This window comes from Methylobacterium sp. CM6244, assembly GCF_054817885.1.
Genome location: NZ_CM139247.1, coordinates 539,387 through 770,072, shown reverse-complemented (window position 1 = coordinate 770,072; position 230,686 = coordinate 539,387). Strand labels below are relative to the sequence as shown.

At 65.7% G+C, this 230,686-nt stretch carries 190 protein-coding genes, 1 tRNA gene, 2 pseudogenes and 1 riboswitch (1 of these 194 only partly in view); of the genes and pseudogenes, 95 read left to right on the top strand and 98 right to left on the bottom strand.

Annotated features, from left to right (window positions below; all coding sequences use genetic code 11):
* The first annotated feature begins 1,383 nt into the window (after window positions 1-1,383).
* Both ACYQML_RS03490 and tehA read left to right on the top strand, forming a co-directional pair.
* Window positions 1,384-1,770, top strand: coding sequence for a hypothetical protein (locus ACYQML_RS03490; protein ID WP_461234718.1), 387 nt, complete (start codon window positions 1,384-1,386; stop codon window positions 1,768-1,770).
* 150 nt (window positions 1,771-1,920) lie between these two features.
* Window positions 1,921-3,291: a dicarboxylate transporter/tellurite-resistance protein TehA gene (gene tehA, locus ACYQML_RS03485; protein ID WP_461234717.1), complete on the top strand. Its 1,371-nt coding sequence runs from the start codon at window positions 1,921-1,923 to the stop codon at window positions 3,289-3,291.
* 428 nt (window positions 3,292-3,719) lie between these two features.
* On the opposite strand, the pseudogene ACYQML_RS03480 reads toward tehA, so the two are convergent.
* Window positions 3,720-3,944, bottom strand: a pseudogene (locus tag ACYQML_RS03480) (transposase); the annotation flags it as partial.
* A gap of 225 nt (window positions 3,945-4,169) precedes the next feature.
* Here ACYQML_RS03480 and ACYQML_RS03475 point away from each other — a divergent pair.
* Together ACYQML_RS03475 and ACYQML_RS03470 are read left to right on the top strand one after the other, a co-directional pair.
* Window positions 4,170-4,925 carry a sensor histidine kinase gene (locus ACYQML_RS03475; protein ID WP_461234716.1) on the top strand — a complete coding sequence of 252 codons (756 nt, stop codon included), beginning with the start codon at window positions 4,170-4,172 and terminating at the stop codon, window positions 4,923-4,925.
* A 354-nt stretch (window positions 4,926-5,279) separates the two neighbouring features.
* Window positions 5,280-5,936, top strand: a complete 657-nt coding sequence (locus tag ACYQML_RS03470; protein ID WP_461234715.1) for a response regulator transcription factor — start codon at window positions 5,280-5,282, stop codon at window positions 5,934-5,936.
* Window positions 5,937-6,012: 76 nt separating this feature from the next.
* Here the strand turns inward: ACYQML_RS03470 and ACYQML_RS03465 are convergent, their stop codons facing one another.
* A complete protein-coding gene (locus tag ACYQML_RS03465) occupies window positions 6,013-8,067 on the bottom strand; it encodes a PAS domain-containing sensor histidine kinase (protein WP_461234714.1) in 2,055 nt (684 codons plus the stop codon).
* 596 nt (window positions 8,068-8,663) lie between these two features.
* On the opposite strand from ACYQML_RS03465, the pseudogene ACYQML_RS03460 reads away from it, so the two are divergent.
* Window positions 8,664-9,736: pseudogene (locus ACYQML_RS03460) on the top strand (IS630 family transposase).
* Window positions 9,737-9,802: 66 nt separating this feature from the next.
* On the opposite strand, the gene ACYQML_RS03455 reads toward ACYQML_RS03460, so the two are convergent.
* Window positions 9,803-10,159 (bottom strand): response regulator, encoded by a 357-nt coding sequence (locus ACYQML_RS03455; protein WP_244477957.1) that lies wholly within the window; start codon window positions 10,157-10,159, stop codon window positions 9,803-9,805.
* Between the two features lie 326 nt (window positions 10,160-10,485).
* The gene (locus ACYQML_RS03450) at window positions 10,486-11,109 is read right to left on the bottom strand and encodes an isochorismatase family protein (protein ID WP_461235653.1); all 624 of its coding nucleotides are present in this window, start codon (window positions 11,107-11,109) and stop codon (window positions 10,486-10,488) included.
* A gap of 274 nt (window positions 11,110-11,383) precedes the next feature.
* Between ACYQML_RS03450 and ACYQML_RS03445 the strand changes: the two genes are divergently transcribed.
* From ACYQML_RS03445 to ACYQML_RS03415, 7 genes are all read left to right on the top strand, one after another.
* On the top strand, window positions 11,384-12,286 hold the full coding sequence (locus ACYQML_RS03445; RefSeq protein ID WP_461235652.1) for an NmrA family NAD(P)-binding protein: 903 nt from the start codon (window positions 11,384-11,386) through the stop codon (window positions 12,284-12,286).
* A gap of 31 nt (window positions 12,287-12,317) precedes the next feature.
* Complete coding sequence (locus ACYQML_RS03440; RefSeq protein WP_461234713.1) at window positions 12,318-13,208, top strand: alpha/beta hydrolase; 891 nt, start codon at window positions 12,318-12,320, stop codon at window positions 13,206-13,208.
* A gap of 351 nt (window positions 13,209-13,559) precedes the next feature.
* Window positions 13,560-14,096, top strand: a complete 537-nt coding sequence (locus ACYQML_RS03435) for an MBL fold metallo-hydrolase (RefSeq protein WP_461234712.1) — start codon at window positions 13,560-13,562, stop codon at window positions 14,094-14,096.
* A gap of 160 nt (window positions 14,097-14,256) precedes the next feature.
* Entirely contained in the window at window positions 14,257-16,629 is a 2,373-nt protein-coding gene (locus ACYQML_RS03430; protein ID WP_461234711.1) for a PAS domain-containing sensor histidine kinase, read from the top strand.
* Window positions 16,630-16,776: 147 nt separating this feature from the next.
* Window positions 16,777-17,580, top strand: coding sequence for an alpha/beta fold hydrolase (locus ACYQML_RS03425; protein WP_461234710.1), 804 nt, complete (start codon window positions 16,777-16,779; stop codon window positions 17,578-17,580).
* A 126-nt stretch (window positions 17,581-17,706) separates the two neighbouring features.
* Window positions 17,707-18,039 (top strand): hypothetical protein, encoded by a 333-nt coding sequence (locus ACYQML_RS03420; RefSeq protein ID WP_461234709.1) that lies wholly within the window; start codon window positions 17,707-17,709, stop codon window positions 18,037-18,039.
* A gap of 48 nt (window positions 18,040-18,087) precedes the next feature.
* The gene (locus ACYQML_RS03415; protein WP_461234708.1) at window positions 18,088-18,306 is read left to right on the top strand and encodes a ribosome modulation factor; all 219 of its coding nucleotides are present in this window, start codon (window positions 18,088-18,090) and stop codon (window positions 18,304-18,306) included.
* 177 nt (window positions 18,307-18,483) lie between these two features.
* Here the strand turns inward: ACYQML_RS03415 and ACYQML_RS03410 are convergent, their stop codons facing one another.
* On the bottom strand, window positions 18,484-19,476 hold the full coding sequence (locus ACYQML_RS03410; RefSeq protein WP_461233335.1) for an IS481 family transposase: 993 nt from the start codon (window positions 19,474-19,476) through the stop codon (window positions 18,484-18,486).
* Here ACYQML_RS03410 and ACYQML_RS03405 point away from each other — a divergent pair.
* The 4 genes from ACYQML_RS03405 to ACYQML_RS03390 all read left to right on the top strand — a co-directional run bounded on the left by ACYQML_RS03405 (window position 19,459) and on the right by ACYQML_RS03390 (window position 22,910).
* Complete coding sequence (locus ACYQML_RS03405; RefSeq protein WP_461234707.1) at window positions 19,459-20,157, top strand: ATP-binding protein; 699 nt, start codon at window positions 19,459-19,461, stop codon at window positions 20,155-20,157. The genes ACYQML_RS03410 and ACYQML_RS03405 overlap by 18 nt on opposite strands.
* Before the next feature lie 255 nt (window positions 20,158-20,412).
* On the top strand, window positions 20,413-21,453 hold the full coding sequence (locus tag ACYQML_RS03400; RefSeq protein ID WP_461234706.1) for an ATP-dependent nuclease: 1,041 nt from the start codon (window positions 20,413-20,415) through the stop codon (window positions 21,451-21,453).
* Window positions 21,453-22,484, top strand: coding sequence for a DNA cytosine methyltransferase (locus ACYQML_RS03395; RefSeq protein WP_461234705.1), 1,032 nt, complete (start codon window positions 21,453-21,455; stop codon window positions 22,482-22,484). Before ACYQML_RS03400 ends, ACYQML_RS03395 begins: the two co-directional genes overlap by 1 nt.
* Window positions 22,485-22,493: 9 nt before the next feature.
* Window positions 22,494-22,910, top strand: coding sequence for a very short patch repair endonuclease (locus ACYQML_RS03390; RefSeq protein ID WP_461235651.1), 417 nt, complete (start codon window positions 22,494-22,496; stop codon window positions 22,908-22,910).
* A gap of 59 nt (window positions 22,911-22,969) precedes the next feature.
* Here ACYQML_RS03390 and ACYQML_RS03385 read toward each other — a convergent pair whose 3' ends face one another.
* Window positions 22,970-23,587 carry an HNH endonuclease gene (locus ACYQML_RS03385; protein ID WP_461235650.1) on the bottom strand — a complete coding sequence of 206 codons (618 nt, stop codon included), beginning with the start codon at window positions 23,585-23,587 and terminating at the stop codon, window positions 22,970-22,972.
* 452 nt (window positions 23,588-24,039) lie between these two features.
* On the bottom strand, window positions 24,040-24,609 hold the full coding sequence (locus tag ACYQML_RS03380) for a hypothetical protein (RefSeq protein WP_461234704.1): 570 nt from the start codon (window positions 24,607-24,609) through the stop codon (window positions 24,040-24,042).
* A gap of 855 nt (window positions 24,610-25,464) precedes the next feature.
* On the opposite strand from ACYQML_RS03380, the gene ACYQML_RS03375 reads away from it, so the two are divergent.
* Window positions 25,465-25,701 carry a hypothetical protein gene (locus ACYQML_RS03375; RefSeq protein WP_461234703.1) on the top strand — a complete coding sequence of 79 codons (237 nt, stop codon included), beginning with the start codon at window positions 25,465-25,467 and terminating at the stop codon, window positions 25,699-25,701.
* A 641-nt stretch (window positions 25,702-26,342) separates the two neighbouring features.
* Here the strand turns inward: ACYQML_RS03375 and ACYQML_RS03370 are convergent.
* The 21 genes from ACYQML_RS03370 to ACYQML_RS03270 all read right to left on the bottom strand — a co-directional run bounded on the left by ACYQML_RS03370 (window position 26,343) and on the right by ACYQML_RS03270 (window position 51,806).
* Entirely contained in the window at window positions 26,343-27,131 is a 789-nt protein-coding gene (locus tag ACYQML_RS03370) for an enoyl-CoA hydratase/isomerase family protein (protein ID WP_461234702.1), read from the bottom strand.
* Window positions 27,132-27,863: 732 nt separating this feature from the next.
* The gene (locus ACYQML_RS03365; protein ID WP_461234701.1) at window positions 27,864-29,582 is read right to left on the bottom strand and encodes a PAS domain-containing sensor histidine kinase; all 1,719 of its coding nucleotides are present in this window, start codon (window positions 29,580-29,582) and stop codon (window positions 27,864-27,866) included.
* Between the two features lie 1,046 nt (window positions 29,583-30,628).
* Window positions 30,629-31,117, bottom strand: a complete 489-nt coding sequence (gene cynS / locus ACYQML_RS03360) for a cyanase (protein WP_461234700.1) — start codon at window positions 31,115-31,117, stop codon at window positions 30,629-30,631.
* Window positions 31,118-31,163: 46 nt separating this feature from the next.
* The gene (locus ACYQML_RS03355; protein WP_461234699.1) at window positions 31,164-32,126 is read right to left on the bottom strand and encodes an ABC transporter ATP-binding protein; all 963 of its coding nucleotides are present in this window, start codon (window positions 32,124-32,126) and stop codon (window positions 31,164-31,166) included.
* 10 nt (window positions 32,127-32,136) lie between these two features.
* Window positions 32,137-32,976, bottom strand: coding sequence for a nitrate ABC transporter permease (ntrB, locus tag ACYQML_RS03350; protein WP_056147646.1), 840 nt, complete (start codon window positions 32,974-32,976; stop codon window positions 32,137-32,139).
* A 3-nt stretch (window positions 32,977-32,979) separates the two neighbouring features.
* Window positions 32,980-34,341, bottom strand: a complete 1,362-nt coding sequence (locus ACYQML_RS03345) for a CmpA/NrtA family ABC transporter substrate-binding protein (RefSeq protein ID WP_461234698.1) — start codon at window positions 34,339-34,341, stop codon at window positions 32,980-32,982.
* A gap of 162 nt (window positions 34,342-34,503) precedes the next feature.
* Window positions 34,504-35,268: a sulfite exporter TauE/SafE family protein gene (locus tag ACYQML_RS03340; protein WP_461234697.1), complete on the bottom strand. Its 765-nt coding sequence runs from the start codon at window positions 35,266-35,268 to the stop codon at window positions 34,504-34,506.
* Window positions 35,268-35,771 carry a protein tyrosine phosphatase family protein gene (locus tag ACYQML_RS03335; RefSeq protein ID WP_461234696.1) on the bottom strand — a complete coding sequence of 168 codons (504 nt, stop codon included), beginning with the start codon at window positions 35,769-35,771 and terminating at the stop codon, window positions 35,268-35,270. The genes ACYQML_RS03340 and ACYQML_RS03335 overlap by 1 nt, the downstream gene beginning before the upstream one ends.
* Window positions 35,768-36,718, bottom strand: coding sequence for an MBL fold metallo-hydrolase (locus tag ACYQML_RS03330; protein WP_461234695.1), 951 nt, complete (start codon window positions 36,716-36,718; stop codon window positions 35,768-35,770). Before ACYQML_RS03330 ends, ACYQML_RS03335 begins: the two co-directional genes overlap by 4 nt.
* A 10-nt stretch (window positions 36,719-36,728) precedes the next feature.
* Window positions 36,729-38,063 (bottom strand): FAD-dependent oxidoreductase, encoded by a 1,335-nt coding sequence (locus tag ACYQML_RS03325; protein WP_461234694.1) that lies wholly within the window; start codon window positions 38,061-38,063, stop codon window positions 36,729-36,731.
* Window positions 38,060-39,256 (bottom strand): acyl-CoA dehydrogenase family protein, encoded by a 1,197-nt coding sequence (locus ACYQML_RS03320; RefSeq protein ID WP_461234693.1) that lies wholly within the window; start codon window positions 39,254-39,256, stop codon window positions 38,060-38,062. Before ACYQML_RS03320 ends, ACYQML_RS03325 begins: the two co-directional genes overlap by 4 nt.
* Window positions 39,257-39,315: 59 nt before the next feature.
* Window positions 39,316-39,867 (bottom strand): OsmC family protein, encoded by a 552-nt coding sequence (locus tag ACYQML_RS03315; RefSeq protein WP_056455119.1) that lies wholly within the window; start codon window positions 39,865-39,867, stop codon window positions 39,316-39,318.
* Between the two features lie 212 nt (window positions 39,868-40,079).
* Window positions 40,080-41,591 (bottom strand): sigma 54-interacting transcriptional regulator, encoded by a 1,512-nt coding sequence (locus ACYQML_RS03310; RefSeq protein WP_461235649.1) that lies wholly within the window; start codon window positions 41,589-41,591, stop codon window positions 40,080-40,082.
* A gap of 1,401 nt (window positions 41,592-42,992) precedes the next feature.
* Window positions 42,993-43,532 (bottom strand): hypothetical protein, encoded by a 540-nt coding sequence (locus tag ACYQML_RS03305; RefSeq protein ID WP_461234692.1) that lies wholly within the window; start codon window positions 43,530-43,532, stop codon window positions 42,993-42,995.
* Window positions 43,533-44,052: 520 nt separating this feature from the next.
* On the bottom strand, window positions 44,053-45,075 hold the full coding sequence (locus ACYQML_RS03300; RefSeq protein ID WP_461234691.1) for an AraC family transcriptional regulator: 1,023 nt from the start codon (window positions 45,073-45,075) through the stop codon (window positions 44,053-44,055).
* Window positions 45,076-45,848: 773 nt separating this feature from the next.
* Window positions 45,849-47,423, bottom strand: coding sequence for an ATP-binding protein (locus ACYQML_RS03295; RefSeq protein ID WP_461234690.1), 1,575 nt, complete (start codon window positions 47,421-47,423; stop codon window positions 45,849-45,851).
* A 1,229-nt stretch (window positions 47,424-48,652) separates the two neighbouring features.
* The gene (gene rclC / locus ACYQML_RS03290) at window positions 48,653-49,276 is read right to left on the bottom strand and encodes a reactive chlorine resistance membrane protein RclC (protein ID WP_461234689.1); all 624 of its coding nucleotides are present in this window, start codon (window positions 49,274-49,276) and stop codon (window positions 48,653-48,655) included.
* A 37-nt stretch (window positions 49,277-49,313) separates the two neighbouring features.
* Window positions 49,314-49,499, bottom strand: a complete 186-nt coding sequence (locus ACYQML_RS03285; protein WP_461234688.1) for a carboxymuconolactone decarboxylase family protein — start codon at window positions 49,497-49,499, stop codon at window positions 49,314-49,316.
* Window positions 49,500-49,502: 3 nt separating this feature from the next.
* Window positions 49,503-49,649, bottom strand: a complete 147-nt coding sequence (locus ACYQML_RS03280) for a hypothetical protein (protein WP_461234687.1) — start codon at window positions 49,647-49,649, stop codon at window positions 49,503-49,505.
* A gap of 87 nt (window positions 49,650-49,736) precedes the next feature.
* A complete protein-coding gene (locus tag ACYQML_RS03275) occupies window positions 49,737-50,687 on the bottom strand; it encodes an AraC family transcriptional regulator (protein ID WP_461234686.1) in 951 nt (316 codons plus the stop codon).
* 729 nt (window positions 50,688-51,416) lie between these two features.
* Window positions 51,417-51,806, bottom strand: a complete 390-nt coding sequence (locus ACYQML_RS03270) for a DUF983 domain-containing protein (RefSeq protein WP_461234685.1) — start codon at window positions 51,804-51,806, stop codon at window positions 51,417-51,419.
* Window positions 51,807-52,615: 809 nt separating this feature from the next.
* Here ACYQML_RS03270 and ACYQML_RS03265 point away from each other — a divergent pair.
* A complete protein-coding gene (locus ACYQML_RS03265; protein WP_461234684.1) occupies window positions 52,616-53,041 on the top strand; it encodes a hypothetical protein in 426 nt (141 codons plus the stop codon).
* Window positions 53,042-53,657: 616 nt separating this feature from the next.
* Entirely contained in the window at window positions 53,658-55,091 is a 1,434-nt protein-coding gene (locus ACYQML_RS03260; protein ID WP_461234683.1) for a site-specific integrase, read from the top strand.
* Between the two features lie 112 nt (window positions 55,092-55,203).
* Here the strand turns inward: ACYQML_RS03260 and ACYQML_RS03255 are convergent.
* The 11 genes from ACYQML_RS03255 to ACYQML_RS03205 form a co-directional block, all read right to left on the bottom strand.
* Window positions 55,204-55,280 (bottom strand) — tRNA-Pro (locus tag ACYQML_RS03255).
* A 63-nt stretch (window positions 55,281-55,343) separates the two neighbouring features.
* Entirely contained in the window at window positions 55,344-56,126 is a 783-nt protein-coding gene (locus tag ACYQML_RS03250; protein ID WP_461234682.1) for a 4'-phosphopantetheinyl transferase family protein, read from the bottom strand.
* Window positions 56,127-56,182: 56 nt separating this feature from the next.
* Window positions 56,183-56,422, bottom strand: a complete 240-nt coding sequence (locus ACYQML_RS03245) for a hypothetical protein (protein WP_311276482.1) — start codon at window positions 56,420-56,422, stop codon at window positions 56,183-56,185.
* A 107-nt stretch (window positions 56,423-56,529) separates the two neighbouring features.
* A complete protein-coding gene (locus tag ACYQML_RS03240; RefSeq protein WP_056422529.1) occupies window positions 56,530-57,402 on the bottom strand; it encodes an RNA polymerase factor sigma-32 in 873 nt (290 codons plus the stop codon).
* Window positions 57,403-57,687: 285 nt separating this feature from the next.
* Window positions 57,688-58,290, bottom strand: a complete 603-nt coding sequence (locus ACYQML_RS03235) for a CarD family transcriptional regulator (protein ID WP_056422526.1) — start codon at window positions 58,288-58,290, stop codon at window positions 57,688-57,690.
* Between the two features lie 622 nt (window positions 58,291-58,912).
* A complete protein-coding gene (gene fdxA, locus ACYQML_RS03230) occupies window positions 58,913-59,251 on the bottom strand; it encodes a ferredoxin FdxA (RefSeq protein ID WP_311276481.1) in 339 nt (112 codons plus the stop codon).
* Between the two features lie 236 nt (window positions 59,252-59,487).
* Window positions 59,488-59,784, bottom strand: a complete 297-nt coding sequence (locus ACYQML_RS03225) for an RNA-binding S4 domain-containing protein (RefSeq protein ID WP_461222047.1) — start codon at window positions 59,782-59,784, stop codon at window positions 59,488-59,490.
* Window positions 59,785-59,806: 22 nt separating this feature from the next.
* Entirely contained in the window at window positions 59,807-63,160 is a 3,354-nt protein-coding gene (locus tag ACYQML_RS03220; protein WP_461234681.1) for a helicase-related protein, read from the bottom strand.
* 78 nt (window positions 63,161-63,238) lie between these two features.
* Window positions 63,239-63,601 carry a hypothetical protein gene (locus ACYQML_RS03215; RefSeq protein ID WP_461234680.1) on the bottom strand — a complete coding sequence of 121 codons (363 nt, stop codon included), beginning with the start codon at window positions 63,599-63,601 and terminating at the stop codon, window positions 63,239-63,241.
* Window positions 63,601-64,140 (bottom strand): hypothetical protein, encoded by a 540-nt coding sequence (locus ACYQML_RS03210; protein ID WP_461234679.1) that lies wholly within the window; start codon window positions 64,138-64,140, stop codon window positions 63,601-63,603. The genes ACYQML_RS03215 and ACYQML_RS03210 overlap by 1 nt, the downstream gene beginning before the upstream one ends.
* A 20-nt stretch (window positions 64,141-64,160) precedes the next feature.
* The gene (locus tag ACYQML_RS03205; protein ID WP_461234678.1) at window positions 64,161-65,030 is read right to left on the bottom strand and encodes a DUF3108 domain-containing protein; all 870 of its coding nucleotides are present in this window, start codon (window positions 65,028-65,030) and stop codon (window positions 64,161-64,163) included.
* A 334-nt stretch (window positions 65,031-65,364) separates the two neighbouring features.
* On the opposite strand from ACYQML_RS03205, the gene rpmB reads away from it, so the two are divergent.
* The 4 genes from rpmB to ACYQML_RS03185 all read left to right on the top strand — a co-directional run bounded on the left by rpmB (window position 65,365) and on the right by ACYQML_RS03185 (window position 67,854).
* On the top strand, window positions 65,365-65,670 hold the full coding sequence (gene rpmB, locus ACYQML_RS03200; protein ID WP_018046086.1) for a 50S ribosomal protein L28: 306 nt from the start codon (window positions 65,365-65,367) through the stop codon (window positions 65,668-65,670).
* Window positions 65,671-65,812: 142 nt separating this feature from the next.
* Window positions 65,813-66,742 (top strand): AEC family transporter, encoded by a 930-nt coding sequence (locus ACYQML_RS03195; RefSeq protein ID WP_461234677.1) that lies wholly within the window; start codon window positions 65,813-65,815, stop codon window positions 66,740-66,742.
* Between the two features lie 73 nt (window positions 66,743-66,815).
* Window positions 66,816-67,289, top strand: coding sequence for a nuclear transport factor 2 family protein (locus ACYQML_RS03190; RefSeq protein WP_428405993.1), 474 nt, complete (start codon window positions 66,816-66,818; stop codon window positions 67,287-67,289).
* Between the two features lie 7 nt (window positions 67,290-67,296).
* Window positions 67,297-67,854 (top strand): TetR/AcrR family transcriptional regulator, encoded by a 558-nt coding sequence (locus ACYQML_RS03185; protein WP_461234676.1) that lies wholly within the window; start codon window positions 67,297-67,299, stop codon window positions 67,852-67,854.
* Window positions 67,855-67,949: 95 nt separating this feature from the next.
* Here ACYQML_RS03185 and ACYQML_RS03180 read toward each other — a convergent pair whose 3' ends face one another.
* The 5 genes from ACYQML_RS03180 to ACYQML_RS03160 form a co-directional block, all read right to left on the bottom strand.
* A complete protein-coding gene (locus tag ACYQML_RS03180; RefSeq protein ID WP_461234675.1) occupies window positions 67,950-70,157 on the bottom strand; it encodes a KAP family P-loop NTPase fold protein in 2,208 nt (735 codons plus the stop codon).
* Window positions 70,158-70,451: 294 nt separating this feature from the next.
* Window positions 70,452-72,353 (bottom strand): cobaltochelatase subunit CobT, encoded by a 1,902-nt coding sequence (cobT, locus tag ACYQML_RS03175; protein ID WP_461234674.1) that lies wholly within the window; start codon window positions 72,351-72,353, stop codon window positions 70,452-70,454.
* Between the two features lie 5 nt (window positions 72,354-72,358).
* Window positions 72,359-72,862, bottom strand: coding sequence for a DUF29 domain-containing protein (locus ACYQML_RS03170; protein ID WP_461234673.1), 504 nt, complete (start codon window positions 72,860-72,862; stop codon window positions 72,359-72,361).
* A gap of 20 nt (window positions 72,863-72,882) precedes the next feature.
* Window positions 72,883-73,866: a cobaltochelatase subunit CobS gene (gene cobS / locus ACYQML_RS03165; protein WP_056422487.1), complete on the bottom strand. Its 984-nt coding sequence runs from the start codon at window positions 73,864-73,866 to the stop codon at window positions 72,883-72,885.
* A 233-nt stretch (window positions 73,867-74,099) separates the two neighbouring features.
* The gene (locus tag ACYQML_RS03160) at window positions 74,100-74,732 is read right to left on the bottom strand and encodes a J domain-containing protein (protein WP_056422483.1); all 633 of its coding nucleotides are present in this window, start codon (window positions 74,730-74,732) and stop codon (window positions 74,100-74,102) included.
* Window positions 74,733-74,872: 140 nt separating this feature from the next.
* On the opposite strand from ACYQML_RS03160, the gene ACYQML_RS03155 reads away from it, so the two are divergent.
* Together ACYQML_RS03155 and arfB are read left to right on the top strand one after the other, a co-directional pair.
* On the top strand, window positions 74,873-75,151 hold the full coding sequence (locus tag ACYQML_RS03155) for a BolA family protein (protein ID WP_056422480.1): 279 nt from the start codon (window positions 74,873-74,875) through the stop codon (window positions 75,149-75,151).
* Between the two features lie 31 nt (window positions 75,152-75,182).
* A complete protein-coding gene (gene arfB, locus ACYQML_RS03150; RefSeq protein ID WP_200919010.1) occupies window positions 75,183-75,605 on the top strand; it encodes an alternative ribosome rescue aminoacyl-tRNA hydrolase ArfB in 423 nt (140 codons plus the stop codon).
* Between the two features lie 218 nt (window positions 75,606-75,823).
* Here the strand turns inward: arfB and ACYQML_RS03145 are convergent, their stop codons facing one another.
* Window positions 75,824-76,558 carry a YoaK family protein gene (locus tag ACYQML_RS03145; protein ID WP_056422475.1) on the bottom strand — a complete coding sequence of 245 codons (735 nt, stop codon included), beginning with the start codon at window positions 76,556-76,558 and terminating at the stop codon, window positions 75,824-75,826.
* A gap of 176 nt (window positions 76,559-76,734) precedes the next feature.
* Window positions 76,735-77,703, bottom strand: coding sequence for a methyltransferase domain-containing protein (locus tag ACYQML_RS03140; protein WP_461234672.1), 969 nt, complete (start codon window positions 77,701-77,703; stop codon window positions 76,735-76,737).
* Window positions 77,704-77,773: 70 nt separating this feature from the next.
* On the opposite strand from ACYQML_RS03140, the gene ACYQML_RS03135 reads away from it, so the two are divergent.
* From ACYQML_RS03135 to ACYQML_RS03125, 3 genes are read left to right on the top strand one after another with little or no spacing between them, the layout of a single operon-like run.
* A complete protein-coding gene (locus ACYQML_RS03135) occupies window positions 77,774-78,820 on the top strand; it encodes a ligase-associated DNA damage response exonuclease (protein ID WP_461234671.1) in 1,047 nt (348 codons plus the stop codon).
* On the top strand, window positions 78,817-80,661 hold the full coding sequence (locus ACYQML_RS03130; RefSeq protein WP_461234670.1) for a cisplatin damage response ATP-dependent DNA ligase: 1,845 nt from the start codon (window positions 78,817-78,819) through the stop codon (window positions 80,659-80,661). Before ACYQML_RS03135 ends, ACYQML_RS03130 begins: the two co-directional genes overlap by 4 nt.
* Window positions 80,658-81,134: a secondary thiamine-phosphate synthase enzyme YjbQ gene (locus tag ACYQML_RS03125; RefSeq protein ID WP_461234669.1), complete on the top strand. Its 477-nt coding sequence runs from the start codon at window positions 80,658-80,660 to the stop codon at window positions 81,132-81,134. The genes ACYQML_RS03130 and ACYQML_RS03125 overlap by 4 nt, the downstream gene beginning before the upstream one ends.
* A 43-nt stretch (window positions 81,135-81,177) precedes the next feature.
* Here the strand turns inward: ACYQML_RS03125 and ACYQML_RS03120 are convergent, their stop codons facing one another.
* The 4 genes from ACYQML_RS03120 to ACYQML_RS03105 form a co-directional block, all read right to left on the bottom strand.
* Window positions 81,178-81,741, bottom strand: a complete 564-nt coding sequence (locus tag ACYQML_RS03120) for a response regulator transcription factor (RefSeq protein WP_461234668.1) — start codon at window positions 81,739-81,741, stop codon at window positions 81,178-81,180.
* Window positions 81,742-82,637: 896 nt separating this feature from the next.
* Window positions 82,638-83,987, bottom strand: coding sequence for an O-antigen ligase family protein (locus ACYQML_RS03115; RefSeq protein ID WP_056422452.1), 1,350 nt, complete (start codon window positions 83,985-83,987; stop codon window positions 82,638-82,640).
* 354 nt (window positions 83,988-84,341) lie between these two features.
* Window positions 84,342-85,517, bottom strand: a complete 1,176-nt coding sequence (locus tag ACYQML_RS03110) for a glycosyltransferase (protein ID WP_461234667.1) — start codon at window positions 85,515-85,517, stop codon at window positions 84,342-84,344.
* A 64-nt stretch (window positions 85,518-85,581) separates the two neighbouring features.
* The gene (locus tag ACYQML_RS03105) at window positions 85,582-86,568 is read right to left on the bottom strand and encodes an NAD-dependent epimerase/dehydratase family protein (RefSeq protein WP_461228661.1); all 987 of its coding nucleotides are present in this window, start codon (window positions 86,566-86,568) and stop codon (window positions 85,582-85,584) included.
* A gap of 722 nt (window positions 86,569-87,290) precedes the next feature.
* Between ACYQML_RS03105 and ACYQML_RS03100 the strand changes: the two genes are divergently transcribed.
* Window positions 87,291-88,682 (top strand): UDP-glucose dehydrogenase family protein, encoded by a 1,392-nt coding sequence (locus tag ACYQML_RS03100; RefSeq protein ID WP_461222064.1) that lies wholly within the window; start codon window positions 87,291-87,293, stop codon window positions 88,680-88,682.
* Between the two features lie 289 nt (window positions 88,683-88,971).
* Here ACYQML_RS03100 and ACYQML_RS03095 read toward each other — a convergent pair whose 3' ends face one another.
* The 4 genes from ACYQML_RS03095 to ACYQML_RS03080 form a co-directional block, all read right to left on the bottom strand.
* On the bottom strand, window positions 88,972-90,129 hold the full coding sequence (locus ACYQML_RS03095; RefSeq protein WP_461234666.1) for a DegT/DnrJ/EryC1/StrS family aminotransferase: 1,158 nt from the start codon (window positions 90,127-90,129) through the stop codon (window positions 88,972-88,974).
* Window positions 90,110-91,366 (bottom strand): glycosyltransferase family 4 protein, encoded by a 1,257-nt coding sequence (locus ACYQML_RS03090; RefSeq protein WP_461234665.1) that lies wholly within the window; start codon window positions 91,364-91,366, stop codon window positions 90,110-90,112. The genes ACYQML_RS03095 and ACYQML_RS03090 overlap by 20 nt, the downstream gene beginning before the upstream one ends.
* Before the next feature lie 123 nt (window positions 91,367-91,489).
* Window positions 91,490-92,581 (bottom strand): NAD-dependent epimerase/dehydratase family protein, encoded by a 1,092-nt coding sequence (locus ACYQML_RS03085; RefSeq protein ID WP_082470605.1) that lies wholly within the window; start codon window positions 92,579-92,581, stop codon window positions 91,490-91,492.
* Between the two features lie 613 nt (window positions 92,582-93,194).
* Entirely contained in the window at window positions 93,195-93,992 is a 798-nt protein-coding gene (locus tag ACYQML_RS03080) for a LuxR C-terminal-related transcriptional regulator (RefSeq protein ID WP_461222068.1), read from the bottom strand.
* Between the two features lie 499 nt (window positions 93,993-94,491).
* On the opposite strand from ACYQML_RS03080, the gene ACYQML_RS03075 reads away from it, so the two are divergent.
* From ACYQML_RS03075 to ACYQML_RS03060, 4 genes are all read left to right on the top strand, one after another.
* Window positions 94,492-95,649, top strand: a complete 1,158-nt coding sequence (locus tag ACYQML_RS03075) for a hypothetical protein (protein WP_461234664.1) — start codon at window positions 94,492-94,494, stop codon at window positions 95,647-95,649.
* A 271-nt stretch (window positions 95,650-95,920) separates the two neighbouring features.
* The gene (locus tag ACYQML_RS03070; RefSeq protein WP_461234663.1) at window positions 95,921-100,579 is read left to right on the top strand and encodes a MupA/Atu3671 family FMN-dependent luciferase-like monooxygenase; all 4,659 of its coding nucleotides are present in this window, start codon (window positions 95,921-95,923) and stop codon (window positions 100,577-100,579) included.
* A 32-nt stretch (window positions 100,580-100,611) separates the two neighbouring features.
* Window positions 100,612-106,842: a type I polyketide synthase gene (locus tag ACYQML_RS03065; protein WP_461234662.1), complete on the top strand. Its 6,231-nt coding sequence runs from the start codon at window positions 100,612-100,614 to the stop codon at window positions 106,840-106,842.
* A gap of 78 nt (window positions 106,843-106,920) precedes the next feature.
* Entirely contained in the window at window positions 106,921-107,775 is an 855-nt protein-coding gene (locus ACYQML_RS03060) for an FkbM family methyltransferase (RefSeq protein WP_461234661.1), read from the top strand.
* Here the strand turns inward: ACYQML_RS03060 and ACYQML_RS03055 are convergent.
* Complete coding sequence (locus ACYQML_RS03055; protein ID WP_461234660.1) at window positions 107,753-109,216, bottom strand: right-handed parallel beta-helix repeat-containing protein; 1,464 nt, start codon at window positions 109,214-109,216, stop codon at window positions 107,753-107,755. The two genes, ACYQML_RS03060 and ACYQML_RS03055, sit on opposite strands and share 23 nt — an antisense overlap.
* Before the next feature lie 407 nt (window positions 109,217-109,623).
* Between ACYQML_RS03055 and ACYQML_RS03050 the strand changes: the two genes are divergently transcribed.
* Complete coding sequence (locus tag ACYQML_RS03050; RefSeq protein ID WP_461234659.1) at window positions 109,624-111,816, top strand: GumC family protein; 2,193 nt, start codon at window positions 109,624-109,626, stop codon at window positions 111,814-111,816.
* Between the two features lie 171 nt (window positions 111,817-111,987).
* Window positions 111,988-113,355: a lipopolysaccharide biosynthesis protein gene (locus ACYQML_RS03045; protein ID WP_461234658.1), complete on the top strand. Its 1,368-nt coding sequence runs from the start codon at window positions 111,988-111,990 to the stop codon at window positions 113,353-113,355.
* 319 nt (window positions 113,356-113,674) lie between these two features.
* Here ACYQML_RS03045 and ACYQML_RS03040 read toward each other — a convergent pair whose 3' ends face one another.
* Both ACYQML_RS03040 and ACYQML_RS03035 read right to left on the bottom strand, forming a co-directional pair.
* The gene (locus ACYQML_RS03040) at window positions 113,675-114,403 is read right to left on the bottom strand and encodes a Crp/Fnr family transcriptional regulator (RefSeq protein ID WP_056422411.1); all 729 of its coding nucleotides are present in this window, start codon (window positions 114,401-114,403) and stop codon (window positions 113,675-113,677) included.
* Window positions 114,404-114,758: 355 nt separating this feature from the next.
* Window positions 114,759-116,027, bottom strand: a complete 1,269-nt coding sequence (locus tag ACYQML_RS03035; RefSeq protein ID WP_461234657.1) for a polysaccharide biosynthesis/export family protein — start codon at window positions 116,025-116,027, stop codon at window positions 114,759-114,761.
* Between the two features lie 395 nt (window positions 116,028-116,422).
* Between ACYQML_RS03035 and ACYQML_RS03030 the strand changes: the two genes are divergently transcribed.
* The 3 genes from ACYQML_RS03030 (at window position 116,423) to ACYQML_RS03020 (ending at window position 119,915) form a co-directional block, all read left to right on the top strand.
* Window positions 116,423-117,424: a UDP-glucuronic acid decarboxylase family protein gene (locus ACYQML_RS03030; protein WP_056422405.1), complete on the top strand. Its 1,002-nt coding sequence runs from the start codon at window positions 116,423-116,425 to the stop codon at window positions 117,422-117,424.
* Window positions 117,424-118,353 (top strand): WecB/TagA/CpsF family glycosyltransferase, encoded by a 930-nt coding sequence (locus ACYQML_RS03025; protein WP_461234656.1) that lies wholly within the window; start codon window positions 117,424-117,426, stop codon window positions 118,351-118,353. Before ACYQML_RS03030 ends, ACYQML_RS03025 begins: the two co-directional genes overlap by 1 nt.
* Window positions 118,354-118,457: 104 nt before the next feature.
* Window positions 118,458-119,915: an exopolysaccharide biosynthesis polyprenyl glycosylphosphotransferase gene (locus ACYQML_RS03020; RefSeq protein ID WP_461234655.1), complete on the top strand. Its 1,458-nt coding sequence runs from the start codon at window positions 118,458-118,460 to the stop codon at window positions 119,913-119,915.
* A gap of 382 nt (window positions 119,916-120,297) precedes the next feature.
* Here ACYQML_RS03020 and queC read toward each other — a convergent pair whose 3' ends face one another.
* Genes queC through queE form a run of 3 tightly spaced genes read right to left on the bottom strand, consistent with a single transcriptional unit; the run spans window position 120,298 to window position 122,091 of the window.
* Window positions 120,298-121,056, bottom strand: coding sequence for a 7-cyano-7-deazaguanine synthase QueC (gene queC, locus ACYQML_RS03015; RefSeq protein WP_311275776.1), 759 nt, complete (start codon window positions 121,054-121,056; stop codon window positions 120,298-120,300).
* Window positions 121,057-121,058: 2 nt separating this feature from the next.
* Window positions 121,059-121,412, bottom strand: coding sequence for a 6-carboxytetrahydropterin synthase QueD (gene queD / locus ACYQML_RS03010; protein WP_056422399.1), 354 nt, complete (start codon window positions 121,410-121,412; stop codon window positions 121,059-121,061).
* A 46-nt stretch (window positions 121,413-121,458) separates the two neighbouring features.
* Complete coding sequence (gene queE / locus ACYQML_RS03005) at window positions 121,459-122,091, bottom strand: 7-carboxy-7-deazaguanine synthase (RefSeq protein WP_056422393.1); 633 nt, start codon at window positions 122,089-122,091, stop codon at window positions 121,459-121,461.
* Between the two features lie 382 nt (window positions 122,092-122,473).
* Between queE and ACYQML_RS03000 the strand changes: the two genes are divergently transcribed.
* The 3 genes from ACYQML_RS03000 (at window position 122,474) to ACYQML_RS02990 (ending at window position 126,140) form a co-directional block, all read left to right on the top strand.
* Complete coding sequence (locus ACYQML_RS03000) at window positions 122,474-123,997, top strand: D-alanyl-D-alanine carboxypeptidase family protein (RefSeq protein WP_461234654.1); 1,524 nt, start codon at window positions 122,474-122,476, stop codon at window positions 123,995-123,997.
* Window positions 123,998-124,028: 31 nt separating this feature from the next.
* Complete coding sequence (locus ACYQML_RS02995) at window positions 124,029-125,147, top strand: CobW family GTP-binding protein (protein ID WP_461234653.1); 1,119 nt, start codon at window positions 124,029-124,031, stop codon at window positions 125,145-125,147.
* 138 nt (window positions 125,148-125,285) lie between these two features.
* On the top strand, window positions 125,286-126,140 hold the full coding sequence (locus tag ACYQML_RS02990; RefSeq protein ID WP_056422384.1) for a GNAT family N-acetyltransferase: 855 nt from the start codon (window positions 125,286-125,288) through the stop codon (window positions 126,138-126,140).
* Between the two features lie 96 nt (window positions 126,141-126,236).
* On the opposite strand, the gene ACYQML_RS02985 is transcribed toward ACYQML_RS02990, so the two are convergent.
* The 5 genes from ACYQML_RS02985 to ACYQML_RS02965 all read right to left on the bottom strand — a co-directional run bounded on the left by ACYQML_RS02985 (window position 126,237) and on the right by ACYQML_RS02965 (window position 130,430).
* Window positions 126,237-126,560 (bottom strand): HPr family phosphocarrier protein, encoded by a 324-nt coding sequence (locus tag ACYQML_RS02985; RefSeq protein ID WP_461234652.1) that lies wholly within the window; start codon window positions 126,558-126,560, stop codon window positions 126,237-126,239.
* Window positions 126,561-126,732: 172 nt separating this feature from the next.
* Window positions 126,733-127,134 carry a PTS sugar transporter subunit IIA gene (locus ACYQML_RS02980; RefSeq protein ID WP_026597351.1) on the bottom strand — a complete coding sequence of 134 codons (402 nt, stop codon included), beginning with the start codon at window positions 127,132-127,134 and terminating at the stop codon, window positions 126,733-126,735.
* A gap of 123 nt (window positions 127,135-127,257) precedes the next feature.
* A complete protein-coding gene (locus tag ACYQML_RS02975; RefSeq protein WP_461234651.1) occupies window positions 127,258-127,782 on the bottom strand; it encodes an HPr kinase/phosphorylase in 525 nt (174 codons plus the stop codon).
* A 12-nt stretch (window positions 127,783-127,794) separates the two neighbouring features.
* A complete protein-coding gene (locus ACYQML_RS02970) occupies window positions 127,795-129,552 on the bottom strand; it encodes a stimulus-sensing domain-containing protein (protein WP_405030638.1) in 1,758 nt (585 codons plus the stop codon).
* Between the two features lie 167 nt (window positions 129,553-129,719).
* Window positions 129,720-130,430 carry a response regulator transcription factor gene (locus ACYQML_RS02965; protein ID WP_018046124.1) on the bottom strand — a complete coding sequence of 237 codons (711 nt, stop codon included), beginning with the start codon at window positions 130,428-130,430 and terminating at the stop codon, window positions 129,720-129,722.
* Window positions 130,431-130,768: 338 nt separating this feature from the next.
* Between ACYQML_RS02965 and ACYQML_RS02960 the strand changes: the two genes are divergently transcribed.
* From ACYQML_RS02960 to ACYQML_RS02930, 7 genes are all read left to right on the top strand, one after another.
* Window positions 130,769-131,605: a HugZ family pyridoxamine 5'-phosphate oxidase gene (locus ACYQML_RS02960; RefSeq protein ID WP_461234650.1), complete on the top strand. Its 837-nt coding sequence runs from the start codon at window positions 130,769-130,771 to the stop codon at window positions 131,603-131,605.
* Window positions 131,606-131,767: 162 nt separating this feature from the next.
* Window positions 131,768-134,716 (top strand): response regulator, encoded by a 2,949-nt coding sequence (locus ACYQML_RS02955; protein ID WP_461235648.1) that lies wholly within the window; start codon window positions 131,768-131,770, stop codon window positions 134,714-134,716.
* Window positions 134,717-134,835: 119 nt separating this feature from the next.
* Window positions 134,836-135,123 carry a BrnT family toxin gene (locus ACYQML_RS02950; RefSeq protein ID WP_311275785.1) on the top strand — a complete coding sequence of 96 codons (288 nt, stop codon included), beginning with the start codon at window positions 134,836-134,838 and terminating at the stop codon, window positions 135,121-135,123.
* Window positions 135,098-135,448: a BrnA antitoxin family protein gene (locus ACYQML_RS02945; RefSeq protein WP_311275786.1), complete on the top strand. Its 351-nt coding sequence runs from the start codon at window positions 135,098-135,100 to the stop codon at window positions 135,446-135,448. The genes ACYQML_RS02950 and ACYQML_RS02945 overlap by 26 nt, the downstream gene beginning before the upstream one ends.
* Window positions 135,445-135,705 (top strand): type II toxin-antitoxin system HicB family antitoxin, encoded by a 261-nt coding sequence (locus tag ACYQML_RS02940; protein ID WP_461234649.1) that lies wholly within the window; start codon window positions 135,445-135,447, stop codon window positions 135,703-135,705. Before ACYQML_RS02945 ends, ACYQML_RS02940 begins: the two co-directional genes overlap by 4 nt.
* Window positions 135,706-135,900: 195 nt before the next feature.
* Window positions 135,901-137,706 carry a translation elongation factor 4 gene (gene lepA / locus ACYQML_RS02935; RefSeq protein WP_056422367.1) on the top strand — a complete coding sequence of 602 codons (1,806 nt, stop codon included), beginning with the start codon at window positions 135,901-135,903 and terminating at the stop codon, window positions 137,704-137,706.
* 188 nt (window positions 137,707-137,894) lie between these two features.
* Window positions 137,895-139,439, top strand: coding sequence for a GGDEF domain-containing protein (locus ACYQML_RS02930; protein WP_461234648.1), 1,545 nt, complete (start codon window positions 137,895-137,897; stop codon window positions 139,437-139,439).
* Window positions 139,440-139,502: 63 nt separating this feature from the next.
* Here ACYQML_RS02930 and ACYQML_RS02925 read toward each other — a convergent pair whose 3' ends face one another.
* Entirely contained in the window at window positions 139,503-140,969 is a 1,467-nt protein-coding gene (locus tag ACYQML_RS02925; protein WP_461234647.1) for a methyl-accepting chemotaxis protein, read from the bottom strand.
* 405 nt (window positions 140,970-141,374) lie between these two features.
* Here ACYQML_RS02925 and ACYQML_RS02920 point away from each other — a divergent pair, with 405 nt between their 5' ends.
* Both ACYQML_RS02920 and ACYQML_RS02915 read left to right on the top strand, forming a co-directional pair.
* Window positions 141,375-144,128 carry an N-6 DNA methylase gene (locus ACYQML_RS02920; RefSeq protein ID WP_461234646.1) on the top strand — a complete coding sequence of 918 codons (2,754 nt, stop codon included), beginning with the start codon at window positions 141,375-141,377 and terminating at the stop codon, window positions 144,126-144,128.
* Window positions 144,129-144,156: 28 nt separating this feature from the next.
* Window positions 144,157-144,441, top strand: a complete 285-nt coding sequence (locus ACYQML_RS02915) for a hypothetical protein (protein ID WP_461234645.1) — start codon at window positions 144,157-144,159, stop codon at window positions 144,439-144,441.
* Between the two features lie 79 nt (window positions 144,442-144,520).
* Here the strand turns inward: ACYQML_RS02915 and ACYQML_RS02910 are convergent, their stop codons facing one another.
* From ACYQML_RS02910 to ACYQML_RS02895, 4 genes are all read right to left on the bottom strand, one after another.
* Window positions 144,521-144,949 carry a hypothetical protein gene (locus tag ACYQML_RS02910; protein WP_419953077.1) on the bottom strand — a complete coding sequence of 143 codons (429 nt, stop codon included), beginning with the start codon at window positions 144,947-144,949 and terminating at the stop codon, window positions 144,521-144,523.
* Window positions 144,950-145,094: 145 nt separating this feature from the next.
* Entirely contained in the window at window positions 145,095-145,481 is a 387-nt protein-coding gene (locus ACYQML_RS02905) for a hypothetical protein (RefSeq protein WP_056422356.1), read from the bottom strand.
* 65 nt (window positions 145,482-145,546) lie between these two features.
* Window positions 145,547-147,418, bottom strand: a complete 1,872-nt coding sequence (locus ACYQML_RS02900; RefSeq protein ID WP_461234644.1) for a methylmalonyl-CoA mutase family protein — start codon at window positions 147,416-147,418, stop codon at window positions 145,547-145,549.
* Window positions 147,419-147,660: 242 nt separating this feature from the next.
* A complete protein-coding gene (locus tag ACYQML_RS02895) occupies window positions 147,661-148,464 on the bottom strand; it encodes an undecaprenyl-diphosphate phosphatase (RefSeq protein ID WP_461234643.1) in 804 nt (267 codons plus the stop codon).
* A 206-nt stretch (window positions 148,465-148,670) separates the two neighbouring features.
* Between ACYQML_RS02895 and ACYQML_RS02890 the strand changes: the two genes are divergently transcribed.
* The 4 genes from ACYQML_RS02890 to ACYQML_RS02875 all read left to right on the top strand — a co-directional run bounded on the left by ACYQML_RS02890 (window position 148,671) and on the right by ACYQML_RS02875 (window position 154,112).
* On the top strand, window positions 148,671-149,363 hold the full coding sequence (locus ACYQML_RS02890; protein WP_018041671.1) for a glutathione S-transferase family protein: 693 nt from the start codon (window positions 148,671-148,673) through the stop codon (window positions 149,361-149,363).
* Between the two features lie 83 nt (window positions 149,364-149,446).
* A complete protein-coding gene (gene queG / locus ACYQML_RS02885) occupies window positions 149,447-150,577 on the top strand; it encodes a tRNA epoxyqueuosine(34) reductase QueG (RefSeq protein ID WP_461235647.1) in 1,131 nt (376 codons plus the stop codon).
* Window positions 150,574-151,437 (top strand): SDR family oxidoreductase, encoded by an 864-nt coding sequence (locus ACYQML_RS02880; RefSeq protein WP_461234642.1) that lies wholly within the window; start codon window positions 150,574-150,576, stop codon window positions 151,435-151,437. The genes queG and ACYQML_RS02880 overlap by 4 nt, the downstream gene beginning before the upstream one ends.
* A gap of 869 nt (window positions 151,438-152,306) precedes the next feature.
* Window positions 152,307-154,112: a putative bifunctional diguanylate cyclase/phosphodiesterase gene (locus ACYQML_RS02875; protein ID WP_461234641.1), complete on the top strand. Its 1,806-nt coding sequence runs from the start codon at window positions 152,307-152,309 to the stop codon at window positions 154,110-154,112.
* Window positions 154,113-154,165: 53 nt separating this feature from the next.
* Here the strand turns inward: ACYQML_RS02875 and olsB are convergent, their stop codons facing one another.
* Window positions 154,166-155,221, bottom strand: a complete 1,056-nt coding sequence (olsB, locus tag ACYQML_RS02870; RefSeq protein ID WP_461234640.1) for a l-ornithine N(alpha)-acyltransferase — start codon at window positions 155,219-155,221, stop codon at window positions 154,166-154,168.
* A 247-nt stretch (window positions 155,222-155,468) separates the two neighbouring features.
* Window positions 155,469-155,855, bottom strand: a complete 387-nt coding sequence (locus ACYQML_RS02865) for a hypothetical protein (protein ID WP_056422339.1) — start codon at window positions 155,853-155,855, stop codon at window positions 155,469-155,471.
* A gap of 159 nt (window positions 155,856-156,014) precedes the next feature.
* Here ACYQML_RS02865 and ACYQML_RS02860 point away from each other — a divergent pair, with 159 nt between their 5' ends.
* From ACYQML_RS02860 to ACYQML_RS02785, 16 genes are all read left to right on the top strand, one after another.
* Window positions 156,015-157,535, top strand: a complete 1,521-nt coding sequence (locus ACYQML_RS02860; protein WP_461234639.1) for a helicase HerA-like domain-containing protein — start codon at window positions 156,015-156,017, stop codon at window positions 157,533-157,535.
* Between the two features lie 28 nt (window positions 157,536-157,563).
* Entirely contained in the window at window positions 157,564-158,079 is a 516-nt protein-coding gene (locus ACYQML_RS02855) for a helix-turn-helix domain-containing protein (protein WP_461234638.1), read from the top strand.
* A 194-nt stretch (window positions 158,080-158,273) separates the two neighbouring features.
* Window positions 158,274-158,588 carry a 50S ribosomal protein L21 gene (rplU, locus tag ACYQML_RS02850; protein ID WP_056422333.1) on the top strand — a complete coding sequence of 105 codons (315 nt, stop codon included), beginning with the start codon at window positions 158,274-158,276 and terminating at the stop codon, window positions 158,586-158,588.
* 35 nt (window positions 158,589-158,623) lie between these two features.
* The gene (gene rpmA / locus ACYQML_RS02845) at window positions 158,624-158,890 is read left to right on the top strand and encodes a 50S ribosomal protein L27 (protein WP_056422330.1); all 267 of its coding nucleotides are present in this window, start codon (window positions 158,624-158,626) and stop codon (window positions 158,888-158,890) included.
* Window positions 158,891-159,042: 152 nt separating this feature from the next.
* The gene (locus ACYQML_RS02840; protein WP_461234637.1) at window positions 159,043-159,528 is read left to right on the top strand and encodes a hypothetical protein; all 486 of its coding nucleotides are present in this window, start codon (window positions 159,043-159,045) and stop codon (window positions 159,526-159,528) included.
* 87 nt (window positions 159,529-159,615) lie between these two features.
* Window positions 159,616-160,650 carry a GTPase ObgE gene (gene obgE, locus ACYQML_RS02835; protein ID WP_461234636.1) on the top strand — a complete coding sequence of 345 codons (1,035 nt, stop codon included), beginning with the start codon at window positions 159,616-159,618 and terminating at the stop codon, window positions 160,648-160,650.
* 43 nt (window positions 160,651-160,693) lie between these two features.
* A complete protein-coding gene (locus tag ACYQML_RS02830; RefSeq protein ID WP_147833099.1) occupies window positions 160,694-160,945 on the top strand; it encodes a DUF4926 domain-containing protein in 252 nt (83 codons plus the stop codon).
* Window positions 160,942-161,304, top strand: a complete 363-nt coding sequence (locus ACYQML_RS02825) for a DUF6883 domain-containing protein (RefSeq protein WP_461234635.1) — start codon at window positions 160,942-160,944, stop codon at window positions 161,302-161,304. Before ACYQML_RS02830 ends, ACYQML_RS02825 begins: the two co-directional genes overlap by 4 nt.
* Window positions 161,305-161,404: 100 nt before the next feature.
* Complete coding sequence (gene proB / locus ACYQML_RS02820) at window positions 161,405-162,556, top strand: glutamate 5-kinase (RefSeq protein ID WP_461234634.1); 1,152 nt, start codon at window positions 161,405-161,407, stop codon at window positions 162,554-162,556.
* Between the two features lie 107 nt (window positions 162,557-162,663).
* On the top strand, window positions 162,664-163,962 hold the full coding sequence (locus ACYQML_RS02815; RefSeq protein WP_461234633.1) for a glutamate-5-semialdehyde dehydrogenase: 1,299 nt from the start codon (window positions 162,664-162,666) through the stop codon (window positions 163,960-163,962).
* A 35-nt stretch (window positions 163,963-163,997) separates the two neighbouring features.
* Window positions 163,998-164,609, top strand: coding sequence for a nicotinate-nucleotide adenylyltransferase (locus tag ACYQML_RS02810; protein ID WP_461235646.1), 612 nt, complete (start codon window positions 163,998-164,000; stop codon window positions 164,607-164,609).
* A gap of 73 nt (window positions 164,610-164,682) precedes the next feature.
* Window positions 164,683-165,114 (top strand): ribosome silencing factor, encoded by a 432-nt coding sequence (gene rsfS / locus ACYQML_RS02805; RefSeq protein ID WP_461234632.1) that lies wholly within the window; start codon window positions 164,683-164,685, stop codon window positions 165,112-165,114.
* Window positions 165,115-165,146: 32 nt separating this feature from the next.
* Window positions 165,147-165,647 carry a 23S rRNA (pseudouridine(1915)-N(3))-methyltransferase RlmH gene (gene rlmH, locus ACYQML_RS02800; protein WP_461234631.1) on the top strand — a complete coding sequence of 167 codons (501 nt, stop codon included), beginning with the start codon at window positions 165,147-165,149 and terminating at the stop codon, window positions 165,645-165,647.
* Window positions 165,644-167,020 (top strand): murein hydrolase activator EnvC family protein, encoded by a 1,377-nt coding sequence (locus ACYQML_RS02795; protein ID WP_461234630.1) that lies wholly within the window; start codon window positions 165,644-165,646, stop codon window positions 167,018-167,020. Before rlmH ends, ACYQML_RS02795 begins: the two co-directional genes overlap by 4 nt.
* Window positions 167,020-168,342 (top strand): S41 family peptidase, encoded by a 1,323-nt coding sequence (locus tag ACYQML_RS02790; protein WP_018041691.1) that lies wholly within the window; start codon window positions 167,020-167,022, stop codon window positions 168,340-168,342. Before ACYQML_RS02795 ends, ACYQML_RS02790 begins: the two co-directional genes overlap by 1 nt.
* Window positions 168,343-168,499: 157 nt before the next feature.
* Complete coding sequence (locus ACYQML_RS02785; protein WP_461235645.1) at window positions 168,500-169,726, top strand: divergent polysaccharide deacetylase family protein; 1,227 nt, start codon at window positions 168,500-168,502, stop codon at window positions 169,724-169,726.
* Between the two features lie 269 nt (window positions 169,727-169,995).
* On the opposite strand, the gene ACYQML_RS02780 is transcribed toward ACYQML_RS02785, so the two are convergent.
* Entirely contained in the window at window positions 169,996-171,189 is a 1,194-nt protein-coding gene (locus tag ACYQML_RS02780; protein WP_461234629.1) for a L,D-transpeptidase family protein, read from the bottom strand.
* 267 nt (window positions 171,190-171,456) lie between these two features.
* Between ACYQML_RS02780 and ACYQML_RS02775 the strand changes: the two genes are divergently transcribed.
* A complete protein-coding gene (locus ACYQML_RS02775) occupies window positions 171,457-171,849 on the top strand; it encodes a RidA family protein (protein ID WP_461234628.1) in 393 nt (130 codons plus the stop codon).
* Window positions 171,850-171,957: 108 nt separating this feature from the next.
* On the opposite strand, the gene ACYQML_RS02770 is transcribed toward ACYQML_RS02775, so the two are convergent.
* Window positions 171,958-174,510 carry an ATP-binding cassette domain-containing protein gene (locus ACYQML_RS02770; protein WP_461234627.1) on the bottom strand — a complete coding sequence of 851 codons (2,553 nt, stop codon included), beginning with the start codon at window positions 174,508-174,510 and terminating at the stop codon, window positions 171,958-171,960.
* Between the two features lie 289 nt (window positions 174,511-174,799).
* Here ACYQML_RS02770 and ACYQML_RS02765 point away from each other — a divergent pair, with 289 nt between their 5' ends.
* Together ACYQML_RS02765 and ACYQML_RS02760 are read left to right on the top strand one after the other, a co-directional pair.
* Window positions 174,800-178,432, top strand: a complete 3,633-nt coding sequence (locus ACYQML_RS02765) for an autotransporter family protein (RefSeq protein ID WP_461234626.1) — start codon at window positions 174,800-174,802, stop codon at window positions 178,430-178,432.
* A 272-nt stretch (window positions 178,433-178,704) separates the two neighbouring features.
* Entirely contained in the window at window positions 178,705-179,562 is an 858-nt protein-coding gene (locus ACYQML_RS02760) for a class II glutamine amidotransferase (protein ID WP_056422280.1), read from the top strand.
* Here ACYQML_RS02760 and ACYQML_RS02755 read toward each other — a convergent pair.
* A complete protein-coding gene (locus ACYQML_RS02755) occupies window positions 179,535-180,221 on the bottom strand; it encodes a TenA family protein (RefSeq protein ID WP_461234625.1) in 687 nt (228 codons plus the stop codon). The two genes, ACYQML_RS02760 and ACYQML_RS02755, sit on opposite strands and share 28 nt — an antisense overlap.
* Window positions 180,218-181,105: an aldose 1-epimerase family protein gene (locus ACYQML_RS02750; RefSeq protein WP_461234624.1), complete on the bottom strand. Its 888-nt coding sequence runs from the start codon at window positions 181,103-181,105 to the stop codon at window positions 180,218-180,220. The genes ACYQML_RS02755 and ACYQML_RS02750 overlap by 4 nt, the downstream gene beginning before the upstream one ends.
* Window positions 181,106-181,353: 248 nt before the next feature.
* On the opposite strand from ACYQML_RS02750, the gene ACYQML_RS02745 reads away from it, so the two are divergent.
* Window positions 181,354-183,054 (top strand): sensor histidine kinase, encoded by a 1,701-nt coding sequence (locus ACYQML_RS02745; RefSeq protein WP_461222108.1) that lies wholly within the window; start codon window positions 181,354-181,356, stop codon window positions 183,052-183,054.
* Window positions 183,055-183,345: 291 nt separating this feature from the next.
* Here ACYQML_RS02745 and ACYQML_RS02740 read toward each other — a convergent pair whose 3' ends face one another.
* The 9 genes from ACYQML_RS02740 to urtA form a co-directional block, all read right to left on the bottom strand.
* Window positions 183,346-184,374, bottom strand: coding sequence for an aliphatic amidase (locus tag ACYQML_RS02740; RefSeq protein ID WP_018041700.1), 1,029 nt, complete (start codon window positions 184,372-184,374; stop codon window positions 183,346-183,348).
* Between the two features lie 75 nt (window positions 184,375-184,449).
* The gene (locus tag ACYQML_RS02735; RefSeq protein WP_018041701.1) at window positions 184,450-184,767 is read right to left on the bottom strand and encodes an FmdB family zinc ribbon protein; all 318 of its coding nucleotides are present in this window, start codon (window positions 184,765-184,767) and stop codon (window positions 184,450-184,452) included.
* A 241-nt stretch (window positions 184,768-185,008) separates the two neighbouring features.
* Window positions 185,009-186,238, bottom strand: coding sequence for a formamidase (gene fmdA, locus ACYQML_RS02730; protein WP_056422266.1), 1,230 nt, complete (start codon window positions 186,236-186,238; stop codon window positions 185,009-185,011).
* A 114-nt stretch (window positions 186,239-186,352) separates the two neighbouring features.
* A complete protein-coding gene (locus ACYQML_RS02725) occupies window positions 186,353-187,369 on the bottom strand; it encodes an alpha/beta fold hydrolase (RefSeq protein ID WP_461234623.1) in 1,017 nt (338 codons plus the stop codon).
* A gap of 53 nt (window positions 187,370-187,422) precedes the next feature.
* On the bottom strand, window positions 187,423-188,175 hold the full coding sequence (gene urtE / locus ACYQML_RS02720; RefSeq protein ID WP_056422257.1) for an urea ABC transporter ATP-binding subunit UrtE: 753 nt from the start codon (window positions 188,173-188,175) through the stop codon (window positions 187,423-187,425).
* A 14-nt stretch (window positions 188,176-188,189) separates the two neighbouring features.
* Window positions 188,190-188,975, bottom strand: coding sequence for an urea ABC transporter ATP-binding protein UrtD (urtD, locus tag ACYQML_RS02715; protein ID WP_018041704.1), 786 nt, complete (start codon window positions 188,973-188,975; stop codon window positions 188,190-188,192).
* Window positions 188,976-188,989: 14 nt separating this feature from the next.
* Window positions 188,990-190,156, bottom strand: a complete 1,167-nt coding sequence (gene urtC / locus ACYQML_RS02710) for an urea ABC transporter permease subunit UrtC (RefSeq protein WP_056422254.1) — start codon at window positions 190,154-190,156, stop codon at window positions 188,990-188,992.
* 13 nt (window positions 190,157-190,169) lie between these two features.
* Window positions 190,170-191,096 carry an urea ABC transporter permease subunit UrtB gene (urtB, locus tag ACYQML_RS02705; protein WP_461234622.1) on the bottom strand — a complete coding sequence of 309 codons (927 nt, stop codon included), beginning with the start codon at window positions 191,094-191,096 and terminating at the stop codon, window positions 190,170-190,172.
* A gap of 205 nt (window positions 191,097-191,301) precedes the next feature.
* Window positions 191,302-192,561 (bottom strand): urea ABC transporter substrate-binding protein, encoded by a 1,260-nt coding sequence (gene urtA, locus ACYQML_RS02700; protein WP_056422246.1) that lies wholly within the window; start codon window positions 192,559-192,561, stop codon window positions 191,302-191,304.
* 339 nt (window positions 192,562-192,900) lie between these two features.
* Between urtA and ACYQML_RS02695 the strand changes: the two genes are divergently transcribed.
* The gene (locus ACYQML_RS02695) at window positions 192,901-196,335 is read left to right on the top strand and encodes a hybrid sensor histidine kinase/response regulator (RefSeq protein WP_461234621.1); all 3,435 of its coding nucleotides are present in this window, start codon (window positions 192,901-192,903) and stop codon (window positions 196,333-196,335) included.
* Complete coding sequence (locus ACYQML_RS02690; protein WP_461222111.1) at window positions 196,328-197,230, top strand: response regulator; 903 nt, start codon at window positions 196,328-196,330, stop codon at window positions 197,228-197,230. Before ACYQML_RS02695 ends, ACYQML_RS02690 begins: the two co-directional genes overlap by 8 nt.
* A 2-nt stretch (window positions 197,231-197,232) precedes the next feature.
* Here the strand turns inward: ACYQML_RS02690 and ACYQML_RS02685 are convergent, their stop codons facing one another.
* Window positions 197,233-198,360 carry an acyltransferase family protein gene (locus ACYQML_RS02685; protein ID WP_461234620.1) on the bottom strand — a complete coding sequence of 376 codons (1,128 nt, stop codon included), beginning with the start codon at window positions 198,358-198,360 and terminating at the stop codon, window positions 197,233-197,235.
* Here ACYQML_RS02685 and ACYQML_RS02680 point away from each other — a divergent pair.
* A complete protein-coding gene (locus ACYQML_RS02680; RefSeq protein WP_461234619.1) occupies window positions 198,359-199,063 on the top strand; it encodes a lipocalin-like domain-containing protein in 705 nt (234 codons plus the stop codon). The genes ACYQML_RS02685 and ACYQML_RS02680 overlap by 2 nt on opposite strands.
* A gap of 61 nt (window positions 199,064-199,124) precedes the next feature.
* On the opposite strand, the gene ACYQML_RS02675 is transcribed toward ACYQML_RS02680, so the two are convergent.
* The 3 genes from ACYQML_RS02675 to ACYQML_RS02665 all read right to left on the bottom strand — a co-directional run bounded on the left by ACYQML_RS02675 (window position 199,125) and on the right by ACYQML_RS02665 (window position 202,833).
* Entirely contained in the window at window positions 199,125-201,218 is a 2,094-nt protein-coding gene (locus tag ACYQML_RS02675) for a TonB-dependent receptor (RefSeq protein WP_461234618.1), read from the bottom strand.
* A 387-nt stretch (window positions 201,219-201,605) separates the two neighbouring features.
* Complete coding sequence (locus tag ACYQML_RS02670; protein ID WP_461234617.1) at window positions 201,606-201,989, bottom strand: restriction endonuclease; 384 nt, start codon at window positions 201,987-201,989, stop codon at window positions 201,606-201,608.
* Window positions 201,990-201,999: 10 nt separating this feature from the next.
* Window positions 202,000-202,833: an alpha/beta hydrolase gene (locus tag ACYQML_RS02665; protein ID WP_461234616.1), complete on the bottom strand. Its 834-nt coding sequence runs from the start codon at window positions 202,831-202,833 to the stop codon at window positions 202,000-202,002.
* Between the two features lie 261 nt (window positions 202,834-203,094).
* On the opposite strand from ACYQML_RS02665, the gene ACYQML_RS02660 reads away from it, so the two are divergent.
* From ACYQML_RS02660 to ACYQML_RS02645, 4 genes are all read left to right on the top strand, one after another.
* Window positions 203,095-203,832 (top strand): site-2 protease family protein, encoded by a 738-nt coding sequence (locus tag ACYQML_RS02660; RefSeq protein WP_461234615.1) that lies wholly within the window; start codon window positions 203,095-203,097, stop codon window positions 203,830-203,832.
* 56 nt (window positions 203,833-203,888) lie between these two features.
* On the top strand, window positions 203,889-204,143 hold the full coding sequence (locus ACYQML_RS02655) for a hypothetical protein (protein WP_018041714.1): 255 nt from the start codon (window positions 203,889-203,891) through the stop codon (window positions 204,141-204,143).
* Between the two features lie 131 nt (window positions 204,144-204,274).
* Entirely contained in the window at window positions 204,275-205,282 is a 1,008-nt protein-coding gene (locus tag ACYQML_RS02650) for an SDR family oxidoreductase (RefSeq protein WP_461234614.1), read from the top strand.
* 1 nt (window position 205,283) lies between these two features.
* Window positions 205,284-206,219, top strand: a complete 936-nt coding sequence (locus tag ACYQML_RS02645) for an alpha/beta fold hydrolase (RefSeq protein WP_461234613.1) — start codon at window positions 205,284-205,286, stop codon at window positions 206,217-206,219.
* Window positions 206,220-206,246: 27 nt separating this feature from the next.
* On the opposite strand, the gene ACYQML_RS02640 is transcribed toward ACYQML_RS02645, so the two are convergent.
* Window positions 206,247-206,597 carry a winged helix-turn-helix domain-containing protein gene (locus ACYQML_RS02640; RefSeq protein ID WP_461234612.1) on the bottom strand — a complete coding sequence of 117 codons (351 nt, stop codon included), beginning with the start codon at window positions 206,595-206,597 and terminating at the stop codon, window positions 206,247-206,249.
* Window positions 206,598-206,804: 207 nt separating this feature from the next.
* Between ACYQML_RS02640 and ACYQML_RS02635 the strand changes: the two genes are divergently transcribed.
* From ACYQML_RS02635 to ACYQML_RS02605, 7 genes are all read left to right on the top strand, one after another.
* Window positions 206,805-207,860: an NAD(P)-dependent alcohol dehydrogenase gene (locus tag ACYQML_RS02635; RefSeq protein ID WP_461222118.1), complete on the top strand. Its 1,056-nt coding sequence runs from the start codon at window positions 206,805-206,807 to the stop codon at window positions 207,858-207,860.
* A gap of 37 nt (window positions 207,861-207,897) precedes the next feature.
* On the top strand, window positions 207,898-208,683 hold the full coding sequence (gene modA, locus ACYQML_RS02630; protein WP_461234611.1) for a molybdate ABC transporter substrate-binding protein: 786 nt from the start codon (window positions 207,898-207,900) through the stop codon (window positions 208,681-208,683).
* 8 nt (window positions 208,684-208,691) lie between these two features.
* Window positions 208,692-208,901, top strand: a complete 210-nt coding sequence (locus ACYQML_RS02625) for a TOBE domain-containing protein (RefSeq protein WP_056422220.1) — start codon at window positions 208,692-208,694, stop codon at window positions 208,899-208,901.
* 89 nt (window positions 208,902-208,990) lie between these two features.
* On the top strand, window positions 208,991-209,374 hold the full coding sequence (locus ACYQML_RS02620; protein WP_311275821.1) for a hypothetical protein: 384 nt from the start codon (window positions 208,991-208,993) through the stop codon (window positions 209,372-209,374).
* A gap of 385 nt (window positions 209,375-209,759) precedes the next feature.
* Complete coding sequence (locus tag ACYQML_RS02615; protein ID WP_461234610.1) at window positions 209,760-211,103, top strand: O-acetylhomoserine aminocarboxypropyltransferase/cysteine synthase family protein; 1,344 nt, start codon at window positions 209,760-209,762, stop codon at window positions 211,101-211,103.
* 2 nt (window positions 211,104-211,105) lie between these two features.
* On the top strand, window positions 211,106-212,167 hold the full coding sequence (locus ACYQML_RS02610; protein ID WP_461234609.1) for an isopenicillin N synthase family dioxygenase: 1,062 nt from the start codon (window positions 211,106-211,108) through the stop codon (window positions 212,165-212,167).
* 160 nt (window positions 212,168-212,327) lie between these two features.
* Complete coding sequence (locus ACYQML_RS02605; RefSeq protein ID WP_461234608.1) at window positions 212,328-212,954, top strand: beta-class carbonic anhydrase; 627 nt, start codon at window positions 212,328-212,330, stop codon at window positions 212,952-212,954.
* Window positions 212,955-213,270: 316 nt separating this feature from the next.
* Here ACYQML_RS02605 and ACYQML_RS02600 read toward each other — a convergent pair whose 3' ends face one another.
* From ACYQML_RS02600 to ACYQML_RS02580, 5 genes are all read right to left on the bottom strand, one after another.
* Window positions 213,271-214,431 (bottom strand): VWA domain-containing protein, encoded by a 1,161-nt coding sequence (locus ACYQML_RS02600; protein WP_461234607.1) that lies wholly within the window; start codon window positions 214,429-214,431, stop codon window positions 213,271-213,273.
* Window positions 214,428-216,746 carry a DUF5682 family protein gene (locus ACYQML_RS02595; protein WP_461234606.1) on the bottom strand — a complete coding sequence of 773 codons (2,319 nt, stop codon included), beginning with the start codon at window positions 216,744-216,746 and terminating at the stop codon, window positions 214,428-214,430. The genes ACYQML_RS02600 and ACYQML_RS02595 overlap by 4 nt, the downstream gene beginning before the upstream one ends.
* A 226-nt stretch (window positions 216,747-216,972) precedes the next feature.
* Window positions 216,973-218,073, bottom strand: coding sequence for an ATP-binding protein (locus tag ACYQML_RS02590; protein ID WP_461234605.1), 1,101 nt, complete (start codon window positions 218,071-218,073; stop codon window positions 216,973-216,975).
* A 3-nt stretch (window positions 218,074-218,076) separates the two neighbouring features.
* Complete coding sequence (locus ACYQML_RS02585; protein ID WP_461234604.1) at window positions 218,077-219,624, bottom strand: DUF5691 domain-containing protein; 1,548 nt, start codon at window positions 219,622-219,624, stop codon at window positions 218,077-218,079.
* On the bottom strand, window positions 219,624-220,979 hold the full coding sequence (locus tag ACYQML_RS02580; protein ID WP_461234603.1) for an SWIM zinc finger family protein: 1,356 nt from the start codon (window positions 220,977-220,979) through the stop codon (window positions 219,624-219,626). Before ACYQML_RS02580 ends, ACYQML_RS02585 begins: the two co-directional genes overlap by 1 nt.
* A gap of 578 nt (window positions 220,980-221,557) precedes the next feature.
* Between ACYQML_RS02580 and ACYQML_RS02575 the strand changes: the two genes are divergently transcribed.
* From ACYQML_RS02575 to ACYQML_RS02555, 5 genes are all read left to right on the top strand, one after another.
* Complete coding sequence (locus ACYQML_RS02575) at window positions 221,558-221,752, top strand: hypothetical protein (protein WP_056422192.1); 195 nt, start codon at window positions 221,558-221,560, stop codon at window positions 221,750-221,752.
* A 332-nt stretch (window positions 221,753-222,084) separates the two neighbouring features.
* Window positions 222,085-222,780, top strand: coding sequence for a M10 family metallopeptidase C-terminal domain-containing protein (locus ACYQML_RS02570; RefSeq protein ID WP_461234602.1), 696 nt, complete (start codon window positions 222,085-222,087; stop codon window positions 222,778-222,780).
* Window positions 222,781-223,317: 537 nt separating this feature from the next.
* Window positions 223,318-224,346 (top strand): CorA family divalent cation transporter, encoded by a 1,029-nt coding sequence (locus ACYQML_RS02565; protein WP_461222130.1) that lies wholly within the window; start codon window positions 223,318-223,320, stop codon window positions 224,344-224,346.
* Window positions 224,347-224,407: 61 nt separating this feature from the next.
* Window positions 224,408-226,753 carry an Orn/Lys/Arg family decarboxylase gene (locus tag ACYQML_RS02560; RefSeq protein ID WP_461234601.1) on the top strand — a complete coding sequence of 782 codons (2,346 nt, stop codon included), beginning with the start codon at window positions 224,408-224,410 and terminating at the stop codon, window positions 226,751-226,753.
* A complete protein-coding gene (locus tag ACYQML_RS02555) occupies window positions 226,750-227,367 on the top strand; it encodes a GNAT family N-acetyltransferase (protein WP_461234600.1) in 618 nt (205 codons plus the stop codon). Before ACYQML_RS02560 ends, ACYQML_RS02555 begins: the two co-directional genes overlap by 4 nt.
* Before the next feature lie 55 nt (window positions 227,368-227,422).
* On the opposite strand, the gene ACYQML_RS02550 is transcribed toward ACYQML_RS02555, so the two are convergent.
* Window positions 227,423-227,932: a DUF533 domain-containing protein gene (locus ACYQML_RS02550; RefSeq protein ID WP_056423228.1), complete on the bottom strand. Its 510-nt coding sequence runs from the start codon at window positions 227,930-227,932 to the stop codon at window positions 227,423-227,425.
* A gap of 182 nt (window positions 227,933-228,114) precedes the next feature.
* Here ACYQML_RS02550 and ACYQML_RS02545 point away from each other — a divergent pair, with 182 nt between their 5' ends.
* A complete protein-coding gene (locus tag ACYQML_RS02545) occupies window positions 228,115-228,558 on the top strand; it encodes a protein tyrosine phosphatase family protein (RefSeq protein ID WP_461234599.1) in 444 nt (147 codons plus the stop codon).
* 56 nt (window positions 228,559-228,614) lie between these two features.
* On the opposite strand, the gene ACYQML_RS02540 is transcribed toward ACYQML_RS02545, so the two are convergent.
* Together ACYQML_RS02540 and ACYQML_RS02535 are read right to left on the bottom strand one after the other, a co-directional pair.
* Window positions 228,615-229,115, bottom strand: a complete 501-nt coding sequence (locus tag ACYQML_RS02540; protein ID WP_461234598.1) for a DUF2721 domain-containing protein — start codon at window positions 229,113-229,115, stop codon at window positions 228,615-228,617.
* Between the two features lie 275 nt (window positions 229,116-229,390).
* The gene (locus ACYQML_RS02535) at window positions 229,391-230,089 is read right to left on the bottom strand and encodes a BA14K family protein (RefSeq protein WP_461234597.1); all 699 of its coding nucleotides are present in this window, start codon (window positions 230,087-230,089) and stop codon (window positions 229,391-229,393) included.
* Window positions 230,090-230,372: 283 nt separating this feature from the next.
* Window positions 230,373-230,479, top strand: a riboswitch (TPP riboswitch).
* An 85-nt stretch (window positions 230,480-230,564) separates the two neighbouring features.
* Between ACYQML_RS02535 and thiC the strand changes: the two genes are divergently transcribed.
* Window positions 230,565-230,686, top strand: the beginning of a protein-coding gene (gene thiC / locus ACYQML_RS02530; RefSeq protein WP_056141096.1) for a phosphomethylpyrimidine synthase ThiC. Its footprint extends 1,786 nt past the window's final position; 122 of the gene's 1,908 nt are visible here — the first part of the coding sequence; its start codon is at window positions 230,565-230,567; the stop codon falls past the right edge of the window.

Sequence of the window (230,686 nt, the reverse complement as noted above, 5' to 3'; positions counted from 1 at the left end):
AGTAAGCATAAATGTTCGGCTCCTAATTTATATCATGACTTTTATATAATGGGTACATACTGTAGTCTAGTTTCTGATAAAAAGGTGTGGGACGACATGTGTGACAAGCGGACGTTCCGCCGCCGGTATCCAAGCGTGGAACACTCAATCCCTAGGTAAGGAATCGACGCGACGGGAGCCGTCGGCCTCCTCCGTAGCGGTTACAGCGATGGTCTGGCCCTTCGGTGTAATGATGGGGAGGGGACTGCTACTTCCATCCGCTGAATCGCAGGAAACTCGACTGATGTTCGGTTCCAGGGTATGACGGTTCGATCTTCACGCGTGAGTGGAGGGATGTGCTAGGGAATAAGCTTTCTACAGCGGCCTTACGGCTGAGACGGCTCGCCGAACGATACCGCATAGTCATTTTTGGACGGCTCTAGCTCTGCGAGGGTGAAGTCGGGGGGGCGGACAATTTGTCTGGTGCGGTTACCTTTCCGGCCTGTTGGCGCGACACCGGTGACCGCTGGCTCTGATGAAGTCCGCTGACCAGGCCCGTTCAAGCGACCGAGCACGCAGCTTGGACTATGCTGCGGAGCGCTTGGCATGCGGCGGCGTTCCGATCATCACCCCTCCTGCACCCCTACAGTCCAGAGCTGCGGGGGAACCGCAGCGATTCCATCAGGCGTGACTTGGTTCGTGATAGGCGCCGCCACACGCCAGCAGCGCCACACTATGCCCGTCGTCTTGTTGACCATGGCGACGGTTACGACCCGAACCGAATGACGCTTCAGGAGTGAGTGTATCTATACCGCTGCGCCGCGCGTGCTCGTGCGAGCCAGATGGATTACCGACACTGCTCCCACCACCAGGAGCTTGCGAAAGTAGTCGTCTAACGGACATGAACATGGCCGGCATCAACGGGCGGGGGGTGCGGCACCGCGATCGGCAGAACGCGCCGGACCTGCCTATTATCGTCATAATTGCGCTCATCAACAAGACGGTTCGGCCGCCATCCTTTATGGGTGGGGCGAAAGAGGTTGTTCGTTACGAGATTATCTCGGATGACCTTGTCAGATGCTTGGGTGATACCTTTGCACATTTATCCTCATCCCTTCGGTGGATCGCGGCGCACCTTCCACGTTCTCGGCAACCATTTCTCTCTTCCGATGTAAATGAGCGAGAGACTAAGCCAGCATCGCGCTGGTATGAGATCATATCAATCCAGAGCGCCGCAGCGATAGCCGCTTACAGCGCTTGTCAAATATCCCGGGCTTGTTTCTCCTCTGAGGTATTGCCTGACCCCAACCTTCGTATAGTTCCACTTCCCGCCTCGGCACGGCATGTTTCTTCGCATCGAACTGCAGCCGAACGGCGCTTCAACGGTCGACCTAGAGAACGACGATGCCTAGGTTGATTGACAGTGAAGCCTCATTTTTCTCGATACTACCCGTTGCGGTAGCCGAAAGCGTCGCGGTGGCTATGCCCCGTTTGCTCGCAGTCGCTGGACCCGGCCTCGGGCAGCCGCTTCAGGTGGCCGCGTGGGCCGTCGGGCGTGCGCAGCAAGGAGGTCGCCGCTCAGGTATTGCCGCACGGCTCGACGTTACCGCGGTGGCTTCGAAGCCTCTCAGTTTCGATTTCAATGATCTTATCAGACCATTCCACTTGGTCGACGTGATCGAGCTCAAACGCCCGGCCAACCGCGTGGACGACCCGTTTGCGGAGATCGGGGGGCACTGGCAACACCACGCACAAACGGATTGCTTCCGCATGGAGGCCGCTGGGTTGTGAGAGCGCGTGACCTGTACTGCCAATCCATGTTGGAGGGGGATCTACGATGGGCAAATTCCAAAAAAATCCTTCGAGATCAACCTGATTCCATCTCAGGGCGGGGGCTGCCGAGCCCCCGGAAACTGTGAGAACCCTCTTCGTGATATCTACTTGGCCCATCGGGAGGTGGCGATCTCATGGGCCTTCTGTGTCTACCATGGCACATCAGCGCATTGTTGCGCGGCCTGCGACAGGAACCTCTACGTCCTCTCCGGGCACAGCGTGTCTCGGGTGGAGGACTCAGCCACCGTCGCCGAATTTGCGCCCGGCCAGTTGCTCCTTCTTGGGGGCGGCACTGCCGAGGCCCTGTTCGACATGCCGGCAAGGCCGATGCCGTTCCTGTCCGTCAACACGCCATACCACACGTCTACCGACAAGATCTTCATGGATCCACGGGACGGCACTGCCGGCAACCTTCCTAGCGCGCAACGCTGCGGCCGATTGATACGGATCACTGGAAAAAGGAGAGAGACGATGGGCAATCCGGTAAACGTCGCGGCCATAAGCGTGGGGGCAGCATCCCCGGCACCCACCATTCCGACCTCGTTCTTCGGCATGGTGCTGGGGCTTGCGGGTCTAAGCAGCAGCTGGCGGGCAGCGCACGAGGCGTGGGGGTTGCCATCAGCGATCGGGGAAGGACTGATGGCTCTGGCGGCTTTCGTCTGGGCGTTGTTGCTGATCCTCTACGTCCGAAAGTGGTTGGTGGATTCTCCCGCTGCTTCGGCCGAGCTTGAGCACCCGGTCCAATGTTGCTTCGTAGGCCTGATCGGCGTGTCCACCATGCTGATCGCGGGCGGCGCCCTCCCATATTCGCGCACAATCGCCGAGGCTCTCTTCGCCGCCGGTGCACTGTTCACGCTGGTCTTCGCCATCTGGCGCACGGGCGGCCTGTGGCACGGTGGCCGGGATGCCGGAACAAGCACCCCGGTCCTGTACCTGCCAACTGTCGCCGGCAGTTTCGTGACCGGGATAGTGGCGGGCGCACTCGGCTGGGCGGACTGGGGACAACTCGCATTCGGTGCGGGTCTATTTTCCTGGCTGGCGATCGAGTCGGTGCTGATCCATCGATTGCTTACCGCGCCCGCCCTCGCCGCTGCTCTCAAACCGACGCTCGGCATCCAGCTTGCACCGGCACCCGTCGCAGCCTTGTCCTATCTCAGCGTCACGGCTGGGTCGCCCGACATCGTTGTGCACGCCCTGCTCGGCTATGGCCTGCTGCAGGGTCTGGTGCTTGTGCGACTTTCCCGTTGGATCTGGACGGGCGCGTTCACCCCGGGATACTGGGCATTCACTTTCGGGGCGACTGCCCTCGGCACTGTACCGCTGCGCCTTCTGCAGCGCGGCGACGGAAACGCAGTCGCCACTCTCGCGCCCCTACTCTTTGTTATCGCGAATCTTGTTGTGATCGCGGTCGCAATCGCCACTCTTCGGCTCGCATTGCGGAACGAGCTACTGCCCAAACCCGTCGTGCAAGCGAGCTGATCAAGCCCGAAAGTAAGGACAACGGCATCCTCGCCAGCGAGGAGAGATTGGCAGGAAGTTCCCGCCAGTCGACCCGTGCTTTCGGCCTTCCTCGAAGCAGGGATCAGAGACGACTTCCTCGTTGCCATGATGCTTGTACCGCAGGAACTTAGCCGTAAGTTCCTTTCTCACCCGGTCGCCCTTGTTATTGGGCTCAAGCACCATGGTCACGATGAACTCGATTGGTCTGATCAGTATTCTGGACCGAGCCAAATAAGAGACTACTGTATCACGGGGTCAATGAGTAGCTCAAAAGCCAAATCCGGGAAGGTGACGGGTGCAGTCGGCTGGTAACCAAAAGGGAAGTGCGGCCGGATGCGATTGTAGGTGTTCTGACAGATCTCGATCACGATCTGCGCCTCCTTCAGTGAGTATAAGATCTCCTGGTGCACGAGCCGGCGCAAACGCGCGTTCTTGCGCTCCAGATCCTTCATCCGACGCGCTTGGTCAATCTGGAGGCCCACGTATTCCTTTTGCCAGCGATAGTAACTCTGCTCGGAAATCTTCGCTTCCCTACACGCTATCGCCAAACTCTTGCCGTGTGCCGTCTGAACCTCGATCTGTCGCAGCTTCAGCACCACCTGGTCCGCACCCGTCTTCTGACCTCGCTTCATGCCCAGCTCCTTCGGTACTGGCTGATCCTCTCAATCAGCCCGGTCCAAAGCCAGCCGGTCTGGTCAAGCCTTGAAACGGGAACCGCTCGGCTGCCGCCGCCAAGTGGCTGCCGGTGCGACGGCAGCTCACCAGACTTCTGTATGGTTACATTGTGGCCAGCTTCGCCGCATGGTGGCTTCGGTCGAGGCGCCCGGAGGGGGCCTATGCCAAGCGAGGAGGCTTGAGTGGGACTGACGGTGACGATCCCGAGCGGAACTGCGGCGCATGACGCAGTGCAGCGTGCCGAGGCGGCTTGCAGCACCATGTCTCGCCTATTAACGGTGGCGGGCCACGACCTCAAACAGCCGCTTCAAATCGCCCTCATGGCCATTGAGCGCGCGGTCTTAGACGGGGTGGGTCCCCGCGCGGCCGCACGCCTCGGGCTGGCCAGTGACGCCCTTCAGCGGCTCGGGCGCGCACTCGACGATCTCGCGCGCTCCTCGCAGGCCGACGGCACGCCGCCGCAACTCTGCACGGTGCCGCTCGGACCGCTGCTGGCGACTATTGTCTCCGAGTCGCAGCCATACGCCGAGGCTGTCGGGGTAGAACTCCGGGTTCACGCTACGGATCTGCGGGTTTACAGCGAGGAGGCGATGCTGGAGACCATCCTGCGCAACCTCGTAGGCAACGCCGTCAAGTACGCAGGCCGGGGCGGGCGCGTACTTGTCGGGTGCCGACGCATGCGCGGCATGATCACGATTGAAGTACATGACAACGGTCCGGGTATCGCGCCCGAACGCCTGACCGGCATCTTCCAAGCCTTTGACCGCGGCGGGCGACGTGACGGGGCCGGGCTCGGCCTCGGCCTACATATTGTACGCCAGACCGCCCAGGGGCTAGGTCACCCGGTCGAAGTGCGCTCTCGATACGGGCACGGATCCGTTTTCAGCGTGATCGCTCGCTGCGTCGATCGCCGGACAATCTCCGATGAGGAATGTTGAGTTCTGGACGACATATGCGGCCGGACTTCAGAGCGGCTTGACCGTGCAGAGCGCAGACGTCCTAATCGTACTCGGCATCTTCCCCATCGACGTCAACGCATCGCTCGAAGGGGCCGTCGCCGTGCTCTGTAGCGTGGTCGTGCTTATCGCGGACTGAGGTGTCCTCGGGAGAGAGGAAAGGTCATGGTATGCGGCCTAACCGGCGAGACAGACGCTTACTTGGACGGATTAATCGTGCAGGTCGGCTCAAACCCATACCAACGTATGCCGCAAGCAAATTAATCCGTCCTAGTGTGAAAATCGTGGCCACGCTAAGGTCGCGCGATAACTGGCACCACGTCGAGGCTGGGAGAGATGAACGTCGCTAAGAAACCGACGACGAAGGCGGTAGGCTCCAACATAACCGACGCGTTGCCGCTCGTGATCGTCGTGGATGACGATGCCGACGTTCGCGCCAGCCTCACCGACATGTTTCTTTCTATCGGCACAGAATCCGTGACATACGGTTCTACCGCCGAACTGATGGCGGCTGGCGTTCCGGAACGGCCTACGTGCCTTATCCTCGACCTGCGTATGCCTGGTGCTAGCGGTCTTGAGTTGCAGGCGCAGTTGGCCAAGCAAGGAATCCGAGTTCCGATTATCTTCCTGACCGGCTATGCGGACGTGCCGACGTCGGTGCGCGCCATGAAGGCAGGCGCGGTCGACTTTATGGCCAAGCCATTTCGTGAGCAGGAACTGCTGGATGCTGTGGCCGAGGCCCTGCGACGCGACGTTGACCGTCGCAGGGAGGACGAGGAGGTGAACGGGATCCGATTACTGGCGATCCAGCTCACACCGCGCGAGCGCGATGTCCTCGAGGGTGTAAGAAGGGGACTACTGAACAAGCAGATCGCCTTCGAGCTTGGTATCTCCGAGATCACAGTGAAGATGCACCGTTCCAGTGCCGGTCGTAAGCTGAAGTCCGTGTCCGTCGCAGACATGGTCCGTAAGGTCGAGCTGATTAGGTCATGATGCGAAGATAGGGACCCGCCATGCCTGGCTGAGCTGCTGCCGCGGGCGCGATGCGCGAAGGCAACTGGACATAGGGCTACTCGGCGACGGGAAGAGTTAGGACCGATATCGCGCCTCGTGCGTCGCTACGGTCGCGCAACTCGAGGGATCCGCCATGCGCCTCGGCTATGGACCGGCAAATGGTCAAGCCTATCCCCAGACCATCCGGCTTGCTGGTCCTGAAGATCTGGAACGGAGAGGCGAGGAACTGCTTCGAGAGGCCCGAACCGCTGTCACAAACCTCCACGCGGACGGTTCGGCCTTCCGATCGGAATCTAAGGTCCATGCGGCGATCGCCGGGAGGTATCCCCTCCATCGCCTGAATAGCGTTCATCATCAGATTAGAGAGAACCTGTTGAAGTTGGATACGGTCGCCTCGGACCGCGGGAATGGCCAGCGCGCGATCAAGGAAGACCTGCACGCTCTTTTCGTTAAGCTCCTGGCGGAGAAGTAGGCGGGTCTCCGATGCGATCTCATGAAGCGAGAGACGCGCCATCGGAACCTCCCTGTTGGCGGCGACAGCTCTGAGTCTTTGAATGATCTCTCCAACCCTTGATGCATGCTTTCCTATGAGGGAGAGTACACTTGCCAACCTGAGGGTCGGCGGTTCGGGAGATCGTGCGAGCCGTTCTGCGGCGGCGGCATGGTTCGAGATCGCTGTGATCGGTTGGCTTACTTCGTGTACGATCGATGCAGTAAGTTGTCCAAGAAGTGATATGCGTGACGCATGAGCGAGTTCCTGACGCATTCGTTCCACTTCATCTCGCGCCCTGATCTGTTCGGTGATGTCGATTTGCGCGACCAGGACGTCACTGCGTGTCGGGTCGGGGTTCGAAACCCGGCAGAACAGCGTGTCCACCGGAGTACCGTCCAAGCGAAATATTCGCATCTCCGATTGGAATACCGGCTCACGAAGGTATGAACTCTCGATCGAGCGCCGCATCGCCTCGCTTCCCGGCGGGATGATGCCAGTCATGCTGCGGCCAATCAGTTCTTCTGCAGAGCGCGCTCCGAAGAGCCTCACGACCGCCTCGTTGACGGATGTGAGCCGCAGATGCTCGATCACAAAGTCGATGAAGTCTGGATTGCGATAGATGTATTGGCGCAGGTCGGGGATGCCCTCCGACCGTAGCCGACTGAAAGCCTGTGCAACCTCGGGCGCTGCAAGCTCGGACAGGGCGATCGTGGGTACATCCATGAGCATTTGCCTGCTCGTGGTCACGTCCCCGAGCAGACGTGCAGCCTGCACACGATCTGAGATGTCCGTGAATCCCACAAGAAGGGTCCCCCCTCCTACTGTGCCGGGCAAGAACGAAACCGTGAAAACCGCCTCGAACTCTCGGCCGTCGAGCGCACGCATCCGCGTCTCGGCAACATGGCGCGGCCTCTTTGTGATTGCCGAGATTACACTTTCTGTGAAGTCCGAAGTGCTGTCGTCAGGCCAGTAGTAATCCAGCGGAGTGGCGATCAACTCTCGCTTGCTCCCTGGGCCGAACATCTCGAGTGACCGGTCGTTCGTGTCGACGATCCGGGTCGCCCTCATCATCTCGCGAGAAATTTCAGGGTATGCCCGAAGGTGTGCAGCAAAATCGGTAACCCCGTTTTCCGCGAGTTCGCTCAGGATCAAACCGACGCCGCTGAAGTCGAGCTCCCAGAACGAAGCTGCTACTGCGCCGAAGAGATTGCGATAGCGGTATTCGCTTGCAGCCAGGGCGCGCTCGGCCGGATGCTCGGTGTCCAAGACCGACGAGACTTCCATCCATTCTGGAGGTTCGAGTTCGGTTGATCGGGCCAGCCGAAGGCGCACTGTGCACGTCGAGCCATCGCGCCGCCGCCGCTCTTGCTTTCCCTCCCAGGCACCTGCAACCCCGACGGCATCCTTAGCTTTCTCGGAATACCCGCCTATCAAGTCGGCAACCTTGCGACCCAGCGCCTCATGTGGCTGCCAGCCGTACAGCATGGCTGCGGCAAGGTTCCAACTGGTGATCTCTCCGTCCGGACTGCTCGAGATCAGGCTTTCGCTGGCCACGTCGAGCAGTTGCGCTGGAACTCGCTGCACTTGGCTTCCTCTGTTGGTTGCCGCCAGTCGCATCCCAGCCGGCCTCGACGGAACCCTTATTGGTTCCCTCACCGGCGCAACAGACTGCACGACGGCATAGCTGCTAATGATAGAGGCTACGCGGCTTGTCTAGCTCAAGCCTTCCTGGGATCGGACTCCTATTCTCTTACGTTGCAGTAACGTGAGTAGTGCACCGCCGTGGAAGGAATGTGGCAAGCGCGCAAAGGCTTCATTTCGTTGAATCGATATGGGATTTGCGGCTTCCATATGCGGGTCATGGGCCCGTACTCAATCAATCTGGCTGGACGATCGGCAACTGGTAACCCGCTGCGAAAATTTGATGACTTACTCGTGAGGAATACGATCGACTTGCGTCGGCACCTACTGGCCCAGGGCTACAAGCTCGCTTGCAAAGCATGAAGCAGATACGCTATTTTCACATAGTTTTATCCTCAACGTTTCAAAGTTCAAATTCAACCTAAGTTTTGAATTGCAATGAATCCGCGAGTTAGACACATAATGCTGACCTTAAACTATGATTTAACCTATGAAAAATTGAATGAGAGGGCGCTAGTGCAGTGATGCGGACTGATGATTCACGCGGGTCGTGAAGCGTGCGAGTCTGGGCCATGGCTCAGACTGTCTGTGTACTCCTCGATGACGCCACGATGTCCCAGTTGGCCGGGATCGCGGGTGACCGCTCCCGTCCCCTCAAGCACATCCTGCGCGCCCGGATCGTCCTGCTTTCAGGCAAGCGCCTGACCGTGCAAGAGGTGGCTCGGCAAGCCGGCGTCAGTCGGCCCGCGGTCTGGCGCTGGCAGCAGCGCTTTGCCGAGGAGGGCGTCGAGGGCCTGCTACGCGACAAGACCCGCCCACCCGGCACGCCGCCGCATTCCACGCGGACGGTGGCAGAGGTGCTCGCACTGACCTGTTCGGAGCCGCCGGACGAGGTCACCCACTGGACCGGGCGCGCCCTGGCCAAGCGCGTCGGGATCTCCTTGCGCGCCGTGCAACGGATCTGGGAAGCGCACCGCCTGCAGCCGCACCGGGTGCGCACGTTCAAGCGTTCGCACGACCCGGCCTTCGCTGCAAAGGTCGAGGATGTGGTGGGTCACAACACAAGACCCGCCCGCCCATGCCGTCGTGCTGTCCATCGACGAGAAGAGCCAGATCCAGGCCCTGGAGCGCACGCGCCCCGACCGGCCCCTCGGACCCGGGCATCCGGCCTCGCAGACGCACGACTATACCCGCCACGGCACCACGACGCTGTTTGCCGCCCTTGACGTCCTGCACGGCACGGTGCTCGGCCGCTGCATGCAGCGCCATCGCCACGGTGAGTTCATCCGTTTACCGGGACGCCGTCGAGACCGCCGTGCCGGCCGGTAAGCTCGTCCACGTCATCCTGGACAACTATGGCAGCCACAAACACCCGCGAGTCCGCGCCTGGCTTGCCCGCCATCCGCGCTGGAGCTTCCACTTCACGCCGACCTCGGCCTCATGGCTCACCGCCGTCGAGGGCTTCTTCTCTGCCCTGACCCGTCGTCGTCTACAGCGGGGCACCTTCACCGGCGTCGTCAACCTGCAGGTCGCCATCAATCGCTACATCGCCGAGCACAACCGTAGCCCAAAGCCCTTCATCTGGACCAAACCCGCCTCTGCAGTCTTCGACGCCCTCAGCCGAGCCCTTGAACCATCCGTCTGAGTCAGGGCACTAGGCCGAGCTACTTCTCTCATATGGGGCTTGGGGCATACGCCTTCTTCAACACGCCTAGCCGAGGAGGCGTTCGAGTTCGGCGATCAGTTCGTCGGGGTCGAATGGTTTAGCTAGGAACTTGCGGATACCGGCCTGAAGGGCACGGCGCTCGACGTCTTCGCTTGCGAAGGCCGTGATGAGGATCACTGGCGCATCGGTCCGGTCGCGTAGTTGACGAGCCAGCTGAATACCGTCCGTACCCGGCATTTGGACGTCGCTGATGAAACAGGAGAAGGAAGCTAGCGATCCCTGTCCAAGTAGGTCATCCGCGGATTCGAACAGCATGGTCTCGTGGCCGATGCTGCTGATGAGCATCTCGAGCGAGATCCTCACATCCTCGTCATCATCGACCACAGCCACCAGTGAGGGCACGCTCAAGCCGACAATCCTTCCACCGCGACCATTTTGTCGAACCGGACTATACGCGGCGTCGGCCGTCCACAAGCATACCGAGGTGTGTGATGCTCAAGCCACGGGCCGTCGCGCCTTCGCGACGATCGGACATGGACGAACGTCCTAGCCGTTGCCGGCGTGTATCCAATGGTGAAAGCTCCCGACGTTTTGATTGCCCTCCTACGTGTGAAAAGTTCACGGCGAAGCTGCGGATGTCACGCTCGGCATACGCTGCGGCGACGCCGGCTGATGTTTCGAGCTTGGTACCGGACAGTGCCCAGTGCGATAGCTGAACAAGGCACAGATCACGACCCGCGCTCAAGCTGGGCAACGGTTTCGTCGGTCGACCAGAGTGCGCTGGCGAACCAGCGGAAGTTGAGAAGGGCCGCCGCGTACGCGTCGCCCTCGGGGATCTTGCTTCCGGCGGTCGCATCGCGGACGACCACGACCTCCAAGCCATGTTCGACAAAATCGCGGAGGTGTGACTCCACGCAGAAGTTGGCCGCCATGCCCGCAAGGATGACCTGCGTCGCCCCGGTCTTGCGCAACTGAAGCAGAGTGTCGTTCGTCTGCGGTCCAGCGATCTTGTGTGGCGAACACACGATCGTCTGTCCGTCCTCAATCAGTTCCTTGAATTCCGGCAACCAGTCGGCACCAGAGGCCTCGAAGGTTTCCAGGGAGCGGGGCGAGTGACGTGCGAACATGCCTAGCTTGTGCATCAGCGCCTCGCCCGGGCCCGAGAAACACCAGCGATGGTCATGCGGATAGTAGTAATGGGGAGAGATGACGACCGGAATTGCGGCGCGCTTCGCTGCGGTGAACAGACGGCCTAGGTTCGGTACTGTCCCCTGCTCGGCGATGCTCTCGGCGAAGACCCCATACGCCACTCCCGTCGGGCCGAGGAAGTCGACCTGCGGATCGGTTACCACCAAGGCAACCCGAGCTCGGTCGAGCACGAATGAGCTTGCGGGGAGAGCGGGCTCAGCGGGATCAGAGTAGGCTGGATTTCTGGGTTTGTAAGTCAATGGAAGGTCTCAATCGGTTTGCGTGATAGCAATTAGATATAGCTTTGAGATGCCGCATCGGACCATCTATCTGAATTCTACGGAGGCAGGTCTTTCCCCATACCAACGTGCAGTACCCGTCGGCTGCTCGGCTCGGCTATCTGACCCAACGCGCCGATCCTCGAGCGAAGGTTTTCGAATGTCCAATCAACGATCCAATGTCCGCAAACCCCGAATTGCGGTAGCGGGAGCGACCGGCCGCGTCGGCGCAGCGCTTCTCTCGAGCTTAGCCGCTGATCCCATCGACATCGTTGCGCTGACGCGAGATCGGCAGAGCCAACGACTGCCATCCGGCCCAGAGATTGCTGTGATCGACTTCGACGATCCGTCGACGCTCTCGAAGGCCCTGCAGGACGCGGATCGGCTCTTCCTCGCTCATGGCACGTCCGAGCATCAGGTTGCGAACGAGATCGCGATGATTGATGCTGCGGTCGCGGTAGGCGTCTCTCACATCGTCAAGTTGTCCGCCTTGGGGCCACCGACCCGGCTGCACCCCTTCGACTGGCACATGAGGATCGAGGCCCATCTGGCGAACTACGAGGTCGGCTACACGGTCCTGCGTCCGAGTTGCTTCGTGGACACCCTAGCTCGCGCCAAGGGACCGGTCGCGAGTGGCACCTGGGGTGGAACGGCCGAGAACGGCCTGGTCAATCTCGTCGATACGCGCGACATCGCCGACGTGGCCCGCATCGTGCTGCTGGACGACCAGTTCCTCGACTCCCAGCGGGCGTATCACCTAACCGGGCCCGGCCCGGTGAGCATGCCCGAGATCGCGGACGAGCTCTCTCGGCTTCTGGACCGCCGCGTGACCTATACGCGCCGTACCCTGGCGGAGCATCGCGAGGTCCTGGTTTCCTCGGGCGCGAGCGAAATGGTCGCCGACTTGCTGCTTGGACTGGACCGCATCTTCCGGGAGGGCGTCCTTGCCGAGACGACCATGACGGTGCCCGATCTTACGGGCAGGAAGGCGCGCTCGGCTGCGGACTGGCTCATCGACAACCGGGAGGGCTTTGGACCAACGAAGCAGACGGCCGCGGCCTGACCCTTTTTCCAGCGAAGTGAGGAGACCGGCCGTGAGCATCAGCAAGGTCGACATTTCGTTCAGAGCCGACGCAAACATCTTGCTAGGCGGCTGGCTCTTTCTTCCTGAAGGTCATGGGCCGCACCCTGCGATCACGATGTGCGCGGGGTTCGGCGGCACCATCCACCACGGTCTCGAGCCGTTCGCGGTCGCCTTCGCGGAGGCGGGATTTGCAACTCTGCTGCACGATCACCGTGGCTTCGGCAGCAGTGGCGGGCAGCCGCGCCAGGACGTCGATCCCTGGCGGCAGATCGCCGACTGGCGCCGGGCCATTTCTTTCTTGGAGAGCCGGCCGGAGGTGGATGTGATGCGGATTGGCCTCTGGGGAACCAGCTATTCGGGCGGGCACGCTCTCATCCTGGGGGCGAGCGACCGCAGGCTCAAGGCGATCGTTGCCCAGGTGCCCACGATCAGCGGCTACGAGCAGGGACTGCGCCGGATCCCGGCGGATCAGCTCTCCGCCATCGACGAGGCGTTGGCGCAGGACGACCGCAATCAGCTCGACGGCGAACCAGGCTACCAGGCGCTGGTCGGCGCAGATCCGGCCGTGCCGGCGGCGTTCCGCTCGCAAGAAGCGATCGACTTCATGCTTCCGGCCGTACCGGATGGTGTCTGGGAGAACATGGTGACGTTGCGCTCGTCGCGGTTGGCGCGCATGTACGAGCCCGGCGCCTTCGTCAGTCGCGTTTCGCCTACGCCGCTGATGTTCATTGTCGCTCGTGAGGACAGGACGACACCGACTGACCTTGCGCTGGCCGCCTACGAGCGTGCGCTTGAGCCCAAGCGGCTCGTGCTAGTTCCCGGCTCTCACTTCGGCATCTATCTCACTCAACGCGACGTCGCGATCGCAGCTGCCGTGGAGTGGTTCCACGAACATCTCTGACGTGGCAAAAAAGGGGAAAGTTGAGATGATCGAAGCCGCGCCGGCTTCGCTTCTTCGATGGGAGTTGTTCATCCAGAAGCGTACGAGCGCGACGCAGGGCGTTGCGCTAGGCAGGAAGAGCCATGGCTCGGTTGCGAACAGAGCAACGGTGTTCTGGGGCGAGCGAGACGCCGTTCTGGCAGACAAGTTCCTGAGCGACGAGCAGACCTCCATGTCTGCCGGCTTTGTTGAGAGCAAGGGCCGGACGCACCGGACGATCTACCTCACCCGTGCCAACCCGGACCACTTTTCGGCCTCACCAAGCTGCTGGACCGCTTCTCCGAGGCACGTACATGCGCTCGGCCGAACGTCGTGGCCGGCATGCAAGTGCCTGCGTCGCCCGAGGTGCTGGAGTCAATTTGGAAGCATCGGTCCCCGAGGCTTGCGCCCGACCGGCACACCGTCGCACAGACGCTGGAAAGCAATCGGTTCGAGCTCGAAGCTCGCAATTTCCGCGTTGTCGATCTGGGCCAGACCGACACCGACGATACGACCGGTCTGCACGTCCCGCCGCTGGATCTCGTGGTCTCAGGCGACGCCGTCTACAGCGAGGTCCATCCCTTACTGGTCGAGAGCGACAAGGCGGACCGCAAAGCATGGCGAGCCGCGCTCAATCGCATTGCGGCGCTGAACCCAAAGACCATTAACGTCGGGCATGGCCCGCTGACGCCTGACGACAGTCCCACATATCTCGTTGCAACCTGGCTTTACATTGGGGACTTCGATTGGGTGAGTGGCCGGACCACGACCGCCCGGCAGCTCTACGACGCCCTGATCGCGCTCAATCCCGACCGCGTGAACCTAGGCTCGCTCTGGGGGAGCGCGCATGTCGCCGAGGGCGAGGTCTGACGGAAAGCAATCCTTCTGTAGCGACTCCAGCTAGTTGCTCAGCACCTCCATATTGATGGGCGCCCCCCTTCTCCCCAGCGCCTTGGCGGATCGAACGTTGAAACGGTATGCTACTTCGTAGCGGCAGCTGCCTGCTGGTCCGCATGGGGGCTGGCGCGAGATGGACGTGCGACTGAAAAGACCCTTTTTGCTGGCTATGGCCATTCTGCTTGCGGCGATTGTCTTCTGCATCGACAGCTTTGCCCGCTACGACTTCTCAATATCGATCCTCTATCTAGCGGTTTTAGTACTCGTATCCGTCGCGGGCAGCGTGAAGGCGGTCTCGCGCGCGGCGCAAATATGCGTTGCGCTGACAGTCCTCGCCTGGATCATCGCGCACCTTTCGCAGCCGTCCCTCGCGAACGTGCTGCGCTGCCTCTTCTCGTGCATCGCCGTCGGCGTCGCGGCTGCGCTGCTGGTCAGCCGCAAGCGGCTAGAGGCGATCAAGCAGGACCTAGACCGCAGCAGGGCCGAGGTCGAACTTTTCGCCAACTCGGTTCCGTTCGTCCTCTGGCGATCTAACCCGCAGGGCGAGATCGAGTACCTCAACGAGAGTTGGACGGCGGTGACGGGACTCGATCGCTGGAGTGTTCTGGAGGGCCAGCGCTACAACGACGTAGTGCACCCCGACGACATCCCGGCGCTTACCGAGACCGTCTCGCACGCGGTCGCGACACGGACGATGACCGACCTCAAAATCAGGGTACGCCAGCGAGACGGCTCATATCGTTGGATGCAGATCTACGACAGCCCGGCATTCTCGCCTATCACAGGACAGGTAGAACGGTTCGGCGGCCTTTCCGATGTCCACGACGAGGTGGTCGCGAAGGAGGAGCTGCAAAGGGTTCAGCGCGAACTGGAGGCGAGCAGGGCCGAACTGATCAACGTCACCGACTCGGTGCCGCAGATACTCTGGCGATCGGACGCCAGCGGCACCCTGGACTTCTACAATCGGAGGTACCCCGAACTCACAGGTCGACATTTCGGCGAGCGCGTCGACCCTGAGGATTACCTGGCCGATTTTCATGCAGACGATCGCGCGGAGTTCGTCTCCCTGCTGGAGAAGGCCATGGCGACAGAAACGGAGCTCTGTACGATGTACAGGCTGCGCCATGCCGACGGCAGCTACCGCTGGATGTCACATGTCGGTCGGCCAGTACACGTCGCTGAGGGTTCGGACGAAATGCGCTGGTATGGAGGCGTGTCGGACATCCACGAGCAAGTGACAGCACACCAGAAAGTGCGCGATCTCAACGAAACGCTCGAACAGCGCGTGCTGGAGCGAACCTCCGAGTTGATGCGGACCGAGCGCCGCTACGCCGGTCTCTTCGACGTCAGTAACATGACCTTCGCGGAGATGGACTTCAGCGCGGCCGAGAAGATTCTCGACGATATCAAAGCCGGCGGAGTTACCGACCTACGGTCCTACATGACGGCTCATCCGGAAGATCTGGCCCGCACGTTGGCCGCGATCCGGACGACTCGCGTCAACGAGGCGCTGGCGCGTATGTTGGGCTACGAGAACGTGGCCGAACTCGTCGCGAACCCGCCAGCGCAGAACGCGGACGACGGACCTGAGGTGCTTCTCCGCCAGCTGGAGATGTACTTCGACGGCGTCGGCCACATCGACGGGCGGACCGTTCTCATCGGCAGGGGAGGACGACGAATCCCAGTCTATTTCACTGTGACTAGGCTGCCGGACGGACTGCATCTCTCGAGCCACGTCGACCTGTCGGACCAGGAGAGGATCGAGGGCATGCACCGAGCCGCCCAGGCGGAATTGGCACGCGCGAACCGGATCGCCACTGTCGGCGCCTTCTCAGCCTCCATCGCCCACGAGTTGAATCAGCCAATCGCGTCCATGCTGATGGATGCGACGACTGGGTTGCGCCACGTCGGCCGGGAAAATCCCGACATGGAATCGATCGCCCGCATTCTGCAGCGCGTCGACAAGACCGCTCAACGCATCGCAAGCATCGTGCAGCGGACACGCGACAGCATCGTCGCGGGACGGCGCGCGACGAGAGGGGTCGACGTCCGCCGTCTCGCCTTGGACACACGCGATCTCCTCCAACACGATCTCGCGCGATCGGGGGCCGAACTTGAAATTGTGTGCGGAGAAGGAATGCCGCCGGTCCTAGGTGACCCGATCGAGATGCAGCAGGTCCTCGTCAACCTCGTGACCAATGCGGCCGACGCGATGCGCGACCAAACCGGGATGCGCCGCATCGTGGTGGAGATTGTCGCGGAAGAAACAGCGCTACGGATATGCGTCGCGGATACGGGGCCAGGCATTCCAGACGAGCACCTAACAAGGCTTTTCGATCCGTTCTTCACCACCAAGGCGACCGGCATCGGCATGGGCCTGAACATTTGCCGCTCGACCGTCGAGGCGATGGGGGGACAGCTGACGGTGCAGAACCTGCCGAGTGGAGGCGCCAGCTTCTCCTTCGACATTCCCAACGCCGCCGCAGACCTCGCGCGGTGCGGCTGAACCAGTCCAACGGCCGATGCCGGGTCGGTCCCCTACACGGGTGCGCGAAAGCCATACCGACGTGCGTATCGCTCCGGGCGTCGTCGTGAGCCACGGTCTCCTCAAGGAGACCGAACCATGCAGACGCACCACACCGCGCTTACAAAGTTGATCGACGCCGGCTCGAACCGCTACGCCTATCGGCGCTTCGGCAGCCCGACCGGCACGCCAATCGTGCTTCTGCAGCACTTCACCGGCGGACTCGACCACTGGGATCCAGCTTTCACGGACGGTCTGGCCCGGGACCGCGAGATCATCCTCGTGGACAATGCGGGCGTAGGCGCCTCGACGGGCGAGACCCCGAAGACCATCGAGGGCATGGCGCACTGCATCCGCGACTTCGTGGATGCACTCGAGCTCGAGACCTTCGACCTCCTCGGCTTCTCAATGGGAGGCATGGTGGCCCAGGCGTTCGCCAAGAAGAACGCGGAGCGCGTCCGCCGCTTGGTGCTGGTCGGCACGAGCCCCCGGGGCGGCGATCCGTCGCCCTACATCGCGGAGGTGTCGCAGCGCGCGCGAGGCGACGCGAGGCTCGAGGACATGGCCTGGCTGTTCTTCGGACAGTCGGACGCCGGCCGGTCGGCCGCGGCCAAGTACTGGGAGCGGCGCTACACCCGCACCGAGGATATCGATCCGGCGAGCGGCATGCCGACGATAATGGCGCAGGTCGCTGCGGGCCGGGACTGGCTTGAGCCTCACGGCGAGCGCTTCGCCGACCTTGCGACCATCACGATGCCCACGTTGGTAGCGAACGGGCATCTCGATGTGATGCTCAACACCGTTAACTCGTTCTACCTTCAGCAGCATCTCCCGAATGCGCAGCTGATCATCTACCCGGACTCCGGGCATGCTCCACATTTCCAATACCCCGAGCTCTTCCTGGCGCATCTACGCCTGTTCCTCGAAGGCTGACGCGGACGCAAAAGCTCGCGTATCCCGGACCGAACAAGGAACTGAACATGAGCGTCACCTCGGCTCCCACAGCGTCAGATGCCACCAGAGCCATCGAGGACGCCCTCGACGCTCTTCTGGCCGCCCATGCTCGTCCATCTCGCGCAGCATGCCTCCACGCGGCCCTCAGGCGCCTTCGAAGCCATACCGCTGCGCTGGCATCGGGACATCGCCTCGATGCCGACGCGCGAGGAAAGTGAGATCACCGCGCTCGCTTCCGATCCCATCGGCGCAGCGTGCCGGCAGGCCGTGCGACGGCTAGGGCAACGGCTCTACGACATGCGGGGCAGCACGGAGGCGATGCGGGAGGTCATCGACCGTGCCGCCGATCACGATCCCGCCCATGCCGGCCAACGGGCATCCATCATGGACAGCGCCTGGAACGGGATCGGGGAGGGGAGCGATCGGTGGTGGAGTTAAGCCTCGCGTTCCCGTTCCGATCCGTCGCGCGAAACCTCCAGCTAGCGTATGCTTAGCATCAAGCAGGAGAGAGATATGTCTAGCAAAAGCTTGGCGAAGGCCTTGCAGCGTGAGCGATTTGAGTCTGATGGCTCTGCCTTCAGCGGCGGCCGTGCGGCCTTCTTTGCGAATAAAAGGCGCAGTGAATGTCCTTTCACGGATTTCGATCGTCGGGAAGCGTGGCTTAGGGGCTGGGATGAGGCACAAACTGAGTATCAGGCTTCCTGATGCTAACCGTACGAAGGGCCATAAATGTCCTACCAGCGCCATCGTCGACGCAACAATTACCGTTAGGCAGCGCTCACGCTCTCAGCTACCAACGAGCCCGGTTCAGCGTGGTCCGGCCCGGAGTGAGGGCATAACGGGGCTGGGTTTTTCCCCTCAACACCAACCCGCTCGCGCAAGCTAGATGTTTGGTCCCGGCATTTGGTGGAGCGGGTTTGACCGGAAGCGGCCGGGCTCGGCGGACCATGCCTTGCAGATGGCCTCGTAGGGCGTGAGACCACGCAGAGTCTTCAGGCGGCGAGCGAAGTTGTAGGCGCTGACGAAGTCGGCCAGATGGTCGCGAAGCTGCGCGTGGCTGTCGTAATGATAGCGTTTGACCGTCGCATCTTTGATCGTGCGGTTCATCCGCTCGACCTGTCCGTTCGTCCAGGGGTGTCGCGGCTTGGTCAGGCGATGGTCGATATCGTTGCGGGCACAAGCAAGCTCGAAGCTGTGAGCTCGGAAGGTCTCGCCGGCCGCAATCGCCTCCTGGATGATGGAGGCGGCCGAGGCGACGTTGCCGGGCGTGGTGAAGTGGGTGCCGTTGTCGGTGAGCACCGTGTGCACCCGGTAGGGCACGGCCTCGATGAGATGCCGGAGGAAATCGCCCGCGACCCGCCGCGTCGCTCGTCCATGGAGTTCGACGAAGGCGAACTTGGTCGTGCGGTCGATGGCGACGAGCAGGTAGAGCCGCCCTTCCGCCGTGTGAACCTCGGCCAGATCGATGTGGAAGTAGCCGAGCGGGTAAGCCTTGAAGCGCGACCGCTTGGGTTTGTCACCGTCGACCTCCGGCAGTCGGCTGATGCCGTGGCGTTGCAGGCAGCGGTGCAGCGACGAGCGGGTCAGGTGCGGGATCGTGGCCTGCAGCGCGTAAAGGCAGTCGTCGAGCGGCAGGAGCGTGTGGCGACGAAAGGCGACCACGACCGCCTCATCTTCAGGTGAAAGCACCGTCGAACGCGGATCCTTCGGACCCGTGCGCTGGTCGGCGACCGAGGTCCGCTGCCTCCACTTGGCGACGGTCTTCTGGTTGATCCCGTAGCGTTTCGAGAGAGCCCTCAGGCTCGCTTGACTATGCTGGATCGCTCGACGAACCGCCTCAGTCGTCGTGGCGCTGCCGTGAAGAACCTGGCCCATAGCGCGTCCTTCCACCCCAACGTGAAGATTGCACCATCAAACCCTGGGATCAAACATCTAACATCGCCATTTTCGGCTGCATCAACCGAGAATGAGCCCAACCCTCTTGCTTCGCCCCATGGATCCGTGCGGACTGCAAAAAAACAGAGCTCCGCTGCCATCATGCCATCCGAATCTGACAGACAGACGCTGCTCACATTGTTGAACGCAGGGCAGCTTGAACCTTTCATTCAACACATCCGATTTCCTCGGTTCAAAAACCTAGCGCCGGACACGCGCATTGATTTTACTTATCCAATCACTGCGCTGGTTGGCTCGAACGGCACCAATAAAAGCTCGGTGCTGCGAGCTTTGCAGGGTGCGCCGGGAGCGAACAACCTAGGAAATTACTGGTTTTCAACAAGCGTCGACCCTATCGAGGAGACCGGCGATAGACCTAATTGCTTCATATATGGATACTTCCATAAAACTGACGAGCGGACAGTTGAAGTCCTGAAAACGAGAATACGTCGCGAGAACGATCCTGATTATTGGGAGCCATCTCGACCACTCGTCCGTTATGGTATGGAACGTCGTCATATTGAGGGACAGAAGCGTTCCCGCTGGGAGAATATACGCAAAGAAGTGGTCTATGTGGATTTTAGACAGTATTTAAGCGCATTTGACAAAACTTTCTACTAAGGAGAACACCAAGGCGACCGCAGCCTGCGGCAACGCAAAGATTTTATAAGGAGCCGATCTTCAAAGCTTAGGCAAGCGATTGAGCACACCTGGCTGACTTTTCTGTACTATCGCCGAGAGCGCATCCTGAACTCAGAAAATAGATCACTAACGCCATTAGAAGTCGCAGCTGTATCTAAAATACTTGGAAAAACATATACTTCGATTAAATGGATCCGGCATCAATTTTTTGATATAGATGCGTATACATGCACCATGACATCGAGCGACCTAACTTATACGGAAGCCTTCGCTGGAAGTGGAGAGTTTGCTGTCGTCAGACTGGTGGTAGAGATCAACAGCGCTACGCCACGCTCACTCATTTTACTCGATGAGCCGGAAGTATCTTTGCACCCAGGCGCGCAAGAACGTCTGGTAGACTATTTATTTGCACAAACGAAGCAGCACAAGCACCAGATTGTGATTTCGACGCACTCGCCCGCGATGATTAGATCATTACCCAACAATGCAATTAAAGTACTTATTTTCGATCCCAATATCGGAAGGGTAAAATTGCCGACGCAGTCAGCCGCACCCGAAGAAGCATTATTTTATATTGGAGAGCCACTTCCAGGAAAGAAGCTATTGATTGTCGAGGATATTTTATCGAAGCGTATAATTGAAAAAGTTCTTCGCTTCGGAGGTGAAGCATTCAATAAAATTTTCGAGATTAAATATTTTCCTGGAGGAGCAGACACGCTCTGGACTCAATATCTCCCCATCTTTTCAGCGGAGGGCCGCACTGACGTATTAGTGCTATTAGATGGGGATCAGCGTAAGCCAGATAGCTTACCCAATCCCGTGGATGTTCCTGAAGCACACAATACGCAATTGAAAGCGGCTCTTGAAGCATTCGCAGGCAGTGAAATCAAGTTCTACGTAGATGGCGGAAGGGCAGGCGGGAATCAGCAGCAACTTGAGGAAGCATGCCGCGCCTTGGTTGCGTGGGCAAGGAGCTATGTTGACTTCCTACCCGGCTCCCAAATACCCGAAGCGTTTCTATGGGACAACATGATCAAAGACGCTCATTGTAGAAGCATCCCTTTTGAGCTGGACGCAAAGAGAAAATTTGTTCAGCTGACCAAGTTGACACTCGGTCGGGCGGATTATGAAGAAGTCACGGCACAAGAAATTGCAATCGTGCAAGCAACCAGACTTGCCACGCTTGATGATAACTTGTCAGATTTTCAGACGCTTTACGCACGGATTGCTCAATTCGCTGGTCATCAAGTAGCACCTGCGGGAGGAGTGGAATAATGCGCGTATATGATTTCTTTGCGGGCTGTGGTGGCACCAGCTCTGGACTTTCACAGGCAGGATTTAAAATCGCGGCCGGTTTAGACAGCGATGCCGATGCTGCCAAGACCTTCATTCAGAACTTAGAGCCGGATGTCTTCATCGCTGAGGACATCAGAGCTGTACGTGAAGATAACCTATCTCTTTCTCATCGCCGAGACACCCCTGTGTTATTTTGTGGTTGCGCACCATGCCAACCATTTTCGAGGCAAAACAGGAAATGTGATGCGCAAGATCCAAGGCGGTCACTGCTAAATGAATTCAGCCGCTTCGTGAGTTTCTGGCTTCCAGAATACGTTTTGGTTGAGAATGTTCCAGGCTTACAAAAGATCCCGAACACCGAAGGGCCGTTTAAAAGTTTTTTAAAAACTCTTAGCGATCTAGGATATTACTATACTTATGACGTACTCCCGGCTCTAATGTTTGGCGTGCCTCAGACGAGAGACAGATTGATACTACTCGCAAGTCGCCAAGCTGGACTTATGTTGCCTGTGTCCAGGCATGGCGCTAGCTTAGCGCCCGCAGCTACGGTGAGGGATTGGATAGGAGACCTTCCACCGATTGCAGCTGGCGAAACTCATGATGACGACCCGGATCATCAGGCAGCGTACCTCTCCGATCTCAATCTTACGCGTATTACAGCAACACCGGAGGGGGGTGGTAGAGATTCATGGCCGGATGAGCTGTGGCTTGATTGTCACAAGGGGCACAAAGGCCATTCGGACGTTTATGGGCGCTTGGCTTGGGACCGGCCAGCGTCCGGTCTCACTACACGGTGCATCAGCTATTCGAACGGAAGGTTCGGCCATCCAGAACAGAATCGCGCGCTGAGCATCCGAGAAGCGGCCAACCTGCAAACATTTCCTAGGCGCTACTCCTTTGTGGGATCGCTCCGGTCGCGAGGCCGCCAAGTAGGAAATGCAGTTCCTCCTCTAATGGCCCAACGGATCGGAGAGGCTATTAGAGCGCATGCCGAGATGGGCCCAGCGTAGGATCGGCGAATTGCGTCAGGCAATAACGAGTCAAGATCCGCGGGTTCGGCAGTATTGTCTCAGATTCGCGGTGAGAACAGGAAACCAGCTCTCGCGGTCCGCCGATTCACACATCACCTTGGGTGCCGCTTTCGACTTCACCGCCGTGACCTACCGGGCTCCCCCGACCCCATCTTCCCATCGCGCCGAAAGGTTGTGTTCGTGCACGGCTGCTTCTGGCATCGCCATCCGGGTTGCCGGAAAACGACGACGCCCAAGACGCGCGTCGAGTTTTGGCTGACTAAGTTCGCTCGCAACGTTGAACGGGACGCCGAGATGGAACGGAGGCTGAAAGCGGGCGGCTGGAACGTGCTGATCATTTGGGAATGCGAGACGCGGCAGGTTGACCAACTTATCGCTCGATTGAATGACTTCCTCCGGCCATAATCCTGTTTGCATAGATTACATTGAATAGGTCGCCTGTCGAGTTGTCGCAATCGCATTACTTATTTCGTCGCATGAAAAACATTGCTCAGTTTACTCCTTTGACGATGCCACTTTAGCGCTTGCGCGTCAGCCCTGTCGGTAAGTCGAACCGCCTCCCGAAGCGACTTTCCTTGAAGGCGCTCATATTCCGAACCGCGCAAGGATGCACTCACGATCCACTTTCTATCTTCATCAACCCCTAAAAGTCCGAGGTCAAATAAAGTGTGAATGTCAGCTCGTAGCAACAGACCGTTGCTCGTCGCATTACTCCCGTCGTGTGAGTATGCCTGAATATGAGCCGCCTCTAACGCTTCATGTGCATTACAGCCGGTTGCTGCGCACCGACCTTGGTAAGCCCTTATCAAAGCGCTTCTGAACGCGGGAGCACCTTGGCGAGCTTCGATCTCACGAATGATACGCCGTCGTTCTTGGGTAGTCTCGGCCGCCGGCGGCTTATCGGCAGGATGAGGATTGGACACTTCAGCAGTAGACCAAGACGTCCTAGGCGGCTTGCATCTCGAACAATATTTACTAAAATTTTTTAACCCCCTTGCAAGAAGCCATTTAAGCAGCTCTGACTCTTTCGTAGCGCAAATTTTTATGTACCTGCCCCCAGTAAATTGGTCCCATCTTCCCATCTTGTAGGGAGATGTTACCGACGGACATTGTGCGCGATGAAGAACCAGATAAGTGGAATTTACTTTGCGCATACTCTGGACTGTAAGCCCTGTAGGATGCTTTGCGAACCAAGCTCGGTAGGCCGCCTCATGACTTCCATCAGGGGCGTCGAACAATTTGATCATTTGCTGTCGCCTCACGCCATCCAGGACTATGGCACAACTAGTGACGCTTCTATGGAACACTTGCCACACAGTGACTATCTGTGCTGGCTGGGTTAGGAAACGGATGCGCCACCTAGGGCACAGACATTCCATTTCCAGCACGGACGACGAAACACCCATCCGCTCGGCAGAGGCGGCTCAACCACCAAGCTCGAACTGAAACAGCCAGCAGGGAAGGCGGACTCTGACGACCGGAAGGCGGGGAGTGAGCCGCGACACAGCGAAAGTCTTTTCTCGGAGAATTGTTCTTATGGAGTAGTAAAGTTGACATAAGGGATCAGCGGAGCATTCGGGTTATTGTATCCCTTCAAATCATAGACTTTCATTTTTTCAAGCTGCTGGTCACTGGTGCGAGCCGCAAGACGTGCGATTAAATTAACCGCGACGCTTCGAAACCTGACTTTTGGATCGAAGGCTGCAAATGCTGTGAAATCAAAGCCTAAATTATTCAGCATTACATCAATGCCCACGATATTGGTTGGCGAAGATAAGCTAAACGACACCTCGTGCGCACTGTCGTTTCTTATGTTTTTAAGCTTTTTTAAAGATTTATGTTCGCTTTGCTCAATCGTTCCAAGCGCAAAAGCCATATCAATGCGGGAGGAAAACGTGCCAAGGGCTCCCATTCCATCCTCGCCCAACAGTGTCTTAGACACCGCGTCGTCGATGAGTCGATGCTCAATAAGGTCCCGCAGCAGCAGGTCTATAAATGCTCCGCACAAGAGGACGAGGCTGCGTTCAGTTCCAGATGCTGATTCTGCATTTACCTCAGCGAAGAACGCGGTGAAGTGAGCTTCTTGACGCTTACGCTTCGCCACCGGACCTGCCTCCTGCGGAGGCGAAAAGCCTCTACCCTTCACGCACGACGACGACCCCATCTGCTTGGCAGCGGCGGGGTGTTCGTGTCATGGTGTCCGTGGGCCTGAAAACCCGGACGAAAGCTTGATGCATTCCCCCTTTGGCGAGGGGGTTGTGTGACGCGTTGTCGAGCCTTGGCGGGCTCTTAGCGCAAGAGACGGCGCCTTGGCGGGCGCGCTCAACCTGGCCACTATGGCCGGGAGCGGTGCGCCATGTCCAGACCTTAGCGGGTTAAAAGCGCGTCGGCCTGTCGCTTTCGCAGGTTTTCAGCTCCCGGCCGCCCGGCCTGTTGTCGGGCAACGGTCCTGAAAAACCGTCGAACGAAAGCACAACATCCATGACTATCTATCAGCATTGCACAGCGCCATCCGAGCGCGTGCTACGGGCTGCCCATCAGCCTGGACGAGTTACGCTCGCCATTCGGGGCGTGCGCCCGAATTCACTCCCGACCTGGGAGATGCGGAAACAGCAGATTGAGGACGAGCGTCGCGCGTTGCGTGATCTCCGCGGTCGCATCGAAGCACAATTTGCGGCCGACCGTACCCGCGCCGATCGCTGCGTTGCCGCTGCCCGCCCGGTTGCCCCGTTCACCCAGACCGGGGAGCGGGCGATATGACAACAACACGTGCCGCCAGGGGAGGGGTGATCCACTTCCCGCCCGCGATCATCCTAGACTCAATCAGTGTGATCGGCCCAGCGAGGGCTACATTCTATTGACGCGCAATGGCACCCCTATCCTGCCACAAGATCTGACGGACTATCATTGGAAGCCCATAGCAGTTGCTGCCAATGTTACACGAGAGAATGGCACCTACATGGGTCTGCATACGGTCCGACATGCAGCGGTGAGCTTGTGGATCAAGGCGGGTTTGAGTGACCTCGCCCTGAAGAAGGTTGTTGGACATGCCTCCGTCACCACAACGAAGGACGTCTACGGCCACCTGTATGGCGAGGAGGATGAGTCGGGGCTCGCAAGGAGGAATTCGCTCGCGATTTTGCGCATCACGAATGAGGCTGGCGCACTGCCGGTGCAGCAAAATCCGGTGGTCTAAGTAGCAAGGATGTAACAAGGCCTCGATACCCCATACTAAACTACTGCAATCATTGATCTTATTAGGGCGCTCCGGCGTACACAAGGACAAGGCGGCTCCCACCGCCTGCGTTATCCATCCCCGCCCCACAGGACGGGGCCTTTCGCGCAAGTTTCAGATAATCGCCGCGATGGTTTTCTGGAGCGTGACGCCGGCGAGCAGCAAAGCTGAGCAACCGGCCATTCATCCGTGTATGGCTCATCGGGCCAAACGCTCTGGGTCAGCCGTCCCGGCGTGGGCTCGCTCCAGCTGGAACGAAGGAGCGCACCGAAGTCTGCAGCTGGTAGCGCCTAATCGAAGGGGCGGGCAATACTGGCGGTGCGGCAAAGCATTTGCAAGCACGGCGAGACGAGTGTTTTATTGGACGATACCTTTCAACCGCCTCGACATCATCGACTGCAAGTGCTGCAAGCAGTGCGGCATCCAATCGCGGACGCGACTACATTGTATGCAAAGCATGACTGAAGGATTTTAGAATGGCATTTCTACTTACGCGTTAGCGTTTTTGTCTCGTTTTCTTAAGCGTTTGGCAAGAAGCGTTCCTTTTTGGTGTCGTTCTTATAATGCAGGGGCAGTTGCATCCATATCGCCCCTGCGCGTTCCTACTTACCTTTGAAATCGAACTGGGGCCGACCACTGCCCTTTGTCATTGCATCGACGGCTGCGGGAATTGCCATGCGGGTGTCCGCGCTTTCGAAAAGCGGCATGGCTATGTCCATAAGCGCCTCGTCCGCCACGGTCGTACCGCCTGACACCCATGCACGCAGCAATGCTTTATGTGCGGCATGCGCCAGCGTCGGACCCGCGGCAGCTTTTGCAGCGAATGCCATACCCTCAGGCAGAAGCTCAGCATCAGGGAGTACGCGGTTGATGACGCCGTGGTGGGCCATTTCCTGCGCAGGCACGTGTTCCGATGTAAGAGCCCATTCGAAGGCCTTCGATCGCCCGGCTCGCTCTGCGACCCGGTAAATTCCGCCAAGTAGCGTGACGATGGCGATGCTCTGTTCAGGATGACCGAAACGTGCCGTTTCTCCAGCAAAGACGATATCTGCACGCAGTGCCAGTTCCAAGCCGCCTCCGAGACAATGACCCTGCACAAGCGCCACGGTCGGTATCGAGAGTCTCTCAAAACGGTTGCAAGCGGCGAGATACCGCTCGAACAGGGTACGACGTTCGCGCTGGGTCATTGTCGGCCAAGGCTGAATATCCCCACCAAAGGAGAAATCTGCTCCATCGGCGCGCAGAACCAGGGCGCGTGCTTCGCTCGAACTGACGGCATCAAGCGCCATGTCGAATTCGATGAGCATCTCCGGTGAAAACCGGTTTTGCGGTGGGTTGTGGAGAGTGATGATCGCCACTGCTCCCTCATTGCCCAGAGTGATTTGGGTCACGAAATCGGCTCCTCAGCGAAAGTTTTCATGAAACAATTCGGCAGCGGCGCTGCTCGCCGCCGCGAATTGGGTCTGTGGGGGATCGAAGTGACCGCCCTGAGGACCACGGCCCATCAATGCGAGCAGTGAGTGATCGATCGGCGATCATTTCGGCGGGATGCTCTGGTTGCGCAAACCAATCGCGATCACGAGCCACTAAAAGGGGCGAAACTATCCCGCGCGGCGCTCACGCATGCGCCCGCAATGGATTCGACCTTTCGAACCGGCATGGCAATGCTCCTACATCCGCCGCACCGAGGGCAGCGAGGTGAAGGTGCCGCTGCGCCGGCCGTAAGGCCATCCTACGCTCGGATAGAAGGGCCCGTACTCCGGTATGGCGATTCCGAATGTCACAGGTCCGTCGGCAGGATCGTGCCAAGATATTCGATAAGCAGGCGCAAGCGTCAGAGAACCGGTTGAGGATCAGCATCTTGCGTGGTGTCGCACCCGCCCAGGCTCCGGCCGCCCACCACGGAAGTTAGGACGCTAGAGCCGTGCTCTCATGGGTTGAGTGGTTGGGGGTTGGCGGTCTGGCTCACGTGTGATGCAGTGGGTATCGTTGCCTTTCATCGCTTGAAGCGACCATGTCCCTCATCGTCGGCAATCTATTGTTTCCTTGTGCCATTCTACCGCCTAACGTGGGCTAACGACACGTGCGCGTCCGCAGGCGGGATATGTCTCCCCAGAGGCTTGTCAGAGACGCGGCAGGGTGAAAGCGAAGGTTGCGCCGCCGTGCAGGTTGTTGCGGGCGGTGAGGTCGCCGCCGAAGCCCTGAAGTATCGTCCGGCAGATCGCCAGACCCATCCCCATGCCTCCCGGTCTCGTCGAGAACAGCGGGTCGAAGATGCGAGACTCCTCGCCCGCCGGCAGGCCGACCCCCCTGTCCTTGACCTCTACTACGACCTCCTCTGCGCGCTCCATCAGCTTCACGTGGATGGTCCGGTCGTTCATTGAGGTGCACTGACTTGCCGCGAGCGCATTAAGGATCAGATTGATGAGGACCTGCTGAAGTTCGACCCTGTCAGCCACCACAGGCACCGGCTCGTCCGGAACGTCGAGTGACACGCTGCATCCCTGCAGCCGCACCTCGTGCTCCAGAAGACCTACGCTGAGGCGAATCACTTTGGTCAGATCCACGGGTTCGACCGTTCGTTCCCTGCGGGAGGCCGTTTCCCGCGTACGGTTGAGTAGCTCGGCTGCCCGGCGGGCAGACGAGATTACTCGGTCCATGGCCTTGCTCGCCATGGCGGTATCGGCAGGTGTCCTAGCAAGGGAGCGACGGCCCACGGTCGCATCCATGGCGATGGAACTGATCGGCTGGCCTAGATCGTGCACAAGCGACATCGAAAGGGCGCCCACGGTGAGCGCCCTGTTCGCGCGCGAGAGCTCCTCGCGTGCTTCGAACAATAGTTCACGCGTGCGCTCGCGATCGGTGATGTCGCTCAGGTGGGTGAAGGCGCGAGTACCCTTGGAGCCCCGTACGAGAGTAACCCCACAGATTGCTTTCTTTATGGTCCCGTCCCCTGTCATGAGGGTCACAACGCCTTCCCAATAGTCGTCTCGTCCAACCGCAATGTGCTGGAGGAGTTCGGCGAAGGGTGCCGAATCCACCACACCCGGCCTTGAGTGACTTAGAACCGCATCCCTCTCTTTGCCGAGGAACTGGAGCGCTGCCGCGTTGATCTCTTCGGTTTTCAACAGTTGGAGCAGCTCGGTTACGAGCTCGGGATGTTCCTGCAGATAACTGGCCAGCATCTTCCCATGCTGCAGATACATAGGTGCCAAAGCCGCGACTAGACCATCGAGATTCTGCTCAAACAATGCAACGTGCGAGCGCTCGAAAATTGATCTGTATCGCCCTTCACTCAGCATCAGATCGCGTGCACGCTCCTCCACCCGCTGCTCAAGCGTCTGGTTTAGTGCGCGGACGCTTAGCTGCGATTGCATCTCCGCATGTATGTCAGTTGATACACCGTACCAGCGAATGATCGTTCCATCGATGTTTCGCACGGGCCTCGCCGTGACCTGAAGCCATCGATATGTTCCATCGGCGTGCAGCAACCTACGGTAAGAGTCGAACTGCTCGCCTGTCGAGCGTGCTCTAGCCCAATCATCAAGGAGTCCCTGGCGATCCTCTGGATGGAACCAGTTCTTCCATGCCCAGCCGTCCTCAGCCAGGCCGTTGTCGACCGAGGCGCCAGTGATTTCCGTCCATCTCAGATTCATGAACGTCACGCGTCCGTCTGGAAGCCCCTGCCAAAGGACCTGAGGGACGGAGTCGGCAACATTCTTGAGATCCAGCTCGCTTTCCCTTTGTGCGCGAGCGAGCCCCGCCACCGCGAGACGATGCGCCACTAGTGCTCCGACCAATACGGCGACCACCACTGCAATCGTAGCTAATAGAAACGACATGCCGCCTCACCCTTGACGTGAGATCCCGACAGACGATTTTCCACGGCTTAACGACCGCGCGAAGAGCACCGCATGCGCACAGCTGCCGAACAAGGACCCGTCCAATTGGAGCGTGGAAGTCCATCGATAGAATCCACAGCTGGAGTGTTGGCGCTCACTGCGGGAGCGGAGGGCAGGGGAGCGGGCGAGACACGTTGAAGAGCGTCCATGAGGTAGCCTGCTTGAGCCATGTGACACGGCGGCGTTACGCCGTCAGCGCCCGCCCGTTTTGATCCCGACGTGAGAGACGGAACATCGAACGTATGCGTGGGCCGACCCGTACCGAAGTAGGAGATATTACACGCAACGGAACGTGGCTTGCTAACCCAAACGGGAACCGGCTTACCGCTCCCGAAAACCAAGGGACTGGGGCGAACAATGTAGAGAGCAATTAATGCTTAGGCAGAGGTCGAGTGGTACCGAAAGCGACGGCAATCGCCAAGGTTGACCGCGACGGACGGTTAATGCTTAAGCGACGACATGCCTAAGACGCCGGGCCGGGATCTGCGGAGCATGTCTACACAAAGCTTTCAGCCTGTCCCCACCATCACACTCAGAATTAAGGCGCCATCCCCGCCATTTTAAATGCGCTCACCGCCCGTCGTGTTTAAATCGCGAAAGTAATCGGCTGTAATATTATTGTGGTGCCTGGAAGAAACGCATTGACCAGCTCTGGCGCGCCGTGTCTATCAATCTGCGTGCTTGTTTGCATGAATTCTTGTCGCTGCGTATCGGCGAAAGCACGGCGTCGTTACTTCTCGTTTGCGCTGGTATCTCCCTTAAAGGCTATTGCGCCAGATCGCCGCGATTGGTGTTTTGCTGGTACAAGTTGGCCGAAGCCTGACGTTTGATGCCGTCCGCTTTCTACTCAAGCTCGACGTTCACGGCAAAATGCGCAGAACCAGAAAGCAGGCGGACACTTATTGCCGTCAGGAGACACGGCGTACATCTCACGCACATCGCCGATGAAAACGCGAAGATGCGCCTTTAAGACATCAATTTTACAATCAAGATTCTTTGAAGCCGTAATCCGGCACCCCTTCTTCATTGTCATAATATTTATACGGCAAAAACTTGCCGGAAAGGTTCATCTTAACCCGGTCGCCCTTGTTGTTCGGCTCCCGTTCCATGGTCATGTTGAAATCGATCGCCGACATGATGCCGTCGCCGAACTCCTCCTGGATCAGCTCTTTCCAGGTGGTGCCGTAGACCATCACCAACTCGTAGAACCGGTAGATCAGCGGGTCGGTTGGCGGCATCTGCGGGATCGAGCCGCGATACGGCGCCTCGTTCAGCATCCGCTCCTCGGATTCGGACAGGCCGAACAGTTCCGCCGCCTTCTTCGCCTGGGCCTTCGGCAGCTTCATCTGCCCCATGCAGGCGGCGGTGATGAGGATCGGCGAGATCCCGCCGATCTCGGCCTGGATATGCTTCCAGGTCCAGCCTTTCTCGCGTTTGATGTCGAGGAGCTTTTCGGTGAGGTCTTCGCGCTTCATGTGAGGTCTCCAATGAAGGAACGTGGGTGAGAGGCCGCGCGCGGATTTACGAGGCGGCGGGGACGGGTAGCGGCTCCAGTTCGTCCAAACCCGGCCGCACCACCGGCGGGTGGCGCTGGTCGTAGCCGGCGGGCATGGCGTCCCGCAGGCTCTTCGAGCGGCTGACGAGGAAGTCCATCAGGTGGTTGCGCAGGGCGTAGTAGCCCGGCGCATGATGGAGGTTCGCGCGCTCGCGGCGCTTGGGCAGCGGGTTCTCGACGATCTCCGCCACCTTGGCCTCGGGGCCGTTGGTCATCAGCACGATGCGGTCGGCGAGGTAGATCGACTCGTCGACATCGTGGGTGATCATGAAGACGGTCTGGCCGGTCTCGATGCAGATGCGGCGCACCTCGTCCTGCAGGGTGCCCCGCGTGAGCGCGTCCAGCGCCGAGAACGGCTCGTCCATGAGCAGGATCTTGGGCTCGATGGCGAGTGCCCTGGCGATGCCGACACGCTGCTTCATGCCGCCCGAGAGTTCGGACGGGCGCTTATGCTCCGAGCCGGCGAGGCCCACCGTCGCGATGGCCTTGCGGGCACGCTCCTCCACCTCGGCGCGGGACGCCTTGCGCCAGCGCGAGGAAACCGCATAGGCGACGTTGCCGAGCACCGTTCGCCAGGGCAGCAGGGCGTGGCCCTGGAAGATCACGGCCCGGTCGAGGCTGGTTCCCTCGATCGCCTGCCCGTCGACGATGACGACGCCCTCGCTCGGCGCCTCCAGCCCGGCCAGGATGTTGAGCACCGTGGTCTTGCCGCAGCCGGAATGGCCGATCATGCAGACGAACTCGCCCCGCCGCATGGGCAGCCACAGGTTCTCGAACACGGTGTTCTGCTTGCCGCCGGGCGCGGGATAGCGCCGGGCGATCCCCTCGATGGAGATGAATTTTTCGGAGGACGACATGCGGCTGGTCCCGGCGGCGGGGTCGGGAGCGGCACTTGCGAAGCGCCGCGCGAAGGGAATGAGCTTGCTCATGGGCGCGACCTCACTCGGGGAAGGTGACGAGACGCTGCGCGCGCGCCAGCAACTGGTCGAGGATCATGCCCACGAGGCCGATGACCAGGATCGAGACGATCACATTGGTGATCGAAAGGTTGTTCCACTCGTTCCAGACGAAGTAGCCGATGCCGGTTCCACCCACGAGCATCTCGGCCGCCACGATGACGAGCCAGGCGATGCCGATGGAGATGCGCATGCCGGTGAGGATGGTGGGCGCGGCCGCCGGCAGGATCACCGTGAAGGCGCGCCGGATCGGCCCGACCTCCAGGGTCCGGGCGACGTTCAGCCATTCCTTGCGCGTTCCGGCAACGCCGAAGGCGGTGTTGATCAGCATCGGCCAGAGCGAGCAGATGAAGATCACGAAGATCGCCGACAGGCTCGAATCCTTGATCGTGTAGAGGGCGAGCGGCATCCAGGCGAGGGGCGAGACCGGCTTCAGGAGCTGGATGAAGGGGTCGAGCGCCCGGCCCATCAGCGGCGACATGCCGATGAGGAAGCCGATGGGGATGGCCACCAGCACCGCGAGGCCGTAGCCCAGCGCCACGCGGCCGATGGAATAGGCGAGCTGGATGCCGAGCCCCTTGTCGTTCGGGCCACGGTCGTAGAACGGGTCCCTGAGGTGCTTCCAGGCGGTGGCGGCGACGTCGAGCGGACCCGGCATCGCCGATTTGCCGGTGGTGGCGCTCGCACCCATGAGGGCCGCGTATTCCGGGTCCATCGCCTCGGTCTTGGCGACCCCGCCCACCGCGATCTGCCAGAGCAGCAGGAAGGCGGCGAGGACGGCCAGGGAGACGATGCCGGCGCGGAGCGAGAGAGAGGCCTTCATGGCTCAGCCCGCCCGCTTGATCGCGAAGGAGTTCAGATACTCCTTCGGCTTGTCTGGGTCGAAAGTCTTTCCCATGACCACGAAAGTCTTGGTGGTGGCCACGGGCGGCACCAGGCCAGCCTGCTTCATCAGCTTGGCGGCATCGGTCGCACGGTAGATCTGCTGCGCCACGGCTTTGTAGTCGACGTCTCCCTTGATCTGACCCCAGCGCTTCATCTGGGTCAGCGTCCAGACCGCGAAGCTCTCGTATGGGAAGGGATCGAAGGCGACGCGCTTCGGATCCTTCTTCACGCCGCCCAGCCCATCCGCGTAGGTGCCGGTGAGGACCTGCTCCACCACGGTTTGGGGTTGGTTCAAGTAGTTCGCCGGCGCGATAGCTGCGGCGATGTCCTTGCGGTTCTTGGGATTCGAGGCGTGCGCAGTCGCTTCCATGATGGCCCGCAGCAGCGCTGCGGTGGCGTTCGGCATCTGCTGGATCGTGTCCTGCGCGATCGAGAAAGCGCAGCAGGGATGTCCGTCCCAAATCTCCTTCGACAGGATATGGATGAAGCCGACGCCGTCGTAGACCGCACGCTGGACCACGTTGTCGGGGGCCAGGAACCCGTCGATATTGTCGGCCCGCAGGTTGGCGACCATGTCGGGCGGCGGCACCGAACGCAGCTGCACATCCGCGTCGGGATCGATGCCGTGCTCGGCCAGATAGTAGCGCAGCAGGTAATTGTGGTTCGAGTAGTCGAACGGAATGGCGAACTTCATGCCTTTCCAGTTCTTCGGGTCGCGGTTGTCCCTGTGCTTCATCGCCAGGCAGATCGCCTGGCCGTTGACGTTCTCGATGGCCGGCACCGCGAAGGGCACCGCGGCGGAGCCGAGCCCCAGGCTGATCGCGATGGGCATCGGCGCCAGCATGTGGGCGGCGTCGTATTCCTTGTTCAGGGTCTTGTCGCGGATCACGGCCCAGCCGGCGGTCTTGACCACATCGACGTTCAAGCCCTGCTTCTCGTAGAAGCCCATGGGCTTCGCCATGATGATCGGCGTGGCGCAGGTGATCGGGATGAAACCGACCTTGAGGTCGGTCTTCTCGGGCTTCGCCCCTTCCGCGAAGGCCTCGGCCACGAACCGCGTCGGCAGGAACTGGCTGATCGCCGCCGCGGCGGTCGCGGCGCCGACGCTTCGGAGGAAGGCGCGGCGCTCGGCTTCCCGCGGGAATACGGCACGCATCATCGACGCCTCAACGACCCGCTGGACAGCGGCGTCGCCCGTCGGGAGCGCCGCCTCGTGCTCGGCCTGGCTCACATGCGCGCCGCAGTTGCAGCCACGGCGGCTCAGGCGACGTCGTGAACCGGAATACTTGTCGAACAGGGCCATCGCGGACTCCGGTGATGATTGTCTAGGAAAGTGGCAGCAAGAACTGAGCCGGCAGGTCTGTTTCCGGAGAGCGGCCGAAGGCCAGTATTCGTTCGGATCTCAGGCCGGATCGTCTTCATTCGCGGTGTCGGCCGGTGGCGAACACCCTCGTTGCGCTCGGATCTACCGCATCAGCATCACCAGCCCCGCGCCTCCGATGATGGCGGCCAGCACCGTGTCCAGCGCGCCCTTGCGGGCGATACAGACGGAGCGAAGACGAAGGCCGATGAGGCCGCCTCCCGCTCCCCCGGCCACGAAAGCCAAGACGAGGGCCCAATCCACGAGGTGGGACAGCGCGTAGCTCAGCCCGGTCGTCACCCCGAAGGCCGTGATGACCACGAGGGAACAGCCGATGGCACTCACCAGTGGCATCCCGGTGGCGGCGACGAGGCCGGGAACGATGAGGAAGCCGCCCCCAATGCCGAAGAATCCGGACAGCAGACCCGTGGCACCACCGTAGCCGACAAGTTTGGGCACACTTTCCCGAGCCACCTCCGTCCGTGCGGAGGCCGGTGCGAACCGACGCTTGAACATCAGGCCCGCAGCCGCCAGCATCACCAGCGCGAAGAGGAATTGCAGGCGGTGCCCGTCGAACTGCTTACTCAGGTCGGCGCCCAGTAGTGCAGCGAGGATGCCGGCCGCCCCGAACAATCCCGCGGCCCGCCACGGGACCTCCTCGACTCGGAGATGGCCGACGAGGTTGACGAGCGAGCAGGCCGCGACGGCGAAGGCACCTGTCCCAACCGCGACGTGGGTGTTCCTTAGCCCCACGACATGGATGAGCATCGGGAGAGCGAGGATGGAACCGCCGCCGCCGACCAACCCGAGGATCAGCCCGATCAGCGAGCCGGAGCTCGCGCCTAACGCGTATTGCACGGGTTCGAGCATCAAGACCCGCTCCCCGCGATTGCCCCTGGCTCTTTCTCGGGCCGGTTAAGCCAGGCGCGGACCTGCGACAGGTCGTACCCGGCCGCCTCGATTGCTCGGATTGAGCGCTCGGGATCGGTTTTGTCGGGGGTCGCCAATGCTGCAAGCGAAGCCGATCGTGTGCCGCTGCGGCAATAGGCGAGAACGGGACCACCCGCGCCGGCGACCGCTTTTCGGAAGGCGACGACGGCTTGTTCCGGAAAGCGCCCCGGGCGTACTGGTATCGAAAGAAAGTCGATCCCGAGTAGCTCGGCCCGCTGAGCCAGGACGGTACTGGCTAGCTGGCCGGCTTCCTCGCCGTCCGGCCGATTGCAGATCACGAGCCGGAAGCCCGCCCGTACGGCAAGCTCCAGGGCGCTCTCATCGATCTGAGAGGTCACGGAAAGGCTTGGGGAGAGGGGTGTAAATGCGCGCTGTGGGAAGAGCCGCGCCGGGGAGGGGGGGAGCGTTTCGGGCTTGCTCATGACCGGACCGTCGTCAGCGGGATCTTGAGGTAGCGCGTGCCGTTGGCCTCCGGTTGCGGCAGGCGTCCCCCGCGCATGTTCACCTGGATCGACGGCATGATCAGCCGTGGCGCCTTCAGAGTGCGGTCACGCGCGGTGCGCATCGCGACGAAGTCGTCCTCCGCCATTCCGTCACGGACGTGGACGTTCTCGGCCCGCTGCACGGCCACCGTCGTCTCGTAGATGAACTCGTCACGGCCGGGGGCCTTGTAGTCGTGGCACAGGAACAGGCGCGTGACGTCCGGAAGCGCCAGCAGCCTTCGGGTCGAGCGGAACAGCTGCCGGGCGTCGCCGCCGGGAAAATCCGCACGCGCCGTGCCGTAATCTGGCATGAACAGGGTGTCGCCGACGAAGGCCGCGTCCCCGATCACGTAGGCGAGGTCGGCGGATGTATGACCCGGCACGTGGAGCACGAGGGCCTCGATCCCGCCGATCGCGAAACGGTCGCCGTCATCGAACAGGCGGTCGAACTCCGAGCCGGCGCGGGCGAACTCGGTGCCGGCGTTGAAGAGCTTTCCGAACTCGTCCTGGACCTGGACGATGCCACGGCCGATCGCGAGCCGTCCGCCGAGCTGCTCCTGAAGGTACGGGGCGGCCGAGAGGTGGTCGGCATGGACGTGGGTCTCGAGGATCCACTCCACCGTCAGGCCCTGCGCGCGCACATAGGCGACGACGCGGTTCGCCGCCTCGTAGGACAACGTCCCGGATGCCGGGTCGAAGTCGAGGACACTGTCGATCACCGCCGCGGAACGACTTTGAGGATCGTGGACGACGAAGGTCGCGGTGTTCGTCGGCTCGTCGAAAAAGCCTTGCACGACAGGTCGGGGAACGGCGCCCGAGAGGGTCACCGCCACCTGTTCGTGCGCCTGCGAGAGAACGGGATCGGTTGCGGGAACGGCGCTCGTCATCGTCGATTCCTCAGGCTGCGAGCCAGGCGGTGATGCCGCCGTCGTGCCGCTGCTCCATAGCGAGACGGCGTTCCGTGTCCTCGACGACGTGCCAGGGGGCGCCCGGAACCGGGATGCCGTGAAGTTCGACCGGCGCGGAGCGCGTCTTCAGGCGGATGACGGGTGCGACGTGCGCGTAGCCCGGATGCGCCCGGCCGACGATGGCATGCGCGATCGCCTCGGCTTGCCGTGCGACCGGCTCGATGTAACGGCAGGGCTGGCCGTCGATGCTGATGCAGTCGCCGAGCGCGAAGATGTCGGGTCGGCTCGTCCGCAGCGTCGACCGATCGACGACGATTCCACGCTCGAAGGCGAGGCCGGCTCCACGGACGAGCCGCGAGGGCGTGGCGAGGCCCGTCGCCGCGACCACGGTGGCGGCGTCCAGGACCCCGCCGTCCGAGAGGGCGAGCGCGACATGGCCGTCCGGCCTGCAGCTCAGGCCGGTCACTAGGGTGTCGGCACGGTAGCGTACGCCCAGGCGCTCCAGGCCCGCCAAGAGCCGGCGTCCGGCCACCGCGGGCAGGAGTTCGGGCAGCGGAAGCCGCCCGGCGCCGATGAGCGTGACGCCATGACCGGCACGCGTGAGATCCTCGGCGAGCTCGCAGCCGACCATGCCGGCGCCGATCACCGCCACGGTGCGGGGACCGCGCCCGAGTTCGGCATGCAGGGCGGACCATGCCGCGAGGTCGTTGACGCGCCAGCACAGCGTGGGGTCGAGGCAGGCCGGCAACGCCGATTGGGCGCCGTGGGCGAGAACGAGCTGCGTGTAGGCCAGGGTGCCACGGGTCGTCCGCAGCCGATGCCGATCCGGCGAGAGGCCCACCGCCACCGTGTCGGGCATGAGATGCAGGCCGAGGCGGGCCGCCGCGGTCGCGCCGCTCTCCCGGCGCAGCGTGTCGGGTGACATGCCGCGTCCGAGCGCAACCGAGAGTTCCGGCTTGTGGTAGACGTCGCCGCTGCAGGCTGTCACCAGGGTGATCGGAACCTCTGCATCCTCGGCACGGATCGCCGCGGCGACGCTCCAGCCCGCCACGCCGGCCCCGACGATCACCACGCCCGGCCGGCGCTGCCGGACGAGGGGAACTGGCGCGGGGGCGACGGATGCCCGCCGTTGATAGGGCTCGAAATCCGATTTGGTGACGCCGCAGATCGGGCAGGCCCAATCCTCCGCGATGTCCTCGAAGCGGGTGCCGGGAGCCAGCCCGCTATCGGGATCGCCTTCGCCCTCGTCGTAGATCAGGCCGCAGGCCCGGCAGAGGAACTGTCTCCAGGGCCCGAGCCCGTCGGTCGGCGCGAGCGCGGTCATGCCCGGCCTCCCTCGCGGGTATCGGCCGGAAGGATCTCCCGCGACAGGCGGGCCATCTCCCAGCGCAGATGCTTGATGGCGGGCGTGACGATGGCGACGAAATGCGCTTCGCGGATACGCCGTTGAGGCGCGGCCGACATCAGGTAGCCGCGCGCGCCCTGGTGGAGCAGGGCGGATTGCGAGGCGCGGAGGGCGAGTTCGGAGGTCTGCGCGCGGGCGTCGAGCACGTCGATCAGGTAGTCGTTCGAGCCGTCATAGGGGGATTCGGCAAGCGTGAGGATTCGGGTGCGGAGTTCGGCGAGTTCGGCCGCAATCTGTCCGGGGCGGTCGTCGAGGAACTGGTTGACGTGCCCGAGGGTCTCCTCGACCGCGATCATGGAATCGAGGCTTCCCTCCGCGACGCCGAGGCCCATGCCGCATTGAAGCAGGATGAAGGCGGCTCGGATGCGGCCGATGAACGGGCGGGCGGGATCGGCGATCAGCTCGTCCTGGCCGACGAAGTACTCGTCCAGGCGCAAGCCCCAGGTGCTGGTGCCCTCCATGCCGGAGAATTGCGGACAGGGCCGCAGCTCGGCCCGGTCGCAGCGCAGCAGGAACATGATCTCGTGGCTGATCGTGTCGCCGGCGCCGACGACACCCGCGATGGCGCCGCAATACTGCCCCGGTCCGATGTGGCTGACCCATGGCAGCATGCCGTTGACCCGGTAACCGCCCGGCACGCGCCGTGCGCGCAGCAGGATCGGTTCGATTCCGGCAAAGGCCTTCATCGGGTTGGAGAGGGCCGTGCCGCCGAAGGTGCGACCCGCGGCATGGTCGTCGAGAATGGCCCCCGTCAGGGCGGGATTGCCAGACTGTTCCAAGTAGAGGCCGCAGACGTTCTGGCACCACATCAGGAAGCCGGTGGCACCGCAGGCACGGCTCGCCGCCTGCATGGCGGCGATGGAGAGGCCGACGCGGGTGCCGTGCCGGTCGAGATGGACGCCGAGAGCGCCCGCGCCACCGAGCCCGGCCATGATGTCGAGCGGGTAGGCCCCATGGTCGATCTGGGCCGCTGCCGCGCTCAGGGGACCGTCTGCAATGGCCGTCGTTCCGGCGAGGACGGTCTCATCCGTCCATTCGGAAGCGGCGGGCGTGACGCGTTGCGCCACCGTGATGGGGGCATCGGCCAGCCGAAGAGCGGGGGCGCTCGACATCGTGCAATCTCCTCAGAAGGGATCGGACGGGGCGGGACCGACCGGTCCCGCCTCCGGCTTCAGTCGGCCAAGCCGATGTCGAAGGGGATCGGGTTGCGCATGGAGTTGGCAACCGGCGAATAGACATTCGCGTGGCGCACGATCTCGTCGAGCTCCTCTCGTGTCGCGTCGCCTTCGATGGTCACGGCGACGCGGATCGCCTGGAAGCCCATCTCCTCCGGCTTCTTCTCGGCACCGCCCGCGCCCCAGGCGGCCGGGTTTCCGATGTCGCCCTCGATGTGGAGTTCGAGGCGCGACAGGCGCACCTGCTTCCACGTCGCGACGGCGGTGATGCCGACAGCAAGGCAGCCGCCGAGGGCCGAAAGCACGATCTCGCCGGGTGCCGGGGCGGTATCCTCACCGAACAGGTGCAACGGCTCGTCGACGACGACCGGCTGGTGATTGCCGACATAGCTGAGGGTTCGATACTGGCCGTCGACGACGGTGTGGACCTTGTTGGTCCCGCGTGAACCGGGATTGGCGCGGCCCTTCTCGGCGAACTTGGCGAGGCCGTCGCGATCGATCGGACGCAGGTAGGTCGTGAGGGTCGTCGGGGCGGCGCTGGCGCTCATGGTTAGCTCCTCTTGCTGCACGTGCCCCACGCGTTTTTGGGGCCGGCTCGAGGAGGGATGAGCAAGGCCTGTGCCAAGGCTGCCGTGCGCTCAATCTTTTTGAAAAGCCTTTTGCGGCAGTAACTTAATGGGGGTCTCGGTTCGCTCGTCCAGATCTGCGCCCCGCCGAATGTCGACACTATGTCGACATTGTCGAACTTTGTCGGTCTGGCTCAGGGCGCGGGCTGGAGCTTCCTCCATCGGTAGGAGAACTGGCGCTCGGTGAGGCCGAGTCTCTGCGCGGCCCGGGTCTTGTTCCCCCCGGCCTGGGCGAGCGCGAGGCGCAATTGCTCGTGTCCGTGCGAGTCGGCCGACAGATAGGGGCGGATCGTCGCCATTGGCGCGGCCAGGAAATCCCTTTCCATGGAGCCGGGGAGGGCAATCGACGTCCGAGCGGCGTCTCCTAGCATCGGCCGCAGGTCGTCCACATCGAGCACGCCCTCACTCGACAGCAGCACCGTTCGCTCGATGAAATTCGCAAGCTGCCGGATATTGCCCGGCCATTGCTGGCGAGCGAGATGCGCGATCGCGGCCTGTGTCAGGTTGACGTTCCGCTGGTTCTCCTGGTTCGCCCGCGTCAGGAAATGCAGCACGAGATCGGGAATATCGCCCCGTCGCTCCGCGAGCGGCGGCAGCGTGATCGGGATGACGTTGAGGCGGTAGAACAAGTCTTCGCGGAAGCGGCCCTGCGCGACGTCTCCCGCGAGATCCCGGTTCGTCGCGGCCACGAGGCGCATGTCGACCCGGATCTCGCGCTTGCCCCCGAGGCGCACGACGGTGCCCTCCTGAAGGGTCCGCAACAGCTTGGTCTGGAGGATTGCCGGCATCTCGCCGATCTCGTCGAGAAAGATGGTGCCATCGCTCGCCTGCTCGAACCAACCCGCGCGGGCCTCGACCGCGCCGGTGAACGCACCGCGCTCGTGGCCGAACAGCTCGGATTCGAAGAGGGTTTCGGGAATGGCCGCACAATTGACCTTGATGAAGGGCTTGCCCCGCCGCGGGCTGGCGAGATGGAGCGCTCGCGCGAACAGTTCCTTGCCGGTTCCCGAATCGCCGAGCAGCAGGACACTCGCCGTCGCGTTCGCGACCTTCTCGACTTGAGCGAGGGCACGCAGGAGCGCTGGCGACGTGCCGATGATGCCGTAGCGAGCCCGCTTGATGCGAAGCTCACGCGCCAGCATGTCGTTGTGTTCCTCGAGCGCGCGCGTCTTCTGCTCGACGCGCTCGTTCAAGGTCAGCAACTGACCGATCAACGTGGCGATGATGCGCAGGATGATGAGATCGTCGGAGAGCGCCCGCTCACGGTGGCGAATCCGGTGACACGCGATGGCACCCACCGTTCTCTGGTCGACCCGGATCGGAAGCGCCAGGAACGAGACGGCACCTTGCGGAAGCGTGGTCCGTTCGACGGCCCGGCCGAGGAAGGTCGGATCCTTGTCGATGTCCTGGACGATGATGAGATGGCCATCCTGGATGACGCGCCCGGTAATGCCTTCACCCAAAGCGTATCTGCCTCGGTCGACCTCCTCGCGGGTCAGGCCATAGGAGTGGGCGATCCGATAACCTTCCCCGTCCGGGTCTTGCAGGACGATGCGTCCGCGGTTGAGCCCTACGATCTCGGAAAGCAGATGCAGCATCTCGCGGGCCACCTGATCGAGGCGAATCCCTTTGCCGATCAGGTTCATGACCTCCTGAAGGAGGAACATTTCCTGCGTACGCCAGTGTGCGCTCAAGGCAATCCTGCTTGCACGTCCATCAGTCACTCAGGCGCCTCGGCTTCCGAATCGAAGATATGACGAGCTGCAAGCTTCGTGCAAACAGAGAGATGCGTCCGGGAAGGCATCGGCAGCGAGGAACCTTTCCGGCCGTTGTGGCCACGACAAGATCGTAACCCGTTAGGCCAGCGTCCGTTTCTTTCGTTTCTTCGACCAAAAACAGACCGATTCAAATCCGCCCTTCCCAGCCCTGGACACGATGCTGCGCTAAATGCGTTTTGCAAAATTCCTCATCATTGCGCTCTATATCTAGCAAGCGTAGGTTTGATTTAAGATGAAGAATTTTTTAGTTGACTTATTGTTACTATATTCGATTGATTCGAAAAGCGCCGTTAGGCAAGTTGTATTATCCGCAATAATAATTGACACATGACGCTGCCACAACTAGCTCTTAATGCCAATTCGTGCCGCATCGTGCCACCAGCGGGGAATGAAAGCCAACACACCTCTCTTCGTCCTACCGCGGTCGAAGAGCCACCCATTTCGTACATGCGTAGCGCTCGCCTGACGTGCGGCTTCTAGCGGTGGTGTCTCAGTTTGAAATTTGATCCCGAACGGTTGAGCCTTGCGTTCCCGTTCCGGTCCCTCGCGCGGGACCTACGGCTGGCGTATAATTGGCGTCAAGCAGGCGCAAGTCGAACGTGAGTGATTTCGCCATCAAAATCGATGATCCGCCCGACATCCTGAAACGGGATCGGGGGCCTTGGTATGCGCCAGATCAAGCTACAGCTAAAAAAAGGAGAAATATCGCCCGAACTACATATTTGAGCATGACAAGTGCTCGCGCGATATCGTGATCTCGGAGGGGGGTGTCGAAAGGTGTCGTCATTCGAGTGACAAATGGAGGTTATTCCAATATTTTGTCTTATGCGCGTGAATAATGCCCGCCGGACCAAAAGGCCAAAAGCGTTCCGCCGACGCTATCGGCAACGCCGTGATGATGATGCGCATCGCCACCGAGGAGGAGTCAGAGTTTTTAAGACAATTCAATCTCATCAATGATCAGCAAGCTATATTTTGGTATGATTTTACTGATCAATTCCGAGATGTACGCTATCGCATAGCCCGATAATAGCCAGAATATATATGATCGACCGTTCTTAGTAAGGACTGGTATATCCCGCTGCTGATCTGCTGTCGAAAGCGCAAAGCGCGCCCTTGAAATTTCTTCACCTCACAAATAGCAATTGACGCAATCGATCTTCATCGAAAGCTATATGTAATTGCTCTTGATGTTTAGGTTTTGCAATCCTGGTTTGTGCAAAAAAGGGGCAGGGAGCGGAGATGCTTTGCACTTTCGATGCTTAGTCGTCACATGCGAGATTTCGTAAACTTCAGAGATTCTGGTTGTTTGTGTGAACTGCAGTTCTGTGGCCCAAGTTCAGGCGACTGAAAGGGTCCTTCGTGTGATACGCTCCCTGTGGCTTTTGTTGCCTTGATGGATCGATCAGCGAGTATGCTGATGATTGTTTGATTGAGGCTCTCAATGAGAGATTGGATTTCGACAAGTTCGCGTCTGAGATGATTCTTGTCTTCGTGATCAGTCTGATCGGCGATACGCGAAAGCGCGATGGCGATCTCTCCTGCTTGTCGCGCAAGTGCCGTCAGTACGCCTTCGCCGCTAACCTTCGTGCCGAAGGCTCGTTTCGTTTGCCTGCACGTAGCGAGTTCGTGGCCGCCGGCGATGGACTCGACCATGCGCATGAGGGAGATCCGGCCTGCTGCGATGCGCGGTGGATCGGAGGCTAGGAAGTTGCGCGCCGCGGCGAGATTGATGGAGGCGAGCCATGCGGGCCGATCTCGCCCCGTGACCCAATGGTCAGCTACTGTCACGTCTGCGAACTCCGGCATCGATAGCGTCTTCGCTAGCGAGCCTGGAGCGTGAAGGAAATGAGTTCGGACTGCTATCCGTTTTCGGCAGATCCATCCAGATGCGGCCAAAAACGTGCTCGGTGGTCCCGCGTTGTGTTGGAAACAGCTTTGCGAAGGTCTATGTAAATCGGATGGCGTTTTGAGGGAGGTTCCTCATGGCTACGCTATGGCGTCCATAGCTCAGCCTGATCGGCCGACAGCACGGGACCGCGCGCCGGCTAACCAAGCCGAATCACCCGTGGACCAACGGCGCGGTCGAGGGGATAAACTTGGCCTTCATGGAAGCTGCTCTCGAGCGCTACTGTTACGTCGGCTACGGCCGGGAACGCAGATACCTCGCTGAACTTAATAAGCGCCTACACCCTCGAACGGATGTAGAAGACTCCAAGCGGCGTGACTCCCTGTCAAGCCATCTGCAGAGCATGGACCGAAGAACCCATCGGGTTCATCGCGAGCCAAAACACCAAACCCGGAACCTAACATTCAGCGGGCGGCCTCATCATCCCGGCAAGTTGTTTGATCCGGCCCGCGGGAATCGCGCAGTTCGAAGGGTATCCGATGGCTTCTCGTGGAATCTCTGCTGATAGTAGATGGCGAACCGGCCCCCGTGCTGCATCCCGTATCGGTTCGCGATCTCCAAAATGTTTGCGTGACCTGCACTCGCTAGGATGGCCCGTCGCGCGCATTCTAGCCGTCGGGCGCGGAGCCACTGAAGCGGCGACATGCCGCGAAAGCGCGAGAATGCGTGGTGAAGTGTACGTTCCGGGACTTTCGCAGCCAACGCGATCGCCTCGATTTTAAGATCATCATGGAGGTGGGAGTCCATGAATTTCTCGGCGAGGTGGACATGGACGGGTGCGGGGCTAAGGGTGGGGCTCGCGGACGCAGCACGGGAGTTCAGCATCGCCTTTATCAGGCCGGCTACAGTGTCTTCCGTCCCTGCACGCACAGTAGCACTTTCGAACGCCACTCCTCCCCGCGCAAACTCCCTGCATACGAACGATAGATAATCGACGAGAGTGCCCGCTATATCGGTCATGGGTTCAGGGCCGATGCCCACGCCTGGGCCTGAATAGCATTCGTCGCCGAGTTCGATCATGCGCCGCGGTACGCTTACTGCCAGATGGGAATCCTCGACTTCGTGAATGAACTGGTATGGTACGTCCGGGCCCATCAGCATGTAGTCGCCTACGGAGATTGTTCGAGCCTCCGCCGATGCGATGACATGCATCTCGCCTCGAAGCGGCAAGACGAAAATGTACTGCGCGCGGTTAACTTCCTCGATCACGACGTCGATCGCACTGCCATAGGCGATCTGATTGAAGGTAGTGCGGTCGATCCGCGCTGAACTATGCCGGAAATCCAACGGGACGCCGCGCTCGTGATGTACGATGCGATGCGGGCAAAAAACTTCTGCCACGCTCTGAATGGCACGTTGGGGATCTGTGCTGCGCTGCAGGTCAAAGCGAACCGGATCGAATCGATCCGAACGATGCGCTATGAAGAAGTCGTCGGCTGCCATGGCCGCCAGGGTTCGATCAAGTCCATTCATGTCGGCTTCCGCACGCAAGATTCCCCGGGAACAGTACTATCACGCGACGGGCCGCGTGAGTCCTCCTGAACCCGTCCAGAAGAAAGTTCCCGTCTCAAAGCCGGACTCAAGCAAAATCCGAACCCGCCGCGCTGGCAGCGCCGCGATGGGAAGCTGACATTCGGTGTCGGACGGTAGCGGAGTGCCGCGGTTGTACCTTCGGTGGCCCGGTTCCTGGAGCAGCAAGCTCAGCATTCGCGGCATTTGGGCTTCCAGGGCTACTCGTCGACGCTCTGAATGGAGGCGGGGCTTTCGCAGGCTTAGGATGCTGATCCAATTTGTTCGACGGTTGGTACGATCGTCCTGTCGGATTGCGATAGGAACTGGGCGCGGAACGCGCTGTGGCGCCATTGAAGTATGAGGGCTACCAGCTTACCGATGGTTTAGGGAGTGAATTAGGAACAACTGTCCCGACATTTTTAACGTCCGGCAGTGGAACTTCGAGGCGTTTTTTCTAAGGGAAACACTTCTGGCTCGTGGCAGGGGCATGGCTAATCCGTTCAGTTCGAACACCGTTATGCTTTCAGGCAGAAAGTCGGCGCTGCGTCCACTTCGAACAATGATAGCCCAGTCAATTACATGCTATTGGAAACACATCCAGCCAAAGCACAGGGTAATCTGTTGAACAAGGGGTCCAAATCACAATACGGCGAGGCTTTGTGGTGGGCGATCGTACCGGCCTGCTGAGGTGTACGACGGCGTTTTCAGGCGCTAACCAGTGGCAGGCTGACATAAAAAATCGCGCCTCCGCCCTCCCGGTTGGCGGCCCTCATCTCACCGCCGAGACGTTGGATCGTTGACCTGCAGATCTGTAAGCCAAGACCGATACCACCTTCCTTGGTGGTAAAGAATGGCTGGAAGAGGCGTTCTAAGTCGCTCGGCTCGATACCAATGCCCGCGTCCTCGACGGACAGTTCGACTTTACAGTCGACCATCTTGACACTTACAGTAACAAATTTTCTAGAATCGTCGACATCAGTCACAGCCTCTCGCGCGTTATTGATTAGATTGATGAGTACCTGCTGAAGATCGACCAAGTTACCGAAGACGTGCGGGACGTCGCCAGCAACGTCAAGCCGAAGGGCGACGCCGGCGTGTTGCATGTCACGCGCAAGCAGGTCACAGGTTGTTTTCGCTACTTCGACAAGATCAAGGCTATGCGTCTCCTGGGATCGACTAGTTATTCGGTCATGGGTATGCTTGACTATGGCGGAAACCCGCTGAGTGGTCGCGGACATACGCTCAAGCACTCTTATCGCGGCTTGGACATTAGGCTTCTCGCGATGCAGCAACCGAAGGCCCGTGTTTGCATCCATGCTGATTGAGGCAATCGGTTGATTAAGTTCATGTGCGATTGAGGCGGAGAAAGCGCCAACGGTCGCCACGCGATTGGCACGTGCCAGTTCCTCCTGCACAGCGCGACGCATCTCTTCGATGCGCTCCTGACTGCTTATGTCAATAAGACTGGACAGCTGTCTTTCGTCTGAAAGCCGGATAACCGAGTAAAACGCAGGGACGCGGCGTCCCCGACTACCAATCAACACTACGCGGCCTTCTACGGCGTCCCAGCCGTAGAAGATCATTTCGAACTGTCGTAGCAGCACGCCCTCGATGTCTTCGGCCGTCCTATCCACCGGTCGATCCACGGCAGTTTCGACATCGTCGAAGCCCAGCATTTTGATGCAGGCATCGTTGACGGATATTGTCTTCACGGCTGCCACGCAGCGCGTGAGCACCTCTGGATTGGCGGCCATGTACGATGCCAAGTCTCCGACGCCCTCGAGCTTTAGTGCGTCCAGGATCCGGGCGACGTCAGCCATGTCTTGCTCGGCGAAAGCGATCTTGCTGATAGCAAAAAGGCTTTCGTATCGAGCTTCGGCTCTTGCGAGTTCTGCGGATTGTTCCGCGACTCGGTCGGTTAGTTGGCGCAACTCTCGTTCGGCCACCAGCTGCGAATCGATGTCGGACGCTCCGCCGAACCAGTGAGGCCTCCTCTTGTCTTCCGAAGTGTCGGCGGGCCGCGCGAAGAATCGCATCCACCTGAATGTGCCGTCGGCATGACGTAGACGTATCTCGCACTCGATCTGCTTGGCTGTGCGGACGCCGGTGGCGAATGCATCCTGAAGCGCTGCAGTGTCGTCCGGATGGACATGGTCCCACCATCCTTGCTTCGTGACGGCTTCGATACGATTCTGTCCCGTCAGACTCCTCGTACCAGCGATTGAGGAACTCGATTTTTCCGTTCTGGTCGGCCCAGAAAAGCAGGTGAGGCACCGCATCAGCAAATGCTCCTGCCGGCAGGGCTGCCTGTTTGCCATTGACCGAAGCCCGATCAGGTTTTGGAGACGATCCTGCGAAATGGTAGTTCAGTTGCGTTCCGGGCGTTACCACGACACGATCGCTCCAGAACGTCCGCCGAGTTCTTGAGGTAGAGGTCCAGGGCAACCGGCGGCCGTCCCCTGACTCCGTCGGCTATCTTGCGCCCGACGGGGTTGTCCTTGGGAACGATTGCACAGACATGAAGAAACGATCGTAAGGCGATTCGGCGCCGTTCCTGTGGTGCGGGCAACAGGACGTTCGATCGCGAGATCCACAGGCATCGGCATAAAACGAAACTCCCGACAGCCTCTGGCGCCGTTTCTAGTGATTACAATCTTCTAGGTCCACGGTCCCGGCCCAGCAGATCTAGCGCCTCCAGCATACACCCCTAGGACGGACCTGATCCATTCCCGACCTTATTGCTCCGCTTCCGGACCGCTTACGAACCTTGGGTTGTTAGATTGTATGCGGAGCGCATGAAATGGAACGATTATCTGACGCTCCGGGCTCCAGCCAGCGGCGCCCTGCGCATTGTCGGGCTGAGGGTCCAATATCTTCCATGCCCCCGGTGCCTGTAGGGCCTCTGCGTCCCCGTCTGACCGCAACAACATGGGAGTGGCCATGCTGCCCACCACGGGCTTCAAGCCCAAAGACTGAATCGCAGCCCGCTCTTCCCCGCGATCCCAATGGGGTGATGCTGGATTTATTATAGATCGCTTGGATTGGATCAGATCTATGTGGCAGAGCTCCAGCGGCAAATGCCATACCTTGGTTTGACTATGAGGGCTAAGAGGAGCGGTTTACATACGAGAGCATGCTGGCCCGCCGGAGTTTCATTGGTATTATACTCGGATGGATCGCAGCCCGGAGAAGCAAAATGATCGCTCGTCTTTTCAGTCTGGCTTTGTTAGCCCTTGGTCCTCTCATATTCGAACGATCCGGCTGGACGATACCACACAAGAAAAACAGTACCCCGTCTCACATCGCCGCCGTGTGGCATGGTAGTTCGATCGTGAAGTAAGCGTCTCGCGATAGAGCTGCGCAACGGGCCGGTCGATGAATCTGAACACCGTTGGACGGGAGCGGGCATCTCGGCGCTGCCGATCCTACGGCCTCGCGAGGCGGCACCGCGAGAGTAACTCAATTTGGATCGAGGTTGGGCGCTGCACATCGGCAGCACCCAGAAAGCTCAACGCCTCGCGGCGAGTTCGAGGCCTATGAAGGTGCTCGGTGCGTGCGTTGCATGCTTTAGGATAGCCCGTGCACTGTCCGCAATGACGAGCCATGCACCAGCCATGAGCATGACATCCTTTAGGACTAGACGGCCGGCGCCGGACAAATAGGGAAAACCATGCTGCGCGTCACCTAAAGCCGGCACCCACGCCTCCGGCGTGGTGACGAGGAAAGAAAGCGTCACCAGGGGAGTTAGGAAGGCGAGCACCGCACCGGCCAGTCCAAGGCGCCGCGACACGAAGCCAGTCAGGATGAGTGCGCCGATTATTAACTCGACCGTGCCCAAGCCCCACGAGAAGGCGTAAGTGCGATTCTCAGTCTGCCAAGCACGCTCGACCGGCTTCAGTTCGCCTTCATGTGTGAGGTGCTGTGCGTACTGATCGGGATGGGCGTAGAAAAACGACAAGACTGGACTGTTGGCGACAAACGGCGTGATGCTGTCGGCCTCGTAGGGCGCGAACTTCACACCGCCGATCCAAAGGAAGACTACGGCGATGGCAACCCGCATGGCCTGAATGCCGATGCGGTTTGAACCCGGCCCCGAGACGAGGGCGAGGACGTGGCGGATCTGTGCGTTCATGGAACGGCTCCATTTCTCGACTGGTTGAAGTGCCGGGTTACGCCTCGGTCGAAGCCGCGTAGGCATTGAGTGCGCGCGTCGCATAGACGACGGCGGCCCCGGCATTGATGGTCGTGGCGACGCCAAGTGCTTCGCCGAGTTCACCTTCGCTTACGCCGAACTTGCGCGTGGTATCGGTATGGACAGTGTTACGTTCATCGCGGCGCAAGGAGATCGCGATCATCTCTCACGTCTTGGCGTCGAGGTGGCCCGTCCTCTGGCCGGCCGTGCTCAGCGCGCCATAGCCGCGCACAGTCTCAGGGCTGAGCTTGGCGAAGCGGCTGACGCCAGCCGTGATCTGCTGGCGATAGGAATTCCAATCCATCATATTCATGACGACCTCCTTGGTGTCGGCCCAGGAAGTAATCCGCGTTGCCGCTACGCGGGATGGCAGCCGGACGCAAGCTGATGGCCGAGCGGATCAAGTCGCGGCAGGGACACGCGCGTCCTGCCGCACCTGCCCCGGCCGAACGCCGTACCTGCGCAGGAAGGCCCGGCTGAAGGCGCCCTGCGACTGATAGCCGGCATCTGCCGCGATCTGGTCCAGCGATGCGTGCGCGGTGCGCAACCTCTGCCGGGCCAGACCGAGTCGTAAGTCCATCAGAAACTCCAGAGGTGCAATCCCTGCGGCCCTGCGGAAGGCCCGGACCAAGGTTGCTCGTGAAGCCGCCGCAGCGTGGGCAAGTTCATCGAGGGTCCAGGCGTGCACGGGATCGCGCAGCATCGCGGTGACGGCCTGAGCAGTGGTCCGTTGCGCAAGAAGCCGCAGCAAGCCTTCCACCGGTGCGGACGCTTCGAGGTGACTCCGCAGCATCATCACGAACAGCGCAGTCGCTAAATTTTCGGCGATGGCCAGGGCTCCAGCCCGCTCGCCATCCAGCTCTTCTCGAATGCCGGCGAGCAGCGGATCGAAGCGGGTGGTCAACGGCTGCTCGCCCACGCGCAGAACAATGACGTCCGGCAGCGCCGCGACGATCAGATTGTCGGGTGCGGCTTCGAAGTGCAGCCGGCCGCAGACTAGTTCCACGTCCGGCACTGCCCCGAGGCTGGTTTTGAAACTGAAGGATCCTTGCCGACGGGTGGTGACGGGTGAAGGGACCAAAGCCGGCATACCCGGTGCATGTACCGTGTGTGCATTCCCATGAGGCAACAGCAGAATGTCTCCGGGACCCAAGTCCAAGGGAAGGCCTTCCAACCAGTCGAGTGTCGCCCGCCCTCGCACCACGATGTGGAAGTAAGCGTAGCCTGACTGCGCATGTTCGTGGACGGCAGACCACGATCCGCCAAGACGGCAGACATTATCGAGCCACGGTCGAACCCGCAGCAACGGTGCGAGCGCGCTCAAGGCATCCTCAACCTTCTCAGCCGTCATCACCACCTCGTCTCAGCCACCATCAGTCGATTGTACGTGCCTCGACGGGAAGTTTTCCGGTGCCGAGGCGCTCCAGGGTTCCCGCGCGCGAACGACGGATGATCCGCTGGGACACGAAGCTGCGCCGACCAGACATAAAAGAATGAAGTCCGCATCGATAGATCCACTTCAATCACGTAGGGCCGCAGCGAACCCTTCGCGAACGATAGGAGATAACTATGATCAACCGTCTTGCTTCTGCTGCCTTGATCGCTTTTCTTGTGACTACATCGAGTTCCCAGGTCTCGTCTCGTGAGACCGAAACGTTCGTTGCTTGGGGCTACACCTTCGATGTTCCGGCCTTTCGGGCGACCACAGCTAGGGACGCCGCAGATTTCGGAGATGTTGCTCTGACGACCGGATCAATCCCAACTGGGCGCCCTCACGTCTCAATCAAGGCTGGCGCGGCGTCTGAGAACGCTTCCGCAGCCAATGCTCGGGCTAGCCGCACGCTCAGTGTCTGGGGAGCGCGGCTCGACGCTCCGGCATATTGAGAGTTGGTGATCCTCGGGGCACCCTGCTTCCGAGGCCACGAGCCACAGGAGCAGGGTTCGCCGACGGTTTTATGAAGCTTGGCCTGAGATCGAGGCAAGGTCGGCAGGCTGGTGTGAAGGTTTGATCAGAGCGCAATCTGATACCAGGTCGAGGGGGCCAAGGACACGATGGGACGCCGTAAAGTCTCGAACAACTTTAACTCCGATCGGCCGGCTTGGAGACGCGTCCCTCCTCGGCCCCTCGGATGTATTGCGTGGCGACGAGCCATCCCTTGAAGAAGCGTAGGGGCACAATACAGGCGATCAGCACGATCGGAAGAGTCGTCACCGCATGTACCCAGATCGACGGTGAGTAGGTGAGTTCGAGCCAAATGCCGAATCCGGTGGCGGGCACGGCGGCTGTCATCATCACGAAGAAGGCCGGCCCGTCGGCTGGATCCGCAAAGGAGTAATCGAGGCCGCAGATATCGCAGCGGGTGGCAAGCTCCAAAAAGCCTCTGAACAGGTGGCCGGTGCCACATCTGGGACATCGGCTTCTGATCGCAACTCCTATTGGGGACTGCTCGTCATATGATGATTTGGACATCTACATCCTCGCTTCTTTGCGTCCGCCACGTCGTAGCATGCGTTATGATCGTTGTACTCAATAGGCGTCCCATGATACTCTGGCGGCAATGAAAATCTTGTTGCCGGTCAGATCCATCGTAAATTTCTAAGCAAGAAGGATATCTGTATTTTCTGCCACAAGCTGCCCACATTTACTCGTGGTCTTATAAATAGTATTTTGTGGTCCAGTAAGACTAAGAGACAGTTTGTGTTCTAAATCAGTAATACTATGGCTTTCCATGCGGCATATCGGACGAGCGATAAAATTCAAATTAAAGATTCGGAAGCATGAGGATATAGCTGATAGGTCTTGCTTGACCCATGCCATCTGCATAGGCATACATACGAAAGTCGCACTATCCGTCGCGTGAGCGTGCCAACTTCGGTCACAGTTACCTTCCTGGATCTGGCCTTCCGGCTACCCATGGCTGCTACCATGCAGCATCCTCTCACTCGGCTCGGTCCAAAATACCGATCAGGTTAGGTACGTATCTCACATGTGGTCAGGGAAACGAATCTCTTAGTCACCGTAAAGGCGAAGGGTAGCGCGCCGCCCAATAACCTCCAGGACTTCGTTTCGACAACCCAGAGGTACGATTTGAGCAACGCTTTGGACAACGCCGTGTTGTTGAAATGCGGGTGAAATTAGGTACTCTGGACAGTTTCGAATAATAACTAACCCTAGTTAGCTACCATTACGCAAATTATTGCGGTCAGCCTGCGCTTGCCCCTGGAATTTTGGTGATTCGCTTCGCACAATCTGCGCATACGTGGATTTGCGGGGGGGCGGTGCGTACGATCAATCACAGGGAGCTCGAACTGGACGAGGCGCTCCACCGCAAGATCTCGCCGGTGGAGGCGTACCGCCGCTTTCACGAGCTCCACGGCGTCTGGGAGTGCCTGTACGAGCGTTACGGTTGGCTCACAGAGGGCCACGTTCGCGAGCTCGTGGAGGCCGGCCGCGCGCTCATTGAGGGGCGCCCTAGCAACGCCCGTCGTGCCCTCACCCGCGATCAGGAACAAAGTGTCGTCGACGCGGTCTTCTCGCTCGGTGGCGTGAGCTACGCAGCGCAAGCGGCGGGCGTCACAGAGAAGCTCGTCCGCAAGTTGCTGCAAGAGCGCGGGTATTCGGAATGGCCGAAGGCCTCGCGCCGCCCGGCGGACGTTGCCGTCGCTAGGGACCGGGTCGCCGCCGCGACGAGGAGGGCGGCATGACGGACCTGACTGCAGAGGACGTCCGTCTTCGCCTGTCCCGGGCGATCCGGGACGCGGCATCGCAGCGGGCCTTCGCTAATATGGCGGGTGTTAGCCCGGCGTACGTCAATGACGTCGTGCACGGCCGCCGGGCCTCCGGCGGCTCGATCCTGGCGGCCCTCGATCTAGTGCGCGTTGAGCGATTCGCCATTTGGGGGGCGTCATAAGACGGCGCGCCCGCACGGGAAAGCGCGGCGGTCGATGTTACGGGCAACCGGACATCGATGCCTACCGCGACTTATGACCGTGAAGGGAAGCAAGTTAACCACCGATCTACGATCAGCTCGACGCCGACCAAAGGATCAACGATTCTGTCCATGACGACCAAGACTTACGAACTCATCGTCTCCCTCGACATCTCCGAGGGTCTCATGACCCTGACGAGCATGGCAGGTGACGACGCGCCCTTAGACCTGGAGACCGCCCGGTGGGCGCTCGAGGTCCAGGGGTTTGCTGGCTTCCCCGCCTATAGCGTCCCGGATCTCCGCGGCGCGATCCGGCGGGGTGAGCTCCGAGCGAACCGTCGAGGTCGTCTCATTGAGGTGACACGCAGGCAACTACGGGCCTGGAGGGACGGATGGCAGTCAGGAAGCGAAAGGGGCCCCGCAAGCTGGGGGTCGGACGAAGGGGAGAGCCGTACCTTTGGTTTCGGCCTGGCCGGATTGGGACGGACGGCATCGAGCGAGGTGGCGTCTGGATCATTATGCACGCCGGCCGGCAGGTCGCTAGCACTGACTGCGGCCTTGGCGAAGGCCCGGAACGCGAAGCGCTCAGGCAGCTAGAGGACTACAAAAACGGCCACGCCATCGCGGCCTTTGAGGCCCTCCCGATCCGCAAGGGTCGGCCGGCTTCCCAGGTCCTCGTGGCCGAGGCCCTGTCGCGTTACCTCGATGCCAAGAAGGGCCGGCCCGATCCCGACACCGGTGCCCTGGTCGGTGGCGTCGCCCGGTACGAGGAGCTCGCCCAGCGCGTCGAGACCCTTCTAGAATGGTGGGGCGGGCGCACTCTCGATGACGTCGACAGCTGCACGTGCAAGGCCTACGTCGCCTCGCGCGTCGGAACACCTTGGAAGACGCATGCCCGCCTCGGGACCGGCAAGGACAGCAAGCCCGCCCGGCGTGGTCACTCGAAGCCAACCATGGCCCGCACCGTGACTGAGGGCGGAGCCCGCCGGGAGCTGGAGGATTTGCGCGCCTCCGTCAATGAGGCGATCCGGGACGGTCTCACTCGTGACGCGGTACGCGTCACTCTGCCGCAGAAGTCCGAAGCCCGTGACCGGTGGCTCACTAAGGCCGAGGCCGCGCGATTGGTTGGAGCGGCTTGGCACAAACGGGAGGTCCAGACGATCCATTGCGGGCCTCGGAAGGGGGAAACCTACATTACGCCGAGGCGGCCGTCCCGCCACCTTGCACGCTTCATCCTGGTAGCCCTTCGGACCGGCACGCGATCCACCCCGATTTGCCAAGCGAGCTTCATCCCCGAGATCGGCAAGCCGTGGATGGAGCTCAAGACGGAAGTCGTGACCGAGTCCCACGTAGAGCGCGTTATAGTCGAAGGCGTTGTGTACGAACGCCGGCACGAGGTCCAGGTCGAGAAGCGTGTCGCACTCTTTCACCGAAAGGCGCTCGGGGCGGCGGCCAAGAAGAACAAGCGTCAGCCCACGGTGCGAATGCCGGACAAGTTAGTCGCGCACCTATGGCGGTGGCACCACGTCCTCGGACAGAGGTACGTCATCGAGTGGCAGGGTAGGGCGGTCGGCACGACGAAGCGGGCGTTCGCCAACCTGGTGCATGACCTGGGGCTCGGTGACGACGTAGTCCGCCACTCGCTCCGACACACGGCCGTGACATGGGGCGTTCAGGCCGGGACCGATCTCTGGGAGCTCTCAGGCTACGTCGGCATGACGGTCGAGATGATCCAGTCTCGGTACGGCCACCACGCGACCGACCACATGGAAGCCGCCCGCGAGGCGATGGGCAGGGGCGGGAGGAAGGTGCGGAAGGCCGCGTGATCGGCGACCAAATCTTCGCCCCGACCGATAGAAAGACCCGACAATTGTTTGGTCGAACCTTTGGTCGACGATCTGCTCTCTGAGCCGGGAAGACCGTTTCCCAAGGGAAAACTGGTCGGAGTGGCAGGATTTGAACCTGCGACCCCCACGTCCCGAACGTGGTGCGCTACCAGACTGCGCTACACTCCGACGGCCGGCGTCACCACCGGCGAGCGGACGTATAGCGAGGCCGACGCGGAGCCGCAAGCGTCATCATCGACCTTGTTGCCATAAGGCTGCCCGCCCGGTGGGCCAGTCGGGCGGGAGGGCCTGGTACAGGCAACCGATATCCGCCGCCCGGATGGCGAGGGCTGCGGAATAGCCCGGCGCGGCGGGGAGTGCGTGCAGGCTCCACTCCCTCGTCCCGCCCGGCATGGCCAGCAGCTCCGCCGCGTCCGGCGTGACGGAGACGGCGAAGCTGTCGAGGCGCAGGGAGAGGCCCTGGCCGGTCGCTTTCGCCACGGCCTCCTTGCGCGTCCAGCAGGCGAAGAACGCCGCCGTCAGCTCGACCGGCTCCAGCGCTTCCAGGGCTGCGATCTCGCATCCGGCGAAATGGGCGCGGGCGATGCGAAGGAGATCGGGCATCGGGCGCACCTCTTCCACATCGACGCCGATCTCGGCGGAGGAGGAAAGGCCGATCAGGGCGCGGCTGCCGGAATGCGACAGGCTGAAACGGCATGCTCCGGCTGCCGCCCCCGCCAGATACGGCTTTCCCGACGGCTCCACGCTGAAGACGATGCCGCGCGGGTCCGCTCCGAGACGATGGCCGAGGGTGAGGCGCAGGGCCGCATGGCTGGCCTCGAAGCGCCATCGATCCGCATCGCGCACGAATCGGTCCGCGCGAGCCTTCTCGTCATCGGAGAGGAGATCCCGGCAGCGTGCGCGATGCTCGTCCGAGAGGGTCAGATCGACATCCCAGACCGTGACAGACTCGTCGGAGCGGGCTCGATCCGATGCCCGGTTCCCCGAACGCGTGTGCTGAAAGTCGACGGCCACTTTAGCGGCTCGATGCCGTGCCGCCCGATGTCATCGTTCCCGATGCCATCGTGGGGCTATCGGATCGAGGGCGGCCTGGACGCGCCCGGCATAGGTCGTTCGGACGCTCCATCCCGCGTGAAGGCGACGACGAGGGTGAGATAGGCGATCTGACAGAGAGCGACGATGCCGTAGAATGTCCCGGCGGCGGCCAGCCAGGACAGGCTGTGCCTGACGGCGATGATTCCGACGAGCGCGACGCTCAAGGCGAGAATCATCGCGAGGGTGAGGAGAGGCCTCTGTGTCGCGACGTCCATCTCTGCCGACCTGCCCGTCCACATGCCATCACGCTCCGGCTTCCCACAGACGGGATGCCGAAGCGTTAATGTGCAGCGCACTGGGTCAGGCGGCAAGCGACATCCGGTCAGACATACACGTTACCGGCACTCTGTGGAAAACGCTCCGCCAGGGCACGGCGCAGCTTCTCCAGGGCGCGGTTCTCGATCTGGCGCACGCGCTCCTTCGAAATCCCGAGCCGGCGGCCGAGGGCCTCCAGGGTGGCCTGGTCTTCCGTCAGCCGGCGCTCGCGGAGGATCCGCAACTCGCGCTCGGACAGGACGGTGAGCGCCTCGTTGAGCCAGGTGAGCCTGCGCTCGCCATCCACCGAGGCGGAGACCGTCTCGTCGGGAAGGTCGGAACCGTCCACCAGAAAGTCCATCCGTTCGGATGAGGCTTCGCTTTCCTCGCCCACCGGAGCGTTCAGGGACATGTCCGGCCCGGACAGTCGCGCGTCCATCAAGGCCACATCTTCGCGGGAGACGCCGATGGCCGTGGCGATGCGGCGATGGATCTCGTCGCCCACATGCTCCTCGGTGGATTGCATCAACCGGGCGCGCAGGCGGCGCAAATTGAAGAACAGCGCCTTCTGCGCGGAGCTCGTGCCGCCACGGACGATGGACCAATTGCGAAGGATGTAATCCTGGATCGAGGCTCTGATCCACCAAGTCGCATAGGTGGAGAAACGGACCTCGCGCTCCGGCTCGAACCGGGCCGCCGCTTCCATGAGGCCGACATGCCCTTCCTGGACGAGGTCGGCCATCGGCAGACCGTAATGCCGGAACCGCCCCGCGATCGCGATGACGAGACGCATATGCGCCGAAATCAGGCGATGGAGAGCGTGTTCGTCGCGCTCATCCTTCCAGCGGACGGCGAGACCGCGTTCCTCGTCCCGCGCCAGGAAAGGCGCCTCCATGGCCGTACGAATGAACTGTCGCCGTATCCCCGCGATATCCGCCATTCCCGCCTCCGCCTTTCGTCCGTTGCGTGCGCGCGCCGCGACGGACGTTCGGGGTCGGTCGACCCGAATGGTCCAGAAAGCGAGGGCACCAGCCCGGGGGCATCGCCCAGGCACCGAACAACGGAGCCGTTGCGTGGATAGTTCCGCAGGCTGGGGCTGACAGGGGGCCGTGACCCTGCGGCGCATCGGAGCAGCCGGCCGACGCAGTGCCGACAAAGAAAAAGGCCCGGCGCTGGTGCGCCGGGCCCGATCGTCGAACGGATCCGTCTGGGATCTGCGGGCCGCTCAGGCGGCCTCTTCCCGGATCTCGTCGCTGTCGCCGTCCGTCTCGGCATCGCCCTCGGCTTCCGCCTCGCCCTTGGCGCGGCGGGGCGACTTGGCGAGGCTCTGCTCGATCAGCTTGAGTGCCTCGGTCTCGGTGATGCGGTTCACCGACGAGATCTCGCGCAGCACGCGGTCGAGGGCGGCCTCGTAGAGCTGGCGCTCGCTGTAGGATTGTTCTGGCTGAGCCTCCGACCGGTAGAGGTCACGGACCACTTCGGTCACCGACAACAGGTCGCCGGAATTGATCTTGGCCTCGTATTCCTGGGCGCGGCGCGACCACATGGTGCGCTTGATCCGGGCGCGGCCGGTCAGAACGTCGAGGGCCTTCTTGACAAGCTCGGGCTCGGCGAGCTTACGCATGCCGACGCTGTTGGCCTTCGCGGTCGGAACGCGCAGGACCATCTTGTCCTTCTCGAAAGAGACGACGAAAAGCTCGAGCTTGTAGCCGGCGATTTCCTGCTCTTCGATCGCAGTGATGCGGCCGACGCCATGAGCTGGGTACACCACCGCTTCGCCGGTCTTGAAGCCTTGGCGGCCTGCCGTCGTCTTCTTGGCTGTGGTCATGCGAGAAGCGCCTCCAGAACATCGCGCGGGTCGAATCGCGCCGAACCTTCATTCCCGGGGTGGGTGACCCGGCTTGAGCCTCTTGTCCGCCGGCCATCGATGCAGCATGCATCGGCCGGGCGGGTCCCAGGCTAGCCGACCATCCACACCATGCGACCGGTGCCGCGGGAAGCGCATGCGCCTCCAGCGGTCGATCACATGCCGCCTCGTCTCGGAAAGGTAGCATCCCAATGGAATGGGATGCCGACTCTGTCGAAAGGTTTGGAAACCACCGCTTGGGTGGCCAAAGGCAGCACGTCAGGCACGAACGACGGCAGACCCTTGATGTACCACAAACCGGGCACCGAATCAAAGGATTGCCGACGCAGGGCATGCGTGCGCGATCTGCCGGAGGGATATCCGCAGGGAGTCGGTCCCGCGCGGAGAGCGCAATCGCAACGGCCTCAGGCGGCGGGTTGCACGACCGCCTGCGACGTCATGAGGCGCATGCGATCCGCCGAAATCCGACATGGTCGGACGCATCATCGCGGGCAGGCGCGCGATTCACTAACGCGCGGACCAAAACCTGCGAAACGCCATCCGGGTGGAGCCTTCGCTCGATATCGCCTGCTCGGGAGCCGGCCTAGTCGCCCTTGCCCGGCGAGGCGGAGAAATGAGCCTCGAACTTGCCGCTGACGCCGTCCCAGTCCTTCGCATCCGAAGGCGCGTCCTTCTTCTGCGTGATATTGGGCCAGCTCCGCGCGTAATCGGCATTGAGCTTCAGCCAGGTCTCCAGGCTCGGCTCTGTGTCGGGCTTGATCGCCTCGGCGGGGCATTCCGGCTCGCAAACGCCGCAATCGATGCACTCGTCGGGATGGATGACGAGCATGTTCTCGCCCTCGTAGAAGCAATCCACGGGGCAGACTTCCACGCAGTCCATGTACTTGCACTTGATGCAATTGTCGGTGACGACGTAGGTCATGTGCCCTTCAGCCTCAATCCATGGTCGGGCGAGTCAACCACCTCGGCCCGTTCGGGCGCGATCCTAGACCCGGCCCTTGCACGGCCTCGTTAACGCGCCCGTGGGTCGCGCGAGGCCTCACTATTTCCGCACGGCTCTAGCCCCTGCCACCGGGGCTGACAAGCAGTGGCCGCATCATGGCCGCTCGGGCGATGTTACCGGGACACACTCCCGCCGCTCGGTCTTCGCGGCAACGATCAGTCCTGATCATCGGGCACGGCGTTCCGGCCCGCCGACAGGTCGGCATAGAGCCGTTGCGCCTCCGGCGCGGGACCGCGCCGCTCTCCGAGATCGACCACCCTCACCGCCGCCGTCCCATGGGCGGCGGCGACCGTCACCACGTCACCGATGGCGATCCCCTTGGCGGGGTTGTCGATGCGCGTCCCGTTCACCCGTACGAAGCCGTCCTCCACCAAGGCGGCGGCAAGAGAGCGGCTCCGCGCGAAGCGGGTGAACCAGAGCCATTTGTCGAGACGCTGACGCCCCGGCTTCATCCGCCCTCTTCAGATTCCCGGTTTAGCGCTTGCCGCCGTCGCCGGCTTCGAGCTGGGCCTTGAGGGCGGCCAGCTTGGCGAAGGGCGAATCCGGATCCGGAGCCCGTTCGCGCCGCTGCGGACGCTGTTCCTGCGGTGCGGCGGAACGACCCTCATCCCGACGCTCGGGCCGGACCCGGCCGGGCTCGAAACGCTCGCGACGCGGCGGACGCCCGCCATCCGGCCGGCCGCCATCGCGACGCCCACCATCCTGCCTCTCGCCTTGTCCGCTCCGCTCGCCCTGGCCGCCACGGTTGCGCTGTGCGCCGTCCGGGCCGCCGGCATGAGCGGGGCGACGGTCCTGGCGGCCTTCGCCGGGACCACGATCGCCCGCCTGAGCGTTATCGCGACCGCCGCGCGGGCGGTTCTGCCGCGGAGCGGAGCTGCGCTGATGCCGCTGCAGGCGCCAGACCTCGACCATCACCGGCTCGGCCGGGGCGGATTCCACGGGCGTTTCGCCCTCGGCCGCATCAGGAGAGGCCGTCTCGGCCGTTTCCGGCTCGATGCCGGCGAGGGCTGCGGATTCCGCCACGGGGACGGGGGCCGCCTCGGGTTCCTCTGCGGCATCGACCGGAGCTTCGGCTGCCGGTGCCGGCTCGTCCTCCGCGGGTGCGGCCTCGGAGGACACCGTCTCGGGGTCGGGCACGCCTTCCGCCACGGGCTCGGCCGTGTCGGGCGAGGTCTCGTCTTCGGTGGTCGTCCCGTCTCGAGAAGCCGTCTCGCCTTCCGAAGGCGTCTCGGCGTCCGGCTTGGCCTCGTCTTCGGTCGCGGGTCCGGCCTCCTCGGACGCCGTCACCGCGTCGTCGGTCGATGCGGCTGCGGGTGCGATGGGGCGGGTCGACGCGGCCGGAAGAAGCGGCACGGTGATCGCCGGGCCGGGGCGGGTTTCAGGTGCATAGCCGAGGGATTTCAGGATCGAGCCGAAATCCTCGCCCGAACAGCCGACCAGCGAGGTCATGCCCACGGTGGCGACGAAGGCGTCGCCATCGGCGGTGCCGGCGGGTGCCTCGCCCGGCGTGGTGCCGGGGCGGTAGGTGACGGCCGGGCGGATCAGGTCGGCCAGACGCTCCAGGATGTCGACGCGCACGGCGCGCTCGCCACAGACCCGGAAGCCGGCGGCGCGGTAGAGACCCTTGGCGATCTCGGGATCGACCTTGATCGAGGTCCGGCCGGAGCCGGCCAGATGCGCGATCTCGTCGAGGCCGCGCTGGTCGAGGCCGCCGTTCTTCAGCGCCCAGAGCTGGGCGGCGAGGGTCCGGGGTGCCGGCTTCAGCAGGGCCGGCAGGAAGATGTGATAGGCGCCGAAGCGGACCCCGTGACGGCGCAGCGCCCCGCGCCCTTCCTGATCGAGGGTGCGCATCTCGTGCATCACCTTGGCGCGCTCCAGCACGCCGAGGGATTCCACGACCTGATAGCCGATGCCCTTCGACAGGCCGACGAGGTCGGCGGCGGTCTCGATCTCGATCAGCGGACCGAGGAGCCGGACCACATAGGCCTTCAGCCAGGCGACCAGCCGGGTCTCGACCTTGTCGCGGGCCGGGCCGGTCAGCTGCTCGTCGGCGAGCAGCCGCACATGCGGCTCGAACAGCTTGTCGCCCGGCGTCAGCTTGGCGACCGGGTCTCCGGTCCAGCGGATGATGCCGTCATGGGACAGGACCAGGGACGAATCCGCCGCGGTCGAGAAGCGCTCGGCGCGCGCCTCGATCTCGCCGCCCAGCGCCTTTTCGGCGGCGCTGCGCAGGGTCTTGGCCTCGTGGCCTTCCGCGCCCGGGTCGGCAACGAACTGAAACCCGTGCAGATGGCCGACATGCTGGCCCTCGACGGTAACGTCCCCGCCGGCGGTGATCTCAGCTTCCAACATCGTATTCTCTCTCAGGCGCCGCATCAGGACGCTAGTGCGCCGATCGACGAAACGGCTCGCAAGGCGCTCGTGCAGGGCGTCAGACAGCCTGTCCTCTACCCGACGCGTCTCGCCCTGCCAATGCACCGGATCAATCAGCCAGTCAGGACGGTTCGCGACGAAGGTCCAGGTTCGCCCTTGGGCGATGCGCTGGGACAGGGCGTCGATGTCGCCGTCGGTGCGGTCGATCATCGCCACGTGCTTGGCGAACCAGTCGTTGGGGATGCGCCCGGCCATGCCCCGCATGAGGAATCGGAACAGCTGGGCGACGAGATCCGCATGGGTCTGGGGGTGGACCTTGCGGTAATCGGGCACGCCGCAGGTGTCCCACAGGCGTCGCACCACCGTCGGATTGGTGGCGATGTCGCGGATGTCGTCCTCGCGCATCAGGATTTCGAGGGCGGACTGGTCCTCGCCCATGGGCGCGCGGGTCAGCCCCTTCTCGTTCGGATGCTCGTCCAGGCTCTCCTGAAGGGCCTTCAGCGAGGAGAAGTCGAGATCGGGGTTGCGCCATTGCAGCACCCGCACCGGCTCGAAATCGTGGTTCTCCAGGGCCTCGATCATCTCGGGCTCGAACGGGGCGCAGCGCCCCGTGGAGCCGAACGTGCCGTCCGAGAGGTGGCGTCCGGCGCGTCCCGCGATCTGCCCCATCTCCGGCGGCGTCAGCCTGCGGAAGCGCGTGCCGTCGTATTTCCAGTTCGCCGCGAAGGCGACGTGATCGACATCGAGGTTGAGGCCCATCCCCACCGCGTCGGTGGCGATGAGGTAGTCGACATCGCCCGATTGGTAGAGCTCCACCTGGGCGTTGCGGGTGCGCGGAGACAGCGCACCGAGCACCACGGCGGCCCCGCCGCGCTGGCGCCTGATCAGCTCGGCTATGGCATAGACCTCCTCCGCCGAGAAGGCGACGATGGCCGTGCGCCGGGGCAGGCGCCCGAGCTTCTTCTCGCCCGCGAAGGTGAGCTTCGACAGGCGCGGGCGGGTGGTGGTGTGCACACCGGGAATCAGCGACTGCACCAGGGGCAGCATGGTGGAGGAGCCGATCAGCAGCGTCTCCTCGCGCCCGCGCTGGTGCAGCAGGCGGTCGGTGAAGACGTAGCCGCGGTCCATGTCGGCAGCGAGCTGGATTTCGTCGATGGCCACGAAGGCGACGTCGAGGTCGCGCGGCATCGCCTCGATGGTGGAGATCCAGTAGCGCGGCCGGTCCGGCTTGATCTTCTCCTCGCCGGTGACGAGGGCGACCTGCTCGACCCCCACCCGCGCGACGACGCGCAGGTAGACCTCCCGCGCCAGAAGCCGCAGGGGCAGGCCGATCATCCCCGTCGGATGCGCGAGCATCCGCTCGATGGCGAGATGGGTCTTGCCGGTATTGGTCGGCCCGAGCACCGCCGTGACGCCGCGTGAGCGGGCCTGCGGGGGGAGGGAGCGGCGCGTCATGTGTGCGGGACGGGTCCCTTCGGCGAAAGCGGCCGGCGGCAGGGTCTCATGACGGCCCGTCGAGATGGCCGCCTCGGGTTAGTCGCCGCTGCGCAGGGGTCGTCCGGACGGCCGGCCCCCACGCTGCGTCTCCCCGCCATATGGGGCGTCACCCCCGCGATAGCCACCGCCACGGTACCCATAAGGATCGACATAGATCTCCACCGGGTTCGCCGGCTGCTGCGGCGCGAGATCGGCGCAGAGCGTGTCCGGCATCGCCACGAGGGGGCCGCGCCGTGCCGGGCGACCCTCGATCACCTCCGCGGAGGAATAGGCGTCGCCCCCGCAGGGCGAGATGTCCGAGCTGAGCTCGCCCGCATGGCCGGGGCCGGCATGGCCCGCCACCGCGACGAGGCAGCCCGCGAGGGCGAGGAAGCGAAGAGAGCGGGGCAGATGCGACATCAGCGAGTCCCGGTACCCGAGGGGGCCCGCCAGAGGGCAGTGCCGGACAGGGCGTCGCCGAGGGCCGCGAACCCGCCCTGGAGATCGGCGCCGCCGATGGCATAGCCATAGGCGCCGAGCCCGGTGAAGGGGGCCATCCTGCGCCGCCCTTTGAAGATCGGCAATCCGGCCGAGCGTTCGGGGTCGACGCGAAGCACGAAGTAGCGCTGGCGTCCCCGCATGACCGGTTTGAGGTCCTCGACCGCGTCCCAGGGGATCCAGCCGCTCGACAGGCGGCGGTCGAAGATCCCCTGCCGCCCGACGGAAACCAGCGTGCCCGAACGGAACATCCGGGGGGCGCTGACGACGCTGGCGACGCCGAAGAAGAACAATCCGAACCAGATCAGGAATGTGTGAAAGCTGCCGGGCTCGAAAGCGTGCCCATGGATTCCGGGCCGGGCGTAGAGGATCGAGGCACAGCCGACCGTGAAACACAGGGCGATGACGAACATGCCCACCGAGCGAGGGCGCGAGACCGGAATGTCGATGGCCCAGTCCATGGTTCAGGCCCGATTCGCCGTCATGGATCGACCGAAGCCGCCTGCGCCACCTGGCTTGGCGCCCCGCCACGGCTCCACCGGGTCGCCTCGATGATGTTGGTGCCGAGCGTCGTCCGCACGGCGATGCGCACCGGCAGCAGCACGCGGGTGCCCTCGACCGGCGCCAGCCATACCGACATGTCGCGGTTGTCCTCCATGAACTTCACGCCCGGCCGGTCGGGGCGATGCCCGGCAATGGCCTGGTAGCGAGCGTTGCAGACGAGGACCGGCCCGGAATAGCCGGGCTTCTCGACGTTGCGCGTCTCGCCGTAGCTCAGCACCACGTTGAAGCGCGTCGCACCGTCGAAGATCGGGATAGTGCGGTTGCAATTGGCCTGGTCGGTGAGCTCGCCCCGGCTCACCGCCGGCATCATCAGGGCGCTGGCCGGATCGACGATGCCGCGCTTGTTGGCCGGGGTCACCGGCACGCGGTCGCCCATGTCGATCAGGGGCGGCGTCACCTCGGATTGGGTGACCTTGCCGCGCGCCAGCGCCATCCTAACGGCGATGCCGGAATTCGAGGTCTTGGTGGAGATCGCGAAGGTGTTCGGCTGCGGCCCCTCGGCGATGAGGCCGTTGGCCCGGGCCGAGCCCATGCCGCCGGTCACCGCGCCGACGAGGCCGGTGAGGCGGGCCGACACGTCCATGCGGTAGCGCGTGGTCTCGAACAGGCCCGAGACCTGCGCGGTGCCGATGGGGATGCCGGCCAGCGCGATGCCGTAATCCACCGTCACCGTCGCCGGTGCCGCAGTTTTGGCAGAGGTGGCCTTGGGCCGCGCGAATCCCTCGGAGGCGGGAATCACGCCGAGGGCGGCGAGGAGGCTGGCGCGGAGGAGGCGCATGGCGCACATGGCGTGAGGCTCTGATGTTCCAAGGCTTGGAGCCGCGCGGCAGTAGAGACCGGGCGGCATCGTTCCGCCATCGTCCCCGTTCGTGGTTAATACATCGTATGGATGCCGCGGCGCGGGGCGCCTGGATGGCGCTGCACCGGCCCCGGAGCGTGGTTATTCCGATGGGCAAAACGCAGCGCCGCCCTTGACGGATGCCCTGCCCGTCACCTATAGGCTCGCGCCTTCAATGAGACGCCGCTCGATCGGAGTTTGGCGTGCGTGAGGCCCGTGGCGCGTTGCGACCGGTCTTCCGCCATCGCCCGATCAGACGCGGAACGAGACGGGATTTAGAACAATGTCGCGCCGTTGCGAACTCACGGGCAAAGCCGTGCAGACCGGCCACCTCGTGAGCCACTCGAACCGTAAGACCAAGTGCCGGTTCCTGCCGAACCTGTGCCAGGTCACCCTGCAGTCCGACGCCCTGAAGCGTCGGGTTCGCCTGCGCGTCACGGCTCACGCCCTGCGCTCGGTCGAGCATCGCGGTGGCCTCGATGCCTTCCTCATCAAGGCTCGCGAGATCGAGCTGTCGCAGACGGCCCGTCTGATCAAGCGCGAGCTGCACAAGAAGCTCGCCGAAGTCGAGACCCCGGCCGCCGCCTGAGGCTGCGATATCGAAGCGTCGGCGAGAGCCCGCTTCGATCACGCTCGACGTCTCATTTTAATCTTGAACGGCCGCCGCATGCTTTGTGCATGCGGCGGCCGTTCGCGTTGATTCCGACTGACCCACTATCCGGCTCTTCCCGATGACCGTGCTGTCGCTCATCGCCCCGATCTTCGGGCTGATCCTCATCGGCTGGGTCGCGGCGCTCGCCGGGTTCCTGTCGGAGAAGGTCAGCGATGGGCTATCCGAATACGTCTTCGCCATCGCGGTGCCGGCGCTCATCATCGCGACGCTGACGCGGCCGGGTCTCACCGGCGAGGTCACCTGGGCGTACTGGTTCAGCTATTTCGGCGGCGCCGGCCTGTCCTGGCTCGTCGGCTCGCTGATCGGCCTGCGCCGCGAGGGTGTCGGGCGGACGGGGGCGATCCTGCACGGATTCGCGGCCAGCCAGTCCAACACGATCTTCATCGGCGTGCCGATGATCCTGCAGGCCTATGGCGATGAGGGCGCGTTTCCGCTCTTCATGCTGCTCGCCGTCCACCTGCCGCTGATGATGGGCTGCGCCACCTTCCTCATCGAATCGGACGGACAGCAATCGATCCTCAAGCGGCTGAAGGGGCTCGTCCTCGTCCTTTTCCGCAACCCGATCTTCCTGTCGTTGATGATCGGCCTGGGCCTCAAGTCGTTCGGCCTCGCCCCCGGCGGCATGGTCAAGTCGCTGGTGGATGCGCTGGCCGGCACCGCCTCCACCTGCGCGCTGATCGCGCTCGGCGCCGGCCTCGTGCGCTACCGGGTGCTGCACGACCTGCCCGGCGCCATGGTGGTGACGAGCCTGAAACTCGTCCTGCATCCGCTGGCGGTCTGGGTGCTGGCCTTCCATGTCTTCACCATGCCGCCCGCCTATGCCGGGGTCGCCACCCTGTTCGCGGCGATGCCCGTGGGCATCAACTCCTACCTGCTGGCCGTCCGCTACAAGGCCGAGACCGGGTTGATCGCCGCCGCCGTCATGCTCTCGACCCTGCTCGCTGCCGCGACCACCGTGGCCTGGCTCGCCATCCTCGGTCACACCTGAACGGTTCGACGCCTTGACCCACGTGCGGAGTGTTTGTACCGATCGGTACAGACAAGCGCAGGAGCCCGAGCCGATGTCCGAATCCCGCCCACCGCTGCCCCCCTTCACCCGCGAGACCGCGATCCAAAAGGTCCGCGCCGCCGAGAACGGCTGGAACGGCTGCAACCCCGAGAAGGTCTCGCTGGCCTACACGGCGGACAGCCGCTGGCGGAACCGCTCGGAATTCTTCTCGGGCCGTGCGGCCATCGTCGAGTTCCTCACCCGCAAATGGGCGAAGGAGCACGAGTACCGGCTCATCAAGGAGATCTGGGCTTTCACCGAGGACCGGATCGCCGTGCGCTTCGCCTACGAGTTTCACGATGCGGCCGGCGACTGGTTCCGGGCCTATGGCAACGAGAACTGGGAGTTCGACGCCAACGGCCTGATGCGGCTGCGCCATGCCAGCATCAACGACCTCGCGATCTCCGAATCGGAGCGCAAGTTCCACTGGGACCGCGCCGCGCCGCGCCCCGACGACCATCCGGGCCTCACCGAACTGGGGCTCTGACCGGACCATGACGAGAAAGCCGGGGGCGCGGGAGGACGCGCTGCCCGCCATCGCCGAGGTCTTTCGCGAATACGGCTACGAGGGTGCGAGCCTCACCCTCATCGGAGCGCGAACCGGGCTCGGCAAGGGCAGCCTCTATCACGCCTTTCCCGGCGGCAAGGCCGAGATGGCTGAAGCCGTCCTCGACGCCATCGGCGCCTGGTTCGAGGAGAAGGTCTACGCGCCCCTGCGCGACGATCCCGATCCACGGGCGGCGATCCGGCTCATGCTGTCGGAGACGGACGCCTATTTCCGCTCCGGCCGAAGGGCTTGCCTCGTGGGCGCCTTCGCGCTCACCGAGGGACGCGACGGATTCGCGGACCGGATCGCCGGCTACTTCCGGGATTGGCGCGAGGCCCTGGCTCAGGCGCTGATCCGCGCCGGGCGCCCGGCCGCCGAGGCGGATTCCCCCGCCGAGGATGCCGTCCTGGCCATCCAGGGCGGCCTCGTCCTCGCCCGCGCCCTCGACGATCCGGCCGTGTTCGGGCGGATGCTGGGGCGGTTGGAGATGCGGTTGGTGGCGTGATGGGCGATATCTGATGGGGTGGTACCCACCTTAAGCGTCTGTAATGCGTGGGCCGGGCCGTCAAGGTTTGCACCCGACGAGGGGATGATGCGGCCTCAGTAGTCGTTTCCGTCCTTGAATTTCAGTGCGATTCGTCCTGCACGCTCGCCCAGATCAGAATGATTCTTTAAAGCATCGATTCTCTGCTTAATAATTTCAACATCCATGAATGGCGACAAGTTCTCACTCTTAATAACCTCGACATGACCCTGATTGCTGTCTCTTACAGTGGTAATAAATCCCTCCAGTGTATCTATAAGTTCTTGATCTGTATTAATATTCGATTCAACTAAATGACGTGGACCTTCTTCGTCTCCTGTCTGATACCAAGCAAAAAGCAGGCTTATCGGTTGTGGGCTATTAAAGACGTCGCGCATAGACATATTCTTATAGCGAAGGAGCATTGCCGCGCTAATTCGCTCCAACTCCTCCGCAGTGAATAGCCACTCTACCTCTGACCGCCGCCGCTCTCCGTAATGCCCATGCGCGAACGTCTCGTGCCTCAGCAGCGATGTCAGCCACCCTATGGCTCTACCTTTCTCGAAGATCGACGCAATGGCGGATTCCCGCTGCGGCGACGCAAAACGGGAGAGTAGCAACGGGATCAAGCGTTCAGCGCGATTCCACAATGTGCCGACCCAAAACAGATCGAAAGGACGCAGCCGGTAGGCTTGGTCCATCACATGCGAGAAAGCCATCAATAGGTTCTCGCATTGAGTCGGGGAGAGCGCTTCATATGCGCCACTCCTTGTCCGCTCAAGCAAAATATCGGCTTTGGTCAATGTTCCAGTTGCGGCCGCATTATTTAGTTCAAGTAATACCTTGCCCAGCGGCTCAGCACCAGCATCAGCCGCCTTCCATATCGCTGAAAGCTCATCCTGAGTCAGTACATGTGAAGGCGCAGATAATGCAAAGTAAAGACGATAATGGTCAGGACTAGAGAGCCGCTTATCCCGGATAGCCTTGTCGCGATCGCCTTCACTAACATTGGAGAAAATCTTCAATCCAACGCCATCCTTGGAAAGATCAACCTCTATTCCTGGAAGCTGTTGAGCAAAATAATGTCGATACGTGGCGTCGTCAAAATAGTCGATATCGGCTATAGAAAGTAGTTCCGCAAGCGTTCGCTTCCGCTCAGACTCATTGGCCCGGGCCGTTCTCAGGGAAATGACCGCCGCCGAGGCGCAGTAATCTTCAATCCAGCGATACAGTTTTGCGTTTCCGTCCTTGATCAGTTGAAGCCATACCAAGTCGGAAAGATCAGCCTTAGCTTCCGACAAGGGAGGCCAAAAGAAGCGCATAGAATCCAGGGCGCGGATCACTGAACGCGGTGTGCGGAGCTGCCGCCCTCCCTCTTGATCAATAACGATTTCCAGCCTCGAACGCTCATCTTCGTTCTTGGTTGATGCAATTTGGCGTAGCTCGTCGGAAAACCATTGTCGCAGCTGTAGCGGCTCTGGCTTGGGGACCATTACAGTCAGCTGGACAATTTTCTCCAAGTAAGACCGGCCGCTTTTTACTCCCGCTGCTTTCTTGATACTGTGTGCCAGGATATTGCTGTCGTAGCAGAGCAGATAGATCATATTAGGGAGGTCAACCACCGACCGGACGAGCCGCAGGATTTCAATGACTTCGGCAGGCTCCAAGCGATCAACGTCATCGATAGTTACGACAAAACGATGACCCAGCTCGCGTAGTGACTGAGCTAGCTTATCCTTCAACTGCGCCAGCGGTGGTGGCACAGCCTCACCTTCCGTGGGCTGGCCAAGCGATTTAACGCCTTCACCGGCCATTTCGACGAGCCCGACACCGGATGCCTTTCCTACAAACTCGACGAATGCTCCAGTCTTGCTCAGGCCATTCACAAAACTGCGGAGAGCCTTGCTAGCTTCCTTCGCCTTGGTTTTGGTAATTCGAGTTGCGTCTCCCTCTCTTGATGCCACGTCATCGAGTTGACGCGAGAGTTCACCAAAAAGGCTGATAATAAGTGCGTCTCGATTGCTGATCAACCAGGGTCGAAAATTAATGATAGTAGGCTTGCTATCGTCAGGCAGTTTTTCAAGTTCGTCACCAATAAGAAAGAGTAGGCTCGACTTCCCTGATCCCCATGGCCCTTCCAGGCCAATGACAAGACCGTCCTCTGTGGCGCGATCAACAAGCGAGAGGGCAATCCGGTTGGCCACATCTCGGAAACCTAGCCTGTCTTCATCGCCGGCGCTAAGTGCCCGGTCTCCCTTGATCGACTGATGTGGATCGTCTGCCATATATCTTACTCGCTTTGGCTTGATCTACTCAAGTTCTTAGTTGGACGCATCGATCTTCTTATTGCGGATCATCGACGTTCATTTACCAAAGAGTGCCAATGTGCGGGCGGATGACGGAGGTCCGCCACGATGGGCTGCATGACGTCCCCTCAATCTGGTCGAGAGAACTGCTGGCGCCTTCGAGACTCATGCAAATGTGTGGTTTATGGAAGCTCCGAGCATACACTCTGAAGAACAGTAAGAAGCTAAAACTGGACCCAAGGCACAACCTGCCTTTGTGCAATTTTTTAAGATCTACCGCCGCCCGCCCGCAGCCCTGCGCGCGGGCACGGCACCACCCGCATCTTCCTCGAACAGCTCCGCCAGCTTCTCCGTCATCGCGCCGCCGAGCTCCTCGGCGTCGATGATGGTGACGGCGCGGCGGTAGTAGCGGGTCACGTCGTGGCCGATGCCGATGGCGAGGAGTTCGACCGGTGAGCGGGTCTCGATGTCCTCGATCATCCAGCGCAGGTGGCGCTCGAGATAATTGCCCGGATTGACCGAGAGGGTGGAATCGTCGACCGGCGCGCCGTCCGAGATCACCATCAGGATCTTGCGCTGTTCGGGCCGGGCGAGCAGGCGCTTGTGCGCCCAATCGAGGGCCTCGCCGTCGATATTCTCCTTCAGCAGACCCTCGCGCATCATCAGTCCGAGGTTTTTCCGCGCCCGGCGCCAGGGAGCGTCGGCGCTCTTGTAGATGATGTGACGCAGGTCGTTCAGACGGCCGGGACCGTTGGGCTTGCCCGCCGCCAGCCACGCCTCGCGCGATTGGCCGCCCTTCCAGGCGCGGGTGGTGAAGCCCAGGATCTCCACCTTGACGCCGCAGCGCTCCAGGGTCCGCGCCAGGATGTCGGCGCAGGTGGCCGCCACCGTGATCGGCCGGCCGCGCATGGAGCCCGAATTGTCGAGCAGCAGCGTGACGACGGTATCGCGAAAATTCGTGTCCTTCTCGCGCTTGAACGAGAGCGGCTGGAACGGGTCGGTCATCACCCGCACGAGGCGGGCCGGATCGAGCTGGCCTTCTTCGAGGTCGAATTCCCAGGCCCGGTTCTGCTGGGCCAGGAGCCGGCGCTGCAGCCGGTTGGCGAGTCGGCCGACCACGCCCTGGAGATGGGCGAGCTGCTTGTCGAGATAGGTGCGCAGGCGCGCGAGCTCTTCGGCGTCGCACAGATCCTCGGCGTCGATCATCTCGTCGAAGCGCGGGTTGAACACCTTGTATTCGGGGCCGCGCGGCTCGACGGGCCGGTTGTTGGGCGGACGCTTGGCCTCGGAGGCCTCCTCGGATTCGGCGTTCTCGGACTCGTCCGGCAATTCGCCAGACGGAGCGTCGGCGGCTTCCGTGGCGCCGTCCTGCAGCTCGTCCGAGGCTTCCTCGGAGGTCTCCATCTCGGACTTGTCGCCCTGAGACTGCTCCTCGGCCTCGCCCTCGCTCGGGGTCTGCTCGTCGTCCTGCCCCTCGTTGTCGTCCTCGTTGTCGTCGTCCTCGGGGTCGAGGGGCGTCTCGTCCGCCATGTCGAGGGAGGACAGCAACTCGCGCACCGAGCGGGCGAAGGAGCGCTGGTTCTCGAGATTGCCGATGAGGCCGTCGAGGCTGGGGCCGGCCTTCTCCTCGATATGGGAGCGCCAGAGGTCGACGATCTTGCGCGCGGCCTTGGGCGGGGCTTCGCCGGTCAGGCGCTCGCGCACCATCAGGGCGACGGCATCCTCCATCGGGGCATCGGCCCGGTCGGTGATGTCCTCGTACTTGCCGCCGCGATGGTAGCGGTCCTCCAGCATGGCCGTGAGGTTCGAGGCCACGCCTGCCATGCGGCGCGAGCCGATGGCCTCCACGCGGGCCTGCTCGACGGCATCGAACACGGCGCGCGCGCCGGCATTCTCGGGGGCGAGACGGCGATGGACGGCCACATCGTGGCAGCCGAGGCGCAGCGCCATGGAATCGGCATTGCCGCGCAGGATCGCCACATCCTCCGGCGTCAGCTTGCGCGGCGGCTCGGGCAGGCGCGCCTTGTCGCCGGTGAGCGCCGGCCGGTCGCTGGCATAGACCACCTCGATCTCGGAGCGCTTGGCGATGGCGCGCAGGCATCCGGCGACCGAACGCTTCAGCGGTTCGGCGATGGGCTCCCGGCGTTCGCCGGCTTTGCGGTTCGAGATGGCCACGATCGCTACTTCTTCACCGAGTCGAAATCGAAGGGGCGGTCCAGGATGTCGTCCCAGCCGTAGGGGCATTCCGCGGGAAACTCATCCGGCGGCAGATGGGTCTCGTCGGCGGCCCAATCGCGTGCGTCCGGGTAGGCGTCGCTCAGCGCCTCGTCGATGCGAGGCTTCAGCCCGGGATTGCTGGACAAGATCCGCCCGTAGCGCCGCCGTTGCTCACGGATCGAGAAGATCCAGCTCGGCGTGCGGTGCTCCGGCTGCTGGTCCCATTTCAGCAAGTGCATGACGAGGACGCGCAGGGTGCTCTGAAGCTTGGCGAACTCGCTCTTCGACAAATCCTCGAGTTCCTCGGCGATGTGCTCGAGATCGAGCTCCTCGAAGCGACGGGCGCGCAGGAGATCGGCTTGCTGGATCAGCCACGAATAGAAGTCATCCTCGTAGCGCGCACGATTCGGTGCGCGCTCGGACGGTGACGATTCCCGTGTCTCACCCTTCAAGGCCGGTTCGGCCATCGCGTCCTCCGCGTCGATCCTCAGCTCAGCGCCACGTTCATCGCGCTTTCGGGCAGTTCCTTGCCGAAGGCGCGCTGGTAGAATTCGGCCACCAGGGTGCGCTCCAACTCGTCGCACTTGTTGAGGAAGGTCACCCGGAAGGCGAAGCCGATATCCTGGAAGATGTCGGCGTTCTCGGCCCAGGTGATCACCGTGCGCGGGCTCATGACGGTGGAGAGATCGCCGTTCATGAAGGCGTTGCGGGTCAGGTCGGCGACGCGGACCATGCGGCTGACGATGTCGCGGCCGCCGTCGCGCTGGTAATGCAGCGCCTTCGACAGGACGATGTCCACCTCGCGGTCATGGGCGAGGTAGTTCAGCGTCGTCACGATCGACCAGCGGTCCATCTGGCCCTGGTTGATCTGCTGGGTGCCGTGATAGAGGCCGGACGTGTCGCCCAGCCCCACCGTGTTGGCGGTGGCGAACAGGCGGAAGGCCGGGTGGGGGCGGATCACCCGCTTCTGGTCGAGCAGCGTCAGGCGCCCCGAGACTTCGAGCACGCGCTGGATCACGAACATCACGTCCGGTCGGCCGGCATCGTATTCGTCGAAGACCAGCGCCACGTTGTTCTGCAGCGCCCAGGGCAGGATACCGTCTTGGAAGGCGGTGATCTGCTTGCCGTCCTTCAGCACGATCGCGTCCTTGCCGACGAGATCGATGCGGGAGACGTGGCTGTCGAGGTTGATCCGGATGCAGGGCCAGTTCAGGCGGGCGGCGACCTGCTCGATATGGGTCGACTTGCCGGTGCCGTGATAGCCGGTGACCATCACGCGCCGGTTACGGGCGAAGCCCGCCAGGATCGCCAGGGTGGTCTCGCGATCGAAGATGTAATCCGGGTCGAGATCGGGAACGTGCTCCTCGCTCTGCGAGAAGGCCGGCACCTTGAGGTCGAGATCGATGCCGAAGGCCTCGCGGACGGAGACCATCCGGTCGGGCAGCGAGGCGGGGGTGTCGTCAGAAAGCATACGGGACCTCGTCGGGGCGGGCGCCGGCATGGGCCGGGCTCGCGGATCTATCTCGGTGGGCATTGCCGGGTCCCGCACGGGGCGAGACGTGGAATACCACCTTTAAGGGGCTGCGTCGGCGGACGCCAAGGGGTGCGAGAACTCGATATAGGGCCTCCCGCGCGGTTTGCCGCCTCCCACCGCACGTCATTTGCAAAAACGTGCATCGTTCGTGCCGGTTCGCGGCACCCGGCTCAGCACAGGCCGGCGGCACGCAGGGTGTCGTGGGCGCGGATGATGTCGCGCAGCCGCTCCTCGAACGAACGGTCGCCGCCATTGGCGTCGGGGTGGAAGCGCTTCACCAGCACCTTGTACTGCGCCTTGATGGCGGCCGTGTCGGCGTTCTCGTCGAGGCCGAGCACGTCGAGGGCCTTCAGGGCGGCCACCGTGAGGCGCGGCCGGCTCGGCTCGGGCTTGGCCCGGCGCGAGGTCTCGCCGACGCCTTCGCTGCGCAGGATGTCGAGCGGGTCGACATAGGCCCAGTCGCGCTTCGGGTCGCCCGGTTTCGCTCCGGCGGCCCGCGTCGCCGGGTTCACGCCCATCGCCCAGGTCGGGCGGTGCCCGATCACGGCGTCCTTCTGGTAGGCCTGGACGGCGGCGTCGTTCATGCCGTCGAAGTAGTTGTAGGTGGCGTTGTAGGCGCGCACGTGGTCGATGCAGAAGCGCCAGTACTGGCCTTCCGCCTTGCGACCCTTGGGAGCGCGGTAGAGCCCGGCATTGGTGCAGCCGGGGGTCTCGCAGCCCGTCTGGGACGCAGCCTTGGGCTCGTCGCAGGAGGGTTTGCGCTTGATGCGGATGCTGTCGAACAGACGCGAGTTGAGATCCATGGTGGGGCGATTATGAGAGGGCGGGTCCGAGACACAAGGGCGGCGGGCCTGATGACGCATGCGGAGATCGGGGGTTGACGACCCCGAAGCCTCCGGGCGCCTACAGGCTAGGAACGAAGCGACGGAAAGACGAGGACACGATGGCCGGCACGCTCAAGGATTGGATCACCGGAGCGCTCGACGCGCAACTGGCGCCGCAAACCCTGGTGGTCGTGGACGAATCCCATCTGCATGCGGGACATTCGGGCGCACGGCCCGAGGGCGAGACGCATTTCCGTGTCGAGATCGTCTCCGCCGCATTCGAGGGGAAGAGCCGGGTCGAGCGCCACCGGATCGTGAACGGCGTTCTCGACGAGGCGTTCAAGCGCGGGCTCCACGCCCTCGCGGTGAAGGCGAAGGCGCCGTCCGAGGCCGCCTGAGCGGCTCCGGCATACGAGGAATATGGTGGCGATGGCCCTGCAATGCACCCCGCATCTCGCCATCGACGAGGCCGAACTCGAAGAGACTTTCGTGCGCGCCTCGGGGCCGGGCGGGCAGAACGTCAACAAGCTCTCCACGGCGGTGCAGCTCCGCTTCGATGCGCGGCGCTCGCACTCCCTGCCCGACGCCGTGGCGGTGCGCCTGATGCGCCTCGCCGGGCGGCGGCTGACCCAGGACGGGGTCATCGTCATCATGGCCCAGCAGTTCCGCACGCAGGACCGCAACCGGGCCGATGCGCGCGAGCGCCTCGCCGCCCTCGTCGCCGAGGCGGCGGTGCCGCCGACGCCGCGCCGGGCGACACGCCCGACCCTCGCCTCGAAGAAGCGCCGCCTCGACGAGAAGTCCCGGCGCGGCGCCACCAAGCGCCTGCGCAGCGACGGCGGAGGCGATTGAACTCATCGCCAAATGGCGCCGATCCCGACCGATGGTCGTTCTCGACGCGTTCGGCGGACGGGGACGAGGTCCATTCGTCATCCGCCGGTCGCAGGGCCTATTTGAGGTGTTCCTCCAAGGCTTTACCTCATCCTGAGGTGCTCTGGTGGGATGATCGACTTCGGCAGACGATCGGCCCCGGCATGAAGATCCGCCCGGAGATCCGATGAAACACGCGCTTACTTCACCGGTCCCCTTGCATCCGGCGGATGGTATTCTTCCGCGCCCGTGACATAGGCGCTGCCGGGCTTCAGGACGGTGAGGGCGATGGCGATCAGGGCGAGGAGCGCCGCGAGGGCGGCGGGGAACAGGAAGGCGTCCTCGCCGAAACGGGTCTGGAGGAAGCCGCCGATCACCGCCCCGGTGCTCAGGGCGCCCCAGAGCGGCGCCTGGATCCAGAACGACGGTGCGACCTTGCCCATCAGCAGGTTGGCGAGCCCGGTTCCGAAGCGCACCACCGCGCCCGTGACATAGGTGAGGGCGAGGCTGCGCCCGGCCTCGTCCTGCAGCGTGGCGTTCTGGAGGCCGAGCGCGATGACGATGGGATAGACGTGCAGCGGCCAGGAGAAGGTGCCGTAGGGCATGACGAGACCGATGGCGAGGAGCACCGCCTGGAGTAGCAGCATTACCGAGAGCCGCCAGCGCCCGACCCAGGCCGCGATCAGCGTGCCGATGAAGGCGCCGAAGCAGAACATGACGATGACCGAGCTGACGCGGGCCGTGCTCTCCCAATCGAACTTGCTCACCGAGACGCCGAAGCGGGTGGTGTTGCCGCTCATGAACGACATGAAGAGCTGTGAAAATTCGAGGAAGCCGATGGAATCGGCGCATCCGGCCAGTGCCGAGAGGGCGAGTGCGAAGGGAATGCGCGTGCTCGGGCTCGCGGGAAACGACTTGTCGGTCTTATCGGCCATGCGTCTGAACAGGCTCCTGGAAGAGAACGGTAAGCGTCGGGAGAAGGCCGGACCTTACCGATCGGACGCGACGGATAAACCGCCTGCGCCGCGTTGGTGCGGATGAATGGGGGAGTGTCGTGCCGTGCAACACATGCCGGCCCGCTTCGGTTCAACTCAATCGCGCACAATTGGGATTAAGGCGCCGGAGGGCCGGGTTTGCGCAACAGGACGATGCGCGCCGGCACCTCGCTCCCGCGCTCGCGGCGGATCACGGCCGGTTCGAGACCGAGCATGTCCAGACCGGCTTCGTCGGCCAGCCGGCGCAGGTAGCGCTCGCCATGGGCGTAGCGCGCATCGGCACCGAGAACGAGGCCGCCATCGGGGTTCCACTGCACCGTGAAGGCCACGAGGCCCGTCGGCCTGAGAATGCGGGCGGTCTCGGCCATGACCGGGGAAAGGCCGCCGACATAGATGAAGACGTCCGCCGCGATGACGAGATCGGCGCTGTCCCGCGTCTCGCCTCGGAGAATGGGGACGAGATCGCCCTCGATGAGCCTGTCGTAGCGCCGCCGCCGGGCGGCTTCGGCGAGCATGCCGGGGGAGATGTCGATTCCCGTCAGGGTTCGCGTGCGCCCATTCAAAGCCTCGCCCACCAGGCCGGTGCCGCAGCCGAGGTCGATCACGTCGCCGAAATCCGCCCGCGCGCCGTCCAGCCCGTCGAGGGCCCTCACCAGCAGTTCCGGCCCGCGATATTGCAACTCGCCTACGAGGTGGCGCTCGAATCGCGGAGCGTAGCCGTCGAACAGGGCGCGGATATAGGCCGGCGAGATCGCCCCCAAAGCCGCGCCCTCGCCGATCTGGACGAGGCGCAGCCGGGCCCCGAGTTCGTCATGCGGGTCGAGGTCGAGGGCATTGCCATAGGCCCTGAGCGCGGCATGGTGGTGGGCGACATCCGCTGTGGCGAGGTGGCGGGCCTCCCGCGCCCGTCCGAGCAGGAACCACGCCGCCGCGTAACGCGGCGCGATCTCCAGGGCCTGCTCGGCCATCTCGGCCGCGCCCTCCGCATCGCCCTCGGAGAGACAGGCCTCCGCATAGGCGTAGCGCCGGTCGGCGAGGAGATCGCCCGAACTGTTCTGAAGTGACGTCTGCGCTCGCGGGTTCATGCGAGCGCCCTATATCACGTCGCATGATCCGCCATCCCCATGTTCGGCCCCTCTCAGTTCGGCATCCCGCATGAGCCTGAGTGCGAGCGACCTCCTGACCCTGACCCGCGAGGGGCTGTATTGTCCGCTGGGCGGGTTCCACGTGGACCCGACCTGGCCGGTGCCGCGTGCCCTCATCACCCACGGCCATGCCGACCATGCCCGGTCCGGCCACGGCAAGGTGCTGGCCACGGGCCAGACCCTGCGGATCATGGCCGTGCGCTACGGCGAGGATTTCTGCGAGGCGCGCCAGGAGGCGGTGCTCGGCAAGGACATCCGCATCGGCGACGTGACGGTGCGTTTCGCGCCTGCCGGCCATGTCCTCGGCTCGGCCCAGATCTCCATCCAAGCGCAGGGCGTGCGGGTGGTGGTCTCGGGCGATTACAAGCGCGCCTACGATCCGACCTGCCTGCCCTTCGAGGTCGTGCCCTGCGATGTCTTCATCACCGAGGCGACCTTCGGCCTGCCGGTCTTCCGGATGCCGGACACGGCGGGCGAGGTGCGTAAGCTCCTCGATTCCGTCGCGCTGTTCCCCGAGCGCGCCCATATCGTCGGCGCCTACGCGCTCGGCAAGGCGCAGCGGGTCATGGCCCTGCTGCGGGAGGCCGGCTACGACGAACCGATCTATCTCCACGGCGCCATGGAGAAGTTGACCGAACTCTACAAGCGCGAGGGCATCCCGCTCGGGGAGACGCCGAAGGTCGTCGCGACGGAGCGCGGAAAACTCCACGGCGCCATCGTGCTCTGCCCGCCTTCGGCGATCCAGGACGTGTGGTCGCGCAAATTCCCCGATCCCGTCACCTCCTTCGCTTCCGGCTGGATGCGGGTGCGCGCCCGCGCCCGGCAGAAGGGCGCCGAACTCCCCCTCGTCATCTCCGACCATTCCGACTGGCCGGACCTCTGCCGCACCATCCGAGAGACCGGGGCCGGCGAGGTCTGGGTCACCCACGGGCAGGAGGACGCCCTGGTGCATTGGTGCGGGACGCAAGGGATCAAGGCCAAGCCGCTCCACATGCTGGGCTATGGCGATGACGGCGAGGGCGAAACCGCCGCGCCGGCCGAGGAGGCCGCCGCGTGAACGACTTCGCCCATCTCCTCGACCGCCTCGCCTACGAGCCGCGCCGCAACGCCAAGCTGCGCCTGCTGCAGGATTATTTCGCCCATGCGCCGGACCCGGAGCGGGGCTGGGCGCTGGCCGCCATGACCGGCAACCTCAGCTTCCGCGAGGCCAAGCCGGCGATGATCCGCGGGTTGGTGGAAGCGCGGGTCGACCCGGTGCTGTTCGCGCTCTCGCACAATTATGTGGGCGATCTCGCCGAGACCACCGCGCTGATCTGGCCGTCTCAAAACCCTCCCCCCTCTGCGGGGGAGGGTGGCCCTCGCGTGAGCGAGGGTCGGGAGAGGGGAGCGCCATCTCCGGAAAGGTCGTCCCCTCTCCCGCCTGCTCCGCAGGCACCCTCCCCCGCAGAGGGGGGAGGGGATGCAACAGCGGCCGGTCCGGGCCACAACAACCCGCCGCCGCACATCCCGACCCTCTCGGAAGTGGTCGAGACCCTCGCCACCGTGAAGAAGGCCGACCTGCCGGCCCATATCGCCGGCTGGCTCGATGCCCTCGACGAGACCGGGCGCTGGGCGCTGTTGAAGCTCATCACCGGGGCGCTTCGCGTCGGCGTCTCCGCCCGCCTCGCCAAGACGGCGGCGGGGGCGCTCGGTGGCCACGAGGCCGATGCGGTGGAGGAGGTCTGGCACGGGCTGGAGCCGCCGTATCTCGGCCTGTTCGCCTGGGTCGAGGGGAGGGGGGAGCGCCCCACCACCCTCAACCCCGCGCCGTTCCGCCCGCCGATGCTCTCCCACCCGATCGACGAGGAGACGGATTTCGACAAGCTCGATCCGGCCGCCTTCTCGGGCGAGTGGAAATGGGACGGCATCCGCGTCCAACTCGCGGGGGGGCGCGACGAGGCCGGGGAGCAGGTGGCGCGGGTCTATTCGCGCACCGGCGAGGACATCACGCATGCCTTCCCCGATCTCGCCGAGGCGATCACCTTCACGGGCACGATCGACGGGGAGTTGCTGATCCTGCGCGAGAGCCGCGTGCAGAGCTTCAACGTGCTGCAGCAGCGCCTCAACCGGAAGGCCGTCACGCCCAAGCTGCTGGAGGAATTCCCCGCCCATGTGCGGGCCTATGACCTCCTCACGGCGGAGGGCGAGGATCTTCGCCCGCTGCCCTTCGCGACCCGCCGCGCGCGGCTCGAGAGTTTCGTCGCCGCCCTGGATCACGCCCGCATCGATCTCTCGCCGCTGGTGACGTTCGAGACCTGGGACGACCTCGCCGAGGCCCGCGCCGATCCCGCGAGCGTGGGGGCGGGCGAGGATGCCGACGCCATCGAGGGGGTGATGCTGAAGCTGCGCGACAGCCCCTATCTGCCCGGCCGCCCCAAGGGTCCGTGGTGGAAGTGGAAGCGCGAGCCGCATCTCGTCGACGCCGTGATGATGTATGCCCAGCGCGGCCACGGGAAGCGCTCGTCCTTCTACTCGGACTACACGTTCGGGGTCTGGCGCGAGCGGCCGGAGGGTGGGCGAGAACTGGTGCCTGTGGGCAAGGCCTATCACGGCTTCACCGATGCGGAGCTCGCCAAGCTCGACCGCTTCGTCCGCAACCACACGACCAAACGTTTCGGTCCTGTGCGCGAAGTCGCCTACGGGCCGGAGGAGGGCCTCGTCCTGGAGATCGCCTTCGAGGGGGTGCAGCGCTCCACCCGGCACAAATCCGGCGTCGCCATGCGCTTCCCCCGCGTCCACCGCATCCGCTGGGACAAGCCCGCCGCCGAGGCGGACGGGATCGGAATTCTGGAGACCATCCTGGCGCGCGGCGAGCGGGAAATCGCGCCGGGCGCATCGATCGACGAGGAGGCATCATGACGGCTGCAGGCAGGATCGGCGGGATCGAAGGTTTTCAGGAAGGCGAGATCCGGCGCCAGGCCAGCGCCCGCTTCACCGTCTCGACGCGGGGCCAGGGCTTCACCGATGTCACGGCGGCGGTGGCCGATTTCCTCGGGCGCAGCGGCATCTCGCAGGGCCTGCTCACGCTCTTCTGCCGGCACACCTCGGCCTCCCTGACGATCCAGGAGAATGCCGATCCCGACGTGCAGAGCGACCTGATGGCGGCCCTGGACGGGCTCGCCCCACGCCTCCCCGGTGGCGGGTACATCCATTCGGCGGAAGGCCCCGACGACATGCCGGCGCATATCCGCACCCTGCTCACGGATTCGGGCCTGACGATCCCCGTCATCGACGGACGTCTCGTCCTCGGCACGTGGCAGGGCATCTATCTCATCGAACACCGCGACCGGCCGCACCGGCGCGACATCGTCCTGCACGTCGCCGGCGCATAGGCGACCGGCGGCGCGCCGTCATCGGGCGCGCCGCCGGTCCGGGTCACGTGGCCCGGCCGTTCCGACGGCAGCCGACCGTCGGGGTGCCGTGTTTCGAAACCCAGACCGCCGCCTGGGTCCGGTTGCTGACATTGATCTTTCTCAAGACGTTCTTGACGTGGATCTTCACCGTCGCCTCGGAGATCCGCAATTCCCGGGCGATCGACTTGTTGGAATGCCCGGTCGACAAGCAGGCGAGGACTTCGATCTCGCGATGCGAGAGATCCGATGCCGCTGCGGGCGCCGTCTCTACGCCCTTGGCGAACCGCATGAGAGCCGGCCTCGGGAAGCCGTTGCTGCCCCCGGTCAGATGCGAGGCGGTACCGATGGAGATCACGATGTTGCCGCCCATCACGACGTTCAACGATCGGATCAAGGCGATCGGCTGCGCGCTCCGGTTCAGGCAGGCCTGGATGCCCCGCTGCAGCAGGTACCGTGGCACCGCCGGATCGGTCTCGGCCGTCAGGGCGACGATCCGGGCCGTGGGAAAGTGGGATTGCACCAGGGGAACCAGCGCTCCCTCAATCTCATCCTGACCGAACTCGCTCAGGATGATCAGTTCCGGCATGTATCCGATCTGTAGATCTGCAATATCGTCTATCGAATCGAGGACTGAATATCCGTTCTGGTTCAATATTCCAACGAGACCGTCCCGTTCGAGCCCTCTCGGGCCAATGACGATGGCGGGTATGGTCGTGGTCGCAGAGGTCAGACTATCCGGTCCGACGATCATGCTGGGAAGGAAATCGGATTGGGGAGGCTCGGAAGAAGCAGTGATACTGAGTGGCATCGGGCTAACTCCAATGAAGACTTGGAAATGGATGGCATGGCCATCGCTCTGCCGGCATGAATGAAATGCCGCCGTATGAACGTCGCACTGTCGTCCTGCTGCGAAGGCGAGACGCAGTCTCATAGCAGTCGATCAAAAATTGGGTCGTCGTGCTGAGCAGGTGATCGTGATGAAACAAATGTTATTATTTCAGATTGCAAATATCAGCGGATCGTCGTTGCCCCCTCCCTCAGTGTCGAATTCTATGACGATTGAATAACATGGAGACATCGCGTGCAACAAGGAAAAATGAACACTTCAAATCTGCCGCGTCGAGTGCGTATGACTGCCTGTAGGTCAATGATTCCGCGCTCGTTGAAGCCTCGATTTCAGCAAGCCTCGGGTGGTAAAACGCTCTTGCACGTAGGCGTGGAAGCCGAAGCCGACGTCTTGGAGCGGCCCCCGTCATGCCGGCCTCCGAAGCCTGGAACAGTCGAGACCTGCGAAGGGCCGTACCGTGGTACGACTACTTAGATCCGGTCCGAACCAGGGATTATTCAAGGTTAGAGCAGGTTACCGGCCCTCATGGACCGGCCCTCATGGACCGGCCGTCATGGACCGGCCCTCATGGACCGGCCCTCATGGACCGGCCGTCATGGACCGGCCCTCATGGACCGGCCCTCATGGACCGGCCCTCATGGGCCGGCGCGATCCTCGCCGTGCCGAAAGCTGCGCCCGAGGGGGGAGCGGAAGATCATGCTGGCGCCGATGCCGAAGCCGAAGACGCACCAGAACCAGATGCCCAGCATCGGCCCTTCGAGCGCCACGTCGAAACACGCGTCCACGAACATGCCGAGGCCGTAGCAGCCGATCCAGATGAACAGCTTGGCCCAATGCTCCTCCCCGCGCCGGCGGGCCCAGAGCAGGCTGTGGAACAGCATCGTGAACCAGGTCGCCAGCACGCCGAGCCACAGCACGAGGCCAGGGACGCCCGAGCGCGCCAGATAGGTCATGTTGACGTTGTGGGGGCTGCGCAGCACCGCGTCGGCCGTCACCCATTGCTTGTAGCCGTCCTCGAGGGCGATGTTCACCCCGAAGCCCTTGCCCGTCCAGAAATACGGCCCGCGCAGCGTGTAATCCTGAATCGTCGCCCACCAGCGCAGGCGGAACTCCTTCGTCGCCTCGAAATTCGAGGCTTCGCTGACGCCGACCACGCTCTTCAGGCCCTCGACGATCTGCTTGGGTCCGGTCGCCCGCTCGTTGCCGGGAAGCTGGACGCTGAGATCGAACAGTGTCGCGATGATCGCGGCGACGAAAAACACCAGGACGATGGGCATGAACTGCCGCAGCCTCCGCCCGGCGATGGCCGCGACCACCACCGGCACGAGGCAGGTCAGCATGGCGCCGCGGCTCGAGGTGACGACGATCATGCTCGCCATCAGCACGGCGATCCAGAGGCGCGAGAAGCGGCCGAGCCCCAGCAGGACGAAGACGGCGATGGCCGCGAGGTGGCTGGCGGCCTCGCCGGCCCGGACGCTGGGGATCTGGATCTCGGTGCCGGGGATTTTCAGGAACGCCGAACTCAGGCCGTACACGATGCCGCCGGCCAGGGCATAGAACCGCGCGAACCGGCCATAGGCGTCCATGGCCCGCCCGAACCGGCCGGGTTCCTCCAGCAGCAGGGCGACGACGATCAGGGCGAACAGGCCGTAGAGGGCCAGCACGCTGTCCCGGGGGGCGTCCATCCCGTAGGGGCCCAGATACGGCACGGTCCGGTAGAGGACCCAGCCCATCAGGACGATGAGCATCCGGCTCGCCGGCGTCGCCAGGATGGCGAGCCAGCATCCGGACCGCAGCAGCGCGATGAGTCCCCCGGCCAGGGCCATCTCGCCGACGAAGAGCGGCGGGATGCCCAGATAGGCGAAGGTCTTGCCCAGGATGGCGTAGCCCAGGAGCACGATGACGAGGGCGCGGGAGTAGCGCTCGTTGAAGTCGTCGGCGGACCGGCCGAGGGGGAGGGCGGTGTCGAGGCGGGACTGGATCACGCGGGCGACTTCTTTAGAGGGAGTGGGACTTATGTCGGCACTCTCAAGGTCGTTCGATTGGATGGTTCGGCCGATTCACTTGGCAAAATCCATCATCCCACCGGATCACCTCATCCTGAGGTGCCCTTTGCTTCGGCAAAGGGCCTCGAAGGAGCGCTCCAGTCTGCTCAGTGGGTTCTGGAGCCCTCCTTCGAGGCCGCTACGCGGCACCTCAGGATGAGGTCGAGCCTCGGAAAACGGTTCAAAGAGGCTCCCGGAGCTACGCCCGACCACGTTGGGTCGGGCGTAGCTCCAGACCTTTGTTTTGCCGCGCTCTTTTTCCCCGAACCGGCATCCACTTCGGCGGAGAGCGCTCTAGACCGCGATCGGCATCGTCCGGTGCGAGTCCATCGCCTCGGCATAGATCTGCAGCAGCTGGCCGGTGGTGACGGTTTCGCTCCAGCAGGTTTCGTATTTCAGCCGTGCCGCCCGGCTCATGCGCTCGGACGCGGCACGATCTGACAGGATCCGCGTCATGGCGCGGGCGAGATCGGCGGCGTCGCCCGGGGCGGCGTGCAGGCCGGTCACCTCGTCCGAGACGATCTCGGCCAGCGAGCCGATCCGCGACGCGATCACCGGCAGGCCCATCGCGAAGGCTTCGACCACCACCATCGGTAATCCCTCGTACCAGAGCGAGGGGACGATCAGGGCCCTTGCCCCCCTCATCGCGGCGCGAACCTGCGCGGGGGTGACCTGTCCCCGGTCGTCGAGATCGGGCGAGGCGGCGACCTGCGCGGCCAGCGGCCCCGTTCCGATGACCGTGACCCTGCAGCCGGCGATCCTGGCCGCGGCATCGAGGGTCTCGACGCCCTTCTCGGTGGTGAGGCGTCCCACGAACAGTAATCCCTCCCGCGCATCTGCCGAGACCGGGCCGGGATCGGCGAGCCCGTTCGCCTTCACGGCGATGCGGTGTCCGGGCAGGCCCGCCGCGATGAACCGGCTGCGCTCGAACTCGGTCAGCGCGACGAAACGGTCGACATGGTTCGCCCAGGTGCCGGTCTGCCTGTGATGCTGGATCGACCGCGCCACCGCGAGCGATCCGAGCCGGGAATCCCGGTAGCACCGGTGCAGCACCGCGTTGTAGGCGGAGCCGCCGACGCAGACCTCGCAGGGCGAGCCGTTCCGCGTCAGCATCGCGTTGGCGCACATGATCCGGTAATTGTGCAGCGTCTGGATCGTGGGCGTTCCCGTCTTGCGGACGGCCACATGCACCATCGGCGAGATCAGCGGGAAGTAATTGTGGACATGGACCACGTCCGGCCGGAAGAGATCGATCTCCTTCAGGACGAGGCCGATGTTCTTCGGAGAATTCACCGACTGGAACGCCGCGCGCAGGCGGTCGACCGGCGTGACGATGGATTTGTTGCTCAAGGTGAAGAGGCGGACGTCGCAGCCGGCCCGTTCGAGGGCGCCGATCTCCTGGGCGACGACGGAATCCTCGCCCCCGTGGAACTGGTACTCGTTGTGGACGATCAATACGCGTTTCGACATCTCGATCGCCTCACAATCGTTGCTGTGACCGCTGGTCAGTCTTCGTCCGGCCGCAGGCGCGGCGTTACTCGGCCGCCACGGAATGCAGGACCGGCTGAGCCTGCGCGATCTCTTCCTCGATCCAGCGGTAGGTCGGCACGAGCCCCTCGCGGATCATGATCTTGGGCTCCCAATCGAGAACCTTGCGGATCAGGCTGTTGTCGCTGTTGCGCCCACGCACGCCCTGCGGCTTCGTCAGGTCGTGGCGCTTGGTGATCGTCTTGCCCGCGATCTCCGCCGCGATATCGACGAGGTCGTTGATGCTGATCATCTCGTCGGTGCCGAGATTGATCGGCGCGCAGTAATCGGAATGCATCAGCCGGTACAGGCCCTCGACGCAATCGTCGATATACATGAAGGAGCGGGTCTGCAGACCATCACCCCAGACCTCGATCTCACCGCCATCGGGGCAGAGCACCACCTTGCGGGAGATCGCGGCGGGCGCCTTCTCCCGGCCGCCGTCATAGGTGCCGAGCGGACCATAGACGTTGTGGAACCGTACGGACCGGGTCGGGATTTTCCAATCCTCGGTCATGTATTGGCACATCTTCTCCATGTAGATCTTCTCGAGCCCGTAGCCTTCCTCGGGCTGGGCCGGCCAGGCGACGTCCTCGGAGAGCGGGGTGACGTCGGGCGAGAGCTGGAGATGCTGGGGATAGACGCAGGCCGAGGAGGAGAAGAGGAACTTCTCCAGGCCGCTATAGCGCGCCGCCTCGATCATATGCGCGCTGATCAGGGTGTTGTTGAGCGTGATCTCGGCATGCGAGCCGCTGATGAAGCCGATGCCGCCCATGTCGGCCGCGAGGTGGTAGACCTCGTCCATGTCCTTGACGGCGATGGCGCAATTGTCCCGCATGCGAAGATCGACCTGCATGAAGTCGTGCGCGGCCGAGGCTTCGTATTGCGGGAGCTTGATGTCGGCCCCGCGGACCCAATAGCCCTTGTTGACGAGGCTTTTCACGAGATGGTGTCCGATGAAACCACCGGCCCCGGTCACAAGTATCTTTTTCATGACAGACAGCCCTTATTCAATGCGTGTCGTCAGAAGAACTGCATGATCGCCGAATGTATTGGTAGGAACCTTGAGGGTTAGATCGAACGCGCTCGCGGTGTCGCGTATAGTACCCTTGCGCCGGATGTGGCGACTTGGCGGTCAGAGGTGCCGGGCAAATGTGAGCCCACGGCCTCCGCCTTCCTCTGGATGCCCTGCTTGATGGGACTTCTTAGCGGATGCTCATGCCGAAGTCGGTCATCTGCCAGAGCAGATCATCCGAGCCGACCGCCTCAGGATCGGGGCTTCGATTTCTGGTCAGTGGGGGTTTCGACAAGACCATGAGCAGACCACGCCGTCATTCCGGGCTCGCCTTTGGCGCCCCGGAATGACGGGCTGGCTGTCAAAACCGATGTGAACTTTCCCGCAGATCGGATGACACTAATCCGAGTTCGGATCTCTGACCTCAGGATGAGGTCGTGCCTTGGAACAACAACGCGAAGAGGTCCTGAATTCCGTCCCGCGCGGACCCTGTCGGGCCACCGAATCGGGATGACGAAATGTCGGATCGCGTGTTCGCCATCAATCATTATCGCCGATCCTGTAGCTTTCGGACTAGTTTCCGACCACTCGGAAGAGATGTTCTCCAGGACAGGATGATATTTTAAGGTTGTCGCTTGCGGCGGTTGCTGTTCCAAACCCGTGACCGCCTTTGCTCATCTGAATGATCCATGGAGGCTGGAATGCGGGTGGCGGTCATCGGCGTCGGATATGTCGGTCTCGTATCCGGGGCGTGCTTTGCCGAATTCGGGCATCATGTGCATTGTGTCGACAAGGATCCGCAGCGGATCGCCGCCCTGCGCGCGGGTCGCATGCCGATCTACGAGCCGCATCTCGACGCGCTCGTCGCCAACAACGTCGCCGCCGGGCGCCTGAGCTTCGGCACCGATCTCGCCGAGGCGGTGGGCGACGCGGAAGTCGTGTTCATCGCCGTCGGCACGCCCGCCCGGCGCGGCGACGGCCATGCCGACCTCGCCCATGTCTTCGCCTGTGCCCGCGACATCGCGCAAGCGATCCGGGGTTATACCGTGGTGGTGACGAAATCGACCGTCCCGGTGGGCACGGGGGACCGGGTCGAGCACATCATGCGCCTCGTCCAGCCACAGGGCGCCTTCGCCGTCGTCTCGAACCCCGAATTCCTGCGCGAAGGCGCGGCCATCGCGGATTTCCAGCATCCCGACCGGATCGTCATCGGCACCCAGGACGAGCGGGCGCGGGCGATCATGACCAACCTCTACCGGCCCCTGGCGGAGGCGGCGGTGCCGCTGTTCTTCACCACCCGGCGCACCGCCGAGCTGGTGAAATACGCGGCCAACGCCTTCCTCGCCATGAAGATCGGCTTCGTCAACGAAATGGCCGATCTGTGCGAGCGGGCGGATGCCGATGTGGAAGGGGTCTCCTACGGCATCGGCCTCGACCGGCGGATCGGCGCGCAGTTCCTCCAGCCGGGCCCCGGCTTCGGCGGCTCGTGCTTTCCCAAGGACATCCAGGCGCTGATCAAGTCGGCGCAGGATTACGGCGTCCCCTCCCGGATCATCGAGACGGTGGCGGCCGCCAACGAGCAGCGCAAGCGATTGATGGCGCGGCGGCTGATCAAGGCCTGCGGCGGCTCCGTCAGGGGGCTGACCATCGCGGTGCTCGGCCTCACCTTCAAGGCGAATACCGACGACACCCGCGAGGCGCCGGCCACCTCGATCATCACCGCCCTCCAGGACGAAGGCGCCGAGGTGCGGGCCTATGACCCCCAGGGGATGGACCAGGCAAGGGCGCTCATGCCCGACATCGCCTACGCCACCGACCCCTATTCCTGCGTGGCCGGCGCCCATGCCGTGGCGATCGTGACGGAATGGAGCGTGTTCCGCACCCTCGACCTCGCCCGGCTCCGCTCGCGCATGGCAGGATCGGTCCTCGTCGATTACCGCAACATCATCCCGGTGGCGGAGGCGACGGAGGCCGGTTTCCGCCATGTGGGAATCGGCCGGCGCAGCGTCACGGCCGAACGCCCGGCGCCACGGATCGACCTGACGCAGCCGCAGGGAGCGGTGCTGCCGGAACTCGCCATCGCCGCTGGGTAATCCCCCGAAGGCACCGACCGAGCGAAAGCCGCCCTGCGACTGCGGGGCGGCTTTCATGTGTCGGTTCTACTTGGGGGGTACTTGGGGAAGTCTGTATCGTTGCAAGACGACGGATCTTACCGCCCTCTCACCTTATCCTGGGGCGCGCTTTGCGCAAGCAAAGGGCCTCGAAGGAGCCCTCCAGCTCGCTGAGCGAGGACTGGAGGGTTCCTTCGAGGCCGCTTCGCGGCGCCTCAGGATGAGGTAAGAGGTTGGAAGAGCGGGAGAACGGGTTTTGGTGGGAACCTATTCACCGTCCGGTCGCGGTCCTTAGGGCGGGCTTCGGCCAGAACGCGGAGGCCTGGGCCAGCACGGTCTCGATCACCTCGTCCTGCTCGTCGATGCGCAGATCCGGGAATAGCGGCAGCGAGAGCGTGCCCTCGCCCCATTCCTGCGCCACGGGCAGGGACGAGGCTTCCGGCACGTCGCGGTAGAGGGTCAGCGTGGGCACGCTGCGGTAATTCACCGTCGTGCCGATGCGGGCCTCGCCCAGCGCCCGGAGCATGTCGTCGCGGCGCCCGTCGGGCACGTGGATCGGGAACAGGTGCCGCGCCGAGACCACGCCCGGCTCCATGGCCGGCCAGGTGAACGGGGTGCCGGCGAGCGCGCTCTCGTAGCGTCGGCTCAAGGCCTCGCGCCGGGCGCACTGAACCTCCACCTGATCGATCTGGGGCGCGAGCAAGACGGCCAGCAGGTCCGGCAGGTTGGCCTTGGTGCCGAGGCGGTCGATGTCCCAATGGTTGTAGGTCCCGCCCTGGAAACGCTGGGCCGCGCCGGCGGACATCCCGTGCAGCACCGTCTGCACCAGGGTTCGGGCGAGGAGGGGATCGCGGGTGACGACGGCGCCGCCCTCGCCGCAGGTCACGTTCTTCGTGGCGTAGAAGGAGAAGATCGCCGCGTCGCCGTCCTGCCCCGGCCGGCGCCCGTTGCGGCTGCCCTCGAAGCAATGGGCCGCGTCCTCGATGATCCGGATCGAGGAGGGGATCGCCGCCCGCAGAGCCGGGATGTCCACCATCTGGCCGTAGAGATGGACGGGGATGATCGCCCGCGTCCGCTCCGTCACGGCCGCCGCCGCGAGACCCAGGTCGATGAGGAGCGTGTTCGGGTCGCTGTCGACGAAGACCGGCGTCGCGCCGACGAGGCGCACCACGTTGGCCGTCGCCGCGAAGGTCATGGCCGGTACGATGACCTCGTCGCCGGGGCCGATCCCCATGGCGAGGAGGGTCGCCACCGCCCCTTGCGTCCAGCTCGAGGTGAGCTTGGCATGCGGCACGGCGAAGAAGTTCCGCAGCAGCTCCTCCACGCGCGCGCCCTCGGGGCCGGTCGTCAGGAACGCACTGCCGAGGACCGAGGCCACCCGAACGGCGTAATCGGGCGAGAGCGCATGCCTATAGAACGGGACTGCCATCGGTTGCCTCCATGTCTTCGCTGAGAGCCGGCGATGCCGGTGTGGTTCGGTAGAGGGCGTGCAGGCGGGCCGCGACCACGGTCCAGTCGGCCGAGCATCCCATCCGGTGGGCGCCGCGCGACATCGCCCGCCATTCCGCGGAATCGAGGGAAGCGGCCCGGGCGAGCGACCGGGCCACGGCCTCGGCCGTCAGATCCTCGATGAGGAGGCCGGCGCCGTGCCGCGTCATCGCCTCGGTCATCCCCGCCTCGGCGGTGATGAGGAGCGGCACGCCGAGAATCTGGGCTTCGAGGGCCGCCGTCGGCCAGCGGTCGAGGCGTGAGGGAAAGGCGAAGAAGTCCCAAGACCGGACGATGTCGTCCCGCTCGGCCCCGTAGCGCGGCCCTTCGAAGGTCACGGCGGATTCGATGCCGAGGCGGCGGGTCGTCGCCATCAGCTCGTCTCGCTCGTCGCCGGGGCCCATGACGACGAGGCGGCCGGTGCCGCCCTGCCGCCGGTAGAGGGCGAACCCTTCGATCAGCAGGTCGAGCCCCTTGTGGAACACCGCCAGCCGGCCGCAGAAGCCGAAGACGGGCAAGCCGCCGGCAGGGCCAGATGACCCGCCGGCAGGGCCAGATGACCCGCCGGCAGGGCCGGACCTGTCGACGAATCCCGGACGCCCGCCGAGCGCGCTCGAATAGACCCCGTGGGGCACGAGGACCGACCGGGCCTTGGGCGCCAGGCGGCGGAGTTCGGCCTGTTCCAGGGCGGTGATGACGTGGACGAAGCGCGCGCCTTCCAGAACCCGCCGCTCCAGCAGCCGGACGTAGAGGGCGGTCGACGGCTTCACCAGCCGGCCGGCCCGGTCGTAGAAATGCGAGAAGCAGGCATGGAGGCTGATGACGTAGGGGATGCCGCGCCGGCGCAGCATCCGCGTCAGGGAGACCAGAAGCGGTTGGCGCGCGCCGTGGAAGTGAAAGATCGTCCGCGTGTCGGCCCCGTCGAGGAAGGCCTCGCGGGAGCGGCGCGACAGGCTGACCGTGCGGCCGAGGATCCTGAGCCCGTCCAGCGGGACATGATCCATCCGGATGCCCGCCGGCACCGTCATCCCGTTGGGATCGCGCGACAGGAACAGGATGCGGGATGCTTCACCCGACAGGGTCTGTTCGGTGACGAGGGAGCGCGTATTCTGGTGAATACCGTTGGCCAAGGAGGGATATCCCTCCTTGTTCTCGATGATGACGTGTCGGACGGACAAGGGGGAGCCACCATCCGGCCGTCGGACCGTGGACGAGGGAGGCACGTCATAGGCTCGCATGGATGTCCTCTCGGGCCGGCCGGTCGGAGATGCGGGTCCGGGCGGACGCGGACCCGTTTCGTCTCAGGCGCGCGCCGCCTCGGCGCCGGCCTCGAAGGCCGGGCGGGGAAACACGCCCGGGGTCGCGGCGATGGCCTCTTCGGCCGGGATCGGCAGGCTCAGCCGCTGGAGCGGGTCGGCGAGCAGCATCTTGTACCACTTGACCGTGTTGCAGACGGCGGTGTTGCGCAGGATCTTGGCGTCGATCGCGTTCTGGATCTCGATGACGGCGTCCTCGATCCGGTGTCTCGCCCCGAAGCCGAAACTTTCCCGCGCCTTGGCGAAGCTCACATGGTAATCGCGCCGGTCGAGCCCGCAGGGCATGAACTCGATCTCGCTCGCCTTGGTGACGGTGTTCTTCACCGCAAGCGCGATGTCGACGATCTGGCGGTTGTCCCAGCCGATGTTGAAGGCCGCACCGGCGACGACGCCGGACGGGGCGCGCAGGGCGCTGAGGAAGGCGGCGGCCACATCCCGCACATGGACCACCGGACGCCATTGCGATCCGTCGCCCCCCACCGTGATGCGGCCGCGATCCAGGGCGTCGAAGGTCATCTGGTTGACGACGAGGTCGAACCGCATGCGCGGCGACAGGCCGAACACGGTGGCGTTCCTGAGCGCGGTGGCGGCGAAATGGCCGGTATTCAGGGCGAGCACCGCCTCTTCGGCCCTGGCGCAGGTCTGCGCGTAGATGGTGAGGGGCCGCAGAACCGCGTCCTCGGTGAGGAACATGTCCTGGCCGGCGCCGTAGACCGCGCAGGAACTGGCGAAGAGGTAGCGGCGGACGCCGGCGCGCTTGGCGGCCATGGCGGCCCGTATCCGGCCCTTCTCGTTGATCGACCGTGTCAGCTCCGGGTCGAGATCGCCGGACGGATCGTTCGATAAAGCGGCCAGATCGATGGCATAATCGCAATCGTCATAGGCATGATGGTCGATGAGCCTGATATCCTGCTTGACGATCTCAAGCTTGGGGTGGCCATCATATTTCGAGAGAGCAAGGTCTCCGAAATAAAAGGCATCTATGGCTCTGACCTTGTACCCGTTCCGAAGTAATTCTCCGACCATGACGGAGCCAATGTAACCGCCGGCTCCCGTGACAGCAACTTTCGCGTTCATGATTGTCATCCATCGCAGTCTTGAGAACAATGCTTCAGTCTTGATGTTCAATTTAATGTGATGAATTTCGTAAGGCAAAAGAACAATGGGACTAGCAGCGATGGTTCGGGGTGCAGTTCAGTAATACGAAATCAAGATGCCGCGGCGCGAATGGATTAGCCGGGGGTGTTTCCTATGTGGCGCGTCTCGTCGGCGACGATCGACTGAACAAGGAGCGCTCGCGCTCGGTATCGACGCGCGTCAGCGCACGGGCCGTCCTTCGACGATTTCGGCGAGCGCATGGCCGTTCACGGGGAGCCGACCTCGCGGGAGGCGGGGTTTCCCAGGCGTGAGAGCGTGGCGGTGGTGTCGAGCGGGAGGAGCGTCAGGCCGGACGCCGAAGGCGTCGAAAGGCATCGGGCCAAGAAGGCATCGGGCCAAGTATGATTGGCCAGGGGACCGCGTAAGACGGCGCGGGTCCGAAGAGAGATGTAGGACGATAAATGAAGGACAAGAGATCTGAGACGAGAGATGGGATTAGTCTCAATCGAATCCGCGCCTCTGCTCGGCGCGGGTCATGTCTTGCGAGATCCACCCCGTCGAACGGGATGGATCCGCCCGGATAGCGGCGCCTCTATACGGCCGCCATCCCTTCAAGCGTATCGTTGAGCGATGCCGCGCCGGGATGATGCTTGGCGAAGCTCGCTCGGTCGCCCGAGTTACAATATTTGATACCCCAGAGGGCCGCTTGTGTCCTGTTCCGTACGTTAATCTTTCGGAGGATCGCCTTCACATTACCCTTCACCCGTCCTTCGGCGATGGACAGGCGCTCGGCGATGGCGCGGTTTGAATCGCCCTTGATCAAGCAGGCGATGATACTGAGTTCCCGATCTGACAGATGAAGCGTCTGATCCTGAGAGGGGAACGGCTCGTCGGTCTCCGGTTCCCCACTTTCCTCCTCACCGGGGAGGGGGTCGGCCTCGGCCCCAATGCACAGATGGGGCACCACGCAGTGGTCGAGCAGGATCAGTTCCAGGGCCTGCACCAAAGTATCAGAACAGGCACTGTACAGAAGAATAGCCGCCGCACCGCATTCCAGCATGGGGGCTACATGCTCGGCCTCGCAGGTCGCGCAAATGCAGATGATGAAACTGTTGGGAAAACGAAGACGAGCGTTCAAGATTTCCTCGGTCGGGGCGTTCGCCGTCGAGGGAATACTCATGATGACAATAAGGTTCGAGTCGGAAGATTCGGGTAAATCCTGGGCCTGATCGAGATTTCCGACCATGGAAATCACGTCGAACCCGCTCTTCAGCAATATGTATCGTAACCCTTCTCTGTAGAGCGCAGTTCCACCGCTGATCACGGTTGCGGGTCGCGCCGTAGATGCAAAATTGGGTCGTGGAAAGGTAGTTCCGGAAACGTGAATCATCGTCAGCCCTCCACCAATTCGTACTGATAAAGTCGACCGCTCCACTTACAAGTAATGTACAAATCGATACATTAAAGTGAGAGTCTGGTATGGATCGGAACAATCTGACCGTCAATGAAAAAACGATTAAATAATCCTTTTTTGGTCATCCCATTTGATCGATAGCCGCGCCCGACTGTGATCTGCCATCCGAAAGCTCTATACGGATGTTAATTGCGGATGGTTCTACGGGCGAACATTGGGGAGTGTGCCCGCGGATTCCTGGCATATCTCGAAGTCATCGATTGTATAGATTCCCTCGTGTTCGTTCAGACTCGCTCCTCGTCCCAGATCGACCGTTCGGAGTAGGTCTCTTTCGATCTCCGTTGTCTGGCAGCGCGAGGTACAATCACCGGCATTCAGTTGCGGTGATGTAGGATTCGCTATGCTGGGCAGGTGGTTAGACAAGCAAAACAGCTTTGCCGGCTCTCAAGGCGCGCTGGGTGCTGGTGGGCGGTGCTTGGCCGATGCGGCGCAGGCTGGTTCGGCATCCTCGTCGGCCGGCGTAGAATCAGGGTCCGGCGGGGCAGGAAGCTGGGCCGAGTCGTTCAGGCTCGACCATGCCGAGCTCATTGGCCCGCACCGGCCGGGCCCCCGTATTCCCGGCAGTCTCACCTGGCTGCTGGCGACGACATCGATCCTTTCCGCGCTGGTCTTCGGTCTCGTCGTCGAGACGACCCGGTCGGTCGGTGCGCGCGAGGCGCGCCAGAGCGAGGACGGACATCGCGTCGCGTTGCAGCAGGCCGAAGACCGGATCGCGACGCTCGCCCTGGAACTCCGCTCCGAGAAGGACGCGGCCGAGATCTCGCGCTCCCTCCTGAGCCGGCAGCTCGATGAGGGAAGCCGGGCATTGGAGACCGTCGAAGCCGATCTGAAGCGGGCGCAATCCGAGCGGCAGGCACAGGCCGCCCGCGCGGACGACCGCGAACAGGCGCTCCGTCGCCTCGAGGAGCAGTTCGAGGCGAGCCGTCGGGAAGCCTCGACCCTCCGGTCCGAAGCCGCGGATCTCCTGGCGCGCACCGATGCCGCGATGCGCGCGCAGGCGGCGGCGGATGAGGCGCGCCGAGCGGCCGAAGCGGTCCTGGCGAATGCCGGGGGCGCCCGCGACGGCGATGCACCGGCGCGGACGGAACTGGCCTCGATCGATGACGACGCGAAAAGCGATGTCCGGTCCGCTGCGCTGCCGGTCGCCATGGACAGGTCGGTGGAGGCCGCGCCGCTGGCGGTCCTGCCCGTCGCCGATCCGCGCCCGGGATGGTTGACGCATGGCAGCGCCACCTTCGCTTCCCTCGACGCCGTCGCCCATTCCCGTGGCCTCGGGCCTCTGAAGGCCCAGCCACAACCAACGGCCTCCACCCTTCGCCGCACACCGCCGCGCCCGAACCGTGGGCGGCCTCAGGCGAGCGACGCGGCGTCGATGCCGGCCTCCTCCGCCGCTCAGCCCGTGGCGAAAGCGGGCCTCGACGGCGGAGAGGCCGGTCCGGGACCGGACGGCGCGCCACAGCGTGTGCCGGTCTCCGCCCTCTTGCGTCCGTCACCGGTCCGGCCCGTGCCGCAACAGAAACCCGCCCGTAGCGAGGGAGTATCCGCGGAGAAAAAGCTAAGTAATCCCAAGTAGCGCTTCTCCTGGGCGCATTCGCGCCGCATTCTCCTTGCCGAGCTTGGATTAAAGTCATTCTCTAATTCGCGCTGAGTGAAAAATCGTTATTCCTGCGATTCAACGTCAGATTTGTGTCAGTTATACTCCGCAATGATGCATTTATAGTTTAGTTGCGTCGATGTATTCGTGATTTTTTCGAATGACGGCGCGATGCATCGCCGTCTTCGTGCGGTGAATGCGAAGCCTTGGATGCGTCATCGCCAAACATCGATCTCTGTGACGCGCAGCGATGCCGGAGCCTGTCGAGATGGAATTCATCGAGAACCGTTCCCAGGACGAAACGGATATCCGTCAGGCCGACGACGATGGGCGGTCCACCGCCTACTTCATCGGCGACGGAACCTTGCTGATCCGATGCGCGGAGCTCTTCCTGGCCGCCGGGCATGCGATCTCCGCCGTGATCACGCGGGATCGGCGCGCCGCCGAATGGGCGCGCCGCGCCGGTATCGCGATCATCGACAAGGATGCGTTCCTGGCCGCCGGCCATCGCGATCCTCCGGTGGATTTCCTGTTCAGCGTCGGCAATCTCGACGTGATCCCATCGGCCGTGCTCGCCCGGGTCCGGCGCCGGGCGATCAACTTTCACGATGGCCCCCTGCCGAGACATGCCGGCCTCCATGCCACGACCTGGGCGATCCTCGCCGGGGAGACCTCGCATGGCGTCACCTGGCATCAGATCGACGAGACCATCGATACCGGCGCCATCCTGGCGCAGGAGCATTTCGATATCCTGCCCGGCGACACCGTCTTCAGCCTCAACGGCCGCTGCTACGAGGCCGGCGCCTCGAGCTTCGCCGCCCTCCTCGACGGGCTCGTCTCGGGCCGCGTGGAAGCGAGGCCCCAGCGGGGCGAGCGCCTCTATCATGGCCGGCTCAAGCGCCCGGCTCGCGCCGCGACCCTGGATTTCCGCCAGCCCGCCGCGAGGATCGCGGCCCTCGTCCGCGCCCTGGATTTCGGCCCGGTGCACAATCCGCTGGCGCGCCCGAAGATCTTCACCGGGCAGGATCTGGTCCTGGTCCGGGGCGCGGAGATCGGTCCCGCCTCCGATCACCTCCGGCCCGGCACGATCATGCGGGTGGGCCCCGACCTCGTCTCGGTCGCGACGGCTGATCGCGAGATCGTCCTTTCCGGCCTCACCACTCTGCTCGGCGAGCCGGCCGACATTCTGTTCAGCCCCGGCACGGTCCTGCCGGAGATCGAGGAGGCGCGCGCCGAGGCGCTCGCGTCCGCCCAACGCCTCGCCGCCGTCCACGAAGCGTTCTGGATCGAGCGCCTGGAGACGGTCGCCGCGCCGACCTTGCCTTATCCCCGTCGCGGGGGCGGTGGTTCCGATGCCGCCCCTCACCGGATCGCGATCCCGCTGGCCCGCACGGCGAGCCCGGACGATGCGGCGGCGGCCTTCATCGCCTGGATCGGCCTCGTCTGCGACACACCTCGCGTCACGCTGGCGTTGAGCGAGGCCGCCAAGGCCCAGGACGAAACGGGGACCGGGCTTGAGCCGTGGTTCCTGCCGGACCGTCCCCTGACCCTGGCCGTCGACCGGGACGGCTCGGTTGCGGAGCTCCGGGCGGTGTTCGCAGCCGAGCGCGCCGACCTCGCCGCCAGGGGTATTCTGGCCGCCGATCTACCGCAACGCGCCGCCTCTCCCGAAATGCGCGAAAGGGCCGTCGCATGGCGCAAGATAGGCCTGGTCCATGGCGGTGCGAAACCGGGTCTCCTGACGCGTTCCGGCTCCGAATTGTTGCTGGTTCTGAGCGAGGGCGAAAGCCGGGCGGAGCTCCTCGTCTGCGGCCGGACCTTCGAGGTCGAGGTGGCGCAAGCCATGGCGAGGCAGTTCGCGGCCTTCCTCCAAGCCTTCCTGGCCGATCCCGAGATTCGCCTCGGCGCGCTCCCCCTCGTGCCGGAGGAAGAGGCGGCCATCGTGGCGGCGCTCAACGCCACCACCCTGCCTTTCCCGCACAATCGCACGATCCAGGACGAGATCGCCGCCAGGGCGGCCGAGCTGCCCGAGCGGGACGCCGTCGTCGCGGGCAAAACCCGCCTCACCTATGGCGAGCTCGACCGCGCCGCCGGGGAACTCGCCGGTCGCCTCGTCGCGGCCGGAATCGGGCCGGGGACCATCGTCGGCATCTGCCACGAGCGGGTGCCCGATCTCGTCGTCGCCGTCCTCGCGACCTTGAAGGCCGGTGCGGCCTACCTGCCCCTCGATGCCGACTATCCGCGCGAGCGCCTCGCCTACATGCTCGAAGATTCGGGCGCCGAGGTCCTGCTGACGAGCCGCCCCATCCAGGATCGCCTCGCCTTCGCTCCGGCGCAGGTGCTCTACACCGCGGAGGCCAGCGGCGAGGCCGCGCCGCCCCCCGGTCGCGCCGGCGGGCAGGATCTCGCCTACGTCATCTACACCTCGGGTTCGACCGGCCGGCCCAAGGGTGTGGCGATCACCCATCGCAACCTGATGAATTTCTGCTCCGGCATGGATGCCCGCATCCCGCACGATCCCCCCGGAATCTGGCTCGCGGCGACGAGCCTGTCCTTCGACATCTCGGTACTCGAAATCCTCTGGACCCTGGCGCGCGGCTTCTCGGTGGTGCTGCACGGCCAGCGCTCCGAGCCCAGTTCCGGCCCCGGCTTCAGCCTGTTCTACTTCTCGAACGACGACGCGGCGGACCCGCAGGACAAGTACCGTCTGCTGCTCGAAGGCGCACGTTTCGCCGATCGCAACGGTTTCGAGGCGGTGTGGACGCCGGAGCGGCACTTCCACGCCTTCGGCGGCCTCTACCCCAACGCCGCCCTCAGCGCCGCCGCCCTCGCCGCCTGCACCGAGCGCGTCAAGATCCGCGCGGGCAGCTGCGTCCTGCCGCTGCACCATCCCCTGCGCGTCGCCGAAGACTGGGCGATGATCGACAACCTGTCGAAGGGCCGGGCCGGGATCGCCTTCGCGTCGGGATGGCAGCCGAACGACTTCGTCCTGGCGCCCGAGCGCTTCGCCGAGCGCAAGGACAAGATGGCGGGGCAGATCGATGACATCCGCCGCCTCTGGCGCGGCGAGCGCCTGCCGTTCCCCAACCCGCTGGGCAAGGTCGTGGAGATCGGCACGATGCCCCGGCCGATCCAGCCCGAACTGCCGATGTGGCTCACGGCGGCCGGCAATCCCGACACCTTCGTCCAGGCCGGGCGGCTGGGATGCGGCGTCCTCACCCATCTCCTCGGCCAGACCCTCGAGGAACTGGCGGACAAGATCCGGCAATACCGCATGGCCTGGCGGGAGGCCGGGCATGCCGGTGAGGGTCATGTGACCCTCATGCTCCATACCTTCGTGGGCGAGGACGAGGACGCGGTCCGCGAGACCGTCCGCGAGCCCATGAAGCGCTACCTCGGCAGCGCGATGGATCTGGTCAGGCAGGCCGCCTGGACCTTCCCGACCTTCGTCCAGCGCGCGGCCTCCGACGGTCGCACGCCGGCCGAGATCCTCGACGCCGAGGATTTGTCGCCCGCCGATCGCGACGCGCTGCTGGACCACGCCTTCGAGCGCTATCACAGCACCGGCGGCCTGTTCGGCACCCCGGAATCCTGCCTCGGCATGGTCGAGGCGGTGCGGCGCATCGGGACCGACGAGATCGCCTGCCTCGTCGATTTCGGGGTGCCGACCGATCTCGCCCTCGACCATCTCGAGCACCTGAAACGGCTGATGGTTCTGGCCGGAACCCTCACCGCGACGGTGCCCGCCTCGGTTCCCGAGGAGATCGTCCGGCACCGGGTCACCCACTTCCAATGCACCCCCTCCATGGCTCGGATGCTGGTGGCCGATGCGGCGGGCCGGCGCGCCCTCGCGCAACTCGGCACCATGATGGTGGGCGGCGAGGCCCTGAGCGCGGACCTCGCCGGAAGGCTGCGCGACCTCCTGCCCGGAAAATTCCTCGGCATGTACGGCCCGACGGAGACGACGATCTGGTCGGCCGTGGTCGAGATCGACGGCGTGGAACGCGGCGTGACCCTCGGCGAACCCATCGCCAACACGGTGCTGCACGTGCTCGACGCGCACCGGCGCCCGTGCCCGGCCTATGTGGCGGGCGAGCTCCATATCGGCGGGGAGGGCCTCGCCCGTGGCTATCTCGGCCGCGACGAGCTGACGGCCGAGCGGTTCATTCCCAATCTCTTCGGTCCGGGGCGGCTCTACAGGACGGGCGACCTCGTCCGCCGGGACGCCTCGGGAGCGCTGATCTTCCTCGGGCGGCTCGATCACCAGGTCAAGGTCCGGGGGCACCGGATCGAGCTCGGCGAGATCGAGACCGCATTGGCGCGCCAGTCCGGCATCGCCGCCGCCGTCGTGGTGGCGCGCGAGGATAGCGACGGCGACCAGCGCCTGGTGGGCTACGTCACCGCCAGGGACGGCGCGACCCTGCGGCCCGAGGCCCTGCGCGAGGCGGTCGCCTCGACCCTGCCCGCCTTCATGGTCCCGGCTGTGATCGTCGTTCTGCCCGCCCTCCCGATGACCCTGAACGGCAAGGTCGACCGAGGCGCGCTGCCCGCGCCGCATCAGGCACCGGAGGCCGCTGCTCCGCCCGAAGTGCCGATGAGTTCAGTGGAAGCGCTGATCGCCGGCATCTGGGGCGAAGCGCTCGGCCGGCCGGTCGTCGCCACAACCGAGAACTTCTTCGACCTCGGCGGTCACTCCCTCCTCGTGGTGCAGGTCCAGCGCCGTCTCGGCGAGGAACTCCGCCGGGAAATCGCGATCACCGACCTGTTCCGCTTCCCCACGATCCGCACCCTCTCGCTGCATCTCGGAGGATTCGCCACCGGCCCCTCGGCAACCGACCGGGGACACGATCGGGCCAAGGCGCGGCAGGCGCTGAGACGGCGCCAGGAGATGCCGGCGCCCGTCGCGTAGCCATCGGCCAGTAGAGAAACGTGAGGTACGTCATGATTTCGCCGACCCCTGAAACGGCAGGTGATGCAACCGGCAGGATCGCCATCGTCGGCATGGCGGGGCGGTTTCCGGACGCAGCCACGACGGGCGACCTCTGGCGCCTGCTGAGGGCGGGGCGCGAAGCGACGCATTGGTTCAGTGACGAGGAGCTGCTGGCCTCCGGTGTCTCGGCCACGCATCTGCGCGACCCGCGCTACGTGAAGGCCGGAATGGTTCTGCCCGACATGGAAGCGTTCGATGCGGGATTTTTCGGCCTGAGCCCTCGGGAGGCGGCCATTCTCGACCCCCAGCACCGCCATTTCCTCGAATGTACCTGGGAGGCGCTGGAGGATGCAGGCCATTGTCCCGAGACGTTCGAGGGAGCCATCGGCGTTTTCGCGGGCTGCGGCATGCAGGCCTATTTCGCCAACAACCTGCTCACCAATGCCGAGCTCCTCGAACAGGTGGGGCTCTTCCTCCTGCGTCATACGGGCAACGACAAGGACTTCCTCGCGACCCGAGCCTCCTACCTCCTTAACCTGCAGGGGCCGAGCATCTCGGTGCAGACTGCCTGCTCCACATCCTTGGTGGCGGTCCATTTCGCGATCCAGAGCCTACTGTCGGGCGAGTGCGACATGGCCTTGGCAGGCGGCGTGACCATCGAGGTGCCGCACCGACAGGGCTACCGGGCCGCCGAAGGCGAGATTCTATCGCCGGACGGGCATTGCCGTGCCTTCGACGACGAGGCCAACGGCACCCTCTTCGGCAGCGGGGCCGGTATCGTGGCCCTGCGCCGCCTGGAAGACGCCATCGCCGCCGGCGACCACATCTATGCGGTCATCTGCGGATCTGCCGTCAACAACGACGGCTCGACCAAGGCCGGCTACCTCGCGCCCAGCGTCGAGGGGCAGGCACGCGCGGCGGCCGAGGCTCTCGCCGTCGGGGGGATCGACCCCGGCAGCGTCAGCTACATCGAAGCCCACGGCACCGGCACGCCCGTGGGCGACCCCATCGAACTCGCGGCCCTGAGCGAGGCCTATTCCGTTCCCGGCCGGCGCCAGTTCTGCGGCATCGGCTCGCTGAAGACCAATATCGGGCATCTCGACACGGCGGCCGGGGTGGCGGGCCTGATCAAAGTCGCCCTGGCGATGCATCACGAGGAACTGCCCGCGAGCCTGAACTGCGCGCGGCCCAATGGCCGGTTTGATTTTTCCGCGAGCCCGTTCTCCGTGGTCACGTCGGCCAGACCCTGGCCAAGGACTGGGACGCCCCGGCGCGCCGCGGTGAACTCCCTCGGGGTCGGCGGCACCAATGCCCATGTCATCCTGGAAGAGGCCCCGGCCGTGCCTGTGCCGGGTCCCGCGCGGGACTGGCAGATCCTCGCCCTGTCGGCACGGACCGCCGAGGCCCTCGACGGGGCGAAACGCAAATGGCGGGAGGCGCTGGCCGATCCCTCGCCGGACCTCACCCTGGCGAACGCGGCCTTCACCACCCAGACCGGCCGTCGCGCCTTCCCGCATCGCTGCACCGTCATCGCCCGCGATCGCGCGGGGGCGTGCGAGATCCTCGCCAGCCACACGCATCGCCGCATGGGAACGGGGAGCGTCGGCGCCGGGACCGTCGGCGCGGTCTTCATGTTCCCCGGCGGCGGGGCGCAGTATCCCGGCATGGGCCGCGATCTCTACCGGGAGGTCCCGGCCTTTCGGGAGGCGCTAGAGGCCTGTCTGGCGCTGCTGCCGCCCGATGCCCCGGACGGCCTGCGGGCGCTGCTCCTCGACAGCGAACCGGGCGATGCGGCCGCCGCCGCCCTCCTCGCGCGGCCGCGCTACACCATCCCTGCCCTGTTCATCGTCGAATACGCCACGGCGCGCATGATGCTCGCCTGGAACATCCGCCCCGCCGCCGTGATCGGGCACAGCATGGGCGAGTATGCCGCCGCCTGCATCGCCGGCGTGATGTCCCTCGCCGATGCCTTGTCCGTCGTCGTTCTGCGCGGGCAGATCTTCGAAGCCGCGCCCGCGGGCGCCATGCTGGCGGTGTCGCTACCCTCGGCCGAGCTGCGCGACCGGATCGGCGACGCTCTCGACATCGCGGCGGAGAACGCCGCGACGCTGACCGTAGCGACCGGGTCCGTCCACGAGATCGCCGCCCTCGAACGGCGGCTGGCGGAGGACGGGATCGAGTTCCGCCGCCTGCGCATCGACGTCGCCGCTCATTCGCGCATGCTCGATCCCTTCCTCGACCGGTTTCGCGCATGCCTGGCATCGATCGCCCTCCACGAGCCCACGCTTCCCTTCGTCTCGAACCTAAGCGGCGCCTTCGTCGGTCCGGGTGAACTCACGCGGCCGGACTATTGGGTGTCGCATCTCAGGCAGACGGTCCGCTTCGCGGCCGGCGTTTCGGCGATCCTGGCCGAGCCGGACCGGGTGCTCCTCGAGATCGGGCCGGGCCACAGCCTCGGTGCCCTCGCGCGTCTCGCGGAGGGCGGGGGCTTCGCGCCTCTGGCCATCGCCCCGACCATGGGCCAGCCGGGGGACACGGAATCGGACGTCTGCGTCGCGCTGACCGCGATCAGCAAGCTCTGGGCCTGCGGCCATGCCGTCGATTGGGCGGCGATCCGAGGCGGCGATGCGCGCCGTGTGTCCGCGCCGACCTACGCCTTCGAGAAGCATAGGCATTGGATCGAGCCGACGCGGTCGGCTGCGACGCCGGTCGTCGCCGAGGCCGAGGCGCCCGTGCTGCAGCGCCTCGACGCGATGGAAAACTGGTTTTCGGTGCCGCAATGGTTGCCTGCGTCGGTCGCGCCGAACCGGGCCACGCCGGACCGGACATGGCTGGTCTTCGCCGACGCGTCGCGCCTGAGCACCGCGATCCTCACGGCTCTCGAAAACCGGGGCGCCAGCGTGGCGGTCGTGCGCTCCGGCGAAACCTTCACCGTCCGCAACCGCCTGTTCCAGTTGCGGCCCGACCAGCCGACCCAATACCGGGACCTGATCACGGCCCTCGACCGCGAAGGAATGGCGCCGGATCACATCCTCCACCTCTGGTCGATGAGCATGCCCGACCCGTCCCTGGATCGCCCCTCGGCCGAACAGGTGCTGGGTTTCGACAGCCTTCTCTCCCTCTGCCAGGCGATGCAATATTGCGACGTCGCTTCGCCCAAGCGCCTGACCATCGTGACGCGGGAGAGCCAGTCGCCCCCGAACCATGCGGCCCGCCACCCGGAGCGCGCGACCCTCCTCGGCTTGTGCCGTGTCCTGCCCCGCGAGATGCCGGGCCTGGCGACGCAGGTCATCGATCTCGGCGGCGAGGATGGCCCCATCCGCGACGCGGATCCGGTGGCGGAGGCCGCCCGTATCCTCGCGGAATGCGATGCGGAGCACGGCGTCGATTTGGTGGCTCATCGCGCCGGCATACGCCTGGTTCAGCGGATGGTCCCGGCGCGGATCGAGCATCCTGCCGGGCTACCGCACCGCCTGCGCCAGAGCGGCGTCTATCTCATCACAGGCGGGTTCGGCGGACTCGGCCTCACCCTCGCTGCGTGGCTGGTGAGCGACGTGAAGGCGCGCCTCGTGTTGGTGGGGCGCAATGCCTCCGCGCATGCGGCAGCAATCCACACTCTGGAGGCGGAGGGAGCCGAGATCCTGTCGCTGAGCGCCGATGTGACCGACCACGCTGCCATGGAGCGGGTGATCACCGCCGCGCGGAAGCGTTTTGGCGCGATCCACGGGGTCTTCCATGCTGCGGGCTCCATCGACGACGGCCCAATCTTGGAAAAGACCCTGGAATCCAGTCGTCGGGTCATGGCGCCGAAACTGGCCGGCGGTTTGGTCCTCGATGCACTGCTACCGCAGGGAAGCCTCGATCTGTTCGCGGTGTTCTCGTCCACCAGCGCCCAGATCGGGCCTCCCGGACAGATCGATTACGCCGCCGCCAACACCGCCCTGGACGCCCTGGCCGCCCGCCGTAGCGATGGCCTGTCGGTGGCATGGGGAATCTGGGGCGACATCGGCATGGCGGCCCGGATCCACGGGGGGGCGTCCCTGTCCGGTACCCCGGAAGGGCACCCGCTCCTCGGGGCCGAGACGGGTCGCACCGAGACCACCATCACCTTTCAGGCGCTCTACGATCCTGCGCACATGTGGGTCCTGGCGGAGCACGTCCTCGACGGACGTCCGATCCTGCCCGGCGCGGCCTATGCCGAGATCGCTTTGGCCGCCGCCACGGCGGGGTTCGCATCGACGGGTGTCGACCTGCGCGGGCTCACCGTCGATCTTCCCCTCGTGTTCGAACCTGGGGTGAAGCGTCTCGTACGGACGACGCTCACGGTCCTTGCTAGCGGCGGGTACAGAATGTCTGTCGAGAGCCGCCCCCTCCTGGGCGAAGAATGGGTCGAGCATGCGCGCGCCACCCTGTGGCCGGGATCGGCCCTGCCCTGGGCTGTCCGGAGGGTGGCCCGCCGGGCGGCGCGTCGGGAAGGGGCGCACGCGCTTCCGGGCCTTGGTTTTCCGCAGGGTGAGACCGTGACGTTCGGGCCGCGCTGGCACACGATACGCTGGATCGAGCGCGGTGATTGGGAGGCCGTGGCCGAACTGGAACTGCCCGCCGAGTTCGCTGCCGACCTCGACGGCATCACGGCGCACCCTGCGCTCACGGATCTCGCGACCACCTTCGGGCTGCATCTCCTCGCGCCCCCGGCCGACGACATGGTCTACGTCCCTACGTCGATCGAGCGCATGCGGCTTCCCCCGGGGCGCTGGCCTCGCCGAATCCGCAGTCACGTACGACTGACGGCGCTTCAGCACGGTGCCTCCGCTCGGTTCGACGTGGTGATCGGCGACGTGAACGGGGTACCGCTCGCCGTGTTCGAGGACTTCACCCTGCAGAGCGTGTCCCGATCGGTGAAGTCCTCGCAGGCAGATGCCCGTCCGCCGAGTCTGGAGGCGCGGCTCAATGCCGGCATCATGGCGGCCGACGCTCCCGAACTGCTCCGCCGGGTGCTCGACTGCCGGGGCGCCGGGATCGTGGCCTCGTCGATCGCCCTGTCAGACCTGCGCCGGGAAACCCTTGCAGCCATTCGTCCGAAAACGATGTCGGCGCAGCGTTCGGCCAAGCCGGTCGGCGGCGATCTCGACTACGCGAACGCTCTCGAGCGTCAGATCGCCGGATACTGGGCGGACCTGCTCGGCATCGCCGTCGTGCGTCCCCAGGACGACTTTTTCGAGCTTGGCGGTTTTTCCTTGCTGGCAGTGCGGTTGTTTGCCCGGATCCGCAAGAATCACGACGTGGATCTGCCGATCGCCACCCTGTTTCGTGCATCGACCCTGCGCCAATTAGCGACTTTGGTCGGCGGAATGGCCGCGCCGGAACCCACGGACGAGGGCACCGCCGGGGGAGGCGAGCCGGACAAGGTGCTGGTCATGCCGTCCGTCGCCTGGTCGCCTTTGGTGGAGATCTGCCGGGGCGTCCCCACCCGTGCCCCGATCTTCTGCATCCATGGCGGCCAGGGCAACGTCCTCAACTTCGAGAAGCTGAGCCGGCGCCTCGGCCGGGACCAGCCCTTCTACGGATTGCAGGCGCGCGGTGCCGACGGGCGGCTCGCGCCGCTGGAATCCATTGAGGAGATGGCGGCGTCCTACATCGCGGCCATCCGCGAGGTCGATGCGCACGGTCCCTACCGGATCGCGGGTTATTCCGGTGGCGGGGTGATCGCCTACGAGGTCGCGCAGCAACTGACGCGCGCGGGCTATTCCATCGCGCTCCTGGTCCTCTTCGACACTCTGTCGACCACCAGCGTCGCGCAGCATCACAGCACGGTCGAGCGGCTCTGGGCGGTCCGCCGCTGGAGCCTCGGCTACACGCTGGGATGGCCGTCCCGCCTGATCGAGCGCCGCCGCCGCGCCGCGGAATTCGCGCGGGAGCGCTTCGACCCGAACATCCCGATCCCCGACATGTACCGCGCGCAGTTCATCATGAACGCCTATCTCGTCGCGCAGAGCCGCTACACGCCCGAGCCCTATGCCGGGAGCATGCTGCTGTTCCGCTCGACGGATGCGTATGTCCCCTATCTCCTCGCCGGCCCGGATCTCGGCTGGGGCGGTCTCGTCCGGGGGGGGATCGACATCCACAAGATCGCGGCGACGCACGAGACGCTGTTCCAGGAGCCCGCCGTCGACAAGCTCGCCGCCATCCTCCGGCGCAGGCTCGACGGCCTGATGCATTATCCCGTGCGCAAGAGCGCCTGATCCGGGGACCGCATCGTCCGTCGGTACCGTCCCGTTCCGCGATGGACGACACCCCGTTGCCCGGCAGGGAGACCGAAGATGGATTTCGTCGATCGCGCCTACAGGCACTACAGCGACGTCAAGCAACTCGGCCTGCCCGTGCTCCTGCGCGGGCTGCACCGCCGCGCATCCTCCCGCGGGGCCCGTCTGGTCCGGACGATCCACGGTGCGTTCTACATCCGGCCGCACACGTCGGACATGGAGGTGCTGAGATCCGTCTTCGGCCGCATGATCTACGACCTCGACCGGGTCCGCCAGGGGGCGGCCACCCGGAGCGAGTACGAGCGGATCTGCGCGGCGGGACACACGCCGATCATCATCGACGGAGGCGCCAATGTGGGAATCGCGGCGCGCTATTTCGCGCGGGCCTATCCGAGGGCGGTCGTGCTGGCGGTGGAGCCGGACGAGGACAACCTCGTCGTCTGCCGGCAGAACACCGAGGTCTGCGCCAATATCTGCGTCGTCCCCACCGCCCTCGGCGGCCGGAGCGGCTGCGTGAACCTCGAACACGGCAACGGCAACGCCGACAGGGGACGGACCGAGCGCTCCGACCACGGCATCCCCATCACCGTCATCGCGGAACTCAAGGACCTGATCCCCAATGGCGAGTTGCTGATCGTCAAGATCGATGTCGAGGGCTTCGAGAAGGACGTGTTCTCCGGCGAGATCGGCTGGGTCGCCGAGCCGCATGCGATCATCGTCGAACCGCACGACTGGATGCTGCCGGGCGACGGAACCAGCTTTCCGCTGCAGGACATCCTCCTGCGCGAGCGGCGGGAGATGATCTTGTCGGGCCACAACCTGATGCTCTTCAAGTCCCGCGCCGCATCCGCGAGGGGCGACACGTCGCGCTGGCCGACGAGGGGGCTTCTCAAGGTGGTGCCGTCCGCGTGACGAGGCGGCCGAGCTTCTCCTGCCCGGCATCGCGAAAACCGGCATAGTCGATGGGCGTCCGCCCCCAGATGAAGACCGGCTTCACGTCGGCGGGCGCGGCGTAGGTGTTCCTGTCGAAACTGTTGCCGCCCTCCTCGATGATTCGGGCATTCGGGGCGGCCTCGTTCGTATCCGTGACGCCGCCGGCGCTGCCCCTGCCGGTGAACAGGATCCGGTTGTCGTGGACGCGGTTTCCGGTCGTCCTGTAGAAGCCGCCGCCGTCCTTCTCGCGGCCCTGGTCGACGAGCACGATGGCGCGGCCGTCGGGCCGGACGGTGATGGTGTTGTCGAAGACTTCGACGCCGCTCGAGGCCGCCACCTGGATGTCGGCCCCCCAGAACCAGACCGGATGGCCCGCGCCGTTGAAGCGCAGCGTATTCCCGCGGATCACGGCGTCGTAGGAGATCTCGAAGAAGATCCCGGCGGTGGAATTGTTCTCCACCGTATTCTTCTCGAACAGGACGTCGCGGCAATCGATGTCGCACCAGAGGCCCGGACCCGCATTGTCGTGGACGCGGTTCCCGCGCAGGACCACCTCCTGGCTCTGGGTGATCTTGAGGCCGCCGGCCTCCCATTCGGGGTCGAAGCCGGCCGTGTTGTTCCAAGCGATGCGGTTGTTCTCGATCAGGATCCGCTGGCCTTGCGCGGCCGCGCCGAGCTGGCCGTTCCGCTCGATCGTGCTGCCGGTGATCGCCCCGTCGGAGCCCACATCGACGCCGAGCCCGGCATTCAGGCGGATCTGCGAATCCTCCACGCGCCACCCGGTGCCGTCGCCACCGCGGATCGCCCCCATCTGGGTCGGCGTGTCGTATTTTTCCACGACGAGCCCCTTGATCCGCACATCGGCGGCCCGGCTGCGGAAGGCGAAGCGCGCCGCGCTGACCTCGACGCGGCGTCCCTCCGGGTTGTCGGCGAGGATCGCGCGGCCGGCCGCCGCCTCCACCACGTAACGTCCGGGACCGAGATCGCCGCGCGACGCGACGCGGGTGAGCGGCTGTCCGTCGAGGAACACGGCCAGCGACAGGAGGCAGAGCGAGCCGCCGCCGCGACACCGGCCGGCGCCCACATGGCGCGGGTACAATCCGGTGAGGGACCAGTACGGGCCCGCCCGTTCGAACTGCCGGACGATGCGCGAACCGTCGAGGACGCTGCCGGGCTCGCCGAGGAACGTCTGACCGCGCAGGGGCGCGATCTCCTGCATCCGGTAGAGGCCGGCGCCGATGCAGATGGTCCCGCCCTCTCCGGCGCGGATCGCGGCTCGCTGGATCGATTCGCCGGCGGCGACGCGCACGGCCTTGCCGGGGCAGCCGCCCTCCGCGCCCTCTCCCCGCGCCGGGTCGCCCCCCTGCCAGAGGATCAGCCCGGCGAGGGGCAGCGCATGGCGGAGCGCGCGCAACGTCATGGCTCCCGCCGTCCGGTGAGCGAAGTGCGCGACGGGGATCGCTGCCGGTGAGGGCTGTGCCGAGCGGTCATCCACCAGTTCGATCCTGCAGGGAGCAATTATCACCTTCCGTTACAGTTGCGGCCGGCGCGAGATCTCGATGCCGCCGGCCCTGTACCGGTTTCTGCAAAACAGTGAGGATTACTTCTCGCCGAAAGGAAGGTGAAAAACGGTCTAGAGCGCCGGGGCGAACGAATTAGTCCGTGATCTCACTTCCCAAGCCAAGTCGAAATCCCTCTCAATCACACCGACCAGACGGTGGATCGGCCGGATGGTGGATGAAAGCTCCGCCGTCATGGCCCGGATGCCCGGAAGACGGCCGATCCTCCGACCGGAGCGCCGCACATGCCACGATCAACGAGGACGGAATGAACCGGGTTCTGGACCACTCGAAGAGCGGGGTCAGCGTCGTGCTCCGCCAGACCTACGAAGCCCAGACCCTGGGGTTCCTCACCGCGATCCTCCGGCATCGCCGGGTGATCGTCGGGCTCGCCGCCGCCGCCTTGCTGCTCGCGACCGCCATCTGCTGGTCACTGCCCGACAAGTACAGCGCCGAATCCCTGATCCAGGTCGATCTCAGCCGCGTCGCTGCCTCACAGGCCACGTCGCCGAACCAGCAGGCGGCGACCAGCCTCGATGCCGGGGCCATCGTCGAGAGCGAGGCGCGGGTGATCCGTTCGCTGGCCACCGTCAGACATGCGGTCGAGGACCTCAAGCTCCAGGACGACCCGGCCTTCGCGCGCGGGCCGGGCTTCGTCTCCCGTATCCTTTCCACGGTACTGCCCGGATCCGCGAAGGAGCCCGCCGATTCCAGCGCCTCGGTGGAGGCGGTCACCCGCGAAGTCTCGCGGAACCTGACCGTGACCAACGACACGCGGGCCTACCTGATCAACGTGTCCTACAACTCGACCTCGCCGGAGCGTTCGGCGCGGATCGTCAACGCCGTGGTCGACGCGTATCTGCGCAATCGCCTGGAGATGGGGGTGGCGGCGGCCGAGCGGACGAGGACTTGGCTCGAGGAGCAGATCGGCGAGAGCCGGAGGGAACTCGAGAATGCCGAGGCTGCCGTCGATCGCTACAGGCGGCAGACCGGCTATGTGGAGGGCGGCACACAGGGCATGAGCCTGCCGCAGCAGGAGGTGCGCGATGCCGTGGCCCACCTCGCCGCCGCTCGCCAGACCCGGATCGCCGCCGAGGCGCGCCTGTCGCGGGCGCAGGAGGTCTTCGCCGCCGGTGGCACCCCATCGGCGCAGGACCTTTCCGGCGCGCCCCTGATCCAAAGGATGCTGGAGAGCGCGGAATCGGCCACGCGGGAATTCGCCAACGTCGCCGCGACCGGACCGCGTCATCCGGCCTACCTGCAGGCCAAGGCCAATATCGAGGCCGCGCAATCACGGCTTCGCGAGGAGATCAAGCGCGCGATCGGCAATCTCGAGAGCGACGTCAAAGCGGCGACCGCCGATGAGGCGAACCTCGCCGACAGGGTCGACGTGCTGAAAGCGAACCTTGTCGAGGGGATGGGGCAGGACGCCAAGCTGCAGAGCCTGCAGACCAACGCGGTGGCCATCCGCGAGCGCCTCAAGTTGCTCAGCGACGGCCATGCCCAGGCGCTGGCGCTCACGGGGATGAAGTCGTCGACCACGCAGATCGTCATGGCGGCCAAGCCCGTGACGGTCCCGTCGGGGCCGAACCGATTCATGCTGATCTGCCTCAGCGTCCTCGGGGCGAGCGGCGTGGGGATCGGCTACGCCGTGATGATGGACCGGCGCGACACAGGCTTCCGGTCCGATGCCGAGATCGCGCACGAAACCGCCCACCGCTGCCTCGGGATGGTACCGGAACTCACCGGCAGCTCGTCGACCGCCGAGGTCCGGATGTTCGACGAATCGATACGCCTCGTCAGCGCATCGCTCACCGGAGCCCGCGCCCTGGCCGAGCCCCGGGTCGTCATGGTGACGTCCTCGGTACCCGGCGAGGGCAAGTCGCTTCTCTGCATGGCGATGGCGAGTCTCCTGGCTCAGCGCGGCATCCGGACCCTCGTGATCGACAGCACGCCGCGCCGCTACGCGGAGGCCGACCAGCCCAGCCTCGAGGATGTCGTGTTCGGCGACCCGGCGGGATTCCCAATGCGGAACGACCCCGGCAGGGTCGTGGTGCTGCATCGCGCCGAGAACGGCGACTCGCACGACCTCTTCCTGACGCCGGCTTTCGAGAGTTTCATAGAGCGGGCTCGAGAGAACTTCGATCTCGTCCTCATCGAGGCTCCCCCGGTGATGCTGTCCATCGATGTCCTGACGATGGGCGGTCTCGCCGACGTCACGGTCATGGCCGTTCACTGGAACCGGACCCCGCGCGAGACGGTCCAGGCGGCGTTGCGGCGGCTGCAGGACAATTCCGTGCGCCTGCGCGGCCTGGTCCTGACTCATGTCAATCTGACGGAGCACAAGGACTTCCGCGTGGTCGACCAATGCTCCCACTACAACGATTACCGGGGGCATTTCGAGGAAGCAGGGTCGCATCACCCCCGCGGCAACCTGCTGCCGTCCAAGCTGTCCTCATAGGAGCGGCCCAACGGCCCGTTCCCTTTCTGCACGACTTCTTCTCGGCGGCCATCCAGCGGATGTCGATCATGGCTTCGATCATCATCGTGTTCACGCCTGTCGGCGGAGGCGGCGCGCCGCTGTCCCGCGCGGCCGTGGCCTGCCCGACGCCGTCGGCGGTGGAGCCGGCCGGTGCTCGCTAGAGTGCGGGCTGCACGGATCGCCTGGCCCCTGATCGATCAAGGCGTCGCGAGCCTCGGCAACTTCCTGTTCACGATCGCCCTCGCGCGGACATTGCCGCCGCAGGAATACGGTGCCTTCGCGCTGCTCTTCGGGATCCTGATGATCCTTTACACCGTCATGGCGTCGGTGCTGTTCTATCCGATGTCGGTCCTGGCCGATCCCGCGGACAGGGACCGCATCGGCGAACTGATGAGCGTGAGCTTCATCCTTCTCGTCGGCCTGTGCGTTCCGGCCGGTCTCGTCCTGGCCGTCACGGCCTTCCTCATCGGCCGGCCGGATCTCATCGCGGCTCTGCTCGTCTACTTCTTGGTCTGGCAGGTGCAGGAGGCGTTCCGGCGCTACCTGTTCGTGGAACTGCGCTTCGGAGCCGCCGTCCCCGGCGAGATCGTCAGCTATATGGGGCAGATCCTGATCGCCCTCTGGCTCGCGCTCCGGGGTGACCTGACCCTGGAGACCGCCCTCTATGCCATGACCGTCACATCGGCGGCGGCGGCGGTCCTCCAGGGGATACAGGTGGGGTTCTCCCTGCGCCGACATGCGATGATCCGTATCCGGACCGTCGCCCTGGAATTCTGGCGCCTCGGCGGATGGGCGCTGGCGAACAACCTCTGCGCCGCCCTGCGGGTCCAGTTCCTGTTCTGGTTCCTGGCCGCCCTGTCCGGGGCCGCTCTGCCGGCGCTGCTCCAGGCCGGCTTCAACATCGTCAACCTGCTCAACCCGCTCATGATCGGGCTCGGCAACGTCATCCTTCAGGTCTCCTCACGGGCGCATGCCGGGGGAAAGGCGGAGGCATGGCGCGCCACCCACCCCCTCGCCCTGTCGGGGATGCCCATCGTGATCGTGTTTCTGGCGGCCATCGTGGCATTCCCTCACGAGGTGCTGGGCCTGATCTACGGTGCCCACTCGCCCTATGCGGACATCGCGACCCCGGTCCGGCTCCTCGCCATCGCGGCCCTCGCCGCGTTCGTGACGGACATCGTGTGCGCCTATTTCCACGGCGTCTCGCAAGCCAAACAGGCCCTGATCGTGAACGCGGCCGGGGCCGTGGCGACGATCCCGATCGCCATCCCGCTCATCATCGGGTTCGGCCTGAACGGAGCCTGTATCGCCCTCTGCCTCGCCAACGCCGTCCGCCTCGTCGTACTGCACCTCCTCTTCACCAGGATGATCGCTACCGACACCGCCGACGCTTCCTCCGGCCGGGTGCGGGACCAGGCCGTCCCGGCCCGCTCCGCGGACGATCCGGGTGAGGCCATAGGCAACGCCGTGGCGTCACGCGTGGCTGCGCTGCCGGCCTCGAAACTGAGGCAGACCTGATCGGCGCTCACGCCGAATCCGGCACCGGCGGACGAGTGCATCCGCCGGTGCCGCAGGGCCTCGCCGTACCTGTCCAACCAGCTTTTGCGAGGACTTCCATCAGGCCGACGCGCGAGGTGGGTCACTTCCATCCGAGAGCCTGATCGTCCGGCGCCCTTCGAGACCACTGCGCGGCGCCTCGGCGCTTTTGACATGCAGACCCAACGCGCCGTGAGGGAAATCGACGCTGGTTCCGTTCGATGCTTGGCCTCGGCGCGTTCGGCGGACGCCCGCCGTCGCACGGGCGGCGGGTGATGAGTTCCCTCACCTCCGTCTGGTCTCAGATGAAGGGGCCGATCAGTCGTTCGTACTCGGCCTCGGCGAGACCATAACTGTCTCCGGCCAGTTCGACGAGCTTGAGCCGGTCACGGATCGTGATCTGCCCGCGGCGCATCACGATCATGCGCGTGCGCTCCAGCTCGTGCAGGGCGACGGTGACACGCGGGCGGTGCATGCCGAGCATCAGCGCCAGCATCTCGTGAGTCATGACCACGCGGCCCTCATCGAGCCTGTCGCTAGCCAGGAGGAGGCAGAGCGCCAGGCGCTCCTCCACCGAATGGTGACGGTTGGCCAGCGCCATCTGGCTGGTCCAGAGGATGACGACCTGGACGTAGCGCAAAAGGATATCACGCAGAGCACTGCTCTGGGCCATCGCCTGGCGCAGGGCGCCCGCGCCGATCCGCAGGGCCCGGCCCGCCACGCGGACCTCCACGGTGAGCGGCGTATGCTCGATGCCAAGCACCAGGGCGGTGCTGACCATGCCGTCGCGCCCGACGACGGCGATCTCCACGGTGCCGCGTTCGGCGATGGCCATGGTCACGGACGCTAATCCGCTTTCGATGAAATAGGCGTGCGGGATGGGTTCGTTGGCGATGACGATCCGCTCGCCGACGACCAGAGCCACCTCCTCCAACTGCGGCAGCATCTGGTTGAAGACCTCGATGGGAAGCGCCCGCAGGAGACGGTTCTCGACCAATGGTGCCTGGAGTGGCTGGAGTCGTGAGTTCATCAATGACGCTCCGCCAAGCATCTCGCCTGTACTTTCAAGTAAATCGAAATCCGCGTAGGCGGGAGCTAGTATTCTGCAGGGTAATGAATAAAATTCCAGTACAATAATGCAATATTAAGTACTATAATTTCTGTAGTAGAGCAATCTCTTTCAATGTGTTTGCAGGTGCGCCGCGTGTCTGAGCAGTTCGGGTGTCGAGGTGAAGCTGCGATACCGATACGTCCGAGGAAGTGTCCGGTGCCAGCCTGTGCCGATGTGGGTTCAGTAAGCAGTTGGCGGATCGCCGTCGCGGCATCGACGAGCCAGCGGCATCCGGGGCGAGCCGGTCTTCACTGGGAAGAGTCTGCGTCTTGGATCAGCGCGGGGGGAGGGCGCCCGGTTCGGGTAGGACAAGGCTCGTCCTGATCGATGCCGTCGGCGGCTCGCGACGCACATCGATGATGTCGCCTGGCTGGAGGAGCGCCCGCTCATCGGCCTCGAAGGTTTCCGTCCGCTCTCCTACGGTTCGCGTGATGAAGACCTTTCGCGCCGGGGCGCCGGGGCTGGCGGCACCGAGCGTGCCGCCGGATTGGAGGCGCGCCTCCCGGATCTCGCGGGCGCTGGGCAGCTGCATCTCTACTTCGGTCAGACGCGTGGTGACGTCCTGCAACTCGGTGAGGATTCGGCGATGATAGGTGTCGGTGAGTTCCTGCACCCTCAATCCGAGATCACCGATCGCCAGGTCGAGCCGGGCGAGTTCGGAGTTCAGCCGAGCGATCGTACCCTTGTTCCGGGCCTCCTCCCGCTGCAGCTCGATGCCTTGGTATCGTCGTGCCAAGCCATTGCTGATGAGTTTCTCGTAATCTTCGAGATGGGACTGAATCAGCCGGAGTTGGGTTTCTTCCGCCTTACGTTGCGCCTCGACGCCGCCGATCTCGGCCTCGATCCGCGGTTTCTGCGCTCGCAGCATCTCCGCGGATTGCACGAACGCACTCCGCTGCGCCTTCAGGATCCCGCGTTCCTCCGCAAGCAGGCGGGAGAAGCCCTCGTCGTGCCCGCTGCTGCCCGGTGGCGTGAAGTCCTCCCGGTCGTGTCGTTGCGCCTCCAGCCTCTCGCGCCGGAGCATCAGCAGGCGCTGGGTCGCCTCCAGCACACGGACGCGCTCGTCGGAGCTGAGGAACTCCGTGCGTTGGGCGATCTGCGCCTGTTCGGGCAAGGCGAAGCCGCCGGCCAGGGCGATGCCGCTGAGGACCGAGGCGCCGTAGCGGAAGGGATAGCTCCCCGCCACGCGCACGTCGCCGAGGAGGTAGATCGGCCGCATCTCGGTGATGCGCAGGCTCACCACCGGCTGCTGCAGAAAGCCGTCGGCCAGATGGCTGACGATCTGCTTCTGCGCCTCCGGCAAGGTCATGGCGGACACGGAAACTTCACCCACCAGGGGTAGGAACAGAGCGCCGCTGCCATTGACCACGAACTCGCCCGACAGTTCGGCCTGCCCATAGACCGATAACCCGACCCGGTCGCCGGGCGCTAGGCGATAGGTCGAATCCTGGGCCAGCGCCGCCCCGCCGATGGCGACCCATAGGGCAAGCGCTGCGATGCGATGGGATACGCGCCCGGAGCGCGTCCGCTGATGCTGTTTCATCCTGGATCAACCGACCGCTCGTCTCGTGAGGCCCATCCCGCACGTTCGCCGATATTCTAAACGTCGGGAATTCGAGCTTCGGCATCGCCTTTCGGACAAGCTGGGTTCTACGACGAGGTAATCCTTTCGAAAATACGTATTTATGTGAAGGAAAAACAGTTATTCCTAATCCATTTCGCACGATTATTCGATAGTACTATTCCTTATTCGGGGCATGTGATTGTCAAATGCACCGGATGCGCCACTTGTAGTCAACGGTCATTGCCCGCCATGGTTCAACAACGCTCCGAGTTCCCGGCAAGGGAGCGGTAGGGCGAGATCACCGACGGAACGCTCATTCAACGCCCGGACGAGACCGTTGTCAGTCCAGGGAATGAGCCGGAGGGGCACCGACAATGAAGCGCATCCTCGTAACGGGTGGGGCCGGGTTCATAGGATCTCATCTCTGTGGAAGGCTGATCAAACAGGGAAATGAGGTTCTCTGCGTCGATAATTTCCTGACAGGTGCGCGCTCGAACCTGGATAAGCTGCTCACGCATCAATCCTTCGAGCTCCTTCGCCATGACGTGACGTTCCCGCTCTATGTGGAGGTCGACGAGATCTACAATCTCGCCTGTCCGGCTTCTCCGGTTCACTATCAGCGTGACCCCGTTCAGACGACGAAGACCAGCGTGATGGGCGCGATCAACATGCTTGGCTTGTCCAAGCGCCTCCATGCTCGCATCCTCCAGGCCTCGACCAGCGAGGTGTATGGCGATCCGGACGTTCATCCGCAGCCCGAGGGCTATTGCGGCCATGTCAGCATCGTCGGGCCGCGGGCTTGTTACGACGAGGGCAAGCGCTGCGCGGAGACGCTGTTCCACGATTACCGGCGGCAGCACCGGATGTCGGTGCGCGTCGCGAGAATCTTCAACACTTACGGACCGAACATGCATCCGCAGGATGGTCGGGTCATCTCGAACTTCATTGTCCAAGCACTGACGCATCAGCCGATCACGATCTACGGCGACGGATCCCAGACGCGCTCGTTCTGCTACGTGGACGATCTCGTCGAAGGCTTGCTCCGGCTGATGGCGGTGGATGAGGAGCCCGGCGACGCGGTCAATCTCGGCAACCCTTCCGAGATCAACGTCCTCGCTTTGGCCGAACGCATTGTACAGCTGTGCAATTCGCGCTCGACCATCGAATGCCGACCCTTGCCGCAGGACGACCCGAAACGGCGTTGCCCCGACATCTCTCGCGCCCGCGAGAAGCTGAGATGGTCGCCGCGTGTCGATCTCGACACCGGTCTGGTGCGGACCATCGCGTATTTCGAAGCGAGGCTCATCCAGAAAGGTTCGCCGATTCACGCTCTGCGCGAATTGGCCCGTTCTGAACCCCTGACGCAGGCCGTGTGATGACCGAGGATCTCTCGCCGACCGGCGCCGACCTGAATCGCTGGGCGCGATCCGTGCTCCCAGCGACTCACCTGCACTACGCGGTCGAGGCGATGGGGGGAGCATCGCCGGCCGCGGTGGAGCACCGGGAGTTGCCCCGCGCCGAGGTTCTCGGCCTTAAGGTCAGCGCGATCACCTTCGCGGATGCCCTCGCTGCCATCGATGCCTTCGTCCGCTCGCGGACGCCGCATTACGTCTGCATCACCGGCGCCCATGGGGTGATCGAGAGCCGGAGCGATCCGCGATTGCTTGCCATCCACAACGCGGCGGATCTCGTCACGCCGGATGGCATGCCGCTCGTCTGGATGTCGCGGTTGCTGGGCCACAAGGCGACCGAGCGGGTCTACGGCCCCGACCTGATGCGTGCCATCACGGGCCTTTCTCCGGCCCGCGGCTATCGACATTTCTACTATGGCGGAGCGCCCGGCGTGGCCGAGGCGTTGAGTGCACGCCTTCAGGACGCGCATCCGGGGTTGTCCGTGGTCGGAACGTGCTGCCCTCCCTTTCGCAGCCTTTCGCGGGAGGAGGACGAGGCAGTGGTGGCGCAGATCAATGCCGCGCAGCCCGACATCGTCTGGGTCGGCCTCAGCACGCCCAAGCAGGAAAACTGGATGGTCTCGCATCTTGGGCGCATCGATGCGCCGGTGATGATCGGCGTCGGCGCCGCCTTCGATTTCCTGGCAGGCACCAAGCGCCAGGCCCCGGTCTGGATGCAGAAGCGGGGCCTCGAATGGCTGTTTCGTCTCGTTACCGAACCGAGGCGGCTCTTCGCCCGCTACATGAAGATCGTACCCCTGTTTCTTCTGCTTGCCGCCGGCCAACTTTTGAGGCGCTGGTTCGCTGCTCGCTTCCGGGGGGGAGCCTCACCGGCGCCTCATCGTCCCGGGTGATGCCTGCTCCTGCGCCGTGCCGGGTTTTTAGCCTAGTCGCGACGGTGTCCCGCCTCCTCTCGTTCCAAGGCCGGCATGGCCTCGCGCTTCCGGAATGGCTTCCCATGAGCACCACCGACAGCATCGTTCTCGTGGGCCCTACGGTCGAGCGTACCGTGCCGGTGCGAGCAGAACTCCGGCCAGGACGGCGGCGGGCAATCGTCACCGCCGTTCTGGTCGGAGGCGACCTGTTCTTTTCCGGATTGGCCGGTCTGTTTCCCCAACTGATCACCGGCTGGCTACCTGCCGAGTATTGGCTTGGATCGTCTACCCCGGTGCCGATTCCCCCGGTTGCTCTTGTGCTCGTCCTGGCGGCGTTCGGGCTCTATTCCAGCTACGGGCCGAGCCCGCCGGAGCGGTTCCGGCTACGCGTTCTCGGTATCGGAATCTACGCGATCAGCTGCCTGCTGGTCGCAAGCGCTCTCGGGACATCCGCGCGTGGCGTCGCCGATATCGCGGTGGTGTCGGCGCTCCTCATCGTGATCGGGTTCTATGGCGAATCCGCGCTGAGGAGCGCACTGATCCGCTGGAAGCTCTGGGGGGCTCTCACCGTGATCGTGGGGGCCGATACTGCCGGACGCGATCTGGCCAATACGCTCCTCGCCCAGCCGGAATTGGGGTTCCGTCCGGTGGGCTTCCTCGTCGAGCATGGACAGGAGTCGATCCGGACGGAGGGACTGCCCGTTTTTGGCGGCATCGACGAGAGCCCGGCGGTGCCAGCGGAGGTCTTGCTGTTCTCGTCCTGCGCGACCCTTGCCCTGTATGATGGGAAAGGCACGGGCCAGCTTCCCGCTCCGCGCACCGTCCTGGTTCAGCAGATTCACGAGTTACAGAACATGTGGGTCCAGGTTCAGCCCCTCGGCAGCGCCATCGGCCTGGAGATCCGGCGCGAACTTTACCGGTCGCGAAACCTGGCCCTCAAGAGGGTGATCGACTGCACGCTCGGAGGGATCGGCCTGATCCTCGCCCTGCCGGTGATCGCGATCCTCGCCGCGACGATCCGTGTACTCGATCCCGGCAGCCCGTTCTATGTCCAGATCCGCGTGGGACGAGACGGGCGACCCATCAGGGTCTTGAAGCTGCGGACCATGTATTCCGACGCCGAGCGCCGGCTGCATGCCCATCTCGAAGCCTGCCCGGCCGCCCGCGAGGAATGGAGGCGCTTCTTCAAACTCTCCGATGATCCGCGAATCTTGCCGAAGATCGGGAACTTCATCCGGCGAACGAGCCTGGATGAGCTGCCTCAGCTCTGGAATGTCGTGCGCGGCGATATGAGCCTCGTCGGCCCGAGGCCGTTTCCCGCCTATCACATGGACGGGTTCGATTCCGATTTTCGAACTCTTCGCACCAGCGTCCCGCCCGGGCTGACTGGCCTATGGCAGATTTCGTCGAGAAGCGACGGAGATCTTGGGGTCCAGCGTAGCCAGGACACCTATTACATCCGCAACTGGTCACCCTGGCTCGACTTATACATCCTGCTCGCAACGGTCTCGGCCGTCCTTGGCGCCAAGGGTGCCCGGTAGCTTCCCACCGCCGTGACACGGTCATGTCCTTCGCTCTCGTCACGACTTTGTCTTGGTGGTGCGCTTGCCGTGAAGTTGATTTCCTTGAAGCAGGCCCTTGCGTGTCTGTGATCTAATTGGTCGGATGATCATCCCATTCGATGCGTTGGCGTTTTTCGGGCCATAGAAATATACATATCAACCCAATGCTGCCGAATACGGACACAAGGGCGGAGATCCAAAATATGATTTCCAGCAAGGCACCCTCCGGTGCTGCAGTGACACCGGATATCTTTTGCGGATGATGGATTGACTGTCAATTGCCCCGCGAATTCTCGGGCGTCACGGTTGAAGTCTAGGAAGGCTGGTGACCATAGTCCTGGTTAGGACTGATTTCGCCAGTTCAAGCTTCAGACGATTGGGGGGCGGTGAGGTCACCGGACGGACGGGCAGCGTTCGCCACCGCCTCGGCCACGAATTTCGCATGGCCCTTCGCGCGCAAGTCACAGGCGGGGCAGGTGCCGCAGCCATAACCCCAGGCATGGCGCTGGCCACGCTCGCCGAGGTAGCAGGTATGGGTGTCCTCGACGATGAGGTCGACCAGCGGCGGGCCGCCGAGATCCTCCGCGAGTTTCCAAGTCTCGGCCTTATCGATCCACATCAACGGGGTGTGGAGTACGAAGCGTCTGTCCATGCCGAGATTGAGGGCCACCTGAAGCGCCTTGATCGTATCGTCGCGGCAATCGGGATAGCCGGAATAATCCGTCTCGCACATGCCCCCGATGATGTGGCCGAGGGATCGCCGGTAGGCGAGAGCGGCGGCGAAGGTGAGGAAGATGATGTTTCGGCCGGGCACGAAGGTGTTGGGCAGCCCCCCCGCTTCGAAGGCGATCTCGGTGGTGCGGGTGAGGGCGGTTTCCGACACCTTTCCCAGCGCATCGAGCGAAATCGTGTGGTCGCGGCCGAGACGTCGGAACCAGCCTGACTTCATGCCGGCCATGCTCTGGCGTAAGGTCGCCCGCCGGTCGAGCTCGACCTTATGGCGCTGGTTGTAGTCGAAACCGAGGGTTTCCACCCGCGGGAACCGCTCCAGTGCCCAGGCTAGGCAGGTCGTGGAATCCTGCCCGCCGGAAAACAGGACCAGGGCGCCTTCGTCGTTCATCGTCAGCCTTCGTATTCTGCCCAGGACATCGGGGTCTCCAACACCTTGACCGAAGATAGGCCGGGCAGAGCCGGCTTCGTCCGATGCCAGATCCAGGCCGCGATGTTCTCTGCAGTGGGGTTCTCGAGCCCCTCGATCTCGTTGAGGCAGTAATGGTCGAGCTGGAGCAGGATCGGCGCGAAGGCATGCTCCACATCGAAGAAGTCGATGACCCAGCCGGTTTCGGCATCGACCTCCCCCGAGATCGTCAGCTCGACCCGGTAGGAATGCCCATGCATGCGATGGCAGCGATGGGTCTCCGGCACGTTGGGCAGGCGGTGCGCCGCCTCGAAGGTAAAGGCTTGGGTGATCTTCATCGACTGACTCTGGGGTTCCTCACGCGCTGACGTGACCGGTTCGGGATTACGGAATACCGATGATCTTGTGGGTCTGGAGCGACAGCCGCCAGCGCGCGTCTCGACGGCAATACTCCACCGCAGCCTGCGTATGGGCAACCCGGTCCGGCCCGTCCATGGGCTGGAGCCAATGGTGGCGGAAGCCGAGGGCGGCAAACAGATCGGGCATCGCTGCAGCCTGCGGATAGACGAGTTTCAGTTCGTGGCCCGTAGTCTGGACGAGGGCGTTGCCCGCCTTCGGGCTCACGCAGATCCAGTCGATCCCCTCGGGGGCCGCCAAGGTGCCGTTGGTCTCCACCGCGATCTCGAAGCCGCGCGCATGCACCGCCGCGATAAGTGCGGGGTCGAGCTGCAGCAACGGTTCGCCGCCAGTGAACACCACGTAATGATGGGAGGCGCCGCCCTCCCAGGTGGCGGCGATGGCGTCGGCCAAAGCCTCCGGCGTCGAGAAGCGTCCGCCGCCCTCGCCGTCCATGCCGATGAAATCCGTGTCGCAGAAGGTGCAGGCGGCCGTGGCGCGGTCCTCTTCGCGGCCGGACCAGAGATTGCAGCCGGAGAACCGGCAGAACACCGCGGCGCGGCCCGCTTGGGCCCCTTCACCCTGAAGGGTATGGAAGAGTTCCTTGACCGCGTAAGCCATCGATTCCTCGGCCGATCTCCTTGTGGAACCCGTATGGAATTCCGTCCCGCGATGGCGAACGGCCATCCTCAGCGCCTGAACGCGGTGAGACAGCCCATAGACTCACCGCCGCTCCGAGGCCATGGCGCAAGGCCCAACACATCCATGCACTTACGGCAACGTCGTTTCATGCCAACCGTGCGGCGCACCATGATCCTGGCTGCGCCGCCATGCTGTTGCCACGGAAACGGCGTTGATACCCTTGCCGGATCTCTCCTATGGGGAACGGTCGAGAGGACGATCGACGATTGGCAGCCCTCGCCAAAGCTCGGCCGTTGCGCTAACTTTTTCCGGACGCATCGGCCGTTATGGCGTCGGAGCGTTCCCAGCCGAGACAGGCCCGATGTCGAACCGAGTGTTGAGCCGCGTTGTCCTTGGTCTAGCGGTCGCGGCGGGACTTCTCGGATCAGGTGCGGCCGGCGCGGTGACGTCGCCTATCCTGGTGGTCGAGGTCGATTCGGGCAAGGTCGTCTACGCCCAGGGCGCCACCGACCCGTGGTTCCCCGCCTCCATAACCAAGCTGATGACCGCCTACGTCGCCCTGGACATGGTGCGACAGGGTAAGGTCTCCCTCGATTCCCTCATCACGATCTCGCCCGCCGCGGCCGCGGAGCCGCCTTCGAAGATGGGGTTCCGGCCGGGTACGAAGCTGACCCTCGACAACGCCCTGAAGATCATCATGGTCAAGTCGGCGAACGACGTGGCCTGGGCGATCGGCGAAAATCTCGGCGGCTCGGTCGAAGGCTTCGCCGCCATCATGAACGAGACTTCCGCCCGAATCGGCATGCATGAAAGCCGCTGGACCAATCCGAACGGCCTGCCCGATGCGCGGCAATGGACCTCGGCCCGCGACATGGCAGTGCTCGGACGAGCGCTGATCCGCGATTTTCCCGAGAGCCGCGCGCTATTCTCCATAAGCGCCATCCAGTTCGGCAAGTCGATCATGGCGAACCATAACGGTCTGCTCGGGCGCTATGCCGGGGCCGACGGCATGAAGACCGGATTCATCTGTGCGGGTGGATTCAACGTGGTGGCGAGCGCCACTCGCAACGGCCGCCGTCTCATCACTGTTGTGATGGGCCAGCCGAGTGCGCGCGAGCGCGACCTGAAGGCCGCCGACCTGTTCGACCACGGGTTCAGCCAGTCCGCCGGCTGGACCGCCCAGACGCTCGATGCGCTGCCATCCTCGTCCATCTCCGAGCCGCCGGATATGCGTCCCTATATCTGCGACAAGCGTAGGCCGATGCCGGTCGACGAAGGGCCGGGGGCCATCGCCTCGCAGGCCGGCAACGAGAACGCTTCGATCCTGGCCGCCGCGGCACCGGTGGGCTCGGCCCTGGCCTTCGCGACGCTGAACAATGGCTCGATGAAGGGCCGCGCCCTGCCGCCGCGCGCCCCGCTGCAGCCCATCCTGGTCTGGATCGGCCGCGATCCGGCCGAAGGTGCCATTGCCCTGAACGAGCAGGCCGAGGCGGAGAAAGCCGAAAAGGCCGCCAAGCTCGCCGAACTCCGCAAGGCCAAGGTCGAGGCTGCGAACGCCAAGCGCGAAGCATCCAGGCTCACTAGGCCGGACGCGAAGTCAAAGGCTCCGAGTGGAAAGGCCGCCGTGCCTGCCAGCGCCAGCGCCTACGCTCCGGTGGAAATGACGCCTGTCATCGCAGGGGGCGGAAAGCCGTCGACCAAGGCTGAGGCCGGGAAAAAGCCTGCTGGAAAAGCCGTTGCAAAGCCGGGCCAAAAGACGTCGGATAAGCCCGCGGCGAAGGCTGAGGCCAAGCCCAGTGCAAAGCCTGGCGTCAATCCTGCAAAGAGCGCCACCAGGACGTCCGGTAACAATAAGACGTCCGCTGCCAGTTCGGCCGAGGATTGAGCCGGCGGCGTTGCCGGGGTAGGGCGGGTTCATGCCGAATCCTTTCTCGACCGCTCCGGTAGACACCGCTTCCCGTCGTCCCGAGCCGATCCCGCTAACGGTCCTCACCGGCTTCCTCGGGGCCGGGAAGACCACGCTCCTCAATCGCATGCTGCGCGATCCGGCCCTGTCGGACACCGTGGTCATCGTCAACGAGTTCGGCGAGATCGGTCTCGATCACCTGCTGATCGAGACGGTGGACGAGGACATGATCCTTCTCGGCGCCGGGTGCTTGTGCTGCACCGTGCGCGGCGACCTCATCGCTACCCTCGAGGATCTGCTGCGCAAACGCGACAACGGACGGATCGCGCCGTTCCGCCGGGTCGTCATCGAGACGACGGGCCTCGCCGACCCGGCTCCGATCCTCCATGCCCTGATCTATCACCCCTATCTCGCCATGCGGTACAGGCTGCAGGCGGTCGTCACGGTTGTGGACGCGATCAACGGCGCAGCCACAATCGACGTTCATCCCGAAGCCCTGCGCCAGGTCGCCGTAGCCGACCAGCTCATTCTCGCGAAGGAGGATCTCCTCTCGGGTGGCAGCGAAGCCTTACGCGCCCGGCTTCATGCCGTGAACCCGATGGCGCCGATCCACGGCCCCGACATCGCTCCGACCGATCTGCTTGGCGGGTTCTTCGGCCTCGATGGCAAGAGCGAGGAGGTCCGGGCCTGGCTCGGCGCTGAAGCCTTCCCGGATCACGATTCCCATCATGGCCACCACCATCACGACGTGAACCGGCACGATGCCGCGATCTGCGCTTTCACACTCACTAGCGACGTGCCGGTAAAGCGGGCGGCTTTCGAGATGTTCCTCGACCTGCTGCGCTCCGGACATGGCCCCAAGCTCCTGCGCTTGAAGGGGCTCGTCGCGCTTGCCGACGAGCCGGATCGTCCCATGGTGGTTCACGGTGTGCAGCACGTGATCCACATGCCGGTCCAACTCGCCGCTTGGCCCGACGAGGACCATCGCTCGCGTCTCGTCCTGATCGTGCGCGATCTGGAGCCCGCCTTCGTCACCGGCTTATGGGATGCCTTCCTCGGACGGCCGAGAATTGATGCGCCCGATGCCGTAGCCCTGACCGCCAACCCATTGGCGATCCCAGGGGCCTGATCCACCAGAAATCTCTGCCAAGACCGTCCCGTTTCAGGAATAACCGGGCGGCATTCGATTTGATTCTATATACCATGCTTCGCCGCGAGGCGAAGAATTCTGTCCCGTTTCGGGACGGATCGGTAGCGGGATCGCCGAATGAAACAGGGGCTGAGCATCATTGAGGGCGGGCTGCTCATAGAGGCGGGTAGCATCGGGGCGGATCACGAACCGGCGGAGTGGCACATCGACCTGCGGCGGCCCAACCTGGTGGAGCCGATCGAAGCCGAGGCGTGGCGTGCATTGCTCACTCGCATCCGCTGGCCGGAACCGATCTACGCGGATCCCGACTACCTGCTCACGGCTGCCGTGCACCAGTCCGGCGGCCGTGACTTGGTCTTTGCCTTTGCCTGGAGCGGGTCGGGCGAGCGCGCTCGCCTGCGCGGCGTCATTCCACTCGCCATGCCGCACGGCCTGTGGGGCAATGGTCGGGTACAGGCCTGGTATCCGCCCGGTCCGGTTCTCGCCCCCACCATCGAACCCGGCTTCCTCGATGAGGTCGAAGCCGCGTTGCGGGCTGCGATCAAAGCGGTCCATCCCCGCTCGACCCTGATCATGGTACCGTCTCCGGCCGCGCCCGCACCGAAACAGGCGGCCCTTCTCGCACAGCCGGTGCCTGCGGAGGTCGTTCCGGCGAGGGATCGAGTCAGCATCCGCCTTGTCGGACCTTGGGCCCGTGATGGCGTTGAGATCGAGCGCATCACCGAACCCCGCAGCATTCGCGATGCCGTCGAAGCCTATCTCTCTTTCGATGCGCAGGTGTCTGGAAACCCCATCGTCGCGGATCCGTCCGCCTCGTCCATGGTCAGGGTGGTCACGCGGCGCTTCGCCCAGCGTCGCCAGACCAGCGTCGATTTCGCGCGCAAGGACGGCGTCATCGTCGCGGCAGCCCTGCGCCTCGGCGCCGGTCCGGGCTCGATCGTGTGGCGCCAGGCCGAAGCGCGAGCGGCCTGACGCGATCCGCCGGATCGTTCGGCCCATTTGATGCCGAGGGCGGGACCCGCGACGTCGATCGTCTCGAGAATCGACGTCGGTCTCTCGGAGCGGGCCCTATTCGTCCTCACCGAACTTGTTGGCGAGAAGGTCTGTGATGGCCGCCAGGCACGCCTCGGCATCGCTGCCCGATGCCACCACGGTAATCGAGGTACCCTGTGCCGCGCCGAGGGTGAGCAGCCCCATGATCGAGCGCCCGCCGACGGTTTCGCCGGAGCGCGTCACCGTCACTGCAGCCTCGAACTTCTCCACGGTCTGCACGAACTTGGCCGAGGCCCGCGCATGCAGGCCTCGCCGGTTGATGACCGGGAGAACCTTCAGTTGGCCGCCATCGGGGACCGGGACTTCGGCCTCGGCATCATCGTCGTAAGCGTCGCTCATGGGCCTGTGCCGTCCCTGTCGCCGGTGCGCCAACGGTAAGCCCGAGGCGACCGGTCCGATCCTCGTTCAGTGATGGCACGGCCGCGCCGAGGAAAGGCCGCGCGAAATCGCCACGCTTGCCTGATAGGCCGACAAGGGATGTTTGGGAAAGTCCGATCGTCTCGCGGAAGTGTTATTTGCCGGCGAGGACGCGAGACGCGACGTTGATGTACTTACGACCCGCTTCCTGGGCATGCAGCACCGCATCGCCCAGGGGCTCTGCGTCGCGCACGCTGGCAAGCTTGATCAGCATCGGGAGGTTGATACCGGCCACGACCTCGACAGTCCCGCCATTCATGCAGGAAAGGGCCAGATTCGACGGCGTCCCGCCGAACATGTCGGTGAGCACGACGACGCCTTTGCCGGAATCGACGCGATCCACGGCGGAGACGATGTCGAGCCTGCGCAGCTCCATATCGTCCTCGGGACCGATCGTGATCGTCTCGATCTGCTTTTGCGGACCGACCACATGTTCAAGGGCAGCCTTGAACTCCGTGGCGAGCAGCCCGTGGGTGACGAGCACCATTCCAATCATAGACACGTGTTCCGACACCCAGTGGGAGCCGCCATTTTGTGCAGCGCAAGGTCGGGCGCAAGACGAGAGTTGCGTTCTCACGCCTCCTAGCCCCCTGATCATGTCATGTGGGTCGTCGCCACGCTACATGGGAGAGCCGAATTCGCATGAGACGGTGCTGAGGTGCGTCCATGGGGCAACGCTCGCCTGCTTCAATAGGGTATCGAGGACGATTCCAGGCGCCAGCCCCCGATCGCGAATGCTGCGGTCCAGCATGATTCGGCGAATCGCCACGCCGATGAGATCGACGGAAGTGACGGGCGCTTCTGGCAACCGAGGCAGCGTCTCGACGAGATCGACCACGAGCCGGATCACCGCCGCATCCGCCAGAGGAAATGCGCGTGCGAGGCCCAGGCCCCGAATTTCGATGAGGCCGTGCAGGGCCGGATGACCGTGCGCGACGATGCGGTCGTGATGCCGATCGAGCCCGATACGGTCGTCGCCTACTAGCGCGGCATAGGAGCCGTTCTGCCGAGCCCGGTCGAGAAGGGCGAGGGCCAAGCTCGATTTACCGGCCCCCGATTCGCCCCTGATGAGAAGCCCCGCCTCTCCCATGACGAGGCAGGTGGCGTGGATCGTGACAGCCCGCGAGGAAGTTGGCCGTTCCACGGGCGGGCTCGTCTAGCGGGAAGCGGCGGGAAGGCGCACGACGAACCGCGCGCCGCGCACCGTTGCCTCGCCCTCCTCGTCAGCCGGGCCGGGGCGGTTTTCCGCTCTGATGGTGCCCCGATGGGCCTGGACGATCTGGCGCGAGATCGACAGGCCGAGACCGGAATTCTGACCGAACCCCTGCTCCGGCCGGTCGGTGTAGAAGCGCTCGAAGATCCGCTCCAGGGCATGTTCGGGGATGCCGGGCCCCTCGTCCTCGACGATCAGTTCCACATCGCCGCGGACCCGGCGCAGGGCCACCCGCACCTTGGCGTCCGGGGGCGAGAACGAGCGGGCGTTGTCCAGGAGGTTGTTGACGACCTGACCGAGCCGGCTGTCATGCCCGAAGATCATGAAGGGCGCCTCCACATCGCCGGGGGGCGTGTCCACGTCGAACTGGATGAGGGCGTCCTTCGGGCGTCGCCGCTCGTTGGCGACGGAGACCACCGTTGTCATCAGCTTGTGCAGGTCCACCTTGCGCGCCTCGGCGCGGGCGAGCTCCGCATCGAGGCGCGAGGCGTCCGAGATGTCGCTGATGAGGCGGTCGAGGCGCTTCACGTCGTGCTGGATGATGGCGAGCAGGCGCGAGCGGGAATCGTCGGTCTTGGCGAGGGGCAGCGTCTCGACGGCGCTACGTAAGGATGTGAGGGGGTTCTTCAGCTCGTGGCTGACATCGGCGGCAAAGCTCTCGATGGCGTCGATGCGCCGATAGAGGGCCTGGGTCATGTCCCGCAGGGCGCCTGACAGGTGGCCGATCTCGTCGGTCCTGCCGGTAAAGTCGGGGATTTCTTCCCGCGACTTGATGCCGAGGCGGACCTTCTCGGCGGCGTCGGCGAGGCGGCGGACGGGCCCGGCGATGGCTCCGGCGAGAAGGATCGACAGGACCAGCATCACGGAGGCGGCGATGAGGAACACCTGGAGTAGGCCGAACCGCTCCGAGGCGATGACCCGATCGATGTCGCCGCCTTGCGTCGAGAGCATCAGGGCGCCCCGGACCGTGCCTGACCGCAGGATCGGAACCGCTACGGAGACGTTCGTCTCGCCGGCCTCGTTGCGGCGGACGAGGGTGCCGCGGGCGCCGCCGAGGGCGACCTGGACTTCCTTCAGGCTGTGGCCGCTCGCCGGTCCGACATCCTCCAGAACCGGCGTCCGAGCGGTGCCGAACAGCTTGGCCTGGATGAATTCCCAGGCCTGTTCCAGCAGGTTGCGCTTGCTCCTGACGACGATGCCGTCGCTGCGGCCCATCTCGCCGCGGGCCGAGAGCGTGCGGGTGTCGAACAGCAGGCCGCCATCCTGGTCGTAGACCCGCGCGCGATTGCCCGTCGGTGTAATGAGGCGGCGCAGGAGCGGCGCCACCCGCTCGGGGTTGAGGGAGAAGGTGAGCGGGGAGGGGTTGTCGTCACCCGCACCGCCTTCGCCGGCCTGCAATTGGAGCAGCTTGTCGGGGTCGATGCGGATCGCGTCGGTATCCACCGAGGCCGAGGAGGAGATCGCACCGGCGATGATCTCGCCCTGGATCAACAGGCTCTGCACCCGCGCCTGGATCAGCCCCTGCCGGAACTGGTTCAGGTAGAGGAAGCCGAACAGCAGGGCGATCAGCCCGACGAGGTTGAGAACGACGATCCGGCGGGTCAGGCTCGACGAGGCGCGCTGGCCGATGCCGCGCCAGATCGTGCGCGGCAGGGCCAGGAGGCCGCGTTGCGGGGCGTCGGCTTGGTCTTGGGAATCCACGATCGTCCGAGGTTGGAGAGTCGGCCCGGAATGGGCGCCATCGTTGCAGCAAAAGCACCGCCACGGAACGCCCGAAACCACCGCCACGCGACGGCGAAACTCGTCCGTTCGAGCGGGCGGCGCGTGGCGGTGCCGGGCGGGGGGAGTTCGGCGTCCGTGCGCCGCGCTCAGCCTTCCTTGAAGCGGTAGCCGACCCCGTACAGGGTTTCGATCATGTCGAAATTGGTGTCGACCACTTTGAACTTCTTGCGCAGGCGCTTGATGTGGCTGTCGATGGTGCGGTCGTCGACGTAGACCTGGTCGTCATAGGCCGCATCCATGAGGGCGTTGCGGCTCTTCACGACGCCGGGCCGGTGGGCCAGGGCCTGCAGGATGAGGAACTCGGTCACCGTGAGGGTGACGGCCTCGCCCTTCCAGGTGCAGGTGTGCCGCTCCGGGTCCATCATCAGCAGGCCCCGCTCCAGGGAGCGGGCAGCGGCATCGGCCTCGCGCGCGGCAGCGCCCGGCCCGTCCTTGGGGGCGAAGCGGCGCAGCACGGCCTTCACCCGCTCCACCAGGAGGCGCTGCGAGAACGGCTTATGGATGAAGTCGTCGGCACCCATCTTGAGGCCGAACAATTCGTCGATCTCCTCGTCCTTCGAGGTGAGGAAGATCACCGGCAGGTCGGATTTCTGGCGCAGGCGGCGCAGCAGTTCCATCCCGTCCATGCGCGGCATCTTGATGTCGAAGATCGCGAGGTCGGGCGGGGAGTGTTTCAGCCCGTCGAGGGCCGAGGCGCCGTCGGTGTAGGTCTGGATCCGGTAGCCTTCGGTCTCGAGGGCGATCGAGACGGAGGTGAGGATGTTTCTATCGTCGTCCACGAGGGCGATGGTGGGCATTTCGCGTTCCCTGTTGCTCGGATGCGGCCTTCGCGGACGTCAGTTCGCTCATGTCGTCTCCGCATCCCGCCCTCCGAAGACGAGGGCCGGCAAGACGCGCTGGCGAACCATTCGAGAAGCAGGGTCGCATTCGCGCGGAGAGTCAGGCTGTGTAAAGACTTCGGTTGAAAAAAGCGAGCTTGCTCGGTGGATAGATCGGTTTGACGCTTGACTGAGGCCGTCGTGCCGCAGTCCGGCGGCCTCGCGTAAGCGGTCCGAGTACCCCTATCATCGCGATTCTGAATGAAGGCCGGCGGTCGAAAAGTCCGGTCCGAGACCTTTTGAGGGCAGGGTGCACCATGGCTGACGGAAACCGGATCGAAGAGGGTCGGGGCGAGGCGGGAGAGGCACCGCCGCAGCGGCGGGGGCCCGCCGCACCGCTCCCGGCCTCCGAGGCCCCGTTCGATGCGATCGGCCTCGCCCGGCATCTCCTGCGCAGCATCCGCTCCGGGGCGCTGGCGAGCCTCGACGCCCAGGACGGGACGCCCTTCGCCTCGCTGGTGACGATCGCCACGGATGTGGACGGCACGCCCCTGATGCTGCTCTCGCGCCTCTCGGCCCATACGCGCAACCTCCTGGCCGATCCCCGCGCGTCGCTGCTGTTCAGCGCCGGCGGCAAGGGCGATCCCCTGGCCCATCCCCGCCTCACCGTCACCGGCCGCGTCAGCCAGACCACTGAGCCGCGCATCCGCGAGCGCTTCGTCGCCCGCCACCCGAAGGCGAAGCTCTATGCGGACTTCCCCGATTTCGGCTTCTTCGCCCTCGAACCCAGCGCCGGGCATCTCAACGGCGGTTTTGCCAAGGCGGCCACGTTGACGCCCGCCGAACTCCGCCTCGACCTGACGGGAGCCGAGGCCCTGATCGCCGGCGAGCGCGGGGCGGTGGAGCACATGAATGCCGACCATGCCGACGCGCTCGCCCTCTACGCCAAGGGCGAGGGCAGCGGCGACGGACCCTGGCGCCTGACCGGCCTCGATCCCGAGGGGATGGACCTCCTGGCCGGCGACCGGACCGCGCGCATCCGCTACCCCGCGCCGGTCACCGACATGGGCAGCCTGCGCAAGGTCCTGGTGGAGATGGCCGCGAAGGCCCGCGGCGCGGAGGAGGATCGCGGCCCGGTTCCGAGCGGCGGTTGAACCGGGCCTTCCGCCACGCAAGCGACGGGCCTGCCGCTACGCAATCGAAACGACTCCGCGTTTAGGTGAGGCGAGGCAGGCCTCCCTTCGGGACGCCCATCGGCAGGGTGGCGAGCGGTGATCGGAGGCAGAGAGCGGAGGCAACACTCGGCCGTGGCGACCATGATGGTCTTTGCCCTGGCCATCGCGCTTCCTCTCATGGTGCTCACCGTCACCACCACGGATTGGTATGTCGCGGCGGAACGCGCTCGCCTGCAGACGATGGGGCAGCTCACCGGAGACCACCTCCGCGAGCGCCTCGACCGCGATCTCTCCGAGATGAGCGCGATGGCCAGGACCCTGGCGACCTCGCCCTCCATCGACGCCCAGGATTGGGCGCGGTTCGACGCCCAGGGCCGGGCGCTGGTGGACACCACCGAGTTCACCGTGTCCCTCACCCGCTTCGACGGCCGCCACATCGTGAATACGCGTGTGCCCGCCGGTCAGCCCATGCCCACCTCTCCCCGGCCCGACATCGTCGCGGCGCTGCTCGCCACCCGGCTTCCGGTCATCTCGTCGGCCGTCAAGAGCGCGGTGACCGGGGCCGACATCATCCTGATCTGCGCCCCGGTCCTGCGCGGCGGCCCACCGGACATGTACGTCTCCGTCGCCGTGCGGGTGGATCACTTCGCCCCGCTGATCGCCCAGGCGGCGATCGACGATTCGTTCGCCGCCGTCTTCGTCGATGGCGCGCAACACGTGATCGCGCGAACGAGCGATGTGCCGAAACCGTCCGCATCGCCGGCCGGCAGCCCGTTTCCACCCATGTCGAAGCTCCAGCTGCTGGAGGATTGGGAGAAGGCGGAAGCGAGCGTCATGGAGTTCCGCCATCGCTCCGGCGTCTCCGACTGGACGGTGGTGACCGGGCTGGACCGGGACGCGTTCGAGGTTCCCCTGCGGCGGTCCCTCGTGATCCTGTCCCTCCTCGCCTTCGCGCTGCTGGGCAGCGGCGGGATCGTCGCCTGGCTTTATGCCCGTCAGGTGGCGAAGGCGGTGCGAGCGCTGCGGCGGGCCGTCAAGGCGATCGGGCGGGGCGAGACCGTCGAGCCGCCCTCCAGCCAGATCCGCGAGGTGAACCAGATCGGCCTGGCCCTCGTGACGGCAGCCCGCGTCTCGGCCGAGCAGCGCGCCACCATCGCGGAGGCCAATGCTCTCCTGGAGGTCCGGGTGGCCGAGCGCGGTCGTGAGCTCGCGGCGAGCCAGGCGCATTACCAGCTCCTCGCCGAGACCATGACCGACGTCGTCATCCTGCGCCATGGCGATTGGCGCATCGCCTATGTGTCGCCCTCCGGCGCGGCGCTGTTCGGTACGGAAGGGCCGGATTTCGATCCGCGCGCGCGCATCCACCCCGACGACCTGGCCGCCTTCTCGGCCGCGGATGCCCGCCTCGGCCCCGACCGGCCGAGCATCGTCTCCCTGTTCCGGATGCGCCATGCGGATGGCCGCTGCATCTGGATCGAGGCGGTCAACGACCTTCTCACCTCGGCGGAGCCGGGGGACCCCAACGTGATCTCCACCCTGCGGGACGTGACGAAGCGGCAGGATCAGGCCGACGAGCTGCGCATGGCCCGCGACGCCGCCGAACTGGCCCAGGCCAAGGCCGAGAATGCGAGCCGGGCAAAATCCGAGTTCATGGGTCTCGTGAGCCACGAGATCCGGACCCCCCTGACGACGATCAAGGGCTTCACCGACCTCCTCGCGCACACGACCGGCCTCTCGACCGATCAGGTCCGCTATCTCGCCCTCGTCGGGGCGGCCACCGATTCGCTCATCGGCACGGTGGACGATGTTCTCGACTATGCCCGGGCCGGGCAGGGCGACCTGCGCCTCGACCGTGTCCCCCTCGACTTTCCCGCCCTGGTGAGGGGGGCGGCCGATCTGGTGCGGCCCATGGCCGAGGCGAGGGGTGTCGCGATCGACGTGACCGTCACCTGCGAAGGCTCCCGCCACGTCCTCGGCGACGAGCGCCGCCTGAGGCAGATCCTCCTCAACCTGCTCCAGGACGCCATCGGCACGCTGCGCCGGGGCAGCGTCGCCCTCGCGCTGCAGGGTCCGCGCGGCGGCGAGCCCGTCGAGCGCTGGCGCGTCTCCGTCACCGCGCAGGCCGACGAAGACCCGGAACAGGCCGCGTCCCGCACCGTGGCTCTCGATGGCAGCGGCCTCGGTTTCATCATCGCCCAGCGCCTCGTCGGCCTGATGGGTGGCGGGCGCATCGACAGGAGCACGCCGCAGGGCGAGACGGCGGCCTACCGGTTCTCCCTCTCCCTGGCGCCGGCGCCCGTCCTGACAGACGCCGCCCCGGTCCCCAGCCCGGCCGCAACCGGGGCGGGCCGCATCCTCGTGGTGGAGGACAACCCGATCAACCGGGAGGTCGTCCAGGCGATGCTGCATCGTCTGGGCTACGGCGTCGACATGGTCGCCGACGGAGAGGCGGGCATCCGCGCAGTCCAGGCCAGCGCCTACGACCTCGTCCTCATGGATGTGTCGCTGCCCGGAATGGACGGGACCACGGCCATCCGGCGCATCCGCTCCCTGCAGCACCCGGCGCGCCGGGTGCCGATCGTGGCCATGAGCGCCAATCTGATGCCGGACCGGGTCCGGGACCTCACGGGAGCCGGCGCCAACGGCTATCTCGGCAAGCCGTTCGATCTCCCGACCCTGTCGCGGGCGGTGGCCGAGCAGATCTCTTCCATCGTGCTGCGGGAGCGGGACGAGAGCATGCCGATGCCGGAACGGCCGCCGATCTTCGACCGGGCGGCCTTCGACGCCCTGATCGCCGAGATCGGCGCGGAGGCGGCCCGCGAGGCGGTGCGCGCCTTCGTCCGGCGCCTCGACCATTCCGCGGTGGACCCGGGCGCGGCCACTGCGGAATCACTCGCCGCCGAGGCCGACAGGACCGGATTCCGCGACCTCGCCAAGGCCTACCGGACCCTCGCCGCGCTTTCCCCCGGTGCCGCGCGCGACGAGGCCGAGGGGCGATGCCGCGTCGCCCGCGACCTGATGAACCGCATGGTCCACGAGATCACCGGGCCGACCATGCCCGAGATCCGCCAGACGGTGGCTTTGCTGTGAGGGGCTATCTCACAACGCCTGCTGCATAAGACCATAACCTTTTACGTTCGGGCGATTTATTTTTCGCTGTAGCGAAAAACCGTTTGGCATCGCCATTAAGCGCCCCTACATTTAATTGTGTGACCGCGACCTGGGACGAGCATAAGCGCAAGGCCAACCTGCTCAAGCACGGGCTGGACTTTGCCGACTTCGACGCTTTGTTCGATGCGGAGCGGGCGCTCATTCGCCCGACCCGGCCGAGCCGCACTGGCCGCAACCGCTACATGCTCATCGGCGAATGGAACGACGTCCTCGTCGTGGTCGTCATCGTTTCACCCCTGGGGACAGAGGCGTTCGATATCGTCAGCATTCGCCGCGCAGATACAAAGGAGAGGAAGGCTTATGACGACCACCAATCCCAAGCCTGAGGGCGTCAGCTTCTCCCAGGACGACTGGGACGAGGTGGCCGACTCGCCCCCGATGACCGAGGCCGAACTCGCCGAACTCAAGCCCCTCAAGGAAGGGGCGCCGGAGATCTACAAACTCATGACGAAGCGCGGGCGCGGCCGGCCGCCCGTTGAGTCCCCCAAGGTGAACCTGACGCTCCGGGTCGATCCCGCCGTGCTGGACGCCTACAAGGCGACCGGCGCGGGCTGGCAGACGCGGATGCACGAGGCCCTTGCGAGGGGCGCGGGAGACTTGGCGAGGCGCGCGGGAGACTCGGCGAGGGGTACAGGAGACTTGGCGCGATGACGGGCGAACGGATCTATTCGGTGGAGCTTCGCCGAGAGGAGGACGGCGCGCTCCACGCCTATTGCTCTGCCGTGCCGGAAGCGATCGCCTGGGGGGCGACCCGCGAGGAGGCATTGCATGAAAAGGGGGAGGCCCTGTTGGCCGTCCGGCGGGGACATGAGCGCTGGGGCCTTCCTATGCCGCCGCCAAACGAGGGGACTCCGGAGGAGACCGAGCGTGTCGCCTTACGGGACGTCGTCTCTACCAGACGACGATGACGTCGCCTCACCGTCGGCTGTTATGAGACCCGTCGCACCCGGAACCGAGGGGCGCGACCACGTGCTGACGCGGCTCCGCTTGGCGTGCCGGGGCCACACTGCTATCTCCCGACACGCGTCCACACACCGAAAAGCCGTGCGCCGGGCCCGTCCTTACGCCGACGGACCGCGACCGCGCCGGAGACAGACCCCTCGATGACCACCGTCCCCATCGACAACATCCGTAATTTTTCCATCGTCGCGCATATCGACCACGGCAAGTCGACGCTGGCGGATCGGTTGATTCAGACCACCGGCACGGTGGCGCTCCGTGACATGAGCGAGCAGATGCTCGACTCCATGGACATCGAGAAGGAGCGCGGCATCACCATCAAGGCGCAGACCGTGCGCCTCGAATACAAGGCGGAGGACGGCAAGAACTACGTCCTCAACCTGATGGACACCCCCGGCCACGTCGACTTCGCCTACGAGGTCTCGCGCTCGCTCGCGGCCTGCGAGGGCTCGCTGCTGGTGGTGGACGCGTCCCAGGGCGTCGAGGCGCAGACGCTGGCCAACGTCTACCAGGCGCTCGACGCCAACCACGAGATCGTGCCCGTCCTCAACAAGATCGACCTGCCGGCCGCCGAGCCCGAGCGCATCCGTGCCCAGATCGAGGAAGTGATCGGCATCGACGCCTCCGAGGCGGTGGCGATCTCGGCGAAGAGCGGCCTCAACATCGAGGCGGTGCTGGAGGCCATCGTCAAGCGCCTGCCGCCGCCCAAGGGCGACCGCGACGCGCCCCTCAAGGCGTTGCTGGTGGACAGCTGGTACGACGTCTATCTCGGCGTCGTCGTGCTGGTGCGCATCGTCGACGGCGTGCTCAAGAAGGGCATGAACATCCGCATGATGCGGGCCGATGCGGTGCACGGCGTCGACAAGATCGGCGTGTTCCGGCCGAAGATGGCCGATATCGGCGAGCTCGGCCCCGGCGAGGTCGGCTTCTTCACCGGCTCGATCAAGGAGGTCGCCGATACCCGCGTGGGTGACACGCTCACGGAAGACAAGCGCCCCTGCAAGGAGATGCTGCCGGGCTTCAAGGACGTGCAGTCCGTGGTGTTCTGCGGGCTCTTCCCGGTGGATGCCGCCGAGTTCGAGACCCTGCGCAGCGCCATGAGCAAGCTGCGCCTCAACGATGCGTCGTTCTCGTATGAAATGGAGACCTCGGCGGCGCTCGGCTTCGGCTTCCGCTGCGGCTTCCTCGGGCTGCTGCATCTCGAGATCATCCAGGAGCGTCTGGAGCGCGAGTTCAACCTCGACCTGATCTCCACGGCCCCTTCCGTGGTCTATCGCCTGCAGATGACCGACGGGACGATCAAGGAATTGCACAACCCGGCCGACATGCCGGACGTGATGAAGATCACCGCCATCGAGGAGCCGTGGATCCGCGCCACCATCCTCACGCCCGACGAGTATCTCGGCGGCGTCCTGAAACTTTGCCAGGACCGGCGCGGCACCCAGGTCGACCTCAACTACGTCGGCAAGCGCGCCATGGTGGTGTACGACCTGCCCTTGAACGAGGTGGTGTTCGACTTCTACGACCGCCTGAAATCGATCTCGAAGGGCTACGCCTCGTTCGACTACCACATCTCGGATTACCGGGAGGGCGACCTCGTGAAGATGTCGATCCTCGTCAATGCCGAGCCGGTGGACGCCCTCTCGATGCTGGTCCACCGCAGCCGCGCCGAGCATCGCGGCCGGGCCATGTGCGAGAAGCTGAAGGACCTGATCCCCCGCCACCTGTTCCAGATCCCGGTCCAGGCGGCGCTCGGCGGCAAGATCATCGCCCGCGAGACCATCAAGGCCCTCTCCAAGGACGTGACCGCCAAGTGCTACGGCGGCGACATCTCGCGCAAGCGCAAGCTTCTCGACAAGCAGAAGGAGGGCAAGAAGAAGATGCGCCAGTTCGGCCGCGTGGAGATCCCGCAGGAGGCGTTCATCGCTGCGCTGAAGATGGACGATTGAGGAAGGCCGAAGGCGGGGCACTGTCCGTTTTCAACCCCAGGTAGCGCTGCCGGGTTCGGCAACCCGGCCTTAAGACATCCGGCTTACGATGCCTCGTCCTAGGTATCGTGACAGGGACGGCGTCCTGGCGGGAGCGAGGGCGGCGTTGTCAGAACCAAGACCCCGAGGGGGGCTTGGGAGGGGGTGAGATGATCCTGGTGCGACGACTCGCTCGCAGGTTCCAGTCGGCGCATACGTGGATCGCCTTCGGAATCCTGGCGCCTGTGGGCATGCTCGTCGTGTCGGCCATCATGTTGCTCGACCTCCGGCAGGATGCCTGGGAGAAGGCCGAGCAGACCTCCCAGAACCTGCTGCAGGTCATCGAACGCGACATCGCCCGCAACATCGAGATCATCGATCTCTCGCTGCAGGGCGTCATCGAGAACCTGAAACTGCCCGCTCTGGCCAATCTCTCGCCCGACCTGCGTCAGCTGATCCTGTTCGACCGGGCCACCACCGCGCAGGATATCGGCGTGATCCTCGTCCTCGACGAGAAGGGCGACAGTATCCTCGACGGCCAGGCCATCCCGGCGCGCCCCGTCAACAATTTCGACCGCGACTATTTTCAGGCCCACAAAGCCCGGGCCGGCCTCGGCCTCCTCATCAGCCGGCCGCTGCTGTCGCGCCTGACCGGCGCTCGTGTGATGGTGCTGAGCCGCCGTGTCGACAAGCCGGACGGGTCCTTCGGCGGGGTGGTGCTGGGCACGCTCAAGCTGTCGTATTTCACGCGGCTGTTCGATCGCCTCGGCCTCGGCAGCGAGGGCGCGATCAACCTGTACCTGCGCGATGGCACGCGCATCATGCGCTACCCGTATATCGATTCCCAAATCGGGCTGAGCATCGCCGGCTCGTCCAATCTGCAACGATTCGTGCGGGAGGGCAGCGGCAGCTTCGTCGCCCCATCCGCCCGCGACGGGGTCGAGCGGAACTATGCCTTCACGCAGGTCGCGACCTTGCCGCTGATCCTCAACGTCGCCCTGGCGGTGAACGAGATCGAGGCCGAATGGCGCGCGAAGGCGATCGTCATCAGCGCCATCGTGGTGGTGCTGTGCGGCCTGACCATCGGCCTCTCGCTCCTGTTCGGCCGGGAGTTGGAGCGGCGCACCGCGATGCAAATCGAACTCGCCCGCCAGTCGCGCACCGATGCGCTGACCGGCCTGCCCAATCGCCGCCGGTTCGAGGAGGCCCTGGCCGCCCTGCGCAGCGACGCCGCCCTCGCGACCCGTCCCTTCGCGCTTCTGGCCATCGATGCCGACCACTTCAAGCGTTTCAACGACCGCTACGGGCATGCGGTGGGGGACGACGTGCTGCGCGGCCTCGCCCGGTGCCTGCTGGAGAGCATCCACCGGCCCGCCGACATCGTCTGCCGGGTGGGCGGCGAGGAATTCGTGATCCTGCTGCAGGACGGCGACAAGGACGAAGCCCTGCGCATCGCCGAACGGGTCCATACCAGGGTGGCGCTTCTGTCGGTGGAGGCGGCCGGGATCGAAGCCGGATCGGTGACCGTGAGCATCGGCGTCGCGACCATGGGCGCGCCCGCGACCGATCCCCTGGCGCCATCGGACCTGTACAGTCTCGCCGATGCGGCCCTCTACGAGGCCAAGGCCAACGGCCGCAATCAGACCCGCTGCGTCGAGCGCCGTCGCGGGGAGGCGGACCGGCGGCAGGCGAGCTTTCGTCTGGCGGGCGCCTGACAGAGCGCATCACCACCCCCGGTCGATGCGGAGCGGTTGGGACCGCGATCCCGGCACAGGCCTTCAACGGGCCGAGACGGCCAGTTGCCGCGTCGCTTCGCCGAGGTCGCGACCCTGGTCGCGCAGGTGGCCGGAGGTCGCCCCGAGGGTCTGTGACGAGGCCAGCGCCTCCTCGGTCGTGGCGCGCAGGGCGTCGAGGTGGCGGGTCGCTTCGAGGATCGTGCCGCGCACCCGCGACACGCCTTCGGCGATGCCGCCCGCAGCCTCCTGGTGGGAGGCGCTGACGCGGGAAATGTCGGCAGCGCTGACGCGGACGGATGTCACCTCGTTCCGCACCGAGGCGAGGGAGGCGGTCGACTGGGCGGCGACCTCCCTGAGGCGACCGATCTGCTGCGAGATCTCGGCTGTGGCGGTGCTGACCCGGTTCGAGAGGTCCTTCACCTCCGCGGCCACCACCGAGAAGCCACGTCCGGCGTTGCCCGCGCGGGCCGCCTCGATCGTGGCGTTGAGGGCCAGGAGGTTGGTCTGGGCAGCGATGGTGCCGATGAGGTCGCTGATCTGCCCGATGCCGGCGATCCGCTCCTGGAGTTCGGAGAAGACGTCCACCGCTTGATCCAGGATGCCGCCCGTCCGGTCGGCGATGATCTCGACCTGCCCGGCATGGGCGCTCGCCTCGCGCGAGAGCGCGACGAGGCCCTGAGCGGCATCCGACACGCCGTCGATGTCGCGGGAGGCGGCGAGGTTCGCCCGGTCCGCCTGGGCCCGGCTTTCGTCCACGGTCTCGGCCACGGCGAGGACCGTGCGGGCGCCCGCCTCCACCTGCATCGTCGTGTCCGCGAGCCCGGAGGCGATCCCGTCGAGGGCCGCCATGAGCGAGCGGACGCGCTCGCGCTGGGCATGGTCGGTGATCGTGATGGCGAGGCGGTCGGCCACGTAGGCCATCAGTTCGAGCAGGGCTTCGCTCAACTCCGCCGTCTCGCGGGAGAAGAATTCCAGCACGATCTCGACCCTGTCGCCGATGCGGACCGGAAACATGAAGCAGCCGCGTACGCCGTTTTCCCGCGCCGCCGTCGCCCGGACGAAGCCGGGCACAACCGTCACGTCCTCGCAGGAGATCGCGCGTCCCTCCGCGCAGACGCGCCCCACCAGCCCTTGGCCGGGGGCGAAGACCGCCCGCTCCGAACTGGCGACGAAGGCGTCCGCCCGCCCCGGCTCGTCGGACGGGGCGAGGTACCACGCCCTCATCGAGACCATTCCGCCCGCGGCGCCCATTCCACTGGCGTCCACGCCGTCCTGATCCATGCGTCGATAGGCATGGGCGATCGGCCATTCGGTGAAGCGGCCGACGATGGCGAGGCAATCGACGATAGCGGCCTCCGGCGTCGGCGCGTTGGTGCAGGCACGCGAAATCGCGTTCAGGAAGGCGAGCACCGCGCCGAGGTCGTGCGACAGCATCCCGGCCGCAGGCGGGTTCTCTTCCCGCCGCCGACCGGTCCTGCCGAGCCATCCGTCGACGATCGACCTGACCATGAAACCCTCATGCGAGCCTTGCGAGCCTGTCGGTCCGGGCGACCGGAAGCCGGGCCCGGTCGGCAGCCTCTTTACAGCCGGAACTTAGCGTCCCTTTCCTTGATCAAGCCTTCGGTTCATCACGCGCGACTGGGTAATTTGGTATCAATCCTGCGCAAATTCTCATCAAAGATCAGGCGCGACCGCCCACGCTGCCGGGAGTTCATGGCGGTTCCGGTCCGTGCGGAATTCGGGACGTACCCGCGACGGGTTTCCTCCAGGTTCACCTCGCCATCCTCGATCGCCTCTCCGCGCTTCGCCCTTCGCCCCTCGGCAAGGGCGGCCTCCCCACAGGCATCGTGCGCTCGACCCTTGATGGACAACCTGAGGTATACTAACCCGCTCTTCTCTCCTGAGGAGGCGTGGATGTCGATCGACGGTGATTCCCTGAGCGCGATCGTCGCGGAACTCTCGATCCGTCCGGGACATGAGAAGGTCAGGGCTCTGCTCTACCGCCTGCTGACCGAGGCGCTGGGCGCCAAGAGCGAGCAGATCTTCTTCGAGAGAAAGATACCTGAGGTTAGGGGCCGTCTCGATGCCCTGCTCGGCCGGACGATCATCGAGATCAAGTCCGACCTGCGCCGGGAGGGCAAGGAGGCCGAGGCCCAGCTCACCCGCTACCTGCCCGAACGCGAGGGGGCCACCGGTCAGCGTTACGTGGGGCTCGCCACCGACGGCGCCAGCTTCGTCGCCTACGAGATGCGGGACGGCGTCCTGGTGCGGCTCACCGAGCACGAGGTGAGGCTGGCGGATGCCCGTGGCCTCACCGCCTGGCTCGAAGGCGTCATCGCCGTCCTCGACTGGCTGCCGGCGGACGCGGCCGGGATCACCAACGAGCTCGGCCGCCAGAGCGCCGCCTTCGCGCGGACCCTCGGCCTCCTCGCCAAGGCCTGGGAGGCGCTGGCGGCGGACCCGGAGGCGGTCCTGAAGCGGCAGCTCTGGTCGCGCCATCTCGGCTTCGTCTACGGCAAGGCCATCGACGACGACACGCTCTGGCTCCAGCACACCTACCTGGTCATCCTCGCCAAGGCCATCGCCGCCGGAACCATGGGCGCCACCGGGCGCTCGCCCGAGGATCTGCTGTCGGGGCGCGCCTTCCACGAGGCGGGGGTCCACGGCGCGGTGGAGACGGACTTCTTCGGCTGGGTGATCCAGGCGCCGGGCGGGGAGGCCATCGTCGCCAGCCTGGCCGCGCATGCCGCCCGGTTCGACCTCGGCAGCGTCGATGTCGACCTTCTGAAGGTGCTCTACGAATCCCTCATCGATCCGGCGCAGCGCCACGATCTCGGTGAATATTACACCCCCGACTGGCTCGCCCGGAAGGTGGTGCGGCGCGCCCTCGACCGGCCTGCCGAGCAGACCTGCCTCGATCCCGCCTGCGGCTCGGGCAGCTTCCTGTTCCACGCCGTGCGCCTCAAGCGCGAGGCCCTGATCGCGGCGGGCGTGCCGCTCACCGAGATCGCGTCGCGCTGCTGCGCCTCGGTCACGGGGCTGGACGTCCATCCGGTGGCCGTCATCTTCGCCCGCGTCACATACTTGTTGGCGCTCGGCGACGCCCTGCCGGGGCGAGGCGGCGACATCTCCCTGCCGGTCTATCTCGGCGATGCGCTGCAATGGAACGTGAAGCGGGACGCGTTCGAGAGCGACCTCGTGGTCGAGGTGCCGCGCGACCCCCGCGAGGGCCGCAAAGGCGCGCCGACCCTGCGTTTTCCCCTCGGCCTCTGTGCCGATCCGCCCCTGTTCGACCGCGTCGTCACCGCCATGCACGATGCCAGCGAGGCCGGCCGCACGGCGGACGCCTTCGCGCGCGGGCTCGCGGGGCTCGGCGTCGCGGCGGAGCAGCACGCGACGCTCGTCACCACCTTCACGATCTACGACCGCCTGCGCCGGGCCGGGCGCGACCATGTCTGGGGCTTCTTCGCCCGCAACCTCAGCCGCCCGGTCGCGCTCTCGGACGGCGCCAGGGTCGACGTCGTCATCGGCAACCCGCCCTGGCTGTCCTACCGCTACATGGCGCCCGCCCTGCAGGCGCTGTTCCGGGATACCGCGCGCCGGCTCGGCATCTGGGTCGGCCCCGACGAGGCGCGGCTGGTGACGCAGACCGATCTGTCGGGCCTGTTCTTCGCACGGGCGGCGGAACTCTATGTCCGGCCGCCGGAGGGTGACCTGCCGGGCGGGCGGGTCGCCATGGTGCTGCCGCTGGCCGCCATGAGCCGGGGCCAGTTCCGCGCCTTCCGCACCGGGGATTGGACCGAGGTCCGTGTCGCGTTCTCGGACGCCTGGGTTCTCGACAACCAGGCTGTCTCGCCCCTGTTCAGGGTTCCCACCTGCGTCCTGTTCGCCGATGTCACGGCGGGGGAGGCCCGGCCGACGCCCATGCGGGTCACGGCTTTCGCCGGGCGCCTTCCCTTCAAGGACGTGCCCGAGGAGGTGGCGGATCGCTGCCTGCGGCAGGACCGGGCCGATGCGCCGGTGGCGGCGAGTTTCGAGGCGGGCTCGCCCTATCGCCCGCTCTTCCATCAAGGGGCGACCCTCGTTCCGCGCATGCTGTGTCTGGTGGATCGCGTTCAGTCCGGCCGTCTCGGCGGCAACGCCGCTCTTGCGAAGCAGGCGGTCCCCACAGGAGAAAGCTCCTTGGCGAGACCTGCCCGCTCAACAGGGGGCTGTCGAAAGCGGTTACGTCCGGCCGGTCTATCTGGGCGAATCCATCGCGTCGTTCCGCGTTCTGAACGCATTCGAGGGCATCGTGCCCGTGGCGTCCGATGGGAATGTTCTCGACGCAAAACAGGCGAACGATCGTGGTGTGAACCGTCTCGGCGCCTGGATGCGACAAGCCGAGGCAAGCTGGGCGCAACACAGCGCCGGACGCATCACCCTCAAGCAGCGATGGAATTTCCAACGCGGATTGTCCTCGCAATTTCCGCTGCCGCCCATTCGCGTGGTCTTCGCCAAGGCCGGATTATGGCCCGCGGCCTGTATCGTCAGGGATCGCCGGGGAATCATCGACCACAAACTCTACTGGGCGGACATTCCTTCCGAGGACGAAGCCCGCTTTCTTATCGCCATCCTCAACAGCGAGGCGGCTCGCATCCGCATCGCCCATCTGCAGAGCCGGGGTGAGCAGGGCGCGCGGGACTTCGACAAGCTGATGTTCACGCTTCCGATCCCCCGCTTCGACCCGCGCGAGGCGGTCCATGCCGGGCTGGCGGCGGAGGGCGCGGTGGCGGAAGAGGTGGCGGCCGCCGTCGCGCTGCCCATGGGGGCCTCGTTCCAAAAGGCGAGGGCCCTGGTGCGGGACGCCTTGCGGGAGGAGGGCGTGTCGGCCCGCATCGACGCTTTGGTGGAGACGCTCCTCGGGCCTGATCCGCGCCTCGCCCTGCCGGACGACGAGGCCGTTCCTGCCCACGACGAGGAGGAGACCGTCGACGCCTGATACCGAGGCCCGGCGGATGACCGCCGCCGCGCGGACAGGCCTGAGTGAGCCGGACCCGGCGAGGCTCGGTTCGAGACCGCTACTGGGCCTTGTCGCCGGTTTCCGGGGCGGTCCGGTCGGCGGGCGGTTCGGCGGTCGCCACCGCCGTGCGTTCCAGCATCGGCTGGAGGCGGATGGCGAGCTCGCCGCCGAGATGACGGGTATAGGCGGCCTTGAAATAGCGCTGGCCGGTGCCGTTGCCGAAGAGCCGGTCATGGGTGCGGATCATCGCATCCACCTCGGGGCGGCAGAGGAAGCCGATGATTCCCGCCGCCTCGTACCAGCGGCCCGCCCGGGCGTGCCGCATGGCAGCCGGGTTGGCCATCACCGTCTCGGCGAAGCAATCCGTGGCGGCGCGCTCCAGCGGCGCCATGGCCGCATGGGCGTGTCCGGGTGTGCGGGGTGCCGCGCTTGCGGCACCCGCCGTCGCGACAAGGGTCAAGAGAGCGCCAAGCAGCCGAGCTTTCATCGCGCACATACCTCGAGGTCGATCGAAATCGATTCGCCCCAAGTATTCATCGAAGACTTGGACAGGAACAGGGCATGATGCGCCCCGAAACCTGCGATGCGAGATTTCGTGAGCCGACTGTGCCCGGCCGATCACAGGGGCCGGATCAGCCCCGCTTCTCGGCGTTCCAGCGGCCGGAGCAGCGGATCGCGCCGTTGCTCGTCCATGTGCCGCTGCCGTAGCCGCCGCGATCCAGCTGGCCGACCACGGTGGCACCGTCGGAACCCCGCATGATCGTCGCCCGCACGGAGCCGTTGCCGGAGACGCGCCCCCGGATGTCGAAATCGCCGCCGGGATAGCTCGCCTCGCCCTTGGCGATCCGGACGCCGTAGCGATAGGCGCGATCGCAGGGGCCGTCCTGGGTGATGACCTCGATGCTCCAGGCGCCGTCGTAGCGGTTGGGCACCGAGACCTTCCGCGTGGCCGCCTCGGTGGTCCCGAGGGACGTCGTGAGGAGGGCGAGGGAGCCGGCGGCAAGAAGGAAGCGTCGCATCGTAGCCTGTTCTGCAAGGACGTGATCGGGGCTGGGAACGTCCCTGATCGCGTATCGGTTGCGGTTCACGCTGTCGTGGCTTCGCCCAAGGCGGCCTGAAGCAGCGTGAGGAGATCACCTCCCGCGTGCAGATAGGCATCGACCCCCGCCGCTTTGAGCCCCTCCGCGAGATCGCCGGGCTTGCCGGCGAGGTACACGGTCGTCGCGCCCGCTTTCTTCAGAGCCTCGGCCGCCGCGACGGCGTGGGTGGCGTAGAGGGCGTCCGACGAGCAGAGGCAGGCGATGCGCGCGCCGGATGCGGCGAAAGCCCTGGCCAGTGCGTCGCTCTCCGAAAAACCCTCTTCGTTCACCGCCTCGATGCCGCCGGCCGCGAAGGCGTTGGCGGCGAAGGTCGAGCGGGCGTTGAAGACGGCGACCGTCCCGAGATTGGCCAGGAACACCCGAGGGCGCCGCCCCGTCGCGGCAAGATGGGCGTCGGACGCGTCGCGCAGGGCTTCGTAGGGCTCGGCGAGGCGGAAGGAGGGCAGGGCCTCGCAGGTGGTCGTCCCGGCTCCGTCGAGGGCGAAGGCGGGCGCCACGACATCGGAGGGCGGCAGGTCGAGGACCGTCACCGGCTTCTCGGCGAGGAAGGGGAACTCGCTCGCCCCTGTGAGCGGCTCGCGGCGCGTGGCGACGTTCTTCGCGCGGGTGGCGCGGGTCTCGCCGATCCGGGCCTGGATCGCGCCGGCCTGCAGGCTGGCGACGATGCCGCCCTCCCGCTCGATCGCCTGGAAGGCGGCCCAGGCCGTAGTGGTGAGTTCCTCGGTGAGCGCCTCGAACCCGCCGGCCCCAGCCGCCGGATCAGCCACGCGGGCGAGGTTGGATTCCTCGATCAGGACGATCTGGCTGTTGCGGGCGACGCGCCGGGCGAAGGCGTCGGCGAGGCCCAGCGAGGCGGTATAGGGGATGACGGTGACGGAATCGGCGCCGCCGAGCCCGGCCGAGCAGGCGGCCATGCCGGTGCGCAGAATGTTCACGAACGGGTCGTTCCGGTTCATCATCCGCCACGCCGTCTCGGCATGCAGCCGCAGCGGCTTCGGGTCGAGCCCGCAGGCGGCCTCCACCCGCGCCCAGAGGCGGCGCATGGCGCGGAACTTGGCGATGGTCAGGAACTCGTCGGCATCGGCCACGAGAAGGATGGCGACGGCATCGCGGGCGCGGGCGAGGTCGTGCCCGCCGGCCTCCAGCATGCGCAGATAGGCGACGGCCGTGGCGAGGGTGGCGGCGAGTTCCGCCGCCTCGCTGGCCCCGGCTTCGTGATAGGGGCGCCCGTCGGCGAGCATCGCGCGGCCGGTGAAGCCGGCTCCGTCGAACTCCGACAGGAGCGCCGAGACCGCCGCGCCGATCTCAGGGAGCGTCGCGTCGAGGCGGCCGGTGGCGGCGAGCGTCCCGATCGGGTCGAGGCCGAGATCGAGGTCGAGGCTGCCGAGATCCTCGTTGCGGTGCGCGGCCAAAGCCTTGACCAGGCGGGCGGCCTCCAGCCCCCGCCCGCCGGCATCGAGCCGCGTCGCGATGAGGGAAAGCATCACGCCCGACAGGGCGGTGTCGAGGGTTGCCACGTCTCCGGCATCGAGGCCGAAGCCGCGCGCCGAGACCGCGCCCGCGAAGACGAGGTTCAGCGCATCGGCGCCGCCTTCGAGATCGGCCATCGCGAGATCGTGGGCGGCCTGCGCGTCCGGGTGGTCCACCCGCTGGGCGATGCGCCAAGGGCCGGGCGCGCGCATGGGCTGCGCCACCGGAGCGGCGGGCTCGTAGAGCGGTTCGATCCGGATGCCGTCCGCCGTCTTCGAGACCAGGCGCTTCTCGAAATCGCCGCCCTTGAGCACGCCCTCGACCAGGCCGAGCCACCGCTCGCGGGTGGGCGTGGGGAACAGGTCGGCGAGGGGGCGATTGTCCATCGTCAGGGCCTTGGCGCACGCTTTCGCCGGCCGCGCATGGCCGGACGCTGTCGGCGACAGCCCTCGCACGGCGAGGCTTGCCGGGCAACACGCCGGACTCATCAAAGAAATCAGCGCGGACTCAAAGAAAAACGAAGGTCGGAGCCAAGTCCCGAACCTTCTGTGCCCTGAACCTGCTGCGTCCCGAGCCTGGGCCCCGGGTCCCGGCGCGAGCGCGGGTCCGGGGCCGCGAGGCGGGTTCGTCAGCCGAACAGGATCAACCCCGCGAAGCCGAGCGAGCCGACGATGATGCGCCACCACGCGAACAGCCGGAAGCCGTGGGAGGAGACGTAGTCGAGCACGGTGCGGACCACGACGAAGGCCGAGAGGAAGGCCACGACGAAGCCGATGACGATGAGCCCGGCATCGTCCTGCGAGAGGTTCTTGTAATTGTCGAGGAGGTCCTTGGCGAAGGCGCCGGCCATGGTGGGGATCGCGAGGTAGAACGAGAACTCGGTGGCCGAGCGCTTGTCCGCTCCCATCAGCATCGCGCCGACGATGGTGGCGCCTGAGCGCGACACGCCGGGGATCATCGCGATGCACTGGAACAGGCCGATCCTGAAATCCATCGGCAGGGTGAAGTCGAAGACGTCGCGCTTCTTCACCTCGAGGTCGGTCTCGTCGAGGACGAGAAGGACGAGGCCGCCGGCCACCAGGGTGGCGCAGACGATCCAGGGATTGAACAGGTAGAACTTGATGGCTTTCGAGAACAGGCCGCCGATGATCGCTGCCGGCAGGAAGGCGAGCAGGATGCCGAGGACGAAGCGCCTCGCGTTCGGATCGCTCGGAAACGCCACGGCGATTCCGAGGAGGCGGCGGAAATAGACGGCCAGGATCGCCAGGATCGCGCCGAGCTGGATCAGCACCTCGAACGTGTTGTTGGGCGATTGGAAGCCGATGAAATGGCCGACCAGGAGCTGGTGGCCGGTGGAGGAGACCGGAATGAACTCGGTGGCGCCTTCGACGACGGCGAGCACGACCGCCTTCACGATGCTCATGGCATCCATCATGTCTCGCCTCGGTTGTTGTGGGGTGGGAGCGCGGGGTCGCCGGACGGTGTCGGCGATCAGAGTTGACGAGCGGTTACCGGAACATGTCCAGCGTGTTAATGAGGCGGCAATGATCGGGCAATAAGTCTCGACTGGCGACCCTCACCCACCGGCGGTCTCGATACGGCGCGTCCCGCGGTTCCATCCCCTTCGAAACGGCCTCTATGGCGACGCTTCACCACTCCCCCTTCTGTCCGCATTCGCGCTTCATCCGTCTCGTGCTCAGCGAGATGGGCATGGAGCCCGCACTCGTGGAAGAGCGGGTCTGGGACCGGCGCGAGGCGTTCCTCCTCATCAATCCGGCCGGGACGACGCCGGTCCTGGTGGAGGAGACCGGGCTCGCGGTGCCGGGGGCCGGCATCATCGCCGAGTATCTGGACGAGACCCGCGGCCTCGGCCTGTCCGGGCGCCGGCTGCTGCCGGAGGCCACCGCCGATCGCGTGGAGGTCCGCCGCCTGCTCGACTGGTTCCTGGTGAAGTTCGATGCCGAGGTGACCGGCTACCTCGTCACCGAGAAGATCTCGAAGCGCTTCATGACCAGCGCCAATGGCGGCGGTCCGCCGGACATGCATGCCATTCGTGCGGCGCGCACCAATGTGCGCTACCATATGAAGTATATTGGCTACCTAATGTCCCGCCGGAAATGGATCGCCGGCGACCATCTGACCTATGCGGATCTCGCGGCTGCGGCCCACCTCTCCTGCGTGGATTATCTCGGCGACGTGCCATGGGACGAGGACGAGACGGCGAGGGACTGGTACGCGCGGCTGAAATCGCGCCCCTCCTTCCGGACGCTGCTGGCGGACCGGGTTCCGGGCATGGCCCCGGCGGATCATTACGCGGACCTGGATTTCTGAACGCTCCTTCGGGCCAGTTCCGGGCAGAGGGCGAGCAGGCGGCCAACCGCCGTGAGCAGCGCAAAATTCTCTCCGGCGATGCCCTGAGGCAGGCGCTCGAGGCCCGCGCCCGGCATCTCGGCTTCGACGCGGTGCGGGTGACGACCCCCGATGCGGTGCCGGTCCTGCGCGAGCGGCTGCCGGCCTGGCTCGCCGCCGGGCATCACGGCGAGATGGAGTGGATGGTGGAGCGCGCCGACCAGCGCGCCGATCCGGCGATTCTCTGGCCGGGCGTTCGCAGCATCGTGATGCTGGGTATGAACTACGGCCCCGAGGCCGATCCGCTCTCGCTGCTGGCCCTGAAGGATCGCGGCGCCATCGCGGCCTATGCCCAGCGCCGCGATTATCACGATGTGGTGAAGGGCAAGCTGAAGGAGCTCGGCGGCTACCTCTCCGCCAAGGGCGACGTGCGGGTGAAGGTCTTCGTCGACACCGCGCCGGTGATGGAAAAGCCGCTCGCCGCCGCGTCGGGCCTCGGTTGGCAGGGCAAGCACACGGTCCTGATCTCGCGCGAGCACGGCAACTGGCTCCTGCTCGGGGCGATCTATACCTCCGCCGATCTCGTGCCGGACTCGCCCGAGGCCGACCATTGCGGCTCGTGCCGACGCTGCCTCGACATCTGCCCGACCGCTGCGTTTCCCGCCCCGTACCAGCTCGATGCGCGGCGCTGCATCTCCTACCTCACCATCGAGCACGAGGGGCCGATCGCGCCTGAATTCCGCGAGGCCATCGGCAACCGGGTCTTCGGTTGCGACGATTGCCTCGCCGTCTGCCCCTGGAACAAGTTCGCCGCCGCCGCCTCGGAGGCGCGCCTCGGCGCGCGGGCCGACCTCGCCGCGCCTCCCCTCGCCGAACTGGCGCGGCTCGACGATGCGACCTTCCGGGCGCGGTTCGCCGGAACCCCGGTGAAGCGCACGGGGCGCGACCGCTTCCTGCGCAACGTCCTCATCGCCATCGGCAATTCCAACGATCCGGCGCTCGCTCCAGAAGCCGAACGCTGTCTCTCCGACCCGTCGCCCCTGGTGCGCGGCATGGCGGTCTGGGCGTCGAGCCGCCTCACCGACGCGGCGGCGATGCGCGGCCTTTTCAACAGCCACGCCATCGGCGAAACCGATGCCGAGGTCGGCGCCGAATGGCGCGCGGCACTCGATCACGCGGGAAACACGTCGGCATGAACCTCTTCGTCTTCGGTCTGGGCTTCACGGCACGCCGCTTCGTCGAGCGCGCGGCGGGACGGTTCGGCGAGATCCGCGCCACCGTCACCGACCCTGCCCGGCCGGGCGCCGGACTCGACGGCGTCGCCCTGCGCGGCTTCGGCCCTGAGACGGATGACGCGCGGATCGCGGGCGACCTCGCCGATACGGACGTGCTGCTGGTCTCGGCACCGCCGTCCCGCGACGGCGACACGGTGCTGGCCCGCTACCGGGACGCCATCGCCGACAGCCGGATCGGCTGGATCGGTTACCTCTCCACCATTGGGATCTACGGCGACCAGCAGGGTGCCTGGATCGACGAGACGACGCCGCCCAACCCCACGAGCGGGCGCTCGCATGGCCGCATCGCCGTGGAGAAGGCCTGGCTCGCCTTCGGGCAGGAGACCGGCAAGGCCGTGCAGGTGTTCCGGCTGTCCGGCATCTACGGGCCGGGCCGCAACCCCATCGTGAAGCTGCGCGAGGGCAAGTCGCAGCGCATCATCAAGCCGGGTCAGGTGTTCAACCGCATCCATGTGGACGACATCGCCACGACCCTGCTCGCCTCCATCGACAGGCCGAGGGCACAGGCGGTCTACAACGTCACCGACGACGAGCCGACGCCGCCGCAAGTGGTGACCGAATACGCCGCCGGCCTCGCCAACCTGCCGCTGCCGCCCGAGATCGATTTCGAGACGGCGGATCTGAGCCCGATGGCGCGCAGCTTCTACGGCGAGAACAAGCGCGTGCGGAACCGCCTGATCCGCGAGGAGCTCGGCGTCGATCTCGCCTATCCGACCTACCGCGAGGGCTTGGCCGCGCTGGTGGCCGATGCCAGGGCGTGACGCTCGAGAACATATCCCATCGCGAGGACGACGCAGATTTCGGTCGTTTCCCTCACAGGAGGGAGCCGAATGGCAACGAAGCGTCTGTTGTCGCGACTGCTTCTTTGCTCGGGCATGAATGATCTACGGTGGAATGAATGATTTCAGCTTATTTTTAATCGGCCCCCGACCGCAGGAATCCCCCTTGCGCGACCGGTTTTCGGATCGGGCTGTAAAAAAATTCGATGCGGGCTGCTAGGTTTCTTGCGAAGACTTTCTCTATTTGAGGAGGAAGAATTCATCTCGACTCGAATTCACGCTGATCTATGGAATTGCGGTATTCATGTCTTGATTCATCGGACCCGTGTGCGATCCGGTCATCGATCAATTTTGGCCCTATCCTCTGCATACTAACATCGGTTTATGATAAATGTGTCGTATAGGCAAAGTCTTGTCTAGTGCATCTATACCGGTAGATTTTTATATTGTTGTAGAAACTTGTCTTAAAATATGGTGCGACAATTTGAATGCAAGTCAAGTGCGCTATTTCGCGGTCACATTGACTTCTCATTAAGGCGCTCTTCGCATAACGATGCTTGAAGCATGATGGGCACCGGCTGATTCTGGCGGTTTTGCGCAAGTATCGCCATCGAATGGAAAGCGGGTCGTGGCGGCACACGGTTCATGGTCGGAGCAAAATGCGTTCAGCCCGCGCGGGCGCGGGCGATTCCAACATCTTCCTCAGACTTGCATCCGCCTCGGACTTGCCGGTCGTGAGTGAAGCGATGACGTCGCCGCTGAAGATGGCCGCGTGGCTTCGAACGATGGTCTGGCGGCTGCGACCGTCCGCAACCGATGCCCGACCCGCCAGCAGGGATCTGCCGACGGACATGTCTCGCCGGACTCATTTCCCCGGCCGTGCCTTCCGCGGCGCGGATGCGGGACGGTCCGGCCTTCGCATCGTCCTGAAGGGCTGGTCGAGATCCGTGCGGGCCTTGCGCGCGAGCGAGGAGAGAAGGCGGCTGGGCGAGGAGCGTCTCGCGCTCGCGCTCGATAGCGGCGTAGAGGGGATCTGGGATTCGAACCTCGCCAACGGGACGATCTGGACGTCCGAACGCTGGCTGGCGCGGCTCGGCTACGCCGTCGATGCCATCGAGGCCCGTCAACCGATGGATCACATCGTCCATGCGGAGGATCGTGAGCGCCTGACCCTCGCCATGGCCGAGCATGTCAGAGGTCTCACCTCCACCTGCGAGTGCGAGCATCGGGTGGTCTGCCGCGACGGCACGTCGTTCTGGGTCCTGACCCGTGGCCGCGTCGTGGAGCGTGACCGCACCGGCCGGGCCCTGCGCGCGGTCGGAACCCAGATCGACATCACCCATCGCCACGAAGCCGAGGCGCGGGCCGAATACCTGGCCCTGCATGACGACCTGACGGGCCTGCCGAACCGCCGCCTGCTTCGCCACCGTCTCGACCGGGCCGTGATGCGCCCCCGCGAGGGCCGCTCCACCGTCGCGGTCCTCACCTGCGATCTCGATGGCTTCAAGGCCGTCAACGACACGCTGGGCCATAGCGGCGGCGACCGTCTCCTCCGGATCGTCGCGGACCGCCTGCTCCAGGCCGTGGGCGACGGCGGCACCGTGGCGCGGCTCGGTGGCGATGAGTTCGCGCTCGTGCTCGAGGGACTGACGGGGCCGGACGAGGCGGATGCGGTCGCCGGGCATGTGATCGCGGTGCTCGGTGCGCCGATCGAGATCGACGGCATGGTGGTCGAGATCGGTGTCGGCATCGGCGCCGCGATGATGCCGAGTGAGGCCATTACCGTCGACGACCTGCTCCGGCGGGCGGATATCGCGCTCTACGAGGCCAAAACGATCGGGCGCGATACCTATCGGCTGTTCGAGCCCGCCTTGGCCGCGCGCCATTCCTCGCGGCACCTTCTCGCCTTCGACATGAAGGAGGCGATCCGGCGGGGGGACTTCTTCCTCGTCTATCAGCCGGTCATCGACCTCGTGACCGACAGGGTCACGAGCTTCGAGGCTTTGATGCGCTGGCATCACCCCGAGCGGGGGCTCATCTCGCCCGGCGAATTCATTCCGGTGGCCGAAGAGACGGGATTGATCGTGTCGCTCGGCGCCTGGGCCCTGGCGGAGGCGTGCCGCGAGGCGATGACGTGGCCGGACGAGATCCGCGTCGCCGTCAACGTCTCGACGGTGCAGTTCCAGCACGACCTCGAGCGCTCGGTGTCGAGCGCCCTCGACGGGGCGAGCCTGTCGACGGATCGGCTCAAACTCGAAGTGACCGAGAGCGCGCTGATGCGGGACCCGGAGGGCGTCGTGGCGACGTTGCACCGCCTGCGGGCACTGGGCGTCAAGATCGCGCTGGACGATTTCGGCACCGGATACTCGTCGCTGAGCTATCTCCGTCGGTTTCCCTTCGACAAGATCAAGATCGACCGCGCCTTCATCAAGGATATCGCGGAGCCGGACGCGGCGGCCATCGTGCGCGCGGTGGTCGGCCTCGGCGAGCGGCTCGGCATGGGGATCGTGGCCGAGGGCGTCGAGACGACCGAGCAGCTCGAACTCGTCAGGAGCGAGGGCTGCGACGAGGTGCAGGGTTTCCTGTTCAGCCGGCCGCTCCCCGCCAACGAGGTCGCGGCCTACCTGAAATCCCGTCGCGTGAGCGCGGCGGCCTAAGCAGGTTTCGCAGAAGTGGCCCCCGGTTCTGCGATGTAAACCTGCTGGGGGGCTCAGGCCGCGCGCTTGTTCGCGGCCGGGCCGAAATGGCCGATATAGCGGGCGGCGATGGCCGAGACCGGCAGGACGACGAACACGTCCGTGGTGCCGAACTGGTGGTCGATGACCGCGCCGTCGCCGAACGTGGCCCCCACCCGCAGGTAGCCCTTGATCAGCGGCGGCAGGGATTGGAGCGCGGCCTTCGGGTCCACCACCTCGCGCGGCAGTCTGTCCATGGCGACATGGCGACCGGGTAGCGCCCTGGCGCACCAGGGCTCGGGGGCGCGGGCATGGTGGTGGAGGAAGCTGAGCGCCAGGGCGAGCCTGTTCGGGTCGGTCCCCTCCAGGCTGGCGCAGCCCAGCATCGCGTCGATGCGGTGGTGCTGGACATAGGCCCAGATCCCCGCCCAGAGCAGCTCCACCGTACGCTTGGTCCGGTAGGGTTTGAGCACGCAGGAGCGGCCGAGTTCGAGGAAGCGCTTGCCCGGATGGGCCGCCAGCAGCGGTGCGATGTCGTATTCGCCGGCGGTGTAGAAGCCGAAATTGCGGTCGGCGGCGTCCTGGCGCAGCAGGCGGTAGGTGCCGACTACCTTCGGCCTCGGGCGCCGGAAGGGTTTCGCCTCCGTCGCCGCATGGTCGATCACCAGCAGGTGGTCGCAGACCGTGTCGTAATCGTCGATGTCCCGCCGGGACAGCAGCGACATGCCGGAGGCCACCGCCGACATCTCCTGGTAGAACACTTGGTAGCGCAGGCGCTGGGCGCGGCGGATCTCGGAAACGGTGGTGGCGAGGCGGACTTCGAGATCGCCGATGCGGCCGAGGACCGGGTCGAGCCCCGGTGCCGCGAGGGGTTTCTTCAGGCGCGGCTTGAACCGGATCGGCGTCGCACCGGGGGGAACCAGCGCCCTGGCGCCGAAGCCGGGAAGGCCGGAAAATCCCGGAATGCCCGCGAAACCCGCATGCCCCGCCTCAAGGCGTTTCTGCTTGAACCGGGCGATGGGGGCATGGACATGCGCCTCCCAGCCATTGAGCCACGCCGTGGAGGCATCGCGTGCGAAGTTCGGGACCATCAGTCCATTCCGCTCTGTCGGACCCGCGAGGCCGGCTCCCGATGGAGCGCCGGAGCCTCATATCCGCGAGGTCACATCACCACGAAGCCCGAACGCTTTTATGACAGGCTTTTGCGTGAATCCAGAGACGGTTAGTGTCGCGCCGAAATGGTTCGCCGGCGACCCTTCCATGGGTAGCCGCCGAACCTTTCCCATTCTCCTCTTCTCCGGCTCAGGCACCGGGGAAGAGAGGCCAGCCGAACCGGTCTCAGACGAACTGGTTCAGGCCGGGGATCGAACCGACGATCGGCCCCATCACGTCCTCGCCGGCCTTCTCGCGGCCGAAGGCGAAGAGTTCGCGGCCGAGGGGCTGCATCTGCCCCATGGGCACGCCGGCCGCCATCAGCTTCTGGCCGAGGGCCATCACGCCCCCGCCCATCATGCCGCCGAGCATGCCCATCAGGCCGCCGCCGCCCTCGCCCTCGTTCGCCTGGGCCGCCGCCGCATCCGCACCGGGCATCGCCGCGAAGAGCTGGGCGACCTCGGTGGCCGGGCCTTCCTTCTGCAGGAAGGCGAGGATGTGGCCGATGGCCGTCTGGGCCGTCGCGGCGTCGAGCCCGGTCTTGGTGGTGACGCGGGCGATCAACTCTTCCATGTAACGATGCTCCAACGCATGAGTGTGCCTAGTCCATCTGGTCTGTCCGCGATGAAATCAAGCGCCGGGTGCGGTGCTGCTGGAAAATGCGTCCCCCGGGCGTCATAACCCCAGGGTCGCAGCGCTGGGCGCGACGCGAGGCGGTGGGATCAGGCGACCATGCAGAGCGACGGCACCCTCCTCGTTGGCAAAAGCGGTACCAAGCCGGAAGCCCTCACGCTCAGGCTCGCCAACCGCCACGGCCTCGTGGCCGGGGCCACCGGTACCGGCAAGACGGTGACGCTCCAGGTACTGGCCGAAGGGTTCTCCAATGCCGGCGTCCCGGTCTTCGCCGCCGACATCAAGGGCGACCTCTCGGGGCTGGCGGCGGCGGGCGAATCGAAACCGGTCTTCGTCAAGCGCGCGGAGGAACTCGGGATCACGTACGAGCCCGACCGTTTCCCCACCGTGTTCTGGGACCTGTTCGGGGCGCAAGGGCACCCGATCCGCTGCACGGTGATCGAGATGGGGCCGCTGCTGCTGGCCCGGCTGCTCGAACTCAACGACACGCAGGAAGGCGTGCTCAACATCGCCTTCCGCGTCGCGGACGACAACCAATGGCCGGTCCTCGACCTGAAGGACCTCCGCGCGCTGCTGCTCTACTGCACCGAGAACCTCAAGGAGATCTCGGGCCAATACGGCAACGTCTCGGCCGCCTCCGTCGGGGCGATCCAGCGGCAATTGCTGATGCTGGAGAACCAGGGCGCGGACCAGTTCTTCGGCGAGCCGGCGCTCGACCTCAACGACTTCATGAAGCGGGACCGCGACGGGCGCGGCATCATAAACATCCTGGCCGCCGACAAGCTGATGCAGCGGCCGCGCCTCTACGCCTCGTTCCTGCTCTGGATGCTGTCGGAACTGTTCGAGCAGCTGCCGGAGGTGGGAGACCTCGACAAGCCCAAGCTGGTCTTCTTCTTCGATGAGGCGCATCTCCTGTTCGACGATGCGCCCAAGGCCCTCCTCGATGCCGTGGAGCAGGTGGTCCGGCTGATCCGCTCCAAGGGCGTCGGCGTCTATTTCGTGACCCAGAACCCCCTCGACCTGCCGGAATCGGTGCTCGGCCAGCTCGGCAACCGAGTCCAGCACGCTTTGCGCGCTTTCACGCCCCGCGACCAACGGGCGGTGAAGGCCGCCGCCGACACGTTCCGGCAGAATCCCGGTTTCGACGTCGCCTCCGCCATAACCGAACTCGCCGTCGGCGAGGCCCTGGTGAGTTTCCTCGAGGCCAAGGGCACGCCCTCGATGGTGGAGCGCGCCCTCATCGCTCCGCCGCAGGGCCGGGTCGGGCCGCTGAGCCCAGCCGAGCGCGCCGAGTTGATCGCGAAAAGCCCGCTGCGCGGCAAATACGACGAGGCGGTGGACAATGAGAGCGCCTACGAGATCCTCGCCGCTCGCAAGGGGCTGGATTCCGCTCCTGCCGAGGCGGCGCAGCAATCGGAAGGTGGCCTGAGTGGCATGCTCGGCAATCTCCTCGGCGGAGTCCTCGGCTCCAAACCCGCCGCGAAGGGAGGCCGGCGCCCGCCGCAGGGCCTCGCCGAACAGGTCATCGGCAACGCCGCTCGCTCCATGGCGCGGACGGTGGGAACGCAGGTGGGCAACGCGATCCTGCGGAACGTGCTGGGCGGGTTGATGAAGCGGTGACCATTCGGAAAGAGCGGCTCGTTATCCGATGGCCTTGTCGTTGAAGGAAGCACTCGCACGACGGGGCGTACCAAAGGTCGCATCCAGCGCCCGTTTCGGTACCCCCATTCGTCTGCGGCTGCGCATGAACGCTGAGATCGACCGGCCGGTCGATGTAGCGCGCCTCCTGGTCTCGCAGGGCGTGTCCCTCAAGCGGGCACATGCGTTCCTTCAGCGGATTGCCGCGGGTGATACGGTCGCCGCTCAAATGTGGAGTGAGGATGCCGGCGCTCTCGTGGCGCGATTCTCCGAACTCGGAATCCGGGCCGTCGAGTTGAGAATTCCGGACGTCAGTCCCAAGGAGATCCGGACGAGGATGAACCTGTCCCAGGCGGATTTCGCGACGGCATTCGGATTCGAGCTCGATACGGTGCAGAACTGGGACCAGGGCCGCAACCGGCCCAACGCCTCCGCGCGCATCCTGCTCGCCATCATCGCGCGCCATCCCTCCATCGTGGAAGCCGTGCTCGCGGAACGGGACGACATCGGATTCAAGCCGGGGTGAGCGGCGCTCCGGCATCGTCGCATTGACAAATCACCCCCTCCACGCTTATCCACCGACGCTCGCGCGGCTTCCTCGACGAAGTCCGCGCGTTTCGCGTTCGCAGCATCGCTCGATCGGTGTCGCGGATGACCTGAACAAGAAGACGGTCCAGGCTCGCTAGGCTGGAGGCCGGCAGAGAACACGAAGAGAGAACGATGTTCGCAGTCATCAAGACGGGCGGCAAGCAGTATCGCGTTGCCGCCAACGACACCATCACGATCGCCACCGTCGAGGGCGAACCCGGCTCCGCCGTGACCTTCGGCGAAGTCCTGCTGTTCACGGACGGCGCGGGCGCCACCCAGGTCGGCGCTCCGCTCCTGTCGGGCATCAGCGTCGCCGGCGAGATCGTCAGCCACGGCCGCGACGCCAAGGTCATCGCCTTCAAGAAGCGCCGCCGTCAGAACTCGCGCCGCAAGCGCGGTCATCGCCAGCACCACACCGTGGTGCGCATCACCGGCATCAGCGCCTGACGTTCTGATCGAGACATTTCGGAGTTTAAGCCACCATGGCCCATAAAAAAGCAGGCGGTTCGTCCCGCAACGGCCGCGATTCGGCCGGCCAGCGCCTCGGCGTGAAGAAGTTCGGTGCCGAAGCCGTCATCGCCGGCAACATCATCGTCCGTCAGCGCGGCACCAAGTTCCACCCCGGCGTCAATGTCGGCATCGGCACGGACCACACCCTCTTCGCCAAGGCGGATGGCCGCGTGCTGTTCCTGACGAAGCGCGGCCGCGCCTTCGTCACCGTCGTGCCGCATCAGGAAGCCGCGGAGTAATCCACGGTCTCCCACGGCGGAGCGGCGTGCCTTCCTAGGCAGGCCGCGCGACGATCGTCCGACAGCGAAGGGAGGATGGCGCGCCATCCTCCCTTTCGTCGTCTCGACGATCGGTCCCGCCCGGAGGTGTGGCGTTCGGGAGCGGACCCGCGATGACGAAGGGCAGTCTCGGTCTCGCGGGGCTCGCCGTGGTCGGTTCGGTCGTCCTCGCCCTCTTCGTTCTGGGTGAGGGGCGCGAACCGCCCGCACCCTCTGTCGCGGAGGTGCTCCGACCGGCGCCAGGGCCGTCGCGCAAGAGTCCGACGCTCTATTGCGAATTCTACAATTTCGTCGGGCGAAGCCCCAAGGTCGGCTTCGCCTTCGCGATCTCCGACCAGGACGAGCGGCCGGTCTTCGCCCAGGTGAGCCAGTTCGAGATGGACGGTAGCCGGGCCGATTTCGGTGAGGGCGTGCCGCGCCCGATCTGGGCTTTCGACGATGCGCAGGTGCCGGCGACGCTCACGTCTCCGGATGGCGCCATCGTCATCAATCTCTACGCCTACGACCGGACGAAGTCGGGTGGGGCGTGGTTCGAGGCGGGCCTGCGCAGCGTGCAGTACCTGAACCTCGACGGGAAGTGCCGTCAGGGCGCAGCCTGAACCCGAACCCGCATGTGATTCGCGTAAGGTCCGGCCCCAGATGGGGGGCAGGGCACAAGCGAACCCAAGACAGAGACGAGAACACCCGTGAAATTCCTCGACGAAGCCAAGGTCTATGTCCGCTCCGGTGACGGCGGCGCCGGCTGCGTCGCGTTCCGGCGCGAGAAGTTCATCGAGTTCGGCGGCCCCAACGGCGGCGATGGCGGCCGTGGCGGCGATGTCTGGGTCGAGTGTGTCGACGGCCTCAACACGCTGATCGACTATCGCTACCAGCAGCATTTCAAGGCCAAGAAGGGCGAGCACGGCATGGGCTCGAACCGCCACGGCGCCAACGGGGCGGATGTGGTGCTGAAGGTACCCGCCGGCACCGAGATCATCGCCGAGGATGGCGAGACCCTGATCGCCGACATGACCCATATCGGGCAGCGCGTGCGCTTGGCCAAGGGCGGCAATGGCGGCTTCGGCAACGCCTATTTCACCACCTCGACGAACCGCGCGCCCAAACACGCCAATCCGGGTCTCGAAGGCCATGAGCAGTGGATCTGGCTGCGCCTGAAACTCATCGCCGATGCCGGCCTCGTCGGCCTGCCCAATGCCGGCAAGTCGACCTTCCTCGCGACGGTGACGGCGGCCAGGCCCAAGATCGCCGATTATCCCTTCACCACCCTGCATCCGGGTCTCGGCGTGGTCCGCTCGGACGAGCGCGAATTTGTGCTCGCCGACATTCCCGGCCTGATCGAGGGCGCGCATGACGGCGTCGGCCTCGGCGACAAGTTCCTCGCCCATGTGGAACGCTGCCGTGTGCTGCTCCACCTCGTGGAGGCCACGAGCGAGCATGCCGGCAAGACCTACAAGCTCGTCCGCAAGGAACTCGAAGCCTATGGCAACGGGCTCGCCGACAAGCACGAGATCGTCGCCCTGTCGAAGTCCGATGCCGTCGATCCCGACACCCTGAAAGAGCAGGTCGCGCGCCTGAAGCGGGCCTCCAAGACAAAGCCGCTGATCCTGTCCTCGGCCACCGGCCTCGGCGTGCAGGACGCTCTGCGCGCGATCACCCGCGAGATGATGGAAGCCAAGGCGGCCGAGGCCGAGGCACGGCCGGCTGAGGCTTGGCAGCCATAACCGAGCGTTTTGTCTGCCGCGCGACTCGCGATAGAGTGCTTCGATGTCTATTGAAGTCCTTTATCTGCTGAGGAAAGACGATCCGGGAGCCGCGCTCCGGGATTTGGACGACGTGACCCTGCTTGCGGATGTGACGAGCGATGACGGTGTGACGATTCCAGTCGGCACGGCAGGGACGATTGTCGGCGTCTGGCGTGACGGCGAAGCGTTTGAAGTCGAGTTCGCGCTCCCCGAGGGAGCAGTGGCGACGGTGCATGCCGGGGCGTTGACCCGCACGCGGCGTAGCGCCTCTTGAGCCGAGATCTACCTTCGATCCGTGGTCTGACGATCAGCGAGGACAAGGTAACTCGCTACTGTCTCAATATCGATCATCCGCGCGGTGGCCCGAAAGCCAGATTTCTGCTCCGCTTCGGTTTCGAGGCTGGCGAGCCGCGTGTCCTGCAGGATTCGCTCGCCGATCACCTTCTGCTCGCTCCGGACGCATGGACGATCTCGACTGCGCAAGGCGACACCAAGATCGTGTGCGAAGGGCCGATCACTTCACCGGATGGGCGGCACCCCATGATCCGATCCGTCTGGATGCTCGAGGATGGATTCGCCGCTTTCGTCACCCTCATTCCTCTTTCGCGGGGAAAGCCGAGTCCGATAGCGTGAGGCGACGGGTCGGTATCGCCAAGACCCATGCGCTGCCGCTGCTGTTCAAGGGCGAGGACTTCGTTCACACGGATATCGCGTTCGCCTACACCCCCGTGCCATGACCTCTTCTGCCCAAACCGCCTTGTCCCAGATCCCCTCCCTTCAGGATTTCCGCCGCGTCGTCATCAAGGTCGGCTCGGCGCTTCTCGTCGACCGCGCGCGGGGTCGCCTGCGCCATGCCTGGCTCGCGGCGCTCGCCGAGGACATCGCCGATCTGCATGCGCGGGGCGTCGACGTTCTCGTGGTCTCCTCGGGCGCCATCGCCCTGGGGCGGACGGTGCTCGGCTACGCACCCGGCACCCTTCGCCTGGAGGAGAGCCAGGCCGCCGCCGCCGTGGGGCAGATCGCCCTGGCGCGCTACTGGGCCGAGGCGCTCGGCCATCACGGTATCGCGGCGGGCCAGATCCTGGTGACGCCGCAGGACACCGAGGAGCGCCGCCGCTACCTCAATGCCCGCGCCACGGTGCTGAAGCTCCTCGAAGTCCGGGCCGTGCCGGTGGTCAACGAGAACGATACTGTCGCCACCAGCGAGATCCGCTACGGCGACAACGACCGTCTCGCCGCCCGCGTCGCCACCATGATCGGGGCCGACGTCCTGGTGCTGTTCTCCGATATCGACGGCCTCTACACGGCGCCCCCCGCCAGCGACCCGAACGCGCGCCATCTGCCCCTCATCGAGCGGATCACGCCCGAGATCGAGGCCATGGCGGGCGGGCCGGCCTCGGAACTGTCGCGGGGCGGCATGCGCACCAAGGTCGAGGCGGGCAAGATCGCCGCGAGCGGCGGCACCCACATGGTCATTGCCGACGGACGCGAGAAGAACCCCCTGCGCACCATCCTGCAGGGGGGGCGATGCACCTGGTTCCTGTCGGGCTCGAACCCCGTCGCCGCGCGCAAGGCCTGGATCGCCGGGTCATTGGAGCCGCGCGGCATCCTCGTGGTCGATGCCGGAGCGGCCCGCGCCCTGCAAGGCGGGGCCAGCCTGCTGCCCGTGGGGGTCACCGGATTGTCGGGCAGCTTCGGGCGCGGAGACGCGGTGATCATCCGGGACGTGCAGGGACGCACCCTCGGGCGTGGCCTTGTGGCCTATGACAGTGCACAGGCGGCACAGATCATCGGTCGTCCGAGTCGGGAGATCGCGGAATTGCTTACTCATCCCGGCCGTTCTGAAATGGTGCATCGCGATGACCTCGCGATGGTGGGAGAATAGGCTCGAATATTAAGCAATGTGCTTGTTTTGCCGCCTCGGCGCGTGGCATGAGGGCACAGTCAACATGCCGCCATCGCCTTGAACGGTGAGCTGCGAGGAAACAGACCGTGCCCGTTCTGAATCTGAGATCCGATTTCGCCGCCGCTCCCGATCTCACCGAGCAGATGCAGGAGATCGGCCACCGCGCCCGCGCGGCCGCCCGCAAGATCGCCCAGGCCTCGGCCCAGGCGAAGGACGTCGCCCTCCGCCAGGTGGCCGATTGCCTGAGGGCGAGCCGGGACACGATCCTGGCCGAGAACGCCCGCGACGTCGCCGCCGCCAAGGCGAGCGGACAGACCCAGGCGCTGATCGACCGTCTCACCCTCGACGAAGGCCGCCTCGCCGCCATGGCCGATGCGGTGGCCAAGATCGGCGCGCTGCCCGATCCCGTCGGGCGCCAGCTCGCGGCGTTCGAGCGCCCCAACGGGCTGCTGATCGAGCGGATCGCCGTGCCGCTCGGTGTCGTCGGCGTCATCTTCGAGAGCCGTCCCAACGTCACCGCCGATGCGGGCGCCTTATGCTTCAAGGCCGGCAACGCCGCGATCCTGCGCGCCGGGTCGGACAGCCACCGCACCGCCATGGCCATCGCGCGTGCCATGCGCGAGGGGCTGGAAGCCGCCGGCCTGCCGGCGGACGCGGTGCAGATCGTCCCCACCCGTGACCGCGCGGCGGTGGGCGCCATGCTGTCGGGCCTCGACGGCTGCATCGACGTCATCGTGCCCCGTGGCGGGCGCGGCCTCGTGGAGCGGGTCCAGTCCGAGGCCAAGGTGCCGGTCTTCGCCCATCTCGACGGCATCTGCCACGTCTACGTGGCCGCCGGCGCGAATCTCGACATGGCGCGCACGCTGGTGATCAACAGCAAGATGCGCCGCACCGGCATCTGCGGCGCCGCCGAGACCCTGCTCGTCGATGCCGCCGTGGCGGAGACCCACCTCGCTCCCCTGGTCACGGCGCTGATCGAGGCCGGCTGCAGCGTCCGCGGCGATGCGGCGACCCAGGCGGTGGATACGCGGGTCACCGCCGCCACCGAAGTCGACTGGCGCACCGAATATCTCGACGCCATCATCGCCGTGAAGGTGGTGGACGGGCTCGACGCGGCGATCACCCATATCGAGGCCAACGGCTCGCACCATACCGACGCCATCGTCACGGCCGACGCCGCCGAGGCGGCGCGCTTCCTGGCGGAGGTCGATTCGGCCATCGTCACCCACAACGCCTCGACGCAATTCGCCGACGGCGGCGAGTTCGGTTTCGGCGCCGAGATCGGCATCGCCACCGGGCGCATGCATGCGCGCGGTCCCGTGGGCGTGGAGCAACTTACGACCTTCAAGTACCGGGTCCATGGCCGCGGGCAGACTCGCCCTTGATGCGGCCTGCCTGATGCTGCTTGCCGGCTCCACCCGTGCGGCTTGAGGCGGAGGGGCTCGTCCGGCTGCCTCCCGCCGTGCCCGGCCTGCGGATCGGCCTCTATGGCGGATCCTTCAATCCGGCCCATCTCGGTCATCGCCACGTGAGCCTCGTGGCGCTGAAACGGCTGCGGCTCGACCGCATCTGGTGGATGGTCACGCCTGGCAACCCGCTCAAGGACCGCACGGCTCTCGCTCCCCTCGAGACGCGGATCGCTGCGGCATCCGCCGTCGCCGACCATCCGCGCATCGCCATCACCGGTTTCGAGACGCGGATCGGCGCCCGCTACACCCGCCAGAGCCTCGCCTACCTCCAGGCCCGCCACCCCGCCGTGCGTTTCGTCTGGATCATGGGGGCCGACTCTCTCGCGGCATTTCACCGCTGGCGCGATTTTCGTGCTATCGCCGCCACGATGCCGATCGCGATCATCGATAGGCCTGGCTTCACCCTGACGGCGCCGAGCGCCCGAGGGGCGCAGGCGATGGGACGATGGCGCATCGACGAATCGGATGCGGGTCTCCTCGCCGATCTCGAACCCCCGGCCTGGGTGTTTCTCCATGGCCCGCGCTCGACCCTGTCGTCCACGGCCCTCCGGGGCGGACGATGACGAGTGCGTCGCGACTCTTGAAAACGGAGAGTGATCGTTCCACTCTCTCCAGACTATAGATTGTTCAGGTAAAATGACCGCCCTCACTTCGGGAATCGAGACACTGACCGATTCGCACCCTTCCGGGACCGCAGGTTCCGACCACGCCACCGATCAGCGGATCGGCGATCTCAAGGCGCTCGCGCTCGATTGTCTGGAAGACATGAAGGCCGAGGAGACCATCGAGATCGACCTCGCCGGTCGGACCTCGCTCGCCGACACGATGATCATCACTTCGGGCCGCTCGCAGCGCCACGTCAGCGCCATCGCCGACCGCATCCTGCAGGAAATGAAGACCAAGGGCTTCGGTACGGCCCGGGTCGAGGGCATGCCCGCCTGCGACTGGGTGCTGATCGATACCGGCGACATCATCGTCCATATCTTCCGGCCGGAAGTCCGCGGCTTCTACAATCTCGAGAAGATGTGGGGCGCGGACCGTCCCACCACCGACCTGATGGCTGGCTGAGCACCGGCCCGATGGCGCAGGGCGCCTGACGCGTGCGTCTTCTCGTGACGGCGGTCGGGCGCCTGAAACCCGGACCCGAACGGGACCTCGCATCCCGCTATCGCGAGCGAGCGGTCCAACTCGGTCGCGGATTGGGCCTCACCGCCTGCGACGTCGTCGAGATTCCCGAGAGCCGCGCCCGGCGCGCCGTCGACCGCAGCGTGGAGGAGGGGGCGACGATCCTGTCCCATGCCCCGTCTTCGTCGAGCGTGCTGCTGGTCTATGACGAGCGCGGGCGCTCGGACTGGACCAGCGAACGCATCGCCGAGCGGATCGCGTCCTGGCGCGACGCGGCCACGGCGACCCTGGTCGTGGCCATCGGCGGCGCCGACGGGCTCGCGCCGGCGGTGCGCGCGCGCGCCGATCTCTCCCTCGCCTTCGGGGCGGCCACTCTGCCTCACGGCCTTGTGCGCGTGCTGGCGCTGGAGCAGGTGTACAGGACAATGACGATCCTGGCGGGGCATCCCTATCATCGGGGCGACATCGACGCATGAGGGGCGGATACGCGCGGCGCGGGCCTGATGGCGGGGCGATCCGCATCGCTGCCTATGCGGCGGTGGCGGTGCTGACCCTCGGTCCGGCCCATGCTCAGGATATTCCGAAGCCGCAGGACACGCCGAAACCGCAGGATGCCGCCGCCGACGCGATCCAGCGTGCCATCGACGAGAAGGCCCGCCGCGCCGAGAACCTGAAGCGGATCGAGGAGCAGCTCGCCGCCTCCACCGGTGCGCGCGCGAAGCTCGAAGCGGAGGTCGCCTCGGTCTCCGGGGACCGGGCCAAGCTGAACGCGGCCCTCCTCGACGCCGCCCGTCAGGCACAGGCGACGGAGGGCAGGATGAGTCGGCTGGAGGAGCGCCTGAAGACGCTCACCGCCAGCGAAGCCGGCATCCGCCGCTCCCTCGAAGCCCGACGGGGCGTCATCGCCGAGATCCTTGCCGCCCTGCAACGCATGGGGAGGAGGCCGCCGCCGGCGGTCCTGGTCCAACCGGAGGACGTGCTCGCCGTCATCCGCACCTCGATGCTGCTCGGGGCCGTGGTGCCCGAATTGCGCGGCGAGGCCGAGACCCTGGCCGCCGACCTGACCGAGATGGTGCGGTTGAGGGGGCTCATCGCCGCCGACCGCGAGGGCCTGCAGAACGACCTCGCCGGCTGGGCCAGGGAGCAGCAGCGGCTCAACGCCCTGATCACGGCCCGCCGCACCCGGCTCGCCGAAGTCGAGAGCGGCCTCGTCACCGAGCGCGCGCGCACGGCCGAGCTCGGTGTCCAGGCGAAAAGCCTGAAGGAACTCCTCGACCGGATGGAGAACGAGGTCGCCTCGGCCCGCCGGGCGGCGGAGGAGGCCCGCGCCGCCGAGACGAAGGAAGCACGGGCGACCCAGGAGCGTTTCGCGGCGGCCGGCGCGCGCGATCCCGCGCGGCTCGCCCCCAAGATCCGCTTCGTGGACACACGCGGCGACGTACCGAAGCCGGTGAGCGGCACGACGCTACGCAGCTTCAACCAGCCCGACGGCAATGGCGGAACCACCCGCGGCATATCGCTCGCGACCCGCCCCAAGGCGGTGGTTTCCTCTCCATCCGATGGGTGGGTGTCGTTCGCCGGGCAGTTCCGCTCGTATGGACGACTCTTGATCATCAATGCCGGCGATGGCTACTATCTGCTGCTGGCCGGTATGGATCAGATCAACGTCGAGGTCGGACAGTTCGTGCTTGCGGGGGAACCGGTGGCAGCTATGGGTGAGGGCGGCCAGGGCGCCACACCGGGCGACCGCGACGGACCGGTCTTGTACGTCGAGTTCAGGAAAGACGGCGGCTCCATCGATCCGGAGCCTTGGTGGGCGAAGAGCCCCAGCGAGAAGGTTCGCGGATAATGCGCAAGATTTCCCTAGTCCTGGCCGGCGCGTTCCTTGGCGTCGGTTCCTCACTCCTCGCCACCCAGACGCATCTGCTCTCCGGGACCAGCGCGGTGGCGGCTTCCGCCGAGACCTACCGCCAGCTCAGCCTGTTCGGCGACGTGTTCGAGAAGGTGCGGACCGACTACGTCGAGAAGCCCGACGAGGCCAAGCTGATCGAGGCGGCCGTCAACGGCATGCTCACCTCCCTGGACCCGCATTCGAGCTACATGGACTCGAAGAGCTTCCGTGACATGCAGGTGCAGACCAAGGGCGAGTTCGGCGGCCTCGGCATCGAGGTCACGATGGAGGACGGCCTGATCAAGGTGGTCAGCCCCATCGACGACACCCCCGCCTCCAAGGCCGGCATCCTCACCAACGACATCATCACGCAGATCGACGAGGATCAGGTCCAGGGCCTCACCCTGAACCAGGCCGTCGACAAGATGCGCGGACCGGTGAACTCGCCGGTGAAGCTCAAGATCTCCCGCAAGGAATCCAAGGATCCGATCGACGTCGTGCTCAACCGCGACGTCATCAAGATCAAGCCGGTGCGCTCGCGGGCCGAGGGCGGCGACGTCGGCTACATCCGCCTGACGCAGTTCACGGAGCAGACCTATGACGGCCTGCGCAACGCCATCGACAAGCTCTCCACGGAAGTGGGCCAGGACAAGCTGAAGGGCTACGTCCTCGACCTGCGCAACAACCCGGGCGGCCTCCTCGACCAGGCGGTGTCGGTCTCCGACGCGTTCCTCGACCGGGGCGAGATCGTCTCCACCCGTGGCCGCAACCCGGACGAGACCCAGCGCTTCTCGGCCAAGTCCGGCGACCTCACCAAGGGCAAGCCCATCGTCGTCCTGGTGAATGGCGGCTCCGCCTCGGCCTCCGAGATCGTGGCCGGCGCCCTGCAGGATCACAAGCGCGCCACCGTGCTCGGCACGCGCTCCTTCGGCAAGGGCTCGGTCCAGTCGATCATCCCGCTGGGCGGCAGCGGCGCCCTGCGTCTCACCACGGCGCGCTACTACACGCCGTCGGGCCGCTCGATCCAGGCCAAGGGCATCGAGCCGGACCAGGAGGTCCTGCAGGAGATCCCCGACGAGCTGAAGGGCAAGGACGAGACCAAGGGCGAGGCCGGCCTGAAGGGCCACCTGAAGCAGAAGGATGTCGAGGAGCGCGGCGGTTCGTCGGCTTACGTCCCGCCGGATCCGGCCAAGGACAAGCAGCTCATCGCGGCCGTCGACTTCATCCGCGGCATCCAGAAGGGCGCGGCCAACACGCCGAAGGCCGCCGTTCCGAACTGACGATCACGGCTCCATCCTGAAACGCGACCGGTGTCGCGGGATTTAAAGAAACGTTAACCAGCGCGGCCCGCAATGTCGGTCAGACCGACTCGGCGGGCCGCTTCGTTTCTCACACGATAAGGCCGCCTCGGTCGTTCGCGAGCCCTCAGGGAAACGGCTGACCGTGGCCACCGACGACATCCTGACCCGTCCGCTGGGAACCAAGAGTGCTGCGGCGTCCCGCACGCTCGGCCAGCGGCTGCGCGGTGTCTCGATGCCCCGGATGAGCCCGCCGACCTTGGTCGCCCTCGCGGCGGCCGGCCTCGCCATCGGAATCACGATCCTCGCCGTGACCGGCGATCCCCAGGGCGGCGAGCCCGCCGCTTTCGCGGCGATCACCCTGCGCGAACCGGCGGCCCCTGCTCCCGTGGCGAAGGCCCCCGAGCCTCCGCCCGCGTCGCCGGCGCCGCGTTCGGCCGGCGAGGTCGAGACGGCCTCGGGCGTCCGTGTGGTGCGGCCGGCCGGTGCCGCCGCCACTGATGCGGTGATCATCCGCGTGCCCGACAGCGAGCCCGTACGCCTGGCCGCCCCCGATCCTCGCCTGCTGGAGCGGGGCCGTCATGGCAGCGTGCCGAAGATCGGCGACGGCCGCGGCCGGCCCCTCGACGTCTATGCCCGCCCCGATCCCGATGCGGGCGCGCCGGGCGCGCGCATCGCCATTCTCGTCACGGGCCTCGGCGTCGGGCAGGCCGCGACGGCGGGCGCCATCACCAAGCTGCCGCCGGCGATCAGCCTCGCCTTCTCACCCTATGGCGGCGATCTCGAACGCAGCGTCGCCCGCGCCCGCGATTTCGGCCACGAGATCCTGGTCCAGGCCCCGATGGAGCCGTTCGATTATCCCGACAGCGATCCCGGCCCGCAGACCATGCTGACGAGTTCGCGGCCGCCGGAAAACCTGGACCGTCTGTCCTGGGTCATGAGCCGGTTCGGAGGCTATGTCGGTCTCGTGAACTTCATGGGAGCCAAGCTCGAAGGCGATGCCGCGGCCTTCGAGCCGGTATTGCGCGAGATCGGCGCGAGGGGGCTCGGCTTCGTGGATGACGGCGCGTCGTCGCGCTCGCTGGCGACGTCTCTCGGCGGCAAGCTCAAGATCCCCGTTGCCCGCGCCGAGATCGTCCTCGATGCCTTGCCGCAGGCGGACGCGATCGACCGCGAACTCGCCCGGCTGGAGGCCCAGGCCAAGGCGAACGGGTTCGCGCTGGCCTCGGCGGGCGCCATGCCGATGACGATCGAGCGGATCGCCCGCTGGGCGCGTGACCTCGAAGCCCGCGGCGTTCGCCTCGTCCCCGTCAGCACCGCCCTGCGGGGAGCGCCGCCCGCGCGGCTGTCGAGCGCGGGACCGTGAGAGGGGCGGCGGCTGAGTCCTTCGGCTGAGCTGATCGACCATGTGCGGTCCGGGCGTGAGCATCCCCTCGCCCCGCCTGCGGGGAGAGGGACGCGTCTCCCCCTCGTCGGGGAGCGCGTCGAGGCGGCAGCCGAAGGTGAGGGGGCGATTCCGAAGGAGTCTTCTCCGACTTCGCCCCCTCACCCTCGCTCCGCTCATCATAGGCACGACAAGGTGCCTGTGATCCTCTCCCCGCGCGCGGGGAGAGGGGAACCCGCTTATCCGTAAGGCTAGCGCTGCGCCAGGGTCTCGATGATGGCCGGCGGGGCGGGGGCCGGCATCTGTCCGGTGAGGGAGGCCGAGAGCATCGTCGGCAGGGTCTGATCGTAGCGCATGACGAGGGCGGCGAAGCGCGACGGCTCGGTCTCGTAGGCCGGCTTGAACCCGCGCACCCGCATGAGCGCGGGAACCGAAGCCGCCACCATCCAGCGCGACCAGACCGCCTCGGCGACGAGGACTGGGCGGCGCTGGGCCGGAATCACGATCACGTCCTGGCCGGCATAGGCGAGGGCCTCGGGCCGGCTGACATCGCCGAGCGAGACGCCCTTGGCGGAGAGGGCGGCCCAGAAGGGATGCTGTGCCCCGTCCGAATAGGTGGTGCGCACGGCAGCGCTCCCATCCTCCACCAGGCTTGCGATGCGCGCCTCCTCCTGCACCCGGCGCGCCGTCACCAGCGATTCCAGGGCGGGGTCCTTGTAGGGAAGGAAGGCGTAGCGGCCGGCGGTGACGGTGACGTTCGGCTCCTCGCCCGTCGCCTCGAACCGGTCCGAACCTTCCTTGAGCTGGCGCCAGAAGGCGATGTTCGGGTCCGTCCGGTAGCGGGCCATGTTCGCCGCGCTCATCCGGAACGGGTAGGACTGGAACTGGAACGCCGCTTGTCCGCCGGCGAAAGCATCGCGCGCGATGGCGTAGATCTCGCCCACGACCTGGTCGGTCATGGCGAAACACCCCATCGACGAGCAGACGCCGTGGACCATCACGGCCGAGCCGGTGAAGCCGTGCGCGCGGTCATAGGCGTTGGGGTAGCCGACATCGAAGGAGAGGTAGTAGCTCGAATTCGGGTTCATCTGGCGCGGGGGCACCGAGTAGAACCCTTCCGGCGTCTGGCGGTCGCCGGTCTTGCGCTTGGGGCCGAGCTGGCCCGACCAGCGGCAGATCGGAAAGGTCTTGATATGGACGAAGCGCCCACTGGCGGCCTTCTTCCAGACCTCGATCTCGGATTCCTTCTTGTAGGCTCTGAACAGGACCGGCGCCGAGGCGCTGGTGCCCTTCTGGCTCATCAGCGCGAGGGTCGCCGCCGGGATCGGAGCCGTGGCCTTGGCCGATTGCGCCCGTGCGATGTCCGGCGCGGCGAGCCCCAGAGCCAGCAGGAGAAGCCAGGCAACGGCGCGGCGCTGTACGACTGGCGAGGGTAGAACGACCATGCCCGGCCCTGGAGAGGGATGCGCCGACCGACCGCCGACACCGTGCAACAGGGTGCACGAAGCCTTGCTTATCCCATCCCAATGGGGCGGCAATAGGGGAAGCGCCGCCGCCCTTCTTCTTTGGTCGACCGACGATCACTGACGCCGACGGGAATGCGGAGGTTCGGCGGGTCGAGGGACGCTCTGTCGCGAAGATCACATCGGAGGGAGATATCGTCGGCCTAGCATTCGTGGGTTGTCACCCCATGCCGGCAATGGAGCATCGAGATGCTGCGACCCATCAATCCGCCCGGTCCCTCGATTCCCGGCATCTCGCAGGCGATGCTGGTTTCGGAGGGCCGATTGCTCATTCTCTCGGGCCATGTCCCCTTCGATGACGCCGGCGAAGTGGTCAGCGGGGATCTGGCGACCCAGCTCGATCGGGTGTTCCGGAATATGCAGGCGACGCTCCACGCGGCGGGCGCCGATTTCAGCGCCGTCGCGCGTCTCACGATCTATGTCCGGGACTATGATCCAAGCCAGCTCCCAATCATCCGGGCGGTGCGCGATCGCTGGATCGACGCCGAATGCCCACCGGCCAGCGCATTGATCGGCGTTGCGGCGCTGGCATTCCCCGACATGTTGGTCGAGGTGGATGCGATGGCGTTCCTGCCCGCCTAGCCACGCCACTGGTCAGCGGCAGCGGCGTGGCGAAGCGGACCGGAGGGGACAGCGGCCGGCAATGTCGGACGGGCCACCGGCGACGAGGAGGGGCGTGTCACGGCCCCGTCAGGCGGCCATCACCGTGTTGCGCTCCACATGCAGCACCGCGCCGAAGGGATCGTTCGCGTCGAGCGTATCGGTACTTGGCAGGCAGACGATGAGGCCGCGGCCGGCTCGCGCCGCGCGCAGGCTGGCGAGGCGCGTCCTGATCTCGGCGGCCTTGCCGTCGTCCAGCGCGATGGCGACGACCACGATGTCCGGTTTGCGCACGAGGCAGCGGGCGAGGTCGATGCCGATGCGCTCGCGCGAGCCGATGGCGTTCTCCCCGAGGCTCGCCCCGCCGCCGCCCATGCCCGGCTCCACGCGGCTGGCGAGGCCGAGCCGGTAGACGGTTGATTCGAGGCCCTGCTGCACGAGGACCCGGCGCACCAGGGCTCGCACGCGCGGCTCCGCCCCGGCCTCCTCGCCGTTGATGCGGCCGAAGAGGAGGTTCTCCTCCAGGCTGGCGGCCGGGTTCAGCCGGTTGGGATCGTAGAATTCCACCGCCGAGCGCAGGTTCTGCGGCAGAAGCCGCGCGAAAGAGTGGCGTGCGGCGACGATGCGCTCCTCGAAGGCGGCGTCGATGAGGCCGAACCGGTGTCGCGTCTCGCTGTAGCGAAGCGCCAATCCGATCAGGCGCTTGCGGTCGCGCTGGCCCGCCGGGCCCCGGCGCCAGCCCTTCGCCTCCGGCTGACGGCTGACGAGATCCTCGAAGAACCCGCGCTCGGCCGCGGGAAACAGCGAGAACGCGTCGAAGAGCGGGTGGTCGTCCGGAAGGTCCGCGAAGATCTCGATGGTGCTGCGCGCCACCTGGAGCCCGATCTCGGTGAAGGGCCGGGTCAGGTCCTCGGCCTCGAGCACGGCGCGCAGGTAGGGATGGGCCGCGATATGGCTGCCGGAGAAGGCCGGTCCCACGGCCTCGCCGAACAGGATGTTCTCGCCCACCGTCGCCTGATGGTTGTAACGGGCGGGATCGAACGGCTCCACCAGCCGCGCCGCCTTGTCCTCTGCCAGGGCCTCCCGCACGGCGTGGCGGGCGGAGACGATGGAATCGGCTATGCCGGGCTCGGCGTTCGGGTCGACCGTTCCCTCGAGGCCGCGCGCATAGACGAAAGTGTCGAGCCCGGTCAGGTGCAGCACCTCGATGAGGTCCGCCTCGGACGGCTTTTCCTGCCGCGCCGCGCCGTAGAGGATGTTCTGTTCCAGCGTGCCCTCGATCAGGATCGCCTCGGCGCCGGCCAGCGCGATGTGGCTGGCGCGCTCGGCCGGGTCGAGGCTGCGCAGGTCGATCCCGTCATAGGTCACCGCGCCCGCGGTGGGTTCGAGCTGTCCGGCCAGCAGGGCGGCCAGCGCCCGCGCGCCGCTGCCGCGCTCGCCCACGATGGCGAGGTGGGAGGGCATCGCCACGGTGACGTCGACGCCGGCGAGGCGTTCGCCGCTGGCGGGATCGTAGACGCCGACGCCGGACGCGGCGAGTTCCCCGCCCTTCGGCAGCGCAGCGAAGGCGCCGGGCCTGTTGCCGCCGCGCCCTTCGAGGGACACGAGCGTCGCCGCCAGATCCCGGAAGACCGGCGCCACGGCCTCATGGATCGAGCGCAGGCGTAGTGTCACCGCCAGGGCCAGAACGGCGAGGGCGAAGCCGCCGCCGGCCGCCACCAGGGCACCGGGCTCCACCGGCATCGTCGTGCCGTCGTGCCCGCGCCAGAGCGCCACCGCCACGACGATGGCAGGCAGCAGGATGACGAGCGCCGTGGACGGCGCGCGCGCATAGGCGAGGCGCGATTCCGATGCCGCCAACGCGTCGCGGGTGCTGGCCCCCTTGGCGGCGAGGCGGCTGCGCTCGAAGGCCGCCGCGCCGTGAGCGCGTACCGCCGGCATCCGCCGGATGAGATCGGCGAGGGCCCGCCCCGCCGCGCCCCCGGCCCGCAGACGCAAAGCCGCGCGATCGTGCACGCGCCGCTGGATCAGGGCGCGGGCGAGCCCGGATGCCAGGAGGCCGACGGCCACGGTGGGCATCAGGCGCGGGGCGGCGAGGGCGGCGAGAATCAGGGCGAGGATCCCGCTGCCGATCGCCAGCGCCGGCACCAGGACCGCCAGTCCGAACAGGGTGTCGAGGCGGCCCAGCATGTCGGCCAGGATCTGCGCCAGGGCGCGGGCCTCGTCGCGGGCGCTCGGCGGCGCGCGCAGGATCGCCTCGGTGACCCGACCATGCAGGGCCGCCACCGTGCGCGCCTGCGCCTGGAAGCAGAGGCGCGCCACCGCCCAGCCGAGGCCGGCCGAGGCCAGGGCCGCCGCCGCCAGGCCGAGGAAGGCCGCGCGCACGAGGTCGGCCGTGGGCAGGGCCCAGCCGGCAAAGGCGACGAACGGCTCCGCGTCGCCCGTCCGCCAGGGCAGCGTCGCGGTGATTCGCAGGAACCGGCCCGCCGCTTCGGTATCGTGGACCTGGACGCCCACGAGGTCGCGCATGCACAGCAGCGCGAGAAACGCGAGGGGCCCCCCGAGACCGAGCGCGAGCCCGACCGCGGCGACATGCTCGCTCCGCGCGGTCCGCCAGGTAAAGGCGATCGGATCCCGGTCCATCGGCACTCTGTGCAAATCGCCCCGGGAAACCGAGGCTCGCTGAGGGGCTTAGAGGATCGGGCGCGGCGGCGAAAGCGCTGGGGCGCACCTCGGCGGGCCATGCCGCCATTCTCCCGGCGCCGTTCTTCAGCCTTCGTCCATGGCGCCGAAAGCAGCCATCCGGCGCTACATGCGCGCCACGAATGCCCTGCCGTGTTCGCGCCAGGCGATTTTCGTCACGGCATCGTCTTACGGCCAAGCTAGCACCGCGCCGCCAACAGGCTGCTGCCTTTTTCCGTGCGAGGCTTCCGTGTCCACACCACTCAAGACCGCCCTGCTTGCCGCGACGTGCCTCCTGCCGGTCGGTGCGCAGGCGCAGCAGATTCCGACCTCGCCGGGCATCGGCTTCACGAACAGCACCTCGGTCGTCCCCGGGACGGTCATTCCGCGCGTCCTCGACAGCTACATCGGCCTAATGACGTCCAATCCCGCCGTCATGATCCAGAACTACCAGACGGTGGTCGGGATGACGCAGGCCCGGAATGCGGACCAGACCCTGGCGGCGATCCATGACGACCGCACCGTACAGGCCTACAGCATCCTGAACGGGCTCGGCCCCCTCACCTCCGCCTACCTCACCGGGGCCGGGGCCTCGTTCACCGGCACCCGGCCGACGAGCCTCACGCCGACCACCTATGCGACGACGACGCTGGCCGACTACGCGGCCAACCTCAGCACCGGCGCGAGCGCGAGCGGAGGCGCGACGAGCTTCGGCGACGGGACGGCGACACCCCTCGCGGCGGCGGTCAGCTTCATCGACAACACGGTCCGGGCCAATGCTTCGACGGAACCGTCGAAGCGGGTCTTCGGGCGCTACCAGGGCCCCAATCCGGCCATCGACCCCCTGGCGCCCCGCTTCAACGATTACAACGCCATCACGAACAAGGCGGGCCTGACCACCGCGGACACGGCGAACTTCGTCGTGCCCGGCTACCTCTCCAATTTCCCCGTTCCGGCGGTCTACGGAACGACCGAGCGCTGGGTGAAGGGCTTCACAGTCACCCAGGAGATGATCGATGCCAATGGCGGACGACCGCTGACGGCTCCCAATGTCGGCTCCTTCGGCCCCACCGGCGCCTTCAACCCGACGACGTTCGGGGTCGGCGAGTATGTTCCGGGAATCGGGACCTCGCCCCGTCCGTTCCGCGTCAGCACGGCGGTCGACGTGCCGACGCTGCTCAACCCCCGCACCAACACCACGAATGCCTACGCGGATGGTGGCTATCCGAGCGGCCACACCAATTCCGGCTATCTGCAGAGCCTCGGTGTCGGCTTCCTCGTCCCGCAGCGGATGCAGGAACTCCTGACCCGTGCCTCCGAGCTCGGTAACAACCGCATCCTGACCGGCATGCACTCGCCCCTCGACGTGATGGGCGGCCGGATGCAGTCGACGGCGATCGCCGCCACCAACATCTACGCCGCCCTCTACGACGCGGCCGGCAACCGGATCGACTGGACCAACCCGGCCAATGCCGGCGCCTACGCCGTGTATCAGGCCTACCAGCAGACCCAATCCTATCTGGCCGCGAGCTGCGGGGCGGGGACCGTGGCGGGGTGCCTCGCCGCAGGAGCGGCCTCCGGAGCGGCCGATTCCTTCGGCAACGCCGCGCAGAACAAGGCGGACTACACCGCCCGGATGACCTACGGCTTCCAGCCGACCGGACCCAGCACGCCCCTGACGGCCGCCGAGGTGCCGGTCCAGGCGCAGGTGCTCCTTCTCACCCGCTTCCCCTACCTCAGCGACGCCCAGCGTCGGGAGGTGCTGGCGACGACGGGCCTGTCCTCGGGCTACCCGCTGCTCGACGGCAACACCTATGACGGCTGGGGCCGCCTGAATCTCGTAGCGGCGGCGGACGGCTACGGCGCCTTCAACGGCGCCGTCACGGTGACGATGGACGCCGCCAAGGGCGGGTACGACGCCAGCGACACCTGGCGGAACGACATCGGCGGAACCGGCTCCCTGACGAAGGCCGGCACCGGTACGCTCACCCTCACCGGCACGAACACCTATTCGGGCGGCACCACCATCGCGGGCGGCACCCTCGTCGCCTCCGCCGCCAGCCTCGGCTCGGGTGCCATCACCGACAATGCCAGCCTGATCCTCGACCAGTCCAACGATGGAACGCTGGCGAATTCCATCGCCGGCACCGGCATCCTGACCAAGGCCGGATCCGGTACTCTCAACCTCACCGGCACCAGCACGTTCAGCGGCCTCACGGGCGTCGCGCAGGGGCGTCTGGACGTGAACGGCAGCCTCGCGCATTCCGTGGTGACGGTGGGCGAGGGCGCCGCCATCGGCGGCACCGGCACGGTGGGCGGGCTCGTGGCCCGGTCCGGCGCGGCGGTGGCGCCGGGCAATTCCATCGGCACCCTCAACGTGGCCGGCAATGCCAGCTTCGCGCGCGGTTCCACCTTGCAGGTCGAAGCCAACGCCGCCGGCCAGTCCGACCGCGTCGCGGCGACCGGCACCGCCACCCTCGACGGCGGCACCGTCCAGGTGCTGGCCGGTGCGGGCCGCTACGACCCGCGCACGAGCTACACCGTCCTGACCGCCGCCCGCGGCGTCACGGGGCAGTTCGCCGGCGTCACCTCCAACTTCGCCTTCCTCACCCCGACCCTCCGCTACAGCGCGGGGGCGGTCGACCTGACGCTGACCCGCAACGACATCGCCTTCTCCACCATCGCCCAGACCCGCAATCAGGCCGGCGTCGCCGACGCCATCCAGGCGGGCGGCGCGGGCTCCGCCCTCTACGGGCGCACCGTCGGACTGAGCACGCCCGAGGCGCGCGCCGCCTTCGGGGCGCTCACCGGCGACATCCACGCCAGTGCCGCGAGCGCCCAGTTCGAGACCGCCTTCTTCGTCCGCGAGGCCATCCTCGACCGCCTGCGCTGGGGCGCGGCGGAGGTCGCCGATTACGGCAGCCTGCCGGCCACTTACACGGCCGACCTGCCGGGTCGGTCCGCTCCGGTGGCGCCCGTGCCCGTGCGGGTTCTCGACCCGCGCGTGTTCGGGCTCTGGGGACAGGGTTTCGGCAGCTTCGGCCAGGCCCGTAGCGACGGCAACGCCGCCGGGCTCTCGCGCCAGACCTCCGGGTTCGTGCTCGGTGCGGATCTCCGTCTGGAGACCGGCTTCCGCCTCGGCGTGGCCGGTGGCTACACCGCGACCAGCCTCGACAGCGCAGGGCGCCTCTCATCGGGCACGATCGAGAGCGGCTTCGGCGGAGTCTATGGCGGCTTCGAGCGGGGGGCCTTCGCGCTACGCCTCGGTGCGGTCTATGCCGACCAGTCGAGCCGCATGAGCCGGGTCGTGAGCTTCGCCGGGTTCTCCGACAACGACACGGCCCGCTACGGCGGCTCCACCGTGCAGGGCTTCGGCGAGGTGGGCTACCGCTTCTTCCTGGGCGCTGCCCAGCCCGTCCTGGTCGCCGAGGGCGGGGCGGCTCCGGCCCCGGTCCAGCAGACCTATATCGAGCCCTTCCTGGGCGGGGCCTACGTGTCGATCGGGCGCGACCGCTTCACCGAAGCGGGTGGGCTGGCGGCGCTGACGAGCGCGGCGCAGACCACCGAGGTGGCGACCTCGACGTTGGGCCTGCGCGGCCAGACCAGCTTCGATCTCGGGTCCGGTGCGCCGGTCTCGCTGAACGGGTTGGTTGGCTATCGCCGGGCCTATGGCGACGTGGTGCCCAAAGCCCTCCTGAGCTTCGGCACGGGGCCGAGCTTCCTCACCACGGGCACGCCGATCGGCCGGGACGCCCTGGTGGCACAAGCCGGGCTCGACGTGCGGGTGGCGCGCGGCACCACGCTCGGTGTGTCCTATACGGGCCAGGTGGGCGAGCGGGCGCAGGACCATGCCGTGAAGGGCAACTTCACCTATCGGTTCTGAACCTTACGGCGGACATTGCGCCGCCGGACCGCGCGGGTCCGGCGGCGTTTACATCCCAGGAGGAAATGGCCTCCGAAGGTCGCGCGCTTTCCCGGTGCCGACCAAGGCTTTCTGCGCGTGGAAGGCTGTTTGCGTGAAGCGGAGCGTTTCGGAAGGATTACCGGCTCCCGCGGGTGGGAAAATCCTCTAGAGTGGGTAGCTTGGCGGTCTCCCCAAGGACTCCGTCCTCCGCAAGCCCACCCGTTCCTCCCACGCGAAGTCCCCGAACCTCCATGTGCGAATTGCTCGGCATGAGCGCGAACGTGCCCACCGACATCCGTTTCTCCTTCGCGGGCCTCGCCCGGCGCGGCGGGGAGACCGGGCCTCACGCCGATGGATGGGGCATCACCTTCTACGAGGGGCGGGGCGCGCGCGCCTTCCACGAGCCCGAGCCGAGCGCGCGTTCGGTCCTCGCCAAGCTGCTGCGCGACTACGCGATCAAGAGCCGGATCGTGATCGCGCATGTCCGCAAGGCCAATCGCGGGCGGGTCGGGCTCGAGAACACCCATCCGTTCAGCCGTGAGCTCTGGGGCCGGCGCTGGACCTTCGCCCATAACGGCCAACTCAAGGGCGTGAAGAAGTGGCCGCTGACCTGGTTCAAGCCGGTGGGCTCCACCGACAGCGAATACGCGTTCTGCTGGATGCTCGACCGGCTGCAAACCCGCTATCCGAGCCTGCCGAGCCCGGCGCGGCTCGACAATGCCGTCGCTGAACTCTGCGCCGAGCTGCACGGGCTCGGCGTGTTCAACATGCTGCTCAGCGACAGCCGGACGCTCTATGCCCATTGCGGCAAGCGCCTGTGCTACCTCACCCGCTGCGCGCCGTTCGGCACCGCGACCCTCATCGACGAGGATTGGCACGTGGATTTCGCGCAGGAGACGCGGACCGACGACGTGGTGACGGTCATCGCCACCAAGGCGCTCACCCGCGACGAGTGCTGGACCGATGTGGAGCGCGGCCACATGCTCTCCCTGCGCGACGGCATCGTCCGCATCGTCAAGCCGGGAGTGCCGAAGCCGGTGCGAATTCCTCCGCCCTGTTCCGGGGTCGGGCGTCCCGACGGTCAGACCGGCCAGGCCGCCTCGCGGTAAGCGCTGTCCCAGAACATCCATTCGAGCTGCGTCGCGCGGGAGAAAGCGCGGTGCATCCGCTCACGCAGCGAGGGCGAGACCCCGAGCGCCGCGGAATCGGTGGTCGCGATCATCTCGGCGACGGCGGTGCCGAATTCCTCGCCCGCGTAGGTGTCGATCCAGGCGGCGTAGGGATTGCCGGTGCCTGCCCGTGACAGGAGGATGTCGGTGCCGATCTCGGCATAGATCCAGAAGCACGGGAGCAGGGCGCCGAGCAGGACCTCGTAGGGCTCGGCATAGGCCGTGGCGAGGAGATACGAGACATAGTGGTCGCAGGCCGGCGAGAGCGGCGTCGCCGCGAAGGTCTCGGCCGTGATGCCGTAATCCCGGAAGAAGCCGCCATGGAGGGAGCGCTCGACCACGATCGCCGTCTCGGCGGCCTTGGCGAACTGCACGATGCCCTCGGGCTCCGGCGACTTCGCCGCCGCTAGGGCCAGCGCCCTTCCGAAGCCGATGAGGTAATGCGCGTCCTGCAGGATGTAGTGGCGAAAGCGGGCCTCCCCGAGGGTGCCGGCGGCGAGCTCGGCATTGAACGGCATCGTCCGGATGGCCTCGTAGGCCGTCTCGTTGCGCGCCCAGGCTTCGGCCGAGAAGCCGTTCTCGTCGACGGGGCGGATCATGAGCGGGGACCTTCCAGGGTAAGGCTGACCCCGTGGCGGACGCGCTGGCCGGGGGCGATGAGGCGCTGTGAATCCCGGCGGGTCAGGTCGCCGTCGAACCCGGCCCAATCGGCATGGCCGGTCCAGCATTCCAGGGACAGGAACGGCGCCGTGGGCTTCGTCCAGATGGCGAGGTGCGGGAAATCCGAGACATCCATGCGGATGGCGCTGCCGTCGGGCGCGGTGAAGCGCATCCGTGCGCTCGCCGCATCGCGCAGGACGATGGCCTCGGCGAATAGGTCGGGATCGAGGGGCAGGATGCGGCCTTCGAGGGGGAACGGACGCTCCTGGCGCAGGAGCAGGCCGCCATCCCCCACCTCCGGCGCCAGCGCCCGTTCGGGGTGCTCGAACTCCACCGCGTAGCCGCCACCCGCCTTGCGCTCCCCGCCGGCGAAGGGCCAGGGGAAGGCCGGATGGAAGCCCAGGGCGTAGGGCAGGTTCGTCCCGCCGGTATTCTCGATCCAGATCTCGAAATCGAGATGGGCCGGGCCGACCCGCGTGGTGATGTCGAGTTGGAACGGATAGGGGTAGCGGGCGCGCGTCGCCTCGCTCTCGATGAGGCGCAACGTGACGCTGTCGTCGCTCTGCGAGACGATCGTGAAGGGCAGGTCGCGGGCAAAGCCGTGCTGGCCCATCGGATAGGCCGTGCCATCCACCCGGACCACGCCGCCGGACGAGGCGCCGACCACCGGGAAGAGCCAGGGCGCATGCCGGTTCCAATGCGCCGGATCTCCGTTCCAGATATACTCCCGCCCACCCACCTGCCAGGAGACGGGCTCGGCACCGGAGGCCGCGACCACCGCCACGGTGCCGTCTCCTGCCTTGAGAGTGATGCGGTCGCTCATGTGGTCTTCCTCGGTGCTGTCACGCTCGGGGCTTTCATGCTGACGCGGTTGTGGCCGCAGGCGGAGCGCCGGTCCAGCCTCGACAGGGACGATTAAGCGTTCACCGTCACGGAGAAATCCCGGCGCCGCGCCAAATTGCCCATACGGCTGGTCCGCCAAGTCAGGCATACAGTATTATGGCCAAGCTGATTCGGTCGGCCGAACCGGGTCCGTCTGGCTGAAACGTTCCCCATGGCCGACCTCCCGTCATGACGCTCACATCCCGTATCGTCGCGCTGGTCGTGCTCGCCCTCGTCCCTGCCATCGCGGTCCAGAGCTTCAACGAGCACGCGCTGCGCAGCGCCCGCGAGGATGCCGTGACGGCCTCGGCAATGCGCAACGCCCGCGCGGTGGCGGAAGACCTCACCCAGTTCGCCAGCGGCATGCGCCAGCTCCTCGATATCCTCGCGGAGGCTCCGTTCATCCGCGACCAGGAAGCGGCGGGGTGCACCAGCTTCCTGCGCTCCATCATCCGAAAGCTGTCGGGTGCCACGATCCTCATCGTGGCGGATGCGAAGGGGCAGCTCGTCTGCAACAGCCTGGGAATGGAGCGGGGCGCCTATTCCATCGCCGACCGGACCTATTTCCAGAAAGCGATGCAGTCGGGCGTGCCGGTGATCGGGGAATATGTGGTCGGTCGCGGCAGCCGGGTTCCCACCATCCAGTTCGCCTATCCGATCCGGGATTCCAGCGACAGGTCCTCCGGCCTGCTCATCTTCGGCTTCGATCCCGCCTGGCTGGGCGAGCGGCTGGCCCATGCCGGGCTGCCCAAGGACGCCGCCGTGACGGTGACCGACCGCAGCGGCACCATCATCGTCCAGAATCCCGATCTCGGCTCCTGGGTCGGTCAGACGATGCCGGCCGCCTTCGCGTCCGGTCTGGACAGGGCCAGCACCCTCGGAAGCGCCGTCGAGATGCCCGGTCTCAATGGAATCCGCCGCATCACCAGCGTGGTCCGTCCCGATGGCGCCCTCGACGGGATGACCGTCGCCGTGGGCCTCGCCCGCGATACCGCCTTCGCCGATATCGATGCGGCGACGCGGCGCGGCGTGATCCTGATCTTCCTCGGGACGCTCGTCGCCATCGTGGCGGCCTTGATCGGCGGCCGCGTCTTCATCCGCAAGCCGGTGCGGCGGCTGTTGAAGGCGTCCCGCGCCTGGCGTTCCGGCCAGCTCTTCGCCCGGTCGGGCCTGACGGGCCGCTCCGAATTCGGCCAGCTCGGCCAGGCTTTCGACGCCATGGCCGCCACGCTCGAGAAGCACGAGGACGGTCTGCGGGCCGAGCTCGAACGCACGCGCAGCCTGCAGGAACAGCAGGTGACGATGATGCACGAGCTGAATCATCGGGTGAAGAACACCCTCGCCACGGTCCAGTCCCTCGCCCGGCAATCGCGCGGCGGCGAGGAGCAGGCGGCGCAGTTCGAGGGCCGCATCCTCGCTCTGTCGAAGACCCACGATCTCCTGACCCGCGACGACTGGACCGGCGCGCCGCTCCGCGCCGTGCTCGAGAACGAGCTCAGCCCCTACCGCAGTTCGGCGGACCATATGGAACTCGTCGGCCCCGATATCGACCTACCGCCGCGCTACGTGCTGGCCTTGGGAATGACCGCCCACGAACTCACCACCAACGCGGCGAAATACGGCGCCCTTTCAGGCAGCCAGGGCCGCCTGTCGGTGATCTGGCGCGTCACCGAGGATGGCATGGGTGGGCGGCGGCTGGAAATCGAGTGGCGGGAACGCGGCGGCCCGGCCGTGGCGCAGCCGAAGCGCCGCGGCTTCGGCACCCGGCTCATCACCGGCGGCATCGCCCGCGAACTCGCGGGCTCGGTCGAGCTCGATTTCCAAGCCGAAGGCCTGCGCTGCCGGATCGACGTGCCGATCGAGACCGCGCCGACGGTCCGCTTCCACTGATCTACTCAAACCAAGTCTCGATCAGCGCGACGCATGGATCGGGCTCATCGAGACCTGGTTTAGAGGCTGCTCGATCAAATTTCTCGGCGGACGCTCATGCCCGAGTCGATCATCGGCCAAAGTCGATCATCCAATCAGCCCCCTCATCCTGAGGCGCCCGCGTCAGCGGGCCTCGAAGGAGCCCTGCAGTCATCGCGCGATCTCTGGAGCCCTCCTTCGAGGCCGCTACGCGGCACCTCAGGATGAGGTAAGACCTTGGACAACCACCGCAAACAGGCTTTTCGAAAAATCCTACTTGGCGGCGTTGGGGATGCCTTCGATCGGGCATTCCGGCGTGCCGAGATCGGGGCGGGTGATGGCGCGAACCGCCTCGCGGGTGCCGGCCGGGTCCTCGATCCAGCGACGATAGAAGTCGTAGGGACAATCGGCCTTGCCGGGCTCGTTTTCTTTCGAGTTGATCATGCCCGTATAGCCACGGTGCAGCAGTTTGAAGAGATGGTTCTCCGACTGCATGTTGGCGCGGGCGTCGCGGATGAGGAACTTCGACAGGGCGGCATATTGAACGCCCATTTCCTCGGTGCCGCATTCGCCGAGCGTCCGGCCGTCGAAGCCGATGATCGCCGAATGGCCGAAATAGCTATAGACGCCGTCGAAGCCGGCCGCATTGGCCACAGCCACATAGGTGTTATTGGCGAAAGCCATCGCTTTCGACATCAGGATCTGCTGCTCCTTGGCCGGATACATGTAGCCCTGGCAGCGGATGATGAGTTCGGCGCCCCGCATGGCGCAGTCGCGCCAGATCTCGGGGTAATTGCCATCGTCGCAGATGATGAGGCTGATCTTGAGGCCCTTCGGCCCGTCCGAGACATAGGTGCAATCGCCCGGATACCAGCCCTCGATCGGGGTCCAGGGCATGATCTTGCGGTATTTCTGCACGATCTCACCCTGGTCGTTCATCAGGATGAGAGTGTTGTAGGGCGCCTTGTTCGGATGCTCTTCGTGGCGCTCGCCGGTGAGCGAGAACACGCCCCAGACACCCGCCTTCCGGCAGGCCTCGGCGAAGATCGCGGTCTCCTCGCCGGGCACGGCGGATGCGGTCTCGTACATCTCCTTGCCGTCGTACATGATCCCGTGGGTCGAGTATTCGGGGAAGATCACAAGATCCATGCCGGGCAGGCCAGACTTCATGCCCACCACCATGTCGGCGATCTTCCGCGCGTTCTCCAGGACTTCGGCCTTCGTATGGAGACGCGGCATCTTATAGTTGACGACCGCGACGCCGACGCTGTCGTTGCTCGAGGAAATGTCGCCGTGCATCATGGGTGGGGTTCTCCTGGATTCGGGAGTGCAATGCGCCGTTTCCCTCCCCCGCAGAGGGGGAGGGTGTGGCAGCTTTCAGTGGCTGATCATCCACGGCCGCGCGTTGGGGAAGCTTTTGGCGGCCGCCGGCTGCTTGGTTTTCGAGGCCCCCGAGCAACAGCCGCAGCCGGCCCCGTGTCCCGATGATTTGCGGGGCGCGTGGGCACTCCGCTCGTTGACCGCATGCGCCTTGCGCCGTCCCGCATCCATGGAGGCGAGGTTGGGCGCGGTGAGGAAGGCACGGCCGCAGGACGAGCCGCAATCGGGGCAGTCATGCGGGTCCTTGAACTGCGCCATCGGGCGCAGCACCGTGAAGGGCCCGCAGGCGTCGCAGGCATAATCGTAGACGGGCATGGGGGCCTCTTGAAGGATCGACAATGGGCGACGCGACGGGGGAAACGTACTTCCCCCTAAAGGGCCTTCGGTCTCATGCATCGCATGCGTCGCGCGCCTTCCCTCCCCCTTTTGGGGAGGGATCGAGGGTGGGGGTGGTTGGGTGACCCTCGACCTCTGGAGGCTGGCGGAGCCACCCCCACCCCTAACCCCTCCCACAAGGAGGAGGGGGACGCGCTCGACTGAAGGGCAGAACCGCCTCTCAAAGATCCGGCGAGAGCGGCATCTGGATCGAGCCGTCGATATGCTTGATCGGCCCGTCCGCACCCGGATTGATGTCGAAGTCGAAGATCTTCGTCGGAATCCAGAGCGTGGCGCAGGCGTTGGGGATGTCGACGACGCCGGAGATGTGGCCCTGGACCGGGGCGGTGCCGAGGATCGAATAGGCCTGGGCGCCCGAATAGCCGAACTTCTTCAGGTATTCGATGGCGTTGAGGCAGGCCTGCCGGTAGGCCACGGTCACGTCGAGGTAATGTTGCTTGCCGTATTCATCGACGGAGATGCCCTCGAAGATCAGGTGATCGTCGAATTTGGGCGTCATCGGCGACGGCTTGAAGATCGGGTTCTTGATCCCGTATTTCGACATACCGTCCTTGATCAGGCTGACCTTGAGATGGACCCAGCCCGCCATTTCGATGGCGCCGCAGAAGGTGATCTCGCCATCGCCCTGGCTGAAATGCAGGTCGCCCATGGAGAGGCCGGCGCCCGGCACGTAGACGGGGAAGTAGATCTTCGAGCCGCGCGACAGATCCTTGATGTCGCAATTGCCGCCATGCTCGCGACCCGGCACCGTGCGGGCGCCTTCCGCCGCGGCCTTGTCCTTCGCCTCGCCCTTGAGCCGGCCCATATGGGCGGTGGGGCCGAAGGGCAGCGTGGCGAGCGCCGGCACCCGGCCGGGATTGGTGTCGTAGAGCGCCTTCTCGCGGGTGTTCCAGGTGTCCAGCATCTTCGGATCGGGCAGGCAGCCGATCAGGCCGGGATGGATCAGGCCGGGGAAGCGCACGCCGGGGATGTGGCGCGACTTGGTGAACATGCCCTCGAAGTCCCAGATCGACTTCTGGGCCTGGGGGAAGTGTTCGTCGAGGAAGCCGCCGCCGTTCTTCTTGGAGAAGAAGCCGTTGAAGCCCCACTGGCTCTCGGGCTTGGCGCCGATATCGAGGAGATCGACCACCAGGAGATCGCCGGGCTCCGCGCCCTCGACGCCGATGGGGCCGGAGAGGAAGTGGACGATCGACAGGTCGATGTCGCGCACGTCGTCGGCGGAATCGTTGTTCTTGATGAAGCCGCCGGTCCAGTCATAGGTCTCGACGATGAAGTCATCGCCGGGCTTGACCATGGCCACCATCGGAATGTCCGGGTGCCAGCGATTGTGGACCATGTCGTTGTCGTAGGCCGACTGCGTCAGGTCGACCTTGATCAGGGTCTCAGCCATCGTTGTTCGACTCCCTCTGGCATGACCGGGGCGTGCGCCCCGTTTGGGCCGGCCGGCTCATCCGGCGGGCCGTGGACGATGGCCGGCGGCGCCCTTGGCGGCGCGGCCCGGCGTTCAGCTCGCGAGCAGCCCTTTGAGCGCGGCGTCGAGCGTGGCGATGTCGTCGGGGCTGGTGCCGGGGCCGCCGGCGAAATGGCCCCACCAGGTCTCGATGACCCGCAACTCGGCGTTCGGCATCGATTCCGCCTCGATCCGGTTGTCCTCCGGCGGGAAGTACAGGTCGGTGGAGGCCGGCATCAGGATCGCCTTGGCGCGGATCGCGGCAAGCGCAGCCTTGGTGTCGCCCTTGAAGACCGGGTTGGCGCCGATATCGCCGTTCTGCCAGGTCCAGAGCATGGCCAGCAGATCGTTGGCGTCACGCGAGTAGAACAGGCCTTCCCAGAACCCGACGAGGAAATCCTCCAGGGACGCGTAGCCCATATGGGTCAGGTCGGCTTCGATCCGGTAGAAGGTCTGCGACAGGCCCCAACCGGCATAGACCCGGCCGAAGGCGCGCAGCCCCTTGTTCGGCGGCGAGGTGTACCAGCCCTCCGCGAAAGCGGCGTCCGCCTGGAGGGCGGCCTTCGCCCCTTCGAGGAAGACGAAGTTGTGCCGCGAACACTTGGCCGAACCCTGGAACGGCAGGATGCGCGGGACCATGTCGGGATAGAGCGCGCCCCAATGGTAGGTCTGGAGCGCACCCATCGACCAGCCCGTCACCAGCACCAGCGTCTCGATGCCGAAATGCTCGGTGACGAGGCGGTGCTGGGCCACGACGTTGTCGTAGGCCGTCACATTGGGAAAGCGCGGCCCGTCCCAGGGGGCGGGCGTGTTGCTCGGCGAGGACGAGAGCCCGTTGCCGAACATGTTCGGGATGATGATAAAGTATTTGTCCGGGTCGAGGGCCTTGCCCGGCCCGATCAACCATTCGTTCTCCGTGTGCTGGCCCGAATACCAGGTCGGATAGACAATGGCGTTGTCCTTGGCCGCGTTGAGCGTTCCGAAGGTCTTGAAGGCGAGCTTGGCCTTGCGCAGCGTCTTACCGCATTGGAGCACATAGTCGCCGAGTTCGAAGATCTCGTAATCCGCCATGGGGGCTCCCTGGAGCTGTGTTGCGGAACGGCGGGCGGATGCTGCCCCGGCGATCAGACCGAGAGGAAGCGGGCGACCTGTGCCTCGTCGATATCCGCCCGCATCGCCTCGTGGACGATGTGGCCGTTCTCGATGACCAGCACCCGGTCGGCGACGTCGAGGGCGAAGCTCAGCACCTGCTCCGAGACGACGATGGAAAGGCCGCGCTCGTCGCGGATCTTCTTCAGGGTCCGTCCCATCTCGCGGATGATCGAGGGCTGGATGCCCTCGGTCGGCTCGTCGAGGAGGAGCACCTTCGGCCGGCTGGCCAGCGCCCGCGCGATGGCCAGTTGCTGCTGCTGACCGCCGGAGAGGTTGCCGCCGCGTCTTGCCTTCATTTCCAGCAGGACCGGGAACATCGTGTAGAGGTCCTGCGGAACCTTGCGCTCCTTGGTGACGGTCAGGCCCGTCTCGATATTCTCCTGCACCGTCATGGCCGAGAAGATCATCCGGCCCTGCGGCACGTAGGCGAGGCCGCCCGCCACGCGCTGGTGGCTCTTGAGGGCGGTGATGTCCCGGCCGTCGACCGTGATGGTGCCGGACTTCACCGGGACGATCCCCATCAGGGTCTTCATCAGCGTGGTCTTGCCCATGCCGTTGCGGCCCATCACGGCGACGATCTCGCCGGGTGCGATGCTGATGTCGAGGCCGTGCAGCACCTCGCTCTGGCCATAGGCTGAGTGCAGGTCGCGGATCGCCAGCATCGGCTGAGCCCCGAGGGCGGGCGCCGGCGGGAGGGTGGCCGAGGCGGAACTGGTCTGAAGCATGGCGCCGGTCCTGTTCAGTGGCCGAGATAGACTTCGATGACCTTCGGGTCGTTCTTCACCCGCTCCATCGAGCCTTCGGAGAGCACCTTGCCCTGGTGCAGCACGGTGACCCGGTGGGCGATGTCCTCGACGAACTTCATGTCGTGCTCGATCACCAGCACCGAGCGGCCGACGATGATCTGGTTGAGGAGTTCGGCGGTCTTGATGCGCTCGCCGACGCTCATTCCGGCCACCGGCTCGTCGAGCATCAGGAGTTCGGGGTCCTGGATCAGCAGCATGCCGATCTCGAGCCATTGCTTCTGGCCGTGGCTGAGGAACTCGGCTCGCTCTTTGAGCTGATCTTTCAGGAAGATCATGGTCGCGACTTCGTGGATACGGTCACGGACCTCGGCATCGCGTTTGAAGGTCAGCGCACCCCACACCGTGCGGCCGCGGGGGAAGGAGATCTCCAAATTCTCGAACACCGTGAGGTCGTCGTATATCGACGGCGTCTGGAACTTGCGGCCGACGCCGGCCTGGACGATGGCGCTCTCGGAGATCTTGGTGAGTTCCTGGCCCTTGAACTTGATCGACCCGGCGCTGGCCTTGGTGCGCCCGCAGATCAGGTCGAGCACCGTGGTCTTGCCGGCGCCGTTGGGGCCGATGATGACGCGGATCTCGTTGGGATCGACGTAGAACGACACGTCGTTCACCGCCTTGAAGCCGTCGAAGGAGACGGTGAGGGCTTCCACCGAGAGGAGGAAGTCTTTCGCGTCGGGGGATTCGCCGATGATCGGCGAGCTCAGGATGGCGGCGTTCATCGTCAGTCTCGCTCCTATTCGGCGGGGGTGCCGTGGGGGACGGGCGCACCCGCCGGCGCCAGGGCCTTGACCTTGCGGGTCAGGCGCGGCTCGACATAGCTGCGGTAGATGCCGGCCAAGCCGTTGGGGAAGGCGAGCACGACGGCGATGAACAGGGCGCCGAGTCCGAAGAGCCAGAGTTCGGGGAAGCTCTCCGAGAAGGTGGTCTTGGCCCAGTTGACCAGAAGCGTGCCCCAGACGGCGCCGAACAGGGACAGGCGCCCGCCGACGGCGGCGTAGATCACCATCTCGATGGAGGGCACGATGCCGACGAAGGACGGCGACATGAACCCGACCTGCAGGGTGAACATCGCCCCGCCGATGGCGGCGAAGCCGGCCGCGAGGCAGAAGGCGAAGACTTTGAACCCGGCCACGGAATAGCCCGAGAACCGGACCCGGTCCTCCTTGTCGCGCATGGCGAGGAGGATGCGCCCGAGCTTGGCCTTCTTCACGTATTGCGCCGCCAGGATGCAGCCAAGGAGCAGCCCTCCATTGACGAAGTAGAGGATGAACTTCGCGCTGTCGGTGCGGATGTCCCAACCGTGCAGGGTCCGCAGGTCGGTGATGCCGTTGATGCCGCCGGTATAGCCCTGCTGGCCGACGATGAGGATCGTCAGGATGGCGGCGATGGCCTGGGTGATGATGGCGAAGTAGGTGCCGCCGACCCGGCGGGTGAACATCGCGAAGCCGATGATGAAGGCGAAGAACACCGGCACGGCCACGACGAGGATCAGCGTCAGCGGCAGGCTCTGGAACGGCTTCCACATCAGCGGAAGTTCGGTGATCTGGTTCCAGTCCATGAAGTCCGGGATGCCCGGCGTCGACTGGATCTTGGTGTTCTCGACGCTGGAGGCTTCGAGCTTCAGGTACATGGCCATGCAATAGCCACCGAGCCCGAAGAACACGCCCTGTCCGAGAGATAGGATGCCGGCATAACCCCAGCACATGACGAGGCCCAGCGCCACGAAGGCGTAGGTGAGGTACTTGCCGACGAGGTTGAGGCGGAACGCGTCGAGGGTCGCCGGCAGGACGAAGAGGATGAGACCGGCGAGCAGCGCGAGGCTCACCCACTCCATCGGTTTCATGAAGGGATTGTCGTTCACGGTGAGCGACTTCGACAGGGTCTGGACGGGGCTTGTCATCGGGATGGCCTCCTCAGCGCCGGACCTTGAGGGTGAACAGACCCTGCGGGCGAACCATCAGGATCCCGACGACGGCGAGCAGCGTCAGAACCTTGGCGGTGGAGCCGGACAGGAAGAATTCGAGGGTCGACTGGGTCTGCGAGATCGAGAAGGCCGAGGCGATGGTGCCGAGCAGGCTCGCCGCGCCGCCGAAGACGACGATCAGGAAGGTGTCGACGATGTAGAGCTGGCCCGAGGTCGGCCCGGTGGAGCCGATCATGGTGAAGGCCGAGCCCGCCACACCGGCGATGCCGCAGCCGAGGCCGAACGTGTAGCGATCCACCTTCTCGGTATCGATGCCGACCGCGCCGGCCATGGGGCGGTTCTGCATCACCGCACGCACCTGCTGGCCGAAGCGCGAGCGGTACATCAGCAGGCCGAGGCCGACGGTGATGAGAGTCGTGATCGCCATCACGAACAGGCCGTTGATCGGCACCTCGATCGTGTCGGTGACCTGGACCGAGCCGATGAGCCAGGAGGGCAGCTCGACGCCGACTTCGCGGGCCCCGAAGATGGTGCGGTAGGCCTGCTGCAGGATCAGCGAGAGCCCCCAGGTGGCCAGCAGCGTGTCGAGGGGGCGCTTGTAGAGATGCCGGATGAGCGTCCATTCGACGATCATCCCGAGGGCTCCCGAGGCCAGGAAGGCCAAGATCATCGCCACGAAGAAGTAGACGCCGAACAGGCCGGGCAGGTGGGTCTGGAAGAAGGTCGAGCACAGATAGGTGACGTAGGCGCCGAGGATCATGAACTCCCCATGCGCCATGTTGATCACGCCCATCTGGCCGAAGATGACCGCGAGGCCGAGGGCCATCAGCACGTAGACCGAGAACAGGATCAGGCCGGCGAAACCCTGCATCGCGAAGATCGCGCCGAGATCTCCGAGGGAATAGTCACCGAGCATGTTTTCGACCTTCCGAAGAATCCGACGTCTGCTTTGCAAGCATTGGGCCGATCAGCCGTGGCGCGGCGCGACCCGAAAGGGCGCGCTCCCTCCCCCTTGTGGGGAGGGCCGGGGTGGGGGTGGCTCCGCTGGTCTCCGTACCGGGAGGGTCACCCAACCACCCCCACCCCTAACCCCTCCCCACAAGGGGGAGGGGGGCGCAGTCCTACTGGTAGCCCTTCGGGAAGGGGTTCGGCTCGATGAGCGCGGGGCTCTCGTAGACGATCTCGAACTGGCCGCTCGGCAGAGCCTTTGCGACGCGGGTCTTCGACCAGAGATGGTGGTTCGGGTGGATCTTGACGTAGCCCTCGGGGGCTTCCTTGAACTCGATGTCGGCGGAGGCCGCGACCACCTTGTCGACATCGAAGGAGCCGGCCTTCTCACAGGCCATCTTCCACAGGAACGGGCCGAGATAGGCGGCCTGGGTCACGTCGCCGATGACGGTCTTCTCGCCCCACATCTTGTGGAAGGCGGCGACGAACTTCTCGTTGTTGGCGTTCTTGAGCGACTGGAAATACTTCATGCAGGAATAGGCGCCCGCGATGTTGTCGCCGCCGATGCCGTCGATCTCGTCTTCCGTCACGGAGATGGTCAGCAGCGTCTGCTTGTTGAGGTCGATACCGGCCGCCTTGAGCTGCTTGTAGAACGCCACGTTCGAGCCGCCGACGACGTCGGTGAAGATCACGTCGGGCTTGGTCAGCTTGATCTTGTTGATGACCGAGTTGAACTGGGTGTGGCCCAGCGGGAAATATTCCTCGCCGACGACCTTGGTCTTCAGCACGTTCTCGATGTGCTTGCGGGCGATCTTGTTCGAGGTGCGCGGCCAGATATAGTCCGAGCCGATGAAGAAGAACGTCTTGGCGCCCTTCTCCTTGGTCACCCAGTTGAGCGATTCGAGGATCTGCTGCGTGGCTTCCTGGCCGGTATAGATGACGTTCTTGGACTGCTCCAGGCCCTCGTAGAAGGTCGGGTAGTAGAGCAGGCCGTTATACTGTTCGAAGACCGGAAGCGCGGCCTTGCGCGAGGCGGAGGTCCAGCAGCCCATCACGGCGGCGCAATGGTCGTTAACGAGGAGCTTCTTGGCCTTTTCGGCGAAGGTCGGCCAGTCGGAGGCGCCGTCCTCCTGGATGATCTTGATCTTGCGGCCCAGCACGCCGCCGGCCTCGTTGATCTGCGCGATGGCGAGCTTCTCCGCCTGGATCGATCCGGTCTCGGAGATCGCCATCGTGCCGGTGGCGGAATGGAGGATGCCGACGGTGACTTCGGTGTCGGTCACCGCGAGGCCGGTGGTGTTCACCGCCGAGGTCGGAGGAGCCGCAGCGAAGGCGCTGCGCGGCATCATGGCCATGGCCGGAATGCTCGCCAGACCCATGAGAAGTTTGCGACGGAGGGCCGAGTGCGGTCCGTGCTCGTTGTCGGCTGCCATCCTGCGTGAACCCCTTCCAGGAAATGTCCCGCCGGCTCCTGCATAAGGCGGGCCGTTGCGGATGGCGGAAGCTAGGCGTGATGGCGCGGCGCAGCATATACGCTGTTTTGCGTAGGGAGAGAGGTTGTGCGCCCCGCCTCTCGCCCCCTTCAGAGAATCGTCTTCCCTGTGCGAGGCATGCCTTCCCTGTGGAGCGGGGCCTCGACGCGGCTCTCCTGGTGTACCAATGTCTCCCGGCCCCGCGGCACGGGGATTGCTGATCGACCGCCGTTTGCCCGTGACCGCATGCGGGCCGGCTCCTCCCACACGTGACGCTGACCGGGCAGACTGAACGACCCCATGAGCGGCCGCCAGCAGATTCCCCCGATCCGGCGAGCCTATAACCGCTTCGTGGCGGACGAGACCCTCGAGGATTACGCCCTTCGCTTCACCGCCAAGAAGGCGCGGCGCTGGTCGAGCCTGCGGGTTGCGCAGACGGCGCTGGGGTCGCTCTCGTTCCTGGCGCTGGAGGCGATCGGCGGCACTCTCGTCCTGGCCACGGGCTTCACCAACACGGCGGCGGCGGTGCTTTTCGTGGGCGTGCTGATCTTCGCCACCGCCGTGCCGATCAGCCTCTACGCCGCCCGCTACGGCGTCGACATCGATCTCCTCACCCGCGGGGCCGGCTTCGGCTATCTCGGCTCCACCATCACCTCGCTGATCTATGCGAGCTTCACCTTCCTGTTCTTCGCCATCGAGGCGTCGATCATGGCGCTGGCGCTGCAACTCTGCCTCGGCCTACCGCTCTGGATCGGTTATATCGTCAGCGCGGTCGTGGTGATTCCGCTGGTTATCTACGGGATCAGCCTGATCAGCCGGTTCCAGATCTGGACCCAGCCGCTCTGGATCGGGCTCAATCTCCTGCCCCTCGGCTTCATCGCGTGGAAGAGCGGCCCCGCCTTCGGTGACCTCCTGTCCTATCCGGGGGCATCGGAAGCCGTCGGCTCCATCTCCACATTCATGGGCTACCCGATCTCGGGCTTCGACCTCGCCCAGTTCGGCCTCGCCTCCGGCATCCTCCTCGCGCTATTGGCGCAGATCGGCGAGCAGGTGGATTTCCTCCGCTTCGTCCCGCCGGCCGAGACGTCCGAATCGGGGAGCAATCCGCGCTGGTGGCTCGCCGTGCTCGGGGCCGGCGCGGGCTGGATCCTGCCGGGCATGTTCAAGATCATGCTCGGCGCCTTCCTGGCGGTGCTCGCCCTGGGGCAGGGCGTGCCCTACGATCAGGCGGCCGAGCCGACGCAGATGTATGTGGTCGCCTTCGGCTACGTGATGCCGTCGCGGGAGGGGGCGATCCTCCTCACCGGCCTGTTCGTGGTGATCTCGCAGCTCAAGATCAACGTCACCAACGCCTATGCCGGCTCCATCGCCTGGTCGAATTTCTTCTCGCGCCTGACCCACAGCCATCCCGGCCGCGTGGTCTGGCTCGTCTTCAACGTCGCCATCGCGCTGCTGCTGATGGAACTCGGCATCGACAAGACCCTCGCCAGCACGCTCTCGCTCTATGCGGTGGTGGTCTCGGCCTGGGTCGGCGCGCTCTCGGCGGATCTGGCCATCAACAAGCCCCTCGGGTTGTCGCCGCCGGGGATCGAGTTCAAGCGCGCGCATCTCTACGCCGTGAACCCGGTCGGCACCGGAGCGTCCGCGCTGGCGCTGCTGGTGGGCTCCCTGGCCTATGTGGGTCTGCTTGGGGGCGGGCTCCAGAACTTCGCGCCGCTGCTCGCCCTCGTCACCGCCTTCGCCGCCGCACCCGCCATCGCCTACGCCACCGGCGGCCGGTACTACCTCGCCAGGCCCGCTACCGCCGAATGGGGCGGGCGCGCGGAGATCCAGTGCACCGTCTGCGAGCATCCGTTCGAGGGCGAGGACATGGCCCATTGCCCGGCCTATGCCGGGCCGATCTGCTCGCTCTGCTGCTCCCTCGACGCCCGCTGCGGCGACCTGTGCAAGCCGCATGGCCGCCTGGAGGCGCAGGCCCAGGGCGTGCTCTCGCGGATCATGCCCGCGAAGACCGCCGCCTGGATCGGGGCGCCCCTCGGCCGCTACCTCGCCCTCATGCTGACCCTCGTCTCGGTGATCGGGCTCATTCTCGGCATCGTCCATGGTGGGATCTCGACGACGCAGCCGGAGCATCGCGAGACCTTGCGCGCCGCGCTGACCAGCGTGTTCTTCATCCTCGTGGTCATCCTTGGCATCGTCGCCTGGCTGTTCGTGCTCGCCCAGGAGAGCCGCCGCGTGGCGCAGGAGGAGACCACCCGCCAGACCGCCCTCTACGAGGCCGAGATCGAGGCCCACAAGATCACCGACGCCAAGCTGCAGCAGGCCAAGGAGACGGCCGAGGCCGCCAACCTCGCCAAGAGCCGCTACGTGGTGGGCATGAGCCACGAACTCCGCACGCCGCTCAACGCCGTCCTCGGCTACGCGCAATTGCTGGAGGGGGACGACGACATCCCCGCTCCACGCCGCAACGGCATCCGCGTCATCCGGCGCAGCGCCCAGCACCTGTCGGGCCTGATCGACGGTCTCCTCGACATTTCGCGCATGGAGGCGGGGCGCCTCCAGATCCACCGCAACGAATTCCGCCTCGCCGAATTCCTGGACCAGATCGTCGACATGGTCCGGCTCCAGGCCAACGCCGCCGGCCTCGAATTCCGGTTCTCGCGCCCGCCCGTGCTGCCGGCCGTGGTGGCGGCGGACGAGAAGCGCCTGCGCCAGATTCTGCTCAACCTCCTCTCCAACGCGATCAAGTTCACGGAAACCGGTTGGGTCTCCCTGGAGATGACCTATCGCAGCCAGGTCGCGGTGTTCTCGATTCGCGATAGCGGCCTCGGCATTCCCGAGGGCGACCTGCAGCGGATCTTCGGACCCTTCGAGCGCGGCTCGCTGCCCGCCGCCCGCAACACGCCGGGAACCGGGCTCGGGCTCACCATCGCGCATCTCCTCGCCCAGGTGATGGGCGGCGAGGTCACCGTGGAGAGCGAAGTCGGCCGTGGCACCTGCTTCAGCCTTCGGCTCATGCTGGCCTCGGTGCACCGCCCGGCCGGTCCCAAGCCCGCCGAACCGTCCGAGCGCGCCGCCGGCAGCCGGCGGGAGAGGCCGGTCCATGTCGGGCCGCCGCGCGTGGTGCTGGTGGCGGACGACGATGCCGCGCATCGCGCCCTCATGCGCGAGGTGCTCGAACCGCTCGGCCTCGTCGTGCTGGAATCCCCCGACGGGCCGCATTGCCTGAACCTGGCGATGGAGCGGCGGCCCGACATCATCCTTCTCGATATCGCCATGCCGGGGATGAGCGGCTGGGCCGTGGCCAAGGCCCTGCGCGATGCCGGGCTCTCCTCCCGCATCGCCATCATGTCCGCCAACGTCCACGAGATCAGCCCGATCCGGGGCGACGATGCCCCGCATGACGAGATCATCCCGAAGCCCTTCGACCTGCGCGACTTCCTGGAGCGGATCGACCGGCTGCTGGCGCTGGGCCAGCCCGCCCCGTCCGCGCCCGCCTTGGCCGAGGCTCCGCCCCGGAGCGGACAAGGCGGCGAATCCCTGCGCCAGGACCACATCGCCGAGCTGATCCGCCTCGGCCGGATCGGCCATGTCCGCGGTATCGAGGCCAAGCTGACGGAGCTCGAAGGCCAGTCGGCCATGCCCGCCGAGATCGCCGCGCAGATGCGCGGGCTCGTCGCCTCCTACGACCTCCGGCGCTACGTGCGCGTCCTCGAAGGGATGCGCGATGGCTGAGACGCAGCGCGACATCGTCCTCGTCGTCGACGATTCCCCCGAGACCCTGAGCTTCCTCACCGAGGCGATCGAGCGCTCCGGCGCCACCGTGCTGGTGGCGGTGGCCGGCGACCTCGCCTTGGCGCTGGTGGAGGAGATCACCCCCGACATCATCCTGCTCGATGCGATGATGCCCGGCATGGACGGGTTCGAGACCTGCCGCCGCCTGAAGGCACGCAGCGACCTCGCCCTCGTGCCGGTGATCTTCATGACCGGCCTGTCCGAGACCGAGCATATCGTGAAGGGCCTGGAGGCGGGCGGCAGCGACTACGTCACCAAGCCGATCGCCCCCGACGAGATCCTGGCCCGCATCCGCGTACATCTGGCGAGCGCGCGGGCCGCGCAGAGCGCGCGTGCCGCCCTCGACACGACCGGCCGCACGCTCTTCGCCGTGGATCGCCAGGGCACCGTCCTGTGGAGCACGCCGCAGGCCGCCCGCGTGCTGGCCAAGCTCGGCGACGGGGGCTCGCGCCTGCCCGAGGCCGGCCGTGCCTGGCTCGCCGAACAGCTGAAGGGCGGCAACGCGGCCTCCGTCACGCTGCCGGATACGGAGGGCGCAGCCCATAGCCTCAGCCTCATCGGCACCACCGGCGACGAGGTGCTGCTGCGCCTCTCCCGCGATGCTTCCGCCAGCGGCATCGAGCGCCTGCGCGCCAACCTGCCGATCACCGCCCGCGAGGCCGACGTGCTGTTCTGGCTGTCGCGGGGCAAGGCGAGCCGCGATATCGGCGACATCCTCGGCCTGTCACCGCGCACGGTGACGAAGCATCTGGAGAGCATCTACGCCAAGCTCGGCGTCGAGAACCGCACCGCCGCCTCGATGATCGCCTCCCGCTACATCGACGATCAGGCCTGATTTCAGCCTGTTGCCGCCGTCCTCGCGGATCGCGGTGGCGTCTCGGCGACGATGTGGAACGCTGCCGGGCGACGGAACAGGAAGACGAAGGGCGTGTGGCGCACCACCCGCTCGATGGCGAGGGGGACGAGCACGGCGACGAGGGTCACGACGAGGCTGGCCAGCCCGATATCGGCGATGGCGCCGGTCTTCACGATCAGCGTCCGGGTCGCCGCCATGGGCAGGAAGAACGCGAGGTAGATCACGATCGAGCGCTCGCCGCAGGCTCTGAGCGCCGCCGTCACCGGCCCCCCGGCGAGGGTGAGCAAGGCGCCGACGGCCACGATGGCGAGCGCCCCGGCCCCGCCGATGACGAGGCTGACGAGGGGCAGGCTGGCCAGGGTCGGAAAGGTCTCGTGGCCTGTAGCGGTGAAGGCGAAGAGGCCGTTCACCAATGCCCAGGCCGCGAGGCCGCCGAGCGCGGCGCGGGGGTGGCGACGGACGAGGTCGGCGAACCGGAAGATCCGGGCCGCGAACAAGTAGCCGGCAACAAACCAGACGTAGCGGCCGCAGAATTCGGTGACGAGATCCGAATGACCTTCGAGGGGAAGGCTCTGGAGCAGGGCGGCCCCGCCGAGGAGGAGCGCCGGATGCAGGCGGCGCAGGAGCTTCGTCAGCACCGAGAAGACGGTGAGCAGATAGATGAACCAGAGGGTCGAATAGGGCTCAACCAGAGCGTGCGCGAGATGGGCGAGGAAGGCCCCCGGCCCGCCGCCGTCGACGATCTGGCCGTATTTCACCGTCGACTGGATCAGCACCCAGAGCAGGTAGAAGTAGGCGAAGTGGACGACCCGCCGGTCGGCGAAGAGACGCCAGTCCCGGTCGATCACGCGGCCGACGAACAGGCCCGACAGCAGGAAGAAATCGGGAATCCGGAACGGTTTGGCGAAGGCGACGACGGTATGGAGGAAGCCCTCGCCACCCATGTCCATGCCGGTGCCGAGGGTCGAGTGCATCATCACCACGAGCACGATGCACAGGCCCTTGGCGACGTCGACCCAGGCGAGTCTCAAGGCCTCCTCGGCGCCGGGGCCTGGGATTAGGGTCGCTGGGGCCAAAGCTGCACTCCGTCGCAATCCGGGGACGAGCATGGCCGATCCGGAATCAAGGCCGGCTGCCTCTGATGCAGCTTTCCTTGATCGATGCCGAAGGCCCGGTCAACGCGAAGGCTCGGATCGCAGAGCGGTCCACAATGGCCGTTTCACATCGCGATGGCCTCGATGTCATGGCGGAATGTCAAGTATTCGCGTAATCTATTGCGCTTCGCCGGTGGCGAATCGAAAGACATGGGAGGGATTCGTGAAACTATGCGTTCCCGCCGCAGCGTGGTGCTTCGTCGCCTCGTCTGCCGTCGCGCTCGAAGCGCACGACATTCATGGAACGTGGCGCCTCGCGAGCGCCACCCGCAAGATCGTCGACACCAACGAGACGCTCGATGCTTATGGCGGACCCCGCCCCAGCGGTTGGCTCACCTACGGCAAGGACGGGCGCATGATGGTCATCTGCGCCTTCGAGGGCCGCACGAAACCCATCGCCAACGACAAGATGACCGACGAAGATCGTATCCATTTGCACAAGACGTTCTTCGCTTATGCTGGCACGTACACGCTCGATGGACAAAGGATCACGCACGCGATCGACACGTCGTGGAACGAAGCGTGGAGCGGAACCTCGCAGGTCAGGGATGTGGAACTGAAGGATGGCAAGATCATCCTGACGACCCCTCCCTTCAAGTTCAACGTCGACGGCAAGACGAGCATTCTCACCCTCGTCTGGGAGCGGTACCCTCGATGATTGCCCCGGCCTGGGGAGGCTCGCGGGCGGGGCTCGCCGAGCCCCGCCCGGTTCTACGGCGTCAGAAGTCGAGGGAGGCGGATAGGATGAAGGTCCGGGGCGATGCGACGGTCACGAAGGTGCCGGTCGTGAGCCAATAGCGGTTGTCGGCCACGTTCTCGACATTGAACCGGAAGGTGATGGGCCTGTCATAGACCAGCGTCGCGTAGCGAAAGCCGAGATCGACCCGCGTCCAGTCGGGGAAGCGCAAGGTGTTGGCGTCGGTGAGGTATGCGCCGGACGTGTAGATCACCCGGCCGTTGAGGGAGAGGCCCGGTACCCAGGGCGTATCCCATTCGAGGCCGGCGGAGACGGTGAGGTCGGACACGCCGGCGGCGTCGTTCCCCCGCCGCAGGGGATCGATCGGCTTGGTCAGTTCGGGCCGAAGGAAGGTCGCGCTCGCGAACCCGCGCAGGTTGGGTGCGATGGCACCGTAGGCCGACAGTTCCAGGCCCTGGTTGCGTTGCTCGCCATTGTAGGCCTGGGCACCGGAGGCGGTCTCGACCAGACCGGGCTGGCTGATCTGGAAGAGGGCCGCCGTCGTCGTGATGGTCCCCCAATCGACCTTGATCCCGACTTCCTGCTGATCCGACTTGTAGGGGCTCAGGATCGCGCCTGCGTTTGTGAAGCCGGGGGCGACGATGGTGCCCGTCGTCAACCCTTCCGCGTAGTTCGCGTAGAGGGAGACGTTCTGCCAGGGCTTGATGACGATGCCGGCGAGGGGCGACGTGGCATCGGAATCGTATTCGCTCGTCCGTGCCTGGGTCACGGTGTCGAAGCTCTTCTGGTTCACCATCTGGTAGCGGACGCCTGCGGTGAGCAGCAGAGAATCGTTGAAGGCCGACATCGTGTTGACGACGGCCACGCTCGTCAGCGAGGTATCTGCATAGCGTTGGGGATTGAGGCGCGCGCCGGTGACCACGGGAAGCGGTGCCGGGCGGTAGATGTTCGACGGCACCGATTCACCGGGTGTGTTCGACACATAGGCGGAGCCGTCCTCCCGATTGAACCCGGTGAAGACGAGGTTCAGCGAGTGGTTGATGAACCCTGTGTCGAACCGGGCCTTCACGCCGGCATTGCCGCTGATCGTGCTGCTCTCGGAATCGTAGAAGGCGTTGATGAGCCGGAAGTTGCCGAGAGCATCGACTCCGTTCGAGTACCCGAAGACGCGCGTATCCGGGAAGGTCTGCTGATTGGAGCCCGCGCGATAGCCGATCCCGCCATAGGCGGTCAGCCAATCCGTCAGGTCGTATTCCACGAAGGAGGCGACGGTGTTGTCGCGTTGCTTGAGCTGCGTCCCCGGAAACCAGTTGCCTCTTGCATCGGGCGGCCGGGGAATGAAGGAGATATCCGATTGCAGGTTCAGCTGCGGCCGGAAGTTCTTGGTGTCTTCGTTCTGCGAGATGACATCGAGGGCCCAGCGCAGGCGTTCGCCGCGATAGTCGAGCGAGAGGGCGCCGATGCCGCTCTGCAGGTTGCCGTTGTCGATCGAGGCCTCGCCGGTCCGGCCCAGGCCGTTGAAGCGGATGCCCCATTCCTTGTTCTCGCCGGCGCGGGTACCGGCATCGACATGGACGCCGAAATTGCCGTCGCTGATGAATTGCGGCGTGACGCGCACGAAGGGGATATCGAGCGCGCGCTTGGTCACGATGTTGATGCTGCCGCCGACGCTCCCGCCCGGCGGGATGCCGTACATGAAGGCGCCGGGCCCTTTGAGCAGCTCGATGCGCTCGATGTATTGCGCCGCCACGCGGTTGGAGGGGACCAGTCCGTACAGGCCGTTCAGGCCCACATCCTGTGACTGAACGGGAAAGCCGCGGATCTGGAACGTATCGTCGAACCCGTTGCTGCCCGTCGTCAGGCGCACCGAGGAATCGTTGATGAGCGTATCGGCGACGGTGCGCGCCTGCTGATCCTGGATCACCTGCTGCGTGAAGTTGACGGTGCTGAAGGGCGTGTTCAGCACATCCCTGGTGCCGAGGATCCCGAGGGACCCGCCGCGCGCCACCTGACCGCCGGCATAGGGGGGCGGCAGGTCTCCCAGGCGCCCCGACCCCGAACTACCCCGGCCCGCGGCGCCGGACGAGGCCTCCACCGACAGCTCGTCCAGCCGCACCGCCGTCTACGCCCACGCGCCCGAGGATGATCCCATCCAAGCGAGACCGAGCGAGGCGGCGCCGATTGCGGAGTAACTCAGGGTTGTTGCCAGTGTCGAGACGCGCTTACGCACCGTTGCATTCCTGCTTTTGCGACAGGCGCGCGAGCTTTCGGCTCGGGTCCAGCGCATGGAAGATTCAAAAATTTAGGGGAACGACTTTGTGTATACGCAAGCGAATAATTTATTACATGAAATCGAGCAAGGACTTGGGAATCGTTGCTAAGGCGGCGTGCTTCCGGAGCAACAAAAACGAATTGTTCTAAAGAAAAACAGCCGACTTTACGAAGCGGCGGCCACCCGCCCGACGACCGTGCGGGGGCGACCATCGAAGCGGATGGCGGGGCGTCAGGAAACCTTGCGGCGCGAGAGTTTGCGCGCCCGCGTCATCCGCGTCGCGGCGTGGAAATCGTCCGGCTTGGTCCGCACCCAGGCGAGGAAGCCGCTGATCTCGGGATCGGCCCGCAGAACCTCGATATTGGCGAGGCGGCGGGCGATCTCGGCTTCGCTGTAGCGGGCGTGGATCGCGGAATGGCAGATCTGGTGCAGGCGGACGGTGCCGGCCTTGGCGCCGCCCTTCAGCTTGGGCGTGAGGTGGTGCAGGCTCGATTTGGCGCGCGGCGGGATCGGCCGTTCGCAGAGCGGGCAGATCGTGGGGCCGGACGAGCGGTTCCCGGTCTCCTCGTCCTCCCGCCATTGCCGGGCGCGTCGTCCCAAATTCCCGTCTCCCATCCTGCCGCTATCAACGCGGCATGGCCGGAATGGGCTCGGCACTCCTGACGGGACGGAACGTCGCTTCCGCCTCCGCGTCGCGCTGGCCGAGGAGAGAGACGTGATCGCCCGGCACGGCGACGAACCGCGCCCTGGTCCCGGCGAGGGCCGCGAGGTCGCGCCCATGCGCCACGGGAATCACGGGGTCGCCGGTGCCGTGGACGATGAGGATGCGCCCCGTCGCCTCGCCGATGCGGCGATCCGAGCGCCAGGTATCGCGCAGGAGCAGCCGGGGCAGCAGCGGGAAGTGTTCGCCGACGAGGCGGGTGAGGGAGACGAACGGGGCTTCGAGATAGAGGCCGAGATGAGGCTCGCGCGCGGCCACGGCCACGGCCACTGCCGCCCCCATGGAATGGCCGTGAAGCAGGATCGGTGCGTCCGGGGCGCGGTCACGGACGAGCCGGTAGGCCGCCAGCCCGTCCTCGATGAGGCCCGCCTCGCTCGGTGAGCCGGTCGAGCCCGGATAGCCGCGATAGGCGATGGCGAGGGTGCCCCAGCCGGCGGCGCGCCAGACCCCGTTCGAGAACCGCGCGGCATGCGGCTCGGGCAGCGAGCCGTTGCCGTGGAAGGTCAGCACCACGCCGCGTCCGGGTTCCGGTGCCCGCCACAGGCCGTAGAGGCGGTGGCCGTCGGCCGTATTCAGCGTGACCGCCTCCGTCCCGGCCGGCACCCCGCGTTCGCCCTCTCCGAAACCGCTCCCGAAAGCGCCGGGATAGATGAGATGACGCTGGAACAGGAACAGAGCGCCGAGGACCGAGGCCGAGAGCCCGAGGGCGAGGAGCAGGATGACGCGGAGCAGGGTCATGCGCGGCGGGCTTGGCTCATGGAAGAGTGGACGGGAAGGGCGGTCGGTGACGGTGCGCTGTTGAGACCACCACTTTATCGTGTCATGCGCACGAAGCTCCCGCGATGCGACGGTGCCTCGCGCGGCGCTACGAGCGTATGAGGCGTTCGGACATGGCGGAATTTGGGAACTCGACCCGCCGCCGCCGGTCCGTCGGTCCGAGGCTCCATCGGGGGTGAGATGTCGTCAGAGCTTCCGCCAAGCCAGGTTCGCGCCGCGACCGTGCCGATCGGCCCCAGTGCGAACTTCCTGCTGATCGCACTGATCTTCCTCGGGACCGGCCTCGCCATCGGCACCGGCGCCGTGGAGGGCTCGGGTGTGGCGTTCGTCTTCGTGATGGCCGGCTGGCTGCTCAGCCTGTGCCTGCACGAATTCGGCCATGCCTTCGTCGCCTGGAAAGGAGGCGATACGGACATCCCGCAGAGCGGCTACCTCACCCTGGACCCGCGTCTCTACGCCGACCCGCTCTCCTCCATCGTCCTGCCGCTGCTGTTCACGATCCTCGGGGGGATCGGATTTCCCGGCGGGCGCGTGTTCGTGAACACCCATCTCCTGTCCAGCAAGCTCTGGATCTCGGCAGTCTCGGCGGCCGGCCCGGCGATGAACGGCCTCGTCCTCCTCGCGCTGGCCGTGCTCTATTCTCTCACGGGCGAGGAATCCGACACGCTGCGGGCGGTTCTCGCCGTCTCCGCCCTGTTCCAGGGCACCGCCATCATCCTCAACCTGCTGCCGCTTCCGGGCCTCGACGGCTACGGCATCCTTCAGCCCTGGCTGCCCGAGCCGGTGCGGCGCTTCGCCGATCCGCTGGCGGGACATGTCAGCCTGATCCTGGCGGGTCTCTTCCTGTTCTCCGGCGCCTTCGGCCCGGTGGTGTTCCGGGTAAGCCTCCTCCTCATCGGCCTTCTCGGCATCGAGATCGTGGACGCGCGGGACGGCTACGGCCTGATCCGTCTCTGGTAAGGTGTCCGCGCCCGGCCTATGAGGCAGGGAGGGCGGTACGGCCCACGGAGACGGCTATGGCCCTGAAGACGACGTTCGTGGTCCAGACCTTCGTGATCAAGCGCAAGCGCCTCGTGCCCGGTGACCGCGAGGTGGCACCTACGGAGAGCGGCGCCCTGAAGAAGGCGGAGGCCATGTCTGGCCGCCTGCCCGGCACCGCTGCCCTGAAGGTGGTCGCCGACGACGAGACCGGCGAACTCGAAAGCGCGACGATCCTCGGCCAGTTCGGCGAGGTGCCCGACGATTTCGCCGAAAGTCTTACTGGGGGCTGAGAAGCTCACCGGCGGCCGATGCTGGCGCGCGCGTGAAAACCGCGCAGGCCGGCGCTGCCGGCAACGCATTCCCGACTCATGCGTAGGTTTGGAGATTTTCCAACCCCTGCAGTGACCGGGAGAACGCGCCCATGAAACATAAACCCCTGCGCGAGCAGGTGATCGTGATCACGGGGGCATCGAGCGGCATCGGCCTCGCCACGGCCCGCATGGCCTCGGCGCGGGGCGCCCGCGTCGTCCTCGCCGCACGGAGCGCGGACGTCCTCGCACGCCTTCGCGAGGAGTTCGGCGGCGCCGGCCGTGCCGCCTCCGTCGTGGCGGATGTGGGACACCGCGAGGATGTCCAGGCCATCGCCGACACCGCCATCGCGACCTTCGGCGGTTTCGACACCTGGGTGAACGTCGCCGGCCTCACCGTCTATGGGCCGCTCTCTGAGATCGCCCAGGAGGACCACGAGCGGCTCATCCGGACCAACCTCTGGGGCACGGTGAACGGGTCCCTGATCGCGGTCGAGCACCTGCGCCGGCGCGGGGGAGCGCTCATCAATGTCGGCAGCATCGCCTCCGACCTCGCCTTCCCGTTCCAGGGCCTCTACGCGACCTCGAAACACGCGGTGAAGGGCTTCACCGACACGCTGCGCATGGAGTTGATCGCCGAGGACGCACCGGTCTCCGTCACGCTGATCAAGCCGGCCTCCATCGACACGCCACTCCCCGACCGGGCCCGCAACTACATGGACCGGCGGCCGGCTTTGCCTCCGCCCATCTATCCGCCGGAGGAGGTCGCCAACGCGATCCTTCACGCGGCGGAGCATGGTCAGCGCGACATCATCGTCGGCGGCGGCGGCAAGCTGTTCGTCATGGGCAAGGAATTCGCCCCCGGCGCCTATGACCGGCTGGCTTCGTCCATCATCGCGCTCCAGAAGCGCTCGGAGCCGGCGGAGCAATCCGAGGGGGCCTTGCACGCACCGCGCGGCGCGGGCGAGGTGAGGGGCGCGCCGCCCTATCCCGTCATGCGGACGAGCACCTATACCCGGGCGACCCTGCATCCCCTCGTGGCCATGGGCACCGTGGCGGGCCTCGCCGCCACCGCCGCCGTGATCCTCGGCCGCAAGTCTTTGCCCGGAAGACGATACTGAGGTGGCGTTGAGGATCGATGCCGAACCAAGCCGCGATGCAGCTCTCCTCGAAGCGTCTCCCCCTCCGGTGACGCGATGGGGGGCTGTGCCGCCACGCCGCTTCCTCGACATCCCGGACGGGCCGAGGATCGCCTATGTGGAAGCGGGGTCGGGGCCGGACCTCATCCTCGTCCACGGCGCGGTGATGACCCTGGACGACATGTGGCTCGGGCCCATGGAAGCGTTGTCGCGGCACTTCCGCGTGGTCGCCATCGATCGGCCCGGCCATGGCGAGAGCGAGCATGTCCGCCAGAGCGACGCGTCGCTCTGGCGCCAGGCCGATATCCTGCGGGAGGTCTCGCGCGCTCTGCAGCTGACCCGACCCATCCTTGTCGGCCATTCCTTCGGCGGCGCGGTCTGCCTCGCCTTCGGCATGGCTCATCCCGACGACGTTGGCGGTGTCGTCGCCATTTCGCCGATCTGCTTTCCCGAATTGCGCCTCGAACAGATCCTGTTCGGGCCCCGCGCCAGCCCGGTGGGCGGGGAGGCGCTGTCGCGGATGCTGTCGGGCAGCGACGCGATGCTGATGCCGCTGCTGTGGCGAGCCATGTTCCTGCCGCAGGGGATGCCGGAGCGTTTCGCCGCCGAATTCCCCTTCCGGCTCGCCGGCCAGCACCGCCGCCTCGTCGCCGATGGCGAGAACGCCAATCTGCTGTGGGGGGATCTGTCCCGCAGCGCGATCAGTTACGCGACCTGCCGCGTGCCCGTCGCCATCCTGTGCGGCAGCGCCGACATCGTCACGAACCCGCTGGTCCATGGGCGTCAGGCCGCGCGCCTGATTCCGGGCGCGACCTTTCGCTGGCTGCATGGGCTCGGCCACATGCTGCACCATTTCGAGGTCGACGCGGTGATGGACGCGGCGCTGGACATCGAGCGCAGGCGGAGAGACGCGACGTGACCGGTGCCGCTGGGGAGCGTTACTCGCTCATCGATGCCCCGTCGCAACCGCCGCCTGGTCGAGGGCGTCGAGGTACGGCGCGGCGGCTTTCTCCGCCGCCGCCTCGATGGCACGGTAATCGCGGACCAGAGCCGTTCCGAAGGCCGTGAGCCGTGCCCCGCCGCCGCTCCTGCCGCCGATCTGTGCTTCGACCACCGGTCGGCCGAAACCGGTGTTCAAGGCTTCGATCAGCGTCCAGGCGCGCCTGTAGGACATCCCGATGGCCCGTCCCGCCGCGGAGATCGAGCCGTGCTCGGCGACCATTTCGAGCAGGCGGACCTTGCCGGGGCCGAGGCGGTTCCCGGGGCCGAGATCGATCCGGATGCTCAATGTCGCCATCTATCTGCCCCTCGCCGGCCCACGCCCTGGAACCGTTCCGGTGAGGATCGACGATAGGCCAGGCGGTCGGGCGATCAATCCTTGAGCAACCGATATATCCGAATGTATATAGCGCTTGGCCGGGACTTCCGTCGATGACGGGGTCGGGCGAGGATGGGGCGGGGTGGCACAGGGCCGCCTCGGCCAGCAGATCGCGGAGATACGAGCATGTTCACCTGCACCGGCTACGCATCCACCAGCGCGGAAGCGCCGCTCTCGCCCTTCACCTTCCAGCGTCGCGACCCCGGCGCCTCCGATATCGAGATCGAGATCCTGTATTGCGGCGTCTGCCACTCGGACCTGCACACCGCCCGCAACGAATGGGGCGGCACGCTCTACCCCTGCGTTCCCGGCCACGAGATCGTCGGCAGGGTGACGCGGGTCGGCGCGGATGTCTCGGCGTTCAAGGCGGGCGACCTCGCCGGCGTCGGCTGCATGGTCGCCTCCTGTCGCGAGTGCGACAGCTGCAGAGAGGGCCTGGAGCAGTATTGCGTGCCCGGCTTCACCGGCACCTATAACGGTCCCGAGCCGCAGACCGGCGGGCACACGTTCGGTGGCTATTCGAGCCATATCGTGGTCGACAGCCACTTCGTCCTGCGCATCCCCGAAAACCTGGATCTCGCCGCCGTCGCCCCGCTCCTCTGCGCAGGCATCACCACCTATTCGCCCCTGCGCCACTGGGGCGTGAAGGCCGGGCAGAAGGTCGGCGTGGTGGGGCTCGGCGGCCTCGGCCATATGGGCGTCAAGCTCGCCCATGCCATGGGCGCGCATGTGGTCCTGTTCACCACCTCGCCCGGTAAGGAGGCCGATGCGAGGCGGCTCGGCGCCTCCGAGGTGGTGATCTCGAAGGATCCCGGCGCCATGGCGGCGCAAGGCGAGACCTTCGACTTCATCCTCGACACCGTGGCGGCCGACCACGACATCAACGCCTATCTCGGCCTGCTCAAGCGCGAGGGCACCCTCGTGCAGGTGGGCGCACCGGAGAAGCCCCTCGCCGTCAACGCCTTCAGCGTGATCTGGCGGCGCCGCAACTTCTCCGGTTCGCTCATCGGCGGCATCGCCGAGACGCAGGAGATGCTGGATTTCTGCGCCGAGCACGGGATTACCTCGGATATCGAGATCATTCCCATCGACCAGATCGAGACGGCCTATGGCCGCATGCTCAAGAGCGACGTGAAATACCGCTTCGTCATCGACATGGCGTCGCTGCCGAAAGCCGCCTGACGACCCGTCCCTGCCTGTTTTCGGGAAGCTCCCCTCCATGCGCCACGCCTTCCGTGCCCTCGTGCTCGCCGGCCTCGTCGTTCTGGCGCCTGCCGCCAGGGCGGCCGAGACGGCCACGGTCTTCGCCGCCGCGAGCCTGAAGAACGCCCTCGACAATGCCGGCAAGGCCTTCACCGCCAGGAGCGGCGTCGCGATGAAGGTGAGCTACGCCGCGTCCTCGGCCCTGGCGCGGCAGATCGAATCCGGTGCCCCGGCCGATCTGTTCGCCTCGGCGGATCTCGAATGGATGGACTACCTCGCAAAGAAGAACCTCATCCGTCCCGAGACCCGCGTGAACCTGCTCGGCAACCGCATCGTCGTCATCGCGCCGAAGGACGCCGCGACCGCCGACCTGCCGTTCACCGCCGAGGGCTTTTCCGCCGCACTCGGACCCGAGGGGCGTCTCGCCACCGGCGAGGTCAATTCGGTGCCCATCGGCAAATACGCGAAAGCCGCTTTCGAGAAGCTCGGCCTATGGGGAGGCCTGCAGCCGCGCCTTGCCCAGGCCGACAACGTGCGAGCCGCATTGCTCCTGGTCTCGCGCGGTGAGGCGCCGCTGGGCGTGGTCTACGAGAGCGACGCCAGATCCGATCCGGGCGTGAAGATCGTGGGCGTGTTTCCGCCGGACAGCCATCCCCCGGTCGTGTACCCCTTCGCCGTCACCGCCGAAGCCAAAGGGGAGGGGGCGGCGAAATTCCTCGCCTTCCTGAAGAGCGCCGAGGCGAGGCCGTTCTTCGAGGCGCAGGGCTTCACGCTCCTCGGCCCCAACGCAGCAAAACCATAGGAAACGTCATGAAGATCAGCGCGCGCAACACCCTCAAGGGCAAGATCGTCGCCGTCGAGAAGGGCGCGACCACCGCCCATGTGAAGATCGAGATTGCCGACGGCACGGTCGTCACCGCCTCGATCACCAATGAATCGGTGGATGCGCTCGGCCTCGCCGTGGGCGGCGAAGCCTATGCCGTCGTCAAATCCTCCGACGTGATGATCGCCGTCGACTGAGCGATCCCATCCGCCTCATCCTGGCCGGCACCTTCGTTCCGCAGGAAGAGGCGGTCCCCCGCATGGGAGGTGAGAGGGGAGGTGACGCCGTGGCCCTGAACTTCACCCGGATGGGACCTGCCACCTGGGTCGCACGGATCGACCATATCACCCTCTACCTCGGCGACGAGAACGGCGAGGTGAGCCACGTCCAGGCTGGCCTGGCGACCAAGGTCGCCGCCTCGCTCCCGGCCGTGCGGGACGCGGCCTCGGCCTATCTCGACCTGTTCGTGAACAAGACGAAAGCCTGCGGCCTCGCAGACGAGCCGTGGTGGCTGGACGAGATCGAGTTCCGCGACCCCGCCGGGGAGGGCGGTGCCGCCTACGCACTCCATTTCACCATGAACGGTGACGATGGCGGGCTGTGGACGGTCGAGATGCGGGCCTTCGAGGACGAGCACCGCCCTTTCCGGTTCGAGCGGCGGCAGGGGTGAGGGGCGAGCCGGATTGGCAGTAGGGAGTCCATCGACGGTCCGCGCCGTCTTGGCCTTACCCGCGCATCGGCGGTGGTAGGCGGGCTCATGCCGGGTTTGAACGGTCTCTTCTTCCTCTCACCCTCGCCGCCGAAGACTTTGTGTCGATCCACCTCGAAAATCGAAATTCCATTTCGTTGACAGGGACGGCCCGTGCCTCATGATACGGATGTCATCTTGAGCAGTCGCCGAGCGGCATAGTCGAAAGCCGGAATAGAATTCATCTTCGACGGAACTGTAGTTCCGATCATTCCGGTCGATGCCGGGATCACGCCGCTACTGCGAAGCGGTGACCGATATCCCTTGGCCAATGCCCCCGCCCCGTTCCCTTTCCCGGAGCCACCCCATGTCGAACCAGAACACGACGCCCACGTCGCCCCGGCCCGCCTCGCTTCACCCCGAGACGATTGCCCTGCATGCGGGCTGGCGCGCCGATCCGACCACGGGCTCGGTGGCGGTGCCGATCCACCAGACCACCTCGTTCCAGTTCCGCGACACGGCCCATGCCGAGAACCTGTTCGCCTTGAAGGAACTCGGCCACCTCTACACCCGCGTGACGAATCCCACCGTCGACGTGCTGGAGCAGCGCCTCGCCGCCCTCGAAGGCGGGGCGGCGGCGCTGGCCCTGGCGTCGGGCCAGGCGGCTTCCGCCCTGTCGGTGCAGAACCTCGCGCGGGTGGGCGACAACATCGTCGCCTCCACCGACCTCTATGGCGGCACCTGGAACCTCTTCGCCAACACGCTGGCCGAGCAGGGAATCGAGGTTCGCTTCGTCGATCCGGCCGACCCGGAGAATTTCCGCCGGGCCACCGACGACCGCACCCGCGCCTATTACGGCGAGACGCTGGCCAACCCGAAACTCGCGGTCTTCCCCATCGCGGAAGTGGCCGAGATCGGCCGGGGCTTCGGCATCCCGCTCATCGTCGACAACACTGCCGCGCCGCTCCTGGCGCGCCCGTTCGACCATGGCGCGGCGATCGTGGTCTATTCGACCACCAAGTATCTCGGCGGCCACGGCATCGCCATCGGCGGCGCCATCATCGATGGCGGGCGATTCGACTGGACGGCCAACCCCCAGCGCCAGCCGGCCCTCAACACCCCCGATCCGAGCTATCACGGCGCGGTCTGGACGGAGGCGGCCAAGCCCCTCGGGCCCATCGCCTATATCCTGCGCGCCCGGGTCCGGCTGCTACGCGACCTCGGCCCGTCCGTCTCGCCGCTCAATGCCTTCCTCACCCTGCAGGGGCTGGAGACCGTGGCCCTGCGGATCGAGCGCCACAGCCGCAACGCGCAGGCGGTGGTCGATTACCTCGCCGCCCGGCCCGAGATCGAGCGGGTCATCCACCCCTCGCACGCCACCGGCAAAGCGCGCGAGCGGGCGGAACGATACCTCAAGGGCGGCTATGGCGGCCTCGTCGGGTTCGAACTCGCGGCCGGGCGCGAGGCCGGCCGGCACTTCATCGAGGCCCTGTCGCTGTTCTATCACGTGGCCAATATCGGCGATGCCCGCAGCCTCGCGATCCATCCGGCCAGCACCACGCATTCGCAATTGTCCCCCGCCGACCAGCGCGCCACCGGCGTGTCCGACGGCTATGTCCGCCTTTCCATCGGCCTCGAACATATCGACGACATCCTGGCCGATCTCGACCAGGCCCTGGCCTCGGTCGGGTCCTTCGCGAAAGCCGCCTGACCATGGCGGCTTCCCCGCTGGCTTCGTGGGCGGCACCGGAATCCTCTGCTTCCGCCGCCTCGATCCCCCGTCTCGACCTGCGCCGGCTGGATGCCGGACCGGCCGAGCGGGAGGCCTTCCTGGCCGAGCTGCGTGATGCCGCCCGCGATGTCGGCTTCTTTCACCTCGTCGGCCACGGCATTCCGGCGGCGGAGATCGCCGAGGTCCAGGCCCTGGCCCGGCGCTTCTTCGCCCTGCCCCTCCCGGAGAAACAGGCCGTTGCGATGGTGCGCTCGCCGCATTTTCGCGGCTACACGGCGGCCGGCCGCGAGATCACGCGCGGCGCACCGGATTGGCGCGAGCAATTCGATGTCGGCGCCGAGCGCGAAGCCCTGCCGCAAACCGCAGCCTCGCCCCCCTGGAGCCGTCTGCAGGGCCCCAACCAATGGCCCGTCGGCCTGCCCGAACTCCGCGTCGGCCTGCTGCGCTGGCAGGAGGCGGTGACGCAGCTCGGCATCCGCCTGCTGCGCGCCTTCGCCCTCGCCTTGGGTCAGCCGGAGGACGTGTTCGCCCCGATCTACCAGGGCGCGCCGAACCAGCACATCAAGATCATCCGCTATCCCGGCCGCGAGGCCACGCAGGGAGAGCAGGGCGTCGGCGCCCACAAGGACAGCGGCTTCCTCACCCTGCTGGTCCAGGACAAGCAGAGCGGCCTCGAAGTCGAGGGGCCGAACGGCTGGATCGCGGCCGAGCCGGTGGAGGGGAGCTTCGTCGTCAATATCGGCGAACTCCTCGAACTCGCCTCCAACGGCTACCTGCGGGCCACGATCCACCGGGTCGTCACCCCGCCGGCGGGGCGCGACCGCCTCTCGGTCGCGTTCTTCCTCGGCGCCCGCCACGACGCCACCGTTCCCTTGCTCGATTTGCCGCCCGACCTCGCCGCAGAGGCGCGCGGCCTGGCGAGCGACCCCGACAACCCGCTCTTCCACGAGGTCGGCCGCAACTACCTCAAGGGCCGCCTGCGCTCCCATCCCGACGTGGCGGCGCGGTTCTACGGCGACCTCGCCGTGACGGGGGGCGCATGATTGGCGGCCCCCGGCGTGTGATCTCCGGCCTGCTGAGCGCGCTCCTCCGCGGTCCGCCCTGGCACGGCGACAGTCCGCGCGGCATCCCTGACGCCGCTCATCTCGGCGGTGTCGCCGCCATGTTCAGCCACGCCACCTTCCTCACCGAGGTTTCCCCTCCATGGCAGCCGACATCGCCGTCTCCGACCCGGAGCCACAGGCCTATCGAGACATCCGCGCGGCCAACGACCGCTACGCGGAGAGCTTCGACAAAGGCGACCTCGCCCTTCCGCCGGCCCGCCGCTTCGCCATCCTGACCTGCATGGATGCACGCCTCGATCCGGCGAAATATGCCGGCCTCGGGGAAGGCGACGCCCACGTCATCCGCAATGCCGGCGGGCGGGCCAGCGACGACGCCATCCGCTCCCTGGTGATCTCGCACAAGCTCCTCGGCACCGAGGCGTTCTTCGTGATCCACCACACCGATTGCGGGATGGAGCTGTTCACTGATGCCGTCATCGGCGACCTCCTCGCCGACAGTCTCGACACCGCGAGCTTCGACGGCACGGTCTGGTCGAACCCGCATCATGGCGGCGGCTCGCCGGCTGGCTACGCCATCGACTGGCTGACCATCCCCGAGCGGAGCCATGCCGTCACCTCGGACGTCCGGCGCATCCGCGCGCATCCCCTCGTGCCGAGCCGCATCCCGATCTTCGGTTTCGTCTACGATGTCGCCACGGGGCGCCTGAACGAGATCGCCGCAGCCAGCCAAGCCGGCCGGCCCACGCCGCCGCTCCATCTCGGGTAGGGGAAACTCCATGAAACGTGCCTTGTGGCCGATCCGCTCCCGCTCCCGCCGGATGCTGAAACGCAGGCTGCGGAGGGCGAGGGCGTTCCACCCGGCCCTGCTTCGCGAGCGAACCAGGCTCCCGGCCGAGGTGTCGGCTGACGAAACAGCTTCGGATTAGATGCGTCCCGCTCAGAGCCCTTTGATCAAATGTCTCAGCGGATGCTCATGCCAAAGTCGATCGTCTGCCAAAGTCGATCATCCAAGCAGACCTCCTCATCCTGAGGTGGGTACCTCAGGATGAGCTAACGCCTTGGACAACAACTCAAACAAGCTCTCAGCCGGGCGGGCCCGCCGCGGGGATCGCCGCGATGCCGGCCGAGGCGGCCCAGGCCGTGAGGTCCGATTTGCGGATCGCCGCCGCCATCAGGTCGGGGAACAGGTCTGGCGTGCAGGCGAAGGCGGGCACGCCCAACGCGGCGAGCCGGCCCGCCAGCGCCCGGTCGTATGACGGCGCGCCCTCGTCGGACAGGGCCAGCAATGCCACCACCTGCACGCCCGAGGCCACCATCCGCTGCGCGCGCGCCAGGAGCCCGGCCTCGACGCCGCCCTCGTAGAGGTCGGAAATCAGAACCAAGATCGTGTCCTCGGGGCGGGTGATGCGGGATTCGCAATAGCCCATCGCCCGGTTGATGTCGGTGCCGCCGCCGAGCTGGACCGAGAACAGCACCTCCACCGGGTCTTCCAACTCGTCGGAGAGGTCCACCACATCGGTGTCGAACACCACCAGCCGGGTGGTCACCGCCGGGAGCGAGGCCATCACCGCGCCGAAGATGCTCGAATACACCACCGAACTCGCCATCGAGCCGGATTGGTCGATGCACAGGATCACGTCCTTGAGGCTGGCGCGCTGGCGCCGGCCATGGCCGAACCGGGTCTCGGGGATGATGGTGCGATACTCGGCTTGGTAATGGCGCAGGTTGGCCCGAATGGTCCGGTTCCAGTCGATCTCCGTGTGGCGCGGGCGCCGGTTCACGCTGGCGCGATCGATGGCCCCGGTCACCGCCTGGCGCAGGGGCTCTTCGAGCTTGCGCATCAGGGCCTCCACCACCTTGCGCACCACGCGGCGGGCGGTGTCCTTGGTCTTGCCGCCGAGCAGCCCGCGCATGGAGATCAGGGTCGAGACGAGGGCGACGTCGGGGACCACCGCCTCCAGCATCTCGGGCTCGGTGAGCATGCGCTTGAGGTCGAGGCGCTCGAAGGCGTCGCGCTGCATCACCTGCACCACGGAGGCCGGGAAATAATCGCGGATATCGCCGAGCCAGCGCGGCACGGAGGGGGACGAGGCACCGAGCCCGCCCTTCCGGTCGGAATCGTAAAGGGCGCCGAGCGCCCGGTCGATGCCGACATCGCGGCCCGACAGGCCGCAGCCGGTGCCGTCCGCCGCGCCCCCGCCGAGGACGAGGCGCCAGCGGCGCAGGCGCTCGGTGTCGCTCATGGCGTGTCCTCCGTCGTCTCGTCCCCACTCGGCGCCAGGAGAAGGCGCAGGATCGGCAGCACCCTGGCGGCGCGTTCGGCATCGAGGATGCGGCCCGATTCCTCTCCCTCGGAAACACCCGTCCCATGGCGGTTCAAAGCCTCGCCGATGGCGCGTCGCTCGCCCTGCGAAATCGTCGCGAAGGTGCGTCGCAGGAGGGGCAGCAATTCGGCAAAGAGCGTCCCGTCGAGGCCGGCGAGCCATTCGTCGAGGACCGCGAGCAGGGTGCCGCCGTGAATCAGGACCGTGCCGCTCTCCTCCAGGAACCCCTCGATCCAGGCGGCGGCCGCCACCGTGCCGGAGGCGCGGGACAAAGCGAGGCGAAGCCGGTCGCCGGCCTGCTCCGCATCGAGGGCCCGGTCGTCGAACAGCAGTCGCACGGCGCGTCCGACGACGCGGCCATGCACATGGCTCTGGTCGGCCAGGCCATGAAGCGCCTCCTGCCAGACCGCCTTCAGGTCGGGCTCCTCCAACAGCGAGATCGCGGCGTGGACGCCGACGATCCGCGCCTTGGCGGCGCTCGCTGCATCGTCGTCGAGGCTCTGGCAGGCCGCCGTCAGTCCTGCGGCGGCGCGGGGCACGAGCCCGCGCACCACGCCCAGCACCGGCTCCGTGTCCGAAGAGCGTACCGAGCCGTAGCGCGCCAGTTCGGCCAGGGGCGGCAGCGCCTCCATGAGGTCGAACACGTCCGCCGAGACGGCGGCGCGGTCGTTGAGGGCGCGGATCACGTCGTCCGCAGCTCCGGCGAGATCGGCGTCGAGGAGCGTGCCGATGAGGCCCGACAGTTCCGCGACGCGGGTCGCCTCGCGCGCCCGCCTGCGCACCCGGCTGCCGGCGGCCTCGGCCACCGTGCCGCCATCGGCGGAGGCGGCGACCAGATCCACCACCCATTCGGGCTGCCAGGACAGGAACCACGCCTCCTTGAAGGTGCCGCGCCCGCGTGCCTGCTGACGCTGGCCCCAGGGGATGCCGATGAGATGGAGCCGGTTGAGGAAATGACTGCGGGCGAGGTCGTTCTCCTTGCGCAGGTCGAGGACGAGTTCGCCCGCGACCGCCTCCGGCTTGAGGCGCAGGCTTTTGCAGACCGCGGCGAAATCTGCCTCCACCGGCGTGCCGGGACTGTCCGGCGGGGTCGCGCCCAGGCGCTCGCCGATGACGAGCTTGCGCCGGATCAGGGCCATCGGCGCCGGATCGGCGAAGCACAGGGTCGCCTGCGCTGCCTCGTGCAGGTCGTCGAGGGAGGGGCGTGCCCGGCCCCGGAACCCGGCCAGCGCCTCGGCGAGGCGGACTGCCTCGATCACGGAGGCCGGAGAGGCATCGAGGTCTTCCGCGCGGAGCAGGGCCGCCGCGCGAGCGAGCCACCGCGCTGCGACACGGCCCTCGTGGTTCCACAACGTGTCGTACCATTCGGGCGAGAGCACCCCAGCCCGGTAGCCGCTGGCTGTGGCGAGGCGCTCATAGGACCACGGCGCCCAGGCCGCGGCGACCTTGGTCCGAGGCAGTCCCTTCAGGGTCGCCGCGTCGAGGCCGACCTGTCCCTTGGCATCGTGGCGCGCCAGCGCCGGGGCGTGCCAGGCGCCACAGATCACGGCGATGCGGGTAAAATCCTCTCGTGCCGCCTTGCGGAGGCAGGTGCGCATATGCGCTTCGCGCACCTCCTCGCGAAACGCGTCCCCGTCGACGTCCTGGCCGGAAGCAGTCTCGGCGCCCTCGCGCAGGGCCGTCATGGCCTCTTGGATCGCCGCGAACACGTTGCCATCCTCGCCCCCGCGGCTCTCGACGAAGGCATCCCACCAGCGCTCGCCATCGGGGAAACCCGCGACCTCGGCCAGTTCGCCGAGGGGATCGCGCCGAACGGCGACGGAGGGCGCCTCGCTCGCCTTGGCGGGCTCAGGCGTATCGAGCTCGGCCGGGGCCGTCTCGCTTTCGGGCGCCTCCCCCCTCGTTTCGAACCCGTCGGCGAGCTGGATCGCGTGCGGCAGGTCGATGAAACGCAGGGTCGCCCCATGGTCGAGGCCATGCCGCATGGCCACCCATTCGGGCGAGAAGGCCGCGAAGGGGAAGAAGGCGCAGGTCTGCGGCCGGTCCGCCCGGTAGACGAGCAGCGCCACCGGCGGTGTCATCGCCGGATCGGCGACGAGCGGGATCAGGGCGTCTGCATCCGGCGGCCCTTCGATGAGCAGGCAATCGGGCCGGAACGCATCGAGGGCCGCGCGCAGCGAGCGGGCCGAGCCCGGCCCGTGGTGGCGGATGCCGAAGATCCGAACCTCAGGCATCGCGGCCGGGGGTGGTGGGGCTTGGGCTCATGGCACGCTCGTTACTCTTGGGTGGGGTGTCGCGGTGGATGGCGCGCGGGGCTTTCCCTCCCCCCTCTGCGGGGGAGGGTGGCCCTCGCGTCAGCGAGGGTCGGGAGAGGGGAGCGCCGTATCCGGAGAGGTCGCCCCCTCTCCCGCCTGCTCCGCAGGCACCCTCCCCCGCAGAGGGGGGAGGGTGAGAACGCCCTCACGCGCTCTCGCGGGCGGCGCGGTAGAAGTCCTTCCACTCCGACCGTTCCTTCACGACGGTCTCGAGATATTCGCGCCAGACGATGGCGTCCTGCACCGGATCCTTGATCACCGCGCCACTGATGCCGGAGACGAGGTCGTGGGCCGAGAGGTGGCCGTTGCCGAAATGCGCGGCCAGCGCCAGCCCGCTGCCGACGACGCTGATCGCCTCGGCCGTAGAGAGCGTGCCGGATGGCTGCTTGACCTTGCTCTTGCCGTCCGCGGTCACGCCTTCCCGCAACTCGCGGAAGATGGTGACGACGCGGCGGATCTGGTCGGCGCCGGGCGGCTCGGCGGGGATTTCGAAGGCGCGCCCGAGGGCGGCCACGCGGGTTTCGACGATGGCAATCTCGGCCTCGATCGTGGCCGGCGAGGGCAGCACCACGGTGTTGAAGCGCCGCTTCAACGCGCTCGACAATTCGTTGACGCCGCGATCCCGGTTGTTGGCGGTGGCGATGAGGTTGAAGCCCCGCGCGGCGGCGATCTCCTCGTTGAGTTCCGGGATCGGCAGGGTCTTCTCGGAGAGGATCGTGATGAAACTGTCCTGCGTCTCGGAGGGGATGCGAGTCAGTTCCTCCACGCGGGCGATTTTGCCCTCCTCCATGGCGCGCACGATCGGGCTCGCGACCACCGCCTCGCGGCTCGGCCCCTTGGCGAGGAGCAGTGCGTAGTTCCAGCCGTAGCGGATCGATTCCTCGCTGGTGCCGGCGGTGCCCTGCACGACGAGGCGGGAGGTGCCGCAGATCGCGGCGGCCAGATGCTCGCTGACCCAGCTCTTGGCGGTGCCCGGCGTACCGAGAAGAAGGAGCGCCCGGTCGGTGGCCAGCGTCGCCACCGCTACTTCCATCAAGCGCCGGTCGCCGATGTATTTCGGCGTGACCTCGAAACCGGAGCCGAGCCTTCCGCCCATGAGGTAGGTGACGACCGCCTGCGGCGAGAGCAGCCAGTTCGGCGGGCGCGGCCTGTCATCGGCGCCGCGCAGCGCCTCCAACTCCTCGGCGAAGACATCCTCGGCGGCCCGGCGCAGCTGCGTCGTCTTGGTTCCGTTGATCTGGCTCATGCCTCAGGCGAACTCCCGTCTGATGGTGGCGCGCAAAGCGAGGGTTTCGGCGAAGTCCTCGATCTGCCGGCGCAGGTTGTCCTCGGCCTCGTCCGGCAGCCGGGCGAGGATGGCGGCAGCCGATGCCGCGTGGTCCTCGTCGGGCCAGGCCCGTTCGGCGAGGCGGGTGAGCAGGTAAGCGGAGGCGAGGTCCTTGCGGTCGGATTGCGAGGTCCGCGTCACCGAGGCGAGCCAATCGAGGAGGGCCGCCGTGAAGGCCTCCGACAGGGATGAGGGCGCCTGTCGCAGCAGGGTCAGAATCGTATCGATCTCCCCCTTGCCGAGGAGCTGCGCCATCGTCGCCTCCCATTCCGCATCGGGGAGCGACCGCACGGCGCGGGCCCAGGCCTCACGGAGCGCATCGCCCGGCTCGATGCCGGAGAGGCGCCCGGCCGACGCCTCGGCCAGCACCGACACCATCGTCCGTACCCAGTCGAGGTCGCGCTCGCGGCGCGCGGCGGTGAGAAAACCATCGACGATCTGGATCGCCCATTCGCTGCGCAGGGCCAGTTCGATCCAGAACTTCGGCGGATGATCGGCGAAGGCGTGGAGGGGAGCGGCGGCGATGACGCTCTCGAGCAGACCGGCCCTCGCGCCGCCGCGCCTCCGCTCGTAGGCGTTCGGCTCGATCCCGTCCCGCGCGAGCGTCGGCGATTCCTCCGGCAGCGTCACCACCAGAGTGTGTTTCGTCCCGCCGAGGAGCTTTCGGCTGCTTTCGACCACGAGCGCGGTTCGCGCCCTCGCCGTCATGCGGGAGGCGAAGAGCGAGTGGGTGAGGCGCGGTAGCAGGACTCTCGCTGCCGCGCGCACGCCGCCCGCGCGATCGTCCAGGCAGGTTTCGAGAAAGGGCGCATCCGCCTCCGACAGGCCGATCTCCAGGATGTAGACGAGGCGCTCACGCATATCCGCCTTCTCGGCGCGGAACCCAGCCTCCAGATCGGCGCGGGCTCCTTCGGGATCGCGCAAGCGGAAGGCGGCGAAGGCGGCGTGGCGCTCGGCCGGGCTCGCTTCAGCGCCATCCGGGGCCGAAATCGCCGCCTCGGCGCCTCGGGCGGAACAGGCCGCCTCCAGCCAGGCGAGCTCCTCGCCCGCGACCGCGTCGATGGTCTCGTCCCACTCGCGCCGGTAGGGCGCGAGGGCGGGGAGCAGCCAGGGCGGAGCGCGCATGCCCCGCTCCGCCGCGATCTCGCACCACTCCTTCACGCGGCCCCGCGCCTCCGTGCCCGCGGCGAGGAGCAGCCCGAGCCGCGCCGCGGCGTCAGCCGGGCAGGGACGGCCCTTCGCCTCGTGAGGGCGCGTCGGCGTGAAGGCTTCTGGCGGAAAGCCGCTGCCGGCGAGATGGTGGATGCCCGCGACCGCGACCCGCGCCAGCAGGGTCATGCCCGGCTCTGCGCGCGGCAGCGCACCGGCGACCGTCTCGAGATCGACAGGGGAGGGGGAGCGGTCGGCCCCCAGCAGAGCGGAGACGAGGGCCGACTCCCAATCGTCGGGGGCGGAGACGTCGAGGCCCATCAGGCCGCCCTCACCAGGATCGGCCGGGGATCCTGGGCCGGAACCGCGTAGAGATGCCCGCCGGCCACCATGGCGAGGGGCGTGAGCGCGAACCCGTCGTAGAGACCGAAAAGATCGACATGGCCCCCCGCCGCCACCGCCATCAGAGGGGGGACATGTGCGGAATCGGCAAGGGTCAAACAGCCGGTGGCGTCACCCGCGCCCATGGCGCCATCCGCGAGATGTCCGAGGCGTAGGCCGGACAGCCGAAGCGGCCAACGGTCGATCCACGGCGCCCGCGCCAGGGCCCCGGCGAACCCGTCGAGGGCGTCGGCGACGCTTGTCGCGCCGGGCAGAGCGTCGGCCGGTGCCGGACTGGCGCGCCCCTCGCGAAACGCGGCCCTGAGCGGCGGATCGCCGGGATGGAAGGCGAGCGCGCCCGAGAAATCCTGTCCTGCCGCCGGGACCGGCGGCAGCGGCGAGCCGGAGGTGCCGTAATCGACGACCTGGGCCATGGCGCCACTCGTCCGTCCGGCGAGCCAGACGGTGCGGGCGGTGAGCTTGTCCTCGTCCTCCACCGCATGCGCGAGGACGGCCCACTCGTCGACGAGACCCGGACCTGCCGCCATCTCCTCGGCGGTCACGGGATAGCCGATGGCCGCGCGGACGCCCGCTGCCTGTTCGGGCGTGAGCCGTTCCAGACGCCGGGCGGCCCGGGCCAGCAGGGACAGGCGGCCGAGGGCGAGGGCAAGGGCCGCCTCCGGACGCGCGGCAGAGCCGGGCGCGGCCGCGATGAGGCCCGGCATGGCCCGCACCCTGCGGGCGAGGCCCGGGGCCTGTCCATCGACGAGGCGTCCTGCCATGCGGTCCCAGAAGGCATAGGGCTCACGCCGCACCGTCGCGAGACCACGGCGCATCAGGTCGCCGAGCCAGAGATCGAGTTCGCCGAGGACCGCCGAGACCTTGTCCTCGCGGGCCTGACGGCGTTTGGCCTGCGCCTTCTCGTCGACGGTGGCGGAGGCTTGCTGGGACCGCGTTTCGGCGGAGACGGCGCGGCTCTCGCGCCCCCGGATCCAGGCGGCGACCCAATCCGGCGGTTCTGCCTCGGAGATCGGCGCGGCGGCATCTACCAGCATCAGGCCGATTGCGTGCTTGCAGGGAAATTTCCGGCTCGGGCAGGTGCATTTCGAGGCTGGACCGGAGAGATCGGTCACCGTGCGATAAGGGTTCGCTCCGCTTCCCTTGATCTCGCCCCAGACGACGGCGCCTGCCCGCCCGAGCCCGCTCCACTTGGCCGCCTTCGCCTGATCCTGCCCGGCCTTGCGGCTCGACGCATCGGGAGCGAGGTCGAGGATTTGCGCGGAAGTGAGGCTCATATGGCGATGGGACGGCGATTCCGAAGCTGGATGATTCGAGGGAGCCTAGCCGCCCCGAGCCGCAACGCAAGCATAAATCTGTATTTCAAGTTTATAATAAGAATAAAACAAATCTTCATCTGTGAGAAAGAGGCAGCAGAAATGCCGATATATGAGAAAATCGGCGCAGAGGTGTATTTGTCCCCCCTGATGGCAGTGCTCTGGTGTCCGTTCGTCAACGATCAGCAAGCCCGCCGCCGTCGCTCGACCTCGAAAGGTGCTCTCGATATCTTAGCTACAGTTTCGTTCGATGGTCGTCTGCGAAGTAAAAACGATGGTTCGGTATTCTCAAAAAAATCTCCCGACGGGTCATTCTGGTCTGAGCGCAACCCGTCCGTGACCGGAAGTTCTGTGGGCAGTCTCAACGCTGTGACTTTCTGATCGACGCAGGCGCTGACTTCTGCCGGGAGGTATTCTCGCACTCAGGGGCCTATCTCCGTCGCGCTCGTTCCCTCGGGCGGTAAACCCCGTTCACCGCGACATATGAACCTATCTTCGATCCCGGCGTTCACATTTCTTGTGTTATCGAAGGAGTGGCGATGCTCATTGAAGACTATCGCGAGCCAGCCCGACCCCGGCCGCGCACCAGGGATCTCAACAGCGCGCTGACCGAGACCACCCGGCGGCGTCTCGGCGAGGAGTTGCAGGCCCTCTACGAGCCCGTGATCGACGAGCCTCTCGACCCTCGCCTTGCCGAGCTCATGAAACAGCTGGAGGCGGACAGGGACCGTTAGATCCTGTCTGGCTAAATCCGGTCCAGGGATCGGGGGTGATCCTGTCGGTGCCGCCAGGCGATCTCCCGACGGCGGATGTCCTTTCTCCCCATGCGGGCTCCGGCCTAACCCGCGCGTTGCCGCGACCCTCGGTTCAACGCTGTTCGGTCCCTCAACGCGGGAGAGGCCCCGATCTCGTGGCGATCCGGGTTCGAACCGTCGGAGGCCCGGCGGAACGACATCGTCCAGGGTCGGAGCGGACGAGTGTTCCGCAGCCATGACCGACTCTGAATGGCATTCGATGTCGGCGGGGCACCATCCTGCGTCATTCGTCTGCGGAGCGAGGGCTCAAAGTGCCTCGCCGGCCATGTAGTCGATACGAAGACGTCCTGATCGGCGATAGCGGCATTAATATCCTGACGGGCTTGGCCGGTAACGATTTCCTCCGGGGAGTAGGAGCATCCGATACACTGATCGGCGGCGACGGCAATGATAAGCTGGCAGTTACCAATGCACCAGCGCTGGTCGACGGGGGAAATGGGCAGGACAGGCTCCTGCTTCTTGGAGCCGATACTTTCACGTTCACCGACACAAGCTTCAAGAGTATCGAGACGATCTATGTGCGCGGAGCACTGACCCTCGATCTGTCGGGCGTGACCGCAGGCACTACGATCAACCTGCAGAACGCCAAGGATACCTTCGCCACGGTGTCGGGGACAAAGGGGAACGATGTCATCAGGGCCGGCGTGGGTGACACGGTGATCGATGGCGGCACCGGTAACGACAAGCTGTATGCAGGTGGGGGAGCTGAGACCTTCACTTTCGAAATGAATTTCGGGAAGGATAACGTCTATGGTTTTGCGAAGGGCTTCGATCATTTCGACGTGTCGGCCCTCGTGAGCAGCTTCGAGGATATCAACCTTACTATGTTAAACGGGGGGGCGGACACTCTTGTCACGTTCGATGATGTTGGTCTTGGCAACAGTATCATCCTGAGAGATGTTGCTAAGGGATCCTTGAGTGGGGCGGACTTTGGACTACTGATCTAGTAGTATGTCGGTAATTTACTTCTAGAGGGTAGTCTGAATCGTCTTACGAAATGAGGATGCAGGACGGGGCGGAACGAAGCTAACGGAAGAGGCGTCCAGCGATGGCCTGCCGCACGCTGGACGCGAATGGCGACGATAAAGACCTCGGACGACGCGGCGTTATTTTCCGCCCAGTCCGACGAACCTCGGCGAAGTGCAGATGCTGCCGGCAAGCACAGGCGATGTTCATCATCACTGCATGCCCTTCCACGAGCGCTTGGCCCAGCAAGGCCCGCCGAAGAATGTCGCGCACGCGGCCGTGATGCGAAGGCGACTTGTGACGCTCAGCGCGATCCCTCGCGAATGCACGTCATGATGGCCAATCACGGCTCGACCATCGACGTCGTCGCCCCGCCCCGTCCCTGCGAGTCGTCTGAACCATCGGGAGAATACGATGGCAGCAGACGCGCCTCGTCGTCATCACAGTGTCGCCCAGCCTTGCGATCCAGCGCGATAGTGAGCCGGTATTTTGCCGGCCATGTTCGCCGCGAACGCATTATGCAGCATCTTCTCATTGAGGAATCGTCCCTCCCGGGGCTGATCTTCGCCCTCGCCTTCGACACGGATGGACGGGGACGCCAGGTTGCGCTGGGGGACGAGCTTCCTTCCCTCGGTGACCCGGAACACGGCTTCGTTTGGCTTCATGTCGATCTCGTCGATGCGCGGACCGAGGCGCTGATCCTTGAGGGACGCCTTGGCCCGCCCCGTCTCGCCGCCGCAACCTTCGCCCGCGACGAGCATCAGCGTGTCGTCGTCGATGGCCCTCATGCCGGCTTCGTCATCGCCGACCGGGAACGCGCTTTCGACGGGTCGTCGAGCGAAGAGCCGAACGGCCGCCTCCATTGCGTTCTCGGTCCAGGCTATCTGGTCAGTGGCCGTCGCCATGCCACGGCCTGCGCGGTCGCCGCCCGCGACGCGGTCCTGTCCGGTACCCTCGTTCCCGGCCCGGCAAAGCTGCTGGAGCGCTTCGTCGGCAGCACCATCGCATCGCTCAATGCCACGTCCGATCGCCTGTCTTCCTCCCTCGATGCCATCGAGGACGACATGCTCGACGAGGCCAAGGCCGACGATGCCAGGCCGTTGGGACCGATCCGCCGCCAATCCGTGCGCTCCCACCGTCAACTCGCCGGCTTACGCGCGGTGTTCCACCGGCTCGAGGATGAGGCCGCCATGGAGGGCGACCAATTGCCGGAAGCCGTCGGCGCCATGGCGGCGCGTGTGGTCCAGCGCCTCGATTCGCTCCACCGGGACATGCATGTCCTGTCCGAGCGCAGCCGGCTTCTCCAGGACGAGATCGCCGCCCGCACGACCGCGCTGACCAATCGCCAGCTCTTCACCCTCTCCATCCTCACGGCCCTGTTTCTGCCGCCCACCCTGGTCACGGGCGTCTTCGGCATGAACACCAAGGGCCTGTTCTTTTCCGAATCCGACAGCGGCTCCATGATCGCACTGATCATTGGCGCGCTCGCGGCGCTGGCCGTCTATGTCGTCATCCGCCGGCTCAATCTCGCCGGCCGGCCTGGTTGATCCCGAACGCGAACGCGCCCACACACCCTCGATTCATCCGACCACCGGAGCCTTCCCCCGCATGGACTTCTTTCGCCGCTTCACCGTGCTCATGTGCGCGCCTAACTTCGACCCGGACGACCTCGAGGGCGTGCGCGTCCAGCAGATCATCGGCTCTGTGGAGAAGCTCGGCTTCGAAGTGGTCCGCGCCCGCCGCGTGGAGGACGCGGCCATTGCGGTCCAGACCGATGCCGCCATCGGCTGCATGGTGGTGGATTGGGGCAAGCGCGGCCTCGACGGCAAAGCGGCTGCCCTCATCAACCTGATGCGGAAGCGCGGGCTTGAAATGCCCATCGTCATCATGGTCCGCCGCAAGCGCCTGGAGGACATCCCCGTCGAAGTGCTCGACTTCATCGACGGCTACATATTCCTGGCCGAAGAGACCCCGGACTACATCGCCCGCGGCCTGGTGAGCCGCGTGAAGCAATATGCCGAGACCCTGAAGACGCCGTTCTTCGGCGCGCTGGTCGATTACGCAGAGCAGGGCAACCAGCTCTGGACCTGCCCGGGCCATAACGGCGGCATCTTCTACAACCGCTCGCCGATCGGGCGTATCTTCGTGGAGCATCTCGGCGAGGCCGTGTTCCGCGACGACCTCGACAATTCCGTGCTCGATCTCGGCGACCTTCTGGTCCACGAAGGCCCGGCCTTGAAGGCGCAGAAAGAAGCCGCCGTCATCTTCGGCGCCGAGAAGACCTATTTCGTCCTCAACGGCACCTCGGCCTCCAACAAGATCGTGCTCTCGGCCCTGGTGGCGGAGGGCGACCTCGTCCTGTTCGACCGCAACAACCACAAGGCGGCCCATCACGGCGCCCTGTTCCTCGGCGGCGCGGTTCCGGTCTTCCTGGAGACCGACCGCAACTGCTTCGGCCTGATCGGCCCGATGTATCACGAGGCCCTCGACGAGGCGGCCATCCGTGAGAAGATCCGCACCAACCCCCTCATCACCGACAAGGAAGCCTGGAAGCGCGAGCGCCCGTTCCGCGTGGCGGTGGTGGAGCAGTGCACCTATGACGGCACCATCTACAACGCGCAGATGATCCTCGAGAAGATCGGGCATCTCTGCGACTACATCCTGTTCGACGAGGCCTGGGCGGGCTTCATGAAGTTCCACCCGCTCTTCGCCGGCCGCTTCGCCATGGGACTGAAGGGCCTCGACGAGACCTCGCCCGGCATCATCGCCACGCAATCGACCCACAAGCAGCTGGCGAGCTTCTCCCAGGCCTCGCAGATCCACACCAAGGACAGCCATATCCGCGGCCAGACCCGGCGCATCGAGCACCGGCGCTTCAACGAGACCTTCCTCGTCCACGCCTCGACCTCGCCGTTCTACCCGCTCTTCGCCTCCCTCGATGTCGGCGCGCAGATGATGAAGGGCCGCTCGGGCGTCGTCCTGTGGGACGACACGATCCGGCTCGGCATCGAATGGCGCAAGAAGGTCCGCGCCATCCGCCGCGAATTCGAGGAGAAAGAGGGCGATCCCCTGCGCCGCTGGTTCTTCGACCCCTTCGTGCCGGACACGGTAAAGGGCCCGGAGGGCAAGGTGCCGTGGGAGAGCGTCTCGACGGACGAGCTCGCCAGCGACGCGAGATACTGGGAGCTGACCCCCGGTGCCGCCTGGCACGGCTTCAACCATGTGGCGCCGAACTACGCCATGACCGACCCGAACAAGCTCACCGTGCTCACCCCCGGCTTCGACCGGCGTACGGGAGAATATGCCGAGCACGGCGTGCCCGCGCCCATCGTGGCCCAGTACCTGCGCGAAAACCGCATCGTGCCGGAGAAGAACGACCTCAACTCGCTCCTCTTCCTGCTGACGCCGGGCGTCGAATCCTCCAAGGCCGGCACGCTCATCTCCGGCCTCGTGGCCTTCAAGCGCCTGCATGACGAGAATGTGCCGCTCGAGGATGCCATGCCGGAATTCGTCCGGCGCCGGCCGAACCGCTACAAGGGCGTACGCCTGCGCGACCTCTGCGCGGATTTCCACGCCTTCCACCGCGAGCACGGCACCAGCACCCTTCAACGCAAGCAGTTCGAGCCTGGGCACCTGCCCGAGATGGTCATGACCCCGAAGGAGGCGGTGCAGCAGCTCACCCGCAACAACGTCGATTACGTGCCGATCGCGGAAGCGGAAGGCCGCGTGGCGACGACCTTGCTTCTGGTCTACCCGCCGGGCATCGGCACGGTGCTGCCGGGCGAACGACTGGACGAACGGGCGAAACCCATGCTGGACTACTTCAAGATGTTCGAGCGCTCCGCGAACCTGTTCCCGGGCTTCGAGGCCGAGATTCAGGGCGTGTTCCGCAACGTCGATCCCGATGGGACCATCCGCTTCTACACCTATGTCATGCGCGAGAATCGCCCGTGAATCCGGAAGCGCCGCCCGCCGCCTCCGATACCGGGATCATCATCCGGCCCTCCTCGGATGCGGACGTGCCGGCCATGGTGGCAATCTACGCCCACCATATTCGGCGGGGCGTAGGTGATGTGGGGGATTTCGAAGCGGATCCGCTCCATCCAGACGACCTCAAGCGCCGCCGCAAGGCCATGCGCAAGAGGCGTCTGCCGCATCTTGTGGCCGACCGCGATGGGGTGGTGGCGGGCTACGCTTACGCTGTCCCGTTCCGGAAGCGCCCGGCATATCGCTACACGCTCAAGCACTCGATCTACGTTCATCACGAGCACCTGAACGCCGGCATCGGGCGACGCCTGCTGCCGGCTTTGATCGAGGCCTGCGCCGCCGGTGGCTACCGCCAGATGATCGGCTATATCGACGCGCAGAACGAAGCGTCCCTGCGGCTCCACGAGACCTGCGGCTTCGTCCGTGTCGGCCTGTTGCCGGCGGTGGGCTACAAGTACGGCCGCTGGAGCGACAGCGTCATGGTCCAGCGGGCACTCGGCACCGGCGCCACCGACCAGCCCGGCACCTGGACACGATCAGTTGAGGCGCTGGTGGCCGGGCACGAATGGATGGGGAAGTAGCACTTCCCCATCGGGCCGGTACGGAGCGCGTCAACTCCCGCGACATCGCTCTCCATCAGGCATTTTCGAGCCCGGCATCGACCCTCGCCGCCACGTCCTGCGAGACGTCCAGGGCCTCGGCCAATCGCTTCAGGAACTCCCGCTCCTGCAGCGTATCGGCATCGATGGCCAGACGCGCTGCCGCATAGAGGCGGGCACCCTTCTCCGGCGAATCCACGCGTTCGGCGAGTTCGTCGATCTCGGCCGGGTCGGCCAGCTCCTTTTCGAGCCAGGCGCGGCCATCCTTGTCGATACCGGCCGCCTCTACCGCCTCGTCGAGGCGCTGGCGCTCCTGCGTGTCTACGATGCCGTCGGCCAAGGTCGCCGCCACCATGGCGCGCAGCATGATGCGGGCCTCGTCCTCGCCGACTTGGCTGAGATCGGGGGTTTCGGGCTCATGGGAAGGACGGAGTGCTCGAAGAGCCAGGCCCGCGACGAGGGCGAGCCCACCGAGGGCGGCCGTGGCGGCGATCCCGCCCTTGCGTGAGCGCACGAGCGCGTCGACGATCTGTCTTGCATCGGCCATGGTGGTCATCCTGAAGGCGGGTTGAGGATCAGACCGGAAACGGACGAGACCCATCCCGGGTTCAAGGCGGGCCGTGCGGTGGAATCAGCCTGCCCCGCTTGTGCCGCACGGAACGGACACGATCTGTGGCGGGTCCGTGCAGCGCCAACGGAGCCGCAAGGCAGCCCCAAGGACGATCTTCCATGACCATCACCTCCATCGAATCCCGACTTTCGGTCTCCGGCCAGCCGAACGAAGCCGAGATCGCCGACTTGGCGGGAAAAGGGTTCGCCCTGCTGATCAACAACAGGCCCGAGGGGGAAGAACCCGGCCAATTGGGCACGGAGGCCGAAGCCGCAGCCGCCAGGGCGGCGGGGCTGGCCTATCTCCATCTTCCAGTTACCGGCCCAGGCATCACACTCGACGACATCGCGCAGTTCCGCGACGCCGTGGAGGGAGCGTCCGGCCCAATCCTCGCGCATTGTCGTAGTGGTACCCGCTCGCTCACCCTCTGGGCTTTGAGCGAGGTGTTGGCGGGACGCTTGAGGCGCGATGACGTCGCGGCCTATGGCCGGGAACGGGGCTTCGACCTCAGCGGCGCAATTCGCTGGCTCGACGCGCATGGCGAGGGGATCGTCGAGGATTGAAGCCGCAGGTGGCGGTCCGCAACATTGGATCAAGCCCGTGCTGTTCGCGGCGACCGCTATGGGAGATCGGGTCCAGACGCTTCCCGATCCGAGGCCTGCACCGTCTGGCGGTCGACCTCGTCCCTGATACGGCGGCCCGCCATCAGGATCTCGAGAAGGAAGGCGACGATGGCCGCCACCGTGCAGACCAGGGCGACGCCGAAGCATCCGAACAAGACGGAGGCCGTGGCGGCATCGCGCAAGGCCCCGACGAAAAGCGTGAGCACCGCGACGCCGGTCATGATGCTGCCGAAACAGGCCAGCACCACAGCCACATCGAGCATGAAGGAGCGCTGACGCAGATAGGCCAGTTGGCGCGACAGGTGCGCCGCCTCGGCCGCATCCGCCTTCTGCAAGCTGGCGGCGGCATCATCGACACGGTCGGCCACCCGCCCAAGGCGCGTTGAGAAGACATTGAGCAGCGTCGCCAGCGCCGTCAGCAGGAAAGCGGGAGCGAGCGCGACCTGAATGACGTGGGCGATGTCGTCGGGAGCGAGGAGAGAACCGGAAGCCACCATGACGTGGCGTTACGCCATGCCGAGCAGCCCCGGAAGATCCCTCCTCGCTGCGACCGCCGTTCCTAGACCCAGACCCTCGAACGGGGTGGAGACGGGGTCGTCAGGTATAGATCATCATCTCCGCCGATGGACCGATGGCAAAGACGGCGCGGATAAGTAAGGCAGGCGCCACTGGGCCCAGATGCGACGAAGCCCCGCAACGAGTGATGCGGGGCTTCTCTTGTCGGATGAGGCTGAAATGTCTTCGCTCTTGGTGCAGGTCTTCCGTGCAGTTGCTATTGCGGGCAGCGGTGACGCTGACCGTCATTGCCCAGATAGGTGCCCGATCGCTGATCGTAGGAGCGGAAGCGCTGGATGCAGTAGGCGACGTCCTGATCGGACCCGCCGACATCCTGCTGAACCTCGACGGCGCCACCATAATAGGCTGGGGCATAGCCGCCGCCGTAATAGCCACCGTTATCGTAGTAACCGCTGCCATAGCCGTAACCGATTCCGGCTCCAGCCAAGCCTAGCCCCAAACCAAGACCGAGTCCGCCGTAGCCGTATCCCCGGCCGTAGCCACGATTGTAGCCATACCCGCGGTGATGACCGTAGCCGCCACGGTTGAAGCCACCGCCGGAGTTCGGACCGGCGGCGATCCCGCCCTGTCCGCGTCCACCGCCCCAGCCTCCCTGGCCAGCGCCCCCCAAGGCAGCGGGACCGCCGCCAGCACCGCCACGGCTCAAGCCGCCACCGCCCCAGCCTCGCCCACCACCGCCCGCAGCCGCGAGTCCCGCGCCACCAGCACCTCCACGGCTCATTCCACCGCCGCCCCAGCCGCCGCCTCCACCACCCGCGGCGAGCCCACCGCCGCCACGGCTCATGCCACCGCCGCCACCGCCACTACCCCAGCCGCCTCCGCGAGCGTCGGCGGTTGTCGGAACGAACGCGACCGCGCCGAGCAATGCGGCGGATGCGAGAATGAGTTTGTTCATGGAACGCCAGCCTGATTGTTTTTTGGAATTGATGACTGACAACGCGCCGTCAGCAGGGAAGGCTCCATTATGGGAGGGCCTTTGACGGACTGAAATATGCCGCACCGAAAATGGACTGTGCTTGCGGATGAAATCGAACACTACGGTCGCGGAGAGCTTAACGGCCCGACCCGAACGATCCGCGATCGGCGCGACGTCATCGTTGCCGTGGTGGGAGTCCTTGCATTCGACTGGGGATGTCGGCTCCGGCGATTGACAAAGGCGCGGCGAACGCAGACTTTCGAATCGTTCCGAGGGGGGCCCCGTTCAGGGGGCTGAGATAGGGCCGCAGCCCTGACCCTTGAACCTGATCCGGCTCATACCGGCGGAGGGACGGGAACTACGCTTGGGTTGTCTGCTCCAAACGAGCGGGTGCCCGTCGTCCTGACGTACCGTTGCGAACCGGATCGCCTCCCACGCCAGGAGCGAATCCGATATGAACGCACCCGTCCTTCCCAAAGACCTTTCCGGACAAGAACCCGCCAAGGGGCAGCCGCAAGCGGTGACCACCGGCCCGATCATGGGCTCGCGCAAGGTTTATGCGAGCGTGGCTGGCCG

Bases quoted from the DNA above. Each gene is read 5' to 3' on its own strand.
- ACYQML_RS03490 (WP_461234718.1), top strand. From the start codon at position 1,384: ATGCCTAGGTTGATTGACAGTGAAGCCTCATTTTTCTCGATACTACCC.
- ACYQML_RS03470 (WP_461234715.1), top strand. From the start codon at position 5,280: ATGAACGTCGCTAAGAAACCGACGACGAAGGCGGTAGGCTCCAACATA.
- ACYQML_RS03465 (WP_461234714.1), bottom strand. From the start codon at position 8,067: ATGCGACTGGCGGCAACCAACAGAGGAAGCCAAGTGCAGCGAGTTCCA.
- ACYQML_RS03445 (WP_461235652.1), top strand. From the start codon at position 11,384: ATGTCCAATCAACGATCCAATGTCCGCAAACCCCGAATTGCGGTAGCG.
- ACYQML_RS03430 (WP_461234711.1), top strand. From the start codon at position 14,257: ATGGACGTGCGACTGAAAAGACCCTTTTTGCTGGCTATGGCCATTCTG.
- ACYQML_RS03420 (WP_461234709.1), top strand. From the start codon at position 17,707: ATGCTCGTCCATCTCGCGCAGCATGCCTCCACGCGGCCCTCAGGCGCC.
- ACYQML_RS03415 (WP_461234708.1), top strand. From the start codon at position 18,088: ATGCTTAGCATCAAGCAGGAGAGAGATATGTCTAGCAAAAGCTTGGCG.
- ACYQML_RS03410 (WP_461233335.1), bottom strand. From the start codon at position 19,476: ATGGGCCAGGTTCTTCACGGCAGCGCCACGACGACTGAGGCGGTTCGT.
- ACYQML_RS03400 (WP_461234706.1), top strand. From the start codon at position 20,413: ATGACATCGAGCGACCTAACTTATACGGAAGCCTTCGCTGGAAGTGGA.
- ACYQML_RS03395 (WP_461234705.1), top strand. From the start codon at position 21,453: ATGCGCGTATATGATTTCTTTGCGGGCTGTGGTGGCACCAGCTCTGGA.
- ACYQML_RS03385 (WP_461235650.1), bottom strand. From the start codon at position 23,587: ATGGGAAGATGGGACCAATTTACTGGGGGCAGGTACATAAAAATTTGC.
- ACYQML_RS03375 (WP_461234703.1), top strand. From the start codon at position 25,465: ATGGGTCTGCATACGGTCCGACATGCAGCGGTGAGCTTGTGGATCAAG.
- ACYQML_RS03365 (WP_461234701.1), bottom strand. From the start codon at position 29,582: ATGTCGTTTCTATTAGCTACGATTGCAGTGGTGGTCGCCGTATTGGTC.
- cynS (WP_461234700.1), bottom strand. From the start codon at position 31,117: ATGAAGCGCGAAGACCTCACCGAAAAGCTCCTCGACATCAAACGCGAG.
- ACYQML_RS03355 (WP_461234699.1), bottom strand. From the start codon at position 32,126: ATGAGCAAGCTCATTCCCTTCGCGCGGCGCTTCGCAAGTGCCGCTCCC.
- ntrB (WP_056147646.1), bottom strand. From the start codon at position 32,976: ATGAAGGCCTCTCTCTCGCTCCGCGCCGGCATCGTCTCCCTGGCCGTC.
- ACYQML_RS03345 (WP_461234698.1), bottom strand. From the start codon at position 34,341: ATGGCCCTGTTCGACAAGTATTCCGGTTCACGACGTCGCCTGAGCCGC.
- ACYQML_RS03340 (WP_461234697.1), bottom strand. From the start codon at position 35,268: ATGCTCGAACCCGTGCAATACGCGTTAGGCGCGAGCTCCGGCTCGCTG.
- ACYQML_RS03335 (WP_461234696.1), bottom strand. From the start codon at position 35,771: ATGAGCAAGCCCGAAACGCTCCCCCCCTCCCCGGCGCGGCTCTTCCCA.
- ACYQML_RS03330 (WP_461234695.1), bottom strand. From the start codon at position 36,718: ATGACGAGCGCCGTTCCCGCAACCGATCCCGTTCTCTCGCAGGCGCAC.
- ACYQML_RS03325 (WP_461234694.1), bottom strand. From the start codon at position 38,063: ATGACCGCGCTCGCGCCGACCGACGGGCTCGGGCCCTGGAGACAGTTC.
- ACYQML_RS03320 (WP_461234693.1), bottom strand. From the start codon at position 39,256: ATGTCGAGCGCCCCCGCTCTTCGGCTGGCCGATGCCCCCATCACGGTG.
- ACYQML_RS03315 (WP_056455119.1), bottom strand. From the start codon at position 39,867: ATGAGCGCCAGCGCCGCCCCGACGACCCTCACGACCTACCTGCGTCCG.
- ACYQML_RS03310 (WP_461235649.1), bottom strand. From the start codon at position 41,591: ATGAACCTGATCGGCAAAGGGATTCGCCTCGATCAGGTGGCCCGCGAG.
- ACYQML_RS03305 (WP_461234692.1), bottom strand. From the start codon at position 43,532: ATGCCGGAGTTCGCAGACGTGACAGTAGCTGACCATTGGGTCACGGGG.
- ACYQML_RS03300 (WP_461234691.1), bottom strand. From the start codon at position 45,075: ATGGCAGCCGACGACTTCTTCATAGCGCATCGTTCGGATCGATTCGAT.
- ACYQML_RS03295 (WP_461234690.1), bottom strand. From the start codon at position 47,423: ATGCGGTGCCTCACCTGCTTTTCTGGGCCGACCAGAACGGAAAAATCG.
- rclC (WP_461234689.1), bottom strand. From the start codon at position 49,276: ATGAACGCACAGATCCGCCACGTCCTCGCCCTCGTCTCGGGGCCGGGT.
- ACYQML_RS03285 (WP_461234688.1), bottom strand. From the start codon at position 49,499: ATGATCGCGATCTCCTTGCGCCGCGATGAACGTAACACTGTCCATACC.
- ACYQML_RS03280 (WP_461234687.1), bottom strand. From the start codon at position 49,649: ATGAATATGATGGATTGGAATTCCTATCGCCAGCAGATCACGGCTGGC.
- ACYQML_RS03275 (WP_461234686.1), bottom strand. From the start codon at position 50,687: ATGACGGCTGAGAAGGTTGAGGATGCCTTGAGCGCGCTCGCACCGTTG.
- ACYQML_RS03270 (WP_461234685.1), bottom strand. From the start codon at position 51,806: ATGTCCAAATCATCATATGACGAGCAGTCCCCAATAGGAGTTGCGATC.
- ACYQML_RS03260 (WP_461234683.1), top strand. From the start codon at position 53,658: ATGGCAGTCAGGAAGCGAAAGGGGCCCCGCAAGCTGGGGGTCGGACGA.
- ACYQML_RS03245 (WP_311276482.1), bottom strand. From the start codon at position 56,422: ATGGACGTCGCGACACAGAGGCCTCTCCTCACCCTCGCGATGATTCTC.
- ACYQML_RS03240 (WP_056422529.1), bottom strand. From the start codon at position 57,402: ATGGCGGATATCGCGGGGATACGGCGACAGTTCATTCGTACGGCCATG.
- ACYQML_RS03235 (WP_056422526.1), bottom strand. From the start codon at position 58,290: ATGACCACAGCCAAGAAGACGACGGCAGGCCGCCAAGGCTTCAAGACC.
- fdxA (WP_311276481.1), bottom strand. From the start codon at position 59,251: ATGACCTACGTCGTCACCGACAATTGCATCAAGTGCAAGTACATGGAC.
- ACYQML_RS03225 (WP_461222047.1), bottom strand. From the start codon at position 59,784: ATGAAGCCGGGGCGTCAGCGTCTCGACAAATGGCTCTGGTTCACCCGC.
- ACYQML_RS03220 (WP_461234681.1), bottom strand. From the start codon at position 63,160: ATGACGCGCCGCTCCCTCCCCCCGCAGGCCCGCTCACGCGGCGTCACG.
- ACYQML_RS03215 (WP_461234680.1), bottom strand. From the start codon at position 63,601: ATGTCGCATCTGCCCCGCTCTCTTCGCTTCCTCGCCCTCGCGGGCTGC.
- ACYQML_RS03210 (WP_461234679.1), bottom strand. From the start codon at position 64,140: ATGGACTGGGCCATCGACATTCCGGTCTCGCGCCCTCGCTCGGTGGGC.
- ACYQML_RS03205 (WP_461234678.1), bottom strand. From the start codon at position 65,030: ATGTGCGCCATGCGCCTCCTCCGCGCCAGCCTCCTCGCCGCCCTCGGC.
- rpmB (WP_018046086.1), top strand. From the start codon at position 65,365: ATGTCGCGCCGTTGCGAACTCACGGGCAAAGCCGTGCAGACCGGCCAC.
- ACYQML_RS03195 (WP_461234677.1), top strand. From the start codon at position 65,813: ATGACCGTGCTGTCGCTCATCGCCCCGATCTTCGGGCTGATCCTCATC.
- ACYQML_RS03190 (WP_428405993.1), top strand. From the start codon at position 66,816: ATGTCCGAATCCCGCCCACCGCTGCCCCCCTTCACCCGCGAGACCGCG.
- ACYQML_RS03185 (WP_461234676.1), top strand. From the start codon at position 67,297: ATGACGAGAAAGCCGGGGGCGCGGGAGGACGCGCTGCCCGCCATCGCC.
- ACYQML_RS03180 (WP_461234675.1), bottom strand. From the start codon at position 70,157: ATGGCAGACGATCCACATCAGTCGATCAAGGGAGACCGGGCACTTAGC.
- ACYQML_RS03170 (WP_461234673.1), bottom strand. From the start codon at position 72,862: ATGGCCGAACCGGCCTTGAAGGGTGAGACACGGGAATCGTCACCGTCC.
- cobS (WP_056422487.1), bottom strand. From the start codon at position 73,866: ATGCTTTCTGACGACACCCCCGCCTCGCTGCCCGACCGGATGGTCTCC.
- ACYQML_RS03160 (WP_056422483.1), bottom strand. From the start codon at position 74,732: ATGGATCTCAACTCGCGTCTGTTCGACAGCATCCGCATCAAGCGCAAA.
- ACYQML_RS03155 (WP_056422480.1), top strand. From the start codon at position 74,873: ATGGCCGGCACGCTCAAGGATTGGATCACCGGAGCGCTCGACGCGCAA.
- arfB (WP_200919010.1), top strand. From the start codon at position 75,183: ATGGCCCTGCAATGCACCCCGCATCTCGCCATCGACGAGGCCGAACTC.
- ACYQML_RS03145 (WP_056422475.1), bottom strand. From the start codon at position 76,558: ATGGCCGATAAGACCGACAAGTCGTTTCCCGCGAGCCCGAGCACGCGC.
- ACYQML_RS03140 (WP_461234672.1), bottom strand. From the start codon at position 77,703: ATGAACCCGCGAGCGCAGACGTCACTTCAGAACAGTTCGGGCGATCTC.
- ACYQML_RS03135 (WP_461234671.1), top strand. From the start codon at position 77,774: ATGAGCCTGAGTGCGAGCGACCTCCTGACCCTGACCCGCGAGGGGCTG.
- ACYQML_RS03125 (WP_461234669.1), top strand. From the start codon at position 80,658: ATGACGGCTGCAGGCAGGATCGGCGGGATCGAAGGTTTTCAGGAAGGC.
- ACYQML_RS03120 (WP_461234668.1), bottom strand. From the start codon at position 81,741: ATGCCGGAACTGATCATCCTGAGCGAGTTCGGTCAGGATGAGATTGAG.
- ACYQML_RS03110 (WP_461234667.1), bottom strand. From the start codon at position 85,517: ATGTCGAAACGCGTATTGATCGTCCACAACGAGTACCAGTTCCACGGG.
- ACYQML_RS03105 (WP_461228661.1), bottom strand. From the start codon at position 86,568: ATGAAAAAGATACTTGTGACCGGGGCCGGTGGTTTCATCGGACACCAT.
- ACYQML_RS03100 (WP_461222064.1), top strand. From the start codon at position 87,291: ATGCGGGTGGCGGTCATCGGCGTCGGATATGTCGGTCTCGTATCCGGG.
- ACYQML_RS03095 (WP_461234666.1), bottom strand. From the start codon at position 90,129: ATGGCAGTCCCGTTCTATAGGCATGCGCTCTCGCCCGATTACGCCGTT.
- ACYQML_RS03085 (WP_082470605.1), bottom strand. From the start codon at position 92,581: ATGAACGCGAAAGTTGCTGTCACGGGAGCCGGCGGTTACATTGGCTCC.
- ACYQML_RS03080 (WP_461222068.1), bottom strand. From the start codon at position 93,992: ATGATTCACGTTTCCGGAACTACCTTTCCACGACCCAATTTTGCATCT.
- ACYQML_RS03070 (WP_461234663.1), top strand. From the start codon at position 95,921: ATGCCGGAGCCTGTCGAGATGGAATTCATCGAGAACCGTTCCCAGGAC.
- ACYQML_RS03065 (WP_461234662.1), top strand. From the start codon at position 100,612: ATGATTTCGCCGACCCCTGAAACGGCAGGTGATGCAACCGGCAGGATC.
- ACYQML_RS03060 (WP_461234661.1), top strand. From the start codon at position 106,921: ATGGATTTCGTCGATCGCGCCTACAGGCACTACAGCGACGTCAAGCAA.
- ACYQML_RS03055 (WP_461234660.1), bottom strand. From the start codon at position 109,216: ATGACGTTGCGCGCGCTCCGCCATGCGCTGCCCCTCGCCGGGCTGATC.
- ACYQML_RS03050 (WP_461234659.1), top strand. From the start codon at position 109,624: ATGAACCGGGTTCTGGACCACTCGAAGAGCGGGGTCAGCGTCGTGCTC.
- ACYQML_RS03040 (WP_056422411.1), bottom strand. From the start codon at position 114,403: ATGAACTCACGACTCCAGCCACTCCAGGCACCATTGGTCGAGAACCGT.
- ACYQML_RS03035 (WP_461234657.1), bottom strand. From the start codon at position 116,027: ATGAAACAGCATCAGCGGACGCGCTCCGGGCGCGTATCCCATCGCATC.
- ACYQML_RS03030 (WP_056422405.1), top strand. From the start codon at position 116,423: ATGAAGCGCATCCTCGTAACGGGTGGGGCCGGGTTCATAGGATCTCAT.
- ACYQML_RS03025 (WP_461234656.1), top strand. From the start codon at position 117,424: ATGACCGAGGATCTCTCGCCGACCGGCGCCGACCTGAATCGCTGGGCG.
- ACYQML_RS03020 (WP_461234655.1), top strand. From the start codon at position 118,458: ATGAGCACCACCGACAGCATCGTTCTCGTGGGCCCTACGGTCGAGCGT.
- queC (WP_311275776.1), bottom strand. From the start codon at position 121,056: ATGAACGACGAAGGCGCCCTGGTCCTGTTTTCCGGCGGGCAGGATTCC.
- queD (WP_056422399.1), bottom strand. From the start codon at position 121,412: ATGAAGATCACCCAAGCCTTTACCTTCGAGGCGGCGCACCGCCTGCCC.
- queE (WP_056422393.1), bottom strand. From the start codon at position 122,091: ATGGCTTACGCGGTCAAGGAACTCTTCCATACCCTTCAGGGTGAAGGG.
- ACYQML_RS03000 (WP_461234654.1), top strand. From the start codon at position 122,474: ATGTCGAACCGAGTGTTGAGCCGCGTTGTCCTTGGTCTAGCGGTCGCG.
- ACYQML_RS02995 (WP_461234653.1), top strand. From the start codon at position 124,029: ATGCCGAATCCTTTCTCGACCGCTCCGGTAGACACCGCTTCCCGTCGT.
- ACYQML_RS02990 (WP_056422384.1), top strand. From the start codon at position 125,286: ATGAAACAGGGGCTGAGCATCATTGAGGGCGGGCTGCTCATAGAGGCG.
- ACYQML_RS02985 (WP_461234652.1), bottom strand. From the start codon at position 126,560: ATGAGCGACGCTTACGACGATGATGCCGAGGCCGAAGTCCCGGTCCCC.
- ACYQML_RS02980 (WP_026597351.1), bottom strand. From the start codon at position 127,134: ATGATTGGAATGGTGCTCGTCACCCACGGGCTGCTCGCCACGGAGTTC.
- ACYQML_RS02965 (WP_018046124.1), bottom strand. From the start codon at position 130,430: ATGCCCACCATCGCCCTCGTGGACGACGATAGAAACATCCTCACCTCC.
- ACYQML_RS02960 (WP_461234650.1), top strand. From the start codon at position 130,769: ATGGCTGACGGAAACCGGATCGAAGAGGGTCGGGGCGAGGCGGGAGAG.
- ACYQML_RS02955 (WP_461235648.1), top strand. From the start codon at position 131,768: ATGATGGTCTTTGCCCTGGCCATCGCGCTTCCTCTCATGGTGCTCACC.
- ACYQML_RS02945 (WP_311275786.1), top strand. From the start codon at position 135,098: ATGACGACCACCAATCCCAAGCCTGAGGGCGTCAGCTTCTCCCAGGAC.
- ACYQML_RS02940 (WP_461234649.1), top strand. From the start codon at position 135,445: ATGACGGGCGAACGGATCTATTCGGTGGAGCTTCGCCGAGAGGAGGAC.
- lepA (WP_056422367.1), top strand. From the start codon at position 135,901: ATGACCACCGTCCCCATCGACAACATCCGTAATTTTTCCATCGTCGCG.
- ACYQML_RS02930 (WP_461234648.1), top strand. From the start codon at position 137,895: ATGATCCTGGTGCGACGACTCGCTCGCAGGTTCCAGTCGGCGCATACG.
- ACYQML_RS02925 (WP_461234647.1), bottom strand. From the start codon at position 140,969: ATGGTCAGGTCGATCGTCGACGGATGGCTCGGCAGGACCGGTCGGCGG.
- ACYQML_RS02920 (WP_461234646.1), top strand. From the start codon at position 141,375: ATGTCGATCGACGGTGATTCCCTGAGCGCGATCGTCGCGGAACTCTCG.
- ACYQML_RS02915 (WP_461234645.1), top strand. From the start codon at position 144,157: ATGTTCACGCTTCCGATCCCCCGCTTCGACCCGCGCGAGGCGGTCCAT.
- ACYQML_RS02910 (WP_419953077.1), bottom strand. From the start codon at position 144,949: ATGAAAGCTCGGCTGCTTGGCGCTCTCTTGACCCTTGTCGCGACGGCG.
- ACYQML_RS02905 (WP_056422356.1), bottom strand. From the start codon at position 145,481: ATGCGACGCTTCCTTCTTGCCGCCGGCTCCCTCGCCCTCCTCACGACG.
- ACYQML_RS02900 (WP_461234644.1), bottom strand. From the start codon at position 147,418: ATGGACAATCGCCCCCTCGCCGACCTGTTCCCCACGCCCACCCGCGAG.
- ACYQML_RS02895 (WP_461234643.1), bottom strand. From the start codon at position 148,464: ATGGATGCCATGAGCATCGTGAAGGCGGTCGTGCTCGCCGTCGTCGAA.
- ACYQML_RS02890 (WP_018041671.1), top strand. From the start codon at position 148,671: ATGGCGACGCTTCACCACTCCCCCTTCTGTCCGCATTCGCGCTTCATC.
- ACYQML_RS02880 (WP_461234642.1), top strand. From the start codon at position 150,574: ATGAACCTCTTCGTCTTCGGTCTGGGCTTCACGGCACGCCGCTTCGTC.
- ACYQML_RS02875 (WP_461234641.1), top strand. From the start codon at position 152,307: ATGTCTCGCCGGACTCATTTCCCCGGCCGTGCCTTCCGCGGCGCGGAT.
- olsB (WP_461234640.1), bottom strand. From the start codon at position 155,221: ATGGTCCCGAACTTCGCACGCGATGCCTCCACGGCGTGGCTCAATGGC.
- ACYQML_RS02865 (WP_056422339.1), bottom strand. From the start codon at position 155,855: ATGGAAGAGTTGATCGCCCGCGTCACCACCAAGACCGGGCTCGACGCC.
- ACYQML_RS02860 (WP_461234639.1), top strand. From the start codon at position 156,015: ATGCAGAGCGACGGCACCCTCCTCGTTGGCAAAAGCGGTACCAAGCCG.
- ACYQML_RS02855 (WP_461234638.1), top strand. From the start codon at position 157,564: ATGGCCTTGTCGTTGAAGGAAGCACTCGCACGACGGGGCGTACCAAAG.
- rplU (WP_056422333.1), top strand. From the start codon at position 158,274: ATGTTCGCAGTCATCAAGACGGGCGGCAAGCAGTATCGCGTTGCCGCC.
- rpmA (WP_056422330.1), top strand. From the start codon at position 158,624: ATGGCCCATAAAAAAGCAGGCGGTTCGTCCCGCAACGGCCGCGATTCG.
- ACYQML_RS02840 (WP_461234637.1), top strand. From the start codon at position 159,043: ATGACGAAGGGCAGTCTCGGTCTCGCGGGGCTCGCCGTGGTCGGTTCG.
- ACYQML_RS02830 (WP_147833099.1), top strand. From the start codon at position 160,694: ATGTCTATTGAAGTCCTTTATCTGCTGAGGAAAGACGATCCGGGAGCC.
- proB (WP_461234634.1), top strand. From the start codon at position 161,405: ATGACCTCTTCTGCCCAAACCGCCTTGTCCCAGATCCCCTCCCTTCAG.
- rsfS (WP_461234632.1), top strand. From the start codon at position 164,683: ATGACCGCCCTCACTTCGGGAATCGAGACACTGACCGATTCGCACCCT.
- ACYQML_RS02795 (WP_461234630.1), top strand. From the start codon at position 165,644: ATGAGGGGCGGATACGCGCGGCGCGGGCCTGATGGCGGGGCGATCCGC.
- ACYQML_RS02790 (WP_018041691.1), top strand. From the start codon at position 167,020: ATGCGCAAGATTTCCCTAGTCCTGGCCGGCGCGTTCCTTGGCGTCGGT.
- ACYQML_RS02780 (WP_461234629.1), bottom strand. From the start codon at position 171,189: ATGGTCGTTCTACCCTCGCCAGTCGTACAGCGCCGCGCCGTTGCCTGG.
- ACYQML_RS02775 (WP_461234628.1), top strand. From the start codon at position 171,457: ATGCTGCGACCCATCAATCCGCCCGGTCCCTCGATTCCCGGCATCTCG.
- ACYQML_RS02770 (WP_461234627.1), bottom strand. From the start codon at position 174,510: ATGGACCGGGATCCGATCGCCTTTACCTGGCGGACCGCGCGGAGCGAG.
- ACYQML_RS02760 (WP_056422280.1), top strand. From the start codon at position 178,705: ATGTGCGAATTGCTCGGCATGAGCGCGAACGTGCCCACCGACATCCGT.
- ACYQML_RS02755 (WP_461234625.1), bottom strand. From the start codon at position 180,221: ATGATCCGCCCCGTCGACGAGAACGGCTTCTCGGCCGAAGCCTGGGCG.
- ACYQML_RS02750 (WP_461234624.1), bottom strand. From the start codon at position 181,105: ATGAGCGACCGCATCACTCTCAAGGCAGGAGACGGCACCGTGGCGGTG.
- ACYQML_RS02745 (WP_461222108.1), top strand. From the start codon at position 181,354: ATGACGCTCACATCCCGTATCGTCGCGCTGGTCGTGCTCGCCCTCGTC.
- ACYQML_RS02740 (WP_018041700.1), bottom strand. From the start codon at position 184,374: ATGATGCACGGCGACATTTCCTCGAGCAACGACAGCGTCGGCGTCGCG.
- ACYQML_RS02735 (WP_018041701.1), bottom strand. From the start codon at position 184,767: ATGCCCGTCTACGATTATGCCTGCGACGCCTGCGGGCCCTTCACGGTG.
- fmdA (WP_056422266.1), bottom strand. From the start codon at position 186,238: ATGGCTGAGACCCTGATCAAGGTCGACCTGACGCAGTCGGCCTACGAC.
- ACYQML_RS02725 (WP_461234623.1), bottom strand. From the start codon at position 187,369: ATGGCGGATTACGAGATCTTCGAACTCGGCGACTATGTGCTCCAATGC.
- urtE (WP_056422257.1), bottom strand. From the start codon at position 188,175: ATGCTTCAGACCAGTTCCGCCTCGGCCACCCTCCCGCCGGCGCCCGCC.
- urtD (WP_018041704.1), bottom strand. From the start codon at position 188,975: ATGAACGCCGCCATCCTGAGCTCGCCGATCATCGGCGAATCCCCCGAC.
- urtC (WP_056422254.1), bottom strand. From the start codon at position 190,156: ATGACAAGCCCCGTCCAGACCCTGTCGAAGTCGCTCACCGTGAACGAC.
- urtB (WP_461234622.1), bottom strand. From the start codon at position 191,096: ATGCTCGGTGACTATTCCCTCGGAGATCTCGGCGCGATCTTCGCGATG.
- urtA (WP_056422246.1), bottom strand. From the start codon at position 192,561: ATGGCAGCCGACAACGAGCACGGACCGCACTCGGCCCTCCGTCGCAAA.
- ACYQML_RS02695 (WP_461234621.1), top strand. From the start codon at position 192,901: ATGAGCGGCCGCCAGCAGATTCCCCCGATCCGGCGAGCCTATAACCGC.
- ACYQML_RS02690 (WP_461222111.1), top strand. From the start codon at position 196,328: ATGGCTGAGACGCAGCGCGACATCGTCCTCGTCGTCGACGATTCCCCC.
- ACYQML_RS02680 (WP_461234619.1), top strand. From the start codon at position 198,359: ATGGCCGATCCGGAATCAAGGCCGGCTGCCTCTGATGCAGCTTTCCTT.
- ACYQML_RS02685 (WP_461234620.1), bottom strand. From the start codon at position 198,360: ATGCTCGTCCCCGGATTGCGACGGAGTGCAGCTTTGGCCCCAGCGACC.
- ACYQML_RS02670 (WP_461234617.1), bottom strand. From the start codon at position 201,989: ATGGGAGACGGGAATTTGGGACGACGCGCCCGGCAATGGCGGGAGGAC.
- ACYQML_RS02665 (WP_461234616.1), bottom strand. From the start codon at position 202,833: ATGACCCTGCTCCGCGTCATCCTGCTCCTCGCCCTCGGGCTCTCGGCC.
- ACYQML_RS02655 (WP_018041714.1), top strand. From the start codon at position 203,889: ATGGCCCTGAAGACGACGTTCGTGGTCCAGACCTTCGTGATCAAGCGC.
- ACYQML_RS02650 (WP_461234614.1), top strand. From the start codon at position 204,275: ATGAAACATAAACCCCTGCGCGAGCAGGTGATCGTGATCACGGGGGCA.
- ACYQML_RS02640 (WP_461234612.1), bottom strand. From the start codon at position 206,597: ATGGCGACATTGAGCATCCGGATCGATCTCGGCCCCGGGAACCGCCTC.
- ACYQML_RS02635 (WP_461222118.1), top strand. From the start codon at position 206,805: ATGTTCACCTGCACCGGCTACGCATCCACCAGCGCGGAAGCGCCGCTC.
- modA (WP_461234611.1), top strand. From the start codon at position 207,898: ATGCGCCACGCCTTCCGTGCCCTCGTGCTCGCCGGCCTCGTCGTTCTG.
- ACYQML_RS02625 (WP_056422220.1), top strand. From the start codon at position 208,692: ATGAAGATCAGCGCGCGCAACACCCTCAAGGGCAAGATCGTCGCCGTC.
- ACYQML_RS02615 (WP_461234610.1), top strand. From the start codon at position 209,760: ATGTCGAACCAGAACACGACGCCCACGTCGCCCCGGCCCGCCTCGCTT.
- ACYQML_RS02610 (WP_461234609.1), top strand. From the start codon at position 211,106: ATGGCGGCTTCCCCGCTGGCTTCGTGGGCGGCACCGGAATCCTCTGCT.
- ACYQML_RS02605 (WP_461234608.1), top strand. From the start codon at position 212,328: ATGGCAGCCGACATCGCCGTCTCCGACCCGGAGCCACAGGCCTATCGA.
- ACYQML_RS02600 (WP_461234607.1), bottom strand. From the start codon at position 214,431: ATGAGCGACACCGAGCGCCTGCGCCGCTGGCGCCTCGTCCTCGGCGGG.
- ACYQML_RS02595 (WP_461234606.1), bottom strand. From the start codon at position 216,746: ATGCCTGAGGTTCGGATCTTCGGCATCCGCCACCACGGGCCGGGCTCG.
- ACYQML_RS02590 (WP_461234605.1), bottom strand. From the start codon at position 218,073: ATGAGCCAGATCAACGGAACCAAGACGACGCAGCTGCGCCGGGCCGCC.
- ACYQML_RS02585 (WP_461234604.1), bottom strand. From the start codon at position 219,624: ATGGGCCTCGACGTCTCCGCCCCCGACGATTGGGAGTCGGCCCTCGTC.
- ACYQML_RS02580 (WP_461234603.1), bottom strand. From the start codon at position 220,979: ATGAGCCTCACTTCCGCGCAAATCCTCGACCTCGCTCCCGATGCGTCG.
- ACYQML_RS02575 (WP_056422192.1), top strand. From the start codon at position 221,558: ATGCTCATTGAAGACTATCGCGAGCCAGCCCGACCCCGGCCGCGCACC.
- ACYQML_RS02565 (WP_461222130.1), top strand. From the start codon at position 223,318: ATGCAGCATCTTCTCATTGAGGAATCGTCCCTCCCGGGGCTGATCTTC.
- ACYQML_RS02560 (WP_461234601.1), top strand. From the start codon at position 224,408: ATGGACTTCTTTCGCCGCTTCACCGTGCTCATGTGCGCGCCTAACTTC.
- ACYQML_RS02550 (WP_056423228.1), bottom strand. From the start codon at position 227,932: ATGGCCGATGCAAGACAGATCGTCGACGCGCTCGTGCGCTCACGCAAG.
- ACYQML_RS02545 (WP_461234599.1), top strand. From the start codon at position 228,115: ATGACCATCACCTCCATCGAATCCCGACTTTCGGTCTCCGGCCAGCCG.
- ACYQML_RS02540 (WP_461234598.1), bottom strand. From the start codon at position 229,115: ATGGTGGCTTCCGGTTCTCTCCTCGCTCCCGACGACATCGCCCACGTC.
- ACYQML_RS02535 (WP_461234597.1), bottom strand. From the start codon at position 230,089: ATGAACAAACTCATTCTCGCATCCGCCGCATTGCTCGGCGCGGTCGCG.